At 49.9% G+C, this 230,686-nt stretch carries 203 protein-coding genes, 15 tRNA genes, 4 pseudogenes and 2 riboswitches (2 of these 224 running past the window's edge); of the genes and pseudogenes, 174 read left to right on the top strand and 48 right to left on the bottom strand.

Annotated elements, in window-relative coordinates; genetic code table 11:
• The 3 genes from ACI77B_RS10105 to ACI77B_RS10095 form a co-directional block, all read left to right on the top strand.
• Positions 1-457, top strand: the 3' end of a protein-coding gene (locus tag ACI77B_RS10105) for a right-handed parallel beta-helix repeat-containing protein (protein ID WP_409336688.1). It extends 905 nt beyond the left edge of the window; 457 of the gene's 1,362 nt are visible here — the last part of the coding sequence; its start codon lies beyond the left edge, outside the window; it ends in the stop codon at positions 455-457.
• 63 nt (positions 458-520) lie between these two features.
• Entirely contained in the window at positions 521-1,426 is a 906-nt protein-coding gene (nudC, locus tag ACI77B_RS10100) for an NAD(+) diphosphatase (RefSeq protein WP_409336687.1), read from the top strand.
• A gap of 160 nt (positions 1,427-1,586) precedes the next feature.
• Positions 1,587-2,672, top strand: coding sequence for an SPFH domain-containing protein (locus ACI77B_RS10095; RefSeq protein WP_409336686.1), 1,086 nt, complete (start codon positions 1,587-1,589; stop codon positions 2,670-2,672).
• Positions 2,673-3,465: 793 nt separating this feature from the next.
• Here the strand turns inward: ACI77B_RS10095 and thrS are convergent.
• A complete protein-coding gene (gene thrS / locus ACI77B_RS10090; RefSeq protein ID WP_409336685.1) occupies positions 3,466-5,235 on the bottom strand; it encodes a threonine--tRNA ligase in 1,770 nt (589 codons plus the stop codon).
• 284 nt (positions 5,236-5,519) lie between these two features.
• Between thrS and ACI77B_RS10085 the strand changes: the two genes are divergently transcribed.
• The 18 genes from ACI77B_RS10085 (at position 5,520) to ACI77B_RS10000 (ending at position 25,094) form a co-directional block, all read left to right on the top strand.
• Positions 5,520-6,941: an ISLre2 family transposase gene (locus ACI77B_RS10085; protein ID WP_409335832.1), complete on the top strand. Its 1,422-nt coding sequence runs from the start codon at positions 5,520-5,522 to the stop codon at positions 6,939-6,941.
• 491 nt (positions 6,942-7,432) lie between these two features.
• Complete coding sequence (gene nrdG, locus ACI77B_RS10080) at positions 7,433-7,936, top strand: anaerobic ribonucleoside-triphosphate reductase activating protein (RefSeq protein ID WP_409336684.1); 504 nt, start codon at positions 7,433-7,435, stop codon at positions 7,934-7,936.
• Positions 7,937-8,124: 188 nt separating this feature from the next.
• The gene (rimP, locus tag ACI77B_RS10075; protein WP_409336683.1) at positions 8,125-8,613 is read left to right on the top strand and encodes a ribosome maturation factor RimP; all 489 of its coding nucleotides are present in this window, start codon (positions 8,125-8,127) and stop codon (positions 8,611-8,613) included.
• A gap of 16 nt (positions 8,614-8,629) precedes the next feature.
• Complete coding sequence (nusA, locus tag ACI77B_RS10070) at positions 8,630-9,943, top strand: transcription termination factor NusA (protein ID WP_409336682.1); 1,314 nt, start codon at positions 8,630-8,632, stop codon at positions 9,941-9,943.
• Between the two features lie 95 nt (positions 9,944-10,038).
• Positions 10,039-10,350 carry a YlxR family protein gene (locus ACI77B_RS10065; protein ID WP_409336681.1) on the top strand — a complete coding sequence of 104 codons (312 nt, stop codon included), beginning with the start codon at positions 10,039-10,041 and terminating at the stop codon, positions 10,348-10,350.
• Positions 10,343-10,693, top strand: coding sequence for a L7Ae/L30e/S12e/Gadd45 family ribosomal protein (locus ACI77B_RS10060; RefSeq protein WP_409336680.1), 351 nt, complete (start codon positions 10,343-10,345; stop codon positions 10,691-10,693). Before ACI77B_RS10065 ends, ACI77B_RS10060 begins: the two co-directional genes overlap by 8 nt.
• Positions 10,674-13,439, top strand: coding sequence for a translation initiation factor IF-2 (infB, locus tag ACI77B_RS10055; protein ID WP_409336679.1), 2,766 nt, complete (start codon positions 10,674-10,676; stop codon positions 13,437-13,439). The genes ACI77B_RS10060 and infB overlap by 20 nt, the downstream gene beginning before the upstream one ends.
• Positions 13,440-13,539: 100 nt before the next feature.
• On the top strand, positions 13,540-14,448 hold the full coding sequence (locus ACI77B_RS10050; protein ID WP_409336678.1) for an EFR1 family ferrodoxin: 909 nt from the start codon (positions 13,540-13,542) through the stop codon (positions 14,446-14,448).
• A gap of 135 nt (positions 14,449-14,583) precedes the next feature.
• Entirely contained in the window at positions 14,584-14,961 is a 378-nt protein-coding gene (gene rbfA / locus ACI77B_RS10045; RefSeq protein ID WP_409336677.1) for a 30S ribosome-binding factor RbfA, read from the top strand.
• A complete protein-coding gene (locus tag ACI77B_RS10040; protein WP_409336676.1) occupies positions 14,948-15,931 on the top strand; it encodes a DHH family phosphoesterase in 984 nt (327 codons plus the stop codon). Before rbfA ends, ACI77B_RS10040 begins: the two co-directional genes overlap by 14 nt.
• Positions 15,932-16,039: 108 nt before the next feature.
• Positions 16,040-17,044, top strand: coding sequence for a tRNA pseudouridine(55) synthase TruB (gene truB / locus ACI77B_RS10035; protein ID WP_409336675.1), 1,005 nt, complete (start codon positions 16,040-16,042; stop codon positions 17,042-17,044).
• Positions 17,045-17,054: 10 nt separating this feature from the next.
• Positions 17,055-18,080 (top strand): bifunctional riboflavin kinase/FAD synthetase, encoded by a 1,026-nt coding sequence (locus tag ACI77B_RS10030; protein WP_409336674.1) that lies wholly within the window; start codon positions 17,055-17,057, stop codon positions 18,078-18,080.
• 350 nt (positions 18,081-18,430) lie between these two features.
• Positions 18,431-18,697: a 30S ribosomal protein S15 gene (gene rpsO / locus ACI77B_RS10025; RefSeq protein ID WP_178263839.1), complete on the top strand. Its 267-nt coding sequence runs from the start codon at positions 18,431-18,433 to the stop codon at positions 18,695-18,697.
• Between the two features lie 469 nt (positions 18,698-19,166).
• Entirely contained in the window at positions 19,167-20,159 is a 993-nt protein-coding gene (locus tag ACI77B_RS10020; protein WP_409336673.1) for a methionine ABC transporter ATP-binding protein, read from the top strand.
• Positions 20,156-20,824: a methionine ABC transporter permease gene (locus ACI77B_RS10015; RefSeq protein WP_409336672.1), complete on the top strand. Its 669-nt coding sequence runs from the start codon at positions 20,156-20,158 to the stop codon at positions 20,822-20,824. The genes ACI77B_RS10020 and ACI77B_RS10015 overlap by 4 nt, the downstream gene beginning before the upstream one ends.
• Positions 20,825-20,875: 51 nt before the next feature.
• Positions 20,876-21,703 (top strand): MetQ/NlpA family ABC transporter substrate-binding protein, encoded by an 828-nt coding sequence (locus ACI77B_RS10010; protein WP_409336671.1) that lies wholly within the window; start codon positions 20,876-20,878, stop codon positions 21,701-21,703.
• Between the two features lie 15 nt (positions 21,704-21,718).
• Positions 21,719-22,807: a uroporphyrinogen decarboxylase family protein gene (locus ACI77B_RS10005; protein ID WP_409336670.1), complete on the top strand. Its 1,089-nt coding sequence runs from the start codon at positions 21,719-21,721 to the stop codon at positions 22,805-22,807.
• Between the two features lie 175 nt (positions 22,808-22,982).
• Positions 22,983-25,094, top strand: coding sequence for a polyribonucleotide nucleotidyltransferase (locus ACI77B_RS10000; RefSeq protein WP_409336669.1), 2,112 nt, complete (start codon positions 22,983-22,985; stop codon positions 25,092-25,094).
• Between the two features lie 183 nt (positions 25,095-25,277).
• On the opposite strand, the gene ACI77B_RS09995 is transcribed toward ACI77B_RS10000, so the two are convergent.
• Positions 25,278-25,511, bottom strand: a complete 234-nt coding sequence (locus tag ACI77B_RS09995) for a hypothetical protein (RefSeq protein ID WP_409336668.1) — start codon at positions 25,509-25,511, stop codon at positions 25,278-25,280.
• 582 nt (positions 25,512-26,093) lie between these two features.
• On the opposite strand from ACI77B_RS09995, the gene ileS reads away from it, so the two are divergent.
• The 11 genes from ileS (at position 26,094) to larA (ending at position 41,843) form a co-directional block, all read left to right on the top strand.
• Positions 26,094-29,222, top strand: coding sequence for an isoleucine--tRNA ligase (gene ileS / locus ACI77B_RS09990; protein WP_409336667.1), 3,129 nt, complete (start codon positions 26,094-26,096; stop codon positions 29,220-29,222).
• Between the two features lie 90 nt (positions 29,223-29,312).
• Positions 29,313-30,365: a 23S rRNA (adenine(2503)-C(2))-methyltransferase RlmN gene (gene rlmN / locus ACI77B_RS09985; RefSeq protein ID WP_409336666.1), complete on the top strand. Its 1,053-nt coding sequence runs from the start codon at positions 29,313-29,315 to the stop codon at positions 30,363-30,365.
• Between the two features lie 266 nt (positions 30,366-30,631).
• Complete coding sequence (locus ACI77B_RS09980; RefSeq protein WP_409336665.1) at positions 30,632-31,057, top strand: hypothetical protein; 426 nt, start codon at positions 30,632-30,634, stop codon at positions 31,055-31,057.
• A gap of 83 nt (positions 31,058-31,140) precedes the next feature.
• Positions 31,141-31,830 (top strand): NUDIX hydrolase, encoded by a 690-nt coding sequence (locus ACI77B_RS09975; protein ID WP_409336664.1) that lies wholly within the window; start codon positions 31,141-31,143, stop codon positions 31,828-31,830.
• 30 nt (positions 31,831-31,860) lie between these two features.
• Positions 31,861-33,222, top strand: coding sequence for a DNA-methyltransferase (locus ACI77B_RS09970; RefSeq protein ID WP_409336663.1), 1,362 nt, complete (start codon positions 31,861-31,863; stop codon positions 33,220-33,222).
• 239 nt (positions 33,223-33,461) lie between these two features.
• Entirely contained in the window at positions 33,462-34,394 is a 933-nt protein-coding gene (argC, locus tag ACI77B_RS09965) for an N-acetyl-gamma-glutamyl-phosphate reductase (protein ID WP_409336662.1), read from the top strand.
• Positions 34,395-34,455: 61 nt separating this feature from the next.
• A complete protein-coding gene (gene argJ / locus ACI77B_RS09960) occupies positions 34,456-35,670 on the top strand; it encodes a bifunctional glutamate N-acetyltransferase/amino-acid acetyltransferase ArgJ (protein ID WP_409336661.1) in 1,215 nt (404 codons plus the stop codon).
• A gap of 96 nt (positions 35,671-35,766) precedes the next feature.
• Positions 35,767-36,660: an acetylglutamate kinase gene (argB, locus tag ACI77B_RS09955; RefSeq protein WP_409336660.1), complete on the top strand. Its 894-nt coding sequence runs from the start codon at positions 35,767-35,769 to the stop codon at positions 36,658-36,660.
• A 123-nt stretch (positions 36,661-36,783) separates the two neighbouring features.
• Positions 36,784-37,962 (top strand): aspartate aminotransferase family protein, encoded by a 1,179-nt coding sequence (locus tag ACI77B_RS09950; protein ID WP_409336659.1) that lies wholly within the window; start codon positions 36,784-36,786, stop codon positions 37,960-37,962.
• A 1,038-nt stretch (positions 37,963-39,000) separates the two neighbouring features.
• Positions 39,001-40,206, top strand: coding sequence for an acetate/propionate family kinase (locus ACI77B_RS09945; protein WP_409336658.1), 1,206 nt, complete (start codon positions 39,001-39,003; stop codon positions 40,204-40,206).
• Positions 40,207-40,565: 359 nt separating this feature from the next.
• Complete coding sequence (gene larA, locus ACI77B_RS09940) at positions 40,566-41,843, top strand: nickel-dependent lactate racemase (protein WP_409336657.1); 1,278 nt, start codon at positions 40,566-40,568, stop codon at positions 41,841-41,843.
• Between the two features lie 127 nt (positions 41,844-41,970).
• On the opposite strand, the gene ACI77B_RS09935 is transcribed toward larA, so the two are convergent.
• From ACI77B_RS09935 to ribD, 7 genes are all read right to left on the bottom strand, one after another.
• Entirely contained in the window at positions 41,971-42,333 is a 363-nt protein-coding gene (locus tag ACI77B_RS09935) for a hypothetical protein (RefSeq protein ID WP_409336656.1), read from the bottom strand.
• Positions 42,334-42,386: 53 nt separating this feature from the next.
• Positions 42,387-42,755 carry a PqqD family protein gene (locus tag ACI77B_RS09930; protein ID WP_409336655.1) on the bottom strand — a complete coding sequence of 123 codons (369 nt, stop codon included), beginning with the start codon at positions 42,753-42,755 and terminating at the stop codon, positions 42,387-42,389.
• A complete protein-coding gene (locus ACI77B_RS09925) occupies positions 42,736-44,685 on the bottom strand; it encodes an OPT family oligopeptide transporter (RefSeq protein WP_178263190.1) in 1,950 nt (649 codons plus the stop codon). Before ACI77B_RS09925 ends, ACI77B_RS09930 begins: the two co-directional genes overlap by 20 nt.
• 566 nt (positions 44,686-45,251) lie before the next feature.
• Entirely contained in the window at positions 45,252-45,716 is a 465-nt protein-coding gene (ribE, locus tag ACI77B_RS09920; RefSeq protein WP_409336654.1) for a 6,7-dimethyl-8-ribityllumazine synthase, read from the bottom strand.
• A 291-nt stretch (positions 45,717-46,007) separates the two neighbouring features.
• On the bottom strand, positions 46,008-47,222 hold the full coding sequence (locus ACI77B_RS09915; RefSeq protein ID WP_409336653.1) for a bifunctional 3,4-dihydroxy-2-butanone-4-phosphate synthase/GTP cyclohydrolase II: 1,215 nt from the start codon (positions 47,220-47,222) through the stop codon (positions 46,008-46,010).
• A gap of 77 nt (positions 47,223-47,299) precedes the next feature.
• Entirely contained in the window at positions 47,300-48,010 is a 711-nt protein-coding gene (locus ACI77B_RS09910; RefSeq protein ID WP_409336652.1) for a riboflavin synthase, read from the bottom strand.
• A 1-nt stretch (position 48,011) separates the two neighbouring features.
• Entirely contained in the window at positions 48,012-49,202 is a 1,191-nt protein-coding gene (gene ribD, locus ACI77B_RS09905) for a bifunctional diaminohydroxyphosphoribosylaminopyrimidine deaminase/5-amino-6-(5-phosphoribosylamino)uracil reductase RibD (RefSeq protein ID WP_409336651.1), read from the bottom strand.
• Positions 49,203-49,423: 221 nt separating this feature from the next.
• Positions 49,424-49,540: riboswitch (FMN riboswitch) on the bottom strand.
• A gap of 225 nt (positions 49,541-49,765) precedes the next feature.
• On the opposite strand from ribD, the gene ACI77B_RS09900 reads away from it, so the two are divergent.
• The 9 genes from ACI77B_RS09900 (at position 49,766) to ACI77B_RS09860 (ending at position 57,644) form a co-directional block, all read left to right on the top strand.
• Positions 49,766-51,109, top strand: a complete 1,344-nt coding sequence (locus tag ACI77B_RS09900; protein ID WP_409336650.1) for a hypothetical protein — start codon at positions 49,766-49,768, stop codon at positions 51,107-51,109.
• Positions 51,102-52,340: a CpaF family protein gene (locus ACI77B_RS09895; protein WP_409336649.1), complete on the top strand. Its 1,239-nt coding sequence runs from the start codon at positions 51,102-51,104 to the stop codon at positions 52,338-52,340. The genes ACI77B_RS09900 and ACI77B_RS09895 overlap by 8 nt, the downstream gene beginning before the upstream one ends.
• Positions 52,324-53,067 (top strand): type II secretion system F family protein, encoded by a 744-nt coding sequence (locus ACI77B_RS09890; protein ID WP_409336648.1) that lies wholly within the window; start codon positions 52,324-52,326, stop codon positions 53,065-53,067. The genes ACI77B_RS09895 and ACI77B_RS09890 overlap by 17 nt, the downstream gene beginning before the upstream one ends.
• An 82-nt stretch (positions 53,068-53,149) precedes the next feature.
• Positions 53,150-54,205 carry a type II secretion system F family protein gene (locus tag ACI77B_RS09885; protein WP_409336647.1) on the top strand — a complete coding sequence of 352 codons (1,056 nt, stop codon included), beginning with the start codon at positions 53,150-53,152 and terminating at the stop codon, positions 54,203-54,205.
• A gap of 41 nt (positions 54,206-54,246) precedes the next feature.
• Positions 54,247-54,411, top strand: a complete 165-nt coding sequence (locus ACI77B_RS09880; RefSeq protein ID WP_409336646.1) for a hypothetical protein — start codon at positions 54,247-54,249, stop codon at positions 54,409-54,411.
• Between the two features lie 20 nt (positions 54,412-54,431).
• A complete protein-coding gene (locus ACI77B_RS09875; RefSeq protein WP_409336645.1) occupies positions 54,432-54,770 on the top strand; it encodes a TadE family protein in 339 nt (112 codons plus the stop codon).
• Between the two features lie 25 nt (positions 54,771-54,795).
• The gene (locus tag ACI77B_RS09870; RefSeq protein WP_409336644.1) at positions 54,796-56,124 is read left to right on the top strand and encodes a DUF5702 domain-containing protein; all 1,329 of its coding nucleotides are present in this window, start codon (positions 54,796-54,798) and stop codon (positions 56,122-56,124) included.
• Positions 56,125-56,127: 3 nt separating this feature from the next.
• Positions 56,128-56,925, top strand: a complete 798-nt coding sequence (locus ACI77B_RS09865) for a hypothetical protein (protein ID WP_409336643.1) — start codon at positions 56,128-56,130, stop codon at positions 56,923-56,925.
• A 56-nt stretch (positions 56,926-56,981) separates the two neighbouring features.
• Positions 56,982-57,644 (top strand): hypothetical protein, encoded by a 663-nt coding sequence (locus tag ACI77B_RS09860; RefSeq protein ID WP_409336642.1) that lies wholly within the window; start codon positions 56,982-56,984, stop codon positions 57,642-57,644.
• A gap of 5 nt (positions 57,645-57,649) precedes the next feature.
• On the opposite strand, the gene rnr is transcribed toward ACI77B_RS09860, so the two are convergent.
• The 6 genes from rnr to trkA form a co-directional block, all read right to left on the bottom strand.
• The gene (gene rnr / locus ACI77B_RS09855; RefSeq protein ID WP_409336641.1) at positions 57,650-59,617 is read right to left on the bottom strand and encodes a ribonuclease R; all 1,968 of its coding nucleotides are present in this window, start codon (positions 59,615-59,617) and stop codon (positions 57,650-57,652) included.
• A 204-nt stretch (positions 59,618-59,821) separates the two neighbouring features.
• Entirely contained in the window at positions 59,822-61,813 is a 1,992-nt protein-coding gene (locus ACI77B_RS09850) for a bifunctional 4-hydroxy-3-methylbut-2-enyl diphosphate reductase/30S ribosomal protein S1 (protein WP_409336640.1), read from the bottom strand.
• Entirely contained in the window at positions 61,814-63,115 is a 1,302-nt protein-coding gene (locus ACI77B_RS09845; RefSeq protein WP_409336639.1) for a replication-associated recombination protein A, read from the bottom strand. It lies immediately after the preceding gene.
• A 28-nt stretch (positions 63,116-63,143) separates the two neighbouring features.
• Positions 63,144-64,601: a TrkH family potassium uptake protein gene (locus ACI77B_RS09840; protein ID WP_409336638.1), complete on the bottom strand. Its 1,458-nt coding sequence runs from the start codon at positions 64,599-64,601 to the stop codon at positions 63,144-63,146.
• Positions 64,602-64,672: 71 nt separating this feature from the next.
• Positions 64,673-66,139, bottom strand: a complete 1,467-nt coding sequence (locus ACI77B_RS09835) for a TrkH family potassium uptake protein (RefSeq protein WP_409336637.1) — start codon at positions 66,137-66,139, stop codon at positions 64,673-64,675.
• Positions 66,140-66,231: 92 nt separating this feature from the next.
• A complete protein-coding gene (trkA, locus tag ACI77B_RS09830) occupies positions 66,232-67,578 on the bottom strand; it encodes a Trk system potassium transporter TrkA (RefSeq protein WP_409336636.1) in 1,347 nt (448 codons plus the stop codon).
• 496 nt (positions 67,579-68,074) lie between these two features.
• On the opposite strand from trkA, the gene ACI77B_RS09825 reads away from it, so the two are divergent.
• The 10 genes from ACI77B_RS09825 (at position 68,075) to ACI77B_RS09780 (ending at position 79,630) form a co-directional block, all read left to right on the top strand.
• A complete protein-coding gene (locus ACI77B_RS09825) occupies positions 68,075-68,689 on the top strand; it encodes an MBL fold metallo-hydrolase (RefSeq protein WP_409336635.1) in 615 nt (204 codons plus the stop codon).
• Between the two features lie 12 nt (positions 68,690-68,701).
• The gene (locus ACI77B_RS09820) at positions 68,702-69,589 is read left to right on the top strand and encodes a Cof-type HAD-IIB family hydrolase (RefSeq protein ID WP_409336634.1); all 888 of its coding nucleotides are present in this window, start codon (positions 68,702-68,704) and stop codon (positions 69,587-69,589) included.
• Positions 69,590-69,875: 286 nt separating this feature from the next.
• A complete protein-coding gene (locus tag ACI77B_RS09815; RefSeq protein WP_409336633.1) occupies positions 69,876-70,214 on the top strand; it encodes a YraN family protein in 339 nt (112 codons plus the stop codon).
• A gap of 37 nt (positions 70,215-70,251) precedes the next feature.
• Positions 70,252-71,766, top strand: a complete 1,515-nt coding sequence (locus ACI77B_RS09810; RefSeq protein ID WP_409336632.1) for a YifB family Mg chelatase-like AAA ATPase — start codon at positions 70,252-70,254, stop codon at positions 71,764-71,766.
• Positions 71,767-71,780: 14 nt separating this feature from the next.
• Positions 71,781-72,650, top strand: a complete 870-nt coding sequence (dprA, locus tag ACI77B_RS09805; protein ID WP_409336631.1) for a DNA-processing protein DprA — start codon at positions 71,781-71,783, stop codon at positions 72,648-72,650.
• 259 nt (positions 72,651-72,909) lie between these two features.
• The gene (topA, locus tag ACI77B_RS09800; RefSeq protein ID WP_409336630.1) at positions 72,910-75,162 is read left to right on the top strand and encodes a type I DNA topoisomerase; all 2,253 of its coding nucleotides are present in this window, start codon (positions 72,910-72,912) and stop codon (positions 75,160-75,162) included.
• 277 nt (positions 75,163-75,439) lie between these two features.
• Complete coding sequence (hslV, locus tag ACI77B_RS09795; RefSeq protein ID WP_409336629.1) at positions 75,440-75,985, top strand: ATP-dependent protease subunit HslV; 546 nt, start codon at positions 75,440-75,442, stop codon at positions 75,983-75,985.
• Positions 75,986-76,155: 170 nt separating this feature from the next.
• Entirely contained in the window at positions 76,156-77,589 is a 1,434-nt protein-coding gene (gene hslU / locus ACI77B_RS09790; protein ID WP_423245296.1) for an ATP-dependent protease ATPase subunit HslU, read from the top strand.
• A gap of 181 nt (positions 77,590-77,770) precedes the next feature.
• Entirely contained in the window at positions 77,771-78,544 is a 774-nt protein-coding gene (gene codY / locus ACI77B_RS09785; protein WP_409336627.1) for a GTP-sensing pleiotropic transcriptional regulator CodY, read from the top strand.
• 441 nt (positions 78,545-78,985) lie between these two features.
• Positions 78,986-79,630, top strand: coding sequence for a YigZ family protein (locus tag ACI77B_RS09780; RefSeq protein ID WP_409336626.1), 645 nt, complete (start codon positions 78,986-78,988; stop codon positions 79,628-79,630).
• On the opposite strand, the gene panC is transcribed toward ACI77B_RS09780, so the two are convergent.
• From panC to gltB, 6 genes are all read right to left on the bottom strand, one after another.
• Positions 79,627-80,496 carry a pantoate--beta-alanine ligase gene (gene panC, locus ACI77B_RS09775; protein WP_409336625.1) on the bottom strand — a complete coding sequence of 290 codons (870 nt, stop codon included), beginning with the start codon at positions 80,494-80,496 and terminating at the stop codon, positions 79,627-79,629. The genes ACI77B_RS09780 and panC overlap by 4 nt on opposite strands.
• A 216-nt stretch (positions 80,497-80,712) precedes the next feature.
• A complete protein-coding gene (panB, locus tag ACI77B_RS09770; RefSeq protein ID WP_409336624.1) occupies positions 80,713-81,552 on the bottom strand; it encodes a 3-methyl-2-oxobutanoate hydroxymethyltransferase in 840 nt (279 codons plus the stop codon).
• On the bottom strand, positions 81,549-82,094 hold the full coding sequence (locus tag ACI77B_RS09765; RefSeq protein ID WP_409337731.1) for a DUF2520 domain-containing protein: 546 nt from the start codon (positions 82,092-82,094) through the stop codon (positions 81,549-81,551). The genes panB and ACI77B_RS09765 overlap by 4 nt, the downstream gene beginning before the upstream one ends.
• A complete protein-coding gene (locus ACI77B_RS09760) occupies positions 82,094-82,534 on the bottom strand; it encodes an NAD(P)-binding domain-containing protein (RefSeq protein ID WP_409336623.1) in 441 nt (146 codons plus the stop codon). Before ACI77B_RS09760 ends, ACI77B_RS09765 begins: the two co-directional genes overlap by 1 nt.
• A 192-nt stretch (positions 82,535-82,726) precedes the next feature.
• Positions 82,727-84,223 (bottom strand): glutamate synthase subunit beta, encoded by a 1,497-nt coding sequence (locus tag ACI77B_RS09755; RefSeq protein WP_409336622.1) that lies wholly within the window; start codon positions 84,221-84,223, stop codon positions 82,727-82,729.
• Positions 84,224-84,225: 2 nt separating this feature from the next.
• Positions 84,226-88,764, bottom strand: a complete 4,539-nt coding sequence (gltB, locus tag ACI77B_RS09750; RefSeq protein ID WP_409337730.1) for a glutamate synthase large subunit — start codon at positions 88,762-88,764, stop codon at positions 84,226-84,228.
• A gap of 685 nt (positions 88,765-89,449) precedes the next feature.
• Between gltB and ACI77B_RS09745 the strand changes: the two genes are divergently transcribed.
• Together ACI77B_RS09745 and ACI77B_RS09740 are read left to right on the top strand one after the other, a co-directional pair.
• Positions 89,450-91,216, top strand: a complete 1,767-nt coding sequence (locus ACI77B_RS09745) for an ammonium transporter (RefSeq protein WP_409336621.1) — start codon at positions 89,450-89,452, stop codon at positions 91,214-91,216.
• A gap of 288 nt (positions 91,217-91,504) precedes the next feature.
• Positions 91,505-91,600, top strand: coding sequence for a winged helix-turn-helix transcriptional regulator (locus ACI77B_RS09740; RefSeq protein ID WP_409336620.1), 96 nt, complete (start codon positions 91,505-91,507; stop codon positions 91,598-91,600).
• Between the two features lie 200 nt (positions 91,601-91,800).
• Here the strand turns inward: ACI77B_RS09740 and ACI77B_RS09735 are convergent, their stop codons facing one another.
• On the bottom strand, positions 91,801-93,159 hold the full coding sequence (locus tag ACI77B_RS09735; RefSeq protein WP_409336619.1) for a GntP family permease: 1,359 nt from the start codon (positions 93,157-93,159) through the stop codon (positions 91,801-91,803).
• A 329-nt stretch (positions 93,160-93,488) separates the two neighbouring features.
• Here ACI77B_RS09735 and ACI77B_RS09730 point away from each other — a divergent pair.
• From ACI77B_RS09730 to ACI77B_RS09660, 15 genes are all read left to right on the top strand, one after another.
• Positions 93,489-93,564, top strand: a tRNA-Val gene (locus tag ACI77B_RS09730).
• Between the two features lie 54 nt (positions 93,565-93,618).
• Positions 93,619-93,695, top strand: a tRNA-Asp gene (locus ACI77B_RS09725).
• A gap of 6 nt (positions 93,696-93,701) precedes the next feature.
• Positions 93,702-93,776 (top strand) — tRNA-Thr (locus ACI77B_RS09720).
• 33 nt (positions 93,777-93,809) lie between these two features.
• Positions 93,810-93,891, top strand: a tRNA-Tyr gene (locus ACI77B_RS09715).
• 5 nt (positions 93,892-93,896) lie between these two features.
• A tRNA-Gly gene (locus ACI77B_RS09710) sits at positions 93,897-93,971 on the top strand.
• Positions 93,972-93,980: 9 nt separating this feature from the next.
• Positions 93,981-94,054 (top strand) — tRNA-Gly (locus ACI77B_RS09705).
• A 7-nt stretch (positions 94,055-94,061) separates the two neighbouring features.
• Positions 94,062-94,135 (top strand) — tRNA-Arg (locus tag ACI77B_RS09700).
• 32 nt (positions 94,136-94,167) lie between these two features.
• Positions 94,168-94,239 (top strand) — tRNA-Gln (locus tag ACI77B_RS09695).
• A gap of 6 nt (positions 94,240-94,245) precedes the next feature.
• A tRNA-Lys gene (locus tag ACI77B_RS09690) sits at positions 94,246-94,321 on the top strand.
• A 32-nt stretch (positions 94,322-94,353) separates the two neighbouring features.
• Positions 94,354-94,440, top strand: a tRNA-Ser gene (locus ACI77B_RS09685).
• A 37-nt stretch (positions 94,441-94,477) separates the two neighbouring features.
• Positions 94,478-94,568, top strand: a tRNA-Ser gene (locus ACI77B_RS09680).
• A gap of 11 nt (positions 94,569-94,579) precedes the next feature.
• A tRNA-Trp gene (locus ACI77B_RS09675) sits at positions 94,580-94,655 on the top strand.
• 38 nt (positions 94,656-94,693) lie between these two features.
• Positions 94,694-94,770 (top strand) — tRNA-Pro (locus tag ACI77B_RS09670).
• A gap of 10 nt (positions 94,771-94,780) precedes the next feature.
• Positions 94,781-94,856 (top strand) — tRNA-Ile (locus tag ACI77B_RS09665).
• 22 nt (positions 94,857-94,878) lie between these two features.
• Positions 94,879-94,951 (top strand) — tRNA-Phe (locus ACI77B_RS09660).
• Between the two features lie 261 nt (positions 94,952-95,212).
• Here the strand turns inward: ACI77B_RS09660 and ACI77B_RS09655 are convergent.
• The 3 genes and pseudogenes from ACI77B_RS09655 to ACI77B_RS09645 form a co-directional block, all read right to left on the bottom strand.
• The gene (locus ACI77B_RS09655; RefSeq protein WP_409336618.1) at positions 95,213-95,431 is read right to left on the bottom strand and encodes a hypothetical protein; all 219 of its coding nucleotides are present in this window, start codon (positions 95,429-95,431) and stop codon (positions 95,213-95,215) included.
• 189 nt (positions 95,432-95,620) lie between these two features.
• Positions 95,621-95,830: a transposase domain-containing protein gene (locus ACI77B_RS09650; RefSeq protein ID WP_409337729.1), complete on the bottom strand. Its 210-nt coding sequence runs from the start codon at positions 95,828-95,830 to the stop codon at positions 95,621-95,623.
• Between the two features lie 21 nt (positions 95,831-95,851).
• A pseudogene (locus tag ACI77B_RS09645) lies at positions 95,852-96,013 on the bottom strand (IS66 family transposase); the annotation flags it as partial.
• 218 nt (positions 96,014-96,231) lie between these two features.
• Here ACI77B_RS09645 and tnpB point away from each other — a divergent pair.
• The 4 genes from tnpB to ACI77B_RS09625 all read left to right on the top strand — a co-directional run bounded on the left by tnpB (position 96,232) and on the right by ACI77B_RS09625 (position 97,635).
• Positions 96,232-96,516, top strand: coding sequence for an IS66 family insertion sequence element accessory protein TnpB (gene tnpB / locus ACI77B_RS09640; protein ID WP_409336617.1), 285 nt, complete (start codon positions 96,232-96,234; stop codon positions 96,514-96,516).
• A 176-nt stretch (positions 96,517-96,692) separates the two neighbouring features.
• Positions 96,693-97,070 (top strand): transposase, encoded by a 378-nt coding sequence (locus ACI77B_RS09635; protein ID WP_409336616.1) that lies wholly within the window; start codon positions 96,693-96,695, stop codon positions 97,068-97,070.
• Positions 97,028-97,354: an IS66 family transposase gene (locus tag ACI77B_RS09630; protein WP_409336615.1), complete on the top strand. Its 327-nt coding sequence runs from the start codon at positions 97,028-97,030 to the stop codon at positions 97,352-97,354. Before ACI77B_RS09635 ends, ACI77B_RS09630 begins: the two co-directional genes overlap by 43 nt.
• Positions 97,294-97,635, top strand: a complete 342-nt coding sequence (locus ACI77B_RS09625) for an IS66 family transposase (RefSeq protein ID WP_409337728.1) — start codon at positions 97,294-97,296, stop codon at positions 97,633-97,635. The genes ACI77B_RS09630 and ACI77B_RS09625 overlap by 61 nt, the downstream gene beginning before the upstream one ends.
• Positions 97,636-98,032: 397 nt before the next feature.
• On the opposite strand, the gene ACI77B_RS09620 is transcribed toward ACI77B_RS09625, so the two are convergent.
• On the bottom strand, positions 98,033-98,557 hold the full coding sequence (locus tag ACI77B_RS09620; protein WP_409336614.1) for a nitroreductase family protein: 525 nt from the start codon (positions 98,555-98,557) through the stop codon (positions 98,033-98,035).
• Between the two features lie 182 nt (positions 98,558-98,739).
• Entirely contained in the window at positions 98,740-100,083 is a 1,344-nt protein-coding gene (locus ACI77B_RS09615) for an MATE family efflux transporter (protein WP_409336613.1), read from the bottom strand.
• Positions 100,084-100,428: 345 nt separating this feature from the next.
• Between ACI77B_RS09615 and ACI77B_RS09610 the strand changes: the two genes are divergently transcribed.
• From ACI77B_RS09610 to ACI77B_RS09480, 27 genes and pseudogenes are all read left to right on the top strand, one after another.
• Positions 100,429-101,136, top strand: a complete 708-nt coding sequence (locus ACI77B_RS09610; RefSeq protein ID WP_409336612.1) for an L-2-amino-thiazoline-4-carboxylic acid hydrolase — start codon at positions 100,429-100,431, stop codon at positions 101,134-101,136.
• Positions 101,137-101,203: 67 nt separating this feature from the next.
• Positions 101,204-102,007: pseudogene (gene proC, locus ACI77B_RS09605) on the top strand (pyrroline-5-carboxylate reductase); the annotation flags it as partial.
• Positions 102,008-102,174: 167 nt separating this feature from the next.
• Complete coding sequence (locus tag ACI77B_RS09600; protein WP_409336611.1) at positions 102,175-102,486, top strand: YbjQ family protein; 312 nt, start codon at positions 102,175-102,177, stop codon at positions 102,484-102,486.
• Positions 102,487-102,657: 171 nt separating this feature from the next.
• Positions 102,658-103,344 (top strand): hypothetical protein, encoded by a 687-nt coding sequence (locus tag ACI77B_RS09595; RefSeq protein WP_409336610.1) that lies wholly within the window; start codon positions 102,658-102,660, stop codon positions 103,342-103,344.
• A 306-nt stretch (positions 103,345-103,650) separates the two neighbouring features.
• Positions 103,651-104,946 carry a DUF4236 domain-containing protein gene (locus ACI77B_RS09590; RefSeq protein WP_409336609.1) on the top strand — a complete coding sequence of 432 codons (1,296 nt, stop codon included), beginning with the start codon at positions 103,651-103,653 and terminating at the stop codon, positions 104,944-104,946.
• Positions 104,947-105,024: 78 nt separating this feature from the next.
• Positions 105,025-105,840 carry a ComEA family DNA-binding protein gene (locus ACI77B_RS09585; protein ID WP_409336608.1) on the top strand — a complete coding sequence of 272 codons (816 nt, stop codon included), beginning with the start codon at positions 105,025-105,027 and terminating at the stop codon, positions 105,838-105,840.
• Positions 105,841-106,069: 229 nt separating this feature from the next.
• Positions 106,070-106,618 (top strand): histidine phosphatase family protein, encoded by a 549-nt coding sequence (locus ACI77B_RS09580; RefSeq protein WP_409336607.1) that lies wholly within the window; start codon positions 106,070-106,072, stop codon positions 106,616-106,618.
• 12 nt (positions 106,619-106,630) lie between these two features.
• A complete protein-coding gene (locus ACI77B_RS09575; protein WP_409336606.1) occupies positions 106,631-107,344 on the top strand; it encodes an ABC transporter ATP-binding protein in 714 nt (237 codons plus the stop codon).
• A complete protein-coding gene (locus tag ACI77B_RS09570) occupies positions 107,344-108,651 on the top strand; it encodes an ABC transporter permease (RefSeq protein WP_409336605.1) in 1,308 nt (435 codons plus the stop codon). The genes ACI77B_RS09575 and ACI77B_RS09570 overlap by 1 nt, the downstream gene beginning before the upstream one ends.
• A gap of 27 nt (positions 108,652-108,678) precedes the next feature.
• Positions 108,679-108,975, top strand: coding sequence for a DNA/RNA helicase domain-containing protein (locus ACI77B_RS09565; protein ID WP_409336604.1), 297 nt, complete (start codon positions 108,679-108,681; stop codon positions 108,973-108,975).
• A gap of 22 nt (positions 108,976-108,997) precedes the next feature.
• Entirely contained in the window at positions 108,998-109,441 is a 444-nt protein-coding gene (locus tag ACI77B_RS09560) for a GNAT family N-acetyltransferase (protein ID WP_409336603.1), read from the top strand.
• Positions 109,442-109,726: a DUF1905 domain-containing protein gene (locus ACI77B_RS09555; protein WP_409336602.1), complete on the top strand. Its 285-nt coding sequence runs from the start codon at positions 109,442-109,444 to the stop codon at positions 109,724-109,726.
• A 261-nt stretch (positions 109,727-109,987) separates the two neighbouring features.
• Positions 109,988-110,479: a prolyl-tRNA synthetase associated domain-containing protein gene (locus ACI77B_RS09550; protein ID WP_409336601.1), complete on the top strand. Its 492-nt coding sequence runs from the start codon at positions 109,988-109,990 to the stop codon at positions 110,477-110,479.
• 84 nt (positions 110,480-110,563) lie between these two features.
• On the top strand, positions 110,564-111,094 hold the full coding sequence (locus tag ACI77B_RS09545) for a pyridoxamine 5'-phosphate oxidase family protein (protein WP_409336600.1): 531 nt from the start codon (positions 110,564-110,566) through the stop codon (positions 111,092-111,094).
• Positions 111,095-111,309: 215 nt separating this feature from the next.
• The gene (locus ACI77B_RS09540; RefSeq protein ID WP_409336599.1) at positions 111,310-112,122 is read left to right on the top strand and encodes a PhzF family phenazine biosynthesis protein; all 813 of its coding nucleotides are present in this window, start codon (positions 111,310-111,312) and stop codon (positions 112,120-112,122) included.
• 243 nt (positions 112,123-112,365) lie between these two features.
• A complete protein-coding gene (locus ACI77B_RS09535; protein ID WP_409336598.1) occupies positions 112,366-112,776 on the top strand; it encodes a peptide deformylase in 411 nt (136 codons plus the stop codon).
• Positions 112,773-113,549, top strand: coding sequence for a pyrroline-5-carboxylate reductase (gene proC / locus ACI77B_RS09530; RefSeq protein WP_409336597.1), 777 nt, complete (start codon positions 112,773-112,775; stop codon positions 113,547-113,549). Before ACI77B_RS09535 ends, proC (ACI77B_RS09530) begins: the two co-directional genes overlap by 4 nt.
• Before the next feature lie 193 nt (positions 113,550-113,742).
• Positions 113,743-113,919: riboswitch (Lysine riboswitch) on the top strand.
• Between the two features lie 252 nt (positions 113,920-114,171).
• On the top strand, positions 114,172-116,430 hold the full coding sequence (locus tag ACI77B_RS09525; RefSeq protein ID WP_409337727.1) for a glycyl radical protein: 2,259 nt from the start codon (positions 114,172-114,174) through the stop codon (positions 116,428-116,430).
• 24 nt (positions 116,431-116,454) lie between these two features.
• Positions 116,455-117,375, top strand: a complete 921-nt coding sequence (locus tag ACI77B_RS09520) for a glycyl-radical enzyme activating protein (RefSeq protein ID WP_409336596.1) — start codon at positions 116,455-116,457, stop codon at positions 117,373-117,375.
• A gap of 54 nt (positions 117,376-117,429) precedes the next feature.
• Positions 117,430-118,293, top strand: a complete 864-nt coding sequence (locus tag ACI77B_RS09515) for an amino acid permease (RefSeq protein ID WP_409336595.1) — start codon at positions 117,430-117,432, stop codon at positions 118,291-118,293.
• Positions 118,185-118,778: an aldo/keto reductase gene (locus ACI77B_RS09510; RefSeq protein ID WP_409337726.1), complete on the top strand. Its 594-nt coding sequence runs from the start codon at positions 118,185-118,187 to the stop codon at positions 118,776-118,778. Before ACI77B_RS09515 ends, ACI77B_RS09510 begins: the two co-directional genes overlap by 109 nt.
• A 157-nt stretch (positions 118,779-118,935) precedes the next feature.
• Positions 118,936-119,628 (top strand): alpha/beta hydrolase, encoded by a 693-nt coding sequence (locus tag ACI77B_RS09505; RefSeq protein WP_409336594.1) that lies wholly within the window; start codon positions 118,936-118,938, stop codon positions 119,626-119,628.
• Positions 119,629-119,780: 152 nt separating this feature from the next.
• Positions 119,781-119,999, top strand: a complete 219-nt coding sequence (locus ACI77B_RS09500; protein ID WP_409337736.1) for a hypothetical protein — start codon at positions 119,781-119,783, stop codon at positions 119,997-119,999.
• Positions 119,945-120,142, top strand: a complete 198-nt coding sequence (locus ACI77B_RS09495; protein ID WP_409336593.1) for a nitrilase-related carbon-nitrogen hydrolase — start codon at positions 119,945-119,947, stop codon at positions 120,140-120,142. The genes ACI77B_RS09500 and ACI77B_RS09495 overlap by 55 nt, the downstream gene beginning before the upstream one ends.
• 178 nt (positions 120,143-120,320) lie before the next feature.
• Positions 120,321-120,602, top strand: a complete 282-nt coding sequence (locus ACI77B_RS09490) for a type II toxin-antitoxin system Phd/YefM family antitoxin (protein WP_409336592.1) — start codon at positions 120,321-120,323, stop codon at positions 120,600-120,602.
• Entirely contained in the window at positions 120,602-120,919 is a 318-nt protein-coding gene (locus tag ACI77B_RS09485) for a type II toxin-antitoxin system RelE/ParE family toxin (RefSeq protein WP_409336591.1), read from the top strand. The genes ACI77B_RS09490 and ACI77B_RS09485 overlap by 1 nt, the downstream gene beginning before the upstream one ends.
• A gap of 105 nt (positions 120,920-121,024) precedes the next feature.
• Positions 121,025-121,636, top strand: coding sequence for a lactate utilization protein (locus ACI77B_RS09480; RefSeq protein WP_409336590.1), 612 nt, complete (start codon positions 121,025-121,027; stop codon positions 121,634-121,636).
• Positions 121,637-121,793: 157 nt separating this feature from the next.
• Here ACI77B_RS09480 and ACI77B_RS09475 read toward each other — a convergent pair whose 3' ends face one another.
• The 3 genes from ACI77B_RS09475 to tenA form a co-directional block, all read right to left on the bottom strand.
• The gene (locus tag ACI77B_RS09475) at positions 121,794-122,354 is read right to left on the bottom strand and encodes a hypothetical protein (protein ID WP_409336589.1); all 561 of its coding nucleotides are present in this window, start codon (positions 122,352-122,354) and stop codon (positions 121,794-121,796) included.
• Positions 122,355-122,508: 154 nt separating this feature from the next.
• A complete protein-coding gene (locus ACI77B_RS09470; protein WP_409336588.1) occupies positions 122,509-122,907 on the bottom strand; it encodes a nitrilase-related carbon-nitrogen hydrolase in 399 nt (132 codons plus the stop codon).
• Positions 122,908-122,948: 41 nt separating this feature from the next.
• Entirely contained in the window at positions 122,949-123,629 is a 681-nt protein-coding gene (gene tenA, locus ACI77B_RS09465) for a thiaminase II (RefSeq protein WP_409336587.1), read from the bottom strand.
• A 140-nt stretch (positions 123,630-123,769) separates the two neighbouring features.
• Here tenA and ACI77B_RS09460 point away from each other — a divergent pair, with 140 nt between their 5' ends.
• The 7 genes from ACI77B_RS09460 to ACI77B_RS09430 all read left to right on the top strand — a co-directional run bounded on the left by ACI77B_RS09460 (position 123,770) and on the right by ACI77B_RS09430 (position 132,213).
• Positions 123,770-124,342: a nitroreductase family protein gene (locus ACI77B_RS09460; protein WP_409336586.1), complete on the top strand. Its 573-nt coding sequence runs from the start codon at positions 123,770-123,772 to the stop codon at positions 124,340-124,342.
• A 659-nt stretch (positions 124,343-125,001) separates the two neighbouring features.
• The gene (locus tag ACI77B_RS09455) at positions 125,002-125,172 is read left to right on the top strand and encodes a hypothetical protein (RefSeq protein ID WP_409336585.1); all 171 of its coding nucleotides are present in this window, start codon (positions 125,002-125,004) and stop codon (positions 125,170-125,172) included.
• A 199-nt stretch (positions 125,173-125,371) separates the two neighbouring features.
• Entirely contained in the window at positions 125,372-125,602 is a 231-nt protein-coding gene (locus ACI77B_RS09450; protein WP_178264612.1) for a helix-turn-helix domain-containing protein, read from the top strand.
• The gene (locus ACI77B_RS09445) at positions 125,599-126,876 is read left to right on the top strand and encodes a HipA domain-containing protein (RefSeq protein WP_409336584.1); all 1,278 of its coding nucleotides are present in this window, start codon (positions 125,599-125,601) and stop codon (positions 126,874-126,876) included. The genes ACI77B_RS09450 and ACI77B_RS09445 overlap by 4 nt, the downstream gene beginning before the upstream one ends.
• A gap of 313 nt (positions 126,877-127,189) precedes the next feature.
• Positions 127,190-128,188 (top strand): GGDEF domain-containing protein, encoded by a 999-nt coding sequence (locus ACI77B_RS09440; RefSeq protein WP_409336583.1) that lies wholly within the window; start codon positions 127,190-127,192, stop codon positions 128,186-128,188.
• A 738-nt stretch (positions 128,189-128,926) separates the two neighbouring features.
• The gene (locus ACI77B_RS09435) at positions 128,927-131,320 is read left to right on the top strand and encodes a M64 family metallopeptidase (protein WP_409336582.1); all 2,394 of its coding nucleotides are present in this window, start codon (positions 128,927-128,929) and stop codon (positions 131,318-131,320) included.
• A gap of 395 nt (positions 131,321-131,715) precedes the next feature.
• A complete protein-coding gene (locus tag ACI77B_RS09430; protein ID WP_409336581.1) occupies positions 131,716-132,213 on the top strand; it encodes a nitroreductase family protein in 498 nt (165 codons plus the stop codon).
• Between the two features lie 233 nt (positions 132,214-132,446).
• On the opposite strand, the gene ACI77B_RS09425 is transcribed toward ACI77B_RS09430, so the two are convergent.
• The 5 genes from ACI77B_RS09425 to ACI77B_RS09405 form a co-directional block, all read right to left on the bottom strand.
• Entirely contained in the window at positions 132,447-133,061 is a 615-nt protein-coding gene (locus ACI77B_RS09425; protein WP_409336580.1) for a TM2 domain-containing protein, read from the bottom strand.
• A gap of 64 nt (positions 133,062-133,125) precedes the next feature.
• Entirely contained in the window at positions 133,126-134,007 is an 882-nt protein-coding gene (locus ACI77B_RS09420; RefSeq protein ID WP_409336579.1) for a 5-bromo-4-chloroindolyl phosphate hydrolysis family protein, read from the bottom strand.
• Positions 134,000-135,181: a toxic anion resistance protein gene (locus ACI77B_RS09415; RefSeq protein WP_409336578.1), complete on the bottom strand. Its 1,182-nt coding sequence runs from the start codon at positions 135,179-135,181 to the stop codon at positions 134,000-134,002. The genes ACI77B_RS09420 and ACI77B_RS09415 overlap by 8 nt, the downstream gene beginning before the upstream one ends.
• Before the next feature lie 469 nt (positions 135,182-135,650).
• Positions 135,651-136,118, bottom strand: a complete 468-nt coding sequence (locus ACI77B_RS09410) for a hypothetical protein (RefSeq protein ID WP_409336577.1) — start codon at positions 136,116-136,118, stop codon at positions 135,651-135,653.
• A gap of 326 nt (positions 136,119-136,444) precedes the next feature.
• Complete coding sequence (locus ACI77B_RS09405) at positions 136,445-137,437, bottom strand: hypothetical protein (RefSeq protein WP_409336576.1); 993 nt, start codon at positions 137,435-137,437, stop codon at positions 136,445-136,447.
• Between the two features lie 1,159 nt (positions 137,438-138,596).
• Between ACI77B_RS09405 and ACI77B_RS09400 the strand changes: the two genes are divergently transcribed.
• The 3 genes from ACI77B_RS09400 to ACI77B_RS09390 all read left to right on the top strand — a co-directional run bounded on the left by ACI77B_RS09400 (position 138,597) and on the right by ACI77B_RS09390 (position 142,775).
• Positions 138,597-139,994 carry a dicarboxylate/amino acid:cation symporter gene (locus tag ACI77B_RS09400; RefSeq protein ID WP_409336575.1) on the top strand — a complete coding sequence of 466 codons (1,398 nt, stop codon included), beginning with the start codon at positions 138,597-138,599 and terminating at the stop codon, positions 139,992-139,994.
• Positions 139,994-140,758, top strand: a complete 765-nt coding sequence (locus ACI77B_RS09395) for a sulfite exporter TauE/SafE family protein (protein WP_409336574.1) — start codon at positions 139,994-139,996, stop codon at positions 140,756-140,758. Before ACI77B_RS09400 ends, ACI77B_RS09395 begins: the two co-directional genes overlap by 1 nt.
• 208 nt (positions 140,759-140,966) lie before the next feature.
• Positions 140,967-142,775 carry an ABC-F family ATP-binding cassette domain-containing protein gene (locus ACI77B_RS09390; protein ID WP_409336573.1) on the top strand — a complete coding sequence of 603 codons (1,809 nt, stop codon included), beginning with the start codon at positions 140,967-140,969 and terminating at the stop codon, positions 142,773-142,775.
• Between the two features lie 266 nt (positions 142,776-143,041).
• On the opposite strand, the gene ACI77B_RS09385 is transcribed toward ACI77B_RS09390, so the two are convergent.
• Complete coding sequence (locus tag ACI77B_RS09385) at positions 143,042-143,992, bottom strand: AEC family transporter (RefSeq protein ID WP_409336572.1); 951 nt, start codon at positions 143,990-143,992, stop codon at positions 143,042-143,044.
• Positions 143,993-144,749: 757 nt separating this feature from the next.
• Between ACI77B_RS09385 and ACI77B_RS09380 the strand changes: the two genes are divergently transcribed.
• The 3 genes from ACI77B_RS09380 to ACI77B_RS09370 all read left to right on the top strand — a co-directional run bounded on the left by ACI77B_RS09380 (position 144,750) and on the right by ACI77B_RS09370 (position 148,151).
• Positions 144,750-146,231: an alanine/glycine:cation symporter family protein gene (locus ACI77B_RS09380; RefSeq protein WP_409336571.1), complete on the top strand. Its 1,482-nt coding sequence runs from the start codon at positions 144,750-144,752 to the stop codon at positions 146,229-146,231.
• Between the two features lie 265 nt (positions 146,232-146,496).
• Positions 146,497-146,793, top strand: coding sequence for a hypothetical protein (locus ACI77B_RS09375; RefSeq protein ID WP_409336570.1), 297 nt, complete (start codon positions 146,497-146,499; stop codon positions 146,791-146,793).
• 26 nt (positions 146,794-146,819) lie between these two features.
• The gene (locus ACI77B_RS09370; protein WP_409336569.1) at positions 146,820-148,151 is read left to right on the top strand and encodes an acetyl-CoA hydrolase/transferase family protein; all 1,332 of its coding nucleotides are present in this window, start codon (positions 146,820-146,822) and stop codon (positions 148,149-148,151) included.
• 54 nt (positions 148,152-148,205) lie between these two features.
• On the opposite strand, the gene ACI77B_RS09365 is transcribed toward ACI77B_RS09370, so the two are convergent.
• The gene (locus ACI77B_RS09365; RefSeq protein ID WP_409336568.1) at positions 148,206-149,723 is read right to left on the bottom strand and encodes a hypothetical protein; all 1,518 of its coding nucleotides are present in this window, start codon (positions 149,721-149,723) and stop codon (positions 148,206-148,208) included.
• Positions 149,724-150,030: 307 nt separating this feature from the next.
• Between ACI77B_RS09365 and ACI77B_RS09360 the strand changes: the two genes are divergently transcribed.
• From ACI77B_RS09360 to ACI77B_RS09085, 56 genes and pseudogenes are all read left to right on the top strand, one after another.
• Positions 150,031-150,603: a GNAT family N-acetyltransferase gene (locus ACI77B_RS09360; protein ID WP_409336567.1), complete on the top strand. Its 573-nt coding sequence runs from the start codon at positions 150,031-150,033 to the stop codon at positions 150,601-150,603.
• 179 nt (positions 150,604-150,782) lie between these two features.
• The gene (rpmB, locus tag ACI77B_RS09355; RefSeq protein ID WP_178263394.1) at positions 150,783-150,974 is read left to right on the top strand and encodes a 50S ribosomal protein L28; all 192 of its coding nucleotides are present in this window, start codon (positions 150,783-150,785) and stop codon (positions 150,972-150,974) included.
• Between the two features lie 113 nt (positions 150,975-151,087).
• On the top strand, positions 151,088-151,531 hold the full coding sequence (locus ACI77B_RS09350) for an Asp23/Gls24 family envelope stress response protein (protein ID WP_409336566.1): 444 nt from the start codon (positions 151,088-151,090) through the stop codon (positions 151,529-151,531).
• Entirely contained in the window at positions 151,494-153,590 is a 2,097-nt protein-coding gene (gene recG / locus ACI77B_RS09345; protein WP_409336565.1) for an ATP-dependent DNA helicase RecG, read from the top strand. The genes ACI77B_RS09350 and recG overlap by 38 nt, the downstream gene beginning before the upstream one ends.
• Before the next feature lie 11 nt (positions 153,591-153,601).
• The gene (gene rsmD / locus ACI77B_RS09340) at positions 153,602-154,168 is read left to right on the top strand and encodes a 16S rRNA (guanine(966)-N(2))-methyltransferase RsmD (protein ID WP_409336564.1); all 567 of its coding nucleotides are present in this window, start codon (positions 153,602-153,604) and stop codon (positions 154,166-154,168) included.
• A gap of 35 nt (positions 154,169-154,203) precedes the next feature.
• The gene (gene coaD / locus ACI77B_RS09335; RefSeq protein ID WP_409336563.1) at positions 154,204-154,698 is read left to right on the top strand and encodes a pantetheine-phosphate adenylyltransferase; all 495 of its coding nucleotides are present in this window, start codon (positions 154,204-154,206) and stop codon (positions 154,696-154,698) included.
• A gap of 14 nt (positions 154,699-154,712) precedes the next feature.
• The gene (locus ACI77B_RS09330; RefSeq protein ID WP_409336562.1) at positions 154,713-155,288 is read left to right on the top strand and encodes a hypothetical protein; all 576 of its coding nucleotides are present in this window, start codon (positions 154,713-154,715) and stop codon (positions 155,286-155,288) included.
• A 1-nt stretch (position 155,289) separates the two neighbouring features.
• On the top strand, positions 155,290-156,432 hold the full coding sequence (locus tag ACI77B_RS09325) for a tRNA(Met) cytidine acetate ligase (protein WP_409336561.1): 1,143 nt from the start codon (positions 155,290-155,292) through the stop codon (positions 156,430-156,432).
• A 119-nt stretch (positions 156,433-156,551) separates the two neighbouring features.
• Positions 156,552-156,743, top strand: coding sequence for a 50S ribosomal protein L32 (gene rpmF, locus ACI77B_RS09320; protein ID WP_178263400.1), 192 nt, complete (start codon positions 156,552-156,554; stop codon positions 156,741-156,743).
• Positions 156,744-157,005: 262 nt separating this feature from the next.
• The gene (gene asd / locus ACI77B_RS09315; protein ID WP_409337725.1) at positions 157,006-158,091 is read left to right on the top strand and encodes an aspartate-semialdehyde dehydrogenase; all 1,086 of its coding nucleotides are present in this window, start codon (positions 157,006-157,008) and stop codon (positions 158,089-158,091) included.
• A 229-nt stretch (positions 158,092-158,320) separates the two neighbouring features.
• Positions 158,321-161,575 carry an FtsK/SpoIIIE family DNA translocase gene (locus ACI77B_RS09310; protein WP_409336560.1) on the top strand — a complete coding sequence of 1,085 codons (3,255 nt, stop codon included), beginning with the start codon at positions 158,321-158,323 and terminating at the stop codon, positions 161,573-161,575.
• 199 nt (positions 161,576-161,774) lie between these two features.
• The gene (gene rimO / locus ACI77B_RS09305) at positions 161,775-163,106 is read left to right on the top strand and encodes a 30S ribosomal protein S12 methylthiotransferase RimO (RefSeq protein ID WP_409336559.1); all 1,332 of its coding nucleotides are present in this window, start codon (positions 161,775-161,777) and stop codon (positions 163,104-163,106) included.
• An 84-nt stretch (positions 163,107-163,190) separates the two neighbouring features.
• Positions 163,191-163,736: a CDP-diacylglycerol--glycerol-3-phosphate 3-phosphatidyltransferase gene (gene pgsA, locus ACI77B_RS09300; protein ID WP_409336558.1), complete on the top strand. Its 546-nt coding sequence runs from the start codon at positions 163,191-163,193 to the stop codon at positions 163,734-163,736.
• Between the two features lie 98 nt (positions 163,737-163,834).
• On the top strand, positions 163,835-165,109 hold the full coding sequence (locus ACI77B_RS09295; protein WP_409336557.1) for a competence/damage-inducible protein A: 1,275 nt from the start codon (positions 163,835-163,837) through the stop codon (positions 165,107-165,109).
• A 130-nt stretch (positions 165,110-165,239) separates the two neighbouring features.
• Positions 165,240-166,379: a recombinase RecA gene (recA, locus tag ACI77B_RS09290; protein WP_409336556.1), complete on the top strand. Its 1,140-nt coding sequence runs from the start codon at positions 165,240-165,242 to the stop codon at positions 166,377-166,379.
• Between the two features lie 253 nt (positions 166,380-166,632).
• Positions 166,633-166,935 (top strand): annotated as a pseudogene (gene rplU / locus ACI77B_RS09285) (50S ribosomal protein L21); the annotation flags it as partial.
• A gap of 195 nt (positions 166,936-167,130) precedes the next feature.
• Positions 167,131-167,391, top strand: coding sequence for a 50S ribosomal protein L27 (rpmA, locus tag ACI77B_RS09280; RefSeq protein WP_178263407.1), 261 nt, complete (start codon positions 167,131-167,133; stop codon positions 167,389-167,391).
• A gap of 83 nt (positions 167,392-167,474) precedes the next feature.
• Positions 167,475-168,776 (top strand): GTPase ObgE, encoded by a 1,302-nt coding sequence (obgE, locus tag ACI77B_RS09275; RefSeq protein WP_409336555.1) that lies wholly within the window; start codon positions 167,475-167,477, stop codon positions 168,774-168,776.
• A 38-nt stretch (positions 168,777-168,814) separates the two neighbouring features.
• Positions 168,815-171,196 (top strand): TIGR03960 family B12-binding radical SAM protein, encoded by a 2,382-nt coding sequence (locus tag ACI77B_RS09270; RefSeq protein WP_409336554.1) that lies wholly within the window; start codon positions 168,815-168,817, stop codon positions 171,194-171,196.
• A gap of 11 nt (positions 171,197-171,207) precedes the next feature.
• Positions 171,208-171,939 (top strand): TIGR03936 family radical SAM-associated protein, encoded by a 732-nt coding sequence (locus tag ACI77B_RS09265; protein WP_409336553.1) that lies wholly within the window; start codon positions 171,208-171,210, stop codon positions 171,937-171,939.
• Between the two features lie 154 nt (positions 171,940-172,093).
• A complete protein-coding gene (locus ACI77B_RS09260; protein ID WP_409336552.1) occupies positions 172,094-172,816 on the top strand; it encodes a helix-hairpin-helix domain-containing protein in 723 nt (240 codons plus the stop codon).
• 461 nt (positions 172,817-173,277) lie between these two features.
• Positions 173,278-173,919, top strand: a complete 642-nt coding sequence (locus ACI77B_RS09255) for a sporulation initiation factor Spo0A C-terminal domain-containing protein (RefSeq protein WP_409336551.1) — start codon at positions 173,278-173,280, stop codon at positions 173,917-173,919.
• A gap of 182 nt (positions 173,920-174,101) precedes the next feature.
• The gene (locus ACI77B_RS09250; protein WP_409336550.1) at positions 174,102-174,326 is read left to right on the top strand and encodes a DUF896 domain-containing protein; all 225 of its coding nucleotides are present in this window, start codon (positions 174,102-174,104) and stop codon (positions 174,324-174,326) included.
• Between the two features lie 286 nt (positions 174,327-174,612).
• Positions 174,613-175,779: a cysteine desulfurase NifS gene (gene nifS, locus ACI77B_RS09245; protein WP_409336549.1), complete on the top strand. Its 1,167-nt coding sequence runs from the start codon at positions 174,613-174,615 to the stop codon at positions 175,777-175,779.
• Positions 175,780-175,894: 115 nt separating this feature from the next.
• Positions 175,895-176,344 carry an iron-sulfur cluster assembly scaffold protein gene (locus tag ACI77B_RS09240; protein ID WP_409336548.1) on the top strand — a complete coding sequence of 150 codons (450 nt, stop codon included), beginning with the start codon at positions 175,895-175,897 and terminating at the stop codon, positions 176,342-176,344.
• A gap of 293 nt (positions 176,345-176,637) precedes the next feature.
• Positions 176,638-178,302, top strand: coding sequence for a phospho-sugar mutase (locus ACI77B_RS09235; protein ID WP_409336547.1), 1,665 nt, complete (start codon positions 176,638-176,640; stop codon positions 178,300-178,302).
• 91 nt (positions 178,303-178,393) lie between these two features.
• A complete protein-coding gene (gene alaS, locus ACI77B_RS09230; RefSeq protein ID WP_409336546.1) occupies positions 178,394-181,009 on the top strand; it encodes an alanine--tRNA ligase in 2,616 nt (871 codons plus the stop codon).
• A gap of 66 nt (positions 181,010-181,075) precedes the next feature.
• The gene (locus tag ACI77B_RS09225; RefSeq protein WP_409336545.1) at positions 181,076-181,321 is read left to right on the top strand and encodes an IreB family regulatory phosphoprotein; all 246 of its coding nucleotides are present in this window, start codon (positions 181,076-181,078) and stop codon (positions 181,319-181,321) included.
• A gap of 57 nt (positions 181,322-181,378) precedes the next feature.
• Positions 181,379-181,813: a Holliday junction resolvase RuvX gene (ruvX, locus tag ACI77B_RS09220; RefSeq protein WP_409336544.1), complete on the top strand. Its 435-nt coding sequence runs from the start codon at positions 181,379-181,381 to the stop codon at positions 181,811-181,813.
• Positions 181,814-181,918: 105 nt separating this feature from the next.
• On the top strand, positions 181,919-182,410 hold the full coding sequence (gene purE / locus ACI77B_RS09215) for a 5-(carboxyamino)imidazole ribonucleotide mutase (protein WP_409336543.1): 492 nt from the start codon (positions 181,919-181,921) through the stop codon (positions 182,408-182,410).
• A 47-nt stretch (positions 182,411-182,457) separates the two neighbouring features.
• A complete protein-coding gene (gene purF, locus ACI77B_RS09210) occupies positions 182,458-183,948 on the top strand; it encodes an amidophosphoribosyltransferase (RefSeq protein ID WP_409336542.1) in 1,491 nt (496 codons plus the stop codon).
• A gap of 14 nt (positions 183,949-183,962) precedes the next feature.
• On the top strand, positions 183,963-185,009 hold the full coding sequence (gene purM / locus ACI77B_RS09205) for a phosphoribosylformylglycinamidine cyclo-ligase (RefSeq protein WP_409336541.1): 1,047 nt from the start codon (positions 183,963-183,965) through the stop codon (positions 185,007-185,009).
• Positions 185,003-185,602, top strand: a complete 600-nt coding sequence (gene purN / locus ACI77B_RS09200) for a phosphoribosylglycinamide formyltransferase (protein ID WP_409336540.1) — start codon at positions 185,003-185,005, stop codon at positions 185,600-185,602. The genes purM and purN overlap by 7 nt, the downstream gene beginning before the upstream one ends.
• A complete protein-coding gene (locus ACI77B_RS09195) occupies positions 185,589-186,335 on the top strand; it encodes an IMP cyclohydrolase (protein ID WP_409336539.1) in 747 nt (248 codons plus the stop codon). The genes purN and ACI77B_RS09195 overlap by 14 nt, the downstream gene beginning before the upstream one ends.
• A gap of 29 nt (positions 186,336-186,364) precedes the next feature.
• Positions 186,365-187,549: a phosphoribosylaminoimidazolecarboxamide formyltransferase gene (locus tag ACI77B_RS09190; RefSeq protein WP_409336538.1), complete on the top strand. Its 1,185-nt coding sequence runs from the start codon at positions 186,365-186,367 to the stop codon at positions 187,547-187,549.
• Between the two features lie 81 nt (positions 187,550-187,630).
• The gene (purD, locus tag ACI77B_RS09185) at positions 187,631-188,917 is read left to right on the top strand and encodes a phosphoribosylamine--glycine ligase (protein WP_409336537.1); all 1,287 of its coding nucleotides are present in this window, start codon (positions 187,631-187,633) and stop codon (positions 188,915-188,917) included.
• On the top strand, positions 188,918-192,616 hold the full coding sequence (locus tag ACI77B_RS09180; RefSeq protein ID WP_409336536.1) for a phosphoribosylformylglycinamidine synthase: 3,699 nt from the start codon (positions 188,918-188,920) through the stop codon (positions 192,614-192,616).
• A gap of 240 nt (positions 192,617-192,856) precedes the next feature.
• Positions 192,857-193,807, top strand: a complete 951-nt coding sequence (locus ACI77B_RS09175; protein WP_409336535.1) for a DMT family transporter — start codon at positions 192,857-192,859, stop codon at positions 193,805-193,807.
• 134 nt (positions 193,808-193,941) lie between these two features.
• A complete protein-coding gene (locus ACI77B_RS09170; protein WP_409336534.1) occupies positions 193,942-194,514 on the top strand; it encodes a flavin reductase family protein in 573 nt (190 codons plus the stop codon).
• Positions 194,515-194,736: 222 nt separating this feature from the next.
• On the top strand, positions 194,737-195,219 hold the full coding sequence (locus ACI77B_RS09165; RefSeq protein ID WP_409336533.1) for a DUF3955 domain-containing protein: 483 nt from the start codon (positions 194,737-194,739) through the stop codon (positions 195,217-195,219).
• A 276-nt stretch (positions 195,220-195,495) separates the two neighbouring features.
• Complete coding sequence (locus ACI77B_RS09160; RefSeq protein ID WP_409336532.1) at positions 195,496-196,698, top strand: uroporphyrinogen decarboxylase family protein; 1,203 nt, start codon at positions 195,496-195,498, stop codon at positions 196,696-196,698.
• 121 nt (positions 196,699-196,819) lie between these two features.
• A complete protein-coding gene (locus ACI77B_RS09155) occupies positions 196,820-198,373 on the top strand; it encodes a VWA-like domain-containing protein (protein WP_409336531.1) in 1,554 nt (517 codons plus the stop codon).
• On the top strand, positions 198,370-199,971 hold the full coding sequence (locus tag ACI77B_RS09150; protein ID WP_409336530.1) for an ATP-binding protein: 1,602 nt from the start codon (positions 198,370-198,372) through the stop codon (positions 199,969-199,971). The genes ACI77B_RS09155 and ACI77B_RS09150 overlap by 4 nt, the downstream gene beginning before the upstream one ends.
• Before the next feature lie 5 nt (positions 199,972-199,976).
• Complete coding sequence (locus tag ACI77B_RS09145) at positions 199,977-200,840, top strand: leucine-rich repeat domain-containing protein (protein WP_409336529.1); 864 nt, start codon at positions 199,977-199,979, stop codon at positions 200,838-200,840.
• Positions 200,841-201,006: 166 nt separating this feature from the next.
• A complete protein-coding gene (locus tag ACI77B_RS09140) occupies positions 201,007-202,065 on the top strand; it encodes a CRISPR-associated endonuclease Cas3'' (RefSeq protein ID WP_409336528.1) in 1,059 nt (352 codons plus the stop codon).
• Positions 202,062-203,465: a sugar-transfer associated ATP-grasp domain-containing protein gene (locus ACI77B_RS09135; RefSeq protein WP_409336527.1), complete on the top strand. Its 1,404-nt coding sequence runs from the start codon at positions 202,062-202,064 to the stop codon at positions 203,463-203,465. Before ACI77B_RS09140 ends, ACI77B_RS09135 begins: the two co-directional genes overlap by 4 nt.
• A 171-nt stretch (positions 203,466-203,636) precedes the next feature.
• Positions 203,637-204,149 (top strand): ferritin, encoded by a 513-nt coding sequence (locus ACI77B_RS09130; RefSeq protein ID WP_409336526.1) that lies wholly within the window; start codon positions 203,637-203,639, stop codon positions 204,147-204,149.
• A gap of 308 nt (positions 204,150-204,457) precedes the next feature.
• On the top strand, positions 204,458-205,417 hold the full coding sequence (locus ACI77B_RS09125; protein ID WP_409336525.1) for a rubredoxin: 960 nt from the start codon (positions 204,458-204,460) through the stop codon (positions 205,415-205,417).
• A 511-nt stretch (positions 205,418-205,928) separates the two neighbouring features.
• A pseudogene (locus ACI77B_RS09120) lies at positions 205,929-206,144 on the top strand (Lsa family ABC-F type ribosomal protection protein); the annotation flags it as partial.
• A gap of 156 nt (positions 206,145-206,300) precedes the next feature.
• Positions 206,301-206,426 (top strand): hypothetical protein, encoded by a 126-nt coding sequence (locus tag ACI77B_RS09115; protein ID WP_409336524.1) that lies wholly within the window; start codon positions 206,301-206,303, stop codon positions 206,424-206,426.
• A 37-nt stretch (positions 206,427-206,463) separates the two neighbouring features.
• Complete coding sequence (locus tag ACI77B_RS09110; protein WP_409336523.1) at positions 206,464-207,165, top strand: TMEM175 family protein; 702 nt, start codon at positions 206,464-206,466, stop codon at positions 207,163-207,165.
• A gap of 506 nt (positions 207,166-207,671) precedes the next feature.
• Positions 207,672-208,151, top strand: a complete 480-nt coding sequence (locus ACI77B_RS09105; RefSeq protein WP_409336522.1) for a complex I 24 kDa subunit family protein — start codon at positions 207,672-207,674, stop codon at positions 208,149-208,151.
• Positions 208,151-210,028, top strand: coding sequence for an NADH-quinone oxidoreductase subunit NuoF (gene nuoF / locus ACI77B_RS09100; RefSeq protein WP_409336521.1), 1,878 nt, complete (start codon positions 208,151-208,153; stop codon positions 210,026-210,028). Before ACI77B_RS09105 ends, nuoF begins: the two co-directional genes overlap by 1 nt.
• A 27-nt stretch (positions 210,029-210,055) precedes the next feature.
• Positions 210,056-211,792 carry a [FeFe] hydrogenase, group A gene (locus tag ACI77B_RS09095; protein WP_409336520.1) on the top strand — a complete coding sequence of 579 codons (1,737 nt, stop codon included), beginning with the start codon at positions 210,056-210,058 and terminating at the stop codon, positions 211,790-211,792.
• A gap of 256 nt (positions 211,793-212,048) precedes the next feature.
• Entirely contained in the window at positions 212,049-212,558 is a 510-nt protein-coding gene (locus ACI77B_RS09090; RefSeq protein WP_409336519.1) for an RNA polymerase sigma factor, read from the top strand.
• Positions 212,555-213,565: a zf-HC2 domain-containing protein gene (locus ACI77B_RS09085; protein ID WP_409336518.1), complete on the top strand. Its 1,011-nt coding sequence runs from the start codon at positions 212,555-212,557 to the stop codon at positions 213,563-213,565. The genes ACI77B_RS09090 and ACI77B_RS09085 overlap by 4 nt, the downstream gene beginning before the upstream one ends.
• A 143-nt stretch (positions 213,566-213,708) precedes the next feature.
• Here the strand turns inward: ACI77B_RS09085 and ACI77B_RS09080 are convergent, their stop codons facing one another.
• Entirely contained in the window at positions 213,709-214,755 is a 1,047-nt protein-coding gene (locus tag ACI77B_RS09080; RefSeq protein WP_409336517.1) for an aldo/keto reductase, read from the bottom strand.
• 212 nt (positions 214,756-214,967) lie between these two features.
• Here ACI77B_RS09080 and ACI77B_RS09075 point away from each other — a divergent pair, with 212 nt between their 5' ends.
• The 4 genes from ACI77B_RS09075 to ACI77B_RS09060 all read left to right on the top strand — a co-directional run bounded on the left by ACI77B_RS09075 (position 214,968) and on the right by ACI77B_RS09060 (position 217,179).
• A complete protein-coding gene (locus ACI77B_RS09075; RefSeq protein WP_409336516.1) occupies positions 214,968-215,474 on the top strand; it encodes a GNAT family N-acetyltransferase in 507 nt (168 codons plus the stop codon).
• A gap of 222 nt (positions 215,475-215,696) precedes the next feature.
• Positions 215,697-216,059, top strand: a complete 363-nt coding sequence (locus ACI77B_RS09070) for a DUF1304 domain-containing protein (RefSeq protein WP_409336515.1) — start codon at positions 215,697-215,699, stop codon at positions 216,057-216,059.
• A 201-nt stretch (positions 216,060-216,260) separates the two neighbouring features.
• Entirely contained in the window at positions 216,261-216,542 is a 282-nt protein-coding gene (locus ACI77B_RS09065; RefSeq protein ID WP_409336514.1) for a thioredoxin domain-containing protein, read from the top strand.
• A 1-nt stretch (position 216,543) separates the two neighbouring features.
• Positions 216,544-217,179, top strand: a complete 636-nt coding sequence (locus ACI77B_RS09060; RefSeq protein ID WP_409336513.1) for a DUF4230 domain-containing protein — start codon at positions 216,544-216,546, stop codon at positions 217,177-217,179.
• A gap of 303 nt (positions 217,180-217,482) precedes the next feature.
• Here the strand turns inward: ACI77B_RS09060 and ACI77B_RS09055 are convergent, their stop codons facing one another.
• Positions 217,483-217,911: an OsmC family protein gene (locus tag ACI77B_RS09055; protein ID WP_409336512.1), complete on the bottom strand. Its 429-nt coding sequence runs from the start codon at positions 217,909-217,911 to the stop codon at positions 217,483-217,485.
• A 476-nt stretch (positions 217,912-218,387) separates the two neighbouring features.
• Between ACI77B_RS09055 and ACI77B_RS09050 the strand changes: the two genes are divergently transcribed.
• Complete coding sequence (locus tag ACI77B_RS09050) at positions 218,388-218,669, top strand: phosphopantetheine-binding protein (protein WP_409336511.1); 282 nt, start codon at positions 218,388-218,390, stop codon at positions 218,667-218,669.
• Between the two features lie 864 nt (positions 218,670-219,533).
• On the opposite strand, the gene ACI77B_RS09045 is transcribed toward ACI77B_RS09050, so the two are convergent.
• Together ACI77B_RS09045 and ACI77B_RS09040 are read right to left on the bottom strand one after the other, a co-directional pair.
• A complete protein-coding gene (locus ACI77B_RS09045; RefSeq protein WP_409337724.1) occupies positions 219,534-220,004 on the bottom strand; it encodes a GGDEF domain-containing protein in 471 nt (156 codons plus the stop codon).
• Entirely contained in the window at positions 219,946-221,325 is a 1,380-nt protein-coding gene (locus ACI77B_RS09040; RefSeq protein WP_409336510.1) for an EAL domain-containing protein, read from the bottom strand. The genes ACI77B_RS09045 and ACI77B_RS09040 overlap by 59 nt, the downstream gene beginning before the upstream one ends.
• 277 nt (positions 221,326-221,602) lie before the next feature.
• On the opposite strand from ACI77B_RS09040, the gene ACI77B_RS09035 reads away from it, so the two are divergent.
• Complete coding sequence (locus ACI77B_RS09035; protein ID WP_409336509.1) at positions 221,603-221,944, top strand: LysM peptidoglycan-binding domain-containing protein; 342 nt, start codon at positions 221,603-221,605, stop codon at positions 221,942-221,944.
• A gap of 347 nt (positions 221,945-222,291) precedes the next feature.
• Here the strand turns inward: ACI77B_RS09035 and ACI77B_RS09030 are convergent, their stop codons facing one another.
• From ACI77B_RS09030 to mutL, 7 genes are all read right to left on the bottom strand, one after another.
• Positions 222,292-223,944, bottom strand: a complete 1,653-nt coding sequence (locus ACI77B_RS09030) for a PucR family transcriptional regulator (RefSeq protein WP_409336508.1) — start codon at positions 223,942-223,944, stop codon at positions 222,292-222,294.
• An 87-nt stretch (positions 223,945-224,031) separates the two neighbouring features.
• The gene (locus ACI77B_RS09025) at positions 224,032-225,417 is read right to left on the bottom strand and encodes an alanine/glycine:cation symporter family protein (RefSeq protein WP_409336507.1); all 1,386 of its coding nucleotides are present in this window, start codon (positions 225,415-225,417) and stop codon (positions 224,032-224,034) included.
• Between the two features lie 296 nt (positions 225,418-225,713).
• Complete coding sequence (locus ACI77B_RS09020) at positions 225,714-226,595, bottom strand: TVP38/TMEM64 family protein (RefSeq protein ID WP_409336506.1); 882 nt, start codon at positions 226,593-226,595, stop codon at positions 225,714-225,716.
• 115 nt (positions 226,596-226,710) lie between these two features.
• Positions 226,711-228,018 (bottom strand): aminotransferase class I/II-fold pyridoxal phosphate-dependent enzyme, encoded by a 1,308-nt coding sequence (locus ACI77B_RS09015; protein WP_409337723.1) that lies wholly within the window; start codon positions 228,016-228,018, stop codon positions 226,711-226,713.
• Positions 228,019-228,150: 132 nt separating this feature from the next.
• Complete coding sequence (locus ACI77B_RS09010; RefSeq protein WP_409336505.1) at positions 228,151-229,332, bottom strand: tyrosine-type recombinase/integrase; 1,182 nt, start codon at positions 229,330-229,332, stop codon at positions 228,151-228,153.
• A gap of 90 nt (positions 229,333-229,422) precedes the next feature.
• The gene (gene miaA / locus ACI77B_RS09005) at positions 229,423-230,382 is read right to left on the bottom strand and encodes a tRNA (adenosine(37)-N6)-dimethylallyltransferase MiaA (protein WP_409336504.1); all 960 of its coding nucleotides are present in this window, start codon (positions 230,380-230,382) and stop codon (positions 229,423-229,425) included.
• Between the two features lie 158 nt (positions 230,383-230,540).
• A protein-coding gene (gene mutL / locus ACI77B_RS09000) for a DNA mismatch repair endonuclease MutL (protein ID WP_409336503.1) crosses the window boundary here: on the bottom strand, positions 230,541-230,686 show its 3' portion. Its footprint extends 1,891 nt past the window's final position; 146 of the gene's 2,037 nt are visible here — the last part of the coding sequence; its start codon lies off the right edge, out of view; the stop codon is at positions 230,541-230,543.

Here is a 230,686-nt window from a genome sequence, read left to right as displayed (position 1 = left end):
ACTCCGGATAGTCGGCAATCGTATTCAGAGCAGGGGAACCGGAATTCAGATTTTCAATATGGCCTACACGGCGAACGGATATTATCTTCCAAGGAGAGGATCCCGGGCCTATACGGCGTCGGCGGAGAAGGTAAATGGAGTGATCGCGAAGAATACAATTGTTTCATCCCGGGGAAATGGAATTTATCTGCTCGGCCGCAGGATCCATAAGGCGGTCAGAGGGAATTCCGGAGAGGCTGTGCCAAAAGGCAATTACTACATCGGGAATGTCAAGGTGAAGAATAACGTCATCAAGACCCGTGCGCGTGGGGCTTCGCCGATTCTGGTTACGGATGGACGCAATATATCGATTGCTGCCAATAAAATTGCCGGACCACACAAAAAATCTTCCGCTCTCAGAATAAACGGCGGAAGCAGGGGGGTCCGGATCATAAGAAATGTGATCCGGGTACGCTGATCTGCGGGAAGCGCTGCATCAGACAGAAAAACGGTGAATTGTAAAGAGTAAAAGAGGTGAACCATGATTCAGGATATCGAACCGAAAGTCATGCATAATGAGTTTCTTCATGGAGAAGAAGCGGCTCCGGAGGCGGAAAGCCTGGTATTTATCTTCCGCGGACAGGAAATGTACTGCAGGAAAAAAGAGAATGGGGAATTAGAATTTCCAAGCGTACAGCTGATCGCAGAAGGCTGCCGGGATGATGCAGAGGAGGGCGGAGAAAATGCCGATAAAAAGGTGATTTCAACCTGCCTGGCATCCCGCCTGACCTATCTTTTCAGAATCGATCAGCAGAAGTTTTTCCTGATGGATGCAGAGGACGGTGTGGATTTCTCTGCGGAAGGATTCGGATGGGAATCCTTCCGTCTGCTCAGAAGCGTAAATCCAAAAGATCTGTGTTTTGCCGGAATGACGGCCTGGCATCTTCATGTCTGGTACAGAGATAACCGTTTCTGCGGACGATGCGGAAAACCCGTAGTCCATAAAAAGGCAGAGCGTGCACTGGTCTGCCCGGAATGCGGAAACACGATCTACCCGAAGATTGCTCCTGCCGTCATCGTCGGTGTGATGAACCGCAGTCACGATAAGATGCTGGTCACCCGCTACGCAAACCGTCCATACAGAGGAGATGCTCTGATTGCCGGATTCTGTGAGATCGGAGAGACCGCAGAGGAAACCGTAAAACGTGAGGTCATGGAAGAGGCCGGGATTCATGTCGACCATATCCGGTATTATAAGAGTCAGCCGTGGGGGTTCGACTCTAATCTTCTTCTTGGGTTTTATGCCGAGGCTGATGAGGAGGAAGCGATTCATATGGATGAAACAGAGCTCGCACAGGCGGTCTGGGCGGACAAAAGGGAATTGGACAGAGATGTCAATCTGTCTTTGACGGCAGAAATGATGATGAATTTTAAAGAGAATATGTAGGCGCAGTTTAGGCCTGTGCACAAAATCGTTTGGTCGTGCGGTTCTGTGCGCATTGTTTCCGTTGAAGACTAAATAATTCTTAAAAATTCTGAAATAAATTGAACGCGCAAATCAAGAATGATATATTGAAATCAGAAACAGTCCAGTGAAAAAGTAAAGAATGATGCAAATAAGGGGAGGATGGTGGAATATGGTTAAACTGATCATTTGGCTGATTATTCTCGTGTTAGTTGTTTTACTTGTAGTGTCGAATGTTAGAATAGTACCGCAATCGCACGCATATGTTACAGAATTCTTCGGGAAGTTCAAGGCGGTGTGGGAGGCGGGCCTGCATGTAAAGATTCCGTTCTTTGAGCGTGTGGTTAAGAAGATTTCCCTAAAGGAGCAGGTGCTGGATTTCCCGCCGCAGCCGGTGATCACAAGGGATAATGTTACGATGATGATTGATTCCGTCGTCTTTATGAAGGTGTTCGATCCGAAGCTGTACACATATGGTGTGGAAAACCCGATTTCCGGACTGCAGAATCTGTCTGCCACGACGCTAAGAAACATTATTGGAGACATGGAACTGGACCAGACGCTGACGAGCCGGGATGAGATCAACCGGAGGATGGAGCAGATCCTCGATGAGGCGACAGACCCGTGGGGAATCAAGGTTTCCCGAGTAGAAATTAAAAACATCCAGCCGCCGAAAGAAATTGAAGAGGTCATGACCAAGCAGATGCGTGCAGAGCGTGAACGCCGTCAGACTGTTCTGGAGGCGCAGGCGCATCAGGAAGCGGTTGTCAGCCGCGCCGAGGGAGACAAAAAGGCGAAAATCCTTAGTGCAGAGGCAGAAAGGGATGCGCAGATTGCACTCGCAGAAGGCCGTTCCCGTTCGATTAAAATGGTTTATCAGGCAGAAGCAGAAGGTCTGGAAGCCCTGAAAAATGCTAATGTCAGTGAGACAGTCCTTCGTCTGAAAGGCCTGGAGGCTCTGAAAGATGTCTCCGACGGACGCGCAACTAAGATCTTTATGCCTTCAGATATTACAGAATTGGTCTCTACACTGGGAACAGCTGCAGAGGCAATGGGGGTCGGCGATTCTATTCCGGTTGATCACATGCCGAAGAAGAAGCCGCAGGTTCCAAAAGATCCCTGTATAACGCCGGAAACAGGGAAAGGAGGAGTAGAAGCATCTGAGACTTCAAGGAAAATCATCGCCGATGTCGAGGACAATGAGCAGAGCCTTGACGGAGATGAATAATCATAAACATTACGGCGAAATTCTGGAGTTTTCGGATCCGGGGTGCAGAGTCAGTGAACGCAGGCATCTGTAAACAGCAATGTTTTATGAACAGCATCCGGAAAGATATTGGAATGTGCGAAGTTCGTTTAGCATAACTTCACCAATTGTTCATCTTAATTCGTGGATTCACCACAGTAATTTGCTATAGTAATAACTGTCAAAGGGAAGTGCCGATCCCCGAGACAGTGATAAATTTAAATCATAAACTCTCTTTTTCATGAAACATTGCAGGGAAAAGGCCAGCCGCGAGGCTGGCCTTTTCCTTGTGCCTGGATAAAATGATTGAAATTGAAATGCATAATGAATAATTTAGTATACGGTATACTAAAACGGCGTGAGACGCATTGCTATAACCTGGTTAGTGGGCTGAATCCCGGCAGATTTTCCGAATCACTGTTGATTGCAGTCGGAAAACTCTCCATATAAGGTCTTTTTCCGACTCTCGATTTTCACTGTCAGAATTATCGAGGAATATGCAGTAATTCCGACAGCGGACTGGCATGATTATATGTAATGCAACAATGATTGAATGAGTATACTGTATACGCCACCGCCACATTTCTCTTTTATTAAATACTGGTATTTCTATTTACACCACTCAAGGACTTAACGTTGTTGTATTGTCTGACGGATAGACAATAGAAAAACTTCCCTGCGCCCTCTGGCGCAGGGAAGTTACATATCAAGCTGTAAATCCAGCTTCAAAATCCATCAGATATCAGGATCTGTGAAGCTGCAATATGCTATTAAACTAAAACTCTGTTACGAGGTCCAGTGTGTACTCTTCGTTCTGCTTCTTGCAGACTTCGATGAATTTATCAAGAGGAACGTTCTGAACCTGCTTGTTGGAACCTCTGAGGTTGATGGAAACGGTGTTCTCGGATGCTTCCTTGTCTCCGACAACCAGGATGTACGGATCCTTGTAGTTCTTATAGTTCTTGATCTTCTCACGCATGTTCTTGTCGGTGTAGTCTGCCTCTACGCGGATTCCGGCATCAGTCAGGGCAGATACGACTTTCTTTGCGTAGTCGTTGTGCTCCTGGCGGATTGGAACTACAGCAACCTGATACGGATTCAGCCAGAACGGGAATGCGCCCTTGAAGTTCTCGGTCAGGATTCCGATGAAACGCTCAACGGAACCGAAGATTGCACGGTGCAGCATAACCGGCATCTTCTGAACGCCGTCTTCGTCTGTGTACTTGCAGTCGAAGTTCAGCGGCAGCTGGAAGTCGAGCTGGATGGTACCCATCTGCCACTCTCTTCCCAGAGCGTCGGTCATCTTCAGGTCGATCTTAGGACCGTAGAATGCGCCGTCGCCTTCGTTGATCTCGTAATTTCCTTCTCCGTAAACTTTGTCGAGGATGGCTTTCAGATCAGCTTCTGCGCGGTTCCATGTCTCGATATCGCCCATGAAGTCGTCCGGACGTGTGGACAGCTCAGCCTTATAGGTCAGGCCGAAGGTGCCGTAGATCTTCTCGGCGATGCTCATGATGTCTGCGATTTCGTCACCGATCTGGTCTTCCTTCAGCAGGATGTGTGCATCGTCCTGACGGAACATCTGTACACGGAAGAGTCCGTTCAGTTCTCCGGACTTCTCTCTTCTGTGAATAACGTCTGTCTGGCTGATTCTGAACGGCAGATCCTTATAGCTTCTGACGTCTCTCTTGTAAACCAGAATTGCGTTCGGGCAGTTCATCGGCTTGCAGGCAAATACGCGGTCTCCCTCGTTTCCTGCCGGGATGATGAACATGTTCTGTACGTAGTGGCCCCAGTGACCGGAAGTCTCCCAGATCTCTTTTCCGCTGATGACCGGTCCGGAAATCTCCATGTAGTCATGCGCGTCGTGGATCTTTCTCCAGAATGCCATCAGGGCATTGAACAGCTTCCAGCCTCTCGGCAGCCAGAACGGCATTCCCGGTGCACTTGGATCGAACATGAAGAGGTCCAGCTGCTTGCCGAGCTTCTTGTGGTCGCGCTCCATCGCTTCTCTGATGAGCTTCTTATGCTCTTTCAGCTCCTGCTTGCTTGGGAATGCGTAAACATAGATTCTCTGCAGCTGCTCTCTGTTCTCGTCGCCTCTCCAGTAAGAACCGGAAGAAGACTTGATTTCGAAAGCAACGTTCAGAAGTTCAGCGGAATTGTCGACGTGCGGGCCTGTGCACAGGTCAACGTAATCGTCTCCGGTATAGTAAATGGTGATCTTCTCATCCTCTGGAAGATCCTCGATGAGTTCTGTCTTGAATTTCTGGTCCTTGAAGATCTCCAGAGCTTCTTCTCTGCTGACCTCCTTGCGGGTCCAGTCTTCCTTTCTCTTCAGAATCTCATGCATTTTATCTTCGATGGTTTTGAAATCGTCATTCGTGATCGTTCGCGGAAGCACGAAATCGTAATAGAAACCGTCCGCAATCTGCGGTCCGATCGCGTACTGTACGTTTTCTTTGCCAAAGATCTCAATAACGGCCTTTGCAAGAATGTGTGCCATTGAATGGCGATAAACCTGTAAGAATTGTTCCTTTTCCATAAGTTAACCCCTAACATTTTGTAGATTTTGTTTCTATAGCTAATTATTATACGTTAGAGACCTTGAAATGTAAAGGGATTGGCAGAATCTTTATCTGTTCATGATAATTTTTGACAAACTCAGGAGCCTGTATAAACGAAGCCGCCGGGATATTTCCGGAAGCCCGTCTGCACAATTTTCGAGGGTGTAAAGTATTAGTGGGAGGTTAGAAACTGGAAAAGGGATCTCCAAGTGCTAAGATAAAAGTGAAGAAATTACATCTATGCACTCGAAAGGAGATCCCTATGCCATCTATTATACATGAAATTGCAGCTGAATTCCTGGAAAATATTCTGGAAACACTAAAACCTCACGAAGGAATGAATTGGGAGGAAACCAGCGCAAAACTCATGAAGTACTGCAGGGAAACAACCGCCAGGTTCATTCGTGCGGCAGCAGAGGGATTTGATCAGGAATTGAGGAATGACAAAGCTGGCCGGAAACAACTCGGACTCACGATCAAAGCCAGAGGCAGGAAACGGACAATTTATACAGAATTTGGGACGATCGGGATCGAACGGAGCTATTACTATGACAAGAACAGCGGGAAGCACCGGTTTCTTCTGGATGAGATTCTTGGACTGCCAAAGTATGAACGTGTTGACCGGGTCGTAGGAAAGAAGCTGGCTGAAAATGCAGCCTGTGTATCCTATGCGAAGAGTTCTGAGATCGTGACGGGAGGTGAACTGAGCAGACAAACGGTAAGGAACTGTATCATGAAGGTGAATGTTCCAGAGACCGCAGTACCAGAGGTGAAGCGAAAGGTCAGTGTGCTCCATGTTTTTGCTGACGAGGATCACGTGCACATGCAGAAAGCAGGAAAGAAGCCCGGAAAACGGAGCAGAATCGTGCCACTGGTGACAGTGACAGAAGGAATCCGGATGATCGGCACCCATCGGAATGCGACGGTAGAGCCGGTAAGCTTCGTCGATGAAGAGTTCAATACCAGACGTCTGTGGAAGACGGTAGAGGGATTTATCGAGAAGAAATATGACATGGATGTGCTGGAGAAAATCGTGCTGCATGGAGACGGCGGGAACTGGATCCGGAATGGTCTGGACGATTTTTGTCATGTAGTTCACGTTATGGATGGTTTTCATTTCCAGAAGGCCCTTCGGTCACTGGCAGTCAGGTTTCCAAAGAGAAGAGTGAAGAAAGTGATCATGGATGCTGTGAAGGGAAATGATCAAAGCAGAGCTGACCGGTGCATACAGGAACTGCTGGATGACGCGAAGGAAGACAAGGAGCTGACAGAAAAAGTCAACGGATTCGGTGTCTATCTGAATGGGAACTGGAAGCCAATCGTGAATCGTTTCAAGAAGGATATGCCGGGAAGCTGTACAGAAGGACTGGTTAGTCATATTCTGTCGAAACGGTTCAGTCGTGAGCCGCAGGGATGGAGCGATGAAGGGCTCGGAAGACTGAGTGACATCAGAGTGTATCTGATCAATGGCGGTGAACTGAAGGCGAGTGATCTGCAGAAAAAAGAGCCTGAGAATATTCTCCGGGAGAAGTACGCTGAATATGCGGACCGTGTCATCCAGCATGCGGAAAAAGAACTGCATGACTGGAGTATTTTTGACGGAGAGCCTATTGTCATGGACGGAGCTTCCGGAACTCAGATGCTGATCAAGAGCTGTGGAGCAGTAAGAGAACTGCTAAGCTGATTGAACGTGAGACTGTAATGCAGCCTGATGCCTGGACTTCTGAGCGCCTCGCTGCCAGACGATCGACGGCCTGAATCCGGGGAAGGAAACAGCTGTGTGGAATGGAACCGTTCCGGGCATGAAATGCACGGAAACGGTGACAGGACACACAGGGCGTACCGAGGACGGGTCCGAAGGTACGCAGCCCGGAGAAGGCCGGCGGAGTCGGAAGCGTGAGCATGCGCGAAGGGAGCCGGGAGGCGTTCCAGGCACAGGCTGCGTACAGCTCACAAAACAACTTGGAGATCTGTCAACAAAAACTCCCACTAACTCTTGACACCATCACAATTTTCCTTTTGCTTGCATTTTCACTGTGGAGTGGGTATGATGGAATATACGGCCGCAGATGACAAAATTTTCCCTTGCAAGGAAGAATTTTGCCGGATGCAGATAATCGAGAAACACAAACTGTGTTTGTTATATATAATTGTAAGGAAAAGAGAGGACCTGAATTGTATTACGGGAATATAAAAAATTATGATGTGGCAAACGGCCTGGGCGTACGGGTTACGCTGTTCGTGTCGGGATGCCGGAACCACTGTGAGGGATGTTTTCAGCCAGAGACCTGGGATTTTAAATATGGAAAGTCGTTTACGAAGCAGACGGGGCAGGAGCTTCTGGATATGCTGAAGCCGGATTATATCGCCGGATTTACCTGTCTTGGCGGGGAGCCCTTCGAGCCGGAAAATCAGGAAGTGCTGGCGGGTCTGTTCAGAAAGATCAAAGAAACATACCCTGAAAAGACCATCTGGTGCTACACGGGATACCGCTGGGGAGAAGATCTGGCGGAAGGCGGCAGCAAGTACACGGAGTATACGGACAGTATGCTGAAGGATATCGATGTGCTGGTGGACGGACGGTTCATCCTGGAAGAGAAGGATATCAGCCTGCATTTCAGGGGCAGCCGGAACCAGAGAATCCTGAACCCCAAGACAGGTGAAATTCTGGATGTGTAGTTTTCTGCTTTCTGGGGAAGAGATAGAAGAGGGGTGCTGTGCAGCCCGCGCGGGAAACGATTGGAAGAAAATGTATGGAACGGTTTGACAAGTATTTCCAAACGTGCTATTATTGCAGTGCAAGTAATTATGAGTTATCGTAAAGAGTGGGCTTCGGTCCGCTCTTTCAGTTTGTTAGGGGTAATTTTATGGCCGGCAGTGGAAAAATCGTTAAACTGACGGAGGAACTTCTGCAGGACTTCCTCAGAGAGAATGGACTGAGTCTGTATCACACTGAGTTCAAACGTGAGGGAAAAGACTGGTATCTGAATGTCTTCATTGACAAGATGCCGGATGAAAACGGGCAGGAGCAGTATGTCAGCAGCAGTGACTGTGAGCAGGTAAGCCGTTATCTGAGCGAGCGTCTGGATGAGACAGATCCGATTCCGCAGAACTATTATCTGCAGGTGTGCTCGCCGGGGCTGGACCGCCAGCTGTATGAGCAGAAAGATTATGATCGGTATGCGGGACGGCTTGTCGATGTCAGGCTCTACGCTGCCGTGAATGGAAGTAAAGAACATCAGGGTACCCTGGTCGGATGCACGGACGGAAAAGTGGTCATCCGGGATGAAGATGGAAATGAAATCGCGTTTCCGCAGGATCAGGTTGTAAAGACTTGTCTGGCGGTCGTTTTCTAAGGAGGAATAAGGGAAAATGAACAAGGAATTTATAGCGGCCTTGAATGATCTCGAGAAAGAAAGGAATATTTCCAAGGATAAACTTCTGGAGACCGTTGAGGATGCTCTGCTTTCTGCGTACAAGAAAAATTACGGAACAGATCAGAACGTCCGTGTGGTCATCGATCGTGAATCCGGCGATATTCAGGTCCTTATGAGAAAGGATGTCGTTGACGAAGATGACTATTACGATGACATGCTGGAGATTCCGCTGGAAGCTGCACATGAAATTGATCCGCGCTATGAAATCGGCGACAGCATTGAATTCAGTGTAATGCCGAAGGATTTCGGACGCATTGCCGCCCAGACGGCCAAGCAGGTTGTCGTGCAGAAAATCAGAGAGATCGAGCGTGATATGGTCTATGATGAGTTCAGCACGCGCGTTGGTGAGGTCCTCACCGGAACCGTACAGCGCCGCAATGGCAACACGCTGTATGTCAGCCTGGGCTCCGCAGAGGGAATTCTCCCGAAAAAAGAGCAGGTGCCGAGCGAGCATTTTGATATCCGTGACCGCCTGAAGGTCTATATCGTGGAAGTCAAAAGAGAAACCAAGGGACCGCAGATCTTCTTAAGCCGGTCCAATGCTGGTCTTGTCAGAGGACTTTTTGAGATGGAGGTTCCGGAGATTCAGGACGGCATTGTCGAGATCAGGAAGGCTGCCAGAGAAGCGGGATCCCGCACCAAGATGGCGGTGTACAGCAATGATCCTGAGGTCGATCCGGTCGGTGCATGCGTCGGAACCAGAGGAAGCCGTGTACAGACTGTTGTAGATGAGCTTTCCGGTGAGAAGATCGACATCATCAACTGGAGCGATGATCCGCAGCAGCTGATCAGCAATGTCCTGAGCCCGGCAGACGTCGAGCAGGTCATCATCGAAGACGCAGAGGCGAAATCCGCAACTGCAGTTGTTCCGGATGATCAGCTTTCTCTGGCAATCGGCAAGCAGGGACAGAATGTCCGCCTCGCTGCAAGAGTCAGTGAATGGAAGATCGACATCCAGAGCCATAATCAGTTCCTTGACCGCCTGCAGAGAGAGGCTGAGGAAGCGCAGATGGCTGAGGAGGAGCCGGATGAGGCAGAAGAGCTTCAGACTGCTCCGGAAGAAACGGAAGCAGTTTCTGAAGAACTGAATGATGACCTTCAGCCAGCCGTAGATGCCGAAGAGACGGAACTTCAGGATTCCGCTGAAGAGGAAGCAGCAGCTGAGCTTTCTGAGGAAGAGGGAGCAGCGGATGCTGCGCCGGAAGAGGCCGAAACGGAAGCGGAAGACGCTCCGGATGAAGAGGCTTAATTCAGGCATTCAGATCATCAGTTTCCGGAAACATACCGGAGTTCAGGCACAGCGGGGTGTTCCCTTGCGGGTGCCCGGTGGAAGGAGGGTGTGTTTTGTCCAGCAGACGTCAGAAACATGCTGAGCCGATGAGAAGATGCATCGGCTGCATGACCTCCAGGCCGCAGAGAGAACTCATCAGAATCGCTTATCAGAACGGAGAGCTTACGGTTGATGAGACTGGGAAGGCTCCCAGAAGGGGCGTGTATCTCTGCCGGCAGGAATCATGCGTTGCAATGGCGGAAAAGAGAAACGGACTTCAGCGCGCGCTGAAAACAGGCTTCACGAAAGAACAGACCGCGAAGGTCTATGAGGACGTGCGGGCACTGATCGGCGCAGACGGGGAAGGCATGGAGAAAAATGAATAAACAAGGCAGACTGTCGGCTTATCTGGGATTCTGCGCCAGAGCGCGCAAGCTCCAGAAAGGCTATAACACATGTTTGCCGCTGATTCAAAAGGGTAAGGTCAGACTACTGATTGTTGCAGAAGATTCCTCTGAAAACACGATCGGCAAGATGACGCAGAAGTGCAGGACATCGGGGACTGCATACAGAGTATTTGGTACACGCGATGACCTTTCACATATGACCGGAAGCAGCGGCAATGGAATATTTGCGGTGACAGATGGTCATTTTGCGAAAATCATTTGTGAGGAAATCGACCGCATACAATCGGAAGGAGAGATGTTGAATGACAAAAAAGGTATTTGAACTCGCCAGGGAATTGGGAGTATCGAGCAAAGAACTGCTGTCTAAGGCAGGCGAGCTCGGGATCAAGGTGAAGACGCATGCCAGTCTGCTGTCCGATGCAGAGGTCGGCAGGCTGACAGAGAAGTTCTCCGGGTCCGACGCAAAATCGAAGCAAAAATCAGCATTTGTCGGCCGCCCGATTGTTGACGAGGAATACCTTGCCAGCAAACATAAACCGCCGATGGGGAAGCCGGTTGTCGATGAGAGCGTGTTTGACCGCAAGAAGAAAAAGGAGAAGACTCCGGAGGAGAAGAAGGCTCCTGCAGAGACAAAAGCTGAACCGGCAGAGAAGAAAACGGAGAAGAAGCCTTCGGCAGAACCGGAAAAGAAAGCTGCAGAAAAGGCAGCCGAGAAGAAGCCTGCTGCAGAAGGAAAAGAGAAAAAGAACGAGCATGCTGAGCACAGCCATTCCGGAAAGAAGCAGGAAAAGGGTTCTGCGGAAAAGACGAAGGAAGCAAAGCAGTCAGGAGAAAAAGTGGCCAGAAAAACAGAGAAACCGGTAAAGAAAGAAAAGAAAGAGCATAAGATCAAGATCGCGGATTCTGAGAAGATCAGCATGCCGGGAATCAAGATCGTCAAGACTGCTGAGCAGGTAAAGAAAGAAGAAAAGACGCTGAAGGAAAAGAGAGCTTCAGAACGCAAGAAGAGAGAAGAAGAGCGTCATAAGAAGAACGAGAAGCGCAGAAACGAAAGAAAGAACGAGCGCGGCGAAGGTTTCGTAGCCCGCGGCGGTTCCAACAGAAGTTTCCGGACAGAAAACAGCGCCGGTTCTTCTTCTGAAGGCGGCAGATCCGGAAACCGTGCCCACAGAAGACACGGAAAGGATTCTTCCTCTCATAATAAATTTGATAAATTCGAGAGAAAATCTCTGGAAAAGAAGCAGCGCAAGAAGTACCAGAAGACGCAGAAGGAGCCGGAGGTCGAGGAAGAAGAGGAAGTACTTCCGGAAGGCACCTTCAAGCTGGACGTTCCGATTACTGTTGCAGGATTCGCCGAGCAGACGGAAGTATCCACATCCAAAGTTATCATGACACTGATGAAAATGGGCGTTATGGCCAACATCAACCAGACACTGGACGAGGATACGGTTCAGCTGCTTGCTGACGAACTGGGCATCAATGTCGTCATCGGCGAGGTTGAGAAGGAAGAAGTCGAAGAGGGTATCGAAGACTTCAAGGACGATGAAAAAGATCTTCGTCCGCGTCCGCCAGTCATCACCGTTATGGGACACGTTGACCATGGTAAAACTTCCCTGCTGGACGCTATCCGCAAGACCAATGTCACATCCAGAGAGTCCGGCGGAATCACCCAGCACATCGGAGCTTCCGAGGTCAAGATCAACGGAAAGAAGATCGTATTCCTGGATACACCGGGACATGAAGCCTTCACCGCAATGCGTGCAAGAGGTGCGCAGATCACCGATATCGCCGTACTGGTTGTAGCCGCAGACGATGGTGTAATGCCGCAGACCGTCGAGTCCATCAGCCACGCCAAGGCCGCTGATGTTCCGATCATCGTTGCGATTAATAAGATGGATAAGCCGGGTGCCAATCCGGACCGTGTAAAGAAGGAACTTGCCGATCACGGCGTTCTGGTTGAAGACTGGGGCGGCGACGTCATTAGTGTTCCGGTTTCCGCGAAGACCGGAAAGGGCATCAAGGAACTTCTGGAAATGATTCTGCTGCAGGCAGACATGATGGAACTGAAGGCCAACCCGAACCGTCTGGCACTGGGATCCGTCATCGAAGCACGACTGGACCGCGCAAGAGGCCCGGTCGCTACCCTGCTGGTAGAAAATGGTACGCTGAAGAGCGGCCAGAGCATCGTAGCAGGAACCTGCTCCGGAAGAATCCGTCTGATGACCGACTACCGCGGAAAGAAGATCCGCAAGGCCGGCCCGGCTACTGCAGTTGAGGTTCTGGGACTTACTGATGTTCCGCAGGCCGGAGACGTCTTCAACGCCGTCCGCGATGATAAGACTGCAAGAGAGATCGCCGAGCACCGTCAGGAGAAATTGAGAGAAGAGACACTGGCGAAGAATTCCAGCATGTCCCTGGAGAAACTCTTCAGCCAGATCAAGGAAGGCGAGACCAAGGAACTGAACCTGATCATCAAGGCAGACGTTCAGGGATCCGTTGGAGCACTGGTATCCTCCCTTGAGAAACTGAACAATGACAGTGTAAAGATCAATGTCATCCACTCCGGCGTCGGAACCGTCAACGAGTCCGATGTCATGCTGGCAGAGACTTCCAACGCCATCATTATCGGATTCAACGTACGTCCGAGCAGCGCAGTTACCGCAATGGCGGACCAGAAGGGCGTAGAAGTCCGTCTCTACACCGTCATTTACGACGCCATCAACGATGTCGATGCCGCGATGAAGGGACTGCTGGAGCCGGATACCAAGGAAGAGGCACTGGGCAAGGCCGAGATCAGAAGCACCTTCAAGGTACCGAAAGTCGGCATCATCGGAGGCGCATACGTCACCGAGGGCAAGGTTGCCAGAAACGCCCAGATCCGTCTGGTAAGAGACGGCATCGTTGTCCACGAGGGCACGATTTCCTCACTGAAGCGCTACAAGGACGACGCCAAGGAAGTCAATCAGGGTTACGAGTGCGGAATCGGAATCGAGGATTACAACGATATCAAGGAAGGCGACATTATCGAGTGCTACCATATCGTAGAGGTCAAGCACGACGAACAGTAGCCATTCAGAATGATGATTTGCGGAAAGCAGCTTGCATGAGCTGCTTTCTGCATAGACACAGATGTTTTTCGACAAAAATCACCTGGAAAGGAGAAAACGTATGATTTTCTACTTCAGTGGAACAGGAAATTCCAGACATGCAGCATCCGAGCTGCAGGCATATTACAGCCTGGATATGATTAACATGGCAGAGGCAGTGATGCAGAAGCAGTATTCGTATCAGGCTGCTGAGGGAGAGCGCGTTTTCTTTGTCTTTCCGGTCTATTTCGGAGGACTTCCGGGGATCGTGGAAAAGTTCATTTCTCATCTGGATCTTACGGTTGAGCAGTCTGTCATTGTGGAAGAACAGCCGGCGCAGAAAGATGCTCCGCCGGAGACCGCGCAGGTAAAAAAACGCCTTTTCGGAAGAAAGAAAGGTGCTGAAGAAAAAGAGGAAGAGCCTGCTCCTGCAGGCCCTGAAATCATCGGCATCGCTACATTCGGCGGGACGCCTGCCGGATGCGGAAAACAGCTGCAGAAGGCTCTGAAAAACAAAGGCCTTTCTCTCCGTGCGTTTTACAGTGTCAAGGCGCCGGAAAACTGCATTTTCTATATGAATCCGCCGATCAGAGAAGCCGCTCTGGTCCAGCTGAAGCATATGGAGGACCGGATGAAAGATGTCATGGATTCCATAGACTACCATCACCGGATGCCAGACCAGTTAACGGTATCTTCCGGCATGGAGTCCGGATTTATGCACCATTTCTATAAAGGCAGCTGCAAGACCGCAAAATTCTATTCTACAGATGCCTGCATCGGCTGCGGACTCTGTGAAAACGTCTGCCCTGTTCATGCCATCCGGATGGAAAACGGCCGCCCGTCATGGGTGAAGAGCAGCTGTGAACACTGCACCGCCTGCATCAACCGATGCCCGAAAGACGCGATTGAATACGGCCGCGCGACGAAGGGACGCAACCGCTACGCGCATCCGGATTTTGGAAAGAAGTACCACGTCGAAAAACAGAAATAAATTTTAATGCATCTATCAGCGCTGGAGAATAAAGCGGACAGGGCTTTCGGAACATACGCAGATTCCCGGGCCGGAAACCGGGACTCTGTTCCGGAAAGCTCCGACTCCGGCGCTTTTTTCATAAGGAGGAAAGGAATGAGCAGAGGATACAGACAGGACCGCCTCGCAGAGGAGATCCGCCGCATCATCAGCGAAATGCTGCTCAGAGAGCTGAAGGATCCGAGACTTTCCGGATTCATCAGCATCACAGAGGTAGAAGTTACCAAAGACAACAGCTATGCGACCTGCTACATCACCGTTCTGGAAACCCAGAAAGATGAAGAAGCAAAGGCGAAGAAGGAACAGGATGTTCTGGACGGTCTCAGAAGCGCGAGCGGAAAGATGCGCGGAAAGATCGGAAAGGAACTGAAACTGCGCAGAGCGCCGGAACTGATTTTCAAGTTCGACCGCTCTGAGGAATATGGCCGGCACATTGATGAGGTTATCAGAGGCATTGAAAATGGCAATTATTAACAATACATGGGAAGAAATCGCGGACGTCCTGAAGAAGGCAGAGAAGGTTCTGGTCTTCACCCATCAGAAAATGGACGGTGACGCCGTCGGTTCATCCTGTGCTCTCGTAAGAGTGCTCAGACAGCTGGGAAAAGAAGCCTATGTTCTGATTGAGGATGATGAACTGGCGGACAACCTGCAGTTTCTGGACAAAGGCTACTGCACAAGGGACGAACATATCATGGAGAATCCGGACCTCTGTGTCTGCACGGATGCCAGCGAACTTTCCCGTTTCCCAAAAAGAAGCAGCAAGTTTAAAACAGGAAAAGTGACACTGTGCATCGACCATCATCTGGCAAAAAAATCTTTCTGCGATTATCATTATGTCGATCCGCAGGCAGCAGCAGCCAGTGTTCTGGTGCATCACGCCATCCGCGCCATGGGAGCAGATATCGATAAAGAGACAGCATCTCTTCTCTTTGCCGGAATTACCACGGATACCGGAAATTTCCAGTACAGCAACACCAATGAAGATGCCTTCCTGACGGTTGCAGAGCTCGCGAAGGCTGGCGCAGACATCAATCACATCAGTGTCCAGCTGTATGAAAATGTAAGTCCGCAGAAAATGCGCCTGAAGGCCATGGCTATCGAGAATATGGAACTTCTGGCAGGCGGAAAGCTGGCTGTGACCGCCGTTACCCAGCAGATGCTGAAAGACTGCAGTGCCCGGATGATCGATGCAGAGGGCATCGTTTCCGAGCTCAGAAGTATTCAGGGAGCGGAAATCGCCATCCTGCTGAAAGAGGATGTGGATAAGATTTTTGTCAGCCTGCGGGCAAAGGGAGACGCAGATGTTCAGAAAATCGCCGTGAAATTCGGCGGCGGAGGGCACGTAAAGGCCAGCGGATGCACGCTGGATCATGTTACCCTTAAAGCCGCCCATGACGGCCTGGTAAAGGCCGCAGAAGAGGCGATAGAGGCGATGAACTAGTCTGATCCGCCATCGGGCAGAAGCAGATCCGCCCGGCTGCATGCAGAATGACCGGATCCTCCGGCAGAAATTGACGGAAACCGATCATAATTCAGGAAAAAGAGTGCTATGACAGAAGGAATTATCAATATTAACAAAGAGCAGAAGATGACCTCCCATGATGTCGTCGGACGCGTGAGAAGGATTTTTCAGATGCGGCGTGTCGGCCATACCGGAACCCTGGATCCTATGGCAACCGGTGTCCTTCCGGTCTGTCTGGGCCGCGCGGCAAGGATTATGGAATACATCGAACCGGATCTGAAGACCTACCGCTGCGTGATGAAGCTGGGAAAAGAATACGACACCCAGGACATCTGGGGCACACTGCTGAATGAGTCAACGGAAGAAGAGATCAACCAGATCACAGAAGACCAGGTGGAAAAAGTTCTGAAATCCTTTGAAGGGGTGCAGGACCAGACGCCTCCCATGTATTCGGCAGTGAAGGTCGACGGAAAACGTCTCTATGAGTACGCCCGCGAGGGAAAGGAAGTCAAGGTAAAGAGCCGCCGGGTCTACATCGGCGATGTGAAGCTGGAAGATGTACAGCTTCATCAGGGATTTGACAGCCGGATCCAGTTCAGCATGACCTGCAGCAAGGGAACCTTCGTCCGGACAGTCTGCCAGGAAACCGGCAGAAAACTCGGCGTCGGGGCGGCCATGTCGGAACTGACCCGTCTTCAATCCGGAATCTTTACCATCGAAAACGCCGTGACCCTGTCTGAACTTCAGGACATGGATGAAGCCGAGCGTGAGCAGAAACTCGTTTCAATCGATCGGCCTCTTGCGCCGCACTTTGGCAGGCTGATTTTGTCCCCGCAGGATGGGATGAAGCTGATGCACGGCCTCCGAATTCCGGTGAAGAAGGCGGAGATTGAGAAGGAGCCGCCTTATGCGAAGGAGGACTTTCTGCTTCCGCTGCCGGAAAAATATTCCATTGGCTACCTTGCCTATTCGGATTTGTCAGAGGTAAAGGAAGAAGCGCAGCCGGGACTGTCCTTCCTGGGAGTTGCCTATTACATGGATGAGGATGAAACGTTCAAGCCGGGAAAGATATTCTACCCGCAGCCGCAGTAGGAGGTGCAGCATGAGCATGATTGTATATAGAAGTCTGGACGAAATCACAGAGATCGAGCCGACAGCCGTTGCCGTCGGAAACTTCGACGGTGTGCATCTGGGACATCAGAAACTGATCGGAGAGACCGTGGCCTACGCGAAGGAAAAAGGCCTGAAGTCCGCGGTGTTTACCTTTTCTAATCATCCGCGCAACCTGATCAAGAGCGCCGCGCCGGTGAAAAACATTCTCTACCAGCACGAAAAGGCGCAGATCATCGAATCCCTGGGCGTGGACTACATGATCGACATTCCATTTACCAAAGAAATTATGGAGATGGACCCGGTGGCTTTCGTGCAGGAGCTGCTGCTTGAGAAAGCCAACATGAAAGCCGTATTCTGCGGCTTTAACTATACGTTTGGCTATAAAGCGGAGGGAAATACAGATGTGCTGCGTAATATCGGAATGGATAAGGGATTCAGTGTAAACGTGATGCCGCCGTTTATCATTGATGAGAACGTCGTCAGCTCCACCCTGATCCGCACCCTGATCGCATCCGGCCAGGTCGAGCGCTGCAAGCGCTACATGGGCAGAAACTACGAGATCGCCGGCGAAGTCGTGGTAGGCAACCGCCTGGGCAGAAAACTCGGCTTCCCGACCTCCAATCTGGTGATCGACCGCGCCATGGTCACCCCGCCGAACGGCGTCTACGTGACCCTCTGCGACTACAACGGCGTGAAATACCCGAGCGTCACCAACGTGGGCGTAAAACCGACCATCGGCAAGTATAATAAGAATGTCGAGACCCATATCTTCGACTTCAACAAGGAGCTCTACGGCAAGCAGATCGTCGTGGAATTCCTGAAGAAAACCAGAGACGAAGTCAAGTTCGACAGCGTCCAGGACCTGTCCGAGCAGATCGTCCGCGACTGTCGCGAAGTCAAGCGCTTCCACGAACTGATGAAGGAATGCGGCGAGGACGACCCGAGCATGGTCCACTTCTCCGTCTCCGAGAAGTATCTGAAGAAAATCAGCGGGCAGAGCAGCCCGGAGAAATAGCAGCACAGCAGCCATCCCGGACAAAATGCAGACGTTCCAAGAGGCCGAGCTGCTGAAAGCTGGCAGATGCTGCCTGCAGAGTCGGATAGTCCGGCTTCACCATGGCGAAGAAAGCAGCGTCAGATGTGTGAGTTGAACATTAAAGAAGCGTTTTTACAAGGCATTGCGGCGAAAACGGGAAGAAAGTCCCCAGATCAGGCAGAATATGCCGGATTTCAGGAAATTTTCCTTGTAATCCTGCTCCGCACATGCTAGAATAACAACGTTGTTTAAAAGAAATTACCCCTGCCTGGTCCACCGCTTCTCCGGCGGCAACTCAGCACGGGTGAATGGCAAGAAAGGAGAAAACAATGATTACAAAGGAAAAGAAGGAAGCAATCATCAAAGAGTATGCAACGAAGGAAGGCGACACAGGTTCCCCGGAAGTACAGGTAGCAATCCTGACAGCACGTATCAACGAGCTGAACGAGCACCTCGCCTCCCATCAGAAAGACCATCATTCCAGAAGAGGTCTGCTGAAGATGGTAGGTAAGAGAAGAAACCTGCTGAACTACCTGAAGAGCAAGGACATCGAGAGATACAGAAGCCTGATCTCCCGCCTCGGACTGAGAAAGTAGTTCGGAAAAAATCGGAAACTATGTTGAAAGGCCGCTGCCTTGATCGATGATATATCGATTGAGGCAGCGGCTTTTTTGAATATCGGTTGTGGGGGAGATTAATCCCTAGGGTTTCCAATAAAACAATGATTGATCGTGGAATAGATACAAAATGATAGCGATATTAAATAATCTATAATAAAAATATTACAATAATCAATGACATGATGTCCTTGTACAGGATGCCCGTGAATTCTAGTCTAATTTTTTTTAAATATAATAACGAAAGTATGTAGGATATCAATACTAGCAACAAGAATAATTCTAATAATCAATTATTAATATTTATAATATATACAATACAAAACATAGATAATAAATATTGATGCTTAGAACTCTTCAAGTGCTATAATTAGGGCGTTTCTAATTCAATCTACTTAAGTGAATTGCTATTTAGAGACGATTGTTGTCCAAAACAGGAGATAATAAAATGATTGAAATTGCACATTTGAAAAAGCAATGGGATTCAGATTCAGTAGTATTAAATAATATTAATCTTAAAATCCAAGATGGTGAGATTTTTGCGCTAGTTGGTAGAAGTGGTGCAGGAAAATCCACATTATTGAGATGTATTAACGGATTAACATCTTATCAGTCGGGAAGTCTTAAAGTCAACAATCAAGAGGTGCGAGAAATGACGGATATCCAATTGAGAGAATTCCGTCGTGACATTGGTATGATCTTTCAGCAGTTTTCTTTGCTTGAACGCGAAAACGTGTTTAATAACGTTGCTCTTCCTATGCGTTGTTGGAAATACACGAAAGAAGAGATTAATCAAAAAGTTACAGAACTTTTAAAATTAGTTGGACTGGAGGATAAAGCGAACGCAAGGCCAAGAAATTTATCAGGTGGGCAAAAGCAACGTGTGGCAATAGCACGAGCATTAACAATGAATCCATCAATTCTTCTTTGTGATGAAGCCACATCTGCACTTGATCCAAATACGACAACAGCAATCCTTGATCTATTAAAAAAGATCAATGAGGAAATGGGGATAACAATAATCATTGTTACTCACCAGATGGAGGTGGTTCGACAAGTTTGCTCCCGTGCCTGTATTCTTGAACATGGAGAAATTTCATCGATTGGCAGTGTAAAAGATTTATTTATGAATCAGCCAAAAGCACTGCTGCGTTTGCTTGGTGATGAGAATCAACATCTGCCGTCAGAGGGGATTAATGTTCGGATTGCTCAAACTATCAACTCTAGAGAACAAGGTGAAGTATTTGCTTCGATGTACTCAGAATTAGGATTTATATTCTCAATTGTAGGAGGTACGATCCAATCGTATGAAAATGATAGAATAGGAATATTTACATTAAATATTACAGAAGATAGATGGCCGCAAATGATGGAATATCTGAATGATAAGGGAATCGCCTGGATTCCAGTCGAAGAAACGAAAGAAGAGGTACAGGGATGACATTAACAAATTTTACGTTTACTGAAATTGTAAAAATGCTGATCGTCCCAGCCTTTTTTGCGACTTTAAGAATGTTGATTATCTCTGGAATTCTATCAACATTATTTGGCTTTCTGTTAGGTGTTCTTCTTGTTGTAACAGAAAAAGGAGGGTTATGTGAAAACTTGATTATCAACAGGATATTCGATTTTGTTGTGAACACTATCCGTTCATTTCCGTTCATTATATTAATGATATCAATTATACCTTTGACAAGATTAATTGCAGGGACATCGATTGGTGAGACAGCAGCATTAGTGCCATTAACAATAGCCTGTACGCCGTTCATGGCAAGGATATTTCAAAACAGTTTAAAAGAAGTAGACCCTGCCTTGATTGAAGCTGCGCAGTCTTTTGGCGCATCAAAAAAGCAGATTGTAATCAAAGTAATGTTAAAAGAATCTGTTCCATCGATCATTTCCGGACTATGCCTTGGAATAATAAATTTGCTTGGATGCACAGCAATGGCTGGAACCATTGGTGCAGGAGGCCTTGGAGCGGTGGCACTGCAATATGGATATCAAAATTTTAATCAGCAGATTATGTATTCTATTGTCGTGATCTTAATTGTCATGGTTGCCTTTATTCAATATTTTGGTGACTGGTTGTACAAGAAGATAAAGTAATTGATGTAGCTATCTGAGATAACTCAGATAAAAGTAATGTGAGGAGTTTTTATGAAAAATAAGACAAAAATTGTCGCTGTCATTCTGATTACAGTACTTACTTTTGTATTTGCGGCAGGATGCGGAAGCAGCAAGACAAATCAAAAGGAATCGACTAAAAAGAATATTACAATCGGGGTTCGTTCTGATCTCGTCGGAATGTATAAGGTTATCAAACCAGTTCTTGAGAAAAAAGGTTATAAAGTTACGATGAAATCGTTTGATGACAGCGTTCAGCCGAATCAGGCTCTGAAAGAAGGAAGTATTGACATTAACTGGTATCAGCATGAGCCTTATATGAAGAGTTATAACAAGGAAAATAATACCAATTTTGTAATGATAAAGCCAAAGACTTATGCTCCGCTGTTCGCGATGTATTCATCGAAATATAAAAAAGTATCGGATATTCCTGACGGTGCAACGATTGGACTTTGCAATGACGCAACTAATCAGGATCGTGGCCTGAGACTTCTTCAGAAAGAAAAACTGATTAAACTGGATCCATCTGTTAAAGTGGCAACAATACATGATATTAAAAATAATCCGAAACACCTAAAGTTTAAGGAAGCTGAAATGTCAGTATTACCGCAGTCAATTGATGATGTCGATGCAATCTGTCTTGCTGGACTGCATATGGTTAATGCAGGGAAAAATGCAAATGACTATCTGGCTAAGTCGAATGATGATAAAGAATATGCGGTAGGTTTTGTCGTAAATAAAAAGGATCAGAACGCAAAGTGGGCAAAGGATATTGCAAAAGCAGTTCAGTGTAAAGAGCTCGCTGATTACCTGAAGAAGGATTCAAAAGGTGCACTTATCCCGATGTGGGATGCAAAGTAAGAAAGGATTGCGTTTATGGATTTGATTAGATTAGAAATGACCCCCAAAGAGCGTGCAAAGGCTTACGCAATGGGTAAGGAAGTCGATCGAATTCCAACCAATCTAAGTGCGGGGGAGACAGCTCCCCCGCTTTATGGTTATGACATTTGTGATTATTATTTCTCAGCTGACGCTATGGTTGCAGTTGAAAGTGGACTTGCGGAAGATTTTCAAGCAGATAATATGGGAATAGGCCTGGGACTTCGGACACTGTCAGAAGCATTAGGATGTAAATTAGAGTATCCAAAAAAACGTGTTTCTTATATTGTTAAACCAGCGTTTACATCATGGGATGAGATGGAATTGAGAGAATTGGTTGATGTCCGTAAAGACGGTCGTTTTCCAATTATTACGGAAGCATTTCAGCGTCTGATGGATAAATATGGTTCGGTCAGAAATTTTGGAAGTGGACTTGCAGGACCTTTTACAACAGCTGCGAGCTTGGTTGGAACAGAAAAGTTCCTGATTTCTATGATAAAAGAGAAAGGTCGGGTTCATCAATTACTGCAATATAGTACAGATTGTGTTGTGAAGTGCTGTAAAGAGCTACACGAGATACTTGGAATTAATTTTATGCTTTCAGAACCGATGGGTTCAAAAAATATGATCGGAAAGCGTCAGTTTGACGAATTCTTTTTACCGTATCTTAACCAGGCAGTAAAAAGGATGAATCAATTTCAGGGGAAAACATCTCTCCACATCTGCGGAAAAACAAGAGATCGATGGGATGAGGTCGTTGATTCGGGAATATGCAATTTTTGGGTTGATAATTGTGAGGATTTACGTGAACTAAAAGATAATTATGGAGATCGAATCGGAATCACCGGAAATATTCCACCGGTTGACGTTTTGAAATTAGGAACAAAAGAGGATATCTATAAAGCGATCAGGGAATCCATTCAAAAAGCGGGAGATAATCCGATGGGGTATACAATTTGTCCCGGATGTACAACTCCAGAGGGAACCACTAAAGAGAATATGATATATTTTATGAATGCTGCGGCGATCTATGGAAAAGGTGCCAGAAAGGGATATCTACCAAAAGGTATCTTAGAAAACCAATAATTCACACTCGTATCACGGATTCCTTATCTAATCAGAGGGGAATCCGCTTTTGCTTTTTATTTCCTCAATCTTTTTCAAATAAATGCAGACCTGATGCCCAATATATGATAAAATAACAAGCGTTTAAGAGATTTGAATATTACTGGACTAAACAGGAGGGAGTTGTTTACAAGGAATGGCGAGATTTACGGATTACAGGACATTTAAGACGGCGCTGGGAGGAAGACTGCTGCAGATTGAAATCGGCAAGTTTGCCGAGCAGGCGAACGGCGCTGCAATGGTGCGCTACGGTGATTCCGCAGTGCTGGTTACGGCGTGCGCATCTGATGAGCCGCGTGCAGACGTGGACTTTTTCCCGCTGAGCTGTGACTATGAGGAGAGAATGTACGCGGGTGGAAAGATCCCGGGTGGATTCATCAGAAGAGAGGGACGTCCGAGCGAAAAAGCCGTTCTGAGCTCCCGACTGATGGACAGACCGCTCAGACCTTTGTTCCCGAAGGGCTTCTTCAATGATGTCGAGGTTGAGGCGCTGGTTATGTCTGTTGACCCGGATTGTGAGACAGACATTATGGCGATGATCGGATCTTCCGTTGCTCTGGCAATTTCTGACATTCCGTGGGACGGACCGACGGGTTCTGTCCGTGTCGGACGTGTGGACGGCCAGCTGGTCATCAACCCGACGCAGGAGCAGAGAGAGCAGAGCGACATCAACCTGACGGTTGCCGGAACCAAGGAAGCCATCATGATGGTTGAGGCTGGCGCAAAGGAAGTTCCTGAAATGGAAATGCTCGATGCCATCTGGTTTGCGCATGACGAGATCAAGAAGCTCTGTGAGTTCATCGAGGAGATCGTCGCAGAAGTCGGCAAGCCGAAGCGCGAGGTTGAGCTTTACAAGATTCCGGAAGACATCGATGAGAAGGTCAGAGCATTCGCTTATGACAAAATGAAAGAAGCTGTTCATAACTCCGACAAGATGACACGTCTGGATAACATGAACGCCGTAGAAGTGGAAACACAGGAGCATTTTGCCGAGGAATATCCGGACAATGAGTCCGATATCGCAAATGTTCTTTACAATATTACCAAGGAGTGCGTAAGAAGTTCTATTCTGGATGACGGCGTACGCCCGGACGACCGCAAGCTGGACGAGATTCGTCCGGTATGGTGCGAGACCGGCGTTCTTCCGAGAGTTCACGGAACCGGCCTCTTCAAGAGAGGACAGACACAGGTCCTGTCTTCCTGCACACTGGCTCCGCTTTCTGAGTCCCAGAAAATCGACGGTCTCACCGAGCAGACCGAGAAGCGCTACATGCATCATTACAACTTCCCGGGATTCTGCACAGGCGAGTCCAAGAAGCCGAGATCACCAGGAAGAAGAGAAATCGGACACGGCGCTCTTGCTGAGCGTGCTCTGCTGCCGGTCGTTCCTTCTAAGGAGGAATTCCCGTATGCCATCCGTGTCGTCTCCGACGTACTGTCTTCCAACGGTTCTTCATCCATGGCGTCCACTTGTGGATCCTGCCTGGCACTGATGGATGCCGGTGTTCCGATCAAGCGCCCGGTTGCCGGAATTGCAATGGGACTGATTGAGCGTGTGGAAGAGGACGGATCTTCCAAGATGGCCATCCTGAGCGATATTCAGGGCATGGAAGACTTCCTCGGCGACATGGACTTCAAGGTTACCGGAACAGAGGTCGGTGTAACCGCCATGCAGATGGATATCAAGGTTCACGGACTTTCTAAGGATATCATGGAGAAGGCCCTGCGTCAGGCAAGAGAAGGCCGCATGCATATTATGAAGATCATGCTTGAGGAAATCCCTGAGCCGCGCAAGGAGCTGTCCAAGTGGGCTCCGAGATGCATCGCGATGCGCATTGATCCGGATAAGATCCGCATCGTCATCGGACCGGGAGGAAAAACCATCAACTCCATCGTTGAGGATACCGGCGTAAAGATCGACATCTCCGAGGATGACCCGGGTCTGGTTACCATCTACAGCGATAATGCTGAGGCTGCTGAAGAGGCAATGGACAGAATCAAGCTGATCACTGCAGACGTAGAGGTCGGCGGTGTCTATGAGGGAGAAGTAAAGAGAATCATGCCGTTCGGCGCATTCATCGAGATCCTGCCTGGCAAGGAAGGTCTGCTTCACATCTCCAAGATGGCGCGTCACCATGTCGATAAGGTCGAGGACATCATGAACATCGACGACAAAGTCGAGGTCAAGGTTGCGGAAATCGATAAACAGAACCGCATCAATCTGGTCAGAACCAAGCTGCCGAGATAGTCAGAGATTACAGAGCTGAGCTCTTAAAATACAGGAAAGCTTACGCAGAAAAGCAGGCTTTCCTGTTTTTCTTTTGTCCCGGGACAAAGCAAAAGCCTTCGGAATCATTGAAATTCCAAAGGCTTTTTTACTTGAGTGAACAGTCACTCGTTGAAGAAGTATGTAAATGAGGTGAACACTTTTTCAGCGCCGTCTTGCGGCGTTTACGCTGGAGAGGAAGATGACATTGTCTGTGGACGCTGTCTCTTTCTTCTGTGCGTTATAACCGGATGTGTTCAGTTTCTTCCAGCGGCCTTTCTTCTCCGATGGAAACTGAATAATCTGATGATCGTCTTTTTCCTGTTCGGTGAACCTGCATACGCAGGCATAAACCAATGCGGCCAGTACCGCAAGTCCAAGTGCAAGAAGCGGCATCATATGCAACACATCCTTTCTGTTTTTCTCAATCTGAAACCCCTTGTTTGATGTCCCTTTTGTTATCTTTGATTATATTATAATCGAAAGCTAATAAAAAATCCAGTGTTTTTTGTGATTTAGCAACAAAAACTTTCTTAAGATGAAGTGCTAAAGTGTGATAATTATATTTTTAACAAGCATGAATAATTATTGCGTATAGATAAGTACAATGCAGTGATTTTTGCAGAATGTGTTTGTTGCTGATGTACAGCAGAAGTGTGGTGCGATGAAATATTGTTCATATTCTTGCGCATTGCTTTTGTCTGGAGAAGCGGAAGGGAAAACAGCCAATGCTCCGGAGAACGTGTTATGGGGAAAGGAAGAACTGCGTGAATATTCAGGGATGTGTCTGCCGCCGGGATAAGGGAAAGCCTTGCATTTCAAGGCACGCGGGGGTTCTGATTTCTTGACACTGTACAGGTAAAAATATATAATAAAGAGCGACGAATTTTATCGTTAGATCATAAAACAGGCCTGGCTGCGGCTGCAGTTCGGAGATTCCGGCAGGGATGTCCGTTAAGGCCTGGAAAGGAAGATTGGAATATGTTTGAAAAGCTTTCAGATCAGCCGGTGGCTGAGGTTCAGAAGAAGCAGGTGCAGGAATGGGAGGATGAAGACCTCCTGAACCGCCGTGTCAAGGAGAGAGAAGACGCAGAGCCGTTCATTTTCTATGAAGGCCCTCCGACAGCAAACGGCAAGCCGGGCATTCACCACATGATGGCCCGCACCCTGAAGGACTCCATTACCAGATATAAGGTGATGAAGGGATTCAAGGTTAAGCCGAAGGCAGGCTGGGACACGCACGGACTGCCTGTTGAGATTCAGGTTGAGAAAGACCTGGGCATGAGCGGAAAGCAGGATATTGAGAAATACGGAATCAAGGAATTCTGCGAGAAGTGCCGCCAGTCGGTATTCACATTCACCGACATGTGGGGAGATATGAGCCGCCGCATGGGATTCCTCGCTGACCTGGAGCATCCGTATATTACTTTGGATAATAATTATGTTGAGTCCGTCTGGTGGATCATTCATGAGTTCTTCAAGGCCGGAATGATTTACGAGGGACACAAGGTTCAGCCTTACTGCCCGCGCTGCGGAACAGGTCTGGCTTCCCACGAGGTTGCCCAGGGTTATAAGGAAGTTGCGGTTACAACACTGACCGTAAAGTTCAAGCGTGTCGGATATGACAAGGATTACTTCCTGGCATGGACGACAACGGCATGGACTCTGGCTGCCAACACCCTCCTGACGGTCAACGCAGATGTTGATTACGTCAGAGCAGAGATGCTGGAAGGCGATGAGAAGGGAAATATCTTCATTCTCGCCAAAGACTGCGTGGACAAGGTATTAGGAGAAGGCAAGTACAAGGTCCTGGAAGAGATGAAGGGAAAAGACCTGGAGTATGAGAAGTATGAGAAGCTCATGCCTTGGAACGAGCTGGATCCGGAGAAGGACAAGGCCTTCTTCGTTACCTGCGATGATTATGTAACCACAACTGACGGAACAGGAATCGTACATTCCGCTCCGGCATTTGGTGAAGACGACTATAACGTCGGAAAGAAGTACGGCGCTCCGGTTTATGAACCGGTTGATGAGAGAGGCCGCTACACAACGACACCGTGGAAGGGTCATTTCATCATGGAAGAGGGTTTGGACATCGAGATCCTGAAGTGGCTGGCTGAGGAGGGCAAGCTCTTTGCTCACCAGAAGATCCACCACGATTATCCGCACTGCTGGAGATGCGGAACACCGCTGGTTTACTATGCGAAGCCGGGCTGGTACATCAGAATGAGCGACCTGAGAGACGAGCTGGTTGCCAACAACAAGACGGTTAACTGGTTCCCGCCTTTCGTCGGCGAAGGACGTTTCGGAAACTGGCTGGCTGACGTAAGAGACTGGAACATTTCCAGACAGAGATACTGGGGAACGCCGATTCCGATCTGGAGATGTGAGTGCGGTCACCTGGAGTGCGTAGGCAGCAGAGAAGAGCTGGCTGAGAAGGCCATCGAGGATGTCGATCCGAAGAATGTCGAGCTGCACCGTCCGTACGTTGATGATATTCATCTGAAGTGCCCGAAGTGCGGAAAGACCATGACCAGAATTCCGGAGGTTATGGATTGCTGGTTCGACAGCGGTTCCATGCCGTATGCACAGTGGCATTACCCATTTGAGAATAAAGAAGTGTTCGAGCAGAACTTCCCGGCAGATTTCATCTGCGAGGGAATCGACCAGACAAGAGGCTGGTTCTATTCTCTGATGGCGATTTCCACCTTCCTGATGCATAAGGCACCGTATAAGAATGTTCTGGTCAGCGACCTGATCCTGGATAAGAACGGCAAAAAGATGTCTAAGTCCAAGGGCAACACGGTTAACCCGTTTGAGATGATGGACAAGTACGGCGCTGACGCGACACGCTGGTACATGATGAGTGTATCTCCGGCCTGGACGCCGACAAAGTTCGACGAGGAAGGCCTGAAGGAGACGGTAAGCAAGTTCTTTGGAACTCTGAAGAACATCTACAACTTCTTCATTCTGTACGCAAATCAGGATAACGTTGACCCGACCAAGGACATCGTTGATCCGAAGAAGCGTCCGGAAATCGACCGCTGGATCCTGTCTAAGTATAACAAGCTGATCCGCGAGGTCACACAGGATATGGATGAATACAACCATATGAAGACTGTCCGCGCAATCCAGAGCTTTGTTGTGGACGACTTCTCCAACTGGTACATCAGAAGAACACGCCGCCGTTTCTACGCGTCCGGCATGGATGATGACAAGAGAGCCGTTTATCAGACGACTTACGAGGTACTCCTCGGCATCGTAAAGATGATGGCTCCGATCGCTCCGTTCCTGTCTGATGAAATGTATCAAAAGCTGATGAATGATAAGTCTCTGACGGTTCATACCGCATATTTCCCAGAGTGCGACGAGTCTCTGATCGACGAGAGTGCTGAGAAGAGAATGGATCTGGTCAAGACTCTGGCCGGACTCGGAAGAGGAATCCGTGAGAAGGAGAACATCAAGGTTCGTCAGCCGCTGGCTGAGATTCTGGTAGACGGAAAGTACAGAGACCTGATTTCTGACCTGGCTCCGATCCTGATGGAAGAGCTGAACGTGAAGAAGGTTGTCTTTGCTGATGACCTGACCACATACATGAACCTGACCCTGAAGCCGAACTTCAGAGTTGCCGGTCCGGTTCTCGGAAAGAAGATCGGTGCCTTCGGAAAGGCTCTGGCAGGAGAAGATGCCACAGCATTCACCGCAAAGCTGGAAGAGGGTCCGGTTACCATGAATCTGAACGGCGAGGACACAGAGATCCAGCGGGACTATGTCGATGTCCAGATTCACGCAAAAGAAGGCTTCTCCGTTGCGATGGAACAGAACATCTTCGTCATTCTGGATACAGAAGTTACGCCGGAACTGGAGGAAGAGGGACTGGCAAGAGAGGTCATCTCCAAGGTTCAGCAGCTGCGTAAGCAGAAGGACTTCGAGATGATGGATCACATCACCATCTATCTGGATGCTGACGAGCAGGTGAAGGCCGCTGTCGAGAAGGACAAGGCTCACATCTGCGAGGAGACCCTTGCTGACAGCATCGAGGAGAAGAAGGGACTTGAGGAAGTTGACATCAACGGACACAAGACCGGACTCGATGTAGAGAAGAGATAATCATCGAACCTTAAGATGCACTGCCGCGGAATTTTTTCCGCGGCAGTCTTGTAAGAGAAAGGCGCCGCGCAGGCGCTGTGGAGAATAAGAATGAAAGACCTTAGAAACCTAACGGAAGCAGAGATGCAGGAACTGGCAAAAGAAGCAGGCCAGCCGGCTTTCCGCGGCCGTCAGCTTTTCGGCTGGGTGTATAAGGGCAGAACCGACTTCCGGGAGATGACCAATCTTCCGGAAGTTTTTACTGCCTGGCTGAAGGAAAATGCAGAGCTGGACAGCCTGAAGCTTCTTGCCCGGCAGAAATCGAAGACGGACGGCACCCAGAAGTTCCTCTATGGCTTAAAGGACGGAAACGCGGTAGAGACGGTGTTTATGAAGTATAAATACGGAAATACCGTATGCGTCTCTTCCCAGGCCGGCTGCCGGATGCACTGCGCCTTCTGCGCCTCTGGAATCAACGGACTGGTCCGCAGCCTGACGGCGGGAGAGATCATTTCCCAGCTTCTGGATACGGAGCGGGAAACCGGGGAAAAAATTTCCCGGATTGTCGTCATGGGAACGGGAGAACCTTTTGATAACTATGATCAGATTTCCAGGTTTATCCGGATTCTGCATGAAAAAGACGGGCGCAACATGAGCAGCCGTAATATTACTGTGTCCAGCTGCGGTCTGGTCCCGGGAATCCGGAAATTCAGTGAAGATTTTCCGCAGGTCAATCTGGCGGTGTCTCTTCATGCTCCAGTGAGCAGCCTGAGGGACGAGCTGATGCCGGTGAACCACAGCTATCCGCTGGAAGAGCTGATTCCGGCCTGCCGTGCCTATACGGAAAAAACAGGACGCAGAATCACGTTTGAGTATGCCCTGATCCGGGGAAAAAATGACACAGACGAGATGATCGGAAAGCTGATTCATCTGCTCAGAGGGATGCTCTGCCATGTCAATCTGATTCCTCTGAATGAGGTCAGCGAGACCGGTCTTCTGACTTCCGGAAGAAAGAGGGCAGAGGAGATTCAGAAGCGGCTGGAAGATTCCGGAATCCCGGCAACGGTGCGGCGCCAGCTCGGTGCCGATATCGACGGTGCCTGCGGACAGCTCCGTCTGAAGGCGCAGAAACAGTCAGATGACAGCAGCGTAACTGTCAAATAAAGGTTATTTTCAGGAAATGTAAAATAACTCTTGTGGGAAACGCAAAAACAGTTATAATATAAATATAACGATATTTTCTAATAATTATGATTATTAGTCGGCGCCTTGCCAGGCAGGTTTTGTCTGCGGAGAGCCCCGCTGCAGGGGAAAAAATTAACGACAGTGCAGACAACTTTCCTCCACAAGCCTCATCCGGTGAAATATTCATTGAATGGCGCCGGCCCGTAGTGTATAATATTTCTATATCTAAGACAGGAGGGATGGTTATGGTTAAAGTATTAGTCGGACACAAGGGAACAGGCAAGACTAAGATGATGGTTGACCTTGCGAACGAGCAGGCCGAGAAGGCGGACGGAACAGTCCTCTTCATCAATAAAAATGCCAGACTTACATATGATCTGAAACACGAGATTCGTGTCGTGACAATGGAAGATTATCAGGGTGTCACAGACAGTGATGAATACATCGGATTCATCTATGGCATCATCAGTTCCGACCACGACATCGAGGCGATTTACATAGACAGCATTTTAAAGTTTGCGAACTTCTCCCTGGGAGATCTTCCGAAGTTCCTGGAGAGACTGGACAACATCTCCAAGCAGTATGGCATGGACTTCACCGTAAGCCTGTCTGCTGACAAGGAAGAGATGATCGGCGTTGATTTCTCCAAGTACGAGGTATTAAATCAGTAGCGTCTCATCCGATGAATTATGAGGGAGCAGTGTATGCTCCCTTTTTTCATATGTCAGGGACAAAAGAAAGGGGCAGGGAAACAATGAACTGGGATGAGCTGACGCTTGAACATGTCCGGAACGCCTACCGCTGCCACCAGCCAGTTTCTATGGGAAAACACAGAATATATTCTGTTCTGGTGCCGCTGGTGAAAAAAGAAGACGGACTGTATCTTCTCTATGAGCGCAGGAGCACGCGGATGAAGACGCAGCCGGGAGAAAGCTGCTTTCCGGGAGGCCATCTGGAGGACGGGGAGGACCCGCTTGAGACGGCGCTCCGGGAGACGGAAGAAGAAATCGGCATTCCAAGAGGGCGGATTGAACTGGCCGGGCCGGGGGATATCCTTTACGGAATCGCGAATTTTACGCTGTATACCTATATTGGGATCATACAGGAAGAGGATTTTCAGCATCTTGCGCTGGAAAAGGATGAGGTGGAGGAGGTCTTCCTGATTCCGCTCACGGCCTTTTCTGAGAATCCGCCGGAGAAACACCTGGAGCAGGCAAAGCCGGTGATCCCGGAAGATTTTCCCTATGCGAGAGTGGGAATCGGAAAAGACTACCCGTGGAGAGTCGCAAAGTCTCCCATCTATATTTATGAAATCGAAGGCCGCGTAATCTGGGGAATGACGGCGTTCATCACCAGAAATGTGCTGAAGACTCTGGCGGCATCTGTGGAAGGGCTGAATTTTGACGAGGGTGCGCAGAAACAGAAAGAGTCCGCACAAGAGTAAATTACAGTAAGTGACAGGAGAAGCATTAGAATGAGCAGTCTGCTGAAAGATATCGCAAAAGTAATCGAGCGCGCAAAGGTGCAGGCGGCAAACGTCAAGCCGCAGGAATTCACGCTGACGGAAGAGATCGGGCAGCACACGCAGAACCGCCTGTTCTGCGGAGACAATATCCATCTGATCAAGGCGATGACGATGGACCCGAAATGGAAAGGAAAGATTCAGATGATCTACCTGGATCCGCCGTTTTTCAGCAAGGCTGACTATGACGCGGTGCTGAGCACGGACGGAGACAAGGTCAAGCATCTGGCCTACAATGACCGCTGGAAACACGGCATGTATGAATATCTCCGCCAGCTGACCGCCCGGCTGATCCTTATGAAGGACCTGCTTTCCGATGAGGGACTTCTGTTCCTTCATCTGGACTGGCACGCCGTTCATTATGCCAAGGTCGCCATGGACGAGATCTTCGGTGAACAGAATTTTGTCAATGAAATCATCTGGACCTATAAATCCGGCGGAAGCACTAAGCGCCGTTTTTCCAGAAAACATGACAATATTCTGGTCTATTCCAAGACCAGCAAATACATGTTCCACGCTCTGAAGGAAAAGTCCTACAACCGGGGATTCAAGCCTTATCATTTTAAAGGGGTACAGGAGTACCGGGATGAAGTCGGCTGGTACACCATGGTGAACATGAAAGATGTCTGGAACATCGACATGGTTGGAAGAACCTCGGCAGAGCGCACAGGCTATGCGACTCAGAAGCCGGAAGCCCTTTTGGAGCGGATTATCGACTGCTGCACCAACGAGAACGACATCTGTGCGGATTTCTTCTGCGGAAGCGGAACCCTTCCGGCAGTAGCCGTAAGAAAGGGCAGAAGGTTCGTTGCCTGCGACAACGGCGCTTTAGCTATCGAGAATACCATCGGCAGAATCGCCTCCCAAAGAGGCCGCCTGAAGGTCTACAGCACCAAACCGCTGGAAGACGCTCTGGTCAAGTCGCTGCGGCCGAGATTTGAGGCGGAACTTCATGCCGAGGTCCGGGACATCGTCTCCAGCCCGCAGAAGATCCTGCAGATTTCCCTTGAGAACGTAAAGGAGCGGCGCCTGGAGCAGGAGATGAATGAAAAGTCCGCTGCCCAGGTCAGAAAGATCGAGAAGGAGAAGCCGCTCGATCTGGTGCAGGCCTGGAGCATCGACTATAACTTTGACGGCAAAGTCTTCCGTCCTAAGGAGATTTACCTGAGAAGAAACGGAAAACTGCAGACCACTTCCGAAAAGATGATCGATGCCCTGGAAGCTCAGCATCTGGACCACATCGTGGTAAAAATCGTCGATATCATGGGAAATGTAAGCTTTCAGCGACTGGAAGAGATCACCTTCTTCGACTAATATGCGGATGGATATTGTGAATAAATATTAATTCTTATCTCTGACATCATTTATGTTTGAAAAACGACAGCAGACTGGTGTAAATCGCACCGTTCTGCTGTTTTTCTTATGTTGTGAATAAATATGGTGAAAAAAACACAGAATACATGTTGCATTTTCTTACGAAAAAGAGTATGATTACACCATTACAGAAACTATAGCAGAGAATATATTATTGAGAGTTTAAGGAGGCGGTCAGATTGGCTTTCCATATCTTTATCGACGGTGCGCACGGCACTACGGGACTGAAGATCAGAGAGTATCTTGAAGATCGGGATGATATAGAAATTATTGAAATCGATGAGGCGAAGAGAAAGGACCTGGACGAACGGGTGAAGATGACGCAGAAGGCAGATGTATCCATTCTCTGCCTGCCGGACAGCGCATCCGAGGAGCTCGCGAAAGCGGTGCCGGAGGGCGTCCGCCTGATCGACACATCCACAGCCCACCGCGTGAATCCGGACTGGGTTTACGGATTTGCTGAGCTTCAGAAGGGGCAGAGAGAAACGATCAGGCAGGCAGAGCGCGTTGCCAATCCAGGCTGCCACGCAACCGGCTTCATTTCGCTGGTCAAGCCGCTTGTGGCGGAAGGCATCTGCGGAAGTGAGTATCCATTTACTTCATTCTGCGTAACCGGATATTCCGGAGGCGGAAAAAAGATGATCGCCCGTCATGAGGATCCGGACCGTCCGTCTTACCTGGTCAGCCCGGGACAGTATGGACTGACCCAGCAGCATAAGCATCTGCCGGAGATGATGAAGATGACAGGAATCTCCCTTGCGCCTTCGTTTTGTCCGATCGTCGGCGACTTCTACAGTGGCATGGTCATGACGGTTCCGCTGAGAAAAGAGCTGATGGAGAAGAAATACGGCGTGAAGGACCTGATTAAGATGTATCAGGACTATTATCAGGGGGAGAAACTGATCACGGTCAATGAAGAGGTTCCGGATGACGGATTCATCCACAGCGACCTGAAGGCCGGGAAAAACTCTCTGGAGATCTTCGTCACGGGAAATGATGATCGTCCGCTGGTTATTTCCAGATTCGACAACCTTGGAAAGGGAGCGTCCGGAGCAGCGGTGCAGAACCTGAACATCATGCTTGGAATCGAGGAGACAAAGGGTCTGCTGTAAAGAGGAATACGCAGTTTCAAACAGAAATTCAGATATATGGAAATAGAGGAAAGGGAAAACGATGGAAAAGATTAACGGAGGTGTCTGCGCGGCACCGGGTTTTCAGGCAGCCGGAGCATTCGGCGGAATCGGAAAAAATGAAAAAAAGGGCGATATGGCGCTGATTTTAAGTGATACAGTCTGCAACACGGCAGCGATTTTCACCAAAAACAAGGTTCAGGGCGCCCACATCAAGGTCAGCAGAAAGCATCTGGAAAACGGCAAGGCCCAGGCCATTCTCTGCAACAGCGGAAACGCGAATACCTGCACAGCAGACGGCGTTGACGTTGCGGAAGAGGGCTGCAGACTCGCTGCAGATGCCTGTGGAATTTCCCCATACGACGTTCTTCCGGCATCCACCGGAGTTATCGGCGAGCCGATGCCGATCGAGCCCTTTAAAGTCGGTGTTCTGAAGCTGAAGGAAGGTCTGAGCTATACAGGTTCCACTTCCGCGGCCAAAGCCATGATGACGACGGATACCTATCCGAAGGAGACGGCAGTTCAGTTCACTGCAGGCGGAAAGACCTGCACCATCGGCGGAGCCGCAAAGGGATCCGGCATGATCCATCCGAACATGGGAACCATGCTGGTCTTCATCACCACAGACTGCGCGATCTCTCCGGAGATGATCCAGAAAGCCCTGTCCGATGAGGCACCGGCAAGCTACAACCAGATCAGCATCGACGGTGACACGTCCACTAACGACACGGTATTCCTGATGGCAAACGGCAAGGCAGGAAACGCGGAGATCACTGAGGAAAATGCAGATTACAAGGCCTTCTGCGAGGCACTTCATGAAGTCAGCGTAGACATCGCCCGCATGGTTGCCGGAGACGGCGAAGGCGCAACCCGCCTGATCGAGGCCCATGTCGTTCATGCGCCGAGCCTGAAAGCCGCAAGAGCCGTATCCAAGAGCGTTATCTGCTCCAATCTGGTCAAGGCCGCCATGTTCGCGGCTGATGCCAACTGGGGAAGAATCCTCGACGCCATCGGCTACACCGACGCTGATTTCAGCGCCGACAATGTGGACGTCAGCATTCACTCCGACAAGGGTGAAATCACTGTCTGCAAGGCCACTGCAGCCGTTCCGTTCAGCGAGGAGAAGGCAGCGGAAGTTCTGGGCGAGGATGCCGTTTACGTTGAAATCGACCTTCACGATGGAGATTTTGAGGCCAGCGCCTTTGGCTGCGATCTGACCTATGAATACATTAAGATCAACGCGGAGTACCGTTCTTAATTCTGACAAAGGAAAACTTTCAAGACAGAAAACCGGCTGCTAAACAGCCATACTGCCTCCTGTGAGGAGAGGGAAAGGAAAAAGGACGGAAAACAAATGGTCAGTCAGGAAGATTTAACAAAAACAAAAGTTCTGGTCGAAGCGCTCCCATATATCCAGCGTTTCCGCGATAACATCATCGTCGTAAAATACGGCGGGAGTGCCATGAAGGATGAAGAGCTGCAGTACCACGTCATCGAGGATATCGTGCTGCTTAAACTCATCGGCATGCGCCCGATCATCGTGCACGGCGGCGGAAAAGAAATCAGCAAGTGGGTTGCAAAAACGGGAATCGAGCCGCATTTTTACAATGGTCTGCGCATTACCGACGCAGATACCCTGGAAATCGCGAAGATGGTTCTGGGAAAGGTCAACAGTGACCTGGTGTCCATGGCAGAAGCTATGGGCGCGGACGCCGTTGGAATCAGCGGCATTGACGGCGGCCTTCTGACCGTTGAAAAGGCGATGCCGGACGGAAAAGACATCGGTTTCGTAGGAAATGTCACACAGGTAGATACCAAGGTTCTTCACGATCTGGTTTCTAATGATTTCATCCCGGTTGTATATCCGATTGCTGCAGATGAAAATGGTCAGGCGTACAACGTCAACGCCGACCACGCTGCCAGTGCAATCGCAGAGGCGGTTCATGCAGACAAGCTCGTATACCTGAGCGATATCCGCGGCGTATATGAGGATCCGGACGATCCGGACAGTGTCATCTCTGAGCTCTACGCAAGAGAGGCCGAGCAGTTTATCCAGAATGGAATCGTCACCGGCGGTATGGTTCCGAAGATCGAAAACTGTGTCGACGCGGTCAAGAACGGCGTAAAGCGTGTCCATATTCTGGATGGACGGGTGCCGCATTCTCTGATCCTGGAGTTCTTCACCAACCGAGGCGTAGGAACGGCGATCTTAAGCGACAGCGAGCGCAGATACTACAAGGAAAAATAACAGAAGATAGAAATATGACAGAGGTCTGCCGGTCACGGAAGCCCGGGACCGGCGGACGCAGGAAACTTCTTGAACGGGTAAATTTTGGCATAAATGCGCGGAAGGCGCAGTGAGGAGCAGAAAATGAACAGTAAAGAAGTCATGGATACATTTGATAAATATGTCGTCAATACCGGCGCGCGTTTTCCGGTGGTGTATGACCACGCGGAGGGCGCAAAAGTCTGGGATAAGGACGGTAAGGAATACATTGAGATGTGCGCGGGCTACGGTGCGAATTCTCTGGGATATGCGGATCCGGACTGGCTGGATGCGGTCATTTCCCAGCTGAAGAAGTTCCAGCATACATCCAATCTGTACTATCATGAAATCGGCGGAATCGTTGCGGAGAAGCTGGTGAAGAAGAGCGGGATGAAGAAGGTCTTCTTCGCAAATTCCGGCGGCGAGGCCAATGAGGCGGCGTATAAGATTGCGAGAAAATATGGTAACACGATTGCGGATGTGCATAAAAATGCCATTCTCTACATGCAGACCTCCTTCCACGGACGGACGATTTCCGAGACGGCATCCACAGGATCTTACCCTGGCATGGACGCTAAGTTCGGCCCGCTGACTCCGGGATTCTTCCCAGTGAAGATCAACGACATCGAGGATCTGAAAAAGCAGGTTGCCGAGCATAATCCGTGTGCCATCATCATGGAGCTGGTACAGGGCGAGGGCGGCGTCATCGCGATGGATCAGGAGTTCGTGGATGAAGCAGTAAGATTGTGTAAGGATAACGACATCCTGTTTATCGACGATGAGGTCCAGGCAGGAATCGGCCGTACGGGAACTTTCTTCACTTATGAGCAGTACGGCTTCAAGCCGGACATCGTATCCTTCGCAAAAGGCATCGGCGGCGGTCTTCCGATCGGCGGCGTGCTGACCAATGAGAAAACCTGCGATGTCCTGTCTGCAGGCGAGCACGGATCCACCTTCGGCATGAACCCGGCGGCCTGCGCAGGGGCAAATGTCGTCCTGGACAAGATGGACGACGCCTTCCTGAAAGACGTGAGGGAAAAGGCCGACTATCTGCGCGGCGAGCTTCTGAAGATTGACGAAGTGAAGTCCCTGTCCGGCCTGGGCATGATGATTGGCGTCGACTTCAAGACCAGAGATTACGCGCAGGTTGTTCAGGAACTCTGCGAGAACGGCGTTCTGGCCATCACCACCCACGGTCGTCTGCGCCTGCTTCCGCCGCTGACCATCACAAAGGATGAGATCGATCAGGCGCTGAAGATCTTCCATAAGGTGCTGGATAAGTAGGGATGACAGGATCAGAAAGAAGTGAAGCATTGTGATGCCTGCCCTGGAGATTTCCAGGTGACTCCGGACAGGGTTTAGAATATCTGAAGCTGTATCGATATCTGCCTTTCATTAAATGATTGAGCAGGAAGAAGTTTATATTGCAGTTTGAATACTGATGACGGGAGCTGCCGCCGGGTTATGAATGAACCCGGCGGCTGTTTTTTATGCTTTGGGGAATGGCAGAAGCAGAGATGTGAGTATACAATATACTGTGTTCGGAACGGGTGAAAGTGCAGCCCTGCATGATTGAGAAGGGGGGTATTATGCTCCGATAAAAATACTCAGTATGTACACTGTGACCATTTATGTCTGCTAATTAATATAGAGGATACACAGGGAGGATTGATTTTGCATATATATTCGTGTTTATGTATGCGTTTTGTATCCATCGTTGTTTGTATTTTTTTAGTTCGTTTAAATCATGATTTATATATTTTCTGCAGAACCGGGTTTTCTTTTTAGACAAGTGTTCTGAAAACTTCTGCTGTACATTGCGGTGTACTTACTCGGATTCCGTGCATTCTTCTATTTTCTTACAGTACATCTCTTTTTTCAGAGAGGTTAACAACATTTAACCACTCATAATGTTCCAGTTTTTGACAATTATCCCCTTGTATTTCCGGTTTATCCGCGCATTCATATATATTCAGTTCTGCGCTTTCTCTTAAAAATAGGAAATAAACGAACCCCCGAATAATTTCATCACATTCCCATCACATTTTCAAACTTCTCCCTGCTATTCAATGTGCACACTGAAAAAACAAGACTTCCAGTACAGCAATAAATTTCCTGTTATCTCGTTACTGGGTGCTGGAGTCCAGAAAATACTGACAGCCTCTTCTTACAGGGAATTCGCATGTGCTCCTGTCAGGATAAAGGGTGATAAACGGTTGCAAACTCCTGCATTCAGGTAGTATAATAGTACTGTATGTGGAAAACTTTTACGCACGTACTGCAGTTTGATTCTGCACGAAAATAGGATAAAGGAGATTTCAGATGAAAGTATTAGTAATCAATTGCGGAAGCTCTTCCCTGAAGTACCAGGTTCTGGACATGGACGGAGAAAACCTGCTGGCTAAGGGACTGGTTGAGAGAATCGGCATGGACGGTTCTGTTATCACACACACAAAGATCGGCAGCGATGACAAGTGGAAGAACGAGGTTCCGATGCCGACACATAAGGAAGCAATCGAGCAGGTTCTGAATGCAATTGTAGATCCTGAGCACGGTGTACTGCATGACATGAGCGAGCTGGGCGCTGTAGGCCACAGAGTCGTACACGGCGGCGAGCGTTATGCAAACAGTGTACTGATCGATGAGAAAGTACTGACTCATCTGGACGAACTGTCTGAGCTGGCTCCACTGCACAACCCGGCAAACATCCTGGGAATCAGAGCATGCCAGAAGCTGATGCCGAACACACCGATGGTTGCTGTATTCGATACTGCATTCCATCAGACCATGCCGGCAGAGTCCTATATCTACGCTCTTCCGTATGAGTACTATGAGAAGTACGGCGTAAGAAGATACGGATTCCACGGAACATCCCATAAGTATGTTGCTGACAGAGCTTCCAAGATCATGAACGTAAGCCTGGATGACATGAAGATCATCACCTGCCACCTGGGCAACGGAGCATCCGTTTCCGCCATCAAGAGAGGCAAGTGCATCGACACATCCATGGGATTCACACCGCTCGAGGGACTGGTAATGGGAACACGCTGCGGCGATATCGACCCGTCCATCACAACCTACATTTCCGAGAAGGAGAACCTGTCCGCAGAGCAGATGAATGAGATCATGAATAAGAAGTCCGGAGTTCTGGGAATTTCCGGAATTTCTTCCGACTTCAGAGATATCGAAGCTGCTGCTGAGGAAGGCAACGAGAGAGCACAGCTCACACTGAAGGTATTTGCTCACAAGGTAAGAGCATACATCGGAGCATTTATCGCAGAGATGAACGGACTGGACGCACTGGTATTCACAGCAGGTGTTGGCGAAAACGACATCGCTATGCGTGACATCATCTGCAACGACCTCGGAAACCTGGGCATCAAGCTCGACCTGGTAAAGAACAAGATCAGAGGCAGGGAAGCCATTATTTCCAGAGATGACTCTCCGGTAACCATCATGCTGATCCCGACCAACGAGGAGCTTATGATCGCAAGAGATACTGTTGATATCGTTGAGAAGAACCGTTAATTAAGGCCCTTCTGATACATCAGGAATAGAAAATTAAAAGACCGCGCCGCGGAATGAGATTTCGGATTTCATTTCAGAAAGCGCGGTTTTTTCTTGCTCATTTGTATTTTGTCCAGTGGGTGAGCAGGCTGAAAAAGTGAAGAATAATACCTGTCCGGCGTTTGACACAGCCCGCGAATTTCAATATAATTGATGTATACATTAAGTTGCGGCAAAACAGAGATGCAAGGGAATAAGAAGGGGATGTCCTGACAAGCTGGCGGCCCTTCATCTGTCCTAAATCGTGTATACTGTATTCACATAAGTGTATCTGCTGTAATCAAAACTATCTATAAACACATATATTGGAGGAAAAGCGTATGAAAACTGTAAAATTTCTGTATGGACGCGGGACCTATGACCTGCAGGTTCCAGACGATACCCCGGTTCTGACTTCCCGTGTTGACCAGCTGAAGAGCGACCGCGACGGCCTGACCATCGTAAAGGAAGCCATGGATAATCCGATCGACAGCCCGCATCTGTATGATCTGGCAAAAGGTAAACCGGACTGCATAATCATCATTTCTGACCACACTCGTCCGGTTCCAAGCAAGGACATTCTCCCGAATATGGTCCGCGAGCTGCGTCAGGGAAACCCGGACATCAAGATTACCCTTCTGGTTGCGACCGGCTTCCACCGTCCGACCAGCGTAGAAGAACTGAGAGAAAAACTGGGCGATGACCTTTATGAAGAGTTTAAGGACAACATCGTCGTTCATGACGCTCACGATCCTTCAAAGAACGTCAAGGTCGGCACACTGCCGTCCGGCCCGGACTGCATCATTGATAAAGTCGCCGCAGAGGCATCCCTGCTGGTTGCAGAAGGATTCATCGAGGCACACTTCTTTGCAGGCTTCTCCGGCGGCAGAAAGAGCATTCTGCCGGGCGTTGCAGACGCCGTTACCGTAATGGGCAACCACTGCTCCAAATTCATCAACGATCCGAACTGCCGTCCGGGAATTCTGGACAACAACCCGATCCACACAGACATGGTTGCAGCTGCAAGAATGGCAAAACTCGCTTACATCGTCAACGTTGTCATTGACGAAGATAAGAAGACCGTCGCCGCATTTGCAGGTGATTTTGAGACTGCGCACAGAAAGGGCTGTGACTTCATCAGCAGCTACGTTGCCGTAAAGCCAGAGCCTGCAGACATTGTCATCACCACCAACGGCGGCTACCCTCTGGACCAGAACGCATACCAGTCCCCGAAGGGCATGACAGCAGGAGAAGCAACCTGCAAGCCGGGCGGAGTGCTGATCATGCTCGCATGCTGCTGTGACGGAACAGGAGGAGACGGATTCTATCATTCCATCGCCGACCAGCCGACCATGCAGGCATTCTACGACAAAACCCTGGCTACCAAACAGGAAGACACCGTTCCTGACCAGTGGTGTTCCCAGATTTTTGCCAGAATCGCACTCCAGTTCCACGTCATCTTCGTTGCTGACCCGGATCAGAAAGACATGATCGAGGGACTGAAAGTCGAGTACGCACCGGACCTTCAGACCGCTTACAAGCGCGCAAGAGAGATCAAGGGCGAGGATGCTTCTCTGACCTGCATCCCGAACGGAATTTCCGTAGTTGTGAGACCGTAGGGGATTAGATAAACGGGATCGTTAACAGCGTGGCAGAATTATTCTGCTGCGCTGTTTTTAAATGGCAGACTTCACAGGTGGAAAAGTATTCCACCCGTGACGATAAATAGCTAAGAATTTAATTCTTTCATTGTTCCGGCAGATAATACAGAGTATCTCCGTCAACACCTTCTGTCTTCAGCAGGAAATGACGGTCGAGCATGTACGGAATCAACTGCTCCCGAAAGTCTTCTCCCGAGGCGATTATCGCAGTGTTTCGTGAACCAAATTCATGTGCCCGGACATTCTGAACCAGGAGTCCGATTTCCTCTTCGCGGACGTATCCATGTGTTTTCAGATATTTCTGTACGCGCAGGGCGCCATTGTTCAGAAGCATTTCGCTGAGTCTCTGGTTCTCCGTAATTTTTTTTCGAAGTCCGATCAGATACAGGCAGGCCGTAACAATAGCAAAGAATAATATGCCCAGGATGATAATCATAATCTGTTTCAATTCAATCGACCTCTTTCCAGTTTCTTTTTGCCGGGGCAGATCCGGATGTGCGGCTAGTGGTCAGGACTGTTCAGAGTGATGTAATGCACCTGCTCAAGTGTGTAGAAATACTGGCACAGGCGCTGATAGAGCGGTTCGGCTGAGTCCTGAAAATGGGAATGGACCAGTTGGCCGATGTCGTAAATGTCCTGCTTTCCATCAATCTGCTGCCAGATGAAGCTTCCCATTTCATCCAGATGAATCCGGCTTTCCGGCGGCGTGTGAAACACTTTCTGCGCGATATGGTCGTAAAAACCATCATTCTCCTGAATGATGACGACCTCGCCTCCTTCCGTTTCCCAGGACAGATCCCTGCGGACGGCAGGGATCTTATCCAGGTAATTACGGATGTCTTTTTTCTTCTTATTTATTATTCTTTTCATATTCTGTATGCACCTTATGATTCCAGAGCGAGAATTTCAGCATGGTGAGAATTAAAATAATAAAGAACACCAGGCCGCCGATATTTCCAAGGCTGATTCCTCTGGCAGAAATATCGATGAGTTTTCCCAGCGTGCCGCCGCCTGCCGGGATAATGGCGAACACCGCCAGAAGAATTCCGACCAGTCCTTCACCGGCAATCATACCTGAAGAATACAGAATTCCGCTCGTGATGACGCTGTCTTTAAGCTTTTCATTCGCGTATTTCCGCTTTTCAAGCCATAATCTGACCAGTCCGCCTGCCATAAGCGGGGTGGAAAGATGGATCGGCAGGTAAAGGCCGATGGCAACCGGCAGGACCGGAATGCCCAGAAGCTCGATAATCACGGCGAAAGCAGCGCCGATGAAGACCAGGGTCCAAGGCAGGTTGGCATTCATAACGCCTTCGATCACCATTTTCATCAGAGAAGCCTGCGGCGCCGGAAGTTCCTTGCTTCCGTAGCCCCATGCCGCATTCAGCAGATACAGAACGCCTGCAATCGCAAGTCCCGAGGAAATCGTTCCGATAATTTCACCGATCTGCTGCCGGTAAGGGGTAGCGCCGACGATGTAGCCCGTTTTCAGGTCCTGAGACATATCACCGGCCATGGCTGCAACGACGCAGATAACCGTACCGATCATAATGGCTGTAACCATTCCCGATGGTCCGCTGTTTCCGGTTACCTTCAGAAGCAGGGATGCGATCAGCAGTGTGGCGATCGCCATGCCGGAAACCGGGTTGTTGGAGCTTCCGACGATGCCGACCATTCTGGAAGAAACCGTCGCAAAGAAGAAGCCGAAAATAATGATTATCAGTGCGCTTCCGAATCCCAAAGGAATGGATGGGACAAAAATCAGAATCAAGAGGACAATGAGCAGGATCAATCCCAGGCTTTTCAGACTCAGATCGCGGCTGGTGCGGGTCAAAGTCTCACCGCCTCCGTCCTTTGCTTTCAGTTCACTGATGCTGGCTTTAAACGAGCTGATGATCAGAGGCAGGGACTTAATCAGCGACAGGATTCCGCCGGTTGCAACGGCACCTGCACCGATATAACGGACATAAGATTTCCAGATATCCCAGGTTGCCATCTGACTGATTGGTACGTCAGAAGGAAACATCGTCATGTGACCGCCAAAAGCCTTGATCATCGGCATGATAATAAACCAGGCGGTGATTCCTCCGGCAAGCATGTAAGAGGAGATCACAGGGCCGCAGATGAAGCCGACACCGGCAAGGGCCGGCAGGACATCCATACCGATTCCCGATCCTTTATAATGTTTAAAAGACCAGTCCGTTTCGCTCGGAAACAGTTTGATTCCGTCTGCAATGAACTTATAGATAGATGCGATTCCAAGCCCCCAGAATACGGTGCTGGCGGCAGAACCTCCCTGTTCGCCGGCCATCAGTACCTCAGCACATGCCGTTCCCTCCGGATACGGAAGTTTTCCGTGTTCCTTTACGATCAGAGCGCTCCTGAGCGGCACCATAAATACAACACCGAGAAGGCCGCCAGAGATGCACACGAGTGCGATGGTCAGATATCCCGGAGCTTTTCCGGTACCTTCGGCCGCCCACATAAAAGCCGCAGGCAGAGTGAATATAGCACCGGCGGCAAGGGATTCTCCGGCGGAACCGATCGTCTGAACCATGTTGTTTTCCAGGATGGAATCTTTTTTCATGATCAGACGGATGACGCCCATCGAAATTACCGCAGCTGGAATGGATGCGGACACGGTCAGTCCGACACGGAGTCCCAGATACGCATTCGCTCCACCGAAAACAACGGCGAGAATGATTCCCATAATAATAGAAGTGGCGGTAAATTCCGGCATGACCTTATCCGCAGGTACATACGGCCTGAACCCGCCATCCGGTTTATTGCTGGTTTTCATAGCATTAGCTCCTTCCTTTCTGTAGAATAGAAGTTTCAGCAGATTACAGCGCGCTGTTTCATAATTTTAATGTGCACATAGCTATCATGATTTATAAGATTATGTAAATTCTGTATTAACAGAATTTAATGTGTTCTAAATAATGTACATCAGAAAGAGGAGTAAGTCAATGCTAACAATAAATTAATTATGACGAATAAAATAAATTTGAGTAAATCTGATAAATAATATTTATGATATATTATAGATGAACAAATATTACGTGAAAATCCTATAAATATCAATAAAGATATTAAGCAAGGAGGTAATTCTGCGGGATCAGACAGACAAACAATCTTCTTGATTGCGAAAATTCGGTGCGATATATCTTTGGCGAACGAACCTTCCGCTGATTTTTCTGCGCTGGCGCTTGCGAAAACAGGGATCTGGAAAGTCGCTCCGCTTGGGCCAGTGGACTCCAGCGGCTCGTCCGTCGCCTTCGGCTTGGATTCGCCGGGAGTCTTTGGCGAACGAACCTTCCGCTGATTTTTCTGCGCTGGCGCTTGAAAAATCAGGGATAGGTTCGTTTACAGCTGTTTCATCAGATTGATCATTTCGATGGCGCCTTCTGCGCATTCGAAGCCCTTGTTGCCGGCTTTGCTGCCTGCGCGCTCGACGGCCTGCTGGATAGTGTCAGTGGTCAGGACGCCGAAGAGTACCGGGATTCCGGATTCCAGGGAGGTCTGTGCGATGCCTTTGGAGGATTCTGCGCAGACGTAGTCGAAGTGCGGGGTCTGGCCGCGGATGACGGCGCCGAGGCAGATGACGGCGTCGTATTTTCTGGAGTCGGCCATCTTCTTTGCGGCGAGTGGAATTTCAAAGGCGCCCGGAACATAGGCGACGTCGATGTCATCGGTATTTACGCCGTGGCGGAGCAGGCCGTCTTCGGCGCCTTCCAGCAGGTGCTGGGTGATGAAGCTGTTGAAACGTGCGATGACGATTCCGATTTTAACAGGGCTTTCAGCAACGATTTTTCCTTCTAAAATGTTCATTTTAATCTCCTTATTTTTCCAATTGTTTAATGATATATAGATGGTATGAATTCACTCTTTTCATCCCCGGCAGGGAAAGCACGTATACTGAATACACGCACGCCATTCTCACCGGTTAAAAGGGACAGGCGAGTTAGTCCCGCAAGCTGCAGGGGAGAAAGGCACAGATGCTATAAGGACGGCAGGCTGTATCGCCATTCCGCAGAGCAGAGACGCTCACTGCACAGGGCATCCGTGTCACCGTGGCACCTTCCGTCCTGCTCCCTTGCGCGGGTAGTTTTGTTTTTTAGATTAATAGTTCAGCAGATGGCCCATTTTCTTCTGCTTGGTCTTCAGATAGAAGAGGTCCTGCGGGTTGGCCTGCATCTGGATCGGCACGCGTTTGATGATTTTCAGGCCGTATTCTTTCAGATCGTAGATTTTCTGCGGGTTGTTGGTCAGCAGGCGCATGGTGTGGATGCCCAGATCGCGGAGGATCTGCGCGCCGATGTAGTATTCTCTGGCGTCGCCCGGGAAACCGAGGGCGAGGTTGGCTTCCAGTGTGTCCATGCCCTGATCCTGGAGATTGTAGGCCTTCAGCTTGTTGATCAGGCCGATTCCGCGTCCTTCCTGGCGCATGTAGAGAAGAACGCCGCGGCCTTCTTCATTAATCTGCTTCAGGGCGGAAGCGAGCTGCTGGCCGCAGTCGCAGCGAAGAGAACCGAAGACTTCTCCGGTCAGGCACTCGGAATGCACGCGGCAGAGAATGTCCTCGCCATCGCCGATGTCGCCCTTGACCAGTGCCACGTGGTGCTCGCCGTTCAGGCGGTTGACGTAGCCGTAGGCGCGGAATGTGCCGTAGCGGGTCGGCAGATTGCAGGATGCGACCTGGTCGATCAGAACGTCGTGTTTCTTCCTGTATTCCTGCAGGTCGTGGATGGTGATGAAGGAGAGGCCGTATTTCATGGCGAACTGTTTCAGCTCTTCTGTGCGCATCATAGTGCCGTCTTCACGCATGATTTCGCAGCAGATTCCGACTGGCTCCATTCCGGCCAGGCGGAGCAGGTCAACGGTCGCTTCTGTGTGGCCCTGACGCTCGAATACGCCGTTTTTTCTCGCAAGGAGAGGGAACATGTGGCCCGGGCGGCGGAAGTCTTCTGGACGGCTTTCCGGGTCGGCTGCCTTTCTGGCGGTCAGGCCGCGCTCAACGGCGGAAATTCCGGTTGTGGTGTCGCGATGGTCGATGCTGACAGTAAAGGCGGTTTCGTGGTTGTCCTGGTTGTCAGTGACCATCTGCGGAAGCTGCAGGCGGTCGATGGCTTCCTTTCCCATCGGCATGCAGATCAGGCCCTTGGCCTTGGAGGCGATGTAGTTGATGTTCTCTGTCGTCGCGAACTGTCCGGCGCAGATCAGATCGCCTTCATTTTCACGGTCCGGATCGTCCGTGCAGATGATGATTTTGCCGTTTTTCAGATCTTCCAGCGCCTGCGGAATTGTTGCGAATTTGAAGTCTTTTGTGTCTGTCATGATAAGTTCCTCTTTTCTCTAATCCTCATATAATCTTAATGACGGTATATTTCCTTTTAAATGATGGTATTTCGCTGTTAAAGTGACCGGATCAGGGATTCCCATTCCTGGTCGGATGAGTTTCCGGCCTGCTTCTGGCCGGATTCTGTCGACTTTGTCTGCTCCAGTGTCCGGATTCCCGTGCGGCTCTGGTAAAGATCAAGGTTCCGCGCGACATATTTTCCAATGATGTCGGTCTCCAGATTCACCAGATCCCCGGCTCGCTTTTCTCCCAGAATCGTTTCTCCCATGGTGGTCGGGATAATGGAAACGCTGAATTCCGGCGTATGTCCCGGCGCCAGCTCCGCGATCGTCAGACTGATTCCGTCGATGGCGATCGAGCCTTTTTCTACCATGCAGGGGAGCATCTCCTCTGGGAATTTAACGCGGTACCAGACTGCATTTCCTTCTTTTTTTACGGAAATGATGTTTCCGGTGCCGTCGATGTGTCCGGAGACGATGTGGCCTCCGAAGCGGCCGTCCGCTGCCATGGCGCGTTCCAGGTTGACGCGGCTTCCCGCAGTCAGGCGGGACAGGGAGCTTCTTCGGATCGTTTCCGGCATCATGTCCGCGGAGAAGGTCGAGCTGGTCATTTTCGTCACCGTCAGGCAGATGCCGTTCACCGCGATACTGTCGCCGATTTTCGTTCCTTCCAGAACCTTCCGGCAGGCGATCGTCAGAACCCCGGATTTTCCTGACGGCGGCATTTCCGCGATGCTTCCGGTTTCTTCTATAATTCCTGTGAACATTCTATTCTGCCTCCTTCGGATACTTGATCGGACCTTCCATCAGAAGATCCTCTCCGATTCTTTTGATTTCCATGGGACAAAGCTCAGGAGCAAGGTTCGGATCGCCACTTCCTTTTCCTCCAACCGGCGATTTTGCTGCTGGGTTTCCGAGTATCTTCGGAGAAAGGTAAATTTCTGCCCGGTCTGCAAGATGCTGGTCCATCAGACTTCCGAGAAGTCCCGCGCCGCATTCGGTGTAGATGCTGTCAATTCCCATCTTTCCAAGATTCTGAAGGAGAATGGAAAGATCAAGGTGTCCGTTTTCATCCGGCGGAGTCGTGATCATGACCGCGCCTTTTTCAAGGAAGGCTTTCTGCTTCTCTTTATCGCTTTCGCAAGTGGCGATGATGGTTCGCGGGTAACGGCTGTGCTCGTCGAAGGTCACCGGCGGAAGTTCAGCTCCTTGCTGGCTGTTTTTTGTCCCATCTGGAATGTCCGACAAAAGAAAGCTGTCAAGAGGGGTCCTCAAATGGCTGTCGCATACAATGCGGACGGGGTCAGGAGATGCCTTTCCGTGGGCGGTAAGCCTTGGATTGTCAGCAATTACCGTTTCCACACTGGTCAGAACGGCCATGCATGCTGCACGCTGAAGCGATACATTCGCCCGGGCAGTTTCACCGGTGATCCACTGGGATTTTCCATTGAAGCAGGCGATCTTTCCATCCAGACTCATGGCATATTTTAAATTGACGAGCGGGCGGCCGGTCTTCATCAGATGGAAAAAGGATGGATTCAGCTGATCGCATTCTTCCTTTAAAAGACCGGTAAATACGGTGATTCCTGCATTCTGGAGAAGCTTTACGCCTTTTCCGCTGACTAACGGATTCGGATCGGAGGAGCCGATGAAGCAGCGGGAGATGCCGGCTTCAATGAGAGCCTCTGTGCATGGCGGCTGCTTTCCCTGATGGCAGCAGGGCTCAAGTGTGACGTAGATGTCCGCTCCTTCCGGACTTTCTGTGCAGGATTTCAGCGCGTTCCGTTCGGCGTGAAGAGATCCGAATGTTTCATGTGCGCCTTCTCCGATGATTCGTCCATTCTTTACGATGACGGCACCGACGAGAGGGTTTGGATGCATGAAGTTTCCGGCATTTTCCGCAAGCTGAATGGCCCGCTTCATATAGGATTGCTGCTGGCTTGTAAATCTATGATGCATTGAAATGTGCCTTCTTTCCGTTAAAGTTAAATATCTGAAACTGAAAGAAGAAGGCGAAGAAAAAAACTAAAACCCTGAAATCAAAGGATTTCAGGGTTTGAAGTGTGTGACGAGACGGTGATGAATAATCTGTTTGGTTTACCGCGGCTGCTGAATTCCGGCGGTAATAAATACCCGGAGCAATTGCTTCGGGGTCAGATAAATTTCACGCTCGATTGGTTAACGATCTTCTTTCATCCAGACTTTACTGTCGGCTTCGGAGTTTCACCGAATCATACCTGTTAAGGCTCGCGGGCTCTACCGCCGGTCGTGACTTTCACACGGCCCTGAAGATTTAACTTTTCTGACTATAATTATAGTCTCTTAAGCGAAAAAATCAAGTGCTTTTTTGAAATTAATCTCTAATGTCGGGAAAGATTGGAATTTCAGTGGGTTTGAGACATTGAATAGTATAGAAGAGTGTGATAAATGTTTCACGAGCGTCGAAAAAAGTTGAAAAAAGTTGATTTCTTCGACGCGGGTCCCTGTGTTACTCTGGATGTACGGAAGGAAAGGAGGAGGGTGTGAAAAGAATCCAGGTAAACGTTGCTGTATCGGACCGGGAGCTCGGAAAAGCAATTGTCCGGGGCATGAGTGCAAAGTCGGGAAGGATGCGATTCAGGCAGCTGCAGGCAGAAATAGGAAAAGACTGGGAAGAGGATGATACCTCCATGCTTAATATGGATAGCAGAATACAGGATGCTGATCTCTGGATCACCGATCAGGAATCGGTCTGTCAGTTATATCCGTCAAGCTGTCTTTTACTTTCTGCATCGGATGCAGGGCATGAGCCGGAATGGATCCGGGACGATTCTGACCGCTGTGGAAAAAAATCGGAAAGGATGCTTCCGCCGGCTGACCCCATGACCGGACATTCACAGAAGAATAAACAAAAAGAGAAAGGCGGTATGTATGCAGGCGTTCCGCTGAACCGAAACAGTCTGCTCAGCGGGCTGAATCAGCTTTGGTTTCAGAAAACCGGGCAGCCGGCAGAATATGTATTTCTGCAGCAGGCTTCGGTGACGGCATTCTTTGGAATAAGCGGAGGATGCGGTGTCACCGCCTGTGCGCTGAGTACGGCGAGGCTTCTTCACAGAATTTACGGGTCGAAGTGTCTGTATGTCAGCATGAATCCGGTGGATGATTCGGGGAATTATCTGCGGAAAGACGGATCCTGCAGCCTCCTCCGTCTTCTGTACGCAATTCACAGGGGAAAGAAGGAAGCGGTTCAGCCCTACCTGAATGAGGAGGATGGTGTCTGGTATTTCAAAGGGACAGAAAGCGGGCTGGATGAGCATGTCCGGGCAGAAAGCATGGAGGCTCTGTTCAAAGAGCTTTCCTGTCAGCTTGATTTTCAGCACATTATTCTTGATTTCGGGACCAGCCTTACGGAAGAACATATAGAGATGATGCAGTGCTGCAGCGCGGCAGTGCTTGTCGGAAAGGGAGAACGGGCACTGAGACCTCTGTTTCAGAGAATGTGGGAAAAGAAGCTGCTGAATCTTCTGCCGAATACTGCACTTCTTCATAATATGGATGATGGCAGGCAGGAAGGGGCGCAGTGGGAAGACTGCTATAATCTGGAAACAGAGCCGCAAATGAAAGAAGAGGATGGTGAGAATGAGAAGGGAAGAAAAACATTCCAGATGGAGGATCGAAAAGAAGAACCGGCAGGGGAGGAAGAAAGGCAGGAGAGGCAGACCCTCGTTCCTGAATTTCATGTGTCTGTCTGTGAAAAAGCGTTTATTCATATGGGAGGAAGATGGAAGATCGACCTGTCCGGCTGTTTCGGCGCAGAGCTGAGCCGGCTGGCGGTCTGGATTGAGGAAGGAGATGGACGTGTATCAGAAGGAGAAAATCTTGAATAACAGAAGAGAAGAAAAGTTAAAACAGTTTGCAGAAGAAGCTTATCAGCATGTGCAGGTCAGCCTGAGGAACAATCGTCTGAAAGAAGACTTTTCCGATCAGGCTGTCGAGGAGCTGGTGGATGAAACGGTTCTGTATCTGGCCATTCACTCAGATCTGAATCTTCGTGTGGAAGAAATGGAGGAGATTTCCTGGAATCTGTTTTTCCGGATCCGGGGAGAACTGGGGATCCTGGAGCCTTATGTTTTAGATGATTCGGTTACGGAGATTATGGTCAACGGAAAAGATGAGATTTTCCTGGAGACGGAGGAAGGGATTGTTCCCTGCGGGGAGGTTTTTGCCAGCACCGAGGAACTGGAGGAATGCATTCGGAAGATTGCTGCCGGTGTCCACCGTGAAATCAATGAGATGAATCCGATTCTGGACGCCCGTCTCTCGGACGGTTCCCGGGTGAATGCCGTGTATCGGAATGTGGCTCTGGACGGACCGGCGCTGACCATAAGAAAGTTCGGAAAAAAGAGGATGACGGCGGAGGATCTGATTGCAAACGGAACGATGACGAAGGACTGTGCGGATTTGCTGCGTATTCTCATCCGCTGCGGCTATAACCTGTTTATAAGCGGGGGAACGTCCACTGGAAAAACGACTTTCCTTAATGCCATGAGCGACTATATCCGGCCGGAAGAGCGGATTATCGTGATCGAGGATTCCAGGGAACTGATGATGGACCAGATTCCCAATATCGTTCAGATGGAATGCAGGCAGGCAAATTCTTCCGGGAAAGGAAAAATCTCCATGGAAGATCTGATCCGGACGAGTCTGAGAATGCGGCCGGACAGGATTATTGTCGGGGAAGTCAGGGGAGCGGAAGCCGCACTGATGCTGCAGGCGCTGAACACCGGACATTCCGGCCTTTCCACCGGTCATGGAAATTCAGTAAACGGCATGCTGAGGAGACTGGAGGCGATGTGCCTGATGAACGCAAATGTGCCGGTCGATTCCATCCGCTGTCAGATCGTGGAGGCGCTTGACATCATGGTGCATCTGATCCGGCTTCCGGATGGAAGAAGGGTGGTTTCCGAGCTTTGTGAACTGACGGGATTTAAAGATGGGAATTACTGCCTGAATCCGCTGTTTCTGTACGATGGTAATATGCAGGTGAAACTCGGCAGCAGCTTGAAAAACCGGCAGAAACTGAGTGAGCGAGGTTACGGAGATGCGCAGCTTATCTGATTTTCAGCTTGAAAAGGCAGAAAAATGGAAGATCAGGCTGCTCCTGCTTCTGCTGACGGCGGAAACCGGACTGCTGTTTTACCGCAGTCTTCTTCCTGTACTCGCGCTGCCCTTTCTTCTGCGGCCTGCTGAGAAATTCGGAGAAGAGTACATCAGACGGAAACAGAAAAAGCTTCTGAGGCGTCAGTTTCAGGATTTTCTTCGCTGCATTGCATCGTCGCTGGATGTAGGACGAGGATTCGCTGAAGCGCTGAGGGAAGCGGAGAAGCCCCTTCTTGAAATTTACGATGAGAAGCAGCCGATTATCCTTGCCGTGCGGGAAATGAGAGCGCAGATTGAACACGCGGGTGCATCCGATCTTGAGGCCCTGCAGGAATTTGCGAAGATGTCGGACCTCGAGGAGGCGGCGGATCTTGCCCAGGTTTTCCGTGCAGTCAGAAGATCAGGAGGTGATTTCAGCGGAGCGGTAAGAAAATGCGCATCGGTGTTGCAGGAGAAGATCAGCATTGAAGAAGATATCGAACTAATGGTCACACAGAAACGCTATGAAGGGAAAATAATTACTCTTATGCCAGTTTTGATCATCCTCTTTCTGCGCATCACATCGCCGGAATACATCTCCATTCTGTATGGAAATGCCGCCGGGCGGATCATCATGACAGGCTGCCTTCTTGCGGCAGGAGCCGCATACTATCTGATCGACAGGATCACGGCGATTCAGGTCTGATGAAAGAGGCTGGGCAGAGACAAAAGCTGACCTGGAAAGGGGAAATGAAAAGCAGAAGCTGCAGGGAGGTGATCGGGATAATTTGAAGCAGATAAAAGAATGGAAAAATGCTGTCAGAGGGAGATGGGAAGAAAGTGATGCGTATGTACTGCTGGAAAAGAAAAAGGAGCGGCTGCGTGACTTTCTTAAGAGAGGAGAAAACAGAAAAAGAGTCTGCCTGATTCTTTCCGCGGCACTTCTTCTATCCGGGGTTCAGGCGGGAAAGGGCCTGGCCTCTTCAGAAAAGTACATCAGGAGATCAGACGGCAGCATCAGCGGCCTGATGAGAAAAAGTACAAAAGAGAGAGCGGCATTCCCTCTATCGGTTGAAGCGGGAAAAGGAAAGCAACGGCTGAAAAAAGAAGTGACCATCGTTCTGGAAGCGGACGGAAGCGTCCGTGTGAAGGAAAAGCAGGATCCGAAAAAGGAACTGAAGCAGGCCATTCAGAAGGCGGTCCGGGATGCGGAGACGGCAGGAACAAAAAAAGTCAGTCTGCCGTCTGAGCTTTCAGACGGCACAGTCATGAACTGGAATAAAAAGGGAGACTGCAAATTCCTTGTGCTGCTTCTGATGGGTCCGCTGCTCTGCGCTCTTCTGTATCTTCAGGACCGGGAGAAGGAGAAAGAAAAAAGGAGGAAGAAAATGGATTCGGTTTTCTGCGCCCTTCCGGCATTCAATGATCAGCTGATTCTGCTGCTAAACTGCGGGATGGTGTTCTATGACGCCTTTCAGATGATTGCGGACGGGTACAGGGAGCAGGAGCGGCAGGATTATTTCAGCAGCCTGATTCTGAGCGTTCAGAACAGGAGCCGGAAAGGAAAGTTGAGCCTGCGGAGAGCCCTGACGGAAACTGCGGAAGAAGAGAAAAACGAGCATTTCAGCCGGTTTGCAGAGACGGTTTCAGACAGCCAGATTCATGGAACGGATATGCTGGAAACCTTGGAAAAAGAACGTGACAGGCTCTGGAAAGAACGGAAAAATGCCGCGCAGAAGAAGGGAAAGCTGGCAGAAAGCAGGCTGGCGCTTCCCCTTGCGGTACTGCTTCTGGTGCTCATTGTTATTACTGCCGCGCCTGCCGTGATTCAGGTGCAGCAGTAAAAGAAGTTAACTTCGTATGTTATTAAGAGAGGAGAATGATCATGTGGAATAAATTTAAGAAATTTCTATCAAGTTCGCATAACAAGCAGGGGATGGAACTTGTTCAGGTTGCGATTCTCATCGGTTTGGCCGTAGCCCTCGGCATTATATTCGATGATCAGATCACGATGTTTGTCAATAAGACTTTCCAGTCACTGAACGGATAGCCGGCGGGGAGGTGGTTAGTATGCGCCGGATGCGGATGAATAAAAAAGGAGAAGAAATCGTGGAAGCTGCGATTGTGCTGCCCCTGGTGCTTCTTGCGATATTGAGCATGATTCTGCTGCTGATCTATTTTTACAGCTGTCTTCAGACACAGATCGATGTGCACCATGTTCTTCTGGACCGGCAGGAACACTGCCGGAAGCTGTATCAGGTCAGCCGCGCATCCGGCAGCACAGAGAAGTCCATGCGGGGGCTGACAAAAATTGTGATGTATAAGGAGAGCCGGGCCCGTTATTATCTGACCCGGCCTGCAGAAATCGTATCAATTGGAAAGGAGGCGTCGGTGTATTTTAAGGAATAAGAGAGGATCGGTCACGGTATTTGTGATGCTGTTTTTCCTATCGCTGACTGCCCTGCTTGGCGCATTTATCGACGTTTCCAGAAAGTCGGCGGCAGGATGCGCAGCGGATGCTTTAGGCGGACTCTGGTGTGAATCGATACTTGCGGAATACGATCTTCCTCTTCAGCAGCGCTACTGCATTTTCGGATTTTACGGCTCCTGCAGAGAAACGCCCATGCGTCTGGATTTCTACGCCGAGCGGGACTTCAGGGACAAAAGATACATCGACTATGAGGGAAGCAGGGTGAATCTGGATGCATATTCTCTGGGAAGCACGGAAGAGATGAAAGATCAGATGCTGCGTGCTGGAAAATTAATTGCGGCGAAAAAGATCATTCTGCCGGGTCAGAAAGAAGAGGAAGGAAAGGGCGCGGAAGAAACAGAAAAGGCAGCTTCCGCAGGAAATGACGGAAATTCAGGGAGGATTCCGCCTCATCCTGCCGCGGAGCGGACGGGGGAGATTTCCAATCAGGCGGTTCTCTCTTCCCTTCCTTCTTCCGGTGCATCCGGAGGATGGCAGAAAGAAAAAATCATTGCTGCGGTAAAGGGACTTTCTTCGCTGAAAAGTGCGGTGAAGAAGGGCACAGACCGGTATTTCCTTGACCAGTATCTTTTTGCCCTTTACAGAGACCACATTCATGATAAAAATCTCGAGGCCTGCTGCTTCGACAATGAGATTGAATACGTCATCTGCGGTTATCCGGATGACCAGAAGAATCTCGCCGGCGTGAAGCGCAGGATTATTGCGGTCCGGGAGGCACTGAATCTGATCTATGTACTGGAAGATCCGGAAATGAACGAGAAGACTCTTGCAATGGCGGAGGCACTGACGCCCGGGCCAGGGGCGGCGGCAACCCAGAAACTGTTGCAGGCGGGATGGGCGCTGGCAGAGAGTTATAACGACTATCAGCTCCTGATTCAGGGAAAGAAAGTGCCGCTGAAGAAGGATCGTCAGTCCTGGGCCGTCGACCTGAAATCAATCGTCAGGTCCGGGAAAGATAAAGGAAAGAAGGATGGAAAAGAGGATTCTGAAAAGGGCGGCGAAGTGGTTCTTAAGAAAGAAGTTCCCTGCCTTGATCCGGGGAATAGCAGGGGGGAGACTTATGAAGACTATCTTCGATTTTTTGCTGCGCTGACGGGTCAGGAACTTCAGATTCTGAGAATGATGGATCTGATGCAGATCAACATGCAGTATGGATGGTATGAGGATTTTCTTCTGCGGGATCATTACAGCGGGATTGAAGCGGTGTTTAAGCTGAATGGAAAAGAATATACGTCCCGCCGTGAATATTTCCCGGAGAAAATGAAGGGATAAGGGATGAGAATGCGCAGAGACAGGAAAACGGAAAAAACTTCCGGGCTGACGGTTTTCCGGAAGCTGAGGGAGAAAAAAGGCGGCTATATTGCAGAAGCAGCCATCATCGTTCCGGTATTCATTCTGGCGGTGACCGCCCTGATCGGCATTATTCCGGTAATTGCGATGGCGGAGAATCTGGTGTTTGCATCTTCCGATGAGCTCAGGCGGGAGATGCTGCTGTGCGGGCTTCATCCGTCTGCTTCCAGAATGCCGGTTCTTCTTGAGGCCCGTGTACACCGGGAAAACAGAGAGCTTCGCCATCTGTATATTACCGGCTATCAGTACAGGTTTTCTCACGGGACGATGGAGGATCTGATTGAAGTGCGGATGCTGGCAAAGGGCGGCGTGCATGATCCGCTTGGCCAATTCGATGATATCCGTTTCCCGGCACTGGTGACGGGAAGGGCCTTCACTGGACGGGTGAGAAGGGGCAGCGCAAGAGGAAGCTTCACGGATGAGGAGAGGCTGGTCTGGATCTTCCCGGAGGACGGGATCCGGTATCATCAGGAAAACTGTCAGCACGTCCGGGCCTGCTGTAAGATGCGGCCCTTGTCAGATGCCATAAAGAAGAAGTATCATCCATGCCCGAACTGTAAAGCCTCCTCTGCGTCTCTGGGAACGCCGGTGTACGTATTTGAGAGCGCGGGAGAGGCTTATCATTACGGGAGCTGCAGGTCAGTTACCAGGTGGTGTTCGCAGATGAGTCTGAATGAAGCGAAGAAGCTGGGCTATACGGCCTGCCGGACCTGCGGGGGATAATGCGGAAATATAAACAATATGCAGAAAAGGAAAGAGAAGAAGAAAGGAGGCCAGCAATGGAAGAACGGCTGGAAATCGAATATGGGCAGAGTGATCTTATGGAATATCAGAGGCAGATTCTGGAGACCGGATATACCGGCTTATTTCTGCCGGTTTCATTTTTGTCGGTGATGGAGCAGGACGGCTCCATGCGGCTTTCCGGGATGTTTCAGACGGAAGGTTATGTGAGCCTGCGGGACTTTCACGCGCGGGATGTCTGTGAGGCGCTGGATGTGGTGCTCTCGCTTCTTGAGAAAATGGTGAGGGCAGAGGATGTGTTCCTGTTTATCGGGGACTACCTGATCCATCCAGATCTGGTGTTTGTGAAGAGGCCGAAACAGGGCGGAGAGCTCGAGGCGGCCCTGGCCTGGACGGGAACGGACCGGGAACATGCCAGCTACATCTGCACCATGAATCAGTTCCATGATGGAATCTGCAGTGTCATTGATGTGCTGGAGGAGAACCTTCAGGGAGACGGAGCAGGATATCTGCGTCACGCCTGGAATATTTCGGCGGGGGAAGGCCTCCACGCCGGTGCTCTGAGGCGGAGAATCTACCGGGTGCGGTCCGAGGCTTTTGACTGTGGATACAGCAGAGGGGATGACCGGATGGAGCGAACGAGGAAATTCTATCGGGATCCCCTGGATGTGGCAGAAGAAACTGCGGAATATGCGAAGTAACTACTCTATTCTTCCTCTGTCACAAGCTGAAAGTCGATCTGCCGTTCTTCCGGGCGGGCATCCGTAACCCGGATCCGGACCGGATCGCCCAGTGCGTAGATTTTATTCGTTGCAGACCCGATCAGCCGGTAGCGGCTTTCCTCGAAGTTGTAGAAGTCGTCATTCATGGTGGAGATCGGAACCAGGCCTTCCACGGTGTTTTCCAGCTGGACGTAGATGCCGAATTCGGTAACGCCGCTGATGATGCCGTCGTATTCTTCACCGATGAACTTCTTCATGTACTGCGCCATCTTCAGCTTGTCCACATCACGTTCGAGCTCCTGGGCGGCGCGCTCGGTATCTGAAGAATGTACAGAAGCGTCTTCAACGGCGGAAATCCAGAATTTTCTGCGCAGCTCATTCTTATTTCCGTTCAGGATGAGCTTGATGATGCGGTGGATCATCAGGTCCGGATATCTTCTGATCGGGGAGGTGAAGTGGCAGTAATACTTGAATGCAAGGGCGTAGTGGCCGGTGCAGTCCGGGCTGTAATAGGCCTTGGTCATCGAACGCAGGAGCACGGTGCTGACGATGTTCTCATAGGGCTTTCCCTCAGCAAGTTTCAGGATACGGCTGAGTTCCTCCGGAGGCAGCGTATCCTTTTTTGTATGAAGGGTGATCCCGAAGAAGGCCAGGAAGTGCTTCATTTCCTCGATTTTGACCGCTTCCGGCTGCTCATGGACTCGGTAGACAAAGGGAATGTGCATGCGGCAGAAATGCTCGGCTACGGTCCTGTTTGCAGCGAGCATGAATTCTTCAATCAGACGGTTTGCGACGCGGCGGTCGGCAGGGTGGATATCGACAGGATTTTCCTGGTTGTCCAGAATGATCTCTGCTTCTTCGTGCTCAAAATCGATGCTGCCGCTGTTCAATCTGTTTTTGTTCAGAATTGCTGCGAGTTCTGCCATGTCTTTCAGTGCGGAGTAGATGTCGAAGCCGTGGTAATCAGAATACTGGCTGATCAAGGGGCTCTTGTCATCCTCCAGCATATCCGAGACGTCGTCGTAGACCATGCGGGCTTTTGAACGGATTACGCTCTCAAAAATCTCATGGCTCAGGATCTCTCCGGAAGGACTGATTTTCATCTCGCAGGACAGGGTCAGCCGGTCTGCACCTTCAAACAGGCTGCAGACGCCGTTGGAGAGGGATTTCGGAAGCATAGGAATGACGCGAGTCAGGAGGTAAACACTGTTTCCGCGCTTTTTTGCTTCCTTGTCCAGCCGGCTTCCCTCGGTGACAAAGTGTGCGACATCGGCGATATGGACGCCGAGCAGCCAGTTTCCATCCGGGAGCTTCTTTACGGAGACGGCATCATCCAGATCCTTGGAATCTGCACCGTCGATGGTCAGGATCAGTTCGTTCCGCAGATCCTTCCTTCTGGCCAGATCTTCTTCTGAGAGCGTTTCTGAAGCGCATCTTGCGGCTTCAGCTTCAACAGGGGACGGGAACTGTTCATGCAGGCCTGCAGAACGGATCAGGGCTTTGATTTCTGCTCCGGCTGCCCCTTTCCTGGCAATGATGTCGATGATTTTTCCTTCGGCATTTTCGTCCGGGCGGGAAGGGTAGCGGGTGATCCTGGCAAGTACCTTGTCTCCGTCTTTTGCTTTCCCGTTTGCGTGTCCGCGGATGAATACGCACTCCTTGTCGTTTTTCGCGACCGGTGCAACGAATCCGTTCTTTCCGCTGCGGTGGTAGGTACCGATGACTTCTTCGCGTCCCCGGTCGAGAACCCGGTCGATGATTCCTTCCGGTCTTCTGTCCCAGTAGATCTCCGGGAGCAGGTCAACCTGAACCAGATCGCCGTTCATCGCGCCTCTCATGTTCTCCTGATCAATAAAAATATCGTCTCCGTCTTCCATGACGACGAATCCGTTTCCGGATTTTGTTTTATCCAGACGTCCCTGGATGGCGGGTGTATGTTTGCGTTTACTCATAATTCTCCTTAGCTGTTAATGATTTCGGTTCTAGATGATTTCGGATGAAAAGCCTCTGTATTTCCCGAAGGGAAGGGCAGCCGGCGCTTCAACAGATTTCTTCAGAAAGTATATCCGCTGCGAAACTGTATTTATTCGTACCTGTATGCAGATAAAAAAAGGGCAAGCACGTTACGCGCTTGCCCGAAATAGCTTTTGTCAGAACTACTCAGCGTCCTCAGCAGACTCTTCTGCAGGTGCTTCCTCAGCATCAGCAGCTTCTTCCTCTTCCGGCTTGTAGTCTTCCGGAACCTGCTTCATGGAGAGGCTGATTCTTCTTCTCTCTGTATCGATGTCCAGGATCTTTGTGTAGACTTCCTGACCTACAGTCAGCTCATCACTGATGTTGTTAACGTGCTTGTTTGCAACCTCAGAGATGTGTACCAGTCCGTCCAGGCCCGGCTTCAGCTCTACGAATGCACCGTACTCCTTCAGCTGAACAACCTTGCCCTTGACGATCTGATCAACATGATAAGTCTCGTTAATTACAGACCATGGCTCCGGTGTTGTCTGCTTCAGGCCGAGGGAAATCTTTCCTTTCTCGCGGTTCATGTTCAGGATCTTGACGTTGATCTTTTCGCCGATGCTCAGAACCTCGTCAGGATGCTTCAGCTTGCCCCAGGAAATTTCGGAAATGTGGAGCAGTCCGTCGATTCCGCCCAGGTCTACGAATGCGCCGTAGTCGGTGAATCTCATAACGGTTCCCTCTACGATGTCGCCAACCTTCAGAGTATCCCAGATCAGGTCCAGTTTCTTCTGTCTCTCCTCAGCCAGTACAGCCTTGTGGGAGAATACAGCTCTGCCTCTTCTCTGATCAACACGGGAAACCTTTACAGTCAGAACCTGTCCCAGGAACTCATCTGCGCTCTCAACATATCTGTTGGACAGCTGGGAGAGTGGAATGAATCCGGATACTTCTTTGTAAGCTGCGATTACGCCGCCCTTAACAACACGGACAACCTTGACCTCAATATTTGACTTATTTTCAAGTGCTTCATTGATTTCATCCCAGTGCTTGTTGACTTCCAGTCTCTTCTTGGACAGCAGAATTCCGCCGTCGTTGTCGTCAGTCTTGATGACCTTGGCCTGGACCTCATCGCCGACATGGAACATGTCTGTCAGTGTCTGTCCTTCTTCCAGCGTAACCTCGCGCGCTGTCAGGATTCCATCTTTCTTGCAGCCCAGGTTGACGATGACCTCGTCGTCATTTACCTGATCAACCTTACCGGTTACGATCTCGCCGGTGTGTGGGAGTCTCAAAGATGCATCGATTTCGTCCATGAAAGCTTCCATCGAATTTGCAGTTTCGTTAGTGATATTGTCACTCATAACAGTAGTAACCTCCTTGATAGTACGTTCAGGCGTCGATGCACCTGCCGCAACACCTATTTTATTACAATTTCTCAATTGTTTCAATGGCAAATCATTAATATTTTCGGCAAAAAACGAGTTTGGGCAGTATTTCTGGCAGATTTCGTGAAGTTTTCTTGAGTTGGATGAATTTCTGCCCCCTAAAACCACCATCGCATCGCATTTTTTCGCGAGTTCCGCCGCCGCTTTCTGTCTCTGGGCCGTGGCGCTGCAGATGGTGTTGTGTATTTCAAGTTCCACATTCTGGCGCTTCAGTTCTTCGATGACAGAATCGAAGGTCTCTTCACGCAGGGTGGTCTGACAGACGACAAAGGCTGATCTGCAAGGGAAATCCTCAGCATCCTCCGCGCTGCCTAATATCATCCCCTGGTTCTCACACCACCCGTTGGTTCCGATGACCTCCGGGTGATTTTTATCTCCGATAATCACGACATTTTTCCCATCCTTCCAGGCGTCCTGCACCAGCTGGTGAATCCGGGAAACAAAGGGGCAGGTGGTGTCCACCAGACGGATTCCGTCCTTTTCAGCCTCTTGGTAGAATTCTTTTGTCTCTCCATGGGAGCGGACGATTACCGTTGACCCTTCTGGGACCTCAGAGAGATCCTCGATGATCTGCGCGCCTCTTTTTTCCAGTTCGTCGGTAACGTCGCGGTTGTGAATCAGCTGGCCGTGGGTGAAGAGCCGGCCGGGATGATCCTTCAGCTTTTCTGTCTCCTGATAGGCAGTTTCTACGGCCTTCTTGACACCGAAGCAGAAGCCGCTGTGCTGCGCTCTGATGATTTCCATTTATCTCTTTCCTTTCTTATTCCCCAGCTTCTCGTCCAGCTGCCGGAGAAAATGTTTAAACTGTTTTTCTGATCCGTTTTTCGTCGGATGGTAATAGGACACACCTGCCTTTTCCAGATTGTCCGGGAGATACTGCTGCTTTACATAGCCGCCGAAATCATGCGGATAGAGATAGTCCTTTCCGTAACCGAGTTTCTCTGCTCCGCTGTAGTGCGCGTCCCGCAGATGAGCAGGAATCGGGTCTGCTTCTCTGGTTCTCACGTCATTTAAGGACTCCTGATAGGCCTTCACAACCGAGTTGGACTTCGGTGAAGAAGCCAGAAGAATTACGGCCTGGCTTAAATTGATTCCGGCTTCCGGCCAGCCGACCATCTGGGCAGCCTGCACGCAGGAGGTGACGATGGATACTGCGGAAGGGTAGGCCATGCCGATGTCCTCAGAAGCGATCACCATGAGCCTTCTTCCGATTGTCATCAGATCGCAGCGCGCGTCCGCCATACGGGAGAAATAGTAGATCGCGGCGTCCGGGTCGCTGCCCCGGATGGATTTCTGAAGCGCGGAAAGAAGATCATATTCCGTGGACTCATCGTAATTGTTGACCTTCCGCTGGAGAGCCTCCCCGACAGCCTTTTTCGTTATTCTCCGGTCATCTTCGGGAAGATTCTCTGCAATGAAGCCGAGGGTATCCAGTGCGGCCCTGGCATCTCCCTGAGAAAATTCTGCGAGAAGAGAAAGTGCATCTTCCTCTGCAGAAAGCGGCGGATCCATGCTGCCCAGCCCCTTTCTCGGATCCTTCAGCGCTCGTTTCATCAGGATCACAAGATCCTCTTTTTTCAGCGGATAAAATTCATAAATATTTCTTACACGGCTTAAGATCGCTTTATTCACAGAAAAATACGGATTTTCCGTGGTGCTTCCGATCAGGTGGATGACGCCTTCTTCCAATGCTTTCAGAAGGGCGTCCTGCTGAAGCTTGTTCCAGCGGTGGATTTCATCCACGTACAAAACCGTGGACCGGTGCTGCAGTCCGTAGAACTTCAGGCGGGCGCCGTCCAGGATTTCCTTCAGCTCTCTGGTTCCGGAGACAGACGCGTTGATCTCATGGAACTCGCTGTCCATCGTCCTGGCGATGATGCGGGCAAGGGTGGTTTTTCCCGTTCCCGGAGGGCCGAAGAATATCGCGGAATGAAAGTTATGGTTTTTCACTGCCCGGACAAAAAGCGAGCCCGGATAGAGGAAATGCCGCTGTCCGGCAAACTCTTCCAGGCTGTCCGGGCGCATCCGTACAGATAATGGCTGCATGATATGCTCCTTGCTTTATATATTTTGTCTACTTCTCTCTCCAGAAAGAAGTTGAGAACAGCACAACGACCGGGTAGATTCCGAAACGTCCGATGATCATCAGAAGGGACAGGAAGAAGCGGATCGGCATGCTGAAGATGCTGTAGTCTCCGGACGCGAGCTTTCCGGCAAAGGCGCCGGAGTTGGTCAGCGATGCGATGACGGCGTAGAAGGTAGTGTCCAGACTCTGGTTATCCAGGCTGACAACCACTGCCGCGACGATCACGATCAGGAAAAACAGCATGATGAACACCGTGATGGAGGAAGCCTTGCTTGCAGGAATTTTATGTCCGTGGACAATGACCGCCCTGGTTGACCGCGGATGAATACGTTTGTAAATCCCCCGCATGATCAGCTTCCAGAAGACGACCGCTCTGGTGACCTTGATTCCGCTGGCCGCAGAGATGCTGCATCCTCCGATCATCATGAGGACCAGAAGAATGAAGATGCTGGTCGTCGGCCAGGAACTGGAAAGGGAAGCCGCGTAACCGGAGGTCGATGAAGTGGAGACGCAGACGGTCAGCGCGTCTCTCAATGCATTGACTACATTATGATATTTTCCTGTAATCATCAGATCTGCGGTGATCACAATGACCGCAACGGCGATGATGGACAGGTAGGAACGGACTTCATAGTTCTTCGACACGTGATGCCGGGTCAGGACGTAATAGTATTCGAGGAAGTTGATGGACGCCAGCAGAGCAAAAACGGTCATGACGATCCGGATATAGGACGTGTCTGCAGACTTCGAAATTCCGATCATTCCCGAAGTGCTGACATTGCTGAGGGTGTTCAGCAGGGCACTGAAAAAGGTCATGTCAGAAAAGGCGAGAAAAACCAGTTCTGCCGCAGTCATCGCAATATAGAAGTAGAGCAGGATCTTTACGGTTCCGGTAAAGTGCGCGGTCAGCTTGGCACTCTGTTTGCTGATTGCAGAAGGACCGCTGAGCAGCCCCTGTTCATTGATTCCCAGTTTCTGGAAAATCGTGATTGCGACAGCCAGCATCACGAATCCGCCCATCCAGCAGTTCATGCTGCGCCAGAGCATCAGGGCATCTGTCAGGTCTCCGCAGGGAACCGAATAGGTTCCTGTAGTTGTCCAGGAGGATACGGACATGAACCAGCCGTCAACGAAACCGATGTGTTTTCCGCAGATCCAGTAAGGCAGGGCGGACAGAAGAAGAAGGATCAGCGCGCCGGAAGCGACCATCAGGTAACCGTCCCTGATCAGCATTTTCCGTTCCGAGAGAGTCTTGCTCTTCTTCAGCACCAGCATGCAGAATCCGCCGATCAGAAGGCAGAGAACCGCCGGAATAAGAAAGGCGGTCAGGCTGCTGCTGTCTTTCTGAATCACTGCCAGCAGCAGTGGAATCAGCATGGAACAGCCCAGCGGAATAAATACTGCCGAAAATGTTTTATAGAGCAGTCGATTATTGATTTTCATCATTGAACCTCATATTTTCATTCAGCATTACGGACAAAATACACACCGGCAAGGGGACGCCTGCCGGACTGTGCTTAGTTTTTGTTCGAATTCCAGTAGCGCGGCGAAAGCAGGGTCAGAACCGTGAACAGTTCCAGACGTCCGGTGATCATCAGCACGGAAAGAACAATTTTTGCCCATGGCGCAAAAAATCCGAAGTTGTAAATCGGGCCGACTTTATTAAATCCAGGCCCCACATTTCCCAGACAGGTCAGTACCGAGGAAAATGTCGTCATGACATCGTAGCCGTTCAGTCCGACGATGATGCAGCCGATGAACAGAACCGCGATGTAGAAAAAGATAAAGTTGGAAATGTTGGTCAGCACTTCCCGCTCAACCGGCTTTCCGTTTACCTTGATGGTGTAGACTCTGGACGGATGAATTTTCAGCGCAATGCTTCGTCTGATCATTTTCAGGGCTACCAGAACACGGATGATCTTCGGGCCGCCTCCGGTTGAAGAGGCGCAGGCTCCGGTCAGGAAGGTGATCATCAGCATCATCTTGGAGAAGGTAGGCCACAGGTCATAATTTTTGGTTGCATAGCCGGTTGTGGTGATCAGCGAAGACACCTGGAAGGCCGCCGCGGTCAGGCTCTTGAAAGGACTTTTGATGATTCCGCAGGCGATCAGGTTGATGGTGATTCCTGCCGTCATCGCCAGAACGACCGCCATGTAGAGACGGAATTCAGAGTCCTTCAGCAGGGCCTTCGGTCCGTATTTTGGAATGCCGAAATACAGGTTGAAGTTGGTTCCGCACATCAGCATAAAGATGATGATAACCCACTGAATATACGGGCTGGTGAAGTGCGCGATACTGTCGCCGTAGTTGGAGAAGCCTCCTGTTCCGACTGTACCGAATGTCTGAACCAGAGCATCATAGAGATTCATGCCTCCCAGCATCAGCAGGATGGTCTCTGCAATCGTAATGCCGAAGTAGAGGAGGTATAAGTTCTTTGCGGTATCGGTATATCTTGCGGTCAGTTTATCCATGGTCGGGCCAGGCGCCTCAGCCTCTGCGATAGACTGTCCGGAAATTCCCAGGTTCGGCATGATGGCCGCTGTGAAGACGATGATTCCCATTCCTCCCAGCCAGTGGGTGAAAGAGCGCCAGAACAGCATCGACTTCGGCAGGGCTTCTACATTCGAAAGAATGGTAGATCCAGTGGTGGAAAATCCCGAGCACATTTCAAAAAATGCATCGTAGTAATGAGGAATCGCTCCGGAAGCGGTCAGAGGAACGGCGGCGACCAGAGAGACGATGAACCAGGTCAGGGTGACATACAGATAGCTGTCACGCTGATGCATTTTAAAGGATTCTGCAGGGAGGGCCTTCATGATGATAAGGCCCGGAAGGATGCAGATGCCCATCGTTGCGCCGAAGCAGGCCGCAGATTTCATTTCATGGTAGATGAATGCCGTGATCAGAGACGGAAAGATCGTGAGACCTGTTACAAATATGATTACGCCGATCAGTCGGACGATGTTTTTCATGGTGATATTCATTGCAGTAAGTTCAATCCCATTTCTATATATATTCAAGTGCCCCGCGAAAAATTCGCGAGGCAGAATAAGTTTCTGTTAAACAGCCGCAGATTTTATCTTTTTGGCTTGAGCAGTTTTTCCAGACTGCTGATGCTGGAAAGAAGCGAAAGCATGATCACATGATCGTTCCGCTTGATTTTCGTATCTCCGTCCGGGATGATCAGCTGTCCTTCGCGGTCGATGGCAGCGATAAGGATGCTGTCCGGAAGAGGAAGTTCGGAAATCGGCTTTCCGAGGAAGTTCATGCCGCTCTGGGCACGGACTTCAATCAGTTCTGCCTGACCCTGAATCAGTACAGAAGTAATGATTCTGCTGGTTCCCTGAATTTCACGCAGGATATTGCTTGCGGTGATGTCCAGCGGATTCAGCACCATATCGACACCCATTTCCTCGATCAGGTCCACGTAGTTTTCGTGGCTGACCTTGGCGATAACATCCGGAATACCGCGTCTCTTGGCAGTCAGAGCCAGGAGCAGGTTTTCTTCATCATATCCGGTTGCGGTGACGAATGCGTCCATGCCGTCCATGTTCTCATCTTCCAGCGTGGAAATGTCTGTTCCGTCAACATGCAGAACCATGACATTCTGAAGCTGCGTGGCCAGATACTGGCAGCGGGCAAGATCCTGTTCGACCAGCTTTACGGCAGCGCCGAAATCAGCCAGCTTCTGAGACAGGTAATAGCCGGTCTTTCCTCCGCCGATGATCATCACCTTGCGGAGCTGCGTGGAGCGCTTTTTATTGACTTTCCTGTGCAGGGAGCCGATTTTATCCCTTTCTCCGAGCATGTACAGAAGATCAGACTGCTCGACCGTATCATTTCCGTGAGGGATGATGACCTTGCCATTGCGGGACAGTGCCAGGACCAGGAAGTCCGGGAAAATAGAGCGGATTTCCGTGATAGAGCAGCCGATCAGCTTGGAATAATTTTTCGCCTCAAACTCAATCATGGAGATTTTTCCTGTGGTGAAGATTCCGTTCTGCAGCGTGTATTTTTCTGCCAGATATTTATAAATCTCTTCCGTAATCGCAAGATCCGGGTTAACGATCACATCCAGATTGAAGGTTTCACGGAGAAGATCGATCTGGTTCATGTGCTCCGGGTCTCTGACTCTGGCGATAACGTGGCGGCATCCGAGTTTCTTTGCCATAGCGGCGATGACGATGTTCATTTCATCGTTCGATGTTGCCGTCAGCAGATAGTCAAAGTGTTCAATGCCGATATCCTGAAGGACTGACATTCTCCGCGCATCTTCATTGATGGTCATCACATCCAGATGCTGAGAAATTTTATCCAGCAGGGCTTCTTTTCTGTCAATGATCGTAACGGAATAGTCACCGTTGGAAAGCGCTTCTGCAACCTTGTAGCCAAGCTTGCCGGCACCTACGATTGCTACATCCATTTCAAGCTCCTTTTAGAAGGCAGCAGCTTGATTACTGCTGCCGGTTAATCTGCAATATTAATACTGAGTATTTTTGTCTCATTTATTGTTAATCTGGCCTCTTGTATATCCATTTTGTCAAAAAACTAGACAAAATAAAGAATGGCGGAAATCATGTTCATGCACGCCTGCATCACAGAGATAAAGACGACGGTGAACAGCGTTTTCCAGCCATCAACATTCTATGACAGACGGTGTAAATTTGCAAGTGAATATTGGATACATGAGAAGAAAATTACTCGGGGTGACAAATGCAATAAAACGTTGAAAATCAGCAGAATTCCGCCGTTGTTTCAAGCGGCGGGCGCGTCTGGCCCACATTGTGCTTATGAATCTGAGCAAGCCAAAAGATTTCACGAATGAAGAAATATGGGATATACTATAGGAAATAAGGCAATTCATCGTGGGATTGCAACAAACCCTGTTGAAACAACTGCTTTTGGAGAGGAGCTGGAAAATGAAAATCAAGAGATTTCAGTGCGGACCGATTCTGGAAAACGGCTATCTGATTTATCAGCGAGACGGCGGCAAGTGCTGGATTATCGATCCGGGATACTGTCCGGAGCTGTACGAAAGGTTTATGGAAGAGCATCAGCTCAGGCTGGAGGAAATTCTGCTGACCCACTGCCACGATGATCACATCGGCGCGGCGGCAGCTCTGATGAAGAAATATAAATGCCCGGCGGCCATGCATGAGGAGGACATGATGCGCTGCAGTCTTCCGATCGACGATCTGTTTGAAGAGGGCGACGTGTATTCCATCAGCGACGGCCCGGAAGAGGAATTTTTCCTGGTCCTTCACACACCAGGTCATACCCCTGGCTCTGTCTGCTTTTTGTCGAAAAAGAGCAGGGTCTGCTTCACGGGCGACACGCTGTTCGACACGGATCTGGGCCGGACCGACCTTCCGGGCGGAAATGAAGAGGAAATGGTGAAGTCGGTGAAGCTTCTGAACGATCAGCTCGGCGATGACATCCACATTTACCCGGGCCACGAGGGAGACAGCAGCATGAAGGATGTCCGGAAGTACAACTCGGAATTTCTGGCTCTGCTGGCCGGAAAGAGCAGATAGAAGGGACAAAATATGAAGGAGCAAGAGGAAAATCAGTATAAGGATAAAGAATATAATAGTAGAAAAAAGATAAAAATGACGGCTCTGGATCTGGACGGGACGACGCTCCGGCCGGATAAATCCCTGTCGGATATGACGAGAAAGGCGCTTCAGCAGGCCAGCCGGGAAGGGGTGCATGTGGTTGTGACGACGGGAAGAGTCTTTTCCGCCGCGCCGGACGAGCTGAAAAACATGGAGGGACTGGAGTACATGATCAATTCCAACGGGGCTGTCATTACGAGGCTGCGCGACCGGAAAATCCTCTATACCAGCTTTCTTACGCCGGATGCTGTGGACGAACTGGCGGATTTTCTGAGGGGAAAGAAGCTCGATGTGGAAGTGTTCACCGGCGGAATGGCCTATATGAATGAGGATTCCTACCGGGAACTTCAGGAAGGAAAGGCGGATTACCGCTCGGAAGTGAGCCGGCAGTATGTTCTCAGAACCAGAAAGCCGGTTTCTGACATTCTCGCTCTGCTTGTTGAAAATCATGATAAGATTGAAAACATCAGCCTGAATTTCCGGGACATGGACCAGAGAGAGGCCATGTTTGATTTTCTTGGTAAACGGAGCGATGTGACCCTGACATCTTCCGTCTGGTATAACATGGAAATCGGCGGAAAGGGCACGAGCAAGGCATCGGCGCTGAAGGTTCTGATGGAGCGTCTCGGAGTGAAGAAGGAAGAGCTGATGGCCTGCGGAGACAGCATGAACGATGCGAAGATGATCCAGCTGGCGGGAATCGGCGTGGCTATGGAGAATGCCTGTGAAGAGGTGAAGGAAATGGCGGATTACGTGACGGAAAGCAATGCCGAAGACGGCGTCGCGAAGGCCTTTGCGAAGTTTGTGATCCAGGGGTGAAGGTTTCCGGTGAGGAAATCGTCAGCCGGGTCGTTCTGCTGATTCTGGGGATACCGATTCTGTATTACGATTATCAGATCGTCTGGATTTTAGGCTGTTAGAATTGAAAACAAGGAAAAACAGACCGGATTCTGGAAAGCCATGCAGCTTTCACAGGATCCGGCCTTTTGCGTTTTCTGCGTCGAATTTCCTCGAAAAACGTCGAAAAACGTTGAAAAAAGCCGAAAAAAGTTGATGGAATCGACGGCATGGCCTGGCGCATAATGAAAAGCAGGAGGTGAGCGGCATGACGAGGGACCGGAAACTTCTGGGAAGTCTGGGTGAACGCTTTGCGGAGGCCGTTCTGTTCTCTGAAGGCTGGCACATCCGGGAAAGAAATTACAGCTGCGTCCTGGGAGAGATCGACCTGATCATTGAACGGGGAATCGAGCTGTGTTTTGTCGAAGTGAAAACCAGGATGAACGCACGGATGTGCCGGCCTGCCGAGGCTGTGGACCGGAGGAAACAGAGAAGAATCCGCGCCGCGGCGCAGTGGTATATGACAGAAAACCGGATTCTGGATAAAAGGGTCCGCTTCATGGTCTTTGAAGTTACTGGTTCGGAAACCAGCGCGTCATTCAGCTGAACAGAACGATATTGAGATTATTCAGGAGGAACGAAAAATGCTTTCAACAATCAGAACTGCGGTTCTGCAGGGAATTGAGGGGCAGCCGGTGCTGCTGGAGACGGATATTTCTTATGGCCTTCCATCCGTGACCATCGTCGGTATGGCGGATACTTCGGTAAAAGAAGCCCGGGACAGAGTCCGGCCAGCCTTGGTCAACAGCGGCTTCCGTTTTCCTTCCCACAGAATTACCATGAATATTTCTCCGGCAGACGTGCATAAGCACGGGAGTCATCTGGATCTTCCCATGGCTATGGGAATTCTGCTGTCCAGCGGTGAAATAGAATGTCCGGAGGCAGACCGCTGCGCGTATTTCGGGGAACTGTCGCTGGACGGGCAGCTGCGCCCGGTCAGAGGGATCCTTCCGATGGTCCGCGTGCTGAAGGAATCCGGCGTAAAGAAGGCCATAGTCCCGGCGGAAAATGCAGGCGAGGCGGCACTGATTGAGGGAATAGAAGTGTACGGCGCAGAAAATCTTCGGCAGCTTGCGCGTTTCTTTTGTCAGGGCGGACTGCTTCAGCCCTGCATCCGCGGCAAAAGCAATGAGCAAGAGGCCGGCCCATTGAAAGACTTCCGGGATGTCTGCGGTCAGGAAGCCGCCAAAAGAGCGCTGACGGTGGCGGTAGCAGGCGGGCACGGCATTCTGATGACCGGAAGCCCGGCGACGGGAAAAACCATGCTGGCGGAACGGATTCCTGGGATTCTCCCGCCAATGAACAGGGAGGAAAAGCTGCGTCTGACAGAGATTTACTCTATCGCGGGACTTCTGGATCAGGACGATCCGATTGTCCGGCACCGTCCCTTCCGGCATCCGCACTCCAGCACCAGCCGGGCAGGGCTGATCGGAGGCGGACAGGAACCGTGGCCGGGGGAGGTGACGCTGGCCCATCACGGGGTGCTGTTTCTCGATGAAATGCCGGAATTTCCGTCTTCTGCACTTGAGAGCCTGAGGGTTCCTCTGGAAGAAAAGGAAGTCCGCCTCAACCGCAATGGCAGGACATACCATTTTCCTGCAGACTTTCTGCTGGCTGCTGCGGCAAATCCATGCCCCTGCGGATATTATGGAGACAGCGCCCACGAGTGCAGCTGCAGTGAGTCGGAAATCAGACGCTACCAGAAGAGAATTTCCGGCCCGCTCTTAAGCCGGATCGATATGCAGATCCATCTTCCGTCTCTGACCTATGAGGAAGTGACCGGGGAGGGCATTCTGGATACAGAAACCATGAAACATCAGGTGATTTCTGCCAGAGAAATCCAGAGGAGCCGCTTCCGGGGGAGCCCGATCCAGTTCAACAGTCAGATGGACCGGAAGCAGATTCAGAGATGGGCTGCCCTGGATAAGGCGTCAGAACTGATCCTGAAAGATGCCTATGAGAAACTGAATATGGATCCCCGTATGCTGGACAAGACCGTGCGGACGGCAAGGACCATTGCGGATATCGAGGGCAGCCATGAAATCAGAATGGAGCATCTGACGGAAGCACTGGCCTACCGCAGAAAGAATACGATTTAATGCAGGAGGAAAAATTGATTCGGAAATACAGAAATAAAGAAGCGGGTTTTCCGGAGCAGTTTCAGAGTCCGTCTCTGAAAGACCAGCCGGAGACCATATATATGGAAGGAAAGACGGAGCTGTTAAACGGGCCGGTGCTTGCTGTGGTCGGAAGCAGGAAGTGCAGTCCCTATGGCGCTTCGGTCAGCAGAGAGATCGGCCGGCAGGCGGCAAAATGCGGTGTCGCGGTTGTCAGCGGGCTCGCCGCAGGAATTGATTCTTCTGCGCAGCGCGCCTGCCTGCACCATGGCGGAAAGGTCATAGCCGTCCTGGGAAACGGACTTGATCAGTGCTACCCTGCGGAAAACAAAGGGTTGATGGAAGAAATCCGGAACAGAGGGCTTCTGATCTCCGAATATCCGCCTGGTTTTGAGGCAAAACCCTGGACCTTTCCAAGGAGAAACCGGCTGATTGCAGCCCTGGCGGACGCAGTTACGGTAGTCGAGGCATCCTTTCACAGCGGGGCGCTGACTACGGCAGAATACGCGGTGGAACAGAATAAACCCCTGATGGTCGTTCCGGGGAATATCACAAGCCGCTGCAGTGTTGGGACGAACCGCCTTCTGGCCTTTGCCGGGACCGGCGATATTATGCCGGTTTGCAGCGTGAGTGAAATCTTTCAGTTTTTCGGGAAGGATGCCGCAAAGGAAAAACGGGAGGCTCTTGGAAGCGATGAACAGAAAATCATGGATGCTGTGGCATCAGAAAGCGAAATCATGGTAGAAAAGATCAGTGCCAAAACCGGCTTTTCTCCTCAGTATGTGAACAGTCTCGTTACGATATTAGAAATGAAAGGATGGGTACAGACCAGCATGGGAAGAGTATTTGCCGCAGATAATAATTGAAAGAAAAATCCGGACAGTCCGGCCGTCTGTGTAAAGTTATCGTGAACTTCTGGTGAAATGTTGAGTGATTTTGACTAGGTTTGAAAGGTTTTCCTTGACAAGTGTTTATCTATATGATACAAAAGAGAACAAAACGCCCAGGATTATGAATAGGAAAATATATCGCAATAAGGTGTAATAATCAGATATGTTTGACAGGTTCATAGGATGTGCTATAATACATCCTTGCTGAGTTTTGAGAAAAAAGGGGTATTTTTATATGGACATGGTTAAGGCATCAGCCGCAGAGGCTGAGGTTAAAGATAAAGCAGTGTCTTCATCGGGAGCAGCAGAGAAATCTGCATCTTCTGAGAAGAATGCAGAGGAGAAGACCACTGCAAAAAGGAAAACTTCAACAAAGAAAAAGACAACTGCCCGGAAGACAGCCTCCAGGGCTAAGAAGACGACGACTAAAAAGACAGCTGCGCGTAAGAAGAAGCTGGTTATCGTAGAGTCTCCGTCCAAGGCGAAGACAATCGGCAAATTCTTAGGGTCAACATACAAGGTGGTAGCGTCTGTCGGACACGTCAGAGACCTTCCGAAGAGCAAGCTGGGGATTGACATCGACAACGATTTTGAGCCGCAGTATATTTCGATCCGGGGCAAAGGTGACCTGATCAAGGAACTGAAACGGGAAGCGAAAAAGGCATCCCGTGTCTATCTCGCAACCGACCCGGACCGCGAGGGAGAAGCAATTTCCTGGCATCTGGCATATCTGCTCGGAATCGATCCGGATGAACCCTGCCGAGTGACCTTCAATGAGATCACAAAGCCGGTTGTAAAGGAAGCCATCAAGCATCCGCGTCCGATTGACCAGAGTCTGGTGGACGCACAGCAGGCAAGACGTGTATTGGACCGTCTGGTAGGATATCAGATCAGCCCGCTGCTCTGGAGAAAGGTAAAGCGGGGACTTTCCGCAGGACGTGTACAGTCTGCCGCACTGAAAATCATCTGCGACAGAGAAAAAGAAATCCAGAACTTCATTCCGGAAGAATACTGGACAGTAACGGCGTCCTTTAAAAAGGGAATCGTTTTCCAGGCAAAACTGAACAACAAAGCCGGAAAGAAGATCACGCTTCATAATGAACAGGAAAAAGATGAAGTCCTGAAAGAGCTTGAAGGGAAACCCTATCTGGTTGACAAGCTGACGAGAAGGGAAACGGTCAGAAACCCGTATCCGCCGTACACTACATCAAGTCTTCAGCAGGATGCGTCCAACCGTATTAATTTCAATACCAGAAAGACCATGATGATCGCGCAGCAGCTGTATGAAGGTGTTGACGTCAAAGGTCACGGCACGATCGGTCTGATTACCTACCTGCGTACAGACTCTGTCCGTGTTTCTGAAGAGGCGAGAAGCGCATCTAAATCATTCATTTCTGATCGTTTTGGAGATGAATACTACGGCGGGAAAGTCTATTCCAATAAGAAAAAGGATATTCAGGACGCACACGAGGCAATCCGTCCTGCTGATGTGACTCTGGCGCCGGAAGACGTCAAAGATTCACTGTCCACCGATCAGTTCAAGCTGTACAACCTCATCTGGACCAGGTTTATTGCCAGCCAGATGGCGCCTGCCCGCTATGACAGCATGCAGGCGGTCATCTCCTGCGGAGAATATGGATTCCGTGCATCCGGATCAAGAATGATCTTCGACGGATGCCGAAGAGTTTATCACGTATCTGCGGATGACGGCAGCAAACAGCTTCCAGAGCTTCAGGAAGGCGAGCAGCTGGATCTTCAGAAACTGGAGGGCGAGCAGAATTTTACTCAGCCGCCGGCAAGATTTACGGAAGCCAGCCTTGTAAAAGAGCTGGAAACAAGAGATATCGGCCGTCCGAGTACATACGCGCCGATCGTAAACACACTGACCGGAAGAAGATACGTTAAAAGAGAAAAGAAAAGCCTGGTTCCTACAGATCTTGGATTTATTGTCGATGACCTTCTGGAAAAGTACTTCAAGGATATCGTTGATTCAGGATTCACCGCAGAAATGGAGAATACCCTCGATGATGTCGAAGTCAAGGGAACAGAGTGGAAACAGGTTATCCGGGACTTCTACGGCCCGTTTAAGAAGGAACTGGACGTCGCAGATTCTGAGATTCAGAAGGTTGAAGTTCAGGATCGTCCTACCGGCGAGGTCTGCGAACTCTGCGGCCGCCCGATGGTCATCAAGAGCGGCAGATTCGGAGACTTTATCGCCTGCAGTGGTTATCCGGAGTGTAAAAACACCAAGCCGCTGGTCGTCAAGATCGGTGTGAAATGCCCGGCCTGCGGAAGAGACATTGTCGAAAAGCATTCCCGCAAGGGCCGCGTGTTCTACGGCTGCAGCGGATGGCCGGAGTGCAAACAGTCTTACTGGAACAAGCCGGTCAATAAAAAGTGTCCGGTCTGCGGAAGTCTTCTGGTTGAAAAGAAAACAAAAACAACAACACTTGCATGCTCCAATCCGGAATGCAAGTATAAAGAGTAACAGCAGCAGTCCTGCACGAAAAACGGAATGAAGAAAAGCCTGCTCTGGCGGAAGGCGGATCTGTTTCTGCCGCCGGCCCGGGCAGACTGACCTTCATCTGTGTATACAATACGTAGTTCTAAGGTGAATTTTCTGCGAAGTTTTGCAAGGTGCATTGCGAATTGTTTTAACAATGGTAATAATGGATAAGATATACCAGGGGAATTACTGCACCGGTATATTTGTGCATGGCTGCAGTTCACCGAAAATATTGAGAAAATAAGGAGGCAGAGAAGTTATGGCGGAATTTCACGCAACGACGATTTGTGCCGTAAGAAGAGGCCCGGATGATGTGGCTATCGGAGGCGATGGCCAGGTAACAATGGGTAAAACCGCAATTATGAAAAATGGCGCGGTTAAGGTCAAGAAGATTTTCCATGGTCAGGTTCTCACCGGTTTTGCCGGATCAGTAGCTGACGCATTTACACTTACCGAAAAATTTGAGAGCAAGCTTGAAGAGCATGACGGAAACCTGAGACGTGCTGCCGTTGATCTTGCGCAGATGTGGAGATCGGACAAGGGCATGAGAAGCCTGGAAGCACTGATGATCGTCATGGATAAAGACGATATGCTGGTCCTTTCCGGAAATGGTGAGATTATCGAGCCAGATGAGCAGTTTGTTGCCATTGGATCCGGCGGCAATTACGCATATTCTGCGGCAAATGCTCTGTACAATCATACAGACATGGGTGCAGAGGACATCGTAAGAGAATCGTTGAAAATTGCGTCTTCTATCTGTGTTTACACGAATGATCATATTACCGTGGAGAAGCTTGGGAAATAGCTGATGCAGGTTTCTGATAGCACAATAGAAATCGATAATTATATAAATAATACTTTTAAGAGTTGTGTATTGTCAGTAATGTTATAAAGTTAAAACAGAACAAAATTGTTTGACATTTTCGAGAAAAAGTTGTATATAATAGAGGAGGATAAATAATCATGGCGGATAAGATCCAAGGTTTGACTCCGAAAGAGATTGTTGCCGAACTGGATAAATACATCATCGGTCAGGACAAGGCAAAACGTTCCGTTGCCGTAGCACTGAGAAACCGCTACAGACGGAATCTTGTCCCGGATGAGATGCGGGAAGAAATCACCCCGAAGAACATTCTGATGATGGGACCTACCGGCTGCGGAAAGACAGAAATTGCAAGACGTCTGGCCAGGCTGATGAAGGCTCCGTTTGTAAAAGTCGAGGCAACTAAATTTACAGAAGTCGGCTATGTAGGAAGAGATGTCGACTCCATGGTTCGTGATCTGGTGGAAGCGTCTATGCGGATTACCAAGCAGAGCGCGATGCAGGAGAAATACGACATCGCAGATAAGATGGCTGAAGACAGAATTGTCGAGGCGATGGTTCCTGGTAAAGCACAGGCCGTGCAGAACCAGCAGAATCAGGACAACAGTCCGTTTGATTTTCTCCGCAACAGCGGGGGCTATCCAAGCCAGAAGCAGCTGTATGAGCAGAGTCAGCAGAAGCGTGCCGAGGAGACAGAGTCTTCTGATGTGAAGATGGCAAGAGACCAGGTGCGTGATCAGCTCAGAAAGGGACTTCTGGAAGATCAGTTTATTGAGATTCAGGTGGAAGAAGCACCGAGAAGCAATGAACTGGACATGAGTAATGAAGGAATGAGTATCGCCATCGGAAACATTTTCGGCGATATGATGCCAAAGAAAAAGAAAACAAGAAAGGTCAAGGTTAAGGACGCAAGAAAGATTCTGCGGGAGCAGGAAGCGTCCAAACTGCTGGACATGGATGCCGTTACCGATGACGCGGTAGAGAACGCGGAGCAGAATGGTATCATTTTCATCGATGAGATCGATAAAATCGCTGCCGGAAACAATTACGGATCCGGTGCAGATGTATCCCGTGAGGGAGTTCAGAGAGACATTCTTCCGATCGTAGAGGGAAGCGTTGTCAATACCAAATACGGACCAGTAAAAACCGATCATATTCTGTTTATCGGCGCCGGCGCCTTCAGCGTCTCCAAGCCGACAGATCTGATTCCGGAACTGCAGGGACGTTTCCCGATCCGTGTGGAACTGCAGAATCTGACGAAGGATGATCTGATGAAGATTCTGACGGTTCCTAAGAATGCCATTGTTAAGCAGCATCAGGCTCTTCTGGCGACAGAAGGAATTCATCTGGAGTTTACAGACGATGCCATCGAGGAAATCGCAGAAATTGCGTCTCTGATGAATCAGCAGCATGAGAATATCGGTGCGCGCCGCCTGTCCACGATTCTGGAGCGTCTTCTGGAAGACATTTCCTATGAGATTCCGGAAGAGGGACCAGAGGGAAAGACCGTGATCGACAAGGAATTCGTCAAGAGCAAGTTTGCTGATACGATTGAGAAGGACGATATTCAGAAATATATTCTGTAATGCTGATGCAGGATATATCAGGCAGATGCCGTCTGCAGGAAGATACAGTCCGGATTATAAATACGTTAAAAATGCCGCTGCAGGAACGGACAGAAGAGCCTGCCTGTTCCTGAGCAGTGTTTTTATATAAAGAATCATTTTATCTAATTGTGTGTGTGGTAAGAGAAAGGCTGATGAAACTATGAGTAAGAGATTATTGTCGAGAATCCGAGAGCTAAACAGAATGCTGTCAGAGAGCACAACCGGTTACGTAGCTTTTGATGAGCTGTGCGATTCCATCGGAGAAATGCTGGAGTCCGAAGTTCTGGTTATGAGCAAGAGAGGAAAGATCCTGGCTTCCAGAAGCAGTGAAGCTGATACTCTCGTCACCAAAGATGAATCTGGTGCGGAGGTGCTGAAGCCGGAAATCAATTCCCGTCTCCTGAAAATCACAACAACCAGAGAAAACGTCACAGGAGATGACATTACCAAGATCATCGGAGATGACTATAACAAGTATGAATACTATCATATCATCGTTCCGGTAATCTTCGGCGGAAACCGTGTTGCTACAGTTGTTCTGCTTCGTGAGAACGAGCCTTACGATGAGGAAGATATTGCGATTACAGAGTATGGCGCAACCGTTGTAGGACTGGAAGTTTCCAGAAGCATTGCGCTTGAAGAAGAGGCAGACAGCAGAGAAAAGAACGCTGTTGACATGGCTCTTGAGACACTGTCTTACTCTGAGCTTGATGCAGTCGTTAAGATTTTTGGAGAGCTTGAAGGAAACGAGGGACTCCTGGTTGCCAGCAAGGTAGCAGATAAGTTCAACATCACCCGTTCCGTAATCGTCAATGCACTCCGCAAGCTGGAGAGTGCCGGTGTTATCGAATCCAGATCTCTGGGCATGAAGGGAACAAGAATCAAGATTACAAACAATTTCCTGCGTGACCAGATCGCAAAAATCGATATCTAATCCGCGTCTGCAGGGCTTGGCCTGTAATAATTCATCATGGCATAGTCCATGGTAAACGGATACAGTTAGGAAAGAATAGATAATGATATTCCTCTGTATATCCTGTGCCTTCCTGCACAGGACCGGCGAGAGGGATTCAGTAAGAATAAGGTGTTGTATGATCATGGCAAGAAGATGCAGTACCGGATCTGCCTTTGCGGGAGCAGATTCCTGCAAAGTGTTTTCGGCGGAAGATGACGGGTTTTCCTTTCATCTTCTGCTTTCTTTTGTTTTTTGTCGGGTTTTTCTTCAGGCAGATCCGAAAAGCTGTGTTATGATCATTAAGGAGTCATGAAAAAGGCCTGCGGGGAAGTACTGCAGCCTTAAATATCGGAATATTTTCGGAAAAAAACGGAAAACAGCAGAGAAGCAGGAAAGAAAAATAACTAAGGGGGAGAATGGATGGAACAGTACCGGACGGTTACCGAGCAGGGAAGTGATGAAATTGTCATTCAGAAATCAAAGTTTATCGCTTACGCATCACCAGCAGAAAGCCGGGAGGAGGCGGAGGAATTTATCCGCAGCATCAGAAAAAAACACTATAACGCGACGCATAACGTACCGGCAATGGTGATCGGCGATCAGTTTCAGCTGCAGTGGGGAAGTGATGATGGTGAACCGCAGGGAACATCCGGCGCCCCGATCGTGCAGATGCTGGTAAAAGAACGCTTTTCCAACCTGGTCATAGTTGTGACCAGATATTTTGGCGGAATCAAGCTGGGGACCGGCGGGCTGGTCAGAGCCTACACACAGGCCGCAAAAGCGGGACTGCGCGCATCTTCGCCAGCTGCGATGACGGATAAGCTTGCCATCTCATTTGAGACAGACTACAGCACATTTAACCGGATTTCCGCCTTCCCGTTTGACGGAAAGGCAGAAATCAGCAACATCCAGTACACCGATAAAGTCGGTTTTGATCTGTATCTGGAAGAATCCGACAGAGAGGATGTCCTGCAGGTCATGGCCGGGCTCACAAACGGCAGCATCCATCCTCTGAGGGAAGAGCATAAGCTTTTCGCGCTGCCGCTGGACCCGGAATCGCTCTAGTCCTCTGTGTAAGTGATCTTCGGATCACCGACGGTGAAGTTGTCGATCAGGCGCGTTCCGTCGATTCTTACGGCCATAGCGACCAGATCGCCCTTCTTGAAGGTTTCAACCGGCTGCATGTTCTCGCCGTTGACGACCTCCACGTACTCCGGATCAGCCATCGGCTCTTCAGCGAGCTTCTTCTTCATGGCGTCTGTCAGCTGCGAGCTTCTGTATTCACCCTTTTCTACCAGGTCCTGACCGAGGCGGACGGCTCTGGAGAGAATGACAGCGGCTTTTCTTGCCTCCGGGCTGAGGTAGGTGTTGCGGGAACTCTTGGCGAGGCCGTCAGCTTCTCTGACAATCGGGCAGCCGATGACTTCAACCCTGAAGTTCAGGTCTCTGACCATTCTTCTGATGATGGCCAGCTGCTGGGCATCTTTCTGACCGAAGAAGATGCAGTCCGGCTCAACGATGTGAAGCAGCTTGGTTATTACGGTGCAGACACCGCGGAAGTGAATCGGGCGGGTCTTTCCGCAGAGTGTCTTGGAAAGTACGTCGATGTCAACATAAGTGCAGAAATCATCGAAATACATCTCAGACGGGTCTGGATGGAAAACCATGTCAACGCCGTGCTTCTCCAGAAGGTCGCAGTCGTGCTTGAAATCACGCGGATAGTCAGCCAGATCCTCCGTCGGACCGAACTGAATCGGGTTGACGAACACAGACGCAACCGTCTTATCACAGCGCTTTACCGACGCATCCATCAGCGATGCGTGGCCCTCGTGCAGAAATCCCATCGTCGGGCAGAGGCCGATCGTCAGTCCTTCAGCCTTCCACTCCGCAATCTGCTCCCGTACTTCTTCAATCGTCTTTGCAATTTTCATGATTCTTTCTCCTCTGATATTTTGTTTTTCTGCTTACGCAGTATTATTCCTCTGAATCCGCTTGAGATGCCCGTCCTCTGCGTCAGGACAAAAGCCTTACGCGCAAGTGAACCTCTGCACTGACGGCATCCCTGTTTCATAAACCTGCAGCCGGTTAAATCCTTTTCGTCCAGATGGACCAGACCAGAACATCTTCTGCCGGCTGCATAATCCTTTTTAGAGATCCTTTAATTCATCCAGAACCTCAGGATTGCTCATCTTATGGAACTCGTGGTCCTTGTCCGGGAATGCCGTGCTCTTGACCTCCCTGTCGTACTGGGTGAAGGCGTCCGTCATTTCGCAGCCGAGATTGGCGAACTTCTTTACGAATTTTGGGACGTAGTCGCTGAACATTCCCAGCATGTCCTGATAGACGAGGATCTGTCCGTCCGTTTCATTTCCGGCTCCGATTCCGATCGTCGGGATGGTCAGCTTCTCTGTGATCAGCGCGGCGAGCGGGGCAGGAACGCATTCCAGTACAACGGCGAAGGCGCCGGCTTCCTGAATCTTATACGCATCGTCCAGCATGCGCTTTGCGGCATCGGCGGTTTTTCCCTGTACCTTGTTTCCGCCGAAGGCGTTGACCGACTGCGGCGTCATGCCCAGATGTGCCATAACCGGAATTCCCACGCTGGTCATAGCCTTGATCTGCGGGCAGACTGCGGCGCCTCCTTCCAGTTTGACGGCGTTTCCATGTGCTTCCTTCATGAGTCTTCCGGCATTGGTCAGTGCCTGCTCGACAGAGACCTGATAGGACATAAACGGCATGTCCATGACCACCATGGTGTCGTGGGTGGCTCTTGCTACCGAGCGGCCGTAGATGATCGACTCTTCCATCGTTACCGGAAGGGTGTCCTCATAGCCCTGCATGACGTTTCCGAGAGAATCGCCAACCAGAATGCCGTTGATTCCGGCGGCTTCCATCAGTTTTGCCGTCGAGTAGTCGTAACAGGTCAGCATGGAAATCTTCTCGTGCTTTTCTTTCATCTTTTGAAATGTCGCGGTTGTATTTTTCATTTCAGCCCATCCTTTCCTTGTGTAGTGCTTTTTGACAAAACAGAGCCGGCAAGAGGATTTCCTTCCTCTGCGTCTGGCCCGCTCTGTGCACCTGAACGGATATCCTGCATGGCCGGCGTCTCCGGTATACCGGAAAGCGCTTTCTGCAGAAGTTTTTCGATGGACTGGTAATTTCTGTCAGGATGTTTCTCCTGCGCGGCAGGAATCAGGATCTCGGAAAGCAGGCAGTAGGCCTGTTTTTCTCTGCCTTCAAGGCAGCTGAGATGTCTTCTGATGGTTCCTTCATCGGCACGCTCTACAGGTCCGGTGAGGCTGGCGGGAACACCGTTTTTCAGGGCATTCTTCACGTTCAGCGTAACCAGTGGAGACAGAGCGGCACGCGCGCGTTCTTCCGTAAAGCCGCAGCTTCTGAGAAGGTCGATGCTCGTCAGAAGGAGTGCGTTTACGAGATTGCTGGCGATGGCGGCTGCGCAGTGGTAGCGGACTTTTGCCTTCGGGTCGATTTTCTGCAGATGAAGGCCGATTCCTTCAAGCCCGGGAATCAGAACTTCCAGAGCCTGGTCTGCACCTTCAATGGCAAAAAAACATCCGGCATCTGCACGTAAGCGTGATAACGATCGCTTACTGCAGACATCGGATGAACGGAAAAGGCATAAGCCCCTGTATCTTCAATGTCAGGAAACGCTTCTTCTGAGGAAAGCGCTCCACTTGTATGACCGATCAGTTTTCCCTGGAGCAGGGCGGGGTCAATCTGCTGATAAACAGAAGTGATTTTCCCGTCCGGGACCGTCAGAAACAGCACGTCACTTTCCCGGGCAAGCTCGTTGATATTTGTAAAGCTTCTGCTGCCTGTAAAATGTGCTGCCTCAATCGAGGATTCCGCGGTGCGGCTGTAATAACCGGACAGCTGCAGACCGTGGGTACTGAAATATTTACCGATGGTGAAGCCGACCTTGCCGGCTCCGATGATTCCTGTTTTCATAATCTACACCTCCCGGCGCTTCCCGGGATGGCGTGCTGAATCAGATCCATTTAAAATGTTCCAGAGCATCAGTCATATCATGTTATTGAATTTATCTCGTGCGCATTTCAACGCCGGTACAGTTTCCCTTGAGGAATACCGTCCATCGGTAAAAGTTTAACACGCGGCTCGTTTTCTGTAAAGACAGTAATGCTAATTCATATTCGTGTAGCCCAGAAGATAGCGGTCTGCTTCCGCAGCTGCCGCGCGGCCGTCCGCAATGGCAGAGACGACAAGTGACGCCCCTGTCCGCATATCGCCTGCGGTGAAGACCTTCTCGACAGAGGACGCATGAGCATCTTCCTCGGTGCTGACGGTGCGGTCACGGTCCACGTGGAAGGCGCTGCAGATGTCTTCTCTGCAGCCAGTAAATCCCATGGCGCAGATCAGAAGGGAGCATTCCAGAGTGTCTCCGGCTGTCGTCTTTACGGCAGTCAGATGGTGGTCGGAATCTGTTTCTACGGATTCTGCCTGAACAGAGAAGCGGCGGATATCCGCTCCTGTAACCGCCTGTAATTCTTCGTGGGCATAATCCATCGGAAGCTTTCCGTTTTTGTCTGTGTAATGGTCTTTTGGCTTTCTGACGAGCTGGACGATGGAAGATGCACCCTGCCTCAGGGCAGCTGCCGCGCAGTCGCTCGCGGTGTCTCCGCTTCCGACGATGATGACATTTCTTCCTTCTGCATTGAGATTGCGCGCGCGGCCGGAAGAGGATTCCGGGGTTTCTGCGGCAATGATGTCAGAAGTCGGGAAAGCCGCCGGCAGGGAAGACCCCTTGCCCGGGTAATTTATGTCAGAAGATGGATCTACGCGGCGGAGCTGCGCTTCTGCGGAGGCCTTCAGAAATTCTGTTCCGGTGCAGATGCCGGAAACGCTTCCGTCGTCAAGGGGCAGACGTCTTGCTTCTTCGGCGCCGCAGCAGAGGATGACGGCATCGTATTCCTCGAGAATGCGGGCGGCGGAGGCGGTGTCTGCGCAGTCGCAGCCGGTCCGGAAGACCACGCCTTCCTGCTCCATGAGGCGGATTCTTCTGAAGACGATGTCTTTCTCCAGCTTCATGCTCGGAATGCCGTAGGTCAGGAGACCTCCAGGGTAGCGTTCCCGCTCAAACACCGTCACACTGTGTCCGCGATGATTCAGCTGGTCGGCTGCGGCCAGGCCGGAAGGACCTGATCCGATGACTGCAACGGTCTTTCCGGAGCGCTGAAGAGGAATGTGCGGCTTGATTTTTCCGTTCCGGAAAGCCTGCTCGATGATGGACAGTTCGTTTTCACGGATGGTGACCGGCTGGTCGTTTTGTCCGCAGAGGCAGGCGTGCTCGCAGGGAGCCGGGCAGACTCTTCCGGTGAACTCCGGGAAATTATTGGTTTTCAGGAGGCGGGAGAGGGCATGGGACAGGTTGCCCTGACAGACCATGTCGTTCCATTCCGGAATGAGGTTGTGAAGCGGGCAGCCAAAGAGTTTTCCTTCCCAGATCATGCCAGTCTGACAGAAGGGCGTGCCGCAGTTCATGCAGCGTGCGCCCTGACGCATCCGGTCTTCCCGGGACAGGGGCAGGTGAAATTCCTGCCAGTCCCGGACGCGTTCTTCAGGAGGACGGACAGAGCTTTCCTCCCGGTTATATTCCATAAATCCTGTCGGTTTTCCCATATCTATCGAACCTCCTTATGATGGATGCAGGCGAAGGCTTCCAGCTCTGCCTGATCTCTGGACAAGCCTTTTTCTTCAAAGTGAGCGATGGTCTTCAGCATCTTGTCGTAATCGATCGGCATGATCTTCTTAAAGCACGGAATGTAGGACTTGAAGGCGGCGAGAATCTTCTTTCCTTTTGCGGAGCCTGTGGCGGCCACGTGCTGCTCGATCAGTGTTCTCAGCTCGTCGATGTCGTGCTTTTCCGTGAGGGTATCGGTCATGACCTGGTCCTTGTTCAGGCGCAGGTAGAGGCTGTGGCTCTCATCCAGGACATAGGCGATGCCTCCGGACATTCCGGCCGCGAAATTCTTTCCGGTCGGTCCCAGAACGACGACCCGTCCGCCTGTCATGTATTCACATCCGTGGTCGCCGACGCCTTCTACAACGGCGGTTGCGCCGGAATTTCTGACGCAGAAGCGTTCACCGGCAATTCCGCTGATAAAGGCGGAGCCGCTGGTTGCGCCGTAGAGGGCGATGTTTCCGCAGATGATGTTTTCCGATGCGTTGTATCTTGCGGATTCCGGCGGATAGAGGATCAGCTTTCCGCCAGAAAGGCCTTTGCCGAATCCGTCGTTGCAGTCTCCCTCCAGGCGCAGGGTGAGCCCCTTCGGAATGAAGGAACCGAAGGACTGTCCGCCGCCGCCCCTGCAGTTGATGACGTAGCTGTCGTCTGGCAGATCGTTTCCGCACTGGCGGCTGATCTCGGAGCCGAACAGCGTTCCGAAACAGCGGTCGGTGGAGGACACGGATACGTCCAGAGAGCCGGATCTCTTCTTATTCAGGGATTTCCCGAATTTCTTCATCAGGATGCGGCTGTCTGCGGTTTTCTCCAGGTGGAAGTCGTGGACGCACTTCGGATTGAAGTGGCAGTCAGCTCCTGCGTCGTGCTGCAGGACGGCGCTCATGTCCACGGTCTCTGCGCGGTGGGTGTTCATATGGTCTCTGAACTTGAGAAGGTCGCTCCTTCCGATGAGTTCGTCGACTGTCCGGATGCCCAGACGCGCCATGTGCTGCCGCAGTTCCTCCGCGACGAAGAACATGAAGTTGATGACATGTTCCGGTTTTCCGCGGAAGCGTTTTCTCAGCTTCGGATTCTGCGTGGCAATGCCGAATGGGCAGGTGTCCAGACTGCAGACACGCATCATACAGCATCCCATGGCAACCAGTGGGGCAGTCGCGAAACCGAATTCCTCGGCGCCGAGCATGCAGGCGATGGCCACGTCGCGGCCGGTCATGAGCTTTCCGTCGGCTTCGATGACGATCTGCTGCCGCAGGCCGTTCTGAATCAGCGTCTGATGTGCTTCCGCGACGCCCAGTTCCCACGGAAGGCCCGCGTTGTGAATGGAGGTCATCGGCGCGGCGCCGGTTCCGCCATCGTATCCGGAAATCAGGACAACCTGGGCGCCGGCCTTTGCGACGCCGGCTGCGATGGTGCCGACACCGGCCTCAGACACCAGCTTGATGGCGATCCTGGCCTTTGGATTGGCGTTTTTCAGGTCAAAAATCAACTCAGCAAGGTCCTCAATGGAGTAAATATCGTGATGCGGCGGGGGAGAAATCAGGGACACACCAGGTGTGGAGCAGCGGGTTCTCGCAATCCACGGGTAGACCTTTCCGCCCGGAAGATTTCCGCCTTCGCCAGGCTTTGCACCCTGCGCCATCTTGATCTGAATCTCTCTGGCGCTGATCAGGTAATCGCTGGTCACGCCGAAGCGTCCGGATGCCACCTGCTTGATGGCGGAGTTTTTCGTCGTTCCATAGCGGGAAGGGTTTTCTCCGCCTTCTCCGGAATTGGATTTTCCGCCGATCCGGTTCATCGCCTCCGCCATGCATTCATGGGCTTCCTCGGAAATCGAGCCGTAGCTCATGGCGCCGGTTTTGAAGCGCTTCACGATCTCAGACGCCGGCTCCACCTCGTCCAGAGGGATTCCTCCGTCCGGATCATAACGGAACTCCAGCAGTCCTCTTAAGGTATGCGGCTTCTTGGCGTAGTCCACCAGGCGGGAGTACTCGTGAAAAGCCTCCTCGTCATTGTCTTGGCAGGCTTTCTGAAGGAGCAGAATCGTCCTTGGGTTGTACATGTGGTCTTCTTTGTCCGGGCCGGAACGCAGGCGGTGGTCGCCCAGGCTGTTCAGGCGGGAGTCAAATCCGAGCCCCAGAGGGTCGAAGGCCTGATTGTGGTTCCATTCCACGCACTCTTCGATTTCCTGCAGTCCGATTCCTTCTACCCGGCTTGTCGTATTGGTGAAGTACTCATCAATGACTTCATGATTGATGCCGACGCATTCGAAGATTTGCGCGCCCATGTAGGATTGAATGGTAGAAATTCCCATTTTAGACGCAATCTTCACGATGCCGTGCAGCACCGCGTCGTTATAGTCATTGATCGCGGCAGACGGCTCCTTGTCCAGAAGTCCCAGGGAAACCATCTCCTCGATGCATTCGTGAGCCAGATAAGGGTTGACGGCCTGCGCGCCGTAACCGAGAAGGGTCGCGAAGTGGTGAATCGTCCTCGGCTCAGCGCTCTCCAGAATAATCGACACCGTCGTGCTCTTTTTTGTGCGCACCAGATAGTGCTGCAGGGCAGAAACCGCCAGAAGCGATGGAATCGCCGCGTGGTTCTCATCTACACCGCGGTCGGACAGAATCAGGATATTTGCCCCGTTCCGGTAGGCCCGGTCGCTGTCGACAAACAGGCGGTCCAGGGCGTTTTTCAGCGGCGACCCTTTATAGTAAAGAATTGGAATCGTCGCTACATGGAATCCCGGCTGGTCGATGTAGCGGATCTTCATCAGATCCATGGAGGTCAGAATCGGGTTGTGAATCTGCAGCTTTCTGCAGTTTTCCGGCGCTTCCTCCAGAAGATTTCCGTCCGTTCCGACATAAACCGTTGTATCCGTGATGATTTCCTCGCGGATTGCGTCAATCGGCGGGTTGGTGACCTGCGCGAAGAGCTGCTTGAAGTAATTAAACAGCGGCTGGTGCTTCTCCGACAGAACCGCAAGCGGCGTGTCCACACCCATTGCTGTGGTTGGCTCTGCGCCGTTTTCCGCCATCGGCAGCATGCACGCTGTTACTTCCTCATAGGTGTATCCAAAGGCTTTATACAGCCGGTCCCTGAGCTTCTGCGGCGATTTTTCGATCTTGCGGTTCGGGATCGGAAGATCCTTCAGGTAAATCAGATTCGCATCCAGCCATTCTCCGTAGGGCTTGCGGTGGGCGTAGTAGGATTTCAGATCCTCATCCTCGATGATTTTTTGCTTCAGTGTGTCCACCAGCAGCATTCTGCCCGGCTTCAGCCGGGACTTCTTCACGATTTTCTCTTCCGGAATGTCCAGAACGCCGACCTCGGAGGACAGGATCAGCGTGTCATCGTTGGTCAAATACCACCTGCAAGGACGCAGCCCGTTTCTGTCCAGCACGGCACCGACGCTGTCCCCGTCAGAGAATACAACGGCCGCAGGGCCGTCCCATGGCTCCATCATGGTCGCATAGTAATGATAGAAATCCCGCTTGGACCGGCTGATCTTCCGTTCATTGGCCCAAGGCTCAGGAAGAGTCATCATCACAGCCTGCGGAAGATCGATGCCGTTCATCATGAGAAATTCCAGCGTGTTATCCAGCATGGCCGAGTCTGATCCGTCGGGATCGATGACCGGAAGAATCTTATCCATATCCGTATCGGAAAGAACACTGCTGTGCATGGTCTCTTCACGGGCCAGCATACGGTCGATGTTGCCTCTGATGGTGTTGATTTCACCATTGTGCATGATGTAGCGGTAAGGATGCGCCCGCTCCCAGCTCGGATTGGTGTTGGTCGAAAAACGGGAATGAACCAGGGCGATGGCGCTTCTGCAGTCCGGATCCGTCAGATCCGGGTAGAACTTTCTCAGCTGAGAGACAAGGAACATTCCTTTGTACACAATGGTCCGGCTGGAAAATGACGGAATATAGGTGTTGTTATTGGAATGCTCAAAAACTCTCCTTACAATGTAGAGCTTCCGGTCGAAATCCAGTCCCCGCTTTACATCTGGCGGGCGCTTTACGAAGCACTGCATAATGACCGGCATGCAGGAACGGGCACGATCTCCAAGCACAGAAGGGTTGACCGGAACCTTTCTCCAGCCCAGGAAATCCATGCCTTCTTTATCCACGATGATCTCCAACATCTTCATGGCCTGGGCGCGTTTCAGATCGTTCTGCGGGAGAAACAGCATGCCCACGCCGTAATCCCGTTCCTGGCCGAGATAAAAGCCCTCTTCTTCAGCAGCCTTCTTCATCAGAAGGTGGGGGATCTGCAGCTGGATTCCGACGCCGTCGCCGGTTTTTCCGGAGGCGTCTTTACCTGCCCGGTGTTCCAGTTTTTCCACGATTTTCAGTGCGTCATCGACGGTCTTCGATGTCTTCTCCCCATGGATATTGACGATGGCGCCGATTCCGCAGGAGTCATGTTCAAATGACGGATCATACAGCCGGCTCTGGAAGCGGCCCTGATCCATCTGTCCGGACGCTTTTCCGTCCTGGTGGTGGGAATCCCTGACATCCGCTCCGGGACCGGATGAAAGGTGATTGTCTATCTGATTATTCTGATGATATTGCATCATATTCTGTACAGCTCCTTCCTGTCTGCAATGGAGTGTTTGGAGAAAAGTATAGCACAGCAGGGGAAGAATGTGAATATATATTTATTATCTTGAACGAAAATGCGAAATATTAATTAAGCGGCATGCCAGGATGCCGGAACTTGAAAAGGGAAAAACTGGAAATGCAGACGGAGGCTGATGAGAAAAGAATATGCTTTGAATGCTGCAAAAAGGTAGAAATAATTGTATAGCAGATGATACTTAAATTGAATGTGTTTTGATTCACAAATAATATTGGATATTTTATTGACTATAAACAAGTAACGGCGTATGATAATAGCATCCGAACAGGCAATGGTAAAATTAAAGTGTGTTGTGAATACACGAGGAGTGTTGATGCCGTTCGTGATAATCTTCAGTTATATTTATAACAATGTGAATAAATATTCAGCTGTGCAGAAAGGGGAGCATGACTGAAGCGGATTCACCAGGGAGGTGTATAGAAGGGAAAACAAGCGGACAGCTTTGAGCCATGAGGGAATGGTTTGAAAGCTGAGTAAAAAAGATTAGAGATTTTGAGTTCATGAAAGGGGAGCATGAAATGAAAATTAACGTCACCACCGTAGGATGGGTGTTAATTGCAGCAGCGCTGGTCTACTTCATGCAGGCGGGATTCGCCTTATGTGAAGCGGGACTGACCCGTGCAAAAAACACCGGCAACATCCTGATGAAGAATATGATGGATTTCTGTATTGGAACGCCGTGCTTCTGGCTTCTTGGTTTCGGACTGATGTTCGGAGGAACCGGAAAACTGATCGGAAGTTTTGATCCATTGATCAGAGGAACATATACCGCCGCAAACAGCGTGGTTCCACAGACTATGCCGTTATGGTGCTACGTCATCTTCCAGACCGTGTTCTGCGCAACTGCAGCAACCATCGTGTCCGGATCCATGGCAGAGCGTACCAATTTCAAGGCATACTGCGTTTATTCCGCCGTCATTTCACTTTTTGTCTATCCAATCAGCGGCCACTGGATCTGGGGCGGAGGCTGGCTCGGACAGCTGGGATTCCACGACTTCGCAGGAAGCACCTGCGTACACATGATTGGAGGCGTGATTGCCTGTCTCGGCGCCGCAATGCTCGGACCTCGTATCGGAAAGTATGACAAAGACGGAAATGCAAGGGCGATTCCGGGCCACAACATGACGGCCTGCGCACTGGGTGTATTCATCCTCTGGTTCGCATGGTTCGGATTCAACGGAGGATCTACTGTCGCCATGGATAAGGCCGGCGCCATCTCCGCGAGTCTGGTATTTATGAACACCAACCTCGCTGCAGCCGTTGCGACATGCACAACCATGATTCTCACCTGGATTCGTTACGGAAAGCCGGATGTTTCCATGACTTTCAACGCTGCACTTGCAGGACTGGTTGCCATCACAGCACCGTGCGACTGCGTATCACCGGTGGGAAGCTTTTTCATCGGCCTCGTCGCAGGAATCCTGGTGGTATTCAGCGTAGAATTCTTCGATAATAAGGTGAAGATCGATGATCCGGTCGGAGCAATCTCCGTACACGGAGCCAACGGAATCTGGGGAACACTTTCTGCAGGACTCTTCTCCACAGGCGCAGACGGCGTCGGAAAAGGACTCTTCTACGGAGGCGGATTCCACCAGCTCGGCATCCAGGCACTGGGAATTGTCAGTGTATTAGCTTACGTACTTATCGTTATGTTTATCGCATTCAAGATCATCGACAAGACCATCGGACTCCGTGTCCCGGCAGAAGTCGAGATCGACGGACTGGATATCCACGAACATGGACTTGCTTCCGCATACTCCGGATTCGCCATTACGGACGCCACCGACTACACCATGGACGTCAACGAAAACACCGACCTCGGTGAAGAAGACTATGAGAAGGCATCCGACGCGCAGATCAACGCCGCTGTCAAAGTGCAGAAAATCAACTCGCAGGCATCCGCCGCGGCAGGAGCAGAATCCGCCGTTACCGGCATGCATAAGGTGACGATTATCTGCAGAATGGAGCGCTTCGACCGCCTGAAGAAGGCATTGAACGAACTGGGCGTAACCGGCATGACCATGACCCAGGTCATGGGCTCCGGCATCCAGAAAGGCTCCACCGAACGTTACCGTGGCGCCGTCGTCGACAACACCCTGCTGCCGAAGATCAAGATCGACGTCATCGTCGGAAAGATCCCGGTCGACAAGGTCGTAGAGACCGCCAAGAAGTCCCTCTACACCGGCCATATCGGAGACGGAAAGATCTTCGTTTACAACGTCCTTCATGTTGTTAAGGTAAGGACCGGAGAAGAAGACATGGCCGCTCTGCAGGACGTAGAATAAGTCCTTCAGGGACAAAAACAAACAGCAAGGGATCATCCGGCATATCCGGATCATGGGAATAGTTTCTAAATAAACATTCTCTATTAACTCTCAAAACATAGATATCTTACCCAGTCCTTTGCGGTCAAGATAATCCTGCCCATCTTGTTAATCATAGGGACAGGCAAAAAAGCTGAACAGGACGGAGCGGCCGGCATATGCGAAACTGGCGCTCTGTCCTGTTTCTTTATGGTTTGTTTGGGACGGCTGCGTGACTAGAGGAAAAGCTCTGCAAGCGCAGCAGCACGGATGCTGAGCAAGCAGCTCCGGGAACTGGAAAGAGATGAAGTCATATCGCGGAAAGTCTATCCTGTTGTATCAAACAATAATAGCGGGGAATCTTGACAATCCCCGCTATTTTCATGCTTTTTAACTGTTCATGTACGTGCAATTAAAATGTGCACGTTTTAATCCGTTGAGGAACCACGATTATTTTATAATTCCGAAACTGATTTTTCTAAACTCCTGGCGGGCGTTTTGAAAACACTGGTAAAATCCCAAATGGCAACGCGCGGTTTTCCGTCTTGACCGGGTAAATTTTGTCCCTAAGCCCAGCCAGGGAAAATCGTCAGCAGGGTCGCGACGAGGAAGGCCGTAATCGCTGTGTTTAAAACGGTGCTGATGAATACGTATTTATAGGATTCCTTAATGGATACCTCCGCAATGCCTGTGGAGATGATGTAGCCCGGGTTGGTCGGCAGGGTATCCAGGGTCTGGCTGGAGAATACCGCAACGCGGTGCAGGGCGTTCATGCTGATTCCCATCTGCGCGAAGGTCTTCTTCATATATGGAAGGGACGCAGTAAGGCCGGCAGGACCGGATCCTCCGACTCCGGTGATGATGGAAATTACGATGACGACCTTATAGAGGCCCGGGAAACTGCTGTGGAGCAGACCGTGGGTTAATACCGGGAAGGCCGGGGACGCGGATGCAACGGCACCGATGCTTCCCAGAATGCCGACCTGAAGCACCAGCTGGGCAAACTGCATCGGAACCGGCTCCAGGAGCTTCACGAAGCCGTTGAGTCCGCCCAGATATCTCCAGAAGAGGACCAGGCAGAGAACGACGTTCAGAGCCAGAGCGGCGAGAATATTCCATTTAAACGCGTTGTAGCCGATGATGGTGGAAGCCATCGGGATGATGGAAATCAGCCAGTGCGGCTTTCTGCTGTCATCAGTCATTTTCAGCTCACGTTGCTGCGGTGTGTAGAGATGACCCCTTGCGATTTCCTTTTTTGCCAGATGGTTCATGACGGTGATGTTCAGAGCCAGAACGAAGGCGCCGCCGATAAATCCAGGAATCGGAGCAGCTATCGCCGAGGTGTGCAGGAACTGCGAAGCGATGATATTCTGATCGGACGTGGTGCCAGGCATGCTGCAGGAAGCTGTGGCCAGAGCACCCAGGACGATTCCGGGAAGCATGCTGCGCGGGATGCCGGACTTCTCGAATACGTCGGAAGCCACTGGCATAAGGATGAAGAGGATGACCACCGGGTTCAGGCCGCCGTAAGACAGGGTGACACCGATGGCGTAGACGATGAGGATGGAAAGCAGCGGGCTGAGCATGACAGGCTCGCTGCCGCCGGATTCTCTCTGACGTTTGCGCGCGCTGATGGTGAAGAGGCGGTACAGAGCATCCGCCACCGACCGCGCTGCGCCGCTGGTTTCATAGAAGGCTGCGATCAGACATCCCATGAGAGTCGGGCCCGCCATCGCCGTGATGTAGGTACAGACACCGGGAAGCATGACCTTGTTGACCGATTTAATGACCGGCATGCCGTTGAAAACCATGATGATCAGACAGCTGATCACGCCCAGCAGAATCACGTTGATTCCTTTGTAGGCAAAATAAATCAGGAAGGCGACTGCAAGGATAATACCGATAATTCCTAATGCAGAAGACATAAAATCTCCTTTCATAACCAAAAAATGTGATAATAATTTGTGAATACGCACAATAAATGACGCGTTTTCAGTATAACGTATAAACAGCTTGTGCGTAAAGGAAAATTGTTTGAAAAGAATATGAAAAAATCTGTTGACATCGGAGCTGATACGCGGTAGTATAAATAACGTTCCAAGCGCAAGGGTGTTCGGGACACAGGAAATCGTTTCTGTTTTTACAGAATTTCTTCAGACCATATGATGCGGATGAAAAAAGTTCTTGACAAGCTGATCGATTTCATGTAAACTTAATAAATGTGTTCAGGAGTTCAGATCCTGACAATGAAGATGGGCGCTTAGCTCAGCTGGGAGAGCATCTGCCTTACAAGCAGGAGGTCATAGGTTCGAGCCCTATAGCGCCCACCATTTTCATCATTCTGATCAAGCGCCGGAGAGTCGGCGGGGTAAGAATGAGCGGATGGCCAAGTAGTTCAGTTGGTTAGAATGCCAGCCTGTCACGCTGGAGGTCACCGGTTCGAACCCGGTCTTGGTCGCCAATATATGCTGGCGTGGCTCAACGGTAGAGCAGCTGATTTGTAATCAGCAGGTTGAGGGTTCGATTCCCCCCGCCAGCTCCATTCAAACTTATTTGAACGTAGAATTATGAATATCGAGGGATGCCCGAGTGGCTAAAGGGGGCGGACTGTAAATCCGTTAGCTTAGCTTACGATGGTTCGAATCCATCTCCCTCGACTTTTGCGGAAGTGGCTCAGGGGTAGAGCACCGCCTTGCCAAGGCGGGGGTCGCGAGTTCGAATCTCGTCTTCCGCTCCAATTAAACATGCGGATGTAGTTCAATGGTAGAACCTCAGCCTTCCAAGCTGATGGCGTGAGTTCGATTCTCATCATCCGCTCCATTTTTATGGGCTCTTAGCTCAGCTGGATAGAGCAACGGCCTTCTAAGCCGTGTGTCCGGAGTTCGAATCTCCGAGGGCTCATTCTTTTTATACTTAATATACCCGGGGTTCAGTGGGGTATAGCCAAGTGGTAAGGCAAGGGACTTTGACTCCCTCATACGAAGGTTCGATTCCTGCTACCCCAGTTGTATGACCCATTAGCTCAGGTGGCAGAGCACTTGACTTTTAATCAAGGTGTCCCGAGTTCGAATCTCGGATGGGTCACCAAACCTTATTAAATGGGTAAATAGTTCCCACGTGGAGAGGTGTCCGAGTGGTTTAAGGTGTCGGTCTTGAAAACCGATGTCCGTTAAGGACCGTGGGTTCGAATCCCACCCTCTCCGCCATAGAAAATTCCATATCGAGATGCTGTAAGCCTTTTGTGGAGAAGTACTCAAGTGGCTGAAGAGGACGGTTTGCTAAACCGTTAGGGTTCGTTATTAGGGCCGCGCGAGTTCGAATCTCGCCTTCTCCGTTGAAATTTGTAGGGGTATAGCTCAGTTGGTAGAGCAGTGGTCTCCAAAACCACGTGCCGAGGGTTCAAATCCTTCTGCCCCTGCCAATTTTTTTCTGAATACATTGCAGCAGCCGGAAGATTAACGGGGTGTAGCGCAGTTTGGTAGCGCAACTGGTTTGGGACCAGTGGGCCGCGGGTTCAAATCCTGCCACCCCGACCATTTACTTTATGGGCCATTAGCTCAGCGGTAAGAGCATCCGGCTCATAACCGGCAGGTCCTTGGTTCAAACCCATGATGGCCCACCATAATTTAATCAGAGAAAGATATGCTCAGATAGCTCAGTCGGTAGAGCAAAGGACTGAAAATCCTTGTGTCACTGGTTCGATTCCAGTTCTGAGCACTTTTTGTGTAATAGAGGAAGTAAATTAGAAGCTTGAGAAATCAATGCTTTGAAAGTTTACCTCTTTTTTTATTGTTTTTTGTATGGAAATGAAATTTGACTTTTATGCAATGATATGAATAAATAACTTGCTTCTGAACTTGCTTTTGAAGAATCATCGCAGACTTACCTCAATTCGGATATGTAGTCATATGTGCAAAATTGCCTATTCAGCTTTTGCGAACATTGTTGTACTCTATCGATTGTTTCATACTCTCACTTTTATTCGTGTTTTTCGTTAGGATTATGTGTTCCTTTTCGTGTTTTCTTGTTACACTTCCGTTTATCAGTTGATTCGCTTGTCGTAGGGCGAGCTGATTCAGCGTTCTTTAATTCTGCATTCCGAAAGTAATTCTCATTAAACTGATCGACAGAAGCATTCCCGTATGGTCCAGTTGCTTGCAGCATTTTGCGCAATCGATCTATAATCTTTTTGTTCATCTTAATCTCCTTTCTGTTAGCCCTTCATTCTATATTAGCATACCAGCATAATGCTTCTGAAACAATAAAATCGTTCTTGATTTTATCCTCACTGTCAGACGCTCTGGTGATTTTATCACAGTAAGCGGCAAATAGCACGTGTTTTGACTAGAAAAGCCACCGTCGTTCCGGTGGCTTTTTGAATGGATTTTATGCACTTTCGGGTTCCATCTCCTCAGGTTTTGGTATATCAGGAGCAGAACATTTTTCTTGAACTGCATCGCTCCAGGGCAGAAGATCATCCATGAACTCCAGGTTCGTGTCGTCCATATGCCTGAGCATTTGTTCCAGAATATATTTGTAATACTCATAGGGAACCAGATTGTTGGCCTTGGCCGTTTCTGTAATACTGTACAGCACAGCGCTGTTCTGAGCTCCCCGCACGGTATCGATGATATGCCAGCTGTTTCGGCCCGTACAGAACGGGCGGATTGCTCTCTCGGCGGGATTGTTGTCGAGCGGCACATCCGGATCATCCAGAAAGGTCTTCAGCGCGCCTTCCCGTTTCAGGGCATACGAAAAAGTCTTTGCTATACTGCTTTTCGGAGCAACTTCAGGCTATTTTGCTCTGCACCAGTCAACAAAGGCATCGACATGTTTCCGTACCGCCAGATTACGTTCCCGTCTGCGTTCTTCCCGGTCCAGATCCCCGAGGGCGTTATCCAGCTGATCGATCACGGCAAAGGGAAGCTGTTTCCGTGTGGAAGTTCTTCCAGACGTCTCTGATCAGAAACTCCGGCTGATTTTGGAGGTGATGAGCCATGCTTAATGATCTTGATGCAGGAAAACGCAGTGCCGTTTTCCTTGCCTGCGGATATACAGATCTTCGCAAAGGAATTGACGGACTGGCAGAAATCGTACAGGAGCAGTTTGAAATGAATCCATTTGTCGGGAGCACATTGTTTCTTTTCTGCGGAAGACGGTGCGACCGAATCAAAGGACTGCTCTGGGAAGGTGACGGTTTTCTTCTTCTCTACAAAAGACTTGAGGACGGACGGTTTCAATGGCCAAGGACAGAAGAAGAAGTAAAGAAAATTACCCCGTAGCAGTTCCGCTGGCTGATGGAAGGACTCACCATTTATCAGAAGAAAGTTGTCCGGAATGTGCATCCAAAGAGAATTGTGTAAACGCTGGAATTTCAACAAAAAAAGACCTGAAGAAAATGCGCTTCAGTTTTTTTGATGGGCCGGAAATGGAAAATGAAGACCTGAAAAAACCGATAATGAAAAAACTGAACAGCATGAGTTCTGAGGAAAAAGACCAGCTGATTCTTTCTCTTCTGCAAGAGAATGAGCAGCTTACCGATCAGCTGAGCCAGCTCCGGATGCAGATGTTTGGCCGCCGCTCAGAGAAGACTCCAGAGGAGCCGGACGACCGGCAGCTGAAGTTCGTTTTCAACGAGGCGGAAGCGGCCGCTGGAGATCAGCCTCTGCAGGAAGAGACTGAGGAAGAAGAAACTTCAGAGGGGCAGCCGGCGAAATCTGAGCCAAAGAAAAGCAGAAAGAAAAAAGGCCGCAGAAAACCAGATTTCTCCAAAATGCCGGAAGCAGAAGCTACATGTGGGTCAACCGGAGCAACATCAACGATGATCATCCGGTAATTCTCTTTGATTACCATAAAACCCGGAAGACCGACTGCCTGAGAAAGTTTGTCAACGGATTTCATGGTGTGATTGTCAGTAACGGGTATGCTTCTTACCATCAGCTGGAAAAGGAGATGCCAGAATCCATTACATCTGCAGGATGCTGGGTGCATGTCCGACGAAACTTCTTTAACATCATCAAGGCGGCCGGAGGTAAGGACCGGAAAAGGCAAAGTACACCCTGGCAGAGGAAGGAGTACAGAGAATCGCGGAAATTACGCATCGGGATAAGGAACTTCTGAAAATCCCGGAAGAAAATCGAAAAGAAGAAGACATCCAGGCTTTGCGCGAAGCGACAGAGTCCTTCTTTGCATGGGCTCAGCAGCATCTGAATGAAGTACCGGGCGGAAGCAATATCGGAAAGGCATTCAAATATGCACTGAACCGAAAGAAGAGTCTGGAAGTGATCCCCCAGCACCTGGAAGATACGAACCTGGTCTTTCTGGATGACCTGCTCCCGTGGAGCGAAGAAGTGCAAAAGCGCTGCCGGTCAAATCTGGAAAAGGAAAAAACAGAGAATTAAAGAACAACAACGGCGCTGGCCAGGCAATGCAATGCCTTCATAGCGCCGTTATTTTTTCAATGTACTGTTCTGCGACCGTTTACGTTGTCTTAGAGATCATAGCCAGTTTAGCCGCAAGTTCAAACGTGACCGCAGGACTTTGAAGCATTTTCATCACTCGCATAATTGTGAATCGGGAAACTCGTCTTCCTGGATCTGCAAATGGGTTTGGTTCTGAGAAAGAGTGTTTGCAGGTAGTACAGGAATATCTGCGTTTGTTGTAGACAAGTGTGGTATCTACGTCATTTAGGATTGCGTGAGAAAGTGAACATTGCCTGTAAGCATGAATCTTGCTGGTCAAGCTGCTAACGAGCTGGTCAGTTTCTGGCCGGCTCGTTTTTCTGTACATTAACTTGACCTAATCAATTCTGTTCATCTTAAACTTATGTGCATCCGGAATCTCCCGGTCGGTGTATTTTTCGTCCGTTTTTCCGAGGAGAAGAGATCCCGTTGGGGTGAAGCCCTCAGGCAGATTTAATCTTGCCAGGAGATTTTTGTCCTGGACAAGGGCTCTGGTGGCGCCGTAGATGTCGCAGTGGCCGAGGCCTTCTTCAACGGCGGTCAGGGACATGTTCTGCAGGATCATGGCGACGTTGGCACTGGCGACATTCCCCTGGGCATTGGAAGAGACGACAATCAGCATCGGTGCGCCGTACAGCGGGTGCAGCGATGGATTGCCGAAAAATTTCGCGGCATTGGCATCGATGGCGTCCAGAAGTTCCTTGTTCGTGATGACGGTCAGATGAATGCTGTCGTACTTTCCCATACCGATCGGAGATTCATAGGCAGAAGTAAGAATCTTCTGCAGCTGTTCTTCGGTAATTCCCTCGCCAGTGTAAGAACGTACGGATTTTCTGCGGTTTATTGCTTTATCTAATTCCATAGATGAATTCCTCCTTTTCCTATTATTCCCATAATAATAGTAGTTTCTCACTGACTGTGTCAAGCGCAGAGGCTGAGAAGCTGCATTGGACAAAATTCAAACGGCGGCGGGAATAACGGAAATGCTGCGCCGCGGAAAGGCAGGAATGCCCTGAAATGACATCATGGCTGACCGCAGCTGCCTTACAGCCTTTTCCTGTTCCAGCGGAAGTGGAAATAGAGCACTTCCATGATGCATGTGGCCATCCATCCAACCGGATAGCCGAAACCGACGATGGCAGCCGTGTTCGCCACGAATCTGGTGATGAAGAAGAGGTAGACCTGGCGGCAGGCAACATAACCCAGCAGCATAATTACCATAGGTCCGATGGAATCGCCACGGCCGCGGAGTGCGCCTGCCAGCGTATGGTTAATGCAGTTGAACAGGACAAAATATATGATCAGGCGGACAAATAATGTTCCACTCTGGATGACGGCCGGGTCGGATGAGAAAAGCCGGATCGCGTATCTGGCGAAAATCCACACCATGGTTGCAATTGATGCAGTGATGGTCAGAGTCTGCAGAATCACCGTGCGTGTTCCGCGGTTTGCCCGCTTAATATCGTTTGCGCCGATGTTCTGGCTCACAAATGTAGTTGACGCCATGGCCATACTCATGATCGGGAGCATAACAAACTGATCCAGTTTGTTATAGCAGGCCCATCCTGCCATGACCGTCGCTCCGAAATGGTTGATGTAGCCCTGGACGAAGACATTGGAAAATGAGGTGATGACGGCCTGAAATCCGGTCGGAAGTCCAAGAGCAAGAATTTTCTTCAGCGTCGCCGGATGAATCTGTATGTCTTCAATCGTAAACCGGTAGATGTCCTTCGTGAAGAGCAGAAGAAGCAGGGTCAGAGCGGCGGAAATGAACTGGGACAGGATGGTTGCCCAGGCAGCTCCTGCGATCCCCATATGAAATCCACAGACGAAAAGCAGGTCCAGAACGATGTTCAGAAGGCTGGTCAGAATAAGAAAATAAAGTGGCCGGGTAGTATCGCCGACGGCACGGAGAATGCCGCTTCCCATGTTATAAATCAGAAGGCCTGTGATGCCTCCGAAATAAATCCGGAGATAAGCTGCTGCTGGCTTGAATACATTTGCAGGCGTATTCATCAGATGCAGGAGGGGATGGACCAGCAGAATTCCTGCAGCAGTGAATACGATGCAGAGCAGAAATGTTGCCGCCATAGTGGTTTCGATGGCGGTGTGCAGCGATTTCTGGTTTTTCGCACCGAAAAAATTGGCAATGACGACTCCGGCACCGACAGAGAAACCGTTGAAAAAGAAAATGGCCATATATACAATTATCGTTGTCGCTCCGATCGCCGCCAGAGCTCTGGTGCCGACGAAATTGCCGACAACGATGGAATCGACCGCATTATAGAGCATTTGAAATACGTTTCCGACCATCAGCGGCAGAGCGAACTGGAGCAGTTCCTTCCAGATCGTGCCGGTGGTCATGTCTCTTGTATTCGATTTCTTCATGGATGAGTATTCGTCTCCTTTTAATATTAACAGTACTGATGGGCAACGGGCCGCGTCGGGGCTGTTATTCTCATAACCCATTATTTTAACATCATCAGAAGACAAAAGAAAGCCTGCAAGTCCGCATGTGCTGCCCCGTTATCTGACAAAAGATAACAAGACCGCATTCGTCATTTATCGAACAGGCATTGTCAAAGGCGCGCAGGCAGGTGCGGCAAAGGGGTGATGTACCAGCTGCCACGGAAATTGTCCTGAAGCAGGCAATATTTGTATAGGGAATATATTGCCTCACATAAAGAATCAGGGTACAATGGTTTTAATAGTTTTCAAGGAGGACTGCCTGTTATGTTGAGAATTGAAAATCAAGCAATAATTTTTGCATTACTTAGTAAATATACCTTTCTTGCCCTTGGAGAATCAGGAAGGGAACGTGCACATGAGGTCATTCAGAAGGGGATGATCCGCTATGGAAGGGAGCGCGGCATGCGTATGGCTGCCCGTGCGCGCAATAACGGAGACCCGGTGAAGCTCTGGACCAATCAGGCCTACGGAGAATGGAAGCCTGATTACGACGGACAGATGGAGTTCGGAACGCTCAGAAAAGAGCCGACCTGTCAGACTTACATCAGTAAATGCGCCTGGTGTGAGGCCTGGAAAAAATATGACCTTCTGGAATATGGAAGAGAATACTGTGTAAATGTCGATGCTGCTGTTTATGAAGGTTTCGGAACCGGAAATGTCTGTACCCCTCAGGGAGATCCGATGAGCTGGGGCGGAAAGCAGTGTGAATTTGACTGGGGAACACAGTTGTCGGAAGAGGACAGTGAGAAGCTGGCGGAGAAGAAGAAAGAGCTCGGCACATCGTGTATGAAAGACTTCACTTACCATACTGCACACATCTATTATACGGTGAGCGATGTTATTCGTGAGGAACTTCCGGATCAGGCCGAGAAAATCATTGCATCTGCGGAGAGAGACTATATCAGCCTGTTCGGGGAAGACGAGTTTACGCCGCTGCTGCACTTCACGCCGGCAGATTTCCTGCATGTATAATTTCATAAAAATGTTGATTTTGTCTGCTTCTGGATGAAGATAACCGGAGAGCAGAAGAAATAAAAAGGAGGATATGAAACAAATGAAATTCGGAGTACTGGGATTTGGAAACATGGGAAGCGCCATTGTAAAAGGTGCTGTGAATAAAGGTGTATTAAAGGCACAGGATGTCTGTGTCTATGATCCAAAGGATTCTGCAGCATCTGCGGCGGAGGACTTCGGCCTGGAGTTGAAAGGGTCGGTAAAAGAGCTTGCAGAAGCCAGTGATATTATTCTTCTGGCAGTCAAGCCGCAGCAGTATGTCCAGACCTGCACAGAAGCAGAAGGCGCAATGGATGGTAAGTCAGTATTTTCCATTGTCGCAGGTACAAGTGTTGAAAAACTGCAGCTGGCAATCAAAGGTGCGCCGAGAATTCTCAGAATCATGCCGAACACACCGGCACTGGTATTCGAAGGAGCATTTGCACTCTGCAGCGAGAATGATCTGAAGGATGAAGAAAAAGAGTTTGCACAGAAGCTGTTTACCAGTATCGGCATCGTAGAATGGGTGAAAGAATACGATATTGATGCAGTCTGTGGACTTTCCGGAGGCGGCCCGGCTTATGTTGCCATGTTCATCGAGGCCCTTGCAGACGGCGGCGTCAAAGAAGGCCTGACCAGGGATGTCGCCTATAAACTGGCTGTCCAGACGGTACTGGGATCAGCGAAACTGATTATGGAAAAAGGCATGCATCCGGGTGCGTTAAAAGATATGGTCACATCCCCGGCCGGAACGACCATCGAAGGAACAGAGGCGCTGGAAGCCGGTGCTTTCCGCTACAGTGTTATGCAGGCAGTTGTTCAGGCAACGGAAAGATCAAGAGAGCTGTAAGTTTCTCAGGTGTTGAAAGATTATATCCAGAAAAACATGGTTGATCGGATATAGAAAATGATCAACCAGTATAGTTAAATTTAAAGCCGCCAGCATCAGTTGACGGCTTTGATCAGCTGAGCTAATGAACGAATAATATTACTATTTTGCTTCAGGAGGTAATCAATATGCTTATCGTAAACACAGACTACATCACTGGAAAAGAATTGGAAATGCTGGGAATGGTGCGCGGAAGCACGATTCAGTCTAAAAACATCGGCCGTGACTTTACACAGGGCCTGAAGGGACTCGTCGGAGGGGAACTCGGCGCTTATACGGACATGATGAATAAAGCCCGGGACATCGCAACCCAGAGAATGACAAAAGAAGCGGAAGCGCTCGGTGCAGACGCGGTTATCAATGTACGATACGCCACTTCAGCCATAATGCAGGGTGCGGCGGAGGTCATGGCCTATGGAACGGCGGTGAAGTATAAGTAGTGTACAGAAGCTGACAGCAAAGGTACGAAAATTTCGTGAAGGCAGAGACTACAATGTAAATAGATCAAAGGGAACAGATGTGATTCGAAAAGATAACAGATCTGCGCATCTCTTCCGTGAGTTAAATATTGTAACCGCTGTAAAATTAAATATGATAATAAAGGAGAAACAATGGAAAAGAAGAGATTGTTTCATTCACGAATTCGTACTGCTTTACTGACGACGACACTGGCTGTAGTGCTGGTAATGTGTTTCACTGCTGTTCATGCTCATGCCAGCACGGAGAATCAGCACGCGTCGTATAAGAAACTGATTCATGAGTACCACCTGGCTCTGGCCGGGAAAAAGATCAACCGGTCGGTCATAACACCTGCACAGTCGGGCTTGGAAACCGGAGGCATCTGCCATTGGAAGGGCAGCAGACTTATCATCCCAAAACCAGTGTCTGCCAATAAACCGCGTCTTGCGTACACATATGTCGACATTGATCACGATGGACAGGATGAAATTGTGTTCAGCCAGATGCCATCCTCAACGGATCCGGGCTGTCTGAATTCACTCTGGACTGTAAAGTCCGGAAAGGCTGTGCCGGTAATCCATTCGACATACCGTAATCCCTTCGAAATTCTCAGCAAAAAGGGATACCTTATGAAGGAGCAGAGCGGTGGAGTGGATACCATATACACAAGCTTCTACCGTCTTTCCAATGGAAAGCTGACGAAAGTATGCGTAGCAAAGAAGGATGGAAATCACTTCCATAAAAATAGCAGAAAAATTTCCAGGACCGCATACAAGAAGCTGATGAAAAAGTACGGCCATCCGCGTACAATCAGCTCCGGCTGGACAAGGGTAAAGTAATACCCTTGTCTGGTTTGAACCAGCGCATGTCACAGAGAGCTTTGGCATAATGCACCCTGCTCTTGATTCCCCTCTTGAAAACCGGTATAATATAAACAGATCGGGAAAGTTTACGAAGTCGTGAATTTTCCTCTTACATGTATGGAGCCGCCAGAGGACTGATTTTCTCATCAGCCGGGCGGCTTCCTTGCTACTTTGGCTTTTGTCTATGGGGAAATGCTTCGGTGTGATGAAGCCAGTTTGATCCTTATGGACAGAGATGGCAGAAAAATTGCGCAGATTCAGGAAAGAAGATGTGAAGAAGCGATGAGATTTCGAAAATCAGTAACGATATGCAAGGGTGTGCGGGTGAATTTCTCGAAATCGGGGACGAGTCTAACGGTCGGGCCGCGCGGCGCCTCGATAAATTTCGGGAAGAATGGAACCTATCTGAATACGGGAATTCCGGGCACCGGTCTCTATGACCGGCAGAAGATCGGTGGCGGAAAGAAGAAAGCGCCATCACAGCGCAGGCAGAAGGCCGGGACGGGAACGACGATGTATCCGGAACCGGTCGGAGATTTCCGCCTGGAGTATAAGACGGACGGCACGGTGGACATCTATAACCCTGAGACGGGGGAATTAATTCTCGACCCGTCGGTGATCCGGAAGATCAGAAGGACGCCGGAGTACAACGAAGGGGTTGCAAAGCTGGCAGCTAAACTCCTGCGTGAGGAAAATGAGCAGACTGAGGAAATTCTGAATATTTACAAGAAGTCCTGCGAAGTGTACTCGACGGAGGCTTATGAGAAGCAGCTTGCGGAGATGAGGCCGCAGCAGGCGGCAGAATGTGAGCCGTACCCTGTTCCTCAGCCGACAAAGGATGAACTGGCGGCGAAGTTACGGGCTGAGGCGGTAACGTCCATCAAGACGATGAAGTTCTGGAAGAAGGACGAAATGGTCGAAGAATACGTTCAGGAGCGTCTGCGCCAGCGGCTGGCAGATTCGCTGATCGAATGGAAGAAAGATAAGGATGCGTTTGATCAGAAGGAACAGGCCCGCATGGATGCGGAAAACCAGCAGTATCAGGAGGAGTACCAGCGCCAGAAGAAGCATCTTCAGAAGCTGCTCGCCAATGACCCGCAGACCATTGACCAGAATCTGAACAGCTGGGTAGAAGGCGCGGAAATGCCTTTCGAGTTTCACATTGATTACGACCTGCAGGGAGATTCTCTGCATGTCGACCTGGATCTTCCGGAGATTGAAGATATGCCGCAGACTTACGCGCAGAAGCTGACCAGCGGCATCGTGAAAGTGAAGGATAAGTCACAGGTGAAGGTCAGATCGGACTATTACCAGTGTGTTCTGGGTCTGGGACTGTGTATTGCGACGCACTTTTTCAGCCTTGCGCCGGGCGTGCAGATGATCGTGATGTCTGCCTACACGCAGCGTCGGGACAACACCGGCCGCCTGAAGGATGATTACATCTACTCCGTCAAATTCCGCCGGGAGGATATGATGAATATGGATTTTAAAAAGGATGTGGACGAACTGTTCTTTAAGAATGAAAACGTCTGCAACGTTCTGCACGATAAGAGTTTCAAGGCCATTGTGCCGTTTTAACGCGGTGATGCAGTGAATTTGAGGAATATGCAGACTTCAGGCGGCCTGAAGTCTGAAATTTGAAAGAGAGTGGAAAACATGAGTAAGCAGAAACATTCGTTTTCGTGGAAAGTGAAAAAATCGCTGTGGGCGCTGACTTCCCTGCTTTTTCTTGCATGGGTTGGATTCTTCTACATTGGTAACAAGGCTGATAATAAGAAATGGAAATTTGCAGGAGTTGTATATATCATCACCCAGTTAGGGACCGTTATTCTTTCTTTGCCGTTTAAGAATGGCAGCCCGGTGGATAATGCTTTATTTAGTATCTGGTTTGCCATGTATTTCGTAGGAATCATTCATTCCATTCTCACGATCAGGCCTTATCTCAGATTTTGTGAAGAGGCTGAGAATGGCTTTTCGGATGCCGATCCAGCGACGGCGAGGCCGGCATCATTGAATACGCCGGATTCTTCGCAGCAGACCCCGCTTTCGCATGCGGAATCAGATCTGGTGCCGAAGATGCAGGAAGCAAGGTATACAGAACCGGGTTATTCAGCAGTTCCGGAAGACTATGTACCTTCCGACGCCTTTGCGGATGCTGCTCAGGCGGCTGAAGCTCAGATGCAGGGAGCTGCTCCTGATGATGCAGAAACGGACAAAGCAGCAGAACGGTCTTCAGCAGATGCACAGCCAGCCGGCGCAATCAGTCCGCAGAGTGCAGGGATCGTCAGCCTGAGCAGCTGCACAGCCGGCCAGCTGGCCGCCCTTCCGGGCATGACTGCTGAAAAAGCGGAACGCGCGCTCGCTTACCGGCACGAAAACGGCGGATTTCTGTCCATTGACGAATTCATTGCCGTTGCTGACGTGCCGGTCCAGGAGGAAGAAAAGCTTCGCGCGCGGATTATACTCGGATGACGGCAATGGAGCACATGACGGATTGACGAGTTTTCTGTAAAGTTTTTCAGAGAGGCTGGAATTTTCTCGGCCCCGAGTGGATAATATTCTCGCACGACATAAAAACGGACGGATGAAGAATCGCCGTCTTCAAGTGCCCGTATATAGAATAACAGTAGATATAGAATGTGAATGGGACACGTGTCTGGCTCAGGGCCTGAGCGTGTTTCCGGCAGAAAAGGGGAAAATCTTGGGAAAGCTGTATTTTGTCAGACACGGGGAAACCGTGTGGAATGTGGAAAATAAGATCTGCGGGGCGACGGACAGCCCGCTGACAGACCGCGGCCACGAGCAGGCGCGGGAAACGGGACGTGTGCTGAAAGAGAAAATGGATGCCGGGAAAATCCATATCGACGAGATCCTGACTTCGCCGCTGAGCAGGGCGTACGACACGGCAAGGGAAATTTCAGATATCACAGGAGTGCCATTCAGAGTCGAACCGCGGCTGATGGAGCAGAACTTTGGAAAATGGGAATCTACACCGAGGAATGGCCGGGCCTTCCGCCGGGCAAAAGAGAATTTTATTGACAGCTACAATGGCGGTGAGTCCATGCTCCGTGTGGCGCAGCGGATTTACAACCTGCTGGACGATCTGAAAAAGCAGCCGGAGAAAACCTGTCTTCTGACCGCCCATAACGGGATTTCCAGGTTTATTGAATCCTATTTCCGAGACATGACCAATGCGGAGTTTGCGGGATTCGGCATCCGCAACGCGGAAGTCAGAGAGTATGAGTTTTAGGAGGGGCTGCGTATGAGTGAACCAATTATCACGATGCGGGGAATTGTAAAGAAATACCACATCGGAAAGCCGAATGAGCTGGAAATCCTGCATGGCATCGACATGGACGTGCAGGAGGGCGAGTTTGTGTCTATCGTCGGTGCGTCCGGCGCAGGAAAATCAACGCTGATGAACATTATCGGCGTGCTGGACCGTGCGACGTCAGGCAGTTATACCCTGGCAGGGACAAAAATTGAATCTTGCAAGGATAAAGAGCTTTCTGCGATCCGAAGCCGGAAAATCGGTTTTGTGTTCCAGAATTTTAATCTGATCCAGAAAATCAGTGCGCTGGAAAATGTTGCGCTTCCCATGATGTATGCGGGCCTTCCGCGAAAGAAAAGAATGGACCGCGCGGCGGAACTTCTGGATCTGGTGGGGATGAAAGAACGCATGAAGCATAAGCCGACGGAGCTTTCCGGCGGCCAGATGCAGCGTGTAGCGATTGCCCGCGCCATGGCCAATGACCCGGACATTATTCTAGCTGACGAGCCGACCGGCGCCTTGGACAGTAAAACCGGCGCTTTAGTTATGAAAATTTTCCACCAGCTGAATCAGAAGCAGGGGAAGACCATTGTCCTGATTACGCATAACAACGACCTGGCAGAAGAAACCGACCGGATTTATGACATGTCAGACGGGCGTTTTGTGTCTGTACGGACTCTGAACGATGGAAAGGAGGCGCGCTGATGAGAAATCTCGGAGAAAATATCCGCTCTGCCTGGAGCGGAATCTGGTCCAACAAGCTGCGTTCCATCCTGACCATGCTGGGCATCATCATCGGAATTGCTGCCGTTATTGGAATTACAACTGTTGGAAATGGTCTGGAAAATTCTGTGATGAGCAGCATGAGTTCCATCGGAGCAAAAAACGTATCTTTTATGGTTCGCGCAAGGCACAGCGGCGGCTCCGGCTCCATGGATGTCAGCTCCATACTTGGAAAATCCGGAACGACCATGAAGAAAAAAGACCTGGTCACGGATCAGATGCTCTTTGGGCTGAAAGAAAAATACGGGTCACAGATCAGTAAAATCGGAATCTCTGAGTCCGCTGGAAGCGGCAGGGCTGTGCGTATGTCTGATTCCGGAAAGTACGCCTACGTCTCTCTGACCGGCGTCAATCACGGTTACACTTCCGTGGAAGGCCTGAAAATCCAGAAGGGGCGGACGATTGCTGCATCAGACTCCGGGTATTCTGCGGTCGTATCCAGCAAACTGGTGAAGAATCTGTATCATGGAAAGACAAAGGCCGCACTCGGGAAGAAGATACAGGTATCGATTAACCATAAAACATATACGTTTACAATCGTTGGCGTCTATAAGTATGAAGAATCACAGATGCAGATGTCCGGATCCCAGGAAGGCGGCGGGTCTGATCAGGATCTGACTACGCAGATGTTCATTCCGATGAGTACTGCAAAACAAATTTCCGGCGCGGACAGCGGCTATTCCAGCTTTACCGTGAAAACCAGGACTTCCGCCGACAGCGAAAAGTTCGCAAAGAATGCAGAGAATTTCCTGAATCAGCAGTACTATAAAGGAAACAGCGATTTTCATGTCGCTTCCTTCAGCATGGACGCTATGCTGGATGCCATGAAGGATATGATGGCGAAAATCGAGCTTGCCCTTGCACTGATCGCGGGAATTTCCCTTCTGGTCGGCGGAATCGGCGTCATGAATATCATGCTGGTTTCCGTCACCGAGAGGACGCGGGAAATCGGAATCCGCAAGGCCATCGGCGCGACAAACGGGGAAATCCGCATGCAGTTCGCCGTGGAAAGCATTATTATCTGTCTGATCGGCGGATTTTTTGGAATTATTCTCGGTGCATTGCTGGGAAATGTTGCCAGTGCGGTGCTCGGCGTGAAGGCGGTCACCAGCATGAGCAGTATTCTCATCGCCGTTGGCGTCTCCTTTGCGATCGGCATTTTCTTCGGTCTCTACCCGGCGAGCCGGGCGGCAAAACTCAATCCGATCGACGCGCTGCGTTTTGAGTAGTGCGGCCGCTTATTTCAGTTTGACTCCTTGCCGGATGATCTTCTGTATCGAAATGGAAAAGTAGTGACTGATTACACCCGGCATCCTCAAAAAGCTGGAGAATTCAAAAGACCTCATAAACAAAAGGTTATGCCCGAAGATGCGCCGATAATTGATCGCCTGATCAGAAATACCTACAAAGTCTTGTTTACCCGAGGCCAGAAAGGGTTATATCTTTACGTGATGGATTCGGAGCTGAAAAAGCATGTTCTGGATAAAATCAAAGAACTTCAACGGTTTAACAAATGTAAGCCGGAAAAGTCAGATAAACAGAATCGTAAATAATTGAATAAAAGTAGGAGAAAATATGAGTAATGCAATCCGACCATGCACAATGGAACACCTCGTACGTTATGGGGAAATCTATGCTGCGGCCTTTTCCGGTGAGCCGTGGAATGATCCGTGGAAGCCGGAAAGGGCACAGATTCACGTAAAGGAAATCCTGGAATCCGGTAATTCCTACGGACTGGAATATGTTCTGGATGGAAATGTCGTCGGTCTGCTCCTTGGTACTTCCATGCTGTTTCATTTTGGCCGGACCTTTGAAATCAACGACTTGGCAGTAGATCCGGGATATCAGGGGCACGGCATCGCATCGCAGCTGCTGGACCGCTGCCTGGCAGATATGAAAGAGCGAGGAATTGCAGCGGTGCACCTGATCACCGCCAGTGAGGGAAAACTGCCTGTGTACTATGAAAAGCACGGCTTTAAAAAAGAAAAAAGGCTGACTCTGATGGGGATGGATTTGTAGATGAGTAAAGAATATACATTCAAAGCCGTCCTTCATGAAAATGAAGAGGGAGGCGGCGCGTACGTAATTTTTCCCTGGAACATCCGTGAGGAATTCGGGAAAGGCCGCATCAAGGTTCATGCGGAGTTCGACGGGATTCCTTATGACGGCAGCATCGTGAACATGGGCGTGAAAGACGAGAACGGCGATATCTGCTATGTAATCGGAGTGCTGAAATCAATCCGGAAAAAGCTGGAGAAAGTGGACGGAGATATGATTGATGTGAGGATTAGGGAGAGGTGGTAGTCCGGCATCGAAGTGAAACCATGGTTCTGCGGATTATTAAATAATCAAGATTAAAACGAACCAGAAAATTACAAAGTTAAATACAAATGTAAGAAGCAGCTGGTATCGGCTCACAGTCTGGCCGATGTGATTCCGGATTTGAGTTGCAGGACAGCGGGGGAATGTATACAATGACCAGCAGTAAAATCTTCACCATGAAATTTGCTAAGGCTTACTGCCTTCTGGATCATTCAGTTGAAACAATAGCGAAGGAGAATAAGCATGAACAAGCAGGAAATTTATGACCTTCTGGATGAACGCGGGCTCTGGCATGAAATCACGGAGCACGGCGCGGTCTGGAACATGGAGGATCTGGAGGCGGTTGAGCTGCCGTATCCGGAGGCGGACGCGAAGAATCTGTTTGTCCGCGACGATAAGAAGAGAAATTATTACCTGATTACGATTCTGGGCAGCAAGAGTGTGCCGCTGAAGGAATTCCAGCAGCGTTATGGGATCAGGCGCCTGTCTTTTGCGTCGGAGAAGGATCTGCAGGCAATTCTGGGGCTGTATCCGGGCGCTGTGACGCCGCTTGGGCTGTTAAATGACCAGAAGCACCGCGCGGAGCTGTACCTGGATCCGGATTTTCTGGAAGGCCGCGGCATCATCGGTGTGCATCCGAACGATAACACCGCCACAGTGTGGATGAAAATCCGGGATTTGATTGCACTTCTTGAAGAAGCCGGCGTTTCCGTACACGTTATGGATGCTCTGTAAATCAGAAGCTGGCCATGGCCTTGTCAGATTTGAGTTAGACAAAACAGACACGCAAGGATGAAAACGAACAGAGAACAGAAAGGAATGACATCAGAAGTGAACATGACAGATGAAGAATTGGAAAATGCAGAATCATTCTGGAGCCGGAAAGATGCATCAGAAAAGCATATGGGAAGAGATGAGCTGTTTACAGAAATTGGCGGGTTTCTGACATCGCACAAAGTCTGTGCGCTTGCCTGCGGAGGAAAAAATTTTATCCGCTGTACACCGCTGGAGTATCTCTGGTATGATAACAAGATTTGGATTTTTACAGAAGGCGGTCTGAAATTCAGGGCTATGAGTGAAAATTCCAAATCTTCTGCAGCTGTATTTGATCCGGTTTGTGATTTTGGTCATCTGAAGAGTGTGCAGATACAGGGATCGGTGGAAATTCTGGGCCTGCCGGCACCGGAATTTGAGGAGATAGCCGGTGTGAAAAAGATCCCTCTGGAGGCGCTGAAGAAGCTGCCGGAGCCGATGTGGCTGTTGAAAATCACGCCGGATGAGATGACTTTTCTTAATTCATCCTTTAAAGAGCAGGGATACGGGGTCCGGCAGACCTGGAAAGCAGAGTAAGACCGCGGCAGGGCAGGGTTGCTGCCTTGACAAGAACTATTTTGCCGTAGGAAGCCGGTAAACCGAAGAGAAGAGTGTGATTTACTATAGTATATTATAGTAAATACATGCCATGCGGTCGCGGAAATGGTTGGAAAACAGGGGTATGCGGGATTAAGGGAATTCTGAAAAAAGCTGAGAAATAGGGAAGTTTAGAAAGAGAAAGGATCGCAATTATGAAACAATTTATCGTCGACGCGTTCACGGATCATGTGTTTGGCGGAAATCAGGCGGCGGTCTGTGTGATGGATCGCTGGCCGGATGACGCGCTTATGCAGAAAATAACCATTGAGAACAAGTTCTCGGAGACGGCCTTTGCGGTAAAGGAAGGAGAGGCCTATCATCTCCGTTGGTTCACGCCGGGCGGAGAGATTGATTTCTGCGGTCATGCCACGCTGGGCACATCCTATGTGCTGTTTCGATTTTATGAACCGGATGCTCAAGTAATACGATTTATTACTCAAGTTGGCGAGCTCACGGTAGAGCGTGATGGCAGCCGAATCGTCATGGATTTTCCTGCCTACAGCTGTAAACCGGCTGAAGTGACGGAGCAGATGGCTGACGCAATTGGCGCAGAGCCGCTGGAAGCCTATATGGACAGAGACCTCCTGCTCGTCCTGAAGGATGCAGAAACCGTTCGGAAAATGCAGCCTGATATGGAAAAACTGAGGCAGCTGGACGGGCTTTTGACGGTGGTTACGGCTCCGTCCGATGATCCGGCATACGACAGCGTGAGCCGCGTGTTCGGCCCGAAACTTGAGGTTGATGAGGATCCGGTCACGGGAAGCTCTCACTGCATGATCACGCCTTACTGGTGTGACCGTCTTGGAAAGGACAGCCTGACCTGTTTTCAGGCGTCAGAGCGGTCTGGTATTTTGTATACACAAAGAGCCGACGACAGAATCAAGGTCGCAGGCGAGGCCGTGCTCTACAGCGAAGGCGAAATTCTCCGCGATGATGAGACGGCAGAGCAGCGTGTAGATCGCTAAAAAATGACTGGACCGAGGAAAATCACAGACTTGTATTCTGTATACACTAATTTCAGCTGCCGTTTGGCTGCTCAGCAATTTGTCTGTCAATGGGGCAACAGGTTCGATGTTCTGTGCTGCAGATCAGAGTCTTGACGAAGCAGAGAAAGGGAATCCCCTTGACTGGAGTTTTTGTCGTGAGAGAAGCTGACAGGGAATCGCCTGTCGGGATAAAATAGAAACGAAGAGGAGAAAGTAAACGTTATGATTAAACCAATTATGAAGGACGCCATGTTCCTGAGGCTGAAATCGGAGCCCGCGGGCAGGGCGGATTTGCAGATTGCGTACGATCTTGAGGACACGCTGCATGCGCACCGCGATGAATGCGTGGGGATGGCGGCGAACATGATCGGAAGCCGGAAGCGGATGATTATCGTATCGCTGGGGCTGATGGATCTGGTGATGCTGAATCCGGAGATTACAGCGAAAAGCGGGCCTTATGAGACGGAAGAGGGCTGTCTTTCCCTTCCTGGCACGCGGAAAACCATGCGTTACGAGAAAATTACGGTGCGTTTTCAGGACACGGAGATGAAGTGGCAGACACGCGAATTCTCGGGGATGCCGGCGGAAATCATTCAGCACGAGTGCGACCATCTGGAAGGAGTTTTGATATGAAGATCGGAGCAATTGGCTACGGCCTGATGGGAAGCGCGATCCTGAAGGGCCTTGTAAGAAGCAGCGTCGTGAAGGCAGAAGACGTTCTGGTGTCAGGACATTCAGACAAAACGAGACGGCGCATAGAAAATGACGGATTTTCAGCGGCAGGGGATAATGCTGAAGCTGCGGCATGTGATGTCCTTTTAATTGCCGTTCCTCCGAAAATGCACGCGCCGGTCTGCCGGGAAACCGCCGCTGTTGTTACGGAAAATCATACCTTGATCTGGACGATCGCGGCAGGGATTTCCCTGGCGGAGTCAGAAGAACTGCTTGGAAATGGCACAGAAATTGTACGAACTATGCCGAATATCTGTGCAACAGTCGGTTCTTCTGTGACAGGCGTAACGTTCAACGAGAACGTGACAGAGCCACATAAAAAGCTGCTTTTGGAGCTGATCGAAGGTTTCGGCTCAGCAGTGGAAATCCGGGAAGAAATGATGGACCGCATCGTTCCGGTTACCGGAAGTTCACCGGCGATGATCTTTATGCTGATCGACGCCATGTCGAACGCGGCGGCCATGCAGGGCTTCAACTGGGACGATTCCGTCCGCCTCAGCGCGGAAACCGTAAAGGGTTGTGCGGAAATGGTTCTCCAGTCCGGAAAACACCCGGCTCAGCTGCAGAATCAGGTCTGCACCCCGGGCGGCCTGACCCTTGAGATGGTGAAAAAGCTAGAGGAAGACGGATTCCGGAATGCAGTCATGGACGGCATGCTGGCGGTGGGGAAGTAAAGAAAGCCGGGAATATGAAGTGGGTACGGATACAATGGATGAGATCGGTATCCATTTGCATGGTATTTTGTTCAGCTGAAAGATATTTGTGCTGCGCGCACAAATAAATAAAGAAAATATGTTCGTAAATTCAAATAATCGATTGACATAATGCCATCTGGGTGATTTAATAGAAGTGCACAAAATAGAAAAACAATAAGATAGAGGTTGCGAAGCGCATCAGTACACGGGGAGAAAGGCTCAGGGAAGCCGGCCTGTGGAAAGGGCAATTCGCCGAAGGAACTGGCCGCCCGATACCAGTATCCTGGGACGTCATAGAAGATATGACGGACTGTCGCTGCAGAGATGCAGACGGAGCGCTGTCTGAAGATATAGAAACACAATAATTATGACTTTTGCTTTAAATTTGAAGCAGATGTAAAAATCGATGTTGTATGATGATGCCATGGGAAGCGTTTTGCGGACCATGGTTTTTTTCTTTATTCGATGAAAGGGAGAGGAGAACATGCTGAATGAACGACTGACAAGAATGAGAGACCGGCTCTGGAATTCCAGACCCTGCATTACTTCTGAACGTCTTGTTCTGGAGACGGAGGCATAAAAAAAGTTTGCCGGCGATGCCATTCCGATTTTCCGTGCGGAGGTGGTCCGCTACATCATGGAGCATATGACGACACTGATCAACCGGGATGAGCTGATTGTCGGAACGCCGACCAATAAGTACCGCGGCGCGAATCTGCATCCGGAATTCCAGTCCAGCCAGTGGTATGCGAGTGATATCGACGATTTCACGACGAGAAGCAAGGATCCCTATGATATTTCGCCGGAAGACAGAGAGACGATCCTGAAGACACTTCCGTACTGGAAGGGGAAGTCCATGGAAGACATGTCTAAGCACGCTCTTCCGCCGCACACGGAGAAGTGTATCGAAGATGATATTATCACCGTCGGCCTGCGGAACGGCGTCTCCGGTGAGACGACCTGCGACCATGAGAAACTCCTCACCGTCGGCCTGAAGGGCTACATGGAAGAGTGCCGGACAAATATAGAACGGACGGTTCGCTGCGGCCAGGAGGCTGAACAGAAAATCAACTTCTGGCAGGCCTGCATCATTCAGTGCGAAGGACTGATTACCTATGCACACAGAATGGCGGAGGAGGCAGAACGCCAGGCAGAAGCCTGTGATGATCCGAAGAGAAAGCGTGAGCTTCTGACGATTGCAGAGAACTGCAGAGTCGTTCCGGAAAATCCACCACAGACCTTCCAGCAGGCTCTACAGATGGTCTGGTTTGCCCATGTGGCCTTCCATATCGAAGTCTGCACAACCGCCAGCGGTTTTGGAAGATTTGACCAGTATATGTGGCCATTTTACAAGAAGGATGTCCTCGACGAGAAAAACATCACAGAAGAAGAAGCGCTGGAGATGCTGGAATGCCTGTATCTGAAGGCCTGCGAAGTTTATGAAGTCAGAGATAAATGGTATGCGACGTCTTTTGCAGGATATCCGATGTGGGAAATTCTGGTTGTCGGAGGCCAGACCCCAGATGGAAAAGATGCGACGAACGAACTTTCCTATGTCTGCCTGCAGGCTGCTGATGAACTGAGAACCACGCAGCCGGTTATGGCAGTCCGCGTCTGGAAGCATACGCCGGAAAAACTGATCCGCATGGGCTGCCGGATGATTCAGGAAGGCCAGGCAAATCCGGGATTCTTCAATGATGAAGCCGCGATGAAGATGTCTCTTGGAAAGGGCTGTTCCATGGAAGAAGCCAGAGACTGGACGATTGTCGGCTGCATTCAGCCGGGCCCGGGAGGCGGAGCGACAGACGGTTCTCCGGATGCCGGATACGTCAATATGGGAAAGATGATCGAATTCGTCCTTCACAATGGCGTCGATCCGAAGACGGGAAAACTCATGGGTCTTCAGACAGGCGATCCGCGCAAGTTCAGGACAATCGAAGATTTTAAAAATGCCCTGAAGATGCAGATCCTTCACCACTATAAGCTGGTCACAGAAGGCTACAACATCATGCAGAGCATGCACATGACCCGGTTCCCGGTAATTTTCGCCAGCATGGTGACAAAAGGCTGCGTAGAAAGCGGAAAATCGGTGCAGCAGGGCGGCGCGAAATACTCTACTGCGGGTCTCTTCGTCACAGGCGCTGCGAACCTCGCGGATTCTATCGCAGCTGTTGATCAGTGTGTCTTCAAAGACCACGATATTACCATGGATCAGCTGATCGACGCGCTGGATCACAACTTTGAAGGAAATGAGAGGATGCGCCAGCTGCTCCTGAACAAGCCTCCAAAATTCGGTAATGACAATGCATATGTAGACGGTATTTACCGTGAAATGATGCATTTCATCGCGGACAATGTCCAGCAGTGGCCGGATGCAAGGGGAGGAAGATATTCCTTCAACGTTCACTCCCAGACCGTTAACGTCTCCCACGGTGCGGTAACCGGAGCGACTCCGGACGGACGTCTTGCCGGAGAGCCTTTCTGCGATAACGCATCCCCGATGATGGGAAGAGACCTTCACGGCCCGACTGCCACGGTAAAATCCGTCGCATCGATGGGGCAGGAAGATTTCCATGATGGCGCCTTGTTCAATCTGCGTTTTGACCCTAAGGGCGTGGAAGGAGAAAAAGGACTGAACAGCATCGAAGGTGTAATTAAAACGTACTTTGAGAACGGAGGCGAACATATCCAGATCAATGTCGTAGACAATGCCACCTTAAGGGCCGCGCAGAAGACACCGGAACGCTATAAGGGCCTGATGGTACGTGTAGCAGGCTACATGGCATATTTTACAGAACTGGATAAGAGCGCCCAGGATACGATCATTTATCGTACCGCGCATTACAGCCAGCCGGATTAAGAATAACGGAACATGCAGGAGGAAATGGTGAAGGCACTCGTAGGAGCAATTCAAAAGTTTTCAACAGAAGATGGGCCGGGAATCCGGACAACGATTTTCCTGAAGGGCTGCCCGCTGAACTGCAGATGGTGTCACAATCCGGAACTGATTTCTCCGGAGCAGGAGCTGATTCAGATGCCGAACAGCTGCATTCACTGCGGCTACTGCATCAAGGTCTGTCCGCAGCATGCGGTTCATGTGAATGAAGATAGAAATATAGCGATTGACCGCGCCGCCTGTGACCGCTGCATGATCTGTGCGGAGAACTGTTACGCAGAGGCGCTGAAACCGGTTGCCAGGGAGATGAGTGCAGAGGAAGCTTATGCTGAGGCAGCGAAAGATAAGGGCTTCTATCAGCACACAGAAGGCGGAATCACACTGAGCGGCGGTGAAATGCTGACTCATCCGGAGTTTGTCCGTGAAATCGTTTCACTGGCTGAGAAGGATGGGATCGGTGTATGTCTGGATACATCCGGTTACGGAGATGGAGAGTTCCTGATGGAAATGGCGTCCCGTCCCAACGTCACGGATATTTTGTTTGATATCAAGGCGATGGATGATGAGAAGCATCAGAAGCTGACCGGAAGAAGCAATGCGCGGATTCAGGAAAATCTTTCTCACCTTGCGGCTGCAGCTTTTGTCCGAAAGAAGATTCAGATCCGGATGCCCCTGATAGCGGGAATGAATGATTCCGATGAGGATATTCAGGCGGCGGCAAAACGTATCCGCGAACTGGGATTAGCAAGGGTAACCCTGCTTCCCTACCATGACCTGGGCATTTCGAAGAAAGGTCACATCGGAGGCGTGCAGGAACGGTTCGAAGCTCCGTCTGATGAACGGCTCTCGCGGATCCGGAAAATGATGGAAGATGCCGGGGCAGAGACAGAAATATTAGGAAGATTGTAGGCAGGCTGAACGGCTGCTGACAAATAAAAGAAAAAATGCAATAGGAGATTAGAGATGAGTGGAAAGGGAAATGAAGGCGAAAACAATTCTCTTCACAGGGGATTGAAGAGCAGGCATCTGCAGATGATTGCCATCGGCGGATCGATTGGAACGGGACTCTTCCTGGCAATGGGCGGAACGATCCGGGAAGCCGGGCCGGGAGGAGCCATGACGGCCTACGCGATCATGGGCGTTGTTGTGTACTTTATGATGACGGCACTTGGAGAGCTGGCGACCAAGCTTCCGATTCCGGGAGCGTTCACGGCTTATGCCAACCGCTTTATCGATCCTGCATGGGGATTTACGAATGGATGGGCCTACTGGTTCGGCAGTTCCATGACAGTTGCAGCGGAACTGATCGCCGGATCCATCATTGTAAAATACTGGTTTCCGGGGAGCAGTTCGGCACTCTGGGCGGCGCTGTTCCTGGCGATTATCCTCGCACTGAATTTGTTTACCGTAAAAGGATTCGGTGAAGCAGAATTCTGGTTTGCGGGAATCAAAGTTGTGATCACCGTGATCTTCTTGATTGTCGGCGTCCTGATGATTGTTGGAATCATGAAGAGCGGAGAAGATGCCGGCTTCCACAACTGGGTGCTGGACGGAGGAAAAGCCGGAAAGGCGCCGTTTGTCAACGGGATCGGCGGAACAGTTGGAATTTTCATGGTTGCGGCGTTCTCGTTTTCGAATACGGAGCTGGTCGGACTTTCTGCTGCGGAATCAGAAGATCCGAAGCATGATGTTCCGAGCGCCATCATATCTATTCCAGTCTGCAGAGGTCTCTCAGACTGCTGGGAACGTCTTACCTGGACCTGTATCTCCTGCACTGGAGAGAAGATGCCGATCTTGCGGAAGTGGCTGCCTGCATGGAAGATCTGAAGAGGAAAGGCCTGATCCGCAGATGGGGCGTTTCCAACTTCGATGTACAGGATATGGAAGATCTCTGGCGCGTGCCGGACGGGAAAAACTGCTGTGTCAATGAAGTCCTGTACAACCTGGGCTCCCGCGGAATCGAGTATGACCTTCTGCCCTGGCAGAGAGAGCATGGAGTCGCAACGATTGCCTATGGCCCGGTGGGACAGGCCGGAGCTATGGTCACACAGGACGGCGTTTCAAAGAAAGAACTGATGACAAATTCACATGTTCGGGAAGCTGCAGAGAGGCTTGGAGTTTCCGTCGTTCAGCTTCTTCTGGCCTTTGTGCTGCAGCAGCCGGATGTTGCAGCTATTCCAAAGGCTTCAAGCCCTGCGCATATTGATGACAATATCCAGGCCTGCAATCTGAGCCTGACCGATGAAGACATCCTGCAATTTACCTGGGATTTCCCCGCACCGACAAAGAAAATTCCAATGGAAAAATACTAATCAATGAATCAATTCAACCGGGCTTGTCATCAGGCCCGGTTTTCGCGTATCATGGAACTAGTTGAAAGGACCTGAGAAAAGGTCTGGAAACCGTCATAATAACGGACGCTGCATACCGCTATACGGATATGCAGAATTGAAACGATCTGGAGTAAATATGGATAAAACAACAATCACAATTTCTGATAAATCCTGCAGGATCTACACTTCAGCGGATCCTGTATTTCTTCTCGTTCAGCCGACAGACGATCACGAGCTGGGCCTGATGGATCATGAAGTGGAGACAATCCGGCAGGCAGCGGGCGCACCGTTTATCTTGGCCGCTTTCCGGGTGGACGATTGGAATCAGGAGCTGTCGCCCTGGGACGCGCCTGCAGTGTTTGGTAAAGAGAGCTTCGGGCACGGCGCTGAAGATACGCTGGCATTTATTGAGAATGAGTTTCTGCCGGAGCTGATGAAAAATTTTGGAATCCGGGAGAATGTTCCGGTGATTCTCGGCGGCTACTCGCTTGCCGGATTATTCTCGCTCTGGAGCGGGTTTTCGAGCAGCAGATTTACGGCCATTGCGGCCGCATCGCCATCCGTCTGGTTCCCTGACTTGTTGGATTTTGCCGCATCACATGAGCCGAAGGTCCGCTGCATCTATCTCAGTCTCGGGGACAAAGAATCCCGCGCAAGGAATCCCCGGATGGCCACGGTCGGGGACTGTATCGAAAAGCTGGCGGAGCGGTTCGCGGGGGATCCTGAAGTTGACAGCATTCTGGAATGGAATCCGGGAAATCATTTCCGCGATTCTGATCAGCGGACGGCCAAAGCCTTCGCATGGTGCATGAACCAGCTGCAGAAATAGCAGAATCCGCTTGCTGCTGCCTGGTGTTTCCGGTGGTGGATAAATTGTGACAGATGATAATATATATCAGGGAAGCATAGGACGCCAGGAGTGGAAAATGGTAATTAATAACAGGTCTTCTTTTATGGGGAAAGGGAGAATAGGGAGAATATATGAAAATCAGTCTTGCACAGATGGCAATATCGGAAGATCTCAGGGAAAATGAACGGAAAACGCTCACCTGCTGTGACGAAGCGGCGGAATCCGACCTGCTTTTCTTTCCGGAGGTGCAGTATGCGCCGTTTTTCCCGCAGTATGAGCATTATGACGTCGAGCCATGTGCAACCGTGTCGGCCGTGAGGGTGCCATTGAGTTCGCAGGGGAGTCTTTAATCACCCATCCAAGCGGTGACGTCATCGTCAAAGCAGACGCGCGAGAGGAAATTCTGTCTGCTGACATTGATCTCGCAGAATCACGAGAATGGAAAGCCCGCTATCCCTTCCTTGGCATGCGGAGACCGGAAATGTACAGGTAATCTGACTCGGTGCTGAAGTGCTGAATCTGCTTGTGATATAGTCAAATTATGATGAAATAAAGATATATCCAAGGCATGTGCAGAAGGCATAGTAATTGTATACATGTCAGGTATTCAGCGCCTGCTCCTGTGCATTTGGCTGAAAGAAACAGGATATCAACCGGAGGAAGGTGAAATAATGTTACATTTAAAAGAAACAATTCGTCCGTCATCGGATTTGCGGAACCATTACAGTGAAGTTTCCAGGGAATGCAGAGAGGAAAATGAAGCTGTGATTATTACTGTGAATGGACGAGGCGATACCGTATCTCTGTCTTATGAAGAATATCAGAGAATGAAGTCCAGAATTGAGCTGCTGGAGACACTGGCAGAGGCTGAAGATGATGTGAAAAATGGCAGAACTGCACCGATGAAGGACACTTTCGACAATTTACGAGACCTTCTTCAGAAGGATAAATAATGTCATACAGGATAATACGAACGGAAACAGCAGATTCGCAGTTCCGTTCAATCATTTTATTTATTGCAGAAAAATTCGGAAACAATACCGCACTCGCAAAATTGGACGCATTGGAAACAGCAATATATTCACTGGCAGATAATCCAGAAAAAGGTATGATTCCTCATTATCCAATTCTCCGCCGCCTCGGTTACCGCGTTCTGATTGCTGAAAAAGATCTGATATTCTATAAAATCGATGATGAAAAGAAGACTGTTATTATCTATGCTGTGATCGATCAGCGCCAGGATTATCTTAATATTATTATGGGAATGTAGATCGCAGATGGATTTCAGTTTATTAGATTAATGACGCAGGGATTTGCTGGAAAATTCTGTGTTCATGATATTTTGAGTGTTCTAAGGAAAGGAAAATGGAACGATATGGGAGAAATAACAGAAAAACTTCGTCAGAATCTGCAGCGTAAAGGTTACGAGGTAAATGTATTTCAAAACGCTGAAGAAGCGGCGAAGTTTATCAATGAACAAATCGACGGGAAAACGGTTGGAATCGGCGGGGCCGCGACGATCCACCAGATGAAGCTGTTCTCGATGCTGAACGCACATAACACCGTTTACTGGCATGATGAAAAGCCGGAAGATCTTTCTGTCATGGAGACGAGACGCCGCGCGTCATCTTCTGAAGTTTACCTGTCCTCAGTCAACGCCGTTTCTGAAGACGGAGAAATTGTGAATATCGATAATACAGGAAACCGCGTTGCGGCAATCTCCTTCGGACCGTCTGATGTTTATCTTCTGATCGGGAAGAATAAGGTCTGCCCGGACATGGACTCTGCAATTGTGCGTGCGCGAAATGTCGCGGCACCGCAGAATGCCCGGCGCCTGAACAGAAAAACGCCATGTGCAATTCACGCAGACCACTGTTATGACTGCAAATCTCAGGAACGCATCTGCAGAAGTATTTCCATTCTTCTATATCCGCCGACAGGGGCGAAGTATCATGTCATTCTGATAGATGAGGAGCTGGGATATTAGAGAAATAGCGCATCCGAAGATTATAAGGCGGAAAACTTTGGATGCAGGAGAAAACAGAAGCCCATCCGAAAAAGAAAAACAAAGTTCAGATGGGCGGCAAAAAAGAAGCGCATCCGAAGATCATAGAGCCAGAACCTTCGGATGTGATTTCTTCTCATTAATTTTCTTTTTCTCCCCGTTTCCAGAAATCATCGTCGGTGATGTCCAGTCGGTCGTGGGTGTGCAGGTAGCGTTTGATGTCATCATCGGTGAGCTTCAGCTTGAAATGCTGGGCTTTGCCGATGGCGTCTGCGTCGTCGTAGTGAACAACTTTAGCATTCTGGAAGTCATTCTGTATCCATTCTTCGATGACTTCATCGGAAAGCTTCCAGACAGCGAGCTCCTTCAAAAATGGGGAAATTTTCTCGTATCCCTGCATGACGCGGAAATAGACTTCATATTTATACAGGTATTTCTGCTTCCGCTGGTAGACGTAAAAACCTTTGAAGCTGTTGGAAAATGAGGCCAGGAAGCCTTTCTTTTCCGGAGCCTCCGGTTTCCAGACCCAGATGGCTTCATTATTCTTCAGATGCTCGCTGATGTTCTGCGGGGTCAGCATCTCTTCCGGGATAACCGGGAGTTTCAGCGGATCTCCCGGAGGGGCAGGGTATTTCACCCGCGGATCGTTCGGGTCGAGCTCCTCTTTGTCTTTATTCTTTTTCTTAAAAAAATCGAACATATTATTGTTATTCTCCTTTATTTGTGGCAGTGTGTTCAGCGGGGGGTGCTGTAACCAAGTGGTGTATCTTGTATACCGTGAGCCCATTCCACTATAGTATGCAGGTATTTGCCAGTATACTACGGCGGCCCTGACAGGATAGGGGATTCTCGTCCTATTTCTCCCGCACGATCAGTTCCACCGCATCCGGCCGGTTGTAATGCCCGCAGGGGTCAAACTCCATGCGGCTTGCCGGTACTTTCTGCATATCGAGATCAGCGTAGATGATTTCTTCCTTATCCCAGACGACGTCGGTGACGGCGTGTCCGTAAGGATCGATGACGCAGCTTCTGCCGCAGCATGGGATTTCCGGCAGCTTTTCGATTTCGTCATGACCCTTCAGGTCAGCCGGATAGTCTCTTTTCCGAATGACCATGTCGGCGTTGATGAAGAAGCATTTTCCCTCGATGGCGATGTGACGGATGGTGCCCTGCCACTCCGGATTGTCGTTGGTATTTGGCGAAATATACAGAGTGACGCCTTTCTGGTAGAGGGCCGTGCGGACGAGTGGCATGTAGCTTTCCCAGCAGATCAGATTTCCCATCGGTTCCGAAGCTACTTTACAACCGGGGTGTAGCTCTCACCCTTGGACCAGGCCATGTCCCAGAACTGGTACTCGTAATAGCTGCAATCCAGCAGAATCTGATCCAGGCGCTTCAGATGCTCCTCGGAGAGGCCGCTGCAGTAACGGTCCACGAGCTCGATCATGTTGTCGTTGGCACCACGGTAGCCGTCACTTGTATACATGCTGATCCAGCGGGAATAGAAAGGATGGTCGAGATAGCCCGGAATTGTCTCCAGATAATCGCCGATGACCTTGTAGCTCCAGGAGCAGGCGAGGACCGCGACAGAGATTTCCGGCAGACCGCCCTTGTGTGCCTCCGCGATCATGTAGTCGGTGTAGGATTTATTATTCAGCGCCATTGGCGTGCTGTCGATCATCTCGCGCGTTACGCCAAGCTCGGCCAGGTAGGCCTGATGGACCGCATTCTCCGTGTCCAGCGTCGCCTTTATCAGATCGCCGTACATGCGCATGTCGCGTTCATCCGTGCACTTGATCAGGCCCATGGCGAAAACTCTTGCGTACTGCATCAGATATTTATGATCCTGTACCATATAGTACTGGAACTTGTCATGCGGCAGCGTGCCGCGGCCGATTCCCTGCACGAAGGGATGGTCAAAATATGTCTTCCAGACCGGCATAGCCAGCTTGTAAAACCGTTCACTTGCTTTCATGTCAAACTCCTTCCTGTAAACAATCAATCTAATCCATTCTACCACAGTTTATACATGCGTGAATACTCCGATTACGGGTATAAATCTAGTAACGTTAAACCTATAATAGTAGTATGAAAATAACAAGATGGAGGATAATTATGGCAATTGCAGAGGCATTAGAAAAGAGAAGATCCTATTACCAGCTGAATAAGGAACTGCCGGTTTCTGAGGACCAGGTGAAAGAGCTGATTACCCGCGTAACGGAGCTCGTGCCGGACGCGTTCAACATGCACAGCGCCCGCATCATCGTTGTACTCGGCGATAAGCAGGATGAACTCTGGGATGCGATCTACGATGCATTTGGCGGAAAAGTCGCACGTGAAAAAATTGACGGCTTCAAGGCGGCAGCCGGCACAATCCTGTATTTCTACGATGAGGATGTCGTAAAAGCGATGCAGGAAAACTTCCAGCCATACGCGCAGAATTTCCCGATCTGGGCCAATCAGGCAAACGGCATGCTCCAGATCAACCTCTGGACAGCCCTGCGTGAACTGAACATCGGCGCCAACATCCAGCACTACAACCCGGTCATTGACGACGTCATAAAGAAACTCTTCAATGTTCCGGACAGCTGGAAACTGATCGCCCAGATGCCGTTCGGTGGAATCGCGGCAGAGCCGGATCCGAAAGAGAAGGAAGACATCACAAAGAGAGTGCAGTTTGTGAAATAGGCAAGCTGGAAATATACAGGTCGGCCCAGCAGCAGACAGACTTTCCTTGTTTAGACAGCAAGCTGATTGTTATTCTGTACTATTTCTGTAATAGCGTATGAGATATCAGGTTTTCGTCTGCGATAGCACAGGTGAGTTTCGCCATAGAAAAATAGTGAAGGCTCGGGAATCTGCCCTCAGGACACTGATTTCCCGAACGTAAAAAAATCATCCTCGGGTTTTCGTCAAAAATCAGGGAATTCCCGAGGATGAAATCGATAATCGAGCGTAATGCATAAAAATGTAATTGTCTTGATGCCCAGAATCTTAGAAATTTCAGCATATGTTCATGAATATGTACAGTCTGCCAGCCTGTTTTCGTAAAGATCATAAAGTAAGGCCGGTTTCTGGGCTGTAATATCATGCGATTCAGATAATGAAGACGGTAAATTTAAAATTTTGAAGGAAAAAGTATTTCGGACTTCGGGATTTCCTTGACTAGATCGGATTTCCCGAGGTCTGTTTTACAAAGCTCGGGAAATCGCATTTTTCCATCATATTTCCGAAAAATGGAATGAGTAATTATGTGTAAACGAGAATAGTCATGCAATGCGAGAATATGGACATTCACCAGTGAAGAGTTCAGCCGTAATACAGGGATTTACAGCATATTCCTGCCGATGAACACAGTGCCCCAGGGCCTGACATTTAAAGATACGCTGGCGATGAGTTTCCATGCAGAGACTGTACGCCTGATCATGGAATCGGACCAGCTGATCGAGGATACGATCGAAGGAAATGAAGAGGCAGTCGCGAAAGCCCTTGACCCGGCAGCATCAGTGCAGGATTGAAAAGATGACATCCCCCTTGACTTAGCCGTACGGCGAAATTATAATAAAACAAGATGAAATTTAGCCGTACGGCGAAGCGGATGGGCGGAGCATACGTCTTTTGTAAAGTTAAGATCAAATCGGCTTGAAGGCCGGCTTGGAATCATCAAGTGGACCGGAAAAGGCGCAATCTGCTGCGGCTCTAGAGGTGAATGTATTTATGAAGAATAATATCACAGATGCAGAAACGTTCGGAATGGCAATTCGCAGAAGACGCAAGGAACTGGGTTACACGCAGTCCTTCATATCGGATTTTACGGGGCTGAGTGTGAGTTTCCTGTCTGATCTGGAGAACGGTAAGAAGACGATTGAGCTGGAGAAGGCGATTTCGGTCGCGATGATCCTCGGCATGAATCTGACGGTGGAGCCGAGGGGTGAATACGAGCAATGACACTGAATGTATATTTGGAAATCGAAGGAAAGAGGCAGTTTGTCGGTACGATTGAAGGAAAGGACCAGGCGGATGCCTCCTTTTCTTATGCGCCGGAATACTGCGAAGGCGGACGGAGTGTGCCGGTTTCGGTGAGTCTGCCGCTGCAGAGTGAGCCGTTTTCACCGGAGGCCACGAGAACGTTTTTTGAGGGGCTGCTGCCGGAGGGATTTACGCGCAGGAGCGTTGCCCAATGGATGCATGTGGATGAAGAGGATTATCTGTCGATTCTGGCGGGCCTGGGAAAGGAGTGTCTGGGCGCGCTGCAGATTCTGAACGCGGATGAGCCGGATGACGGAACGGCGCAGTACCGGCGGCTTTCGATGGAGCAGGTCAGGCGGCTTGCGGAGGAGGGTTCTACGCGGTCGGTGAGTCTGGTGGTGGCGTCGCATCTTTCTCTGACTGGTGCGTCGGGGAAGGCCGGCCTCTATTATCATGAGCCGGAAAAGACCTGGTACCAGCCGATCGGAACGGCGGCGAGCACGCACATCGTCAAGCAGAGTCACGTACGCCTTCAGAACATCGTGGAGAACGAGCAGCTGTCGCTGCGGACGGCGCATTATCTGGGCATTCCGGTGGTGGACAGTTTTATCATCAATACGGGAGGCTTCAGGGATTCCGGGGTGCTTCTGGCATCGAAGCGCTACGACCGGATGATCGTCCGCTCTGCGGAAATGCTGAACGGTCTGCCCTGCCCGCTGCGTCTTCATCAGGAGGACATGGCCCAGGCACTCGGCATTCCGTCGACCAGAAAGTACGAACCGGACGGGGAGAACTATCTGCGGAAGATTTTCCGTCTCCTGCGTGACGTCTCGACCAACCCGTTGAAAGACGAACTTCGCCTCCTTGATCTTTTGATTTTTGACGACCTCATCGGAAATACCGACAACCACATCAAGAATCTCTCCCTCCTGTACAGCCCGGACCTGCGGACCATCCGCCTGGCACCCGCCTACGACGTGATCTGCACCCTGGTGTATAAGGAAAGCACCTCGGAGATGGCGATATCCATTGGGGGACAAAAAGAATGGTGCAAGATCAATAAACAGTCCTTTCTGGACGCGGCAGATGACATGGGCATAGGGAAAACTTTGGTCAGAAGAGAATACACCCGCCTGAAAAAGAAGTTTCCGGCAGCTCTGAACAAGGCCGCAGAAGAGCTGAAGGCGCAGGGCTTTCCGGACAGCGGGATGATCAAAGAAAGCATCGAAAGGGCAGTCAGAAAAGATGGATAGACCGGACCCGATCAGGGAATTGTTCCCGGAAATCCGTCTGTCCCGGCCGGAAAAAATCCCGAGTCTGCATAAAGTGTGCTATATGTAACGAAAATTGTACAGTTTATTCATAATGACGGTCAAATAGACATCGAAAATTGGGTATGGTAAAATAAACATGCGATAAGGCAAGGGGGAAAGGATGTCTTTATATGCTTGTATTTTCCGATATCATGGATGTTGTTCTGATCATATATGTCTGGTGCTGTCTGTATATTCGTGGAGGAATCGATAAAAAACGCGGACAGCTTATTTTCGTGCGGGAATTCCATTAATGGTTATTCTCCTGCTGGATCAGTTCTGGCAGATCATCTATATGTCATTTTCTCTTCCAAATGGATTTCAGCGGCATTTACTTACGATCCTGACTTCGATCTGCTATATGCTGGTACCGGTCGTCTACATTAATTTACTGCATATGGGGCGCAGATGCTGGCAGCCGTGGAGAAAATATCTGGCGGTCCTGATGTTTCTTTTTTATGTTATTTTTCCAGCTTTCAACATCCGCTATCACTTCCTGTTCTATCATGATAAGGATCTGAATATGGTGATTCTGCCGATGAACGCCGCTTTGTCCATAGGGGAACTGCTCTATTTTTCCTGTCTTCTGATGGATTTCTGCAGAGTGAATTTTCCCGTTGACCGGCAGGACCATGTCCTGGTTGCGTTTGTCATCGGTATCGTAACCCTGGGGCAGATCGCAGAACTGGTGGAAATTGATATTTCCACGACCTGGGACAGTCTGATGCTGGCCTATCTTCTGCTGTATTTTGCGGTGAAGAACCTGTATGAAAAGACGGATGTGGTTACCGGCATCGCGAACCGGAGCTCCTATCTGGAATACCTGAAGCGGCCGCAGTTTGGCAGAAATAAGGTGAAGGCCGTCGCTGTGTTCGATATGAACCAGTTAAAACGCTATAACGATGCACGGGGACATCAGTGTGGAGATGCCTATCTGCTTGCCTTCGCGCAGACGCTGAAAGACAGGCTGCAGAATTCCGGGCGGCTGTACCGGACCGGCGGAGATGAATTTGTGCTCCTGTCGGATCTGCAGCCGGAAATGACTAAACCGATCCTTGAAGACCTTCGTAAAGAACCGAATTGTGACGCGGCATACGGTAATTTTCCCCTGGATTTTGCCTACGGCATGGTGAAGCTGGAGCAGGGAGAGCGGATTGAAGAAGCCGTGATCCGCGCGGATCATGAGATGTACATCATGAAGAGAGAAATGCACCAGATGAGCCGGGACAAAAACGATGAGCAAGACAGATAACTGCTTATGGTAAAGCTGAGAAGACTGACTTTTCCCGGCGGAATGTCTGTACCGGCTGGAAATCCTGGGAAGTGGGGATTTTCAACGGTACTAAATGGCAGAACTTATGGCTGTATGAAACAGAAATATAATATGTGGAGAAGCTGCTGCAGTAAGTTATGGAAAATGACTTACTTCAGCGGCTTCTTCTCATTCAGGTGAGAGTGAAAAGAAATTTCTTCTTATGTTCCCATACCTGTGAAGCTTATATATTGTCAATTATGTGTAGATTGGGAAAAACAATAAATTTCAGAAAATAATTCTATAAAATATTGAAAGTCTATTCACATCTGTGCTATGATGAGCTCATGGAAATGCATGTTCAGAGGAAAAAGAGGGCAGTCCTGCACGATTCTGCGAGGCTGCTGAAATATTTTTCTTTGGGCGTGTAATCGTATGTGCGTATGATTCTTCCGGGAGATGCTTGAGAGAATAATGTGTATTCTGGTGAACATGCGGAAACGGTAATGTTATAGGAATATGCGTCTGGGCCGCGTTTTCTGGAATTAATCGGCAGACAGAAAACAGGAAAGAATGCAGAATGGCGCTGCAGCAGTGTTTCCGAAGAAACGGAACGGCCTGCAGGCCGCTGATGTACTTTATATTCAGATGATGCTGCAGCGGATGGGCGGTATTGAATGCTGTCAGAAAGTGAATTTTCTGAATAATGCGCAGCCGGGCGCAGGAAAGGAAAGAGAGATGGTTGTAAAATCATGGAAAGGAAGAGCGGCAGTTCTGGGAATATCCTTGCTGACCGCGTCATCGATGTGCTTTTTGTCCTCAGTGGATCTGGCCTATGCAGACAGCACCAAGACGGATGCACCGGCGACTGCGGTAAAGACGGCGACTGCGGCAAGCACCAAGATTGATAAGAGCTTGGTCCCACACGATCCGAAGTTGGTGTACTGCGACAAGTCGGCAAAGAAGCTCGCGGATAAGGATGCGCTGGTATTTCTGATTCTGGGAGACGGGTTCACCAAGTCGGATGAGCAGAAATTCTACGACAATGCAAAGGCGACGGCAAAGTATATGATGAAGACTGCACCGTACAGCGAGTATAAGGACTCGATTAAGTTCTACGCATTATTTACGATTTCTAAAGATTCTGGCGCACAGGGCGCGGATGCGCAGACGGTGGATGAAGCGAAAAAGGATAACAGAAGCACCTATTTCGGCGCGACCTACTGGAGTACGGGAATGCAGCGTCTGGTCACGCTTCCGGAAAGCGGTGCCGCTAAGGTAAAAGCGCTGAAGCAGAACTACCTGAACGGAAACGCGGACTTTGAACTGGTCATGGTCAATTCTGAGGTATACGGCGGAAGCGGTGGAGACGGCGATTACTGCGTGGCTTCGCTGAACGATTCTTCGCTGGAAATGATGCTGCATGAGCTTGGTCATACAATCGGAAAACTCGCGGATGAGTACTGGGCAGGACCACAGTACGCCTATGAATATCCGAACATGACCAAGATTTCTGATCCGAAGAAGGTAAAGTGGAAGAAGTTCATCGGAAAGGACGGCATCGGCGTTTACGAGTATGACAACGGCGGAGACGGCTGGTACCACCCGTCTAAGAACTGTAAGATGCAGTACCTGGGCGCGCAGTATCCATTCTGCGATGTCTGCAAAGAGCAGCTGCGCAAGGCGTTCAGCCAGAACTCCAACGTAACCAAGATCTTCTATCAGCCATATGCCAAGACCTTCTATCAGAAGTCCAAGGGCACGGACATGAAGAAGTACTTCATCCTCAGAAGAGGAAAGCATGAGACCACCGGCGACAAGCTCGGAAAGAATCTGACTTTGACCTATTATAATTCCAAGGGAAAGAAAGTCAAAGGTATTCCGTACAAGCACGGCACATATACGATCAAGGCCGTATTCAAGGGCAATAAGACCTATATGGCCTGCTCTATGAAGACGAAGTACAAGATCGAATATCCGAACCTGATTACCCTCTCGGCAAAGGACAAGGTTTATGACGGAAAAGCAGCGAAAGTCGGCATCAAGGTAAAATACAGCAAGCCGTACACGACGAAGACCTCCTGGACAGGAACGATCCAGCGCACCAAGTCCGGAACTCCGCAGACCGTAAAGTCCACGAAGGCACCGGTTGTGCCGGGAAGCTACACCGTAAAGGTCACTGCCTACGATAAGAAGACAAAGAAAAAGATTGCAGAGAAAACCGCGTCTTTCAAGATCACCTTCAAGACGACAAGCATCGTGGACAATAACGATTCTGATGTTTACTGGGGCGCAGCTCCGTACTATAACAATAAGACGATCGTGATTCAGGGTGAGGGCTTCACACGTTCCGAGCAGGGCGAATTTGAAAAGCTCGCAAAGGAATACGCGTCCTACATCACTAGTCAGGATCCGTTCAGGGAGACGAAGGTATTCTTCAACTTCACCTCCATTGAGGCAGAGTCCAATAAATCCGGAATCGGAAGCACGGCAGGCGACAGCTACTATAAGCTGAGCTATGATTCTAACGGAAAGATCGTGCCGACAGACAATTCCACGGATTCGGCGGTTTATCTGTCCTACTACGGAGTCACCGCATACTACAAGGCGTCCATCGTCATCGTTAACGATAAGAACGTTAAGGAAGGCACGGTTTCCAGCAACACCATCTACACAGGACTCGGAGAAAGCGGAAAGAAGTACGCGGCAAAAGAACTGCTGAACTACCTGACCGGCAAATCCGAAGGTTATGAGGCAAAGACAGACAGCGAGAAATCCGCACAGAGAACCGCGCTTCTGAAAGAGCTGTACTATGAAGGCTATCCGATCATCACGGCTGACCCGGCAGGATCCGAAGTCAAGTCTGACGGAAAGGCCGTCGACATGTCGAAATACTTCCATACCTATATCGAGGGTGAGGAAGTCTCTGGTCTGACCTACACCATGACCTACTACAAGGTCGAGAACGGAAAGACTACCAAGCTCGATTCCGCACCGAGCGAGGCCGGCACCTATCTGGCAAAGGCCGAAATCATTCCGGACAGCGGCAAGGAGTATAAGACGATTTCCTTCCGCGGAAGTGATTATCAGGTACCGCTCACAAGAGGCCAGCTCGAGTTTACAATCAAATAAGGAGAGTTCTCCGATAAATCGCATTTCCGTCCATGCCTTGGGCGGGAGGCAGAAATCAGAGAATGTTCAATGTCATAAAGGTGTTCCACTTTCGGGGCACCTTTATTTTTGCCTGTTCGTCTGAGGATAATATGTTTCCCGGTTAACCATCCGACGCTTCATCATCGTGGAAGGGTGAACTTCTTCTTATTCTCGGTGAGGGATGCTGTTTCATGGGATCAGCATCCGGAATCAGCCGTCCTGAAGAGAAATTTCAAAATACAGGATTATATTTCAAAGTGAAACTACGAGAGGTGTTAACGGTCTGCATAACAGAGGTATAAATAGTATGTTGATTGGTTAATCAGAAACTGTGAAAATCATTGTACAGAAATATATTTACGGAGGTAAAGACCATGGAAAGTATTTTTCACCGTATCAGCATCAGAAAATATGAAGATAAGCCGATAGAGAAGGAGAAAATCCAGAAGCTGCTGGAAGCGGCTATGCAGGCACCGAGTGCGGGAAACCAGCAGCCGTGGGAATACTATGTTGTCACGAATAAAGATATCATTCAGAAACTCTCGAAGACCAGTCCTTATGCGGGCTGTGCCGCAGGAGCACCGCTTGTGATCGTCTCTGCTTACCGGACAGAAGGTGTAATGTTCCCGTCCATGGTACAGATCGATTCCGCAATTGCTCAGGAAAACATGTGGCTGGAAGCCGATCACCTGGGTCTCGGCGGCGTATGGCTCGCCATCGCACCGGTTCCGGAGAGAATGCAGGGCGTCCGCGAAGTCCTGAATCTTCCGGACAATCTGGAGCCGTTTGCGTTGTTCCCGGTTGGATACCCGGCAGAAGACCGCCCGCGCGTCAGCCGTTTTGATGAGAAGCGCGTGCATATCGTGGAGTAGGGCTGGATCGGAATCGTTTCTAACGCCTCCTATGGATATGGCACTGCAGATATTATCTCCAATGGTGATGTTCTTCCGGCAGGCGGCACTCTGGTAAAGGTAATCTATCACTATTAATAAGTTAATAAAAAGCGCGATGCATAAGGGCAGGTGAATATGCCTGCCAAGGTAAAGAAGGGATTCCGGAACTGAATCATCAATTCCGGAATCCCTTCTGACTTTATAATAGCCTGTTACCGTTCATAGTCTCCGTTGATAAAAACAAGGTCCTGCGTGTTCCCGTATGCCCCGCCGTAAGCTTTTATGAGCCCGATGATAAAATCAACAAACCACCAGATTCCGCATCCGCCGCCGGTCAGCAACTTTAGAATGCCCAGCCCGACCTGTCCTCTGAGGAAGCGGTCGATTCCCAATTCTCCAAGCAGGAAAGTGAATAGCCAGACAAACAGATGCTTGTTGTAGGTTTTGATGTCCGCCGAATTATAATCCGGGTTATAGCTATAGTTATTCTCATAATATCCGCGATTTTCCTGAGCCCTACCGGCAGCATTTCCGTAATAGGATCCGTTTCCGTATTCATAAGAAGAGGCAGAAGAAGCGGCTTCAGATGGATCGCTGTAAGTATTTGTGTTTGTGGATCCATATGAACCGGCAGTCCCTGTTGAATCTGCATTCTCTTCAACGCGGGCAGCAATGAACTCATTACCAGTTCCAGAGTGGAAGACCCGCACCCGGTCGCCGATCTGCGGTCCCATGTAGCTTACTGCAGCGATCGGAATCGTAATGATTTCGCCGCTGTCCATGCCGATGGAGACTTTACCGTCTTCAATTCTCAGTATTTTACCCATAATGTTCTTCTCCTTTTTCAGAAAAAATGTGGCTTTGTCGCAGAAAACCTGCTGTCAGCTCTGATTAAAACGCATCATTATCCAGCATCTGTTTCAGCGCCTGTGCCTGGGCGCTCATCTCGAAAATATCTTCGGAAGAAAGTGACTTCAGAAGGCGCTCAAACGATTCGGCGATCGTCTTCAGTGCGGATTCGGTTTCCTGCTTCGCGGAAAGCTCCTGGTCGTCAGGATTTGTGATCTGCAGGAGATGCTGATAATTCATCAGACACTCCATGGTTTTCGGCAGGTAAAAGTGCAGAAATCTGCGGGTATCTGTTTCTGCGAGTTCCGGAGTTTCTGCCGTTTTATCCAGAATTGCAGAAGCTGAGGCGCCGATGCCCTCGATGGTTTTCCGGATTTCTTCTGTCTGTGCGGCCTCTGCGGCTGAAGCGGCGAGCTTGACCAGATCAGATTTTTTCTGTGCAAGGTCCGAGCTGAGGGAGTCGCGCTCTTCCTGGGTGCCGCGTTCTTTCGTATACTCATCGACCACAAAGGCGTTTTCATCGTATTCGATGTGGGCTCTCTGGAAGCGGCCGCGGCTGATCAGGGTGTTCAGATCCCTCAGGACCTCCTTCCTGTCCATGCCGAGATGGGCGGTGAACATAGGAAGAGGGGTGCTGTGGTACTGGTCGATGACGGAACTGTACATGCGGTAGAGACGGTCGATTTTTTCCTCGTCTTTATTCGTGTTTACCGTATGATAGGAAGCTGCAGTCTTGGCAGGCGGATTTTGTCTCTGTATGCGGTTTCTCGTCGTGAAGATGACAAAACATGCCGCAGCAAGGGCGAAAATTGCGCCGACTGCCTTGCTGTTGAAGGCCTCCTCGCCAATTCCGTACAGGATGAGGATCAGAATGATGTCGCCAAAGCGGATCTTTCTGCCGTTCTTATTATTATTGTTATTCATGAGTTGCGTTCCTTCCGGTGCTGATGCGGCTGCCACTCTCCAGGAGTTTGTCTTTCAGCTCCTGTTCGATCTGAACGAGTTCGGCTTCCGCGGATTTTCTGCGCTGCTGGCCTTCCTCCTGGATGCGGAGAACCTCGTCGATCGTGGAGAGGAGGGCCTCGTTGGTGTGCTTCAGCGTGTCAATATCGATAATGCTGCGTTCATTGGCCTCTGCCGCCATGACCGTAGTCTGCTTCAGCATGTCGGCATTCTTCCGCAGCATATCGTTTGTCGCGTCCGTGACCATTTTCTCCGCCTTTGCGGCCTGGTTGGCGTGCTGGACACCCAGAGCCAGGACCATCTGGTTCTTCCAGAGCGGAATGGTGTTCAGGATCGCCGACTGGATCTTCTCCGCCATGATCGAGTCATCGTTCTGCACCAGGCGGATCTGCGGCGCGGTCTGAAGAGATATGGTGCGGGTCAGTTCAAGGTCGTGGATTTTCTTCTCAAACCTCGTGCACATGGCAGCCAGGTCATTGACCGCCTGGACGTCTTCCTGAAGATTCGTTGCAGCCGCCTTCTGCTGGAGCTGCGGAAGATCCACCGCGCGGACCTGTTCCAGTTTCTGCTGTCCTGCGGCAATGTACATGGAAAGCTCCTTGAAATAGACCTGATTCTGGTCGTAAAGCTTGTCTAGCATGGCGATGTCCTTCAGCAGAGTGTACTGGTGGTTCTCCAGCGCGTCGACAACCTTGTTCATGTTTTCTTCCGTGTTCGCATAGCGTGCACGGATAATTTCAACCTTGTTTTTCTTCTTCTGGAAAAAGCCGCGGATTCCGCCTTTTTCCTCCTGATCCAGGTTCTTGATCTCCACCGTCATCGTTGTGAGCAGGTCACCGATCTCGCCAAAATCCTTGGTTCTGACGCTTTTCAGCGCCGCGTCGGAGAACTTGACGGACTTCTTCTGCGCCGCGGAGCCGTAATTCAGAATCTGCGTAGAATTGTTCAGATCAATCTGAGAGGCAAAGGCGTTAATCTGCTTCTGTTCTTCCGGTGTGAACTGCGGCGCCGCAGCTTTCTGCTGATTCTGAACACCGAAAGATCCGAACGGGTCTGCCTGCATCTGCGACTCTGCCGCATCCGGATCCAGGGTCAGAGTCGGCATCGGCGTCTTATCCTGTGGTGAGTTTTCCATAATTCTGTCCTTTCTTTTTCATTAACAATATACGGTATGCGTAAGTTCGTGCTGACTTTTCGTGTGTCGTTTCTTTGGCATTCTCTCTGCTGCATGGATAAAATGCCGGCATACCGTCTGACCTGCATCAATTTCAGCAGAGCCGGCTGGCAGATCACGCATAAGTGCGCGGTCAGGGAGAGCCTCAGCGCAGCCAGTATCCGTTATATGCCGTGCATTTACGCTGTCTTCTTGCTTTTCATGATTGCAGGCGTGTGTTCGATGTCATACTTATTATCCATTATACCTTTGATTCGAAAGAGAGGAAAGACTGCAATATAGATTTTAAGGGAACTTTCAGAAAGGGCGGGGCTTTCGGTGACGGACGGCCGCCTAAGAAGCGGGCAGAGGCCCTTGGCAGAGGATGACAGCCTCGCATTGGACAAAAAGAAGGGCAGCTGCGCTGCGGCAGGCTGCCCCTTGCAAGGTGCTATTTGTTATATTTCTCGTAAAGCTGGTAGAGTTCCTGCTTTTCGCTGTCAGTCAGATTCTGCTCTGCGAACTGCATCAGCCCGGAAGTATCATTATTCTTCACATAGCCGTATACTTTGGCAATATTGGATGGTGAAGCATGTTTGATGATGATGCTTCTGACCCTGGCTTTATCAGCGCTGGACATGTTATTATAGACGTTTTCAGCAGCCTGCGCCGCGTTCGAAGTGCTGACAGAGGAACTGCCAGAATTTCCGCTGCTGCCTGTTGTACTCTGGCTGGAGCTTCCCGTTCCTGAAGATGAACTCTGGACCGCCTGCGAGTATGTTTTCGCTGAAATTTTATCCATTATATTATCCCAAAGGAATACCTTGACGCACCCCGCGGCCACCACGATAATCAAAAGCGTGATGATGAGTTTTCTGACCGGATGACGTTTCCTTGCTGAATATCTGTTTGAACGCATAGGAATGATCCCCCCTCTCTATTGAATGAAATCATATCATAGTATTGTTGTGAAATCATGAACAGAAGATGAATTCTGGTAATTACAATTTTTCTCTGGCATTACGGCAAACTGATCAATGAAGGAGATTATCCGTGAACCAGCTGCTTTCTGCGGCGGGATGCAGGATAAACTGATCCAGGCGCTGTTTCATATCTGCGCCGCGGCAGGGCAGTGCACCATATCCAGATTCAGAACGTGGAAGCCTAATATCCGGATCAGACCGGGCCGCGGAAAAGACAGGGTTTTCGTTTCCTTCAACAGCGTTATTGGCGAAACGGTCCCTGTTACAGGAAATACTCTTTTATTATCTCCTGAATTTCACTGGTGTCGACACCGTTCTCCGGGGAGTCAGCCGTCATAATCAGCTTATCTCCAAGCATAAAGCCAGAATTAAGGTAAAGTCGAAGCTTCCACTGTGTCTGCCTGACATATTCCTGCGATGTCAGCAGCCCCAGATGCTCCCAGATGATCAGCTGGCCGGATTTTCGTGATAATATGGTAAAATCCGGTTCCATGGAGATCCCGTTAAAAGTCCATGGCAGTTCATAGACAAAAGGAATGTTCTCTCTGCAGAGACTATTATAGATGAAAGCTTCCGACTTAGAACGCACCAGCCCGCCATCCTCAGTCTTCTGCTTCAGGTGCTCCGGATAGCGGTATTCACCAATGTGATGTGTTTTCTGATATTTGTTTTCCCAGACACTGAAATTCGGAATGCCCGCAATTTCAAAACATTCCGCAGGAAGACTGCGATATGCCTTCGGCCATTTCTCCGGGGTATTGATGTCCAGCTCCTCATAGCCCGCTGCGACTTTATCAAGGAGCTTGATGTTTGATTCTGTTTTTTTAATGGACTGCGACAGAAAATAGTGGGTCTGAATCTGGCGTACGAGTTCAGGTTCATGGCGGCCGACGTAACGTTTGTGGCGTTTACCGTGATCTTTCGGATCGGGAAAATAGACAGTATAATAATCGTAATTTTTTTCGCATTTTACATCTAAACTGAAATTATCATATGAACTGCGTCTTCGGATTTCTTGCTGGAAACGTTTAAGACGCTGGGTATTTTTTTCTAATTCTCTCTGGATGATATCAACAAATTGCATCGTATGCTCCTTCTTGGCTTTTGAATAATATGTATAAGTATGTGGCATTTTTATTAGCATAAATAGTAATATCAGCAATATCAAGTAAATTTGGAAAATAATGCACTCCGGGTAAAAGAGCGAATGTTTTGATATAGCAAGGTGATACAAGAGAAAGCTCGGGAAACACATGTAAACGGCAGAAATCCCGAGAAAAAATTCAGAGCCCTCGGGAATTCACAAGAAAGGAGGGCGTTTCCCGAGAAAGAGCTGTAGAGATACCTCGGGAAACACATGTAAACGGCAGAAATCCCGAGAAAAAATTCAGAGCCCTCGGGAATTCACAAGAAAGGAGGGCGTTTCCCGAGAAAGAGCTGTAGAGATACCTCGGGAAACACATATAAAACATCAGAATTCCCGAGAAGGAAATCAGAGCCCTCGGGAATTCATAAGAAAGGAGGGCGTTTCCCGAGAAAGAGCTGTGGAGATACCTCGGGAAACACATGTAAAACAGCAGAATTCCCGAGAAGGAAATCAACGGTCTCGGGAATTCACAAGAAAAGAGAGTGTTTCCCGAGAAAGAGCTGTAGAGATACCTCGGGAAACACATGTAAAACAGCAGAATTCCCGAGAAGGAAATCAACGGTCTCGGGAATTCATATGAAAAGAATCCGATTCCCGAGCCCTTCTGTTATGAACCGCTCGGGAACGTACCGATAAGATAAAAAGGCTTCCGAGCTTCAGCAGTCAGAATCTTCGGAAGCCACATTCTGGAAAAGAGAAGATTTCCGGGTTCCAGACATAAAACCCCGGAAATCTCACATTTTGAAAAAAAGAAGGCTCTCGAGCCCCAGCAGATAAATCTCGAGAGCCTGCCTTCTGATACTGGCTTTCCCGAAGGGATGAAAGCCCGAAACCCGGAGGGAAGTGCATCACTATAGACGTGTTGAAATGCACGGTATACAGTATACCTGTGCGGCTCGTTTTCTCATACCCCTCTTATCCATTCATTCATTTGCACATATCAGCTTTCCCGGAGGGACTTTTACAGGCGTTGCACTTGCGTGTACCTGGAAGGTTGCCGCCCCTTGTCATCGCCATCTTTCCCGAAGGGATGAAAGCCCGAAACCCGGAGGGAAGTGCATCTCGACAGATGGCTGGGAATATGCAGTATACAATATACATAAACTCCCGTTGCCAATTTACTCATTTGCGCAGATCCGTTTTTCTGGAAGGGGAACTGCATCCCATCCGGTGTTGACGCATTCCCTCTCAGCTTGTATACTGTTACTATTTGACAAAGCAATGGGGCTTTGTTTGTTGGGCAATGCTAAAAGGAAAGGGGTAATTTATGAAGAAGGCTAAGAAGAATAGGAAGCCGATGCCGCTTGCGGGGCAGATCTTTATCGCGCTTGTCATTGCAATTGTTGTCGGTCTTTTGATACAGCCGTATGCGAAATTCGCAAATACTTATATCACACCGTTTGGAACTATATTCCTGAATCTGATTAAATTCATCGTCGGGCCGATCGTCCTGTTTTCGATCATGGCTGGTGTCGTTTCGATGAAAGATATCCGGAAAGTAGGCGCAATCGGCGGGACCACGCTGGTTTACTATATGTGCACGACCGCATTCGCGACGGCGATCGGCCTGTTCCTTGCGAACAGTTTTCAGAGATATTTTCCGGTGCTGTCCGTCTCGAATCTGAAATACAAGGCTGGCAGCAGTGTGTCTCCGATGGATACGCTGGTTAATGTATTCCCGAGCAACTTCCTCGCACCAATCTATGAATCGAATATGCTGCAGGTCATCGTGATGGCGCTGATTCTCGGCTTTGCGATCATTCTGGTCGGAAAGAAGGCGGAACCGGCGGTACATGCAGTTGATGTATGCAACGATATTTTCATGAAGGCTATGGAGATGATTCTCCGGCTTTCGCCGATCGGCGTCTTCTGCCTGCTCTGCCCGGTTATCGCAGAAAACGGTGCGAAGATTCTCGGATCGCTGGCGATGGTCCTTCTCGTTGCATATCTTGGCTACATCGCGCACGCGCTCATTGTCTATTCTCTTGCTGTGAGAACGCTTGGCGGAATGAATCCTGTGAAGTTCTTTAAGGGCATGCTTCCGGCAATTCTGTTTGCGTTCTCGTCGGCGTCATCAGTTGGTACTCTGCCGCTCAACATGGAGTGCACGGAGAAGCTCGGTGTTCCAAAGGAGGTATCTTCCTTCGTTCTGCCGCTCGGTGCCACGATCAATATGGATGGAACCGCTATTTATCAGGGTGTCTGCTCCATCTTCATTGCGGCCTGCTATGGCATTCATCTGACATTCGCGCAGATGATTACCATCGTCATCACGGCAACGCTGGCGTCGATCGGAACAGCGGGTGTTCCGGGTTCCGGCATGGTTATGCTGGCAATGGTTCTTCAGTCTGTCGGTCTTCCGGTGCAGGGAATTGCACTTGTCGCGGGCATCGACCGTATCTTCGACATGGGCAGAACGACGGTGAATATCACGGGCGACGCATCCTGCACGGTCATCGTCTCACACCTTCTGCGCAATAAGATTGCATCCTGGAGTACACCGAAAGGGGCTGACGTTGAAGAAACCGTGGAAAAACTGGATAAGGAAGAAGCTGAAAAAGCATCCTCTGTGGAAGAGGCACTCGGAGATACACCGGAAGTTTCGGCTGAAAATCCAGCGGATGATGTTTCATCTGAGAATGACGCAGTGAAGGGAGAGAAGTAGTGACACTGACGCCTTTTATGTTTCTCCTCGTCTGCCCGTTTCTGTTCCTTGCGGGCTTTGTGGATTCTATTGCAGGAGGAGGCGGCCTGATCTCCATGCCGGTCTACCTCCTTGCGGGGCTTCCGCCGCACACGGCGGTAGCGACCAACAAGCTGTCGTCGACCTGTGGAACGGCACTCACGACCGTGCGGTTTATGAAAAATAATTTGATTAACCTGAAGCTTGCCGTTCCATCCATTCTCGCGGCCATTGCGGGTTCCTCACTGGGGGCCCGCATTTCGATGTCTCTGGATGAGAATATTCTCCGGAATATCATTATCTGTGTGCTTCCGGTTGCGGCCTTCTTTGTCCTGAATAAAAAGATGTTCAGCAGAGAAGGCGGGAAAACGGCGGCAGTGACGATAAGGACCGTGACCGTCTCCATGACCGCTGCCTTTCTCATCGGAATCTACGACGGGCTTTACGGGCCGGGAACGGGAAGCTTTCTCATCATCGCCTTCACAGTTTTTGCGCATCTTTCGGTTGAGGCAGCAAATGCGCAGGCGAAGGCAATCAATCTGACGACCAACCTGACAGCGCTTACGCTGTTCCTTTTGAGTGGAAAAGTACTGCTGCCACTGGGACTTGCCGGTGCCGTCTGCAACATGGCAGGAAATTACATCGGATCGGGCCTTGTGATGAAGAAAGGCGGGAAGATCGTAAGACCGCTGCTTCTGGCTGTCCTGGTCATTCTCTTCATCCGACTGATCATGGAGTCTGTCTAAACGGAAAGCGGACGCTTAACCGTTTTCCTTTCTGTCCTCGCAGCTTATGAACTGACCGGGGCTGAGAGTTTCCGCACGAATATATTTTCAGATGGCGGATGGTATCTGTGAATACATGGATATCATCTGCCATTTGCATTTCTTCGGTCCAGATGGTACCATCTTGCTGGACTTCGTTTTGTCGAATAGGAAGGATGGAGCATAATCAATGGTATTATTGACGGCTAAACATATAAAGAAGAGCTTTTCGGAGAAGCAGCTGCTGGAGGATGTGGATCTGAGCATCAATGAAGGGGATAAGATCGGCCTGGTCGGGGTGAATGGGAGCGGGAAGTCGACGCTGCTGCAGATTATCGCCGGTGTGATGGATGAGGACGGCGGGGAGATTATCCGGAATAACGAGCTCAGAACGGGCTATCTTCCGCAGAATCCGCCCTATGATCCAGAGAAGACGGTGCTTCAGCAGGCCCTGGCGGATGTCCGGGGAAATGTGGAGGAGTATGTAGTGAAGTCGCTTCTGACCAGGGTCGGCATGGGCGATTATGAAAAAAAGATGAAGGAGCTGTCGGGAGGGCAGAGAAAGCGGGTCGCGCTGGCAGCGGTTCTCTGCAGTGACACCAATCTTCTGATCCTGGATGAGCCGACCAACCACATGGACAATCAGATTATTGAGTGGCTGGAGGAGCAGCTGGCGGAGTATAAGGGCGCGGTATTTATGATCACGCATGACCGGTATTTTCTGGAGCGTGTGACGGACCACATCTGTGAGATTGAGAAGGGCCGGCTTGTTTCATATGAGGGAAATTATGAGGCCTATCTGGTGGCCAAGCAGGAGCGGCTGGAGCTGGCCAAGGCGAATGAGCGCAAGCGTGCGAATCTGTACCGCAAGGAACTCAGGTGGATCCGCTGGACGGCGCCGGCCCGCACGACCAAGTCCAGGAGCCGCGTGCAGCGCTTCCAGCAGATTAAGGATGCCAAACAGACCTTTGAGGATCCGCATCTTGAGATCGGGACCCTGTCCTCGCGTCTGGGGAAGAAGGTCATTGAAATTAATCACATCAGCAAGGCCTTTGACGGCGTGCAGTACATCAATGATTTCAGTTACAATATTCTCCGCAATGACCGTATCGGCATCGTCGGAAACAACGGCTGCGGAAAGACGACGCTGCTGAAGATAATCATGGGACTGATTCAGCCGGACGAGGGGTCGATTGATATCGGAGAAACCGTGAAGATCGGTTATTTTTCACAGGAGTCGGAGCATATGGATCCGGACATGCGGATCATTAAGTACATTGAGGATATCGCGCGCAATGTGCACACGAAGGACGGCTATCTCTCTGCGTCGCAGATGCTGGAGCGCTTTCTTTTCCCGTCCTATATGCATTCTGTGAAGATCGGAAAACTCTCCGGTGGAGAGAAACGCAGGCTCTATCTTTTGTCGGTACTTATGCAGGCACCGAACGTCCTGATTCTGGACGAGCCGACCAATGATCTGGACATCGACACGCTGACGGTCCTGGAAGACTATCTGGACGATTTTCCGGGAGCCGTGATCATCGTTTCCCATGACCGCTACTTCCTGGACCGCCTTGTGGTGAAGACTTTTGCCTTTGAGGAAGGCGGCCATATCCGGCAGTACACCGGCGGCTACAGCAAGTACATGAATGAGAAAGAGGCCAGGGAGGCGCAGGCCGCGCAGTCCTCTTCAGGGACAAAATCCACCCGGCAAGGGAATTCCGGCTCTTCTGGCTCACGCCGCCATGAAAAGCAGCGCCTGAAATTCTCCTACCGGGAAAAACAGGAATACGAAAGCATCGACGATGACATCGCCGCCCTGGAGCAGAAATCCTCTGATCTTGAAAAAGAAATGGAAGCCCACTCTTCAGAAGCACTGAAACTTGCTGATCTCGCGAAAGAAAAGGAAGAAGTTGACCGGAAACTGGATGAAAAGATGGAGCGCTGGGAATATCTGAATGAGCTGGCGGAGAGAATTGAGAGAGGCGAACTTGTATAAACCGTCTCTGGAAATCCCGGATGAGAGTGTTTTCTGTTTCCCGGCAGCTGCCAGAGGAGAATACAGATATATAGAATGCGGTTTACGGAATTAAAATACGGTCTATCGTTCCCGCTGCTGAAAAAATATGATGCTGGCCTTCCAGGATGTTAAAGTGTCTTGCGAACAGACAAAACCTGCTGCCGTCTGACAAACAGACAATGAAAAAAGGCCCTGCCGCAGCCCCTGAAAAGAGGGAAGCGGCGGAGCCTTTTTCGTTTCCTTCCTTATATCAGTCCGCCGTAAATGTGCATCAGGACTGCCGTCACGAGAGGCAGAGTTCCGAGAGAAAAGAAGGTCGACAGGGCGATTCCTTCGGAAAGAAGCTGCGCGTTTTTATGCTGCTGTGCTGCAATTGCCGCAGTGATGACGGCGCAAGGGAAGGCTTCCGCGTAGATGCAGGTGAGTTTTGCGGCGGCGGAGATCGGAAGCCAGTTGACCATTGGAAAGGAAATGGCCGGCATGAAGAGATCGGCCAGGAGACAGACGATGACCAGCTTTTTATTCGTGATGAGCCTTGCCAGGTGGCTTTTGCCCAGGAGAACGCCCACCAGAACCATGGACAGGGGAATGGTCATGTCTCCCATGGTGCTGAAGAAGGTCATGACCGGCTGCGGGAGCCGGATCCGCGCAAAAAGAATGACGCATCCTGCGATTGTCGCGAACATCGGCATGGTGCACATGGCGCGAAGCATGGCTTTTCCGCTGAGTTTCGACTTCTGGCCGTAGTTCAGCTGGATGATCAGTCCGCTGTACATGTAGAAATTCAGGACAATGTTCTGGATGACGAACAGATAAAAGATCTTATTTCCGAACACGGCTTTTGCGACCGGAAAACCCAGAAATCCCGTATTGATTGAGGTCATGATCGCCATAACGCAGCCCTGGTCTTCCAGAGGCTTCCAGCGGAGTATCTTTACGATGACAATGGATATCAGTCCGGTGATGAACATCACGCAGGCGGAAACCACCAGAACGCTGATCGTGTCCCGCAGCGTCTGCGCCGTCAGCTGCGTTCCGCCCATGGAGCTGATAATCAGGCAGGGTGTGGAAATATTGATCAGAAGACTTGTGAGTGGGGCGGCACTCTCGTCCGGCAGCACGTGCAGCTTGTTCGCCGCATATCCGGCGCCAGTCATCGCAAATATTGTGAATACTTTAATAAATACTATCAGCATAGTTCTGAATTCTCCTCATATATATTGTCGGACGGTGATCCGTCCTTTCGGAATGCTGAGCCCGGCAGCCATGCGTCCGCTTTCTGCTGCAGAATTCTACTCATCAGTTTATCATAATTTTGCCGGCTCTGACAGAGGGGACAAAATATAGAAAGCAAGAAGATTCCCATTATGCGGCATTCTGCTGCTGCAGTCACTATGCACAGAAAAGAGCCTGCTGTTTTGTGCGCCTGCATACGAAAGTAATGCTTTAACGCGTTAATGTAGAAAATACAGAAAAATGAAGAAATTTTCATCGATTTTCGCAAATTATCGGGGAAAAATTTAAAAATATTTTTTAGTCAAAGTGAATATTTACACAAATATTGCTTATGTTTTTATTGATAAAGGATAGTCAATTTTAGAAACGTTGGAATTTGAATGGACATTGACGAAATTAATATTTGGAAAGTGAGTGAAAATAATTTCTACATAGAAAATGTTATATAATGATTTGCAGGTATTGTGAAAATATATGCATGTGTGTTATAATAAGGTCAACAAAATGATTGAGCGATAAATCGGGATTAGTAATTTTACATCGATAGCGGGCGCACGGATGACTGATGAAAAACAGAATGATGCACCCTCAGCTATCGAAATAATCTGAATCAGGGGTGAAATTTATCGCAGTATATTCAATATATTGAATAAAATCTTCATTCGAAATTATGGAGGAAATGCTGAAAAAAGATCCTTATAGGAGAGGAGTGAAATTATGAAAGGCTTTGAAAACTTCATAGATATCCTGAACGGGTTTATGTGGGGACCGGTCATGCTGATCCTGCTGGTAGGAACAGGAATTTTCCTGACCTGCAGAACCAGAGGACTTCAGTTCCGTAAATTCGGACTCATCATGAAAGAAACCGTTGGAAAGCTGTTCACCAAGACAGAGGTTAAGGAAGGTTCCCTTTCCCCGGTCCAGGCAATGACTACAGCCCTTGCGGGTACTGTAGGTACAGGAAATATCGCCGGTGTTACCGGAGCGATTGCGCTCGGCGGCCCGGGAGCCGTTTTCTGGATGTGGATTTCCGCACTCTTCGGAATGTGCACCAAGTTCACTGAGGTTACGCTCTCTGTCCGTTATCGTGAAAAGAACGATAAGGGCGACTGGGTCGGCGGTCCGATGTACTATATTAAGAATGGTATGGGAAAACACTGGACCTGGCTCGGCACACTGTTTGCACTGTTTGCGATGATCGCGGCGTTTGGAATTGGAAACATGACACAGGTCAACACCATCGCGACATCCATCGGAACAATTTTTACCGAGTTTAACCCGGCAATGAAGCAGAATCTGCAGATGATTTACCTGATCATCGGAATCGTAATCGCGATTCTCACCGCACTGGTTCTGTTCGGCGGACTGAACCGAATCGGAGCAACCACAGAGAAGCTGGTTCCGGTAATGGCGATTGTCTACATCGTAACAGCTCTGGTTGTTATCTTCACCCACGTTCCTATGCTCGGATCCGTTTTCCACGATATTTTCGTAGGAGCATTCAATCCTGAGGCAATCGGCGGAGGAATGGCAGGAACAGTGATCATGACCGTTATGAGAGCCGGAATCGGCCGTGGAGTATTCTCCAATGAAGCAGGACTTGGTTCTGCCCCGATCGCTCATGCAGCAGCAGATACCGATCATCCGATCCGTCAGGGATTCTTCGGAGCATTCGAAGTATTCGCAGATACCATCGTCATCTGCACTATGACCGCATTGGCAGTCCTGGTATCCGGAAAGGCAGTCGGATTCTATGGAAAATCCGCAGGAACAGACCTGACGATTTCCGCATTCTCCACGACATTCGGCGGAAAACTCGCGGCAATCATCATCGCAACCTGCATCGCCATGTTCGCGTTCTCCACAGTCCTGAGCTGGGCACTGTACGGAACGCGCTGCGCAGAGTTCCTGTTTAAGTCCACCAAGGTCATCAAGCCATATCAGATTATCTTCATCATCTTCATCGTTGTCGGTGCAACCATGAAGCTGTCTGTAGCATGGACCGTTGCAGACACACTGAACGCCATGATGGCTGTTCCGAACCTGATCGCCGTACTGGCGCTGTCTCCGGAAGTCATCCGTCTGTTGAAGGACTTCTTCTCCGGACATCCGAACTGCACGACAGAGAACCTGCAGAGCTGGGCACAGGAAGAAGGAGGAATTCAGAACGTCCGCACCAAAGAAAGAGCTGCGGAATAGGAATACTCTGTTTCAGACAAAAAATATATTCGCAAGAACAGGAATCGGATGTGAAATACATCTTTACATACTCCTGGACTCCGATCATTTTACAAAGGGGCTTGCTGCACGAAGTTATGAAAATAACCCGGGACAGCAGCTCCTTTTTTCTGATTTGTCGTGGATGGAGCTTCGGGACGCAGATGCTGATCCGGAGCCGCGGAGACCCTCTGACAAACGCCGGGCTTTGTGTTAAAATGTTATCAAGAATAAACAGTAATTACAGATGAAAGGGAGCGGAGAAATCATGGATAACCGGTCATTATGGCTGTATCAGCAGAATCAGAGCTATTTTCCTTTAAATGAAAAGCAGAAAGCTGAGCTTCAGGAACGTCTTCAGAGTGTCACCAGGAAGTACACGCAGTCCTGTAAATATAATATCTGCGGCTTTAACAATATCGGAGCGCTCTGGCAGGATCTTGCTGAAGATGAGGATGAGCTTTACGATATTTTAAAGGATGCAGAAGAAGATCCGGGCAGGGAAGGATATATTATCACCGACAAGCAGGGGAATATTCTGTAAAAGTTTCGGGAAAGGAAGAATCGGCGGTGAAAAACACAAATACTATTAAGGAAAACAGGCCGTGGAAGGCAGAGTATGAGAAGAAGCTCATGACCCCGGAAGAGGCTGTGAGAATAGTCCGGAATGGGGACCGGGTCTACATAGGAACCTGTACGTCGGTTGCCTACCGGCTGGCAGAGGCGCTCGGGAAGAGAAAAGACGAACTAAAGGATATTACCATTCTGAGTTCCAATGCTTCCCGTCCTCTTGACGTCATGGATCCTGACAGTGATGTTTTTCATGTGGAAACTTACTATATGGGGCCGCAGGAGCGCCGCGCGTCAGCTTCTGACCGCGCGGACTATACCAGTTTTCATCTCAGTCAGACCTCTGACTGGGTAAAATTTGTCGGAAAACCGGATGTGGCATTTCTGGAAGTCTCTGCTCCGGATGAGTTTGGAGATATGCGTTACGGCGCGTCGGGGCTGGTGGCGGACCCCTATGTGCTGGAATGTGCGGACAGGGTTGTGTTCCAGGTGAATGACTGCGTGCCGCGGCTGAACGGCATGGAAAACAAGCTGAGGGCAGAGCAGGCGGATGCGATTGTGGAAGTGCATGATCCACTGCTGCAGATGCCGGATCTTCCGCCGTCAGATGTGCTGAATAAGATTTCCGATTTTCTGGTGGATGAAATCCATGATGGTGACTGTATTCAGCTAGGAATCGGCGGAGTTGCCAGTGCGGTCGGTTATGGTCTGAAGAAAAGAAATGACCTTGGCATTCATTCGGAAATGCTGGGAAATTCTATGATGGAACTGATGAAAAACGGAAACGTCACGAATCAGGAAAAGAATTTCTGGAAGGGAAAATCTGCGGCAGGCTTCGTTATGGGAACGCAGGAACTGTATGATTTTCTGGATGGAAATGAAGATATTTATATGGCGCCTTCAGCGGTGGTCAACAACCCCCTGGTCATTGCAAAGAATGACAATATGGTCTCGGTGAATACGGCACTGGCGGTGGATCTGACGGGGCAGGTCGTGGCGGACAATATCGGCGGAAAACAGTACAGTTCCGTCGGAGGGCAGCTGGATTTTGTGATCGGATCTCAGATGTCAAAGGGAGGCCGGTCTTTTATCGCGCTTTCTTCTACGTTTGAAAAGAATGGGGAAATGCACAGCCACATCAAGGCGGATTTTCTTCCGGGAACGATGGTTACCACACCACGGGCGGATGTGGAATACGTCGTGACGGAATATGGATGTGTGAATCTGAAGCATCTGGGGATGAAAGACCGGGTGCGGGCGATGATCGGGCTGGCACATCCAAAGTTCAGAGAAATTCTGACCGATCAGGCAAAAGAAAAAGGTCTGCTATAAAAAGCAGGCCTTTTTTCATACATGTTATAAATTACTGGATCCGTAACTGCGGGCTTATTTGCTCATCAGGCTGTCACTGTGGCCGGATACGGAGGTGATCAGATAGTCGATGATCGTTCCGGTGCAGGCTTCCAGTACACTGTCGTTCATGTTCAGAACCACGATCGATGCCTTCGGATTCATCTTCTGGATGTATCCGGCGCCGGTGGAAGCATAGGAATCGCTGTATCTCAGCGCAGCATTGTTATATTTCTTATAGGCGGTGGAAACATCGGACACGAAGTTATCGTCTTCATCGCCGGTCCACATCGGGGATGTGCTGATGACCTTTGCGGATGTTCCGGTCAGTCCTGCCAGTTTCTTCTGTGCCTTGTGGATCTCTGTCTGATCGCTGTCCAGAAGACTGTTGGAAACCGAGTTGATGGTGAATTTCTCCGGATCGGTCTTGATGTAGGTGACACAGTTCAGAGAATACGGATCATCAGACAGGTTGTTGTTGCGGATTTTATTATCTGTATACATACCGTTCATCAGCGTGTACATGAAGGCGAGAAGGGTCTGTGCACTGTCTGTGTCGATGACCTGAGACGGTGTCGTGACTTTCTTATACAGATAGGTTGCTCCCGGGTGTTCATGTGCGCGGTCAGCGTTGAAACGCTCGGTGACATTGTCCATGTGGGTGATGAACTTATCCTGGCGGTTCGGGTCAACGGTAAACGTTACCGTACAGGAACCAGGAGAGAGCCCATCATTGCTGCCGCCCTGAATGGAAGCGATGTTGTAGCCGATGTTGGCGCCTTTCATGTATTCCAGCAGCTCTTTGATACGGAGAATCGCGTTGGTGTTATCGCTGATTCCGGAGTTTGCCTGTCCTCTGTCCAGACCATGGATGGTCACCTGATAGGTCAGGGAATATTCCGGTTTGGTGTATTTCAGCTTATGCGAGAACTGCATCAGCATGCTGGATGCAGCCTTCAGTGAAAACTGGCCCTTGTCTGTTCCATTCAGGTAGAAAACCCGGGACTTGTCTGTAATCAGGGATTTATCCAGCTTCTTGATTCCAACGAACTGATGGCCCTTTTCCTGCGTGAAAATGACGGTCAGTTTTCCGGTCGACTGGTTGTTATTCATAATGTAGAGCGCCGATGCGATCGGGGAAATTCCCTGAGATTCCTGCTGCGCATCATACGGGCAGATAATGATTGTCGGTGCCGCCTTCTGATAGTCCTTGGAGCTGGCTCTGGTCATGATGACATTCCCGCCGGAATCGGTCGTGCAGGCAATATCGCGGGACGATGCCCAGATTTTCAGGTAATTGCGGATTCCGGAATTGGAGCTGAATGCCTTGGTTGAATCCTGCAGCTCGATTTCATATGCAGAAAGTTTCTGTGCCAGTGTAGTTGCAGATGCAGCTGTGTTTCTGGTCTGCTCTGAACTTTCCGTCTTGCTTCCGGAACTTGCGGACTGCTGTGCGGCTGCCTGCGTCCTCGGTTCGCATGCGGATGTTGTAAATATGAGTGCGCAGCATAGCGAAAGCGCTGCGGCGCCGCTCAGAATGGATTTTAACTTCATAAATTATGCCTCCAGAACACGGGGTGAATCACCGTGTTGTCATACATCTTCTGCAGTTCATGCAGTATCTGTTTAATCATATCATAGATAACAGAGAGATTTCAATCTAGGAGGGGGATTTCATCAAAGTTTCACGGAATCACGGGAATGTACAAGATCGTGTGCATTGAGTGCTTGTTGCAATAAATTTTCTGATTTGTTATAATATAATCATTCCAGACAGAGGTGCGTGAAAGCAGTTTTGCATTCTGTTTGATCCGGTATTGTATACAGAAAAGAAAATAATGAATTTTCGGAGCGTAAAGATATGGATGATTATTTTGATGAAGACATGGTAATGGAATCCTCAGACCTGATCATACGTCCTACTATTTTTGAGGATTGCAGTGATTTTGCGCGCTGGGAGAATATGGACAGCATTACGAAGTATCTGGCGGTCGATGAGGATGTGACCTATAAACAGGTCGTTACGGAATTTATCCTCAGTCTGAGAGACGAGCAGCGGCAGATGTTTACCATCACGCTGAAACCGTCCGACAGGCCGATCGGCAGAATTATTCTCAGCAGAATTACACGCAGATCAGATTCTCTTCATTTAAAGAGAGTCTATATTGCAGACCCGGACCTCCGCGGAAAGGGCTACGGCGAGCAGGCCGTACGGACGATTCTGGAATATTCCTTCATTAATATGCATATGGAGCGTGTGAGCATGGATCACCTGAAGGGTGATGAAATCACAGGAATGCTCTGCCGCAAGCTCGGCGCCGTTGAAGAGGGCATCATGCGCCATTCGGAGAAGAAAGACGGAAAATACATCGATCTCTACCGGATGTCACTTCTGCGCGCAGAGTACTACGATAAGAACCACGATGACCGCTAATCCCTTTTTCACAGGACAAAAAGTGAAGCCGCAAGGAAAAATTTTCTTGAAGATAAAGAAAAACCTTGTAATTCCTTTGCTTCCTGTGCTATAATAATGCGCGTGCGATGAAAGCGAGCACTAAGTTTGTGTTTACATAGAAAAGCATGGGCTTAAGATATACGATAGGAGGTGCGGCTATGTCAAGGAAATGTGAAGTATGCGGAAAGGGCCAGGTTTCTGGAAACAAGGTTTCTCATTCCAACAAGCATTCCAGAAGAAAGTGGAATGCAAACATCCAGACAGTAAGGATCAACGACAATGGTACAATCAGAAAAGCCAATGTCTGCACAGAGTGCCTGCGGTCCGGTAAAGTTAACCGTGCCGTTTAATGGGCTGGAAGTTTAGGCTGTCATATTGATGAGGTTCCACAGATACTTCATCAGTATGGCAGCTTTTTGTTATATTTACTTATTTTCATGTCTGCTCAGGAGGAATCAGGGTTATGACGATGATGAAGGCAACGGATCTGGGGCTGATTACCGTTTCCAATTCCGTTTTTGCGGAGATAATCAATTCGGTCATGCAGTCGGAGCGGTGTGCTTCGAATATGTGGCTGTCCATGCATCAGGGAAGGCTGATCCGGATGGTGCGCGTATTCCGCGATCCGGACTATGTCCGGGATCTTTCCGTGCGCCTGAATGAGGATGGCAGAATCTGCCTGACCTTTGGCGTAATTGTTAAATTCGGTGTATCCATCCGCCGGGAAACCCGCCATGCGGCAGACGAGATCTGCGCAAGGATTTATGAGCAGACCGGCATGATTCCTGCAGAAATTACGATTAATATCGACGGCGTGAGGACACGCAGTAATAAGACCGCGCGCCGCAGCACAAAGGTGGTGTTCCGCTATGCCGAAGACGAGTGGCAGCGCAAGTCATACTCATAAGAAAGAAGAGGAGGGTGTGCTGACCATGCAGACTCCGGTCTCGAAGCTGAAGGGCATCGGACCGAAAAAAGCGGCGGCACTGAAGGAACTGGGGGCCGAAACGGCAGGAGACCTTTTATATATTCTTCCGAGGCGCTATGAAGACCGCCGTCAGCCGGTCCGGATTGCGGATCTGAAACTTGGAAAAGACCAGCTGATTGAAGGTTCGGTCGTTTCCCGCTGCTTCAGCGGATTCCGGAGAGGAGGAAAGTCGCCTCTGGTTGTTCTTATCCAGGATAACAGTGGACTCATCGAGATTGTATTTTTCTCCGGAAGTTACATCACCAATCTCTTCAAGGTCGGAGAGATGTTCAGCTTTTTCGGCAGGGTCAGCGAAAACAGGGGGCAGCTGCAGATGGTGCACCCGGAGTTTCACCGCCTGCATGAGCCGGGTGATGTACGTGGGATCTTGCCCGTGTACCCTTTGTCGAAAGGGCTGACGCAGAATGACATGAGAAGGCTCCTGGAGACCGCGAAGCCGCTGATGGATGAGGAGGACTGGCTGCCGGAGGCGGTGCGGGAAGAACACCGCCTGGCGGACCTGCCCTTTGCCCTTAAGAATATTCACTGGCCGGCTTCGGAGAGAAAGCTGCTGGAAGGCCGTTACCGCCTGGTATTTGATGAGTTTCTGACCCTGGAGCTGGGCCTGAAGATGGCAAAAAGCAAAAGCGGCCAAGAGAAACATGGCGCGGTGATTCAGCCGGAAGCGGGAGATGCGTTTATCGCGTCGCTGCCATTTTCTCTTACGGAAGGACAGATGCGGACCTGGAAGGAAATCGGGAGGGATCTTCAGTCGGATTTACCGATGAACCGGCTGGTGCAGGGCGATGTGGGATCGGGTAAGACTGTAGTTGCCGAGGCAGCCATGTATGCGGCGGTAAAATCCGGCTATCAGGCCGTGATGATGGCGCCGACGGGGATTCTTGCCCGGCAGCATGCGCAGACCTTTAAACGGGATTTTGAGCCTCTGGGAATTAAGACGGCCCTGCTTCACGGGGGAATGAGTGCGGCGGCAAGAAGAGAGCTCCTGCAGAAACTTGCGGACGGGGAAATCGACATGCTGATCGGAACCCACGCCGTCATCCAGCCAGATGTAAAGTTCTTCCATCTGGGCCTTGTGGTTACCGATGAGCAGCACCGCTTCGGGGTCGGACAGAGAAAAATGCTGAGCAGCAAGGGGGCAGCCCCGAATATTCTGGTCATGACGGCGACACCGATTCCGCGAACTCTTGCGGTGATTCTTTACGGAGATCAGGATATTTCCATTATCGACACGCTGCCTTCCGGAAGAAAGCCGGTAAAGACCTTTGCTGTATCCTCTTCACAGAGAGATCAGGTTTATGATAAACTGAAAGAAGAGCTTGCGGTGGGCCGGCAGGCCTACGCTGTAGCGCCCTTCATCGAGGACTCTGACCAGATGGAAGGCATGTCGGCGCAGAGACTCTATGAGGAAATGCAGAAGCGTTTTCCTCAGTTTCATGTTGGGCTGCTTCACGGCGGTATGGATGCGGAGCAGAAAGAGCAGATCATGACCGATTTCTCTGAAAAGAAAATCGATCTTCTGGTTTCTACGGTTGTCATTGAAGTCGGCATCGATGTACCGAACGCAACGGTCATGGTGATTGAAAACGCCGAGCGCTTTGGCCTGGCGCAGATGCATCAGCTCAGGGGCCGCGTGGGACGAGGAAGCGAGCAGGCATTTTGCTACTTGATAGTGGATCAGGAGACAGAAATTGCCAGGCGGCGTGCGGAGATCATGGCCCGCTGCAGCGACGGTTTTCAGATTGCAGAAGACGATCTGATTTTAAGGGGGCCGGGAGAACTCTTCGGAACCCGGCAGCACGGATTACCGGAACTGAAAATCGCAGATCTCGGCCGCCATCAGAAAGTCTTGAAAGCCGCGGAGGAAACGGCAGAGGAAATTCTGAAAGACGACCCGCAGCTTGAAAAGGAAGAAAACCAGTCTGTCCGTGAGAAAGTGGAAAATATGTTCCACGGTGACGGAAGACTTGAAATATAGAAAGGAAACGAATGAGAATCATTACGGGAAAATACAGAGGAAGAAAGCTGGAGACGCCGGAGAACTACGATATCCGACCGACTTCCGACAAGGTCAAGGAAGCCGTCTTCAACATCCTCATGAATGATATTTACGGTTCCGTCTGCTGCGACCTGTTCGCAGGAACTGGAAACCTTGGGATTGAGGCGCTTTCAAGAGGAGCGGAGCGCGTATTTCTTGCTGACCGCTCCAGGGACGCCATCCGCCTGATCCGCACTAATCTTGAAAAATGCGGTGCCCAGGAGGATGCGGTTGTTCTGATGGGGGATTACAGAAGAAGTCTGAACAGAATCAGCGAGAAAATCGACATCTTCTTCCTGGACCCGCCATATCGCGAAGGCCTTTATGAGGACTGCATGGAGCGCATCGGCGACCTTGATTTATTGGCTCCTGACGGTATAATATTAGCAGAGCATGATTCACGAAATCCGCTTCCGGAAAACTGCGGAGGTTTCGTGAAGACACAGGACAGAAAATACGGGAAAACCACCGTATCGATTTACCGGAGACAGGAAGATGTTTCCGGCAGTGAAGAATAGGCAGACCATAGACAAGAGAAGGGAAGGCAGAACACATGGTCAGGCGCGCGTTGATCACCGGTTCTTTTGATCCGATTACCTACGGACATATTGATATTATAAAGAGAGCGGCAGCGATGTTCGATGAACTCGTCATCGGAATCATAAAAAATCCGAGAAAACAGGGGCTTTTTACGATTGAAGAGCGGACAGAAATGATTGAAAAGATTTTTTCCTCTCATCCGGAGATCAGGGTGGATCATTTTCAGGGCCTTCTCGCAGACTATGTCAATCAGAGAGATTTCTGCGCAGTCGTCCGCGGCCTGCGCACCAATAAAGATTTTGCCTATGAGCTTGAAATGGCTCAGGTCAATCAGAAATTGTTTCATGAAGGAATTGAGTCGGTCTTCTTAATGGCAAGGCCGGAATATACGATCGTCAGCTCGTCCAATGTCAGGGAAATCGTGTCAGTGGGCGGGACTCCGCCGGATGGAATGGTGCCGGATGAAATCCTTCAGAAGATGAGAGAAAAATACGCACAGAGAGGATAAAGGAGGAGCAGCGCATGACGGTACTGGAATTGCTGGAGGAACTGGAAGATATCGTGGATACGGCTTCCTCAGTTCCGCTGACAGGAAAAATCATGGTTGATGGCAATGAAATCCTTGAAATTGTCAATGATATCAGAAATACACTCCCGGAAGATGTCAAGCAGGCACACTGGCTGAAGGGCGAGCAGAACCGGATTCTGGAAGACGCAAAGAAGGAATACCAGAAGCTCGTTGTAGAGGCAAAGAAGCAGGCTGATTTTCTGGTAGACAATAACGATATTACCTTAAAAGCACGCAAGCATGCAGATCAGATTGAGAAAGAAGCAGAGGAATACGCAGCGATGCTGAAGCTGCGCACCTATGATTATCTGGATCAGATGCTGTTTAAGATGCAGAAACGCATGGACGACCTGAATAATACCTATTTCGGCTCCATGTACGACAATCTGGCGAAGACGTTCGAGGGAATTGACAGCCAGCTGGCCAATAACCGGGATGAGCTGAAACAGCTTGCCTCCCGTACCCAGCATGGAGAAGACTGGCTGTATGAGAAGAAGCCGCAGAATAACTCTTCCGGAGGAAACAAGTAGATTGCGTACACTGGGTATTACAGCAGAATACAATCCCTTCCACAGCGGCCACCGTTTTGCCCTGGAAGAGTTGAAAAAAAGGACCGGCGCAGACACGGTCCTTTCTGTTATGAGCGGAAATTTCACCCAGAGAGGGGAACCTGCCTTTCAGGACAAGTGGACGCGGGCGGAAAATGCGGTGAGAGGCGGCGTAGATCTGGTTCTGGAAATGCCGGCAGCCTATGCCAGCGCATCCTCCCAGTGGTTCTGCCGTGCCGGGGTGAAGATCCTCAGCGGGCTTGGCTGCACGGATGTGATCGGTTTCGGCAGCGAATCCGGTTCGGTTGAGGAGCTTCTTCAGCTGGCAGAATTCATGAACCAGAGAGAGTATGAGCTTCATGAGAGAATGGCGGCCTACAGAAAGCAGGGATTTTCATACCCCCGGGCACAGGAGCAGGCGGCTCTTGACCTTGGCGTCGCAGGCGGAGGGTCTCTTTTGTCGCAGCCGAACAACCTGCTGGCAGTTGAGTACGTCAGACAAATCCTGAAGCTGCAAGAGGACATCCGGCCGGAGATTGCCACGGTGAAGCGTGCTGAAGGAGACTATCTTCAGTCGGCATCAGCCCTGAGAAAAGAGGCCAAAGAAAAAGATCCGGAGCTTTACGCGCTCAGAGAAGACCGCTATTTCCGCCTCATTGAAGCGGAAATCCTGAAGATGACAGAAGAAGATCTGGATAAAATCGCCTCTTCATCGGATGGCCTTGGGCAGAAAATGAAGAAGGAAGCGAGGTATTGCAAGAGCCTTGAGGATCTTCTCAGACGCTGCAAGAGCAAGGCTTACACGAGGACCCGGATTCAGAGGATGCTGACCCAGTGCCTGCTGGGAGTGACTGCGGAAGACATGAAAAATGAGCTGTTTTACGCCAGAGTGCTGGCTTTCTCGGAACGGGGCGCGAAACTGCTGAAAAAATGCCGGAAATGCGAAAATAGGACGATTCCGATTCTGACCAATGTGAATAAGGAAGCACATTTATATCCTGAGCTTGCGAGAAGCCTTGCTGTGGACGCCTATGCCGCGGATCTGTATAACCTGATCGCGGGAAATGATCTTTATGAGAACGCTGACTGCGTCCGCCATCCGCGGCTGATCAAAATAAACGAATGATCAGGAGAATTTGGAAAAAATTGCAGAAATCCTTTGACAGAGCGGGATTTCAATGCTATACTTTTAACGTTGACGAAAATTCTTATTTACATTATTCTTTAATGTAAGGAGGTAAGACAATGGCAGTTCCAAAGAGAAGAACATCTAAAGCCAGAAGAGATAAGAGACGTTCTCCGAACATGAAGAAAACGGCTCCGGGTCTCAGCATTTGTCCACAGTGTCATCAGCCAAAGCTTCCGCACAGAGTTTGCCCTAACTGCAACTACTATGACGGTAAGGACGTACTGAATACATCCAACGCAGAGGCATAGGATAAATTAAGAGTTTTAGATCATGATCAGAAAGAGACAGGTGTGCGCACGCCTGTCTCTGTCTTTTTTGTTTTTGGCGGCGGATTCTATATAACCATTTTATGATTTTCAGTCCGGACAGGAAATAAATTCAGTATCTGCAGAACTATTTTTCATTCTTGCCAGTTATTTTTTTGTCATTTGTTGAAAAACCACGTGCTGTTTGGTATAATTTTTGTGAATTTAAATAAAAAATGCTAAGGGGGAGAAACCAATGAAAGAACTGAAAAGAAAGCTGAAGGTTGGTATTCTCGGCGGTACAGGCATGGTTGGACAGCGCTTTATCACTCTGCTGGATAATCACCCGTGGTTCGAGGTTACGACAATTGCTGCAAGTGCACACAGTGCAGGAAAGACATATGCGGAGGCTGTTGACGGAAAGTGGAAGCTGGAGACTCCGATTCCGGAAGCCGTAAAGAACATCGTCGTAAAGGATGTATCTGATGTTGAGAACGTCGCAAAGGACGTTGATTTCTGCTTCAGCGCAGTAAACATGGCTAAGGATGAGATCCGCGCCATCGAGGAAGAGTACGCAAAGACAGAGACTCCGGTCGTTTCCAACAACAGCGCACACCGCTGGACACCGGATGTACCGATGGTTATTCCGGAGATCAACCCGGAGCACTACGATGTCATCCGTTATCAGAAGCAGCGTCTGGGCACCAAGAGAGGATTCATTGCAGTAAAGCCGAACTGTTCCATTCAGTGCTATGTACCGGCTCTGGCAGCATGGAAAGAGTACGAGCCGACTCAGGTTGTCGTCTCCACCTATCAGGCAATCAGCGGCGCCGGAAAGAACTTTGAGACCTGGCCGGAGATGGTTGGAAACATCATTCCGTACATCAGCGGCGAGGAAGCCAAGAGCGAGAAAGAACCTCTGCGCATTTTCGGACATATTGAAAACGGCGAGATCGTACCGGCTGACGGTCCGGTTATCACCAGCCAGTGCATCCGTGTACCGGTTCTGGAAGGCCACACCGCATCCGTATTCATCAACTTTGCCAAGAAGCCGGAGAAGGAAGAACTGATCGAGAAGCTGAACAGCTTCAAGGGATTCCCGCAGGAAGCAGAACTTCCGAGCGCTCCGAAGCAGTTCATCAAGTATCTTGAGGATGATGACCGTCCGCAGGTTAAGAAGGATGTTTACTATGAGAACGGATTCGGTGTAACATTCGGACGTCTGAGAGAAGACACGATTTTCGACTACAAGTTCGTCGGCCTTGCGCATAACACTGTAAGAGGCGCGGCAGGTGGAGCGGTTCTGTCCGCAGAAGCCCTTGTTGAGAAAGGCTACATCGATTTTAAATAGTCCTGTAAGCAGGAAAGCAATAATGATGGAATTAAAGAGAATGGGCGGAAACGTCTGTTCTCTTTTTTCGTCCTTTCTCTGTACCCGGCGTGAAGAGTCTGCTATAATAGAGCAATAAGAAAGTGAGCGCTGCATAAATTATTATTCAGTTCGCGAGTGATGGCGTGCCGCGCCTGCGCGTTCACAGAGGACAAAATTCAACTTGCAAGATCTTGATGGGAGGATCGACTTGGCAGGCAGAAATAAAAAAGAAAATACAGCAGAAGAGAAGAAGAGAAGAACATCCGCAGGGAAAACATCTTCGCGTTCCCGTTCTAAGAGTGAGCCGGCAGGCTCTGCAGAAAAGCGGGCGCAGATTCAGGAGGAGATGCGCAGAGCGCATGCGTCCAGAAGAATCAGAGATGTCATCAGCGGGCTGATTTATATTGCGATCGGCCTGTTTATTTTTGCCAGTGTTCAGTTCCATACCGCCGGAGAATTCGGCAATCAGCTGGGGATTATCCTGAAGGGAATTTTCGGTGCGATCGGACTGGTACTCCCGTGGTATCTGGTGCTTCTTGGAGTTCTGTTCGTAACCGGGAAGGCGCTTCATTTTACGCAGCGGTCGCTCTGGCTGACCTTCGGGATACTTCTGGTCATGTGCGTCATGAACGCGGGCAGGTTCATTATGGCCGCGGAATCTGCGGGAAACAGCATTCCGATTGACCTGGTCCAGTTCTACAATCAGGGCGTGAACCTGACATCTGGCGGAGTCTTCGGCATGACGGCCGGGGTGCTGCTGGTAAAATTTATCGGCGAGGCCGGCCTGTATATTCTCTGCATCGTCCTGCTTCTGATCTGCCTCCTTCTGCTTCTTCATACGCCGCTTTCGGCACTGATTCAGAGAAGAAGGCTGCAGAAAGAGGAGGACCGCCGTCTTCAGGAAATGATGAAGGAAGAGGCTTATCAGAAAGAGCTGGAAAGAAGAAAAAGAGAAGCAAATCTGAATCTGCAGGACCCGCTTTCTTCCAATACCGGAATTATCCGCGATCCGAACCAGCAATCCATGTTTGACAGAAGCCGTCAGGAAATGGAGATGCAGCCGGCGCGGGAAGAAAAGAAGCCGGGGATTCTTCACAGTATCTTTCATTCCGCGGAAGCTGCTGCCAGAAGAGAGCGGGCAAAACACGTGAAGAAACCGTCTAATGTCGTGGATGTCATGCATCAGAATCCGCTGACCGGCAGAAAGACACAGGAACTTTCCGCGGAAGAAATCAGGAAGGCACAGAAGGAGAAGGAAACCGGAGAAGAGCAGCGTCAGAGCCATCCGGAACCGAAAATTTCCTTCGGAGCATTTGACCGCTCAGACATGGAGCAGGAGCAGAAGCCTGAACAAAGAAGCCAGATTGATTATTCCACAGGGGAAATTCTCGGCAGTACAGAATCCAGAAGCGATTCACCGGACCGCTTTTTCCATCGTGAATCATCCGGTTCCTATGGACTGGATCCTGTCTCTGCGCCGGAAGAGGGCTTCGGGCTGGATGAAAAGCGGGGATCTTCCGGAACCTATGGGCTTCAGCCTGCAGAGAAAACAGCGTCCGGACACGGACTTCAGGAAGATCTGCCATCTGATAATAACTCAGCAGCTTCAGGAAATACACAGCCGGAATCTCCGCAGCAGAATAATTCCGCTGCTTCCGTGACTTCCGATGAAGAAGGAGAGAGCAGACCGTCCAGACCTGCTGGTGTTCATCAGAATAAAGATGGAGAATGGGTTTCCAATAATATGATCGAGGAAACCAGCAGAAGGGCGATGAACCGCGTGCTGAAGAGTGCGGATGACCTGATGCGTGAAGAGCAGGCCAGAAGAGAGAAAGAGCAGACCGGGATCAGCGGGACACCTGGAAAAGCTTCTGGCGTGAAAACTTCTTCAGACAGCATCGTCCGGCCGGAAAGTTCCACCATGGGAAAGAAACAGGCGGCGGCTTCTGCTGCTGCGGCCGGTATGGCTATGGCCGGAGCGGCATCCCGGAATATCCAGAAGAAAACGAAATTCCATTATCGTAAACCTTCGCTGGATCTTCTTACCATGCCGGAATTACCGAGCACAGATGGTCTGAACCAGCAGCTTCGGCAGAAGGCAAGGGTGCTGGAAGAGACGCTGGAGAGCTTCCATGTGGATGCTCACGTCGTTCAGGTCACACAGGGTCCTGCCGTCACCCGCTACGAGATTCAGCCGGGACCGGGCGTAAAAGTCAGCAAGATCGTGGGTCTGAGTGATGATATTGCGCTTAACCTCAGGGCAAAGAGTATCCGTATCGAAGCGCCGATTCCGGGCAAGGCCGCTGTCGGCATTGAGGTGGAAAATGAACATATCCAGATGGTCCGCATCCGGGAAATCATCGGTTCTAGAGAATTCCGCGAGGCAAAATCCAAGATTTCTTTTGCTGTCGGAAAAGACATTGCCGGAAATGCCATTGTCGCAGATCTTAAGGGAATGCCGCATCTTCTGATTGCCGGTGCTACCGGATCTGGTAAATCCGTCTGCATCAACAGCATCATCACGAGCATCCTTTATAAGGCGAGTCCGGATGAGGTCAAGCTGGTGCTGATTGACCCGAAGGTTGTAGAACTTGGAAATTACAATGGAATTCCGCATCTTCTGATTCCGGTTGTGACGGACCCTGGAAAGGCCGCGGCAGCCCTGAACTGGGCGGTTTCCGAAATGACCGACCGCTATAAGAAGTTTGCGGATGAAAATGTCCGCGACCTGAAGACCTATAATGAAAAAATGAAGGCGCAGGACCGTGAAGATGAAAAAATGCCTCAGGTGGTTATCATTATCGATGAGCTGGCAGACCTGATGATGGCGGCGCCGAATCAGGTGGAGGAATCCATCTGCCGCCTGGCCCAGCTGGCAAGAGCAGCGGGCATGCACTTGATCGTTGCGACCCAGAGACCGTCTGTCGATATCATTACCGGACTGATCAAAGCCAATATTCCGTCCAGAATAGCTTTTGCGGTTTCTTCTCAGTTCGATTCCAGAACCATTCTGGATATGAATGGAGCAGAAAAACTGGTCGGAAAGGGCGATATGCTCTTTAACCCGCAGGGCTCCGGAAAGCCGCTGCGTGTGCAGGGTACCTTTATTTCCGATGAAGAGATCAACCGGGTTATCGACTTCGTCAAGGCGCAGAATCCGCAGGATGAGGCTGCTTATAACGAGGAAGTCATTCAGGACATCGAGCAGAAAGCGATTCCGGGAAATGATGATTCTGCCGATGAGCTTCTGCCGGATGCAATTTCCTGCGTGGTTCACGCGGAGAAGGCTTCGACATCCATGCTGCAGCGCCATTTCCGCATTGGCTATAACCGTGCGGCCAGAATCATGGATGAAATGGAAGAACGCGGCATTGTCAGTCCGCAGGACGGAAGTCATCCGCGGCAGGTGCTGATTTCAGAAGAAGAGCTGGAGCAGATGAAGAGCCAGGATGCGGCGCAATAGCAGGATGAACCAGGATAACAGGAATTTCCTGGCACATTTCGTTTTGTCTGTTATAATAGAGTGACTGCAGAGGCGATTCTGCGGAGAAAATCTGCAGAATGGGGAAGATAAACATATGGCTGCAGACTGCGCTGGACAGCCGGGATACGCCGGAAATGTGCAGAATGCAGAAATAGATAAAGAGAGGAATTTCGACTATATGAACGTATATTTTGATACTCTGGGATGTCTGAAGAATTTCAATGACTCGGACATGGCCATGGGCATTCTGGAAAAGCGGGGTCATCACATCGTTCATTCGCCTGAGGAGGCGGATGCGATTGTGGTGAATACCTGCGGTTTCATTGATGACGCGAAAAAGGAATCCATCGGGGAAATCTTCGATATGGCTGCATATAAGGAGCAGGGAAAGAAGCTGATTGTCTCCGGATGCCTGGTGCAGCGTTATTCTGAGGAACTGTTTAAGGAGATTCCAGAAGCGGACGGATTTATCGGGGTCAACGATTATGAAAAGCTGCCGGAACTTCTGGATCAGCTGCAGAAGGATGGAAACCGCTTCCGAAAAGTTGATGAAATGGAGAAAGGTGCGCTGGAGGAAGAAAACCGCTACCGGAAGATCCCGGAGACGGTTTACAGCACATCGATCCGCATTGCGGAGGGCTGCAATAACCGCTGCACCTACTGCATCATCCCTGCGATCAGAGGTCCGTACAGAAGCCGCTCTATGGAAAGTATCGTTGAGGAGGCTGAAAGGCTTGCGGACGCAGGCTGCAGGGAACTCAATGTCATCGCTCAGGACACCAGCTATTATGGAAAAGACCTGTACGGAAAGCCGATGCTCGCCCAGCTCCTTCATAAACTGGCGGAAATCGACGGAATCCAGTGGATCCGCATTCTCTACTGCTATGAGGAGAATATCACAGATGAGCTGATTCAGACCATGGCGGAGGAGCCGAAGATCTGCCACTATATCGACGTTCCTCTTCAGCACAGCAACGATAAGGTCCTGAAGGAGATGAACAGAAGATCGACTCAGGAATCCATCAGAAATACCATCCGAAAGCTCCGCGAAGCCATGCCGGACATTTGCATCCGGACGACCATGATCGTGGGATTTCCGGGTGAGACGGATGAGGAATTCGCTGATCTGATGGCCTTTATCCGCGAGATCCGCTTCAGCAGACTGGGCGCCTTCACCTATTCACAGGAGGAGGGAACACCGGCGGCTGAGCGAAAGGATCAGATTCCGGAAGACGTGAAGAAGGAGCGTCTCGATGCCCTGATGATGGAGCAGATGCAGATTTCCAATGAAGAAAACCAGAAGCTTGTGGGAAAGACTATGGATGTGATGGTGGATGATCAGGACGATGAAGGCGCCTACATCGGAAGAACTGCCTATGACGCCCCGGAAATCGACAATTCCGTGATTTTCACCTCTTCAAAGGACCATAAGCCGGGAGATATCGTGAAGGTGCGCATCGATGCCGCCTTTGACTACGACCTGCAGGGCGCGGAAGTGGAAGCAGAATAGAAAATATCCGCCTGAAAATTCACGAGTTCAGGCCTATTTAATACAGAACATGTCTTCAAAGGTAAATAACAGGAGGAAATGAATATGAATTTACCTAATAAACTTACGATCCTGCGAGTCATTGCGGTTCCGTTTTTTATCGTGTGTTATCTGAAGGGCTTTTTTGCCGCAGCGCTGATTATTTTCTGCCTGGCATCGCTGACGGACATGCTGGATGGAAAGATCGCAAGAGCGAGAAATCTGGTGACAAACTTCGGAAAGATCATGGACCCGCTTGCCGACAAGGTTCTCTGCTACTCTGCTTTTTGTCTGATGATCGGCGACCGGACCATGCCGGCATGGATGCTGATTGTGATTCTGGCAAGGGAATTCACCATTGCGGGAATGCGTACGGTAGCGGCTTCCGAGGGCCAAGTCATCGCGGCGGCCATGAGCGGAAAGATCAAGACCGTTCTTCAGATGTTCGCGATCATTTTCCTGATCCTGATGCAGGCGCTGACGAAGTTCAGCTTCTATCCGCAGATCCGCATCTTTGCTTACATCCTGCTGTATGCATCACTGGTCATGACGGTTTACTCCGGAATCGAGTATGTCGTAAAGAACATTAACGTATTTAAGGAATCCAATTAGTGAGTATAATATTTAAAGGAGACCGGAGCAATCCGGTCTTCTTTATCTCTTTTTATGACAAAAGAGAAATTTCAAGGGGAAGAAAGAAGGGAATACAATTGAAAAGCGCAATTATCAGTGTGGGTACGGAGCTTCTGATGGGTCAGGTTACCGATACAAACGCCGTTTACCTGTCGCAGCAGCTGAACACCATGGGCGTGGATGTCATGTACCGCTATACCGTCGGAGATAATGACGGAAGACTGTCGGAAGTCCTGGATCTGGCTTTAAAGGACTGTGGTCTGGTCATCACGACAGGAGGCCTTGGACCTACAGAAGATGATATGACCAAGGAAACCGTAACGAAGTACATGGGAGATGTTCTGGAGGAGCACCAGCCTTCCAAGGAAGCTCTGATGAAGATGGCAGAAGAACGTCACCATAAATTTACAGAAAACAACATGAAGCAGACGCTGATGCCGACGAGAGCGGAAGTGTTCGATACGGACGCGGGAACGGCGCCGGGATTTGCGCTTTCGAATGATGCCGGAAAGACCATCGTCTGCCTGCCTGGACCTCCGCGTGAGATGAAGCGCATGTTCGAGCGCCGAGTCCGCCCATGGCTTGCGCCGAAGACCGACTGCGTCATTGCCTACCAGACTCTTCGGATTTTCGGAAAGGGTGAATCCCTTGTGGAAACGGAAATTCTGGATCTGATTGATGCTCAGACAGATCCGACCATCGCCACCTATGCACAGGAGGGAGAATGCTCTGTCCGTGTTGCGTCAAAGAGAAAGACGCTTAAGGAAGCAGAAGATGCCTGCCATGAGGTGAGCGATCAGATCAGAAAGCGTGTCGGCGACTATATTTACAGCGATGACGGACGTTCGCTTCCGGAAGTTGTCGGAGAAAAACTTCTGAAAGACAAGATCACGATTTCCTGCGCGGAATCCTGCACCGGCGGAATGTTCGCGGCATATCTTACGGATATTCCGGGAATCTCAGAGGTGTTTGAACGTGGAATCGTCACCTACACAGAGCGGGCGAAGATGGAAGAACTGGGGGTCAGTGAAAAGACAATTGCAGAAAAAACAGTCGTCAGCCCGGAAGTTGCGGCCCAGATGGCGGAGGGCCTTCAGAAAAAGACCGGAAGCGATGTTTGTGTGTCTGTTACCGGTATTGCGGGACCTTCCGGCGGGACACCGGAAAAGCCGGTGGGCCTGATCTATGTCGGATGCAGATATAAGGGGGTGACCGTGGTAAAGAAACTCCTGACTCTGAATATGAGCAGAAGCTGGAACAGAAGATATGCGGTCCTGAGCATGTTTGACACCATCAACCGCATGCTGGACGGAAGAGCGGTTCCCGGGAGCGATCATTCAGAAGTTCTGTAAGATTGACTTTGCAGGATACTTATGTTAGCTTTGAGATACCATATATTTCCAAATTTATCCGCTTGACTAATTTTTAAAATATAGTAGAATGGACGTATAGAACAGATGTTCGTTTATACGGAGGTTGAGCATGGCAAAGAAAGCTGCGGCTGACGGCCGCGAAAAAGCGCTGGATGAAGCGCTGAAGAAGATACAGAAACAGTTCGGACAGGGCGCGATCATGAAGATGGGCGATGCGGCAGGCATGAATATCGAGACCATCTCCACAGGATCCATCAGTCTGGACCTGGCTACCGGCGTGGGCGGTGTTCCGCGCGGGAGAATTATTGAGATATACGGACCGGAATCATCCGGTAAGACGACCCTGGCCCTTCACATCGTTGCGGAAGCACAGAAAGCCGGCGGAAAAGCGGCCTTTATCGATGCAGAGCATGCGCTGGATCCGGTTTACGCAAAGAACCTGGGCGTACAGATTGATGAACTTCTGGTTTCCCAGCCGGATACCGGAGAGCAGGGACTGGAAATCTGCGATATGCTGGCAAGCAGCGGCGCGATTGACGTAATCGTTGTCGATTCTGTTGCGGCGCTGGTTCCAAAGGCAGAAATCCAGGGAGAGATGGGAGATTCTCATGTGGGACTTCAGGCCCGCCTGATGTCCCAGGCCTTGAGAAAACTGACCGGAACCGTCAATAAGTCGAATACCTGCGTGGTATTCATCAACCAGCTGCGTGAAAAGGTCGGTGTAATGTTCGGAAGTCCGGAGACGACTACCGGAGGAAGAGCGCTGAAGTTCTACTCGACGATGCGTTTTGACGTCAGAAGAATCGAGACCATCAAGCAGGGCGATCAGATGCTGGGAAACCGCACCCGGGTAAAGATCGTAAAGAATAAGGTTGCGCCGCCGTTTAAGAAGGCGGAGTTCGATATCATGTACGGAAAAGGAATTTCCAGATCCGGCGATATCCTGGACTGCGCAGTAGACGCAGACATCGTAAAGAAGGCCGGCTCCTGGTACAGCTATAACGGTGAGAGAATCGGCCAGGGACGCGAAAATGTAAAGAAGTATCTGGAAGAGCACACTGATTTAATGGATGAAATCCAGCAGAAGCTGATGGAGCAGCTGAAAACACCGGAAGAAGAACTGAACGGTGAAAAGACGGAAGCGCAGAATCCGGATGGTCCGCAGGCATCTCCTGCAGAAACAGGGGACGCGGCAGATGATGCTGAGGATGAAATCATCGCGGATGAAGACGGCGTAATCGTAGAGTAGGAGAATTTCCTGGAATCTGCCTTTTTTAAAGAGGGGAAACAGATACATCCATCCTGACGGAGACATTCGTTTAAACCGGCCTGCTCACAAGGTACAGCTGCAGAAATAAAATTTCGAAGATCTCGATTTTATCATTGACAATGCGGAAAACACATGCTATCCTAACAGAGTTAGACCGCACGGTAAGGGTTTTAAATGTGTGCCGATGTGGCGCACTACCTGAAAAGGCGAGACTGGAAAGAGGAGGTAACATATGTACGCAGTAATCGAGACTGGCGGAAAACAGTACAGAGTTCAGGAGGGAGATATCCTGGACGTTGAAAAGCTGGGCGTTGAGGCCGGTGAAAAGGTTGAGTTCGATAAGGTCCTGGTTCTGAGCGATGACAACGGCATGAAGGTCGGCACACCGTATATCGATGGTGCAAAGGTCGAGGCTGAGGTTGTTGAGAACGGCAGAGCTAAGAAGGTTATCGTATTCAAGTATAAGCCGAAGAAAGACTCTAAGAAAAAGCAGGGTCACAGACAGGCTTACACAAGAGTAGAGATCAAGTCTCTCGGCGGAGCATCTGCAGCACCTGCAGCAAAGGCTGAGAAGAAGGTTTCCTCATCCATGAAGAAGGATGAGCTGATTGCTTACGCAAAAGAGCATAACATCGACATCGATGAGAAAGCTACAAAGAGCGTCATCATCGAGACGATTGAAAATGCAGAGAAATAGTTGATTGTCATTCAGTTAGGAGGTGTCTGATCCATGTCAAGTAAAAAGGGAGTAGGAAGTTCCAAGAACGGCCGTGAGTCCGAGTCCAAACGTTTGGGCTGCAAGGCTGGTGACGGTCAGTTCGTATCTGCAGGAAGCATCCTCGTTAGACAGAGAGGTACACATCTGCATCCTGGAATCAATGTAGGAATCGGCGGAGATGATACATTGTTTGCCAAGATCGACGGAGCGGTTAAGTTTGAGAGAAAGGGCCGCGACAAGAAGCAGGTAAGTGTTTACCCGAAGGAAGCTTAATTAACGATAAGTACCAAGCCCCCTACAGCATGTAGGGGGCTTGCTGTTTCTAAACGGGAAGAAAACTGGAGGCGGAAGATAATATGTTCGTAGACAGAGCGAAAATCACAATTGTATCAGGTAAAGGCGGTAACGGTGCTGTATCTTTCCGCAGAGAGCCATTCGTCCCGGAGGGAGGTCCGGACGGAGGCGACGGCGGAAAAGGCGGCGATGTCATCATCCAGGCGGACAGCGGGCTGCGCACCCTGATGGACTTTAAATACAAGAAGAAATATACGGCGGAAAACGGTCAGGATGGGATGAGAAAGAAACGTTTCGGAAAAGCCGGACAGGATCTGATCATCCGTGTTCCGCAGGGAACCGTCGTCATCGACCAGGAAACCGGCCTGATCATGAAAGACCTGACGGAGCCGGGAGAATCGTTTGTTGCTGCAAAGGGCGGTAAAGGCGGAAAGGGAAATGTTCATTATAAGAACTCTGTCCGTCAGGCGCCGAATTTTGCAGAGACCGGTGATCCGGGGAGAGAAAGGGTCATCCTGCTGGAACTGAAGATGATCGCGGATGTCGGTCTGGTCGGATTCCCGAACGTGGGAAAATCCAGTCTGCTTGCAGCTGCGACCCATACTTCCCCGAAAATCGGAAATTATCATTTTACAACACTGACGCCGAATCTGGGTGTTGTAAAGTTCCCGCAGACGAGCTTCGTTATGGCGGATGTCGCGGGCATTATCGAAGGTGCCCATGAAGGCCTGGGTCTTGGACTGGAGTTCCTCAAGCATATTGAGAGAACCAAAGTTCTGATTCATGTTGTCGATGTTTCCGGCAGTGAAGGAAGAGATCCGCTCGAAGACTTCGAGAAAATCATGAAAGAGCTGGAAGAATACGGCCATGGCATTATGAAGAAGCCGATGCTTGTCGCGGCGAATAAGATTGACCTTCTCGGAGGGGAAGACAGCGAAGAATATCTGAAATTCAAGGATGCTGTGGAAAAACAGGGTTATCCGGTTTATCCGCTTTCCGCGCCGATTCACTACGGCCTGAAAGAACTGATGCAGGCTGCACTGAATAAGGTAAACGAAGTCAATGCCAATCCGCCGGAAATCGACGACCGCGAGTACTTCGACTTTGAAAAGGACGACCATGACCCGGATTACCGAGTTGTCAAGGTGTATAAAGACGGAAATGTGTATGTCGCAGAGGGAAAGCAGCTGAGCAAGATCTTCAACTCGACCAACTTCAACGATTTCGGCTCTCTCCGTTATCTGTATAAGTACGTGGAAAACAGCGGCGCCATCCGTAAGATGAAGGAAATGGGACTTGAAGAAGGCGATACCATCCGGATTGAGGATTATGAGTTCGAATACGAGGAAGAGTTTCAGGAGTAGCAGCCGATAATTTTCGCATCGAGGAGCAGCAGAACACTATGGGAAATAACAGACTAACAGAAAAAGATTGCTATGAGCTGTTTCGGAAGTATCAGACTCCGGAACACATCAAGCTGCACTGCCGGGCGGTCAGCAACACGGCGGTCGTCATTGCCGATCAGCTGAATCACCACGGATACCATTTTGACCTGGAGCTCATCCGGGTCAGCGGTCTCATTCATGATGTGGTGCGCCTCCAGGAGCCTCACGCAGAAAACGGCGCCAGAATCCTGGAAGGTCTCGGCTATGACCAGGAGGGAGAAATTGTCAGAGGACACATGCGCCACCGCCTGATTTCTTTAAAAGATGCAACAGAGCTGGACATGGTCTGCATTGGCGACCGGCTGGTGAAGGAACATGCCTATGTCGGTCTGGATGAGCGCATGGATTATCTGATTCACAAGAAAGGCGAAAATCCAGAGAGAACCCGCCGGATTCTGGAAGGGAAGAAGGAAATCCGCAAATTTATGGATGAAGTAGAAGCGGTGATCGGCTGCACGATCGATTCTCTGTTTCAGCCATCCCTGGATGAACTCTTCAAGCAGGTTGAGAAACCGGCCCAGTACATCGGCGGCGAGACAAATATGATCCGCAAGAATCCAGAAGACGTCTCACTCCGCTTTGGTTTTGCCTTTCCGGACCTTTATGAAATCGGCATGTCCTATATGGGACTTCAGATCCTCTACGGTCTGACCAACTCTTATCCGGATATTTACTGCGAGCGTGTGTTTGAGCCGGCGCCGGACATGCGTACTCTCATGAAAAAATACAATTTTCCTCTGTTCACGCTTGAGACACACACGCCGGTGAACAAGCTGGATGTGTTCGGCTTCACTCTCCAGTACGAAATGAGTTTCCCAACCATCCTCGATATGCTGGATCTGGCCGGAATCCCTCTGAAAAGAGAAGACCGCAGTGATGACGATCCTCTGATTGTTGCCGGCGGCCCCTGCGCTTTCAACCCGGAGCCTCTGGCAGACTTTTTTGATCTGTTCATGGTTGGCGATGGAGAAGAAGTCCTTCCGTATGTTCTTAAAGAGTACGAGAAGGCGAAACAGAATCACGAGACAAAAGAAGACTATCTCAAGAGAATCTCCGGAATGGACGGTATCTATATTCCGCAGTTCTATGAGCCGGTTTACGGTGAAGACGGGAGAATCACGGAAATCAGGAAAAGCTGGGAAGGAGCTCCGGACCAGGTGAAAAAAGCGCTGATTCCGGATGTCGACAAACTTCCTTTCCCGGAGAATCCGATTGTGCCGATTATCAAAACGGTTCACGATCGTGCTGTTGTCGAAACCTTCCGCGGCTGCTCCAGAGGATGCCGCTTCTGCCAGGCGGGAATGATTTACCGCCCGGTCAGAGAGAGAAGCGAAGAAAGTATTCTCAAACTTGCAGAAAATCAGGTGAAAAATACCGGACACGATGAACTTTCTATCCTGTCCCTTTCCACCAGTGATTATTCCAGGTTCGAATCGCTTGCCACGAAGCTGATGGATTTCTGTGGATCCCATAATACCTCACTGTCTCTTCCGTCGCTTCGCCTGGACTCCTTCTCCTTTAATGTGCTGAATGAGATCCAGAAATATAAAAAGTCGGGGCTGACTTTCGCAGTAGAGGCGGGTTCGCAGCGGCTCCGCGATGTCATCAATAAAGGTATTACGGAAGAAGATATTTACGATGCCGTGGAGCAGGCGGTTCACCTGGGATGGCGGAGAATCAAGCTCTACTTCATGGACGGCCTTCCGACAGAGACCAATGAAGATTTTGACGGTATGGCCGCGATCAGTAAGAATATCATGAGGATTTTCAGGGAATCCGGAGAGCATGGACGTCTGAATATCACGGTCAGCGTGTCCAATTTTGTGCCGAAGGCACATACGCCTTTCCAGTGGATGGCACAGCCTTCGACAGAAGAGTTCCATGAAAAGCATATTTACCTGGAAAAAATTCTGCACATCAAGGGTGTAAATCTGACCTATCATGAAGATATCGTAAGCACTTGCGAGGCGATTTTTGCCAGAGGAGACAGAAGATGTGCGGATCTGCTGCTGAAACTCCACGAAGGGGAATGCCTTCTGGACGGCTGGACCGAATACTTTAAAAAAGAGGTGTGGCAGAAGGCGCTTGCTGACTGGGATGTGGATTATAAATTTTACACAGAGCGGCAGCGCAGTTTCGACGAGATTCTGCCGTGGGATGTGATCGATTCCGGCGTTTCCAAAGCTTATCTGAAACTGGAGGCGCAGCGTGCTGAAAAAGCCCAGGTCACAGCAGACTGCAGAAACGGCTGCACGGGATGTGGAATCGGCAGACGGGTGGACTGCCCGCTCGGCGGAATTTATGCAGGTGGAAAAGCCAGTGAAACGGAAATGAACTAGAGGGGAATGCCATGAATAAATATGTTTTGTTCTTCGCAAAAGAAGGGTACAGTAAATACACCTCGCATCTGGATATGCTGAGATTATTCAAGCGCGCGTTCAGAAGAGCCGGCATTGCGCTCAGTTACAGTCACGGCTTTAATCCGCATCCGCAGATGAGTTTTGCCCAGCCGCTGTCCCTGGGCTATGCGGCAGACCGGGAAATGCTGGAGTTTGGAACAGATGAGCCGTATGATCCGGAAGAAATTCAGGCGAGTCTTAAGGGCCGGCTGGCAGAAGGAATGTCGGTTTCTGAGGTGCTCCCGGTCCATGAAAAGAAGGCACTGGCTGGTCAGGTCAGCAGTGCGGATTATGAGATTCTGTTTCCGCTTCCGTATTATGACCGGGATTACGACCAGCTGATCAGAGATTTCCTCGCGCAGGATCAGATTCTGGCTATGAAACGCCAGAAAAAGTCAAAAGAACTGAAGGAAGTGGATATCCGGGGGAAAATCCGGATCCTTCAGGCGGTCCCTTCAGAAGGAAGCGAGGGAGTCGGGATTCTGAAAAAGAACCTTCTTCAGCTGAATGCTGAGCTTGACTGCGGAAGCCAGTCCAATCTGAGCCCGGAGCTTCTGATCACCGCTTTTCTGAAGTTCGCAGAGCTGGATATTCCACGTTATCAGATTGAGGTCTGCCGGAAATGCATGCATTTCCCGGAGGGAACAGAGCTGGAAAAGGAATATGGCGGAATGCGCGGTTAAGTCCGTGTGATTTTTGGCTTTTTCCATTGAAATTACCAGTGATTGAATCCATTTCTTCAGTTTGTGTTTCCTGCTGTTGACTTCCCCATAGAAGGACGTTATGATGATGGAATATATTGGAAATCATCGTGCGCTAAAGGGAGGACGGAAAAGTATGGAACAGAAACTAAGGCAGTTGAAACGCTGGAAAGAACAGCATCATAAAACACTGATTATAGCAGCAGCGATCATATTTCTGATCGCTGCTTTTGCGTTTTTTGTGCTGAATGGGAAAAGCGGGACTATTCCCGAATCAAAGGCCGGCGGAAATGGCGCGGTTCAGGAAACATCGCTGGATGGCGATGGAGGAGAGGTGCAGGAGAGTGTGCCTTCAAAAGTTTTTGTGGATATCGCCGGCGCGGTGAAAAAGCCTGGCGTATATGAGGTCGATGCGAGTGCCAGAATGTTTGAAGTCGTGGATCGGGCAGGCGGTCTTACAAAAGAAGCGGATACCTCACTGATGAACCTGGCTGAACGTGTTTCAGACGGAATGAAAATCGTCATCCCTGCAAAGGGGACGGCGGTATCCAATGCGCCCGGCCAGTATTCTGTGCCGGGAGAAAACGGAAATGACAGGGAAACTGCCGGAAACTCCTCGCAGGCTGCGGGAAACGGTGCGGCATGCGGATCAGGTTCACAGAATTCGAATCTTGTAAATATTAATCAGGCAGACCTTCTGCAACTTCAGAAGATTAATGGTGTCGGACCAGTAACGGCAGAGGCAATCAAAGCATACCGGGAAGAACACGGCCTGTTTCAGAAGAAAGAGGATCTGAAGAAGGTGAGGGGAATCGGAGACAAGACCTTTGAGAAGATTAAGGATCAGATTACCCTGTAGTCCCTGTCTTCTGGGAGAGCCGCTGCATGAATATACGTGAATATTCATGCAGGAATGCATATGAATAAATATGCATCGCTCTGCGATGGGTAAAAATACAATGAATAATCTATGTATATATCGTGCATAAATAGCTGGAGGAGCTTCATATCAAAGGGCAGGGGGGTCAGGAAACGGTGAAGACCTGGGCGTGACAAAGGACAGACAGCACGGTTAAAGAGGGCAGAATCCTGCGAAATTGCCGGACACAGGATATATGAAACAGCAATAGGGAATGCCTGCGGTTTAATGCGGTCAATCACCTGTCCTGATAACGCAATTAGACGATGTATGGCTTATTCCAATGGAATGCTGAGAAAAATACGCGGCTGCATCCTCTGATTGTATGCGTGAATTATAGTATACCTGCATGAAATTATATATGTATTTTAGAATAACGAAAGAAAGGAGCGTGTTCATTTATGCCGGTTCAAAATTATGGCAGAGGCGGACCGGATTCCTCTGCACCGGCCGCAATCATGCGTGCCTGCTTTTCAGGGGGATCTGATGAATTCAGCACTGCAGAGCTGCTGAAGCATTTATATGCGTCTGAAATGATCGGATGCAGATATTTCTGCGAGGCGCTCAGCCTGTATGTCCGCTGCCTGAGAAGCAAGGCATCGTGTATTCTGCAGAAGGATATTTATCCATTCATGTCCAGCAGCTATGAGACATCCGGGGCCTGTATTGATGCTGCCATAAGAAGATGGGTAAAGCGGTCGTGGAAGGATCCGGAAATGAGAGAATTTTTCTATGCAGTGTCGGATGGGGAGATCGTTACACTTCCTTCTAATAAGAGGCTTCTGCATCTTATGGCGCGGACGCTGGTGTTTGAAGGCGGCGGAAGCTGGGGCCGCCCGCAGGCAAATGAATCCATGCATGGATCCCTGCATGAGAAGGTATGCTCCATGCAGCAGAGCAGGAAGCGGGCGGAAGAAACGAGACGGCGGCCAGTGCGTTATTACAGCTGTATGCCGCGCAAAAGTAAGAAACAAACTTTTCCTTTTTATATGTCAGATTGTGAAAAGTCTGCTCATGATGCGGAAAAAGTCAGTGAGCCATGAAAACAGAACAGGGCCGGCCTGTCTATAGAATCAGAAGGCCAGCAGCGGACGAGATTCTTGAAGGACCATGCTTTGCCCGGGCGAAGCTGCCTGAAGATTAACTGGGAATTTATGGATTTTGCGGTTTAAGGCATTCATGTGTGGTATAATAACATGTACTATGCAAGAAAGAGGTGGAACACTTGGTAACAAAGGAACAGATCAGCAGGATCAATGAGCTTGCGCATAAGCAGAAGTCTATCGGACTGACGGCAGAAGAGCGCGAGGAGCAGAAGGTGCTGAGAAGAGCCTATATCGATGCGTTCAAGGAAAATCTTCGTGCGCAGCTTGACCGGATTGAAATCGTCGACGCACCGGAAGAAGAGCGTGTCGTAGAAGAAAAGGTCGAAGTCGAGACTCTTCAGTAGGAGAGAAGGGCTTTTGGAGCCTGCGGCGCAGAAGGCTAAAGCAGGACGGCTGCGAGCCGGAGAAAAACAGACAGAAAATATGAAGATGCCAGAGATGCAGAACGAGCTGTATTTCTGGCATCTTTTTCCATTTTCATATATTTATTATAGGTTTTTTCGTTTTCTGGGATTTTTTTGGGTTTTAAAGGTTTAACAGGCCGCGGAATAAGGTATAAGCAACAAGGTACAAATGAAGTACACAAAGTACTTTAATACTTAAAGTGCTTTAGGAGGGAGATTAATCAAGATGAGCGAAACCAGAAGAGTATATATGGACTATTCTGCGACTACACCAGTCAAGAAGGAAGTCCTTGATCAGATGATTCCATATTTCACCGAGAACTTCGGCAACCCGTCCAGCCTGTACACAATCGGTCTGGAAGCAAAGGCTGCTGTAGAGAAGGCAAGAGCACAGGTTGCGCACCTGATCGGCGCAGAACCTTCCGAAGTATATTTTGACGGAGGCGGGAGCGAATCCGATAACTGGGTTCTGGAATCCGTTGCAGACCAGCTGAAGAATAAGGGAAAACATATTATTACTTCCCAGATTGAGCATCATGCAATTCTGCACACCTGCGACTATCTGGAAAAACACGGATTTGAAGTTACCTATCTTCCTGTTGACAAGGAAGGCTTTGTCAGCCCGGACGATCTGGAAAAGGCAATCCGCCCGGACACGATCCTGGTAAGCATCATGTTTGTAAATAACGAGATCGGTACAGTTGAGCCGATTAAGGAACTGGCTGCTGTTGCGCATAAGCACGGAATTCTCTTCCACACAGACTCTGTACAGGCACTGGGAAATGTTCCGATTGACGTAAGAGATCTGGACGTTGACTTCATGTCCTTCTCCTCTCATAAGATCTACGGACCTAAGGGTGAGGGCGGAATGTTCATGAAGCACGGTGACCGTATCACAAGCTTCATCCATGGAGGAGCACAGGAGAACGGAAAGCGTGCCGGCACAGAGAACCTGGCAGGAATCGTAGGATTCGGCGCAGCAGCTGAACTTGCTGAGAAGAATCTGGAAAAGCACAGAAAGCACTGCAGCGAGCTCAGAGACTATCTGATGGACCGCATTCTGAAGGAGATTCCGGACTGCGTGGCAAACGGCCCGACCGACCACTCCAAGCGTCATCCGGGAAATGCCAATATCACTTTCAAGCGTATCGAGGGAGAATCCATTCTGCTGCTTCTGGACAGCATGGGAATTGCGGTATCCACAGGATCTGCATGCTCTTCCAAGAGCCTGGACCCGTCCCACGTTCTGACCGCTATCGGTGTTGATCCGGAGACTATTCACGGATCCATCCGCTTCACAGTCGGCGACTTCACAACGAAGGAAGACATTGACTATGTCGTTGACTGCATGAAGAAGGTTGCAGAGCGCCTGCGCGGAATTACAATGCTGTAAAAATCAAGGAAGGTGTTTATTACCCTTCAAGATAGTGTATAATGGCTGTGGAGATAAAGAGTGCCGGAAATCAGGCATTTGAGAGAATACATAAAGACAGAGAGGAAGTAACGATATGGGATTATATAACGATACAGTAATGGATCACTTCATGCACCCGAGAAATGTTGGAGAAATTCCGGATGCAGACGGTACAGGAATTTACGGAAGCCCTGCCTGCGGAGATATGATGCAGGTTCAGATCAAGGTTGACGATAATGATGTCATCACAGACTGCAAGTTCAAGACATTCGGCTGTGGCAGCGCAATCGCTTCTTCCAGCATGGCAACCACAATGGTAATCGGCCAGAAGGTTGAGGATGCCCTGAAGATCACCAACAAGTCCATTGTAGACAAGCTGGGCGGACTGCCGAACATCAAACTGCACTGCTCCGTACTTGCTGAGGATGCCTTGAAGCATGCGATTTACGACTATGCACAGAAGCACGGCAAGCACTATAAAGAGCTGGAAGGTTTCAATCCGGACGATCACGGAACAGCTCCGGACGATGTTACCCATCTGTAAACCGTCAGTAAATTAAACAGCAGATGGACAATCATCTGCATTCTGTGAGAAGATTGAAAGGATATTTACCTGTTTGGGGTAAATATCCTTTTTTTATGCTATACTTTTATACGTATCCTTTGGACAAAAAACAAAAGCAAGGGAAAAGGGCGGTTTTCATGCATTACCGAAGGCTGCCCGATCGATGGAATTGAAAGATCACCAATTGATTGGATTTATATATAGATGAAACGGCGGGAATAATAGTGTCGTTTTGAATATCACAGAATAAGTAAGAATGGAGTAGATGCACGATGGCATTTGACTATAAAGAGCTTGCGGAGCAGGCGGAGAAAGAGTACGAACGATGGATGAAGGAAACGGAGGATAACCCGAGATTTCACAGAGAGTTAGAGACGCTTTCCGGGAATCAAGCGGAAATAACGGATGCCTTTTACAAGCCCCTGCGTTTTGGAACTTCCGGACTTCGCGGAATCCTGGGGCCGGGAACCAACCGCATAAACCTGTATACCGTCAGAAGGACCACACAGGGACTTTCTGACTATCTGAACGAAACAAAAGAAAATCCGAGCGTCATTGTCTCCTACGACAGCCGCCGGCAGTCCCGCTTTCTTGCGGAAGAAACTGCGGCGGTGCTGAATGGAAACGGAATCCGGACCTGGATTTTCCGGGAACTGACTCCGGTCAGCGTTCTTTCCTACGCGGTCCGCGAGATGAGGGCGACGATGGGCGTCATGATCACCGCCAGCCACAACCCGAAGATCTACAACGGCTATAAGGTCTATAACAGTGAAGGCTACCAGGTGATCGGCGAAGAACCGGGAAATATCTTAAAGGCTATCGACCGCCTGGACTATTTTTCGGGAATAAAATATAAGAAGGATGGGGGAATTCAGAAAGTCCCGGGGAAAATCAAGGACAGCTTTGTCAGGAAAATTGCGGATGACTGGATGCCGCTTAATTCGGAGATGATGAATCATCTGAAGACTATTTACACCCCGCTGAACGGAACCGGCGCCCGTTATGTCCCGTCCGTATTTGACTGCATCGGCTATCTGAACCATACGATTGTCCGCGCGCAGGAATACCCGGATCCGGAGTTCACCACCTGTCCGGCACCGAATCCGGAGAAGATCCTGGCCTATGATGAAGGTTTCAAGGTTCTTGATCAGGAAGGAGGAGACATCATCATTGCAACGGACCCGGATGCAGACCGGGCAGGGGCAGCGCTTTATCACGACGGCATGCGGAGCATTTTAACCGGCAACCAGCTTGGTGTGCTCATGCTGGATTATCTTTGTCACATCCGCCCTCCGAGAGAGGACCAGTTCGTCGTAAAGAGCATTGCGACATCTCCGATGGTTTCCCTGATGGCGGAAAAATACGGATTCACCGTGATCAACACCCTGACCGGCTTCCGTTACATCGGAGATATTGTCAGCCGCCTGAAACAGGCAGGACAGGAGGACCGCTTCTACTTCGGCTTTGAAGAAAGCAACAGTTTTCTGATTTCTCCATTCCTCTGCGAGAAGGACGGAATCAGCGCTTCGGTTCTGATTGCAGAGGTCGCGGCTTTCCACAAGTCTCAGGGAAAGGATCTGGTGGACCGCCTGAACGAACTGTATCAGGAGTTCGGCATCTGCAGCGACAAGCAGAGAAGCTACACCTTCAGCGGCGCCAGGGGCCAGGAAACCATGAAAAAGATCATGCAGTATTTCCGGCAGAATGCATCCGAAAGATTCGGAGACCGCAGAGTGGAAAGACGCATCGATTACATGCATGAGGAAGGCTTTCCGAGCGCAGATGTGATGGAGTATGACTTTGACGACGGGAGCCGCCTGATTATCCGCCCGAGCGGAACAGAAGCCAAGCTGAAAGTCTATTCGTTTGAAACCTGCGATTTCTCCGGCGTCGAGCGCGAGGTGGTGCGGATTATTGAAAGATTTAAAGAGGTATAGTATACTAAAAGATGTACTGCCGCGCGGATAGAAAATGAGAATATCATTTCCGCGGGCGCAAACTTGAGAAGAAATAAAGAGGTAACAATCGATGGAAAAGTTAGGGTTGAATGAAATCAGAAAGATGTTCCGCGACTTTTACGTCAGTAAGGGACATTACCCGGGGAAGAGTGCATCTCTGATCCCGAAAAATGATAAGTCGCTGCTCATCATCAATTCCGGTATGGCTCCGCTGAAGCCGTATTTCCTTGGTGTGGAGACTCCGCCGAAGAAGAGAATGACGACATGCCAGAAGTGCATCCGTACAGACGATATCGACAATGTCGGAATCACCGCCCGTCACGGCACCTTCTTCGAGATGATGGGAAACTTTTCCTTTGGTGATTACTTTAAGGAAGAATCCCTGAACTGGGGATGGGAATTCCTGACAAAGGAACTGAAGATTCCGGAGGACAAGCTCTGGGCGACCGTATATCAGGACGATGATGAGGCTGTAGAAATCTGGAAGAAGATCGGCATGCCGGCAGAACGTATCGTCCGCCTGGGAAAAGACGACAATTTCTGGGAAATCGGTCTTGGTCCGTGTGGTCCGTGCTCGGAAATCTATTACGACAGAGGACCGGAATTCGGCTGCGGAAAGCCGGACTGCAAGCCGGGATGCGACTGCGACCGCTATATGGAGGTCTGGAACCACGTATTCTCCCAGTTCGACAAGCAGGAAGACGGAACATACAAGCCGATGGAGCATCCGAACATTGATACCGGCATGGGCCTTGAGAGAATCGCCTGTGTCATGCAGGGTACAGACTCCATCTTTGATGTCGACACTATCCGCCACATCCTGAACGGAGTCGTTGAAATGAGCGGTGTTCCGTATGAAGCAGGAAACCGCCAGAACGACATTTCCATCAGAATTGTAACCGACCATCTGCGCAGCATGGTCTTCATGATTGCAGACGGCATTCTGCCTTCCAACGAGAGCAGAGGATATGTCCTGCGCCGTATGATCAGAAGAGCTTCCCGCCACGGAAGACTCCTGGGAATTGAAGGGAAATTCCTGGCGAAGCTGGCAGACAGGGTTATTGAGATTTCCGGCGATGCCTATCCGGAACTCGTTCAGCAGCAGGATTACATCAAGCGTGTCATCACAACAGAAGAGAGCAAGTTTGAGGAAACCCTGGGACAGGGCACAGAGATCATCAACGGCTATATCGAGGACCTCAAGGCTGCCGGAAAGACGGTCATGGACGGTGAAGAAGCATTCAAACTGTACGATACTTATGGATTCCCGATTGAGCTGACCCAGGAGATCCTGGCGGACGCTGGAATGACCGCAGACGTTGAAGGCTTCCATAAGAATATGGAGGAACAAAAAGAACGCGCAAGAGCAGGACAGAAAGACACCTCCGGCGAAGCCTGGAAAGAAAAGGCCATGCCGAAGGATCTGCCGGACACCGAGTTCACCGGATACGATGAACTGCAGTCGGAAGCAGAAATTGCAGCGGTTTACGTTGACGGAGAGCCTGCTGAGAAGCTTTCCGAAGGAGACCGTGCAGACGTTTATCTCGACCGCACACCGTTCTACGCAGAAAGCGGCGGACAGGAGTACGATACAGGAAAAATCAGCTGCGGCGATTCTGTCATGAAGGTTCTGAACGTCCAGAAGAAGAACGGACTCTTCCGTCATGAGGTGGAAGTTCAGCAGGGCGAGTTTAAGAAGGGCCAGCGTGTATATGCTTCTGTTGATGCTGCGAGAAGACATGCAGGCGCAAGGAACCACAGCGCTACCCACCTTCTTCAGAAAGCACTGCAGGAAGTTCTCGGCGACCACGTCAAGCAGGCAGGATCCAAGAACAATGCAGATGAACTGCGTTTTGACTTTACGCACTTTGAGCCGATGACGGCAGAAGAACTTCAGAAAACAGAGGATCTGGTCAATGAAAAGATCCTGGAGTTCCTGCCGGTTGAGACCGAAGTTCTTCCGATTGAAGAGGCAAAGAAGAAACATGCCATGATGCTGTTCGACAGCAAGTACGGCGACAAGGTCAGAGTCGTCAGCATGGGCGGATGGAGCGTAGAGTTCTGCGCAGGCACACATGTACCGAACACCGGAATGATCGGCGCTTTCCATATCGTAAGCGAGAGCGGCGTAGCATCCGGCGTCAGAAGAATTGAAGCGGTAACCGGAATGGGTGTTCTGAAGAGAGCGGAGCATTTTGAAAAGCTGACCCGTGAGACTTCCGAGATCTTAAAGACCAAGCCGGAAGGTCTGGTAAAGAGAGCCGGAGAGTTCATGAGCGAGCTGAAGGATGCCGAGCATGAACTGGATGCCGTAAAAAAGGCCCAGATGGGAAGCGGTGCAGAAGATCTGCTGAAGAATGCGAAAGAGATCAACGGCGTCAAACTGGTAACCGGAAAGCTTGACGGCGCTTCCATCGACGACCTCAGAACCGCTGCGGATCAGATCAAGGCAGCAGGCGTTCCTTCTGTCATGGTCCTGGCATCTGTAAACGACGGAAAAGTGACGATGGTTGTCGGTGTAACCGATGATCTGACAGGCCGCTTCAATGCAGGAAAGCTGATCAAGCCGATTGCAAAAGAAGTGAAAGGCGGCGGCGGCGGAAAAGCCGATCTTGCCCAGGCCGGAGGAAAAGATCCGAGCGGTCTTGAGAATGCCTTCAAGACTGCGGAAGCCCTTATTTCATAAGGATTGCGGTATTTCAGCTTGCAGGAGGCAGGAAGGAATAGTATAATTATTTCAGGAGGATGAATTATGGACAGAAAGACAATTTTGTTTGATGCTGGAAAGACGCAGAAGAAGACAACGAAGCAGATTCTGGAGTCTGTATATGATGCTCTGGAAGAAAGGGGATATAACGGCATCGATCAGATGGTTGGATATATTTTGTCTGGCGATCCGTCCTACATTACGAGCCATAACAACGCCAGGCTGATGATCAGCAGAATCGACCGTGACGAGCTCGTAGAGGAGATCCTGAAGGAATATCTGCAAAAATAATTGGAACACCAGAATGGCAGGTTTTTTTGACCTGCCATTATTGTTTTTGAGGAGTGTATGAGAAAGATAGGTTTGGATGTCGGCGACCGCACGATCGGGGTCGCGGTAAGTGATCCGCTCGGAATCACCGCCCAGGGAGTTACGACGATTGAACGTGTCGGCATCAGAAAAGATGCCGGAAAAGTTCTGGATTACGTAAAGGAGTATGACTGTGATACGATCGTCATGGGACTTCCGCTGAGCTTAAACGGTGATGAGAGTGAGCAGACGCAGAAAATCCGGGATTTCCGGACTATGCTGGAAAACAAGATGAGAAGTACGGCGATGAAGGGAATCAGCATTGAATGGCAGGATGAACGCCTGACCACCGTTCAGGCGGAGCGTGTCCTGATCGATGCAGACCTGAGCCGGAAGAAGCGAAAAACTGTCATCGACAAGCAGGCAGCAGTGATTATTCTGCAGACCTGGCTGGACCAGCAGCCACGCGGATAGCAGCTTGCGCATCTTTTTTGTCAAAGCAGAAGAGCACGCAGGATGATATACAATATACAATTATGGTCAAGAGTATGGATTAGTATTGGGAGGGTATGAAGTACAATGAAAAAAGTTGGAATTATCATGGGAAGCGACAGTGATCTGCCGGTAGTTGAAAAAGCAGCAGCAGTTCTGGATGATCTTCAGGTTCCGTATGAAATGCACGTTTATTCTGCACACAGAACGCCGGATGAGACCAGAGAATTCGCTGAACATGCAAAGGAAAACGGATTCGGAGTCATTATCTGCGCGGCAGGAATGGCTGCACATCTGGCAGGCGTAGTCGCTGCATCAACGACCCTTCCGGTCATTGGAATTCCGATCAAGTCAACGGTTGAAGGCATGGATGCGCTTCTGGCTACCGTCATGATGCCAAGTGGTATTCCGGTTGCAACCGTTGCCATTAACGGAGCCAAGAACGCTGGTTACCTTGCCGCGGAAATGATCGCGATCAGTGATCCGGATCTGGCAGTCCGCCTTGACAAGGCTCGTGAAGAAGGAAAATTAAACGTCCTGAAGAAGAACGCGGCAGTAGAAGAGAAATTTAATCATTAAAGGTTAAAGATATATCGTATTTTGATTTTAGAAACAGGGAGACGCGGATGAGTAATTTACATGAAGAATGCGCAGTATTCGGCATCTACGGGCAGCATACAGAGGATGTTGCCAGAACCGTCTACTACGGATTGTACGCGCTGCAGCACAGGGGGCAGGAAGGCTGCGGCATCGTTGTGAATGACGATGGCCTCTTTTCCACCTACAAGGACAGGGGACTGGTCAGCCAGGTGTTCAACAAACAGAACCTGAGTTCGCTGGGCCTGGGCCAGGCGGCGATCGGACACTGCCGCTATGGCACAACCGGTTCCGGGGACAGAAATAACGTCCAGCCGATTGTGGTCAACCATCATAAGGGCAGAATGGCAATCGCTCACAACGGAAATCTGGTTAATGCTTTTGAGCTCCGTCAGGAACTGGAGCTTCAGGGTTCGATTTTCCATACGACTTCAGATACGGAAGTCATTGCCTATGTGATCACCAAGGAAAGAATCGAGTGCGGTTCCATCGAGGAGGCCGTCAGCCATGCGATGGATAAGATCGACGGCGCTTACTCGCTGATCATCATGTCGCCGGCAAAGATGCTTGCTGCACGTGATCCGTACGGATTCCGCCCGCTCTGTTTCGGAAAGCGCGAGGATGGAACCTATGTTGCGGCATCAGAAACCTGTGCTTTAGATGCAATCGGCGCAACCTACATCAGGGACGTGGAGCCTGGCGAGATCGTTGTCTTCGATGGAACGGAAGTCAGAAGCATAAAGACGCACTGCAAGGAAAAGCCGCATAAAATGTGCATTTTTGAGTATCTGTACTTTGCCCGTCCGGACTCAGTTATCGAGGGAAAGAGCGTCCATGAGGCGAGAGTCCGCGCAGGATCGCTTCTGGCCATGGAGCATCCGGTAGAGGCGGATGTGGTTGTCGGCGTTCCGGATTCAGGTCTGGACGCTGCCATCGGATATTCCAAGCAGTCCGGCATTCCTTACGGAATGGGATTTATCAAGAATAAATATATTGGAAGAACCTTTATCGCCCCGGGACAGAAAAACCGTGAAGATAAGGTCAGAATCAAGCTGAATGCGATTTCCCAGACCCTGAAGGGGAAGCGGGTTGTTCTGGTGGATGATTCCATTGTAAGAGGAACCACCATCACCCGTATTGTCCGTTTGGTCAGAAACGCCGGCGCCAAGGAAGTCCACGTTCGTTCTTCCGCGCCTCCGTTCACAGACCCTTGCTATTACGGAACGGATGTCGATTCCAAGGATAATCTGATCGCCTGTCAGCATCCTCTCGACAAGATCGCTGAAGTCATCGGCGCGGACAGTGTCGGATACTTGAGCGTCGATCATCTGAATATGGTGATCGGAACGGAGCCGGGAGAGGGATTCTGCTCCAGCTGCTTTGGAACACCGTATCCTACGGCTGTTCCGACCGGACAGAAGGACCGCTTCGAAGGCAAGATTTCTGCCAGCGAAAGGAAAAAAGAAAAAGAAATCGAACGTAAAGAAAACAGCTATGACATGTATCTCAGAAATGACTAAACAGGAGGAAGTTCATGACGAAGAAGAGTTTCAGTGAAAGTTATAAAGAGGCGGGCGTAGATATCACCGCCGGTTACAAATCCGTAGAGCTCATGAAACAGTACATCGCCAGAACCAAGGCCTTTGGAGATACGGACGATGTCGGCGGATTCGGCGGCCTGTTCCATCTGGATATGAAGGACCTGAAAGATCCTGTTCTGGTCAGCGGAACAGACGGTGTCGGAACCAAGCTGAAAATTGCCTTCCTTATGGATAAGCATGACACAGTCGGAATCGACTGCGTTGCCATGTGCGTAAACGATATTATCTGTGTCGGCGCAAAGCCGCTGTTCTTCCTGGACTACATTGCCTGCGGAAAGAACTATCCGGAAAAAATTGCGCAGATCGTTAGCGGTGTTGCAGAAGGATGCGTCCAGTCTGAAGCCGCTCTGATCGGAGGAGAAACGGCAGAAATGCCGGGATTCTATCCGGAAGATGAGTACGACCTGGCAGGATTTGCAGTCGGCGTGGTCGACAAATCCAAGGTTCTGGACAAAACTTCCATCAAGGAAGGAGACGTCATGATTGCTCTTCCGTCTTCCGGTGTGCACTCCAACGGATTCTCCCTTGTCAGGAAGGTTTTTGACGTAGAAAACGCAGACCTGAAGAAGCCTCTGGAAAGCCTGGGCGGAAAGAGTCTGGGAGAGACGCTGCTCACTCCGACCAAGATTTACGTAAAGCCGATGCTGCATGTCTTCGACAAGGTGCAGGTCAAGGCAGTTTCCCACATCACCGGAGGCGGATTCTACGAGAATATCCCAAGAAGCCTTCCGGACGGATACGGCGTAAAGATCCAGAAGAAGGATGTTAAGGTTCTTCCGATTTTCGAACTGCTTCAGAAGGAAGGAAATATTCCTGAGCGTGATATGTTTAATACCTACAACATGGGTGTCGGCATGACCTTCGTGGTTTCTTCTGAAGAGGCAGACGCTGCTCTTGCTGCCGCGAAAGAAGCAGGAGAAGATGCGTACGTTTTGGGCGAGATCGTGAAGTCTGACGAAGAGAGCGTGATCTTATGCTAGAGAAGACAAAAGTTGCCGTACTGGTTTCCGGAGGCGGAACCAATCTGCAGGCCATTATCGATGCTGAGAAAAGTGGAATCATAAAGGATGGAGAGGTCGTCCTGGTGGTTTCCAGCAGCAGGAAGGCCTATGCCCTTCAGAGGGCAGAGAAGAACGGCATTAAAGCTGTTTACGCAAAAAATGAAGAAGAAATCCTCGCTGCGCTTGAAGAAGCCGGCGCTGAGCTGATTGTCCTTGCAGGATTTTTGAAAATCCTGAGTAAGGACTTCATCAGAAAATATGAGAACCGCATCATCAACATTCATCCGTCGCTGATTCCTTCCTTCTGCGGGAAGGGTGCCTACGGACTGCATGTTCATGAGATGGCGCTGGATTATGGCGTCAAGGTTACAGGCGCAACCGTCCATTATGTCAATGAGATTCCGGACGGCGGAAAAATCATCGCTCAGAAGGCTGTTGAAATTCAGGACGGAGATACTCCGGAGATCCTGCAGAAGCGTGTCATGGAGCAGGCAGAATGGATTCTGCTCCCGAGAGCCGTTCAGCAGATTTCCGCAGAAATTCGGAAGGGGAAAGAGAATGACAACAATTAAGCATCCATATGAGGCATTTCCGGCAGCGCATTTCCTGGACGGAAATCCATACCCGGGAAGAGGAATTATCGCGGGCCTGACGAAAAACGGGAAGGCGGCCATTGCCTATTTCATTATGGGACGTTCAGAGAACAGCAGGAACCGCGTATTTGTAAAAGAAGGAGATGATGTCAGAACGAAGGCTTACGATGAGTCGAAGCTGGAAGATCCGTCCCTGATCATCTACTATCCGGTAAGAACAGTGGGAAAGACTCTGGTGGTCACAAACGGAGACCAGACCGACACCGTTGCGGATCTCTGCAAAGGCGAGTCTGACCTTGACAGCGGAATTTTTGCCAAAGCACTGAGAACCCGCCAGTTCGAGCCGGACGGACCGAACTGGACACCGAGAATCAGCGCGATTCTGGACCTTTCCGGGAAGGAGCCTTTCCGCTACGACATGAGCATTCTGAAGAGCTCCGACCCTGAAGGAAGCGGAAACATCCGCAATTTCTTTGAATATGACGGAATTCCGGGAGAAGGCCGTTTTATCCATACCTATCAGACGGACGGATCTCCGATCCCGACCTTCATGGGTGAGCCGGACAGAGTGGAAATTCCAGACGATCTCGACGCATTTACGGATGAAATCTGGAGCAGCCTGAATGAGGCCAACAAGATTTCCCTGTATGTCCGCTTCACGGATCTGAAGACGGGAGAATATGAGGACCGCCTGATCAATAAACATTGCTAATTCGCGCAGAAACAGGAGGAGATAGAGAGATGAAAGAATTTGCCCTGAAATACGGATGTAATCCGAACCAGAAGCCGGCAAGGATTTTCATGGCGGACGGAAGCGAACTTCCGGTAGAGGTAGTCAACGGACGCCCGGGATACATTAATTTCCTGGATGCGCTGAACAGCTGGCAGCTCGTGCATGAACTGAAAAACAGCCTGCATCTGCCGGCGGCAGCTTCCTTCAAGCACGTCAGCCCGACCTCTGCGGCAGTCGGAATTCCGATGGACGAGAAACTGAAGAAAGCCTGCTTTGTTGATGATATGGAGGGTCTGGACGATTCCCCTCTGGCAACGGCCTACGCAAGAGCAAGAGGAACAGACAGAATGTCTTCCTTCGGCGACTGGGCGGCCTTAAGTGATGTCTGCGACGTTGAAACGGCACGTCTTCTGAAGCGCGAGGTTTCCGACGGCGTCATCGCTCCGGGATTCACTCCGGAAGCTCTGGAGATCCTGAAGCAGAAGAAGAAGGGAAATTACAACATCGTAAAGATCGACCCGGATTATGTTCCTGAAGAGCTTGAGAGAAAGCAGGTCTTCGGCATCACCTTTGAGCAGAAGAGAAACGACTACACCGTCAAGCCTGAGGATTTCACCAATATCGTGACAAAAAACAAAGAGATCCCGGAAGCAGCAAGAAGAGACCTGGTTGTTGCCCTGATCACACTGAAATACACACAGTCCAACTCTGTTGCTTACGCACAGGACGGACAGGCCATCGGAGTCGGCGCCGGACAGCAGTCCAGAATTCACTGCACACGTCTGGCCGGACAGAAGGCAGACTACTGGCATATGCGCCAGTCTGACCGTGTTCTGAATCTGCCGTTTAAGGATGACCTGAGAAGAGCAGACAGAGATAATACGATTGATATTTACCTCGGAAATGAATATATGGACGTTCTGAGAGACGGAGAGTGGCAGAAGTGGTTCACCGAGCAGCCAAAGCCGTTTACAGAAGAAGAAAAGAGAGAATACCTGGACTCCATTTCCGGAGTTGCTCTCGGATCCGATGCCTTCTTCCCGTTCGGAGACAACATCGAAAGAGCACATAAGAGCGGCGTAAGCTATATCGCAGAGCCAGGAGGCTCCATCAGAGATGACCATGTCATCGATACCTGTGATAAATACGGAATGGCCATGGCCTTCACCGGCATGCGCCTGTTCCATCATTAATCCGAAAAATCAGGGAGCAGATATTGATTCTGCTCCCGCGTTATAAACTGAGTATTAATTTAAAAGGATGGGGGATTAACAGTGGTTGATAAGATCATGGTCGTCGGCGGCGGCGGAAGAGAACATGCCATTATTAAGAAACTGAAGGAAAGCCCGAATGCAGGAAAAATTTACTGCCTTCCGGGAAATGCCGGAATCGCAAAGGACGCAGAGTGCGTTCCGATCGGAGCAGAAGACCTTGACGCAATCGTCGATTTTGCCGTAAAGGAAAAAATCGACTATGCAGTCGTCGCTCCGGATGATCCGCTGGTCATGGGACTTGTAGACCTTCTGCAGGAAAAGGGCATTCCGTGCTTCGGACCAAATAAGAAGGCTGCGATCATCGAGGGGAGCAAGGCATTCTCCAAGGACCTGATGAAAAAGTATCATATCCCGACCGCACAGTTTGAGACCTTCACCGAGATGGACAAAGCTCTGGACTATGTAAAGACCTGCAAAGTGCCGGTTGTCGTCAAGGCAGACGGTCTGGCAAAGGGAAAGGGCGTTCTGATCTGCGAAAGCAGAGAAGATACAGAAAATGCGGTTAAGGAGATGATGCAGGACCAGAAATTCGGAAAGAGCGGCACAACCGTGGTAATCGAGGAATCCCTGGAAGGTCCGGAAGTATCCGTTCTTTCCTTTACCGACGGAAATACAGTGATTCCGATGGTTTCTTCCATGGACCACAAACGTGCCTTTGATGGAGACAAGGGTCTGAATACCGGCGGAATGGGAACGATCGCCCCGAACCCGTATTATACCGAAGACATCGCGAAGACCTGCATGGAGGAAATCTTCCTTCCGACCATCAAGGCCATGAATGAAGAGGGAAGAAGCTTCAAGGGCTGCCTCTACTTCGGCCTCATGCTGACCAAGGACGGCCCTAAGGTCATCGAGTACAACTGCCGCTTCGGCGATCCGGAGGCGCAGGTTGTTCTTCCGCTTCTGGAAGGGGATCTCTTAGACATCATGATGCACACAACAGACGGAACACTGGATCAGGCAGACTTTCATTTTGCTGATGATGAGGCAGCCTGCTGCGTCATTATGGCGACGAAGGGTTATCCGGAGCATTATGAGAAGGGATTCAGACTCGATATTCCAGATGACCTTGAAAATGTCTATGTTGCCGGCGCCAGGAAAGGTGAAAACGGTGAACTGCTGTCTGATGGAGGCCGTGTATTAGGCGTTACCGCAAGAGCAGCGACACTTCCTGAAGCCATCGACAGCGCCTACGCGCAGGTAAAAAGAATCGGATTCCCGGACGGATTCTATCGTCACGATATCGGTCAGAGAGCGTTAGCCGCATTGAAAGGAGAAGCACGCTAAATGGTATACAGAGTTTATGTAGAAAAGAAGCCGCAGTTTGCCAATGAGGCAAAGGGAATTCTCAAGGAAGCAAAAGAGCTTCTGCAGATCGAAGGTCTGGACAAGGTTCGTGTCATCAACCGTTATGACGCAGAAAATCTTTCTGAAGAGCTTTTTGAAAACGCGGTAAACACCGTCTTCTCCGAGCCGCAGGTTGACCTGGTATACAGAGATCTGACGATTGACCCTGAAGACAAGGTATTTGCGATTGAGTATCTTCCGGGACAGTTCGACGCGAGGGCAAACTCCGCTGCCGAGTGTATCCAGCTGATTTCAAGAGCGGACCGCCCGACCATTAAAACGGCAAAGGTGTTTATCCTGTCCGGATCCGTCAGCGATGAGGATGTTGACAGACTGAAGAAATACATCATCAACCCGGTAGAAGCAAGAGAAGCTTCCCTGAAGACCTATGACACCCTGAAGGTCAATGTACAGATCCCGACAACGGTGGAAACACTCACCGGTTTCGACGAGTATACAGGCGAGCAGCTGCAGGAGTTCCTGACCTCACACGGTCTGGCTATGGACCTTGCTGATCTGGCTTTTGTCCAGGAATACTTCAAGAAAGAGCAGCGTGACCCGACGATCACAGAGATCCGTGTCATCGATACCTACTGGTCTGACCACTGCCGCCACACCACCTATAACACGACTCTGGACAGCGTAAAGTTTGAGGATGAGGAGATCCAGAAGACTTATGAAGAGTACCTGGAGTCCAGGAAAGAGATCAACCGAAAGAAGCCGGTAAACCTGATGGATATCGGCACAATCGCAGCCAAGGTTCTCCGTCAGCGCGGCATGCTGGATAAGCTTGACGCGTCTGAAGAAATCAACGCCTGCACCATCAAGATCGACGTTGATGTTGAAGGAAAGACAGAGAAATGGCTGCTGCTGTTTAAGAACGAAACCCACAACCATCCGACAGAAATCGAGCCGTTCGGAGGCGCTGCAACCTGCATCGGAGGAGCGATCAGAGACCCGCTGTCAGGAAGAAGCTACGTTTACGCGGCTATGCGAGTAACCGGCGCGGCGAACCCGCTCACTCCGGTTTCCGAGACCATGGAAGGCAAGCTTCCACAGAGAAAGATCGTCACGACTGCGGCAGACGGATACAGCTCCTACGGAAACCAGATCGGACTTGCAACCGGTCAGGTCGATGAGCTCTATCATCCGGGATACGCGGCAAAACGAATGGAAGTCGGCGCGGTTATCGCGGCTGCTCCTCAGGAGAATGTAAGACGTGAGCGCCCGGTACCGGGTGATGTGGTTATCCTGCTGGGAGGACGCACTGGCCGCGACGGAATCGGAGGAGCAACCGGTTCTTCAAAGAAGCACAATGTCGATTCTCTGGAAAAGGACGGTGCTGAGGTTCAGAAGGGAAATGCTCCGGAAGAGAGAAAACTGCAGAGACTGTTCAGAAATCCGGAAGCATCCAAGATGATCAAGCGCTGCAACGACTTCGGTGCAGGCGGTGTATCTGTTGCCATCGGAGAGCTGGCAGACGGACTGGACATCAACCTGGACAAGGTCACAAAGAAATACGCAGGTCTGGACGGAACGGAGCTCGCAATTTCTGAGTCTCAGGAGAGAATGGCAGTCGTCGTCGCAGCAGAAGACGCAGACCGCTACATCGAGCTTGCCCACAGCGAGAACCTGGAGGCTACCGTTGTCGCTGTCGTTAAGGAAAATCCGTATCTGACCGAGAAATGGAATGGCGAAACGATCGTCAACATTTCCAGAGCCTTCCTGGATACAGACGGTGTAGAAAAGCACATCGACGTTGAAGTTCCAAAGCGCGGAGACTATCAGAGAAAGGCAGCAGGAGACTTCACGAAAGAGTATAAGAAGATGGCGTCTGATCTGAACGTCTGCTCCAAGAGAGGACTTTCCGAGGAATTTGACTCTACCATCGGTGCGGGAACGGTTCTGATGCCGTTTGGCGGAAAGTACCAGAGAACGCCGCTTCAGGCGATGGTTCACCTGATTTCTGTTGAGAAGAAGCATACAGACACTGTATCTGCCATGGCTTACGGATTTAACCCGATGATTTCCTCTGCAAGCCCGTATGACGGTGCATATCTTGCGGTTATTGAGTCCATTTCCAAACTGATTGCAGCAGGCGCATCCTTCAAGGATACTTACCTGAGCTTCCAGGAATATTTCGGAAAGCCGGGCAATGTTCCTTCCCGCTGGGGCGCTCCGATGGCAGCCATGCTCGGCGCATATAAGGCGCAGATGGGCATGGGCGCTGCGGCAATCGGCGGCAAGGACTCCATGAGCGGAACCTTTGAAACTCTGGATGTGCCGCCGACACTGATTTCCTTTGCGGTTACCACCGACAAGGCAGAGCATATCATTTCACCGGAGTTCAAGAAGGCCGGAGATGATGTCATTCTGCTTGTTCCGGAGATCGGAAAAGACGGACTTCCAGACTGTGAATCCCTCAAGAGCCTGTACGAGAAGGTCAACAAGCTGATCGTTGATAAGACCGCCTGCGCGGCATACACACCGGGTTACGGCGGAATCGCCGAGGCTGTTCTGAAGATGGCCATGGGTAACGAGATCGGATTCGCTTACGGAGACGCCGTTTCCAAGGATCAGATCTTCGGTTACTGCTACGGCGGATTCCTTCTGGAAGTTCCGGCAGGAACTAAGGTTGACGGCGCTGTTCTTCTCGGAAAGACAACCGAAGAGAAGACCATCACCGGCTTTAACGAGACCATTCAGCTTTCTGACCTCTGCGATCTCTATGAGAGCAAGCTCGAGCCGGTTTACCGCTGCAACATCGAGACCGAGGAAGGTGACACCGAGGCCTTTAACTTTGAGGCAAAAGAAACCCTCCACGCGAATATCAAGACAGCAGCTCCTAAGGTGCTGATCCCGGTATTCCCTGGAAACAACTGCGAGTACGACTCCGCAAAGGCATTTGCTGATGCAGGAGCTGATCCGGAGCAGTTCATCATCAACAACCTGACTTCCGAGAACGTTGGAAGAAGTGTAGAGCAGTTCGCTGAGAAGATCCGCCAGGCACAGATGATCTTCATTCCGGGCGGTTTCTCCGGAGCAGACGAGCCGGATGGATCCGGAAAGTTCATCACTGCCTTCTTCAGAAACGCAGAAATCAAGGAAGCGGTTACCGAACTTCTGGAGCAGCGTGACGGTCTGATGGCCGGAATCTGCAACGGATTCCAGGCTCTGGTAAAGCTGGGTCTTGTTCCTTACGGAAAGATCACAGAGGCCGATGCAGACAGCCCGACCTTGACCTTCAACACCATCGGACGCCACCAGTCCAAGCTGATCCGGACCAGAATCGCATCCAACAAGTCCCCGTGGCTGGCAAAGTGCAAGCCGGGTGAGATTTACACCTCCCCGATTTCCCACGGAGAAGGACGCTTCATCGCACCGGAGAGCCTGATTAAGAAGATGGCTGAAAACGGACAGATCGCGACACAGTACGTTGATCTCGACGGAAATGTCTCCTTCGACATTCAGTACAACCCGAACGGCTCTATGAACGCCATCGAGGGAATCACATCCCCGGACGGAAGAGTCTTCGGAAAGATGGCTCACTGCGAGCGTAAAGGACCGTATCTGTATAAGAATGTACCGGGCACATTTGACCTTCACATGTTCGAATCTGCCGTTGAGTACTTCAAATAAGGCTGTCAGATCTGAGGGAAATTTTACCGTATAAAGACAATTGAACAGGCCGCGGATTCCGGCGGAAAAATCCGGAAGACGCGGTCTGTTTTCTGCTGTTATCTGTTTTTTCTTCATTCAGAAGACGGGCAGGCGCTGCATGAATCCCGGATACGCAGAAAAACGCGGCTCCGCCCGGCATGGCAGAAACAGGAAATTCACGTAGAAGAATGTATATATAGAAAGGAAGAAAATAGATTTATGGAAACGTCCTACCGGCGCAACATCTCAAAAGGTATTATCTATACAATTGTCTCTTCGCTCGGATTCGCGCTGATGACCTTCTGCGTAAAAGGAGCAGGCGATCTTCCGACCATGGAGAAGGCGTTTTTCCGAAATGCCGTTGCGGCCGTTATCGCATCCGTTACCATTATGAGGATGCCCGGGCCGGGAAGATTCAAGACCAAAAAAGAAACCCGCGTAGGACTTCTTCTCCGCGCATTGTTTGGAACGCTTGGCATGATCGCCAACTTCTGGGCCATTGACCGCCTGGGCCTGGCCGATTCCAATATCTTAAACAAGATGTCGCCGTTTTTTACGATCATCGCGTCGGTATTTCTCCTGAAGGAAAAGCCGACAAAGCTGGACAATGCGCTGGTCGCTCTTGCCTTTGCCGGGACGATTTTTGTCATCAAACCCTCCGGAGGAATGGCGGCGATTCCGGCCCTGGTCGGCCTCTTCAGCGGGTTTTCCGCCGGCATGGCCTACGCCTTCCTGCGCCTGATCACCAATAAAGGCGAGCGCTCCACCGTCGTCGTTTTCTATTTTTCCTTCCTGTCCTGTCTGTCCTGCATCCCATTCATTCTGGCGGACTTCAAGATGCCGACCATGCATCAGTTCCTCTGGCTGATCGGAACCGGCGCCTCCGCCGCCGTCGGACAGTTCGGCGTCACCGCCGCCTATAAATACGCGCCGGCCAAGGACGTCTCGGTATTCAACTATTCACAGGTTTTGTTTTCCGCGCTTCTCGGATTCCTGTATTTCCATGAAGTCCCGGACCTTCTGAGCTGGACCGGCTACATCATCATCATCGGCGCCGCTGCCCTGAAGTGGAAGAATGAGAGCAGCTTCATCCGCGCCCAGAAAGAAGAGCGGAAGAAGCGCCAGCTGAATAAGATCACCGGACAAAAGAAAAACCAGCAAGAAAAATAACCGGGTCTGAAGCCTGCTCCTCTTGTGAGAAACTGCTGAATAAGCGGTTTCCATGAGGGGAGTTTTTGTTATGATTTAAACGCTCTTCTGCGGTGTAATTATAATAAAGTATGAAATAAACACAGGAGGTAAGTATGATGAAAAAAGATATGGGTGTTCAGCCGCTTCTCACACCGATGCCGGTTCTGATGATTGCGACTTACGGAGATAATGACAAGGTTGATGTCATGAACATGGCATGGGGCGGAATCTGCGGGTCCAGCCAGGTGGTCCTGAATATCAGTGCTGACCACAAGACCACAGAAAACCTGAAAAAGCGCGGCGCATTCACACTCAGCGTTGCGGACTACGCGCATATGAAGGAATCCGATTTCTTCGGAATCGCTACAGGGAACAAGATGGCAGATAAATTTGAAAGAAGCGGCATGCATGCGGTAAAGAGCAGCCGTGTCGATGCCCCGGTCATTGAGGAGTATCCGATCACACTGGAGTGCAAGGTTGATGAAATCGTAGAAGGTAAAACCTGCCTGCATGTATATGGCGACATTCTGAATGTCCTCGCCGATGAGAGTGTTCTGGATGAAAAGGGAAACATCGACATCACCAGGGTTGATCCGATTGTTTTCGATACCTTCGGAAGAAACTACTTCCGCCTCGGAGACAAGGCCGGAAAGGCATGGGGCGAAGGCGTAGAACTTACGAAGTAAAAGCCCGTTTTCCCTTGGAATTTACACATTGCAAGCCGTGCTGTCACAGCGAATCTGCCTGTGGAAAGCACGGCTTTCTTGTGCTAAGATAAATTTTGTCCCAGAATAACTGCTGACGGCGGGATGAGATATCCTGCCGGAAAACAATCAAATGACTGAACTGGCAGGCGGCTCTGCTGCATAAGAGCGGACCGGATTATGCCAGGCTGAAAAGGAGAGACTATGGAATTCAGTGAGCAGATTAAAAAAATCAGGAAAGACAATCATCTGACGCAGGAGGAGTTTGCGAAACGCGTAAATGTCACGCGTCAGGCGGTATCCAACTGGGAGAATGACAGAAATCTTCCGGATATTGAGACCCTGATTGTGATTGCGCAGGAATTTCAGCTCTCTCTTGATGAGCTTATTCTGGGAGGAAAAGAAGATATGAATAAGATGACGGAAAAACTGATTAAGGATGGAAATGAAGGAAGACGGGCGAAAATGAATCTGGTATCCACCGTGATCGGCGGGGTGCTGATGCTGATGGGGGCGATGTGTCTGTTCATCAAGGCTAACTCCGTGGAGTACATCGACAGGCACGGAATCCTGCATGAGAATTTCTACCTGATTCCGACGGGATTCCTGTTTCTGTTTGTCGGCGCAGTTGTCATTCTGACCAGCTGCATCGTGTTTGCGGTGAAGCGGGCGAGGGAGAAGAGGTAGACTTCCTTAGCCCTGCCTATCCATGTAAAGATGAGAAATGTTATCCTTTGCCGCCGGGTGATGTCCGTGGCATTTTCAATTCATTCACAGGTCTATAGTGAATACAAATACTATGGAGGCTATCTATTCCACAGCGTTATTGGACGATCCTGCCGAACACTCTTAAAATGAAGATATAGAATTGATTGAATATTAGCGGATGTTTTCTGCCGGGAAATAAGATGAGCAGACGATCCGATATTATTTGTATTTCACAGTTTTCAAGGTGCAGACTTTATGTTTTCTTCCGGAGCCATCCATGCGGCGGAAGGGGCAGCAAGTCTGCAGGGGCGCACGGATACGCAGGAGGATGCCATGGATTATGAGGAATTGAAACAGAAAATAGCGGAGCTTCCGCCGGAAACGATGACGAATGCGGAACGCGGGCAGAAGTATGCAGCAGGAGAAATGGTGGACCACATTCCCTTTTCCCTTCAGAGTAATGAAGAAGCGATGACGGATATTTTCGGTTATACGACGGCGCAGAGTCTGGATGGTACGAAAGTCATGATCGATGTGCTGAAGCGCCGGAAAGAGGAATTCGGAATTGAGGGAATCAAGGTCGGTCTGCGTCTGAGAACAGTTGGACAGGCCGTCGGTTCAGCGATGCATTTTCCTGAAGTCGGCATTGATTCGGTAGAAAAATTTGTCCTTGACCAGCCGGATTTTTCAGGGCTGGATGAAATCCTGAAAAATGACCCCTACACAAATCCGCTCTACCAGTCCATGCTGCAGCGCTGCAGGGAGCTGAAGGACGCCTTTCCGGATATGGGAGTCAACACCGTTGTCGCCGGTCCGATTACTACAGCCGCGGCCATCCGGCCGATTGAGCTGGTTTTACGAGATACGATGAAACATAGGGACAAGCTCTCCGATCTTCTGAACTTCTGCGTCGATCACTCTCTGGCCTGGGTGGATATGATGGTAAAGGAATTCGGCAGCATGCCCTGCGGAATCTGTGACCCGGTGTCCTGTGCGGACATTTTCAGCCCGCGGCAGTATGAGCAGTTTTCAGAGCCCTATCTTACCCGCCTGATCGATGGACTATACGAGATTACCGGAAGAAAGCCGGGCCTCCACATCTGCGGAAAGACGCATCCGCTCTGGTCACACATGCTGAATCTGAACATCGCCAGTTACAGCGTTGACAATTCAGAAGATCTGGAGAAGGCCAAGGAAATTCTGGGAAATAAATATATGCTGGTCGGAAATGTCGCACCGGTCGACGTCGTGCTTAACGGGACCATCGACGAAGTCATCGACACATGCCGCGAATGTCTCAGGAAGGGCGCAGACAGCCCGATGGGATACACCCTTGGTACCGGCTGTCAGGTGCCGATCGGAACGAAGCGGAAGAATTTTGACGCATTCATCTATGCCGCAAGAAAGTACGGCCGCGGCGCACAGAAAGGCCGGCTCCCTCAGGGCCTTGAGGATTAAATTCAGCGTTTCATCCTCCTTCTGCTATAGTAAATGAAGAAACAGGGAAGGCATCCCAGAGCGCAGCAAGAGCAGGAGGGCGCCCGATATAGAAAGGCAGCAGATAAGGAAAGGGCAGACTATGACAGAACGGAATGCAGGCTATACACAAGAGGAAAAACAGCAGGAGGAGAAGACCGCCCGGGAGATCCTCTCCGAAGCAAGAAAGCGGATTCTCATGCAGGAGCGTTCTCTGGACAGCGCGATTTTCTCCATTCATCCGGCGCCGGCGCCTTCAGAAGTGACCGAAGACTACATGCTGGACGGGGAGATTTTTCAGTACAATCCGGCGCATGTGATTTCTTCCTTCCGTCAGAATGAGCATGCCGTCAGCAGAGCCTTCCTGCACGCCCTTCTTCACGTCCTGTTTCTTCATCCCTTTGCCGCCCGGACCGACGATCCTGCGCTCTGGAATCTGTCCTGTGACATCGCCGCGGAAGGGATCATCCTGTCCCAGCATAAGGCCTGCTTTTCCCTGGAGAAGGACCAGAAAGAGCAGAAAATCATCGATCAGATCTATGATCAGGCCGGAATGCTGACTGCAGAGCGAGTTTACCGCCATCTTCTCCGGCATACCTGGACAAAAGAAAAACGCAAGGAAGCAGCCCTTTTGTTCCACCAGGACACGCATGACAGCTGGTACACGAACCGGATGCTCAGAGATCTTCTTAAAAGCCAGATGAGTGCGATAAGTAATTACGGTGAAGCTTATTCAGAGGCTTACGGAAATTCCAGCAGGACAGAAAATCTAATGGAAAGCATGGAGTTATCTGCTTTTCCGCCGGAAGAACAGAAGAATCTTTCCGCATCAGATTCTTCTGCCGGAGGCCTGAAAAATCTTTCTTCCGGTCTGCAGTACGGATCTTCGGATCTTCCATATCCACTTCAGTATCTTGAAAAAGACCGGGAATCACTCGTCAGCACCTGGACCCGCCGGTCCGACTATGTTTTGTCGAGACTGGAAAAAGGAAGCTCCGGAAGAAGCGGGGAAGCGGGATGGCTGATGCAGGAACTAAGGGAGGTGAAGCGGAAGCCTGCGGATTACCGGGACTTTCTCCGGAAGTTCGCAAGGCAGGCGGATACCGTGAAACCGAGCATGGATGAATTTAATCCGATTCTGTATACATACGGCCTTCAGCTCTACGGAAATCTTCCGCTGATCGAGGAGTCAGAGACGTCGCGGAAAAAGAAGATTTCGGAATTCATCATTGCGGTGGATACGTCCGGGTCGACGGCAGGAAGCCTGGTGCAGGAATTTCTCCGGCAGACTTGTGATATACTGATGGATAAGGAATTATTTTCTGAGCGGATGAACCTGCACATTCTGCAGTGTGACGCAGCCATCCAGGAAGTGATGGTCATCCGTCATAAAAGCGAGATTGAGCAGGCGGTGAAGCAGATTCATGTCAAAGGCCTGGGGGGAACGGATTTCCGGCCGGTCTTCTCTTATGCGGAACAGATGAAACGGGAAGGGAAAATCACGCACCTTCAGGGGCTTTTGTATTTTACGGACGGGCGCGGCGTGTATCCAAAGAAAAAGCCGGACTTTAAAACGGCTTTTGTCTTTCTGCGAAATGAACTGGACGCGCCAAAGCTTCCGCCCTGGGCATATAAAGTGATTTGGGAGCAGAAATGAACATCAGTGAAGCAGAAAAACAGTTAAAATACGCGGCAGAGTGTTATCTGGAAAAAGACCAGGACGGGGAGTACATCATTCCGCTGGAAGAGCAGCGTCCGCTGTTTCTTTACGGGCCGCCGGGAATCGGAAAAACAGCTATTGCCGCGCAGGCGGCGGAAGAACTTCATCTCGGGTTTCTTTCCTATTCTCTGACGCATCACACCCGGCAGACGGCGCTGGGACTTCCCTTCATCACGGAGAAGCGGTATCAGGGGAAAACGGTGAAGATCTCTTCCTATACCATGAGTGAAATCGTCGCATCCGTTTATGATCTGATGGAGGAAACCGGCATTAAAGAAGGAATCCTTTTCCTGGATGAGCTGAACTGCGTGTCTGAGACACTGGCTCCTGCCATACTCAGATTCCTGCAGTTTAAAGAGTTCGGGCAGTATAAGATTCCGGAGGGCTGGGTGATTGTGACCGCAGGAAATCCGACGGAGTACAATGCAGGAGCCAGAAACTTTGATCTGGTAACCTTGGACAGGGTGAAGAAAATCACCGTGGAGCCGGATTATTCGGCCTGGCGGACCTATGCCGTGCGTCATGGCGTCCATCCCCTGGTTTTGTCGTATTTAGACACGAGGAAGGAAGATTTTTACTCAGTTGAGACGACGGTGGACGGAACGGAATTTGTGACAGCCAGAGCCTGGATGGACCTTTCCACTATGCTGAAACTGTATGAAAAGAAGCATTTTCCGGTGGACGAAAACCTGATCATGCAGTATGTGCAGAACGAACGGATTGCAAGGTCCTTTGCGTCCTACTGTGATCTGTTTTATGAATATAAGCGGGTGTATCCGGTGGACGATATTCTGCGGGGCAGGGAAGACGAGGAGACTGTACGGAGGGCGCATGACGCGTCGCTGGACGAACGGCTTGTCCTCTTGCAGCTGATTTTTGACCGGATGAAGGAGCCGCTCAGGGAAATCTACAGACGCCGAAGCGGAATCAGGGACCTGGAGAGGAGGATCAAGCAGGCTGTCGGTCAGCCGTCCAGGCACCGCTATGGAGAAATGATCAATATCCTGCAGGATCTGGCTGCGGAGCTTTCCGACACGCTGGAACAGGCGCGGAAATCCGGCTCTTCTTCAGAAGAAGAGCAGAAAATTACCCGTAGTGAAATCCGTCTTCTGACGGCCTGGGTGAAGGAGCTGCTCCATGAAGGTTCCGAGCGCGGCCGCGACGACAAGGGCAGTGTCGCCGGAAAGCTGATCGCAGACAGGATGAACGAGCAGCTGCACGAACTGAAGCAGAAAATTGAAACATCCAGAGGGAATCTGGAGCATGTGTTCCAGTTCTGCGAGAAGGCCTTCGGGCTTTCCCATGAGATGCTGATCCTCGTCACTGAGCTCACCGCGGACTTCTACTGCGCCGATTTCATCCGCCATTACGGATGTCCGGCTTACGATGAATACAGCGAGAAGCTGCAGTTCACCGGCCGGCGGACCCAGATCAGAAAAGACCTGCAGGAGATGTCTGCGCAGGATGCGCCAGAGACTCAGAAGTCTGGAGAGACAAAACACTCCCCGCAGGAAGATGAAGATAGGGAACAGTAATGGATATGAACAGACGAGAAATCGATGACAGGTTAACAGAAAGCCGGGATCAGGCAGCGGGAGCTGCGCAGAAGGAATTCCCGGGTCCTCGCGATTTCGCGCGGGTAGAAGGGAAAGAAAGGAAAAATCCGGCTTCTGCTGCGCAGATTTACCGTGTTCCGGCCGGGGAAAAGCGCCTGGACGCGGAATCCCTGCATATGCATCCCCAGGCCCGGCAGGCAGAGATCATTATCCTTCCAGATTCGCTTAAGGAAATTGGAAATTTCTGCTTTTCCGGATATCATGAACTGGAAGAGGCCGTATTTCCGGCCTCTCTTTTTAAGATGGGACGAGGCGTGTTTCAGCATTGCTGGCATCTGAAGAGGGCCGTTCTTCCTTCCGGAACGGTCTATTTAGATGACCAGTTCTTCTACGGCTGCGGGAATTTAAAGGAGCTGTTCGTCCCGTCTTCCGTTGAAGAGATCAGCCGGGACGCGCTGAGAAGCTGCAGCCGTCTGAAGAGGGTTTCTGTTTCTGATGGGAGGTTTCCGGATTATCCCCGCCGGGTACAGCAGCTCGCGGCCTTTACGCTGATGGAGACAGAAGACTGCGGAAATTGGGAAACACTGTCTTCCGCTCATCCCAATGCCGCAGAATATATTATAAAGCGTTCCCGGGGGCTGATGGATATTGCCATTGCGGGAAACCATCCTGAGGCTGCTTCTTTTCTGCTTCAGAATATGGATTACAGCGGAGAGGATCTGCAGGACTTTTCTAGACGGGCGAATGAAGAGGGAAGGACAGAGATCATGGCGCTGCTTCTGAGGGAGATCGGACGGAGAGATGACGGCAGGGTCGATGATGGTGAAGAGGAAATGTTCAGCTGGTAGGGAGTGAGGTGTCAATATAACGTTGACTTGTCTGTAGAAAATACTCGTATTTGGTGGCATAATGACAATATTCGAAACAATTAATTAGTATGATGTTTGTTGTATCAAATTGGAAGGTGGTGCAGACACACTGCTTTCAATTTGGTTTTTATTTTGTGGTGGGAAGATGGAAATTAAGGATAGAAGGGTCACATCCTTATGGGCAAAAAAAGAAGAGAGGGCAAGTCAATTTTACTGGCTGCCATTAACTACGCATTTGACAGACACTATGAATGTCTGCAAATGGTTGTGGAATAATTGGATCAGTGACAGTCAGAGAGATTTCTGCATCCATTCTATAAGACCATGTGACGCAGAGACAGCATCAAATCTTGCAGCGTTCCTTGGAGCGGTTCATGATCTTGGTAAGGCAACCCCTGCCTTTCAAATTCAAAAGGGATATAGCAATTCTCCAGATTTGGATGATGTTTTGCTTGAGAGACTGGAGCAGAACGGAATACGTGGAATTTCAACTTTAATTCTTGCAGATCCACACCGATCACATCATACAATTGCTGGAGAATTTATTTTATCACATGAGTTTTCAGTCCATGATGATATTGGATCTATTATCGGAGGTCACCACGGCAAGCCTGTTGACGATAAACTGATCATAGAGGATCAGTCTGCAACGGTGATTCAGCTTTGGCATGCTGCCGGAAAAATCAAAAGGTCAGGTTACAGTTCGCTGGGAAAGCCAGACGGCAGGGATCAGAAAGTTGTGGAGATTCTCTGCATGCATAAGAATTACGACTGGATTATCGCGGGAAACCCAAGGTGGAATCAGTTTTACTGTGAGTCTTTCAATGTGGACAGAAGTAAGCTGAAGTGTCTGGGGCTTCCGCGGTTTGATTCGCTTCTCCGGTATGAAGCTCCGATGCGGCACCGGATCATGAAGAGGTATCCGCAGATTAAATCTAAGCCGCTGATTCTTTATGTTCCGACATTCCGCCGGACACCATCTGATACCTGGAAGGAACTGATTGAAAATCTGGATAAGGATAAATACACCGTTGTGGTCAAGGCGCATCCGAACCAGCCTCTTGAAAAAATTGAAGACACTCTGGATATGCCGGAATTTTCTTCCCGCCAGCTACTGACGGCTGCGGAGTACGTGATTACAGATTATTCCTCCATTGCGCTTGAGGCGGCGGCGCTGAACCGGAAAACCTTCACCTCGCAGTGATTCAAGGGGAAACGCTTCTCGGAAGAACTGTGCGGCTGCTGGAAGAGCAGGATCCGTCTGCCGACGTGATTATCACGTTGCATGATGAAAGGTGCAGTGTTCCGGGTGCTGTCCGCTATGAACCGCTGCATAACCGCCGTGAAATTGATCGCTTCACCCAGGAACTGATTGAAGATAATGTCTGTTTTCTTTATGGAGATACCTGGTATGAGGAAGAGGTAATCGACAGAATCATGCATGACCAGAATCCGGCAGGGGTTGGATTTTATGGGAATGGAAAGGACATTGCCGCAGTAAAAGTGCATGACAGCAGTCTGTTCAGGGTTCATGTGAAAATCGTCGGAGACAGCGCGATTCCGGGAATTCCGCAGAGAAATGTCGCTTGGAAAGTCTGGTACAGTATCTGGCAGTCCTGCCCTGCGTGCACCTCCTTTACAGAACTCGGGGATGAAATCCGCAACATCAACTTCCAGATGCGGGACGGCGAGCTGTTTATCATCGCGCTTCCTGACCTTCCGGATGGCTATGACGTCAGCCTGGAAAGTGTCCTGAAGCTGATTCAGGATCAGGGCACCGTCGAGCTGATTCATGCCAGAAGGAACCGTCATATTTACATTTCTTATGAGAATGGCTCCTATTTCCTGAACGACAAAAAGAACATCAGCAAGAAGGAACTTGCGGCGCTTTTGATGAAGTACGCGCCGGTTTCGGTTATGCGGGCCGCTCTGCCGGGTTATGTAAAAACAGACCCGGGCGAACGCTATGACCAGCTGGAGCTGTATGTCATTAATGAGTACGGGGGATACCCCGATGATCGGACAGGCCTTCATGCAGAGAAAGAGAGGGATCTGCCTGAGGATTATGGTACGGAGCCAGAGGATATTTTCCGCCTGGTTAAAGAAAAAGACGATCTGGCGCTGAAAATGGTCAGCGGATCTCACAGAGACGGATTCTACAGATTCAGTTATAAGGACGGGGAGTATCTGCTGAACGGAGACCCGACATCGGAAGAGGAGATCGAAGGAATCATTATGAATCCGGACAGCCAGTATCTGATTACTGAATTCATCAAGAGTCATCCGGAACTGTCGAAGTACTATGACGGCGCCGTCAGCACCCTCCGTTTCATCGTCTTCAAGAAGGACGGAAGAACACCACAGATGGCTGACTGCTACATGAGTGTGGGAACCAGCGCGAACGGAGCCATTGATAATATCGGGGCCGGCGGAATGTTTTTTGTCAAAGTCGACATGAAAGACGGCCACTACAGCGACGCTGCGTTAATGGTAAACAATAATATTATACCGACGCCTTATCACCCGGACAGCGGCCTTCTGGTAGAAGGCTATATTCCAATTATGCAGATGGCAGGGATGCTGCCCGTATATTCCTTTTCGTGAATCAGTGTGAAATATCACATTGGAAAAAAATACAGTTAAATTTCAATCCAGGTGTTTAAGCTCCACATTGAAGAGGGTAATGTATTAGATGCAGGGAACTTCTGCATCGTTTTATGATGCAGCGCGTCCCTGTATACAATATATTAATAACAATCGAAAGGGAGTAATATCATGCTGGATAAAAAGGTAAAAGAACTGATTAACGAACAGATCACATGGGAATTCTATTCTGCTTATCTGTATCTGGACTTTGCCAATTACTATTATGATCAGGGGCTGGACGGCTTCGCTCACTGGTATGACGTGCAGGCTCAGGAAGAGCGTGACCACGCTATGCTGATGAGACAGTATCTGATCAACAACGGTGAGCGTGTAACCTTCGGCGAAGTCGCAAAGCCGGACAAGACCTATAACGGACTGGGCGATCCTCTGAAGGCTGGTCTGGAGCACGAGCAGTACGTCACATCCCTGATTAATAAGATTTACAAGGCTGCTGACGATGTCGACGACTACCGCACCATGCAGTGCTTCGACTGGTTCGTAAAGGAGCAGGGCGAGGAAGAGAAGAACGCTGACGACCTGATTAAGAAGTTCAAGCTCTTCGGAAGCGATCCGAAAGCCCTGTACGCACTGGATCAGGAACTGATGGCCAGAGTTTATGCCGCTCCGACACTGACCCTGTAAGTGCAGGAATAACAGAAGATGAAGAAGAGGCTGCGTCAGGTTTTCGAGTGAAACTGACGCAGCTTTTTTCTTAGTCTTTTTCTTTTGTTCCTCCGGAAGCAGAAATACTTGTAATTTGAATAACAATTTACAATTGGTTGCTTGACATTTAATTGCGTGCAATATATAATTGACGTGTCAAATGAAAACAGATGACAACCGGGAACGGATGACACCGCAATCGGATTATCCGAATTCCCGGATGAATATTTCTGAGTGCGCATGGATTAGATATTAAATCTTTATTCTGCGCAGGAAAGGAGCAGATTATGAAAATCAGTGCAGTAAAATTATTTGAGAATGGTTACATGCTGCAGCCATTTGCATTCGGCGGTGAGGAAGGCCCGGATAAGTTTGATCCGAGAGTCCGCTACCGTTCCAGTCTGCAGAACTACGTGATCGATACAGGAAAAGAGGTAATCCTGGTCGACACAGGAATGCCGAAGGAGTTCCCGGAGCAGGTTCCGGATGCCAAGACTCCGATCTTCATGGGAAACAAGATTACCGATTATGTTTCCGCACTGAAGAAGGTTGGATATGAGCCAGAGCAGGTCAGCAAAATCCTGGTAACACACAAGCATTCCGATCACAGCGGCGAATTTCGTTCCTTCCCGAACGCACAGATTTTCGCATCCAGAACCGAGTCTGAGTCTGACGAACTGAAGGATCTGCCGAACGTCACACCGGTTGATTTCACCGACGGACCGTACTACAACTTCCCGAAGTCCCAGACCATCGCCCCGGGAATCCATTACATTGAGGCAAAGGGTCACACAACAGGAAACAGCATCGTCATCGTAGAAGACGGAGACCTTTTCTACATGATCCACGGCGATATTACATACTGCGACGAGGCACTCTACGCAAACAAGCTGTCGGTTGTATTCGAGGACGTCAAGGCGGCAAGAGAGTCCCTGGACAGAGTCCGCGAGTTCATTTCCAACCATCCGACTGTATACTGCTCCACCCATACACCGCTGGGCTATGAGAACCTGGAATCTAAGAAAGTCATCGACCTGAACAATCCGCCGGAAATCATTCCGCCAAAAGACATCAAGGCCAAGAAAGCAACCGGTAAGTACGTATGCTCCGTATGCGGATACGTTTACGATCCGGATAAGGGCGACCCAGAGCACGGAATCCCAGCCGGCACAGCCTTCGTAGACCTTCCAGACGACTGGACTTGCCCGCGCTGCCACCAGCCAAAGAGCAAGTTTACTCCGGCATAATGGCGCTTGCCCTCATGAGCAGGAGCGTGAGCGAAGCGCGATTGGATGATTCCTACGGCGCAGTCGATTCCCGAATCATGACATCTTTTTCTAACTATGCTATAAAAACAAGGTATTCAATTAAGAAATCAAAAGGGTGAAAGAATGAATAACTTTTCTTGCAGATAATTTCAGAACGGTGCGGAGCAGCTTTTTACATGCTGTCTCTGTATCTGCTGCAAGAAAGATTTTCATCTGTCTGACTCTATATGGAAAATCCGGACGCTGTGTGTCTGAAGGCGCCTGGCCCGGATTTCTGCCGCAGGCCGCAGGAAACAGCTTTCCTGCGGCCTGATTGTTTTTTGTTTCCGATTACAGCAATTGCAATGTGGAGGTGGGTCAGATTATGTCTATGATTAAAGTTGAAAATCTCACATTTTCCTATGCGGGAAGTTTTGATAATATATTCGAACATACCAGTTTTCAGGTCGATACGAACTGGAGGCTTGGTTTTGTCGGAAGAAACGGAAGCGACTTTTCGGAAGGCCAGAAGAAAAAAGTGCTGATCGCAGGCAGCCTCTGTCAGGAGGCACATCTTTATGTCTGGGATGAGCCGCTGAATTTCATCGATATTTATTCCCGCTTGCAGATTGAAGATCTGATTCAGCAGTTCCAGCCGACGATGATTTTTGTCGAGCACGATGCGGCTTTTCGTGATAAAATTGCGACAGAAGTTATCGAATTATAAGGCAGTGTTTTTCAGCTTTTCGTGAATAACCAGTTGTGCGGAGTTATATATAATGCACAGGCATGATACAATTACGAAATAAATATATGGTAAACCTGACTTGGCGCTGTCTGAATGGACGGATAGTTCAAGATCAAAATAATTAGGGAGAACAGCATGAAATCCAATCCTTTTGCAGAGCAGGTCCATTTTTCTCAGGTACTGGATGAGGACCTGTGGGTGGATCTTCCTTACTGGAATTCCACGGTCCGCTATGACGGCTGCGGCATGGTCAGCCTGTGATGTGAAATGGGTCGAGAATAGTGGGGAGGAGCAGTAAATGCTGAACAGAAAGAAGAGCCCGCAGAAATTTCGCCGCTTTGACACTGATGCCGATAAGGAAGAGGTGCAGAAGATCCAGAACCGGATTCAGGAACGCCAGAAAGATATGGAAGTCCGGACGAAGTCACATCTAGAGACCTTCAACGATGGGGTCATTGCGATTTTCATTACGATTATGGTGCTTGAAATCCCGTATCCTTCGGAATCTTTCAGTGTACACGCATTTCGTGAGAGCATTTTTATTTTCATCGTCAGTTTCTTCGTGGTGGCGGATTTCTGGTACGAGCTGCACCGGAGCTTTCTGACCTTTGAAGAAGCCGATCACTGGGTGGTGGTGTCCGATTTTCTGTTTCTGGCGGCGCTGGCACTGATTCCGATCATGACCAAGTGGATTATGAATGACGTGACGCGGCAGGCCATCACCTACTTCGGCCTGGTCTATCTCATCACAACCCTCCTGGAAGTCATGCTTTTCTTCGTGGCCCACAGAAAAGAAGTGTGGCTCTATTCAGAAGTTTACCGGACATTCATGCTTCTCCGCATTATCTGGGTGCTGGCCCTGAATGGTGCGCTGATTCTGCTGTCTCTGTATTATCCGCGTGCTGCAATGTATCTGTTCCTGACACTTCCGATCGTTTCCTTTTTCTTCCCAAATATACGGCCCTTTTCCCGGAGACACAGGAAGAAGAAAAAGATGTGAATTGTTTAACAATATTGATGCCGCCGCTGGAATTTTCCGGCGGCGGTTTTTCTGATGGGACAAAAAGAACACGCAAGAGGAAAAAACGGCAGGCGGCCGCCCGGAGTGGGGAGATTTCCGGGAGAATATTGCCGAAGCCCGGCATTTTGTTGTTCTGGTCTGCAGTCAGACAGTGTCAGAGAAGGCCGGGTGGAGAATGCATATATGATATCGTGGTAAACTAATTTCCTGTTTCGTATTTTATTATTGATAAGCATGGAATTAATGCTGTGTATACAATAGCCATAGAAAACCGTGAAATTATATTGATTTCAGCCGTTTTTAACTGTATAATTTTTTCTTGCTCCTATGTTTTTTGTCCAAATGAGAAAAATAAATGATTAATATTCTGTAAATTCGCTTGATTAATTTTAAAAACATGATTAGAATAGAACTAGTGTTACGGGTTAATGTAATAACAATTCGGGAAAAGGAGGTGTGGATGTGACATCATCCACGACTGAGAAATGTTAGATCAATCGTACTATGATAAAACGGATGCAATCATCCGCTATCACGGAGCGGAGGAGCGTTTTCTGATTCCGATCATCCAGGATATTCAGGAAGCCTACACTTATGTTCCTCCGGAACTGCTTAGTTATGTCGCGAAAAAACTGAATATTTCAGAAGCAAAGGCATACAGCGTTGCCAGTTTCTATGAGAATTTTTCTTTTGAGGCAAAAGGTAAATATGTCATTCGTGTCTGTGACGGAACGGCCTGTCATGTCAGAAAATCGACACCGATTTTAAACGCGCTGAATGAGAACCTGGGCCTGAGTAAAAGAAAACATACTACAGACGATCAGCTCTTTACTGTAGAAACAGTTTCCTGCCTGGGCGCGTGCGGACTGGCGCCGACGGTGACCGTAAACGGTAAGGTTTATCCGAAAATGACACCGGACAAAATGATGGACATTATCGATCAGCTGCGGAAGGAGAATGCTTAATGAGACTGGAAAACAGAACGCAGCTTGACCTGCTTCGGGAACAGTGCGTAGAAAAGAGAAATGCAGAAACGCGCAGAATTCTGGTCTGCGGAGGAACCGGATGTCTTGCCGGAGGCTCCCAGAAACTTTATGAAAAATTCCTGGAACTGACAGACAAGTACTGCGGTGACCGGAACGTACAGGTAGAATTTGGCGAAGAAATTGCCCATACAGGTGTAAAGAAGAGCGGCTGCCACGGCTTCTGTGAAATGGGACCGCTCGTCAGAATTGAGCCGTTTAACTATCTGTATCTGAAGACGAAACTGGAGGACTGTGAAGAGATCTTCAAGACTTCCGTCCTGGAAGGAAAACCGGTGGAGCGTCTGATGTACCACATGGACGGCCGTGTATATGAGACGGAGGAGGAAATTCCGTTCTACGCCCGCCAGACCCGTCTGGTGCTGAAAAACTGCGGCCATATTGATGCAGAACATATCGAGGATGCGCTGGCGGTTGGCGATTATGAATCTTTTGAAAAGGCGCTGTTTGAAATTCCGCCGGAAGAGATCATCCGCATAATATCTGATTCCAACCTGAGGGGCCGCGGAGGAGCGGGATTCCCGACAGGACGCAAGTGGAAACAGGTTGCGGGACAAAAGGAAAAAACAAGATATGTTGTCTGCAATGGTGATGAGGGCGACCCGGGCGCGTTCATGGACCGAAGTGTCATGGAAGGCGACCCGCACCGCATGATCGAGGGAATGATGATTGCGGCGTACGCCGTTCAGGCCAGAGAGGGCTATATCTACGTCCGCGCCGAGTACCCGCTCGCTGTAAAGCGTCTGCAGATGGCCATTGAACAGGCGGAGCATCTGGGACTCCTGGGCGATAATATTCTGGGAACAGATTTCAGCTTCCACCTGCATATCAACCGCGGAGCAGGAGCTTTCGTCTGCGGAGAAGGCTCTGCGCTGACTGCTTCTATTGAAGGAAAGCGCGGCATGCCGAGAGTTAAGCCGCCTCGTACCGTTGAACAAGGACTGTTTGCAAAGCCAACCGTTCTGAACAATGTTGAAACCTACGCCAATGTGCCGATGATCATCAAGAACGGTTCCGACTGGTATAAGAGTATCGGACTTCCAGAAAGCCCGGGAACCAAGGCTTTTGCCCTGACCGGAAATGTAAAGAACACCGGACTGATTGAAGTTCCGATGGGAATTACCCTGCGCGAAATCATTTTTGATGTCGGCGGCGGAATCAAGGATGATAAAGAATTCAAGGCAGTGCAGATCGGCGGACCTTCCGGAGGATGCCTGACAAAGGATCAGCTGGACTGCTCGATGGACTTCGATTCTCTGAAGAAAATCGGCGCCATGATCGGATCCGGCGGACTGGTTGTCATGGATGAATCTACCTGCATGGTTGAGGTTGCCCGCTTCTTTATGAACTTCACACAGAGAGAAAGCTGCGGAAAGTGCGTGCCTTGCCGTGAAGGAACAAAGCGTATGCTGGAAATCATGGAGAGAATCGTCCACGGAGAAGGAAAGATGTCCGATCTGGATGAACTGAGAGAACTTGCGGACATGATTGAAAGCACAGCACTCTGCGGACTCGGAAAGGGTGCGCCGAAGCCGGTCATCAGCGCGATGAACGGTTTCCCGGAGGAATTTAAGGAGCACATCATCGATAAAAAGTGCCGCACCCATGTCTGTCAGGACCTGCTGACTTATAAGATTGATCCGGAAAAATGTAAAGGATGTTCCAAGTGCGCAAGGAACTGCCCGGCAAAGGCAATTTCCGGCGAAGTAAAGAAGCCGTTTGTCATCGACGCGTCGAAGTGTATCAAGTGCGGAACCTGTCTGGACGGATGTCCGTTTGGCGCGATTTACAAGGATTAGTTCAACGTACCACAAGGAGGTCAGATTATGGGACATATGACAATCGACGGAAGGCACGTTGAATTCACCGATGAAAAGAACGTGCTGACGGTCATCAGAAATGCGGGAATTGATATCCCGACGCTCTGCTACGTTTCAGAGCTTTCCACATACGGATCCTGCCGTCTGTGTACGGTAGAAGACGAAAGAGGAAAAACTTTTGCGTCCTGTTCGGAAAAACCGAGGGACGGAATGGTCATCTACACGAACACACCGAGGCTGATGCATTACCGGAAACTGATTCTGGAACTGCTTCTCGCTGCGCATGAGAGAGACTGTACAACCTGCGTGGTCAGTGGCGGATGTCATTTGTTGGAGCTTGCCCAGCGTATGGGTGTAGATAATGTTCGTTTTAAAAACACCAGAGATCAGCAGCCGATCGACAACAGTTCCTACGGAATTGTCCGCAACCCGAATAAATGTATTCTCTGCGGTGACTGCGTCCGCATGTGCTCTGACATTCAGGGAATCAACGCCATCGACTTTGCCTACAGAGGAACGGATGCGCTGGTTACCCCGGCATTCAACAAGCCGATTTCGGAGACAGAATGTGTATCCTGCGGACAGTGCCGCATCGTCTGCCCGACGGGAGCCATCACCGTAAAGAATGACATCAATCCGGTCGCGGAGGCACTTGCGGATAAGAATGCCATTGTGGTTGCGCAGATCGCGCCGGCTGTCCGCCTTGCTCTTGGAGATTTGTTCGGAATGCCGAAGGGCGAAAACGTGATGGGAAGAATTGTAAATATCCTTCACCGGCTCGGTTTCGATGAGGTCTATGATACGACCTACGGCGCGGACCTGACGGTTCTGGAGGAATCCAAGGAATTCCTGGAACGTCTGTCTTCCGGACATGATCTTCCGCTGTTCACATCCTGCTGCCCGGCATGGGTCAAGCACTGTGAAATCAAGTATCCGGAGCTGGCAAGCCATATTTCCAGCTGCCGCTCGCCGATGGAAATGTTCGGCGCGGTCATTCGTGAATACTACAAGAATCCGGAGCATAATGAAGGAAAGCGGATCGTCAGCGTTGCGATTATGCCGTGCACAGCCAAGAAAGAGGAGATTCACCGCCCTGAGTCAATGAACAAGGGACAGCGGAATGTGGACTATGTTCTGACAACAGAAGAACTGGCGTCCATGATCGAGCGTTCCGGCATCGTCTTCGATAAAACAGATATTGAATCCGCCGACGTTCCGTTCGGAATCGGATCCGGAAGCGGAATGATTTTCGGTGTTACCGGAGGTGTTACCGAGGCCGTTATGCGCCGGCTGAATCACGGCCACGACCGTACGGCAATGGCAGACATTAAGAACAGCGGAGTCCGCGGTATGGAAGGAATCAAGGAATTCACCTACAGATATAACGGACGCGATCTGCACTTTGCCGTTGTCAGCGGACTGAAAAATGCCGATACGATTATGGAAGAAATCAAGCATGGTGAAAAACGTTATGATTTCGTAGAAGTCATGGCCTGCCCGAGAGGCTGCATCATGGGAGGCGGACAGCCGGCCAAATCCGGCCCGAGAACCCGTGCCGCCCGCTATAAGGGAATTTACGAGACGGATATCAATACCCAGATCAAGAAGTCCGATGAGAACCCGATGGTTACCATGCTTTATGATGGAATCCTGAAGGGAAAGACCCACGAACTGCTGCACCGGAATTTTGAGGAGGCAGAGCGTGTAAAGGAAGAAAAAGCTGCACAGGAAGAAGGAAAATAAGCTTCTGACTCTGATATTCTGAGTATCATGGCACAGTCATTTCATTACATGGCTGGGATACCGGGAGAGCCTGCGATTCGCAGATTACTGCGGATGCCGGCTCTCTCTTTTTTCTTGCGTTTTTCTTTTGTCTGTATTAAGGTTTCTAGGTGCAGAGATACTTAGCTGAAGTTCTTAAATAAATACATCAATAACTTGTAACGAATCACGATCTCATCCGTCTAACTGTTGAATGCGAAATGAGAGGAGGTGAAGCATGGATTTTGAGTCGCTGTACAAGACTTATTACATGAAGATCTATTCGTACGTCATGACGATTGTGAAGGATTCTTCTTCCGCGGAAGAAATCTCACAGAAAACGTTCTTTAAAGCTCTGAATTCCCGCGGGAGTCAAAAATACCGCGGAGATTCCAGTGAATATACATGGCTTGCATCGATCGCCAGAAATCTTGCTATGGACCAGTTCCGTGCGCAGGCCAGATGGGGCAGAATGCCAGAGCAGGAACCTGCGGATCCGGATGCCTCCTCGGATACTCGGACAGAAGAGAAAGACACTGCTCTGCAGATTCACCTCTTGCTTCACCAAATGAAAGAGCCGTATAAAGAAGTTTTTCAGCTGCGCGTGTTCGGGGAATTGTCCTTTAAGGAAATCGGGATGATATTTTCGAAAACAGAGAACTGGGCGCGTGTGACCTACCATCGGGCAAAACTGAAACTTCAGGAACAGATGGATCATATGGACAGAGAGGATGAGGATAAAAAATGAAGGAAAATAAGAAAGATACGGATCAGCATGGGGTGCAGCGGGAATGCGGAATTGTCCAGGACCTGCTTCCGGTGTATGTGGATGGCATCTGCTCGGAAGAAAGCCGGACCTTTGTCCGTCAACACCTAGAAACCTGTGCGGACTGCAGAAATCTTTATCAGAAGATGAAAGACAATGAAGTGGAATCGATACTGAAAAACGAGAAAGATGGAGTGCTGCAGCGGCATGCAAAAAAGGAAAAAGGACAGGCTTACCGGATCGGCCTGATTATCTCCGGATTGCTGCTGTTGCCAATTATTATAGCGGGCATTGCCGCTGCGGCGGGAGGAGCAGAGTTTCGAACGATCCCGGTGCTTGCCGCATCCATGCTTTTAGTTGCTGCGGTGACTGCGGTTCCGCTGCTCTCTGAAAGTCATCGTCTGGCCAGAGTCATTACCGTCGGAACCGCTGCTGTGCTTCTGATCGAGTTCTTTGTGACGCTGCTTTACAGCGGCAAGGTGGAATTCTCTGTGCTTGCGTCTACGATGTTCGGCATTTCCATTCCGCTTTTTCCGCTGTTTATCCGGAATACTGAACTTCCGGAGATAGTCCGGAACCGAAAAGCCTTGATCACGATGAGCTGGGATACGGTCTGGTTTTATCTGATGCTGCTTGCTGATACGGGCACTGCTGCAGCTTTTCAACTCGCGGCAGGTGTCGGGACCTATTTTGTCCTGACTGCCTGGATCATCTTTGGAATTACACAGATTCGTCCGCTTACACGTATCAGCCGCGCGGGTCTTTCTGTTCTGCTGCTCTGCGTGATGATCAGTTCCTGTGCGGCGTGCAGTTTCGGGACTTCATCCTCTGTTGTTCTGACATCTGCAGCCTCCTTATTCCGCGCTCCATGGACGTACAGTGACGCACACATCCGTATGCATATTCTGTATGCGGGCGCTGCCGTCTGCGCGCTCTGTATTCTGAGCGGATGGGCCGCTAAGCTGCACCGCTCAGACCGCAGCAGATAATTTTACAGCAGAACGATTGTCCCCTGCAAAAAAACCGCAGGATACTCTGAAGATCAGATGTCTGCGGTTTTTTTGTGTTGCCGGCATTGTCTCCCGGCATTACTAAATTTGTATCACTCTGAAGCTCAATGGAGCTTGCTGATTTAAACTTCAGTTTTTCCTTCCAGGATGTTCTTATAGTCTTCCAGATTCTTTCTCAGCAGGGCCGGCGTGTCCAGCTCATAAGGACAGCGGGTTGTACATACGCGGCAGTTTACGCAGTCTTCGATCTTGGACATTTCCTTTTGCCATTCCTCTGAAAGCCAGGCGTCGGACGGAGCGCGGCGGATCATCTGAGACATGCGGGCGCAGTTGTTGATCTTGATGCCGACGGTGCAAGGCATGCAGTAGCCGCAGCCTCTGCAGAAGTTTCCGCTGAGGTCCTTTTTCTCCTGCTCAATGAAGGCAGCAAGTTCATCCGTCATTTCCGGCGTCTTGTCCATGAAGGCAAGCCACTCCTGCAGCTCTTTTTCACGCTGGATGCCCCAGATCGGCAGAACATTGTCGAATTTGTTCATATATGCCATTGCGGCGGTAGAGTTGGTGATCAGTCCGCCGGCGAGGCCTTTCATGGCGATGTAGCCCATGTTGGCGTCTTTACACATCTGCACCAGCTTCAGTTCGCTTTCTGCGGCAAGGTAGGAGAACGGGAACTGCATGGTTTCGTAATATCCGGATTTTACGATGTCATAGGCGACCTGGATCTTATGTGCCGTTGCGCCGATGTGGCGGATCAGCCCTTTATCCTTTGCTTCCTGCATGGCTTCATACATGCCGGTGCCGTCTCCCGGTACCCAGCACTGCTCGCACTGATGGAACTGATAGACGTCGATGTATCCGCATTTCAGCCTGCTAAGAGATGTAGCCAGGTCCTTCCAGAAATCAGCCGGGTTCTTGGCGGCTGTTTTGGTGGCGATGAAAATTTTCTCCCGCGGAACAGAATATCCGCTTCCCGGTGTAAAGAAGGCTTCGCCGATCTTTTCCTCTGAGTCGGTGTAAGCTCTGGCGGTGTCAAAGTAGACCATTCCGCCTTCATAAGCCTGGCGCAGGATGGAGACTGCCGTTTCCTTCGTGTCTCTCTGGATCGGCAGAGCGCCGAAGGCATTCTGCGGAGTCTTGATTCCCGTGCTTCCGAGTGTAATTGTACGCATAATTTTCTCCTTTTATTTATAATGAAAAGATACTGTTTTCCCCGATATCTTTTATTTTACTCGCAGGGAATGAAGTTTTCAACGGGGGCGTTTTCTGCACTGTCTATTCTGTTTTTATTATTTCTGTATCTGTTATTGAAAACATCATACTCCTGCATCATAATGGTTTGAGCAGCAACAATTATATATTACGGGAAAGGAACAGCATCCTGATGAAAATAAGGAAAACAACAATTGAAGATCTGCCTGTTGTGATGAAAATTTACGAAGGCGCACGTCAATTCATGGCGAAGACCGGAAATCCCAGACAGTGGGGCGCGACGAACTGGCCGCCGGAATCCGTCATTCGGGAAGACATCAAGTGCAGCAGAGGTTATGTGGTCGTGAATGACGATGATCGGGTGATCGGCGCCTTTTGCTACATGTTCGGGAAGGACATTGATCCGACTTACCTGGACATCGAGGACGGCAGCTGGTTCGATGATTCTGCATACGGCGTCGTGCACCGGATGGCCGGAGACGGATCCCAGCACGGCATCGGCCGCTTCTGCCTGAACTGGGCGCTCCAGCAGAGCGGACACCTCCGCGTGGATACCCATCCCGACAACCAGGTCATGCAGAATCTGCTGAATTCCATGGGCTTCCGGCAGTGCGGCATCATTCACGTCATCGAAGACAACGACCCGCGTTACGCCTACGAGAAGCTGCGGCAGCTGTGATTTTTTTGCCTTCTTCTTTTTAGTTGTTGACTATTTGATTGTGCGCAATTATAATAGAGACAAAGTTAAAACGCAAGGCAGAAGCCGCGTAAGATGCGGCCGGCTTTGTGGGAAGAATCGGGGTCTGAAGCCGTCCGGTTCAATCGCCATGCGGTAAACACAACGACAGAAATCAACTTGTAAACAAGGCCGTTGAAATGATCAACCGAAAAGGAGAGGCACATGAATATCATCGTTAAAATCGCGGCAGTTCTGGTCGCATTAGAATTTTTCTATATCCTGTATTTAGAGACCTTTGCGACATCGTCAGAGAAAACGTCAAAAGTATTCGGCATGAGCCAGGAGGAGTTGAAACGAGACAGTGTCAACACCTTGTTCAAGAACCAGGGCGTCTACAACGGTCTTCTGGCGGTTCTGATCCTTTTGGCCGTGTTTGTGTTCGGAAGTATTCCGGCACTGAGAATCCTCATGGGATACATCATCCTGGTGGCTGCATACGGAAGCATTACCAGCAGCCCGAAGATCATTCTGATGCAGGGAGGTCTTCCGATTATCACGCTGCTTCTGAGCTTTCTGCTGAAATAACGATCGGATGAATAATAATTGGATGATTGAAGCACTGCAGCCGGGCAGGCGCAGTGCTTTTTTGCGGGAGAAAACGAACTTTCAGGAGCAGCAGATGCGGGTAACTCCTTGCCCGGGAAGATTTTGTCTGCGTAAAACGGGCCGCTATGGGGAAAAAATACTGCATAAGAGATTGCTGAGATTATTGAAGGGAGATAGATCATGAAGAAAGTAACCTATTTTCATCTCGATACTTGTCCGTACTGCCAGCAGGCGGATTCCGTTCTGGAGGAGCTGATTGCCGAGCATCCGGAGTACGCGGCAGTGGAGTTCGAGAAAGTTGATGAATACGAGCACCCGGAAATCGCGGACCAGTACGATTATTACGCTAACCCCTGCATGTTTATCGGGCATGAAAAGCTTTACGAGGGGCATATCGGGGAGAAGCGCCCGGAAACCCGCGAAAAGGTTGAAAACGTGCTGAAGCGCGCCCTGGAGCAGTAACATGAAACGGGGAAGTGTAAAGGGCGGGGTGCTGGCCTTTGTTATCGCCCTGATCCTGGGCTTTATCGCCGGAGTGTACTGCATGGCGAACATCCCGAAGCTCGCCGACATGTTCACCCACGGAAAAGGCCAGATTACAACACGTACAGTCCGTGGATCGCTTCAGAACATTGCAGAAGTCGCCACGCAGGAATACCGCTTCACACAGGTCGGAGAATATAAAGAAGGGGATATGGAGCTGTTTGACACCGGCATCAAGATCCCACTGACTAAGAAGAAGTTCTCGCTTTCCTATACGGGAAGTGTGAAGGCGGGCCTGAAGAACGCGAAAGATATTTCTGTAAAACTCGACCGGGGCAGGCAGACGGCGGTCATCACCGTCCCGAAATCACAGATCCTCAGCGCCCAGATCGAACCGGGCAGCGTCGTTGTAATCGACCAGACCCACAACATTCTGAATCAGCTTGAAGTGAAGGATGTGACAAAATTCGAGAAGCAAGAGAACAGCCGCATCCGGAAAGAAGCTGTGAAAAACGGCCTTCTGAAACGGGCAGATAAGAATATGAGAATAATTGTCCGCAAGCAGGCGGAGACGCTGCTGGGGAGCGGATACGAGGTGACGGTGAAAACAGAATAGATACTAATTCAGGCAATGATCGCCGTATTCCCAATGATGCCCGCTGACAGAGCATCTCGGAAGACCGCAGGCGCAGCTAGAGATATGAGAAAAGAACCGCGAGTGGTCAGATGCATCGTATACATTCACGTTTGCGTCTGACCCCGCGGTTCTTCGAATATCTCTATAACTGCGCCCGGTCTGGAGAGCCAGCTTCTGGATCTGACCGTCTTCTGGAAATGCCTTTATAGTGAAAAGCAATAACGGTACATCCTTTTGAGGAGCTCTGCACCCGGCATTGGTTTGAAATGCGACCGTTTACAATTATTCCATCACAACGCCTTTGAAGACGATGTTGACTTTCTCACGAAGTGTGTTTCCGATCGGGCAGCTGGCCTCTACATCCTGAGCGAGCTTGTCGATATTCTCCTTCGGGGAGCTGCTCTTAACGTGGAAGGTTACCCGGATCTCCTGGAATCCGTTATATTCACTGCCTTCATCCATGTCCAGGTCTCCTTCAAGATCAGCATAAAAGTCGTCCAGCTGAACGTCATGGTCCGGGGCCATCATTGTGGCGAGAATCGTCATGCATCCGCCGTAAGCGCTGAGCATGAGTTCAACCGGATTCATTCCCTTATCCGTGCCGCCGCCTTCAACCGGCTCATCCATGAGAACTTTGAAACTGCGTGCAGATGCCTCAACCTGAAGTCCTTCAGAAAGACGGTGTGCAGATGCATTAAATGTACTGATCATAATGTTCCTCCTCATTACATAAAATGGTAATATCAAAATTGCAATTCTATACAGATTATTACATGAAAGCAGAGTGTTTTCCAATTGATAAGATTAATACGATAATTAAGATCAGACAAATCTGACTGCAGGGGATCGGTGTATTGTTACAAGAATCTATTATTAAGCTGGTGAATTCTATATGATGCGCGCTGACAGAGCATCTCGAAAGGCCGCAGACATAGTATGTGTCAGGTTTGCCTGCTCAGAAATTATTCTTGTAGAAATCCGGCAAACCACTTGCAATTCCGGCTCCACGTGATATGATGAACATAGGAGTTAAGTATAACTAACTTATATGATTTTCCATAAAAGAGGCTGATTGGTGTACGAGGTGCACGTAGAAACCGAATCTTGTCAATTGTTGATTTATGTATGTTTTATAGTAAAGAACGTGAAGCAGTGGTGAGACGAGACGAAAGTGAGGAATGCAGAATATGGAAAAGCAAATCGTCGAAATCCTGAGGAAACATTATCACTTTAAGCTGGGCGTGCGGATTGAAGAGAGCACGGAGCTGATCAACAGTGGATTGGCAGAATCCTTTGATATTACCGGCCTGAGAAAGGAGCTGGAGCAGGCATTTGGCATTCAGTTTTCGCCGGAAGATCTGGAGATGGATGACTTTGGATCGATTGAAAGGATTGAGCATCTGGTCGCCCGGTATCAGCGTAAGGCGCAGAATCTGGCTCAGCCGGAGATGCAGGAACAGGCTTCATAAGTTAATTTCAGTCATAGGCTGATCTTACAGCTTCCATCATTATTAAAGCAAAGGGCCGCATCGTTGTACGATGCGGTTTTTCATAACTTGTAAGAAGTACGGCTGATGAATAGTTGATAAATATTATCAGCATATGTGCAGATGCAGCGGCGGGATAGAAGACAGGCGCAACTATTCCTAAAATACTAATTTTGGGAATAGTTATAGCGAATTTAGAAAATGGTATTTGAAAATGGCTGTTTGTATAGACATCAGTTACAGACATCGGTTTCTGGATTACACATCTGATATCAACTCTTGGATATTAAATTTTGGAATTTGTTTTGCGGATCATTGAGATTCTGTTCGTAACCCTGATGTTTTGCAGCTCCGGCTGCTGATCAGCTGTCAGTAATATCCGTGTGGATTAGTGATTCCGATATTCTGACTGCCGGCAGCTTTTCGATTGAAGTCAGTCTGCGTGTTGACTGGCTATGATCTATGCGGACCTCTGCATCTGCTGGTACGGATATTTTCTCATATGCTATCTCATCGGCTGCTATATCCAGACTTTCTTCAGTTCATTCTGTCGATCCTTTTGATACTGCCTGATCCTGTATATCTGGCTGTTCCTGAATCATCCTTCTGTAAGCATTGCTGTCACTTGCATTCATGTGTTTTACCTGCATATAAGAACGGCATCCGCCGGCCTGTTTTTCAAGTTTCCGGCGGATGCCTGTCATATCTTTGTCGTTATCAACTCAGCCCTGCGGCATGTGAAGTTCCGACATAAACGTTTAAATTCCAATGCTTATAGCAGTTCTTCATTTATCTTTCCATTTATTATGATATAAAACCTACCATTATAGTTGGTAATAATCAGATCTATTCGATTTCTTCTTTATCGGCCATATTATCGGTTCTGATGCCTGGTGATCTATAGGCGTTCATGGTTCGGTCCGTGTATCTCCGCCGGTAAGTCTGGCCCTTGTCCGCGTACATTCTGCGGTCGGCTGCTGTCATCAGTGCGTCGCGGTTCGTGATTGGGCCCTTCTGAATAACCCAGCCGAGTGCGACGCTGAGTTCTGCGGTGTGCATTTCTTCCCGCATGCTGCGGACCAGCATTTCCGTGCTCTGTTCGTCGGCCTGCTCGACGATGATAAGAAATTCATCGCCTCCGGTGCGGAATATATGGTCGCGGTCGGCAAATTTTCTGAACAGACGCACGGCGGCCTGAATCAGTTCATCGCCGGCCTGGTGGCCGAGGGTGTCATTGGTCGTCTTCAGGCCGTTGATGTCACCAGAAATCAGGGCAAATGTGCCTTCTCCATTCCAGCTGTCCAGGAATTGATTCAGGCCTCTCCGGTTCAGCGCATCGGTCAGCGGATCGCGGCAGCTCTGCTGGTTCAGTCAGAAGAATATTCCTTTCCGGACTGTTATGCATCAGCAGTGCCTCGAAAACAGTCCAGCGATAGTTTCCATCTTCCCGTCTGACCCGGAATACACAGGATGCATACTTTCTGGGAGAGGCTTTAATCGCCCGCTCCAGATTTCTGACGTCGATAAAGTCGAGAAAACGCCGCCGGTCATTGCTGTGGACCATTTCCTCTGCATACCAGCGGAAGGATTCCCTGATGTTAATGAAGGGCTTGTCAACCTGCACATCAGGATGCGAACATTCCCGGATCTCAATGATGTCCTTTTCACGGTTTATTATATAGACACCATCATACATAGGCAGAAATTCCCGGTAAATATGGTCCAGGCGCCTCGTTTCAAGGTATCCGGAAGACTTGCTGATATTCCGGATACTTGCCGCGCCCAGCCAGAGCTCTTCTGTTCCGGAAATCTTCTTTGCTTTCAGCTGAATGTATGTTCCGTTGTCCGTATAAAATAGTGTGCAGATTTTTCCGTCAGCTTTATTCACTGTATGCATGTAGGACAAAAGTTTATTTCGCAAGGTCGAACCGAGGTTGGAAAGATATGAATTGACCTTGGATGAATCCGATTTTCCGGTTGATCTGAGCTCGTTAAAAAAAGCTTCGTTTCCGTTTATCAGACGAATATGCCTGCAGTAATCACGACACTGGAAAATTACTGCCGGACGGTCAGCCGCAATGATAATTTCTTCAGATGCGTCATAAAGCCTGGTCATTTCCGGTGTTTCAAAACGGAGATGATGCTCTGTGAGATGTGTCAGGCATTCTTCCAGCGGCAGCGGCCGTCCATAATAGTATCCCTGAATCTTTCCACAGCCTACATTTCTCAGGAAATCAAGCTGTTCTTTTGTTTCAACACCTTCTGCAAGGGTATGAAGGCCCAGCGTCTCCGCCATCATAATGACGCTTTTTATGATTTTCCGGCTTCTGTCATCAAAGTTGCGGAAGAATTCCATATCGATTTTCAGTTCATCAAAATGGAAATTATGCAGGGTATTCAGCGAAGAATACTCACTTCCAAAATCGTCCAGCCAGACTTCAAAGCCCGCATCATGAAACTGATCAATCAGAGACTTCAGATTTTCACGGTTCCATGCCATTACGGTTTCTGTGATTTCAACCCGGATCAGGTGGGCCGGAATCTTATGGCTTCGGACAGCCTGCATGACCATAGATACAGGGTTCATGATGTCCAGATCCAGCCTGGAAAAGTTCACGGAAATCGGAATCGCCGGCATTCCGGTATCTGGTCTCCTGCCTGCAGACCGAATTTAAGGTGGATGAGAGTCATACAGCCATCCGCATTGCCACAAGCTGGTCCACGACGCAGGAAGAAACAGACGAACTCTGCCGCCGCATCGCAGAGATATAATCGCAGAAGATTAAAATCCACAGGACAAAATACAAACGGACAAGGGGAAATTTACAAAACATACGTTTACATTCTGCTTGACACCGAACAACTGTTTTGCTATCATTAAGACATCAGATAAAACGTCTGTTCGGAGGTGTGTCATGAAAAAAATGAGAATCGTTTCCCGTGTCCGTTTTACTATTTTTATTCTTATCCTTATGGCAGGAGTACTGGCCTTTACGACGTCTGCGATAAGTGCGTCCGGAGCGGTGAAACAGAAACTGGCAGAACATACGAAGTATCAGACGATTGAGGTGCAGCATGGAGATACACTCTGGAGTATTGCTTCCTCACATGCGCAGAATAATCAGGACATCCGGACCTGTGTAAACCAGATCCTGAACATCAATCATATGAAGTCTGCAGGAGACCTGAAAGCGGGTCAGAAACTTCGCGTACCGGATGAGAACGAGAGTTCTGATGATGCTTATAACAATTACTGAAAACAGAAGTTCGGAGCCCCTCCTCCATTTACTGTTTATGATAATTCAAGTGAGTAATGTGCCTGAAGAATCCGTGCCGGCTCCGGTGGATATATAAACCAGAGCCGGCACTCACATGATTCATTTTCACCATGGCCTGGGGCAGCCCCACTGCCCTCCGGGCGTAGAAAGGCGGCAGCAGAAGCCAGGAAATCCTGTTCTTCCGCTGCCGCCTTTTCAGAATGGAAAATTATCAGCGATTCAATAGAAATGTGCCAAGCCTCCGCAGCGGATTTTCAATCCGCTGCTCCCCTGCTCTGCCTGCTGCAGCTCAGATACCTTCTGCAGGGCGCCGCAGCCCGGTCAGGTTAAATGTGCAGGAACTGCAGCAACAGCTGGGTCTTGATGCGGGATACATAATCGTCCCAGTCGATGTGTACCAGCTCTTCTGCCCTTGCGATTCTGCTCCGGACGGTATTAATGTGGACATCCAGCTTCTTGGCGGTCAGACTGAAGTTCATGTTGTTTTCCAGGTAGACTTTCAAAGTATGCAGAGTTTCCTCGTTCTTCTCATCCTTGGAAAGTTCGCGGTAATGAGCTTCCATTTCCTCGAGATCTTTCTCCGGGATGCGGATCCATGCGAGAGGCCCTAGTTCATCGTAATCCCAGATGTTTTTCTCCGGGAAAATAATTTTACCCATATGCAGGACATCCAGACATTTCTGGATGTTGTCTTTTAGTTCGGACAGAGGATGTTTTTCACGGACTGTGCTGTAACACAGCGCTGCGTCAGGCAGGTGCTCCAGAACGATGTCCTGGAAATGCATGATTCCAGATTCCAGTGCTTTCTGGTCGACGCGGCCGGTTGAATCGTTCGGAAGATTGCAGCCTTCTGAGGAAAGAAGAATAATGCCCTCGTTTTCTCCCAGGAATGCGAGACGTGCGGAACGGTGCATGGCCGAACTTCTCAGAGCGTCTAAGAATACCGGACGCGCGTTTCTGGCGCAGACATCGTAGTTCGTCTGTTTGAAGTAAACACAGATATAATCGTCATTCAGTGAAACACCTTGTGTGTTGGCCTGATAAACGAGCTGGTCCCTGTCTGCACTGTTTCCTTCCAGCAGTGTGCGGATAAAGTTTTCAAAACCTGCGCTTCCGACATTCTGGCCGACGTAGATGTTTTCATAGAGCTGCTGCAGAATCAGGTAAGCGGTTCTGAGAGAAAGCTCGTCATAATGGTCGATAAAATCTCTGGACTCTACCAGAACCAGATAGGCTTCCGTAATTCCATTGACCGTGATCGGCGTTGTAATCCAGCTGAATCTCGGCTTCTTTCCCATATCTTCATTGATGATGCGGAAACGTTCCATATTCATGTAGTCACAGATCAGATGACGTGTGAACGGAAGTGCCGGTTTCCAGAAATCCGGGATTTCCAGCCCGAAAGTACTGACTTCTTTCTGAAAGTTATCCGAGCTGAAATAAGCCTGATCCGAACGGATGTCGTAGAGCATTGTCGGGAAATGTGTTTCTTTTTCAACGCCCTTCAGAATATTTACGGCCTTGCGCTGTTTATAGGATTCGCTGTCTTCCGGTTCATTAATCGAATCGACAACGCCGAAATCGCGGAAGGAACGGTCGATGACAGCCATGGTGATCTGACTGGTGACGTCCTGGAAACTGACGTAGTAAGGCATGGAAATTAACGGGATTCCCAGTTCTTCGAACTTCTGCACGACGTCGTCCGGAAGATTATTCAGATAATGGCCGCGCTGAATCATCATCGCAGCACAGTTCGTGATGTTTCCATCGCGGAAAGCATCGCGGAGACACTGCGGCTCATTTTGAAATACATAGCCTGTAGCCAGAACGAGCTCTTTTCCTGTCATCCACTGGAATGCATCCGGTGTGTCGACGGTTACAATGCCCTGTACTTCACGCTGAAGCCCGTTTCTGCCGGCAAGCACGTGAAAATCCTGAAAATACTCCAGATTTAACAGATGTTGTACTTGAATTCCCATAGTTCACCTTACTCCCTGTCTTCTTATCTTTGTCTCAAAAAAACACTGCAAGCGTAAAGCCGCCTGCAGTGTTCAGCGTTAACGTAATTATTTATCTACAATTGGAACCGGTGTCTCATCAACGGCATCCAGATTGTTGATGTATTTCTTTGTCTCTTTCACAATAACTCCGGAGAGGAGCAGAACCGCTATCAGGTTCGGGATTGCCATCAGAGCGTTCAGAATATCAGCAACCTGCCATACCAGGTCCAGTTCTACAACCGGTGCGATGCAGGCTACGATGCAGTACAGAATTCTGTACGGGATCAGCAGCTTGTGACCGCCGACGTATTCAACAGCACGCTCTCCGTAATATGCCCATCCGAGAATGGTGGAGTATGCGAATGTGATAATTCCAAGTGTCAGGATAATCGGTCCGAGTACTGGAATCTGCGCAAATGCAAGGGATGTCAGGACACCGCCGTTTGCGACGTTCTGCATGTTGATCTGCGGGTTCTTCATGATGGTAGAAACCAGGACCAGGCCGGTCATCGCGCAGATGACAACGGTATCCCAGAATGTACCGGTGGAAGATACCAGTGCCTGACGAACAGGGTTCTTGGTTCTTGCTGCAGCAGCTGCGATAGGAGCAGATCCGAGTCCTGACTCGTTGGAGAACAGTCCTCTTGCAACTCCGTACTGCATCGCGTAGCGGATGCCTCCGCCGACCAGTCCGCCTGCAACGGATCCCTTGGTGAATGCGAGCGTGAAAATCGCTTTCAGTGCAGGAATCAGAAAGTCGTGGTTCATGCACAGAATGATAATGCATCCTGCAACGTAGAAGACGGCCATGAACGGAACCAGCTTCTCGCATACCGATGCGATGGATTTGATTCCGCCGAAGATGACGATCGCAGTCAGAATTGAGATGACCAATCCGACAGCAATGTACGGAATATGGAAATTCTCATGCGCGACAGTCGCAATTGCGTTAACCTGTGTAGCGCAGCCGATTCCGAAAGATGCACAGCCTGCGAACACTGCGAAGCACATGCCGGCGATCTTACCGAATTTTTTCCATTTCAGTCCGCGGGACAGTGCATACATCGCGCCGCCCTGCATACGTCCGTCGGACGTCTTCACTCTGTATTTTACAGCAATCAGGGATTCAGAATATTTGGTTGCGATTCCGAATACACCGGTCAGCCAGCACCAGAGCACTGCTCCAGGGCCTCCCAGTGCAATCGCGGTTCCTACACCGACGATGTTTCCGGTACCGATGGTCGCGGCAAGTGCCGTTGCCAGTGCTCCGAACTGTGAAACCTCACCCTCTGAATCAGGGTCCTTAGTAACGGATAACTTAATTCCTTTACCGATCGTCTTTCTCTGGATAAATCCTGTTCGGATTGTCATAAAAATATGAGTTCCCAGAAGGAGGATAATCATCCACCATCCCCAGACGAAAGAGTCGGCCTGTCCAATAAATTTAGCCATATGCCCTCCTTTTGTCCGATCATTAAAAAAGCTGTCTTTATTATATGTCAGACACAAATAAATTTCAATCCTTTTGTAGAAAAAATTATCCAAAATTGGCATGTATTTTTGTATTTTGTTGAATACGACTCATAAAAATTAAGTATACACGATTTATATTCGCTTTTTCGATAAAAGAATTACTGAAACGAAGAATAAAAAAGAACATATCTGCAATTCGCCTGCAGATATGTTCTGACGTAAATACAAGTTGCTGATTTTGCGTTTGTTCTTTTAAACAAAATTTATTCGTTCATTTATGATATCTTCTGGTAGAGATGATCAATAAAGCGGTTTAAAGTTTTTCTCTTAATGAAGCAGATCAGTATGATAATCAGTACGGCCACTCCGAGCACTGCCATTACCTTATAGTTCCGGTCATAGTACATGGCGCCGAAGATCAGGCTTCCCAGCATACCTGGTGTCCTTCCGATCAGAGACAGCAGGATGAAAGGTCTGGCTTTCATGTCTGATATTCCGGCAATGTAGCAGCAGATATCCTTTGGTGTACCCGGAATCAGATACATGAAGAAGGTTGCGATGTAGGCTTTTTCGCTGTTCATCATTTTTCTGTATTTTTCAAGTTTATCTGGCTTGATGAACAGAGAAAGGGCGTCTTCGCCAAGAAATTTTGCCACATAATAGGTGATCCCCGTACCGAGTGCAGCGCCTCCAACAGAAAGCAGCAGACCCGGAATCACGCCGAACAGGTATCCGGCGGCAAACTGGAAGACTTCTCCCGGCAGAAAACTGACCAGAATCTGCAGGATCTGCGCGACGATATAGATGAGATAACTCTTCCCCTTATAGACACGCAGATAGTGAACGATCGTGGAAAAAGATTTCATGTCTGTGATAATGTGCCGCTGGCAGAATAATATATATGCCGGAATTCCAATCAGTATGCCGATCAGAATCAGCATCTTCAGAATGGCTGCAGCCTTCCTTCTGCCCGTCATTCTGACCGCAGAAGATGCAGAAGAGGAAGACTCTGCGGCAGCTCTCCCCTGCTCTTTTCCTTTCCCGTCTTTCATATTTTCTTTATGATCCGCTTTGAAGGTCTTTTCATCCAGAGAGTGTTCTGATGCATGATTCTTCTCCGGAGATGCGGATTCTGACGTCATTTTTTTATGTTTCATCAGTCTTCCGCCTTCTTTCAAGTTATCTTATATCTAGCTGAGACTTCCGGTCCGGATACTGCGTGACAGATGCAGACAGTCCCGCATATGCCGGCCGGGTTTCTCCTTGCGCGAGTTAATTTTGTCCTTCTGGAATCTGTACCAGATCATCGTGCAGAAGCCGGCTCAGGGACATCATTACGCCCAGCTTAGAATGTTCGTAGGTCAGACCGCCCTGGAAGTAGACGATGTACGGCGGGCGGATTGGCGCGTCTGCGGACAGTTCGATGGAGGAACCCTGCACGAATGCGCCTGCCGCCATGACGACCTGATCTTCGTAGCCCGGCATATCCCACGGCTCCGGGGAAACGTAGGAATCTACCGCGGCCGCCGCCTGCACGCCCTGACAGAAGGCAACGACGGCTTCCGGTGATCCCAGTTTCACGCTCTGGATAATGTCGCTTCTGACATCCGTCAGGGACGGGCAGATCTCATATCCCAGATCATGGTAGACCTGACCGCAGAGAATCGCGCCTTTTGCGGCGTTTACGGTGACAGCCGGCGCTTCAAACAGGCCCTGCAGGATGGTTCTGGACTGGCCGAACATCAGGCCGCACTCTCCGCCGATTCCCGGACAGGTTAACCTGTATGAGATACGGTCTACCAATTCTTTCCTGCCGACAACGTATCCGCCGGAAAGCGCCAGGCCGCCGCCCGGGTTCTTTATGAGGGATCCGGCCATGATGTCGGTGCCCACGTCGGTCGGTTCCAGGGTGTCCAGAAATTCTCCGTAGCAGTTGTCGGCCATGGTGATGATGTCCGGGCGGACGCTGTGGACGGCCTCATTGAAGGCTCTGACCTGGTCGATACCGATTGCCTTTCTCCAGGAATAGCCGGTGGAGCGCTGGATGCAGCACATCTTCGTGTTCGGCTTGATGGCTTTCTTCACGCCCTCCAGATCGATGCTTCCGTCCGGAAGAAGATCCACCTGGTCGTACTGGATGCCGAAATCCTTCAAAGATCCCATGCCTTCGCCGCGGATGCCGATGACGTCTTCCAGAGTGTCGTAAGGGCCGCCGCTGCAGTAGATCAGTTCATCGCCCGGACGGAGAATACCCTGCAGGGTGATGGCAAGCGCGTGAGTTCCGTTTACGATCTGCGTCCTGACCAGAGCGGCTTCTGTATGGAACACATCGGAGTAAACCTTTTCAATGCCTTCGCGGCCCGGGTCGTCATAGCCGTAGCCGGTGTTCCAGTTGAAGTGCATGTCACTGATATTGTTTTTCTGGAATGCGGAGACCACCTTATACTGGTTGTATTCCCGGATGCGGTCCAGCGTCTTGAAACGGTCTTTGACCTTTTTTTCGGCCTTTTCCGTCCAGTCCACGGCACGGGGATCCATGCCGAACTGAGTTTTCAGTATGTGATCGATGGATCTGCGCATTCCTTCGCCGCTGACACGTTCTTCTCTGCTGCTATTATTCATGTTAATAATTTCCTTCCCTCTTCTCGTTTTCTTAAACCATGCAGGCGCTATGGTTTACTATAATAGAATCATGTTAATAAACATGATTTCTTATCTGTTATACCGGTCAGAATCGATCAGCTGCTGTTCATCAGTTTTATGGGCATATTCCTCCGATTCTTTCCGCTCTTCTTCCCATTCCATGCCCTTGACCAGGTCGCGGCGGACATGCTCCTTCCGCCGTGCGTAAAGCTGGGTCGTGGTGACCTGATCGTGATCCAGCAGCGCCGCAACGTCGTAAATCGAATTTCCCCGCCCAATCAGGCTGGTCGCCGCCGTCGCCCTGAGTTTATGCGGGCTGTAGCCGGTCCGCCGGCTGGTGTGCATGGCAATGGACGTGTATTTTTTCACGCAGGAACGGATCTGCCGCCCGGTCATCCGGTGATTCTGAAGCGACAGGAACAGGGCATCCCGGTCTTCCTCATTCAGAAGCTCGTCGTCCGGCCGTTCCTCATTCAGATATTCCTTAATGACCTCTTCCGCCGACCGGTTGAGAGGCATAACAGATTCCTTTCCGCGCTTTCTGTAAATCTTGAACTCTCCGCGGTCAAAGTTAAAGGAACTCACATTCAGCTGCTGAAGTTCACTGAGTCTCAGGCCGTAGGTCAGAAAGAGGACCAGAATCGCCTTGTCTCTCTTTTTGGTCTTCTCCCAGTAGCTTTTCTCGTGATTCGTCAGCCCCTCGCCGGTGGTCACCGCGTCCAGCATGATCATGACTTCATCATCATTCAGCGCCTTCACCTCGCGCTCTCCCGCCTTCTGCACCCGGATCGGGTTGAATCCGTCCGTTATGTTTTTCTCCAGCAGGCCGTCCCGGTAAAGCTGCTTGAAGAGCACAGAAAGCGAGGACTTCTTGCGGGCCAGCGTGTAATTCCCGTTCTCATAGATGTAGACGTGATCGCCGTGCTGGACCTTATACTGCCGGCACCAGTTCAGGAACTCGTTGACGTCCTGCGCGCGGATCTGCCGAAACTCCTCCAGCGTGACCTTCGACGTATCCTCCGCCTTCGTGAAATCCGTTACATTGACCAGATACAGGAAGAAAAAGTGAATGTCCTGCAGATAAGCCAGCTGGGTAGCCGGAAGCACATTTCCGCGCAGATAGATGAAAAATCCGCGCATCCACTGCGGAAGCTCATTCTCAATCCGTTCGCTTTCCAGAAACAGTTCTTTTTCCTTCTCTACCACGTTATCCGGCCGGTCCGTCTTATTATGTATCTTTACCGGCTGCATTCTTCTTCCTCCTTCCTTTTTCTGATTCGACAAAATTTACCCGGGCAAGTGGACTCCTGCCTGCCGGAACATGCATCGTCCTCGCGGAAATCAATTCTGTCCCGCACTTTTCTTTCCAAGAAACGCATCCGTCTCCCGGTAAATCGCATCAAGACAATCATCTTCCGTCTCATAACTGCTGATGTTGAACCAGTGCATGTCTTTATAGCGCCGGAACCAGGTCATCTGCCGCTTGGCAAAATGTCTTGTGTTCTTCTTGATGAGATCGACGGCTTCATCCAGTGGATACTCTCCTTTCAAATACCCTATAATTTCTTTATACCCGATTCCTTTCATGGAAATATGCTCTTCCTGAAGGCCCATGTTAAGGAGGCTCTTAACTTCATCCAGAAGGCCGGCGTCCATCAGAAGGTCCACCCGGAGGTTGATCCGGCCGTAGAGCTCCTGACGGTCCCTTTCCAGACCAATCAGAAAAAAATCGTAATGCGGGTTTCGCTTCGGATCCCTGGAGAAATCACGCCATTTTCCGCCGTTTTCCGCGATTTCGATGGCGCGGATTACGCGTTTCAGGTTGTTTGGATGGATGTGCGCGGCGGCGTCTGCATCCAGAGTCTCAAGTTTCTGGTGCAGGGCCTCCTTTCCGTGTTCCCTGGCATAGTCTTCCAGTTCCTTCCTGCGTGCCCGATTTTCCGGCGGGCGGCTGAAATCCAGGTCATAGACGAGGCCGTCCAGGTAAAGGCCGGTGCCGCCTGCAACAATCGGAAGAAGGCCGCGCTGCGCGATGTCCGTTATGCAGGGCTTTGCCAGCTCTGCATAGCGCGCCGCAGAAAACGGCTCTCTCGGGTCGATGCAGTCGATCAGGTGGTGAACAGCCTGCTTCTGTTCTTCCGGAGTCGGTTTTGCGGATCCGATGTCCATGTATTTATAGAGCTGCATGGAATCGCAGGAGACGATCTCTCCGTGGAACTGATTCGCGATTTTTATGGCGTAATGCGTTTTACCTACAGCCGTCGGTCCGCAGACCGCAATGACTTTCTGCCTGATACTCATGATTCCTCCCGGGATTTTTCCTGATAAGTATTGATCATTCTATCGGTTTTCCGCTGGATTTTCTCAAATGAATAGGGCTGCTCTTTCGCAGCCCATACTTGAAATTTATTATATCATTTTTCTGCTCTCTGCGCTACTTTCTCCGCGGCCAGACAGAATTACTGAATCCGCTTGAAGAACTTTTCCAGATCGCGCCGTGTGAAGCGGATAAAGGTCGGCCGGCCGTGCGGACAGCTGAAAGGATTCTTACACTGTGACAGCTGATGAATCAGCGCCTGCATTTCTGCATCCGTCAGCTTTTCAT

Source organism: Eubacterium sp. F2, from assembly GCF_046244355.1.
GTDB lineage: Bacteria > Bacillota > Clostridia > Peptostreptococcales > Anaerovoracaceae > Aminicella.
This window is presented reverse-complemented; position numbering and strand designations above follow the sequence as displayed.

Bases quoted from the DNA above. Each gene is read 5' to 3' on its own strand.
- nudC (WP_409336687.1), top strand. From the start codon at position 521: ATGATTCAGGATATCGAACCGAAAGTCATGCATAATGAGTTTCTTCAT.
- ACI77B_RS10095 (WP_409336686.1), top strand. From the start codon at position 1,587: ATGATGCAAATAAGGGGAGGATGGTGGAATATGGTTAAACTGATCATT.
- thrS (WP_409336685.1), bottom strand. From the start codon at position 5,235: ATGGAAAAGGAACAATTCTTACAGGTTTATCGCCATTCAATGGCACAC.
- ACI77B_RS10085 (WP_409335832.1), top strand. From the start codon at position 5,520: ATGCCATCTATTATACATGAAATTGCAGCTGAATTCCTGGAAAATATT.
- rimP (WP_409336683.1), top strand. From the start codon at position 8,125: ATGGCCGGCAGTGGAAAAATCGTTAAACTGACGGAGGAACTTCTGCAG.
- nusA (WP_409336682.1), top strand. From the start codon at position 8,630: ATGAACAAGGAATTTATAGCGGCCTTGAATGATCTCGAGAAAGAAAGG.
- ACI77B_RS10060 (WP_409336680.1), top strand. From the start codon at position 10,343: ATGAATAAACAAGGCAGACTGTCGGCTTATCTGGGATTCTGCGCCAGA.
- infB (WP_409336679.1), top strand. From the start codon at position 10,674: ATGACAAAAAAGGTATTTGAACTCGCCAGGGAATTGGGAGTATCGAGC.
- ACI77B_RS10050 (WP_409336678.1), top strand. From the start codon at position 13,540: ATGATTTTCTACTTCAGTGGAACAGGAAATTCCAGACATGCAGCATCC.
- rbfA (WP_409336677.1), top strand. From the start codon at position 14,584: ATGAGCAGAGGATACAGACAGGACCGCCTCGCAGAGGAGATCCGCCGC.
- ACI77B_RS10040 (WP_409336676.1), top strand. From the start codon at position 14,948: ATGGCAATTATTAACAATACATGGGAAGAAATCGCGGACGTCCTGAAG.
- truB (WP_409336675.1), top strand. From the start codon at position 16,040: ATGACAGAAGGAATTATCAATATTAACAAAGAGCAGAAGATGACCTCC.
- ACI77B_RS10030 (WP_409336674.1), top strand. From the start codon at position 17,055: ATGAGCATGATTGTATATAGAAGTCTGGACGAAATCACAGAGATCGAG.
- rpsO (WP_178263839.1), top strand. From the start codon at position 18,431: ATGATTACAAAGGAAAAGAAGGAAGCAATCATCAAAGAGTATGCAACG.
- ACI77B_RS10020 (WP_409336673.1), top strand. From the start codon at position 19,167: ATGATTGAAATTGCACATTTGAAAAAGCAATGGGATTCAGATTCAGTA.
- ACI77B_RS10015 (WP_409336672.1), top strand. From the start codon at position 20,156: ATGACATTAACAAATTTTACGTTTACTGAAATTGTAAAAATGCTGATC.
- ACI77B_RS10010 (WP_409336671.1), top strand. From the start codon at position 20,876: ATGAAAAATAAGACAAAAATTGTCGCTGTCATTCTGATTACAGTACTT.
- ACI77B_RS10005 (WP_409336670.1), top strand. From the start codon at position 21,719: ATGGATTTGATTAGATTAGAAATGACCCCCAAAGAGCGTGCAAAGGCT.
- ACI77B_RS10000 (WP_409336669.1), top strand. From the start codon at position 22,983: ATGGCGAGATTTACGGATTACAGGACATTTAAGACGGCGCTGGGAGGA.
- ACI77B_RS09995 (WP_409336668.1), bottom strand. From the start codon at position 25,511: ATGATGCCGCTTCTTGCACTTGGACTTGCGGTACTGGCCGCATTGGTT.
- ileS (WP_409336667.1), top strand. From the start codon at position 26,094: ATGTTTGAAAAGCTTTCAGATCAGCCGGTGGCTGAGGTTCAGAAGAAG.
- rlmN (WP_409336666.1), top strand. From the start codon at position 29,313: ATGAAAGACCTTAGAAACCTAACGGAAGCAGAGATGCAGGAACTGGCA.
- ACI77B_RS09980 (WP_409336665.1), top strand. From the start codon at position 30,632: ATGGTTAAAGTATTAGTCGGACACAAGGGAACAGGCAAGACTAAGATG.
- ACI77B_RS09975 (WP_409336664.1), top strand. From the start codon at position 31,141: ATGAACTGGGATGAGCTGACGCTTGAACATGTCCGGAACGCCTACCGC.
- ACI77B_RS09970 (WP_409336663.1), top strand. From the start codon at position 31,861: ATGAGCAGTCTGCTGAAAGATATCGCAAAAGTAATCGAGCGCGCAAAG.
- argJ (WP_409336661.1), top strand. From the start codon at position 34,456: ATGGAAAAGATTAACGGAGGTGTCTGCGCGGCACCGGGTTTTCAGGCA.
- argB (WP_409336660.1), top strand. From the start codon at position 35,767: ATGGTCAGTCAGGAAGATTTAACAAAAACAAAAGTTCTGGTCGAAGCG.
- ACI77B_RS09950 (WP_409336659.1), top strand. From the start codon at position 36,784: ATGAACAGTAAAGAAGTCATGGATACATTTGATAAATATGTCGTCAAT.
- ACI77B_RS09945 (WP_409336658.1), top strand. From the start codon at position 39,001: ATGAAAGTATTAGTAATCAATTGCGGAAGCTCTTCCCTGAAGTACCAG.
- larA (WP_409336657.1), top strand. From the start codon at position 40,566: ATGAAAACTGTAAAATTTCTGTATGGACGCGGGACCTATGACCTGCAG.
- ACI77B_RS09930 (WP_409336655.1), bottom strand. From the start codon at position 42,755: ATGAAAAGAATAATAAATAAGAAGAAAAAAGACATCCGTAATTACCTG.
- ACI77B_RS09925 (WP_178263190.1), bottom strand. From the start codon at position 44,685: ATGAAAACCAGCAATAAACCGGATGGCGGGTTCAGGCCGTATGTACCT.
- ribE (WP_409336654.1), bottom strand. From the start codon at position 45,716: ATGAACATTTTAGAAGGAAAAATCGTTGCTGAAAGCCCTGTTAAAATC.
- ACI77B_RS09915 (WP_409336653.1), bottom strand. From the start codon at position 47,222: ATGACAGACACAAAAGACTTCAAATTCGCAACAATTCCGCAGGCGCTG.
- ACI77B_RS09910 (WP_409336652.1), bottom strand. From the start codon at position 48,010: ATGTTCACAGGAATTATAGAAGAAACCGGAAGCATCGCGGAAATGCCG.
- ribD (WP_409336651.1), bottom strand. From the start codon at position 49,202: ATGCATCATAGATTTACAAGCCAGCAGCAATCCTATATGAAGCGGGCC.
- ACI77B_RS09890 (WP_409336648.1), top strand. From the start codon at position 52,324: ATGCGCAGCTTATCTGATTTTCAGCTTGAAAAGGCAGAAAAATGGAAG.
- ACI77B_RS09880 (WP_409336646.1), top strand. From the start codon at position 54,247: ATGTGGAATAAATTTAAGAAATTTCTATCAAGTTCGCATAACAAGCAG.
- ACI77B_RS09875 (WP_409336645.1), top strand. From the start codon at position 54,432: ATGCGCCGGATGCGGATGAATAAAAAAGGAGAAGAAATCGTGGAAGCT.
- ACI77B_RS09870 (WP_409336644.1), top strand. From the start codon at position 54,796: ATGCTGTTTTTCCTATCGCTGACTGCCCTGCTTGGCGCATTTATCGAC.
- ACI77B_RS09865 (WP_409336643.1), top strand. From the start codon at position 56,128: ATGAGAATGCGCAGAGACAGGAAAACGGAAAAAACTTCCGGGCTGACG.
- ACI77B_RS09860 (WP_409336642.1), top strand. From the start codon at position 56,982: ATGGAAGAACGGCTGGAAATCGAATATGGGCAGAGTGATCTTATGGAA.
- rnr (WP_409336641.1), bottom strand. From the start codon at position 59,617: ATGAGTAAACGCAAACATACACCCGCCATCCAGGGACGTCTGGATAAA.
- ACI77B_RS09850 (WP_409336640.1), bottom strand. From the start codon at position 61,813: ATGGAAATCATCAGAGCGCAGCACAGCGGCTTCTGCTTCGGTGTCAAG.
- ACI77B_RS09845 (WP_409336639.1), bottom strand. From the start codon at position 63,115: ATGCAGCCATTATCTGTACGGATGCGCCCGGACAGCCTGGAAGAGTTT.
- ACI77B_RS09840 (WP_409336638.1), bottom strand. From the start codon at position 64,601: ATGATGAAAATCAATAATCGACTGCTCTATAAAACATTTTCGGCAGTA.
- ACI77B_RS09835 (WP_409336637.1), bottom strand. From the start codon at position 66,139: ATGAATATCACCATGAAAAACATCGTCCGACTGATCGGCGTAATCATA.
- trkA (WP_409336636.1), bottom strand. From the start codon at position 67,578: ATGGATGTAGCAATCGTAGGTGCCGGCAAGCTTGGCTACAAGGTTGCA.
- ACI77B_RS09825 (WP_409336635.1), top strand. From the start codon at position 68,075: ATGAAAATCAAGAGATTTCAGTGCGGACCGATTCTGGAAAACGGCTAT.
- ACI77B_RS09820 (WP_409336634.1), top strand. From the start codon at position 68,702: ATGAAGGAGCAAGAGGAAAATCAGTATAAGGATAAAGAATATAATAGT.
- ACI77B_RS09815 (WP_409336633.1), top strand. From the start codon at position 69,876: ATGACGAGGGACCGGAAACTTCTGGGAAGTCTGGGTGAACGCTTTGCG.
- ACI77B_RS09810 (WP_409336632.1), top strand. From the start codon at position 70,252: ATGCTTTCAACAATCAGAACTGCGGTTCTGCAGGGAATTGAGGGGCAG.
- topA (WP_409336630.1), top strand. From the start codon at position 72,910: ATGGACATGGTTAAGGCATCAGCCGCAGAGGCTGAGGTTAAAGATAAA.
- hslV (WP_409336629.1), top strand. From the start codon at position 75,440: ATGGCGGAATTTCACGCAACGACGATTTGTGCCGTAAGAAGAGGCCCG.
- codY (WP_409336627.1), top strand. From the start codon at position 77,771: ATGAGTAAGAGATTATTGTCGAGAATCCGAGAGCTAAACAGAATGCTG.
- ACI77B_RS09780 (WP_409336626.1), top strand. From the start codon at position 78,986: ATGGAACAGTACCGGACGGTTACCGAGCAGGGAAGTGATGAAATTGTC.
- panC (WP_409336625.1), bottom strand. From the start codon at position 80,496: ATGAAAATTGCAAAGACGATTGAAGAAGTACGGGAGCAGATTGCGGAG.
- panB (WP_409336624.1), bottom strand. From the start codon at position 81,552: ATGAAAAATACAACCGCGACATTTCAAAAGATGAAAGAAAAGCACGAG.
- ACI77B_RS09760 (WP_409336623.1), bottom strand. From the start codon at position 82,534: ATGAAAACAGGAATCATCGGAGCCGGCAAGGTCGGCTTCACCATCGGT.
- ACI77B_RS09755 (WP_409336622.1), bottom strand. From the start codon at position 84,223: ATGGGAAAACCGACAGGATTTATGGAATATAACCGGGAGGAAAGCTCT.
- gltB (WP_409337730.1), bottom strand. From the start codon at position 88,764: ATGGATCAGGGCCGCTTCCAGAGCCGGCTGTATGATCCGTCATTTGAA.
- ACI77B_RS09745 (WP_409336621.1), top strand. From the start codon at position 89,450: ATGAAAATTAACGTCACCACCGTAGGATGGGTGTTAATTGCAGCAGCG.
- ACI77B_RS09740 (WP_409336620.1), top strand. From the start codon at position 91,505: ATGCTGAGCAAGCAGCTCCGGGAACTGGAAAGAGATGAAGTCATATCG.
- ACI77B_RS09735 (WP_409336619.1), bottom strand. From the start codon at position 93,159: ATGTCTTCTGCATTAGGAATTATCGGTATTATCCTTGCAGTCGCCTTC.
- ACI77B_RS09655 (WP_409336618.1), bottom strand. From the start codon at position 95,431: ATGAACAAAAAGATTATAGATCGATTGCGCAAAATGCTGCAAGCAACT.
- tnpB (WP_409336617.1), top strand. From the start codon at position 96,232: ATGCTTAATGATCTTGATGCAGGAAAACGCAGTGCCGTTTTCCTTGCC.
- ACI77B_RS09635 (WP_409336616.1), top strand. From the start codon at position 96,693: ATGAAAAAACTGAACAGCATGAGTTCTGAGGAAAAAGACCAGCTGATT.
- ACI77B_RS09630 (WP_409336615.1), top strand. From the start codon at position 97,028: ATGTGGGTCAACCGGAGCAACATCAACGATGATCATCCGGTAATTCTC.
- ACI77B_RS09620 (WP_409336614.1), bottom strand. From the start codon at position 98,557: ATGGAATTAGATAAAGCAATAAACCGCAGAAAATCCGTACGTTCTTAC.
- ACI77B_RS09615 (WP_409336613.1), bottom strand. From the start codon at position 100,083: ATGAAGAAATCGAATACAAGAGACATGACCACCGGCACGATCTGGAAG.
- ACI77B_RS09610 (WP_409336612.1), top strand. From the start codon at position 100,429: ATGTTGAGAATTGAAAATCAAGCAATAATTTTTGCATTACTTAGTAAA.
- ACI77B_RS09600 (WP_409336611.1), top strand. From the start codon at position 102,175: ATGCTTATCGTAAACACAGACTACATCACTGGAAAAGAATTGGAAATG.
- ACI77B_RS09595 (WP_409336610.1), top strand. From the start codon at position 102,658: ATGGAAAAGAAGAGATTGTTTCATTCACGAATTCGTACTGCTTTACTG.
- ACI77B_RS09590 (WP_409336609.1), top strand. From the start codon at position 103,651: ATGAGATTTCGAAAATCAGTAACGATATGCAAGGGTGTGCGGGTGAAT.
- ACI77B_RS09585 (WP_409336608.1), top strand. From the start codon at position 105,025: ATGAGTAAGCAGAAACATTCGTTTTCGTGGAAAGTGAAAAAATCGCTG.
- ACI77B_RS09575 (WP_409336606.1), top strand. From the start codon at position 106,631: ATGAGTGAACCAATTATCACGATGCGGGGAATTGTAAAGAAATACCAC.
- ACI77B_RS09570 (WP_409336605.1), top strand. From the start codon at position 107,344: ATGAGAAATCTCGGAGAAAATATCCGCTCTGCCTGGAGCGGAATCTGG.
- ACI77B_RS09560 (WP_409336603.1), top strand. From the start codon at position 108,998: ATGAGTAATGCAATCCGACCATGCACAATGGAACACCTCGTACGTTAT.
- ACI77B_RS09555 (WP_409336602.1), top strand. From the start codon at position 109,442: ATGAGTAAAGAATATACATTCAAAGCCGTCCTTCATGAAAATGAAGAG.
- ACI77B_RS09550 (WP_409336601.1), top strand. From the start codon at position 109,988: ATGAACAAGCAGGAAATTTATGACCTTCTGGATGAACGCGGGCTCTGG.
- ACI77B_RS09545 (WP_409336600.1), top strand. From the start codon at position 110,564: ATGACATCAGAAGTGAACATGACAGATGAAGAATTGGAAAATGCAGAA.
- ACI77B_RS09540 (WP_409336599.1), top strand. From the start codon at position 111,310: ATGAAACAATTTATCGTCGACGCGTTCACGGATCATGTGTTTGGCGGA.
- ACI77B_RS09535 (WP_409336598.1), top strand. From the start codon at position 112,366: ATGATTAAACCAATTATGAAGGACGCCATGTTCCTGAGGCTGAAATCG.
- proC (WP_409336597.1), top strand. From the start codon at position 112,773: ATGAAGATCGGAGCAATTGGCTACGGCCTGATGGGAAGCGCGATCCTG.
- ACI77B_RS09520 (WP_409336596.1), top strand. From the start codon at position 116,455: ATGGTGAAGGCACTCGTAGGAGCAATTCAAAAGTTTTCAACAGAAGAT.
- ACI77B_RS09515 (WP_409336595.1), top strand. From the start codon at position 117,430: ATGAGTGGAAAGGGAAATGAAGGCGAAAACAATTCTCTTCACAGGGGA.
- ACI77B_RS09505 (WP_409336594.1), top strand. From the start codon at position 118,936: ATGGATAAAACAACAATCACAATTTCTGATAAATCCTGCAGGATCTAC.
- ACI77B_RS09500 (WP_409337736.1), top strand. From the start codon at position 119,781: ATGAAAATCAGTCTTGCACAGATGGCAATATCGGAAGATCTCAGGGAA.
- ACI77B_RS09495 (WP_409336593.1), top strand. From the start codon at position 119,945: ATGTGCAACCGTGTCGGCCGTGAGGGTGCCATTGAGTTCGCAGGGGAG.
- ACI77B_RS09490 (WP_409336592.1), top strand. From the start codon at position 120,321: ATGTTACATTTAAAAGAAACAATTCGTCCGTCATCGGATTTGCGGAAC.
- ACI77B_RS09485 (WP_409336591.1), top strand. From the start codon at position 120,602: ATGTCATACAGGATAATACGAACGGAAACAGCAGATTCGCAGTTCCGT.
- ACI77B_RS09480 (WP_409336590.1), top strand. From the start codon at position 121,025: ATGGGAGAAATAACAGAAAAACTTCGTCAGAATCTGCAGCGTAAAGGT.
- ACI77B_RS09475 (WP_409336589.1), bottom strand. From the start codon at position 122,354: ATGTTCGATTTTTTTAAGAAAAAGAATAAAGACAAAGAGGAGCTCGAC.
- ACI77B_RS09470 (WP_409336588.1), bottom strand. From the start codon at position 122,907: ATGCCACTCGTCCGCACGGCCCTCTACCAGAAAGGCGTCACTCTGTAT.
- tenA (WP_409336587.1), bottom strand. From the start codon at position 123,629: ATGAAAGCAAGTGAACGGTTTTACAAGCTGGCTATGCCGGTCTGGAAG.
- ACI77B_RS09460 (WP_409336586.1), top strand. From the start codon at position 123,770: ATGGCAATTGCAGAGGCATTAGAAAAGAGAAGATCCTATTACCAGCTG.
- ACI77B_RS09455 (WP_409336585.1), top strand. From the start codon at position 125,002: ATGAACACAGTGCCCCAGGGCCTGACATTTAAAGATACGCTGGCGATG.
- ACI77B_RS09450 (WP_178264612.1), top strand. From the start codon at position 125,372: ATGAAGAATAATATCACAGATGCAGAAACGTTCGGAATGGCAATTCGC.
- ACI77B_RS09445 (WP_409336584.1), top strand. From the start codon at position 125,599: ATGACACTGAATGTATATTTGGAAATCGAAGGAAAGAGGCAGTTTGTC.
- ACI77B_RS09440 (WP_409336583.1), top strand. From the start codon at position 127,190: ATGGTTATTCTCCTGCTGGATCAGTTCTGGCAGATCATCTATATGTCA.
- ACI77B_RS09435 (WP_409336582.1), top strand. From the start codon at position 128,927: ATGGTTGTAAAATCATGGAAAGGAAGAGCGGCAGTTCTGGGAATATCC.
- ACI77B_RS09430 (WP_409336581.1), top strand. From the start codon at position 131,716: ATGGAAAGTATTTTTCACCGTATCAGCATCAGAAAATATGAAGATAAG.
- ACI77B_RS09425 (WP_409336580.1), bottom strand. From the start codon at position 133,061: ATGGGTAAAATACTGAGAATTGAAGACGGTAAAGTCTCCATCGGCATG.
- ACI77B_RS09420 (WP_409336579.1), bottom strand. From the start codon at position 134,007: ATGAATAACAATAATAATAAGAACGGCAGAAAGATCCGCTTTGGCGAC.
- ACI77B_RS09415 (WP_409336578.1), bottom strand. From the start codon at position 135,181: ATGGAAAACTCACCACAGGATAAGACGCCGATGCCGACTCTGACCCTG.
- ACI77B_RS09410 (WP_409336577.1), bottom strand. From the start codon at position 136,118: ATGCGTTCAAACAGATATTCAGCAAGGAAACGTCATCCGGTCAGAAAA.
- ACI77B_RS09405 (WP_409336576.1), bottom strand. From the start codon at position 137,437: ATGTGTTTCCCGAGCTTTCTCTTGTATCACCTTGCTATATCAAAACAT.
- ACI77B_RS09400 (WP_409336575.1), top strand. From the start codon at position 138,597: ATGAAGAAGGCTAAGAAGAATAGGAAGCCGATGCCGCTTGCGGGGCAG.
- ACI77B_RS09390 (WP_409336573.1), top strand. From the start codon at position 140,967: ATGGTATTATTGACGGCTAAACATATAAAGAAGAGCTTTTCGGAGAAG.
- ACI77B_RS09385 (WP_409336572.1), bottom strand. From the start codon at position 143,992: ATGCTGATAGTATTTATTAAAGTATTCACAATATTTGCGATGACTGGC.
- ACI77B_RS09380 (WP_409336571.1), top strand. From the start codon at position 144,750: ATGAAAGGCTTTGAAAACTTCATAGATATCCTGAACGGGTTTATGTGG.
- ACI77B_RS09375 (WP_409336570.1), top strand. From the start codon at position 146,497: ATGAAAGGGAGCGGAGAAATCATGGATAACCGGTCATTATGGCTGTAT.
- ACI77B_RS09365 (WP_409336568.1), bottom strand. From the start codon at position 149,723: ATGAAGTTAAAATCCATTCTGAGCGGCGCCGCAGCGCTTTCGCTATGC.
- ACI77B_RS09360 (WP_409336567.1), top strand. From the start codon at position 150,031: ATGGATGATTATTTTGATGAAGACATGGTAATGGAATCCTCAGACCTG.
- rpmB (WP_178263394.1), top strand. From the start codon at position 150,783: ATGTCAAGGAAATGTGAAGTATGCGGAAAGGGCCAGGTTTCTGGAAAC.
- ACI77B_RS09350 (WP_409336566.1), top strand. From the start codon at position 151,088: ATGACGATGATGAAGGCAACGGATCTGGGGCTGATTACCGTTTCCAAT.
- recG (WP_409336565.1), top strand. From the start codon at position 151,494: ATGCCGAAGACGAGTGGCAGCGCAAGTCATACTCATAAGAAAGAAGAG.
- rsmD (WP_409336564.1), top strand. From the start codon at position 153,602: ATGAGAATCATTACGGGAAAATACAGAGGAAGAAAGCTGGAGACGCCG.
- coaD (WP_409336563.1), top strand. From the start codon at position 154,204: ATGGTCAGGCGCGCGTTGATCACCGGTTCTTTTGATCCGATTACCTAC.
- ACI77B_RS09330 (WP_409336562.1), top strand. From the start codon at position 154,713: ATGACGGTACTGGAATTGCTGGAGGAACTGGAAGATATCGTGGATACG.
- rpmF (WP_178263400.1), top strand. From the start codon at position 156,552: ATGGCAGTTCCAAAGAGAAGAACATCTAAAGCCAGAAGAGATAAGAGA.
- rimO (WP_409336559.1), top strand. From the start codon at position 161,775: ATGAACGTATATTTTGATACTCTGGGATGTCTGAAGAATTTCAATGAC.
- pgsA (WP_409336558.1), top strand. From the start codon at position 163,191: ATGAATTTACCTAATAAACTTACGATCCTGCGAGTCATTGCGGTTCCG.
- recA (WP_409336556.1), top strand. From the start codon at position 165,240: ATGGCAAAGAAAGCTGCGGCTGACGGCCGCGAAAAAGCGCTGGATGAA.
- rpmA (WP_178263407.1), top strand. From the start codon at position 167,131: ATGTCAAGTAAAAAGGGAGTAGGAAGTTCCAAGAACGGCCGTGAGTCC.
- obgE (WP_409336555.1), top strand. From the start codon at position 167,475: ATGTTCGTAGACAGAGCGAAAATCACAATTGTATCAGGTAAAGGCGGT.
- ACI77B_RS09270 (WP_409336554.1), top strand. From the start codon at position 168,815: ATGGGAAATAACAGACTAACAGAAAAAGATTGCTATGAGCTGTTTCGG.
- ACI77B_RS09265 (WP_409336553.1), top strand. From the start codon at position 171,208: ATGAATAAATATGTTTTGTTCTTCGCAAAAGAAGGGTACAGTAAATAC.
- ACI77B_RS09260 (WP_409336552.1), top strand. From the start codon at position 172,094: ATGGAACAGAAACTAAGGCAGTTGAAACGCTGGAAAGAACAGCATCAT.
- ACI77B_RS09255 (WP_409336551.1), top strand. From the start codon at position 173,278: ATGCCGGTTCAAAATTATGGCAGAGGCGGACCGGATTCCTCTGCACCG.
- nifS (WP_409336549.1), top strand. From the start codon at position 174,613: ATGAGCGAAACCAGAAGAGTATATATGGACTATTCTGCGACTACACCA.
- ACI77B_RS09240 (WP_409336548.1), top strand. From the start codon at position 175,895: ATGGGATTATATAACGATACAGTAATGGATCACTTCATGCACCCGAGA.
- ACI77B_RS09235 (WP_409336547.1), top strand. From the start codon at position 176,638: ATGGCATTTGACTATAAAGAGCTTGCGGAGCAGGCGGAGAAAGAGTAC.
- alaS (WP_409336546.1), top strand. From the start codon at position 178,394: ATGGAAAAGTTAGGGTTGAATGAAATCAGAAAGATGTTCCGCGACTTT.
- ACI77B_RS09225 (WP_409336545.1), top strand. From the start codon at position 181,076: ATGGACAGAAAGACAATTTTGTTTGATGCTGGAAAGACGCAGAAGAAG.
- ruvX (WP_409336544.1), top strand. From the start codon at position 181,379: ATGAGAAAGATAGGTTTGGATGTCGGCGACCGCACGATCGGGGTCGCG.
- purE (WP_409336543.1), top strand. From the start codon at position 181,919: ATGAAAAAAGTTGGAATTATCATGGGAAGCGACAGTGATCTGCCGGTA.
- purF (WP_409336542.1), top strand. From the start codon at position 182,458: ATGAGTAATTTACATGAAGAATGCGCAGTATTCGGCATCTACGGGCAG.
- purM (WP_409336541.1), top strand. From the start codon at position 183,963: ATGACGAAGAAGAGTTTCAGTGAAAGTTATAAAGAGGCGGGCGTAGAT.
- purN (WP_409336540.1), top strand. From the start codon at position 185,003: ATGCTAGAGAAGACAAAAGTTGCCGTACTGGTTTCCGGAGGCGGAACC.
- ACI77B_RS09195 (WP_409336539.1), top strand. From the start codon at position 185,589: ATGACAACAATTAAGCATCCATATGAGGCATTTCCGGCAGCGCATTTC.
- ACI77B_RS09190 (WP_409336538.1), top strand. From the start codon at position 186,365: ATGAAAGAATTTGCCCTGAAATACGGATGTAATCCGAACCAGAAGCCG.
- ACI77B_RS09180 (WP_409336536.1), top strand. From the start codon at position 188,918: ATGGTATACAGAGTTTATGTAGAAAAGAAGCCGCAGTTTGCCAATGAG.
- ACI77B_RS09175 (WP_409336535.1), top strand. From the start codon at position 192,857: ATGGAAACGTCCTACCGGCGCAACATCTCAAAAGGTATTATCTATACA.
- ACI77B_RS09170 (WP_409336534.1), top strand. From the start codon at position 193,942: ATGATGAAAAAAGATATGGGTGTTCAGCCGCTTCTCACACCGATGCCG.
- ACI77B_RS09165 (WP_409336533.1), top strand. From the start codon at position 194,737: ATGGAATTCAGTGAGCAGATTAAAAAAATCAGGAAAGACAATCATCTG.
- ACI77B_RS09160 (WP_409336532.1), top strand. From the start codon at position 195,496: ATGTTTTCTTCCGGAGCCATCCATGCGGCGGAAGGGGCAGCAAGTCTG.
- ACI77B_RS09155 (WP_409336531.1), top strand. From the start codon at position 196,820: ATGACAGAACGGAATGCAGGCTATACACAAGAGGAAAAACAGCAGGAG.
- ACI77B_RS09150 (WP_409336530.1), top strand. From the start codon at position 198,370: ATGAACATCAGTGAAGCAGAAAAACAGTTAAAATACGCGGCAGAGTGT.
- ACI77B_RS09145 (WP_409336529.1), top strand. From the start codon at position 199,977: ATGAACAGACGAGAAATCGATGACAGGTTAACAGAAAGCCGGGATCAG.
- ACI77B_RS09140 (WP_409336528.1), top strand. From the start codon at position 201,007: ATGGAAATTAAGGATAGAAGGGTCACATCCTTATGGGCAAAAAAAGAA.
- ACI77B_RS09130 (WP_409336526.1), top strand. From the start codon at position 203,637: ATGCTGGATAAAAAGGTAAAAGAACTGATTAACGAACAGATCACATGG.
- ACI77B_RS09125 (WP_409336525.1), top strand. From the start codon at position 204,458: ATGAAAATCAGTGCAGTAAAATTATTTGAGAATGGTTACATGCTGCAG.
- ACI77B_RS09115 (WP_409336524.1), top strand. From the start codon at position 206,301: ATGAAATCCAATCCTTTTGCAGAGCAGGTCCATTTTTCTCAGGTACTG.
- ACI77B_RS09110 (WP_409336523.1), top strand. From the start codon at position 206,464: ATGCTGAACAGAAAGAAGAGCCCGCAGAAATTTCGCCGCTTTGACACT.
- ACI77B_RS09105 (WP_409336522.1), top strand. From the start codon at position 207,672: ATGTTAGATCAATCGTACTATGATAAAACGGATGCAATCATCCGCTAT.
- nuoF (WP_409336521.1), top strand. From the start codon at position 208,151: ATGAGACTGGAAAACAGAACGCAGCTTGACCTGCTTCGGGAACAGTGC.
- ACI77B_RS09095 (WP_409336520.1), top strand. From the start codon at position 210,056: ATGGGACATATGACAATCGACGGAAGGCACGTTGAATTCACCGATGAA.
- ACI77B_RS09090 (WP_409336519.1), top strand. From the start codon at position 212,049: ATGGATTTTGAGTCGCTGTACAAGACTTATTACATGAAGATCTATTCG.
- ACI77B_RS09085 (WP_409336518.1), top strand. From the start codon at position 212,555: ATGAAGGAAAATAAGAAAGATACGGATCAGCATGGGGTGCAGCGGGAA.
- ACI77B_RS09080 (WP_409336517.1), bottom strand. From the start codon at position 214,755: ATGCGTACAATTACACTCGGAAGCACGGGAATCAAGACTCCGCAGAAT.
- ACI77B_RS09075 (WP_409336516.1), top strand. From the start codon at position 214,968: ATGAAAATAAGGAAAACAACAATTGAAGATCTGCCTGTTGTGATGAAA.
- ACI77B_RS09070 (WP_409336515.1), top strand. From the start codon at position 215,697: ATGAATATCATCGTTAAAATCGCGGCAGTTCTGGTCGCATTAGAATTT.
- ACI77B_RS09065 (WP_409336514.1), top strand. From the start codon at position 216,261: ATGAAGAAAGTAACCTATTTTCATCTCGATACTTGTCCGTACTGCCAG.
- ACI77B_RS09060 (WP_409336513.1), top strand. From the start codon at position 216,544: ATGAAACGGGGAAGTGTAAAGGGCGGGGTGCTGGCCTTTGTTATCGCC.
- ACI77B_RS09055 (WP_409336512.1), bottom strand. From the start codon at position 217,911: ATGATCAGTACATTTAATGCATCTGCACACCGTCTTTCTGAAGGACTT.
- ACI77B_RS09050 (WP_409336511.1), top strand. From the start codon at position 218,388: ATGGAAAAGCAAATCGTCGAAATCCTGAGGAAACATTATCACTTTAAG.
- ACI77B_RS09040 (WP_409336510.1), bottom strand. From the start codon at position 221,325: ATGCCGGCGATTCCGATTTCCGTGAACTTTTCCAGGCTGGATCTGGAC.
- ACI77B_RS09035 (WP_409336509.1), top strand. From the start codon at position 221,603: ATGAAAAAAATGAGAATCGTTTCCCGTGTCCGTTTTACTATTTTTATT.
- ACI77B_RS09030 (WP_409336508.1), bottom strand. From the start codon at position 223,944: ATGGGAATTCAAGTACAACATCTGTTAAATCTGGAGTATTTTCAGGAT.
- ACI77B_RS09025 (WP_409336507.1), bottom strand. From the start codon at position 225,417: ATGGCTAAATTTATTGGACAGGCCGACTCTTTCGTCTGGGGATGGTGG.
- ACI77B_RS09020 (WP_409336506.1), bottom strand. From the start codon at position 226,595: ATGAAACATAAAAAAATGACGTCAGAATCCGCATCTCCGGAGAAGAAT.
- ACI77B_RS09015 (WP_409337723.1), bottom strand. From the start codon at position 228,018: ATGCGCAGATCCATCGATCACATACTGAAAACTCAGTTCGGCATGGAT.
- ACI77B_RS09010 (WP_409336505.1), bottom strand. From the start codon at position 229,332: ATGCAGCCGGTAAAGATACATAATAAGACGGACCGGCCGGATAACGTG.
- miaA (WP_409336504.1), bottom strand. From the start codon at position 230,382: ATGAGTATCAGGCAGAAAGTCATTGCGGTCTGCGGACCGACGGCTGTA.